236 protein-coding genes, 2 tRNA genes, 20 pseudogenes and 1 riboswitch (2 of these 259 only partly in view) are annotated in these 229,438 nt (G+C 41.9%); of the genes and pseudogenes, 162 read left to right on the forward strand and 96 right to left on the reverse strand.

The genetic code is table 11. The features are described from left to right. On the reverse strand, positions 1–85 hold the 5' end (the start) of the coding sequence (gene rpe, locus LRS05_RS05140; RefSeq protein WP_257867336.1) for a ribulose-phosphate 3-epimerase. 578 nt of this gene lie to the left of the window's left edge; the window shows 85 of its 663 coding nt (coding positions 1–85); its start codon is at positions 83–85; the stop codon falls past the left edge of the window. A gap of 332 nt (positions 86–417) precedes the next feature. Continuing rightward, positions 418–1,281 carry an RNA polymerase sigma factor RpoD/SigA gene (locus LRS05_RS05145; protein ID WP_020212501.1) on the reverse strand — a complete coding sequence of 288 codons (864 nt, stop codon included), beginning with the start codon at positions 1,279–1,281 and terminating at the stop codon, positions 418–420. Between the two features lie 481 nt (positions 1,282–1,762). On the opposite strand from LRS05_RS05145, the gene LRS05_RS05150 reads away from it, so the two are divergent. The 4 genes from LRS05_RS05150 (at position 1,763) to LRS05_RS05165 (ending at position 4,831) form a co-directional block, all read left to right on the forward strand. Further along, positions 1,763–3,223, forward strand: coding sequence for a hypothetical protein (locus LRS05_RS05150; protein ID WP_257867337.1), 1,461 nt, complete (start codon positions 1,763–1,765; stop codon positions 3,221–3,223). Between the two features lies 1 nt (position 3,224). Beyond that, the gene (locus LRS05_RS05155) at positions 3,225–3,743 is read left to right on the forward strand and encodes a hypothetical protein (protein ID WP_257867338.1); all 519 of its coding nucleotides are present in this window, start codon (positions 3,225–3,227) and stop codon (positions 3,741–3,743) included. 63 nt (positions 3,744–3,806) lie between these two features. Continuing rightward, positions 3,807–4,220, forward strand: coding sequence for a hypothetical protein (locus LRS05_RS05160; protein WP_257867339.1), 414 nt, complete (start codon positions 3,807–3,809; stop codon positions 4,218–4,220). Positions 4,221–4,378: 158 nt separating this feature from the next. Then, positions 4,379–4,831 (forward strand): hypothetical protein, encoded by a 453-nt coding sequence (locus LRS05_RS05165; RefSeq protein WP_257867340.1) that lies wholly within the window; start codon positions 4,379–4,381, stop codon positions 4,829–4,831. Between the two features lie 131 nt (positions 4,832–4,962). On the opposite strand, the gene LRS05_RS05170 is transcribed toward LRS05_RS05165, so the two are convergent. The 3 genes from LRS05_RS05170 to LRS05_RS05180 form a co-directional block, all read right to left on the reverse strand. Beyond that, entirely contained in the window at positions 4,963–7,317 is a 2,355-nt protein-coding gene (locus LRS05_RS05170) for a polyribonucleotide nucleotidyltransferase (protein WP_257867341.1), read from the reverse strand. Between the two features lie 158 nt (positions 7,318–7,475). Then, positions 7,476–7,745: a 30S ribosomal protein S15 gene (gene rpsO, locus LRS05_RS05175; RefSeq protein WP_257867342.1), complete on the reverse strand. Its 270-nt coding sequence runs from the start codon at positions 7,743–7,745 to the stop codon at positions 7,476–7,478. Positions 7,746–7,921: 176 nt separating this feature from the next. Further along, a complete protein-coding gene (locus tag LRS05_RS05180; protein WP_257867343.1) occupies positions 7,922–8,377 on the reverse strand; it encodes a GAF domain-containing protein in 456 nt (151 codons plus the stop codon). 77 nt (positions 8,378–8,454) lie between these two features. Here LRS05_RS05180 and xrtF point away from each other — a divergent pair, with 77 nt between their 5' ends. From xrtF to LRS05_RS05210, 7 genes and pseudogenes are all read left to right on the forward strand, one after another. Then, positions 8,455–8,994: an exosortase family protein XrtF gene (xrtF, locus tag LRS05_RS05185; protein ID WP_257867344.1), complete on the forward strand. Its 540-nt coding sequence runs from the start codon at positions 8,455–8,457 to the stop codon at positions 8,992–8,994. Next, positions 8,978–9,148 (forward strand): annotated as a pseudogene (locus tag LRS05_RS17600) (hypothetical protein); the annotation flags it as partial. The gene xrtF and the pseudogene LRS05_RS17600, both read left to right, overlap by 17 nt. Positions 9,149–9,266: 118 nt before the next feature. Further along, positions 9,267–9,419 (forward strand): exosortase F system-associated protein, encoded by a 153-nt coding sequence (locus tag LRS05_RS17605; protein ID WP_374707786.1) that lies wholly within the window; start codon positions 9,267–9,269, stop codon positions 9,417–9,419. A gap of 82 nt (positions 9,420–9,501) precedes the next feature. Continuing rightward, positions 9,502–9,921: a hypothetical protein gene (locus tag LRS05_RS05195; protein WP_257867346.1), complete on the forward strand. Its 420-nt coding sequence runs from the start codon at positions 9,502–9,504 to the stop codon at positions 9,919–9,921. 57 nt (positions 9,922–9,978) lie between these two features. Further along, a complete protein-coding gene (locus tag LRS05_RS05200) occupies positions 9,979–12,243 on the forward strand; it encodes a TonB-dependent receptor domain-containing protein (RefSeq protein ID WP_374707787.1) in 2,265 nt (754 codons plus the stop codon). A gap of 66 nt (positions 12,244–12,309) precedes the next feature. Continuing rightward, positions 12,310–12,651 carry a heavy-metal-associated domain-containing protein gene (locus tag LRS05_RS05205; RefSeq protein ID WP_257867348.1) on the forward strand — a complete coding sequence of 114 codons (342 nt, stop codon included), beginning with the start codon at positions 12,310–12,312 and terminating at the stop codon, positions 12,649–12,651. A gap of 112 nt (positions 12,652–12,763) precedes the next feature. After that, positions 12,764–14,125 (forward strand): hypothetical protein, encoded by a 1,362-nt coding sequence (locus LRS05_RS05210; protein WP_257867349.1) that lies wholly within the window; start codon positions 12,764–12,766, stop codon positions 14,123–14,125. 68 nt (positions 14,126–14,193) lie between these two features. On the opposite strand, the gene groL is transcribed toward LRS05_RS05210, so the two are convergent. The 10 genes and pseudogenes from groL to LRS05_RS05260 all read right to left on the reverse strand — a co-directional run bounded on the left by groL (position 14,194) and on the right by LRS05_RS05260 (position 23,346). Then, positions 14,194–15,825, reverse strand: a complete 1,632-nt coding sequence (gene groL / locus LRS05_RS05215) for a chaperonin GroEL (protein WP_257867350.1) — start codon at positions 15,823–15,825, stop codon at positions 14,194–14,196. 34 nt (positions 15,826–15,859) lie between these two features. Continuing rightward, positions 15,860–16,135: a co-chaperone GroES gene (gene groES / locus LRS05_RS05220; protein ID WP_257867351.1), complete on the reverse strand. Its 276-nt coding sequence runs from the start codon at positions 16,133–16,135 to the stop codon at positions 15,860–15,862. A 148-nt stretch (positions 16,136–16,283) separates the two neighbouring features. After that, complete coding sequence (gene secG, locus LRS05_RS05225; RefSeq protein WP_257867352.1) at positions 16,284–16,700, reverse strand: preprotein translocase subunit SecG; 417 nt, start codon at positions 16,698–16,700, stop codon at positions 16,284–16,286. 3 nt (positions 16,701–16,703) lie between these two features. Beyond that, positions 16,704–17,663: a tetratricopeptide repeat protein gene (locus LRS05_RS05230; RefSeq protein WP_257867353.1), complete on the reverse strand. Its 960-nt coding sequence runs from the start codon at positions 17,661–17,663 to the stop codon at positions 16,704–16,706. A gap of 21 nt (positions 17,664–17,684) precedes the next feature. Next, positions 17,685–18,194 carry an LptE family protein gene (gene lptE, locus LRS05_RS05235; protein WP_257867354.1) on the reverse strand — a complete coding sequence of 170 codons (510 nt, stop codon included), beginning with the start codon at positions 18,192–18,194 and terminating at the stop codon, positions 17,685–17,687. Positions 18,195–18,197: 3 nt separating this feature from the next. Beyond that, a complete protein-coding gene (locus tag LRS05_RS05240; protein WP_257867355.1) occupies positions 18,198–19,469 on the reverse strand; it encodes a sigma-54-dependent Fis family transcriptional regulator in 1,272 nt (423 codons plus the stop codon). Between the two features lie 13 nt (positions 19,470–19,482). Further along, positions 19,483–19,809 (reverse strand): hypothetical protein, encoded by a 327-nt coding sequence (locus LRS05_RS05245; RefSeq protein ID WP_257867356.1) that lies wholly within the window; start codon positions 19,807–19,809, stop codon positions 19,483–19,485. Next, a pseudogene (gene miaB, locus LRS05_RS05250) lies at positions 19,806–21,277 on the reverse strand (tRNA (N6-isopentenyl adenosine(37)-C2)-methylthiotransferase MiaB). Before miaB ends, LRS05_RS05245 begins: the two are co-directional and overlap by 4 nt. Before the next feature lie 167 nt (positions 21,278–21,444). Continuing rightward, on the reverse strand, positions 21,445–22,419 hold the full coding sequence (locus tag LRS05_RS05255; RefSeq protein WP_257867357.1) for an aldo/keto reductase: 975 nt from the start codon (positions 22,417–22,419) through the stop codon (positions 21,445–21,447). Positions 22,420–22,488: 69 nt separating this feature from the next. Beyond that, positions 22,489–23,346, reverse strand: a complete 858-nt coding sequence (locus LRS05_RS05260) for an AraC family transcriptional regulator (protein ID WP_257867358.1) — start codon at positions 23,344–23,346, stop codon at positions 22,489–22,491. Between the two features lie 186 nt (positions 23,347–23,532). Here LRS05_RS05260 and topA point away from each other — a divergent pair. From topA to abc-f, 8 genes and pseudogenes are all read left to right on the forward strand, one after another. After that, a pseudogene (topA, locus tag LRS05_RS05265) lies at positions 23,533–26,047 on the forward strand (type I DNA topoisomerase). Positions 26,048–26,053: 6 nt separating this feature from the next. Continuing rightward, positions 26,054–27,196: a formimidoylglutamase gene (locus tag LRS05_RS05270; protein WP_257867359.1), complete on the forward strand. Its 1,143-nt coding sequence runs from the start codon at positions 26,054–26,056 to the stop codon at positions 27,194–27,196. 150 nt (positions 27,197–27,346) lie between these two features. Further along, positions 27,347–28,734, forward strand: a pseudogene (gldK, locus tag LRS05_RS05275) (gliding motility lipoprotein GldK). Positions 28,735–28,794: 60 nt separating this feature from the next. Next, positions 28,795–29,423, forward strand: a pseudogene (gene gldL, locus LRS05_RS05280) (gliding motility protein GldL). 51 nt (positions 29,424–29,474) lie between these two features. Beyond that, the gene (gldM, locus tag LRS05_RS05285) at positions 29,475–31,007 is read left to right on the forward strand and encodes a gliding motility protein GldM (RefSeq protein WP_257867360.1); all 1,533 of its coding nucleotides are present in this window, start codon (positions 29,475–29,477) and stop codon (positions 31,005–31,007) included. Between the two features lie 25 nt (positions 31,008–31,032). After that, the gene (gene gldN, locus LRS05_RS05290; RefSeq protein WP_257867361.1) at positions 31,033–31,944 is read left to right on the forward strand and encodes a gliding motility protein GldN; all 912 of its coding nucleotides are present in this window, start codon (positions 31,033–31,035) and stop codon (positions 31,942–31,944) included. A gap of 57 nt (positions 31,945–32,001) precedes the next feature. Further along, entirely contained in the window at positions 32,002–33,045 is a 1,044-nt protein-coding gene (locus tag LRS05_RS05295) for an FAD-binding oxidoreductase (RefSeq protein WP_257867362.1), read from the forward strand. Positions 33,046–33,114: 69 nt separating this feature from the next. Beyond that, on the forward strand, positions 33,115–35,022 hold the full coding sequence (abc-f, locus tag LRS05_RS05300; RefSeq protein WP_257867363.1) for a ribosomal protection-like ABC-F family protein: 1,908 nt from the start codon (positions 33,115–33,117) through the stop codon (positions 35,020–35,022). A gap of 24 nt (positions 35,023–35,046) precedes the next feature. On the opposite strand, the gene LRS05_RS05305 is transcribed toward abc-f, so the two are convergent. After that, positions 35,047–35,367 (reverse strand): hypothetical protein, encoded by a 321-nt coding sequence (locus tag LRS05_RS05305; RefSeq protein ID WP_257867364.1) that lies wholly within the window; start codon positions 35,365–35,367, stop codon positions 35,047–35,049. Positions 35,368–35,434: 67 nt separating this feature from the next. After that, complete coding sequence (locus LRS05_RS05310; protein ID WP_257867365.1) at positions 35,435–36,406, reverse strand: App1 family protein; 972 nt, start codon at positions 36,404–36,406, stop codon at positions 35,435–35,437. 66 nt (positions 36,407–36,472) lie between these two features. On the opposite strand from LRS05_RS05310, the gene LRS05_RS05315 reads away from it, so the two are divergent. Beyond that, a complete protein-coding gene (locus LRS05_RS05315; RefSeq protein WP_257867366.1) occupies positions 36,473–37,351 on the forward strand; it encodes a diacylglycerol kinase family protein in 879 nt (292 codons plus the stop codon). Positions 37,352–37,360: 9 nt separating this feature from the next. On the opposite strand, the gene LRS05_RS05320 is transcribed toward LRS05_RS05315, so the two are convergent. The 6 genes from LRS05_RS05320 to LRS05_RS05340 form a co-directional block, all read right to left on the reverse strand. Next, the gene (locus tag LRS05_RS05320; protein ID WP_257867367.1) at positions 37,361–37,864 is read right to left on the reverse strand and encodes a DoxX family protein; all 504 of its coding nucleotides are present in this window, start codon (positions 37,862–37,864) and stop codon (positions 37,361–37,363) included. A gap of 97 nt (positions 37,865–37,961) precedes the next feature. Continuing rightward, positions 37,962–39,164, reverse strand: coding sequence for an AraC family transcriptional regulator (locus LRS05_RS05325; protein ID WP_257867368.1), 1,203 nt, complete (start codon positions 39,162–39,164; stop codon positions 37,962–37,964). Positions 39,165–39,175: 11 nt separating this feature from the next. Further along, the gene (locus LRS05_RS05330; protein ID WP_308224824.1) at positions 39,176–40,318 is read right to left on the reverse strand and encodes a GNAT family N-acetyltransferase; all 1,143 of its coding nucleotides are present in this window, start codon (positions 40,316–40,318) and stop codon (positions 39,176–39,178) included. Positions 40,319–40,363: 45 nt separating this feature from the next. Then, complete coding sequence (locus tag LRS05_RS17210) at positions 40,364–40,483, reverse strand: DUF1761 domain-containing protein (protein WP_308224826.1); 120 nt, start codon at positions 40,481–40,483, stop codon at positions 40,364–40,366. Continuing rightward, on the reverse strand, positions 40,461–40,853 hold the full coding sequence (locus LRS05_RS05335) for a DUF1761 domain-containing protein (protein ID WP_308224828.1): 393 nt from the start codon (positions 40,851–40,853) through the stop codon (positions 40,461–40,463). Before LRS05_RS05335 ends, LRS05_RS17210 begins: the two co-directional genes overlap by 23 nt. A 61-nt stretch (positions 40,854–40,914) precedes the next feature. Then, a complete protein-coding gene (locus tag LRS05_RS05340) occupies positions 40,915–41,238 on the reverse strand; it encodes a hypothetical protein (RefSeq protein WP_257867369.1) in 324 nt (107 codons plus the stop codon). Between the two features lie 31 nt (positions 41,239–41,269). Between LRS05_RS05340 and LRS05_RS05345 the strand changes: the two genes are divergently transcribed. The 7 genes from LRS05_RS05345 (at position 41,270) to LRS05_RS05375 (ending at position 51,299) form a co-directional block, all read left to right on the forward strand. Further along, positions 41,270–41,446, forward strand: coding sequence for a DUF5522 domain-containing protein (locus tag LRS05_RS05345; protein ID WP_257867370.1), 177 nt, complete (start codon positions 41,270–41,272; stop codon positions 41,444–41,446). Positions 41,447–41,515: 69 nt separating this feature from the next. Further along, positions 41,516–43,504 (forward strand): urocanate hydratase, encoded by a 1,989-nt coding sequence (locus tag LRS05_RS05350; protein WP_257867371.1) that lies wholly within the window; start codon positions 41,516–41,518, stop codon positions 43,502–43,504. Between the two features lie 50 nt (positions 43,505–43,554). Next, the gene (locus LRS05_RS05355) at positions 43,555–44,106 is read left to right on the forward strand and encodes a DUF4136 domain-containing protein (protein WP_257867372.1); all 552 of its coding nucleotides are present in this window, start codon (positions 43,555–43,557) and stop codon (positions 44,104–44,106) included. 110 nt (positions 44,107–44,216) lie between these two features. Further along, entirely contained in the window at positions 44,217–46,607 is a 2,391-nt protein-coding gene (locus LRS05_RS05360; protein WP_257867373.1) for a T9SS type A sorting domain-containing protein, read from the forward strand. 116 nt (positions 46,608–46,723) lie between these two features. Next, on the forward strand, positions 46,724–47,170 hold the full coding sequence (locus LRS05_RS05365; RefSeq protein WP_257867374.1) for a hypothetical protein: 447 nt from the start codon (positions 46,724–46,726) through the stop codon (positions 47,168–47,170). A gap of 547 nt (positions 47,171–47,717) precedes the next feature. Then, positions 47,718–49,391 (forward strand): T9SS type A sorting domain-containing protein, encoded by a 1,674-nt coding sequence (locus tag LRS05_RS05370; protein ID WP_257867375.1) that lies wholly within the window; start codon positions 47,718–47,720, stop codon positions 49,389–49,391. Positions 49,392–49,541: 150 nt separating this feature from the next. After that, positions 49,542–51,299 (forward strand): aromatic amino acid hydroxylase, encoded by a 1,758-nt coding sequence (locus LRS05_RS05375; protein WP_257869236.1) that lies wholly within the window; start codon positions 49,542–49,544, stop codon positions 51,297–51,299. Between the two features lie 103 nt (positions 51,300–51,402). Here LRS05_RS05375 and LRS05_RS05380 read toward each other — a convergent pair whose 3' ends face one another. The 13 genes and pseudogenes from LRS05_RS05380 to alaS all read right to left on the reverse strand — a co-directional run bounded on the left by LRS05_RS05380 (position 51,403) and on the right by alaS (position 63,690). After that, a complete protein-coding gene (locus LRS05_RS05380; RefSeq protein WP_257867376.1) occupies positions 51,403–52,035 on the reverse strand; it encodes a DUF4230 domain-containing protein in 633 nt (210 codons plus the stop codon). Positions 52,036–52,090: 55 nt separating this feature from the next. Further along, complete coding sequence (locus tag LRS05_RS05385) at positions 52,091–52,747, reverse strand: response regulator transcription factor (protein WP_257867377.1); 657 nt, start codon at positions 52,745–52,747, stop codon at positions 52,091–52,093. A 61-nt stretch (positions 52,748–52,808) separates the two neighbouring features. Beyond that, positions 52,809–54,728 (reverse strand): tetratricopeptide repeat protein, encoded by a 1,920-nt coding sequence (locus LRS05_RS05390; RefSeq protein ID WP_257867378.1) that lies wholly within the window; start codon positions 54,726–54,728, stop codon positions 52,809–52,811. Between the two features lie 105 nt (positions 54,729–54,833). Then, positions 54,834–55,343, reverse strand: a complete 510-nt coding sequence (locus tag LRS05_RS05395) for a DUF6252 family protein (protein WP_257867379.1) — start codon at positions 55,341–55,343, stop codon at positions 54,834–54,836. 75 nt (positions 55,344–55,418) lie between these two features. After that, on the reverse strand, positions 55,419–56,063 hold the full coding sequence (locus LRS05_RS05400; RefSeq protein ID WP_257867380.1) for a response regulator transcription factor: 645 nt from the start codon (positions 56,061–56,063) through the stop codon (positions 55,419–55,421). Continuing rightward, a complete protein-coding gene (locus tag LRS05_RS05405) occupies positions 56,060–56,803 on the reverse strand; it encodes a sensor histidine kinase (RefSeq protein WP_257867381.1) in 744 nt (247 codons plus the stop codon). Before LRS05_RS05405 ends, LRS05_RS05400 begins: the two co-directional genes overlap by 4 nt. Positions 56,804–56,856: 53 nt before the next feature. Beyond that, positions 56,857–57,996: a tetratricopeptide repeat protein gene (locus tag LRS05_RS05410; protein WP_257867382.1), complete on the reverse strand. Its 1,140-nt coding sequence runs from the start codon at positions 57,994–57,996 to the stop codon at positions 56,857–56,859. Between the two features lie 12 nt (positions 57,997–58,008). Beyond that, positions 58,009–58,347: a hypothetical protein gene (locus tag LRS05_RS05415; RefSeq protein WP_257867383.1), complete on the reverse strand. Its 339-nt coding sequence runs from the start codon at positions 58,345–58,347 to the stop codon at positions 58,009–58,011. 70 nt (positions 58,348–58,417) lie between these two features. Further along, positions 58,418–58,933 (reverse strand): DUF6252 family protein, encoded by a 516-nt coding sequence (locus tag LRS05_RS05420; protein WP_257867384.1) that lies wholly within the window; start codon positions 58,931–58,933, stop codon positions 58,418–58,420. 33 nt (positions 58,934–58,966) lie between these two features. Then, positions 58,967–59,932 carry a hypothetical protein gene (locus LRS05_RS05425; protein WP_257867385.1) on the reverse strand — a complete coding sequence of 322 codons (966 nt, stop codon included), beginning with the start codon at positions 59,930–59,932 and terminating at the stop codon, positions 58,967–58,969. A 73-nt stretch (positions 59,933–60,005) separates the two neighbouring features. Further along, positions 60,006–60,272, reverse strand: coding sequence for a GSCFA domain-containing protein (locus tag LRS05_RS17215; RefSeq protein ID WP_308224830.1), 267 nt, complete (start codon positions 60,270–60,272; stop codon positions 60,006–60,008). Beyond that, a pseudogene (locus tag LRS05_RS17610) lies at positions 60,269–60,960 on the reverse strand (GSCFA domain-containing protein). The gene LRS05_RS17215 and the pseudogene LRS05_RS17610 overlap by 4 nt, the downstream one beginning before the upstream one ends. Before the next feature lie 102 nt (positions 60,961–61,062). Beyond that, positions 61,063–63,690 (reverse strand): annotated as a pseudogene (gene alaS, locus LRS05_RS05435) (alanine--tRNA ligase). A 146-nt stretch (positions 63,691–63,836) separates the two neighbouring features. Between alaS and LRS05_RS05440 the strand changes: the two are divergent. From LRS05_RS05440 to der, 8 genes are all read left to right on the forward strand, one after another. Further along, the gene (locus LRS05_RS05440) at positions 63,837–64,814 is read left to right on the forward strand and encodes a M23 family metallopeptidase (RefSeq protein WP_257867386.1); all 978 of its coding nucleotides are present in this window, start codon (positions 63,837–63,839) and stop codon (positions 64,812–64,814) included. Continuing rightward, positions 64,814–65,143 carry a MerR family transcriptional regulator gene (locus LRS05_RS05445; protein WP_257867387.1) on the forward strand — a complete coding sequence of 110 codons (330 nt, stop codon included), beginning with the start codon at positions 64,814–64,816 and terminating at the stop codon, positions 65,141–65,143. Before LRS05_RS05440 ends, LRS05_RS05445 begins: the two co-directional genes overlap by 1 nt. An 11-nt stretch (positions 65,144–65,154) precedes the next feature. After that, positions 65,155–65,742, forward strand: coding sequence for a LemA family protein (locus LRS05_RS05450; RefSeq protein WP_257867388.1), 588 nt, complete (start codon positions 65,155–65,157; stop codon positions 65,740–65,742). Beyond that, a complete protein-coding gene (locus LRS05_RS05455) occupies positions 65,743–66,180 on the forward strand; it encodes a TPM domain-containing protein (RefSeq protein WP_257867389.1) in 438 nt (145 codons plus the stop codon). It abuts the gene before it with no gap. Beyond that, complete coding sequence (locus tag LRS05_RS05460; RefSeq protein ID WP_257867390.1) at positions 66,180–66,974, forward strand: YgcG family protein; 795 nt, start codon at positions 66,180–66,182, stop codon at positions 66,972–66,974. The genes LRS05_RS05455 and LRS05_RS05460 overlap by 1 nt, the downstream gene beginning before the upstream one ends. Before the next feature lie 64 nt (positions 66,975–67,038). Further along, positions 67,039–67,596 carry a hypothetical protein gene (locus LRS05_RS05465; RefSeq protein ID WP_257867391.1) on the forward strand — a complete coding sequence of 186 codons (558 nt, stop codon included), beginning with the start codon at positions 67,039–67,041 and terminating at the stop codon, positions 67,594–67,596. Between the two features lie 114 nt (positions 67,597–67,710). Next, complete coding sequence (era, locus tag LRS05_RS05470) at positions 67,711–68,595, forward strand: GTPase Era (RefSeq protein WP_257867392.1); 885 nt, start codon at positions 67,711–67,713, stop codon at positions 68,593–68,595. A gap of 112 nt (positions 68,596–68,707) precedes the next feature. Then, a complete protein-coding gene (der, locus tag LRS05_RS05475) occupies positions 68,708–70,018 on the forward strand; it encodes a ribosome biogenesis GTPase Der (protein WP_257867393.1) in 1,311 nt (436 codons plus the stop codon). A gap of 53 nt (positions 70,019–70,071) precedes the next feature. Here der and LRS05_RS05480 read toward each other — a convergent pair whose 3' ends face one another. The 5 genes from LRS05_RS05480 to LRS05_RS05500 all read right to left on the reverse strand — a co-directional run bounded on the left by LRS05_RS05480 (position 70,072) and on the right by LRS05_RS05500 (position 73,940). After that, positions 70,072–70,875: a hypothetical protein gene (locus LRS05_RS05480; protein ID WP_257867394.1), complete on the reverse strand. Its 804-nt coding sequence runs from the start codon at positions 70,873–70,875 to the stop codon at positions 70,072–70,074. Positions 70,876–71,158: 283 nt separating this feature from the next. Further along, on the reverse strand, positions 71,159–71,833 hold the full coding sequence (locus LRS05_RS05485; protein ID WP_257867395.1) for a response regulator transcription factor: 675 nt from the start codon (positions 71,831–71,833) through the stop codon (positions 71,159–71,161). 107 nt (positions 71,834–71,940) lie between these two features. Further along, positions 71,941–72,597, reverse strand: coding sequence for a sensor histidine kinase (locus LRS05_RS05490; RefSeq protein ID WP_257867396.1), 657 nt, complete (start codon positions 72,595–72,597; stop codon positions 71,941–71,943). A 38-nt stretch (positions 72,598–72,635) separates the two neighbouring features. Continuing rightward, the gene (locus tag LRS05_RS05495; protein ID WP_257867397.1) at positions 72,636–73,031 is read right to left on the reverse strand and encodes a hypothetical protein; all 396 of its coding nucleotides are present in this window, start codon (positions 73,029–73,031) and stop codon (positions 72,636–72,638) included. A 282-nt stretch (positions 73,032–73,313) separates the two neighbouring features. After that, a complete protein-coding gene (locus LRS05_RS05500; protein WP_257867398.1) occupies positions 73,314–73,940 on the reverse strand; it encodes a hypothetical protein in 627 nt (208 codons plus the stop codon). A gap of 164 nt (positions 73,941–74,104) precedes the next feature. Here LRS05_RS05500 and LRS05_RS05505 point away from each other — a divergent pair. From LRS05_RS05505 to LRS05_RS05520, 5 genes are all read left to right on the forward strand, one after another. Further along, positions 74,105–74,177 (forward strand) — tRNA-Met (locus LRS05_RS05505). Positions 74,178–74,243: 66 nt separating this feature from the next. Continuing rightward, positions 74,244–74,369, forward strand: coding sequence for a GIY-YIG nuclease family protein (locus LRS05_RS17615; protein ID WP_374707758.1), 126 nt, complete (start codon positions 74,244–74,246; stop codon positions 74,367–74,369). Between the two features lie 20 nt (positions 74,370–74,389). Continuing rightward, entirely contained in the window at positions 74,390–74,497 is a 108-nt protein-coding gene (locus tag LRS05_RS17620; RefSeq protein ID WP_374707788.1) for a hypothetical protein, read from the forward strand. Then, a tRNA-OTHER gene (locus LRS05_RS05515) sits at positions 74,450–74,550 on the forward strand. Before LRS05_RS17620 ends, LRS05_RS05515 begins: the two co-directional genes overlap by 48 nt. Positions 74,551–74,693: 143 nt before the next feature. Further along, positions 74,694–74,894, forward strand: coding sequence for a hypothetical protein (locus LRS05_RS05520; RefSeq protein WP_257867399.1), 201 nt, complete (start codon positions 74,694–74,696; stop codon positions 74,892–74,894). Positions 74,895–74,914: 20 nt separating this feature from the next. On the opposite strand, the gene LRS05_RS05525 is transcribed toward LRS05_RS05520, so the two are convergent. Beyond that, entirely contained in the window at positions 74,915–77,731 is a 2,817-nt protein-coding gene (locus LRS05_RS05525) for an outer membrane beta-barrel protein (protein WP_257867400.1), read from the reverse strand. A gap of 201 nt (positions 77,732–77,932) precedes the next feature. On the opposite strand from LRS05_RS05525, the pseudogene LRS05_RS05530 reads away from it, so the two are divergent. The 3 genes and pseudogenes from LRS05_RS05530 (at position 77,933) to LRS05_RS05540 (ending at position 80,112) form a co-directional block, all read left to right on the forward strand. After that, a pseudogene (locus LRS05_RS05530) lies at positions 77,933–78,692 on the forward strand (AIM24 family protein). Between the two features lie 140 nt (positions 78,693–78,832). Then, entirely contained in the window at positions 78,833–79,249 is a 417-nt protein-coding gene (locus LRS05_RS05535) for a hypothetical protein (protein WP_257867401.1), read from the forward strand. A 152-nt stretch (positions 79,250–79,401) separates the two neighbouring features. After that, the gene (locus LRS05_RS05540; protein ID WP_257867402.1) at positions 79,402–80,112 is read left to right on the forward strand and encodes an SRPBCC family protein; all 711 of its coding nucleotides are present in this window, start codon (positions 79,402–79,404) and stop codon (positions 80,110–80,112) included. Positions 80,113–80,287: 175 nt separating this feature from the next. On the opposite strand, the gene LRS05_RS05545 is transcribed toward LRS05_RS05540, so the two are convergent. From LRS05_RS05545 to LRS05_RS05585, 9 genes are all read right to left on the reverse strand, one after another. After that, complete coding sequence (locus LRS05_RS05545) at positions 80,288–80,650, reverse strand: VOC family protein (protein WP_257867403.1); 363 nt, start codon at positions 80,648–80,650, stop codon at positions 80,288–80,290. Position 80,651: 1 nt separating this feature from the next. Beyond that, positions 80,652–81,116, reverse strand: a complete 465-nt coding sequence (locus LRS05_RS05550) for a DUF2938 domain-containing protein (protein ID WP_257867404.1) — start codon at positions 81,114–81,116, stop codon at positions 80,652–80,654. Then, complete coding sequence (locus LRS05_RS05555) at positions 81,113–81,607, reverse strand: CinA family protein (protein WP_257867405.1); 495 nt, start codon at positions 81,605–81,607, stop codon at positions 81,113–81,115. Before LRS05_RS05555 ends, LRS05_RS05550 begins: the two co-directional genes overlap by 4 nt. Positions 81,608–81,628: 21 nt before the next feature. After that, positions 81,629–81,847, reverse strand: a complete 219-nt coding sequence (locus LRS05_RS05560) for a hypothetical protein (protein ID WP_257867406.1) — start codon at positions 81,845–81,847, stop codon at positions 81,629–81,631. 109 nt (positions 81,848–81,956) lie between these two features. After that, positions 81,957–82,241 carry a hypothetical protein gene (locus LRS05_RS05565; protein ID WP_257867407.1) on the reverse strand — a complete coding sequence of 95 codons (285 nt, stop codon included), beginning with the start codon at positions 82,239–82,241 and terminating at the stop codon, positions 81,957–81,959. Between the two features lie 88 nt (positions 82,242–82,329). Beyond that, a complete protein-coding gene (locus LRS05_RS05570; protein WP_257867408.1) occupies positions 82,330–82,845 on the reverse strand; it encodes a hypothetical protein in 516 nt (171 codons plus the stop codon). Positions 82,846–82,928: 83 nt separating this feature from the next. Next, the gene (locus LRS05_RS05575; protein WP_257867409.1) at positions 82,929–83,204 is read right to left on the reverse strand and encodes a SemiSWEET family sugar transporter; all 276 of its coding nucleotides are present in this window, start codon (positions 83,202–83,204) and stop codon (positions 82,929–82,931) included. Beyond that, positions 83,204–83,578 (reverse strand): STAS/SEC14 domain-containing protein, encoded by a 375-nt coding sequence (locus LRS05_RS05580; RefSeq protein WP_257867410.1) that lies wholly within the window; start codon positions 83,576–83,578, stop codon positions 83,204–83,206. The genes LRS05_RS05575 and LRS05_RS05580 overlap by 1 nt, the downstream gene beginning before the upstream one ends. 1 nt (position 83,579) lies before the next feature. Beyond that, positions 83,580–83,807, reverse strand: coding sequence for a hypothetical protein (locus LRS05_RS05585; RefSeq protein WP_257867411.1), 228 nt, complete (start codon positions 83,805–83,807; stop codon positions 83,580–83,582). 118 nt (positions 83,808–83,925) lie between these two features. On the opposite strand from LRS05_RS05585, the gene LRS05_RS05590 reads away from it, so the two are divergent. From LRS05_RS05590 to murC, 5 genes and pseudogenes are all read left to right on the forward strand, one after another. Then, positions 83,926–85,473, forward strand: a complete 1,548-nt coding sequence (locus LRS05_RS05590; RefSeq protein ID WP_257867412.1) for an FAD-dependent oxidoreductase — start codon at positions 83,926–83,928, stop codon at positions 85,471–85,473. Between the two features lie 23 nt (positions 85,474–85,496). Continuing rightward, the gene (locus LRS05_RS05595) at positions 85,497–86,402 is read left to right on the forward strand and encodes an SDR family oxidoreductase (RefSeq protein WP_257867413.1); all 906 of its coding nucleotides are present in this window, start codon (positions 85,497–85,499) and stop codon (positions 86,400–86,402) included. A 25-nt stretch (positions 86,403–86,427) separates the two neighbouring features. Beyond that, complete coding sequence (locus LRS05_RS05600; RefSeq protein ID WP_257867414.1) at positions 86,428–86,754, forward strand: hypothetical protein; 327 nt, start codon at positions 86,428–86,430, stop codon at positions 86,752–86,754. Positions 86,755–87,033: 279 nt separating this feature from the next. Next, positions 87,034–89,179: pseudogene (locus LRS05_RS05605) on the forward strand (S46 family peptidase). 109 nt (positions 89,180–89,288) lie between these two features. Further along, entirely contained in the window at positions 89,289–90,644 is a 1,356-nt protein-coding gene (gene murC / locus LRS05_RS05610; protein WP_257869237.1) for a UDP-N-acetylmuramate--L-alanine ligase, read from the forward strand. On the opposite strand, the gene LRS05_RS05615 is transcribed toward murC, so the two are convergent. Next, a complete protein-coding gene (locus LRS05_RS05615; RefSeq protein WP_257867415.1) occupies positions 90,645–91,208 on the reverse strand; it encodes a DUF1287 domain-containing protein in 564 nt (187 codons plus the stop codon). A gap of 88 nt (positions 91,209–91,296) precedes the next feature. Here LRS05_RS05615 and radC point away from each other — a divergent pair, with 88 nt between their 5' ends. From radC to LRS05_RS05650, 7 genes are all read left to right on the forward strand, one after another. Then, positions 91,297–91,992: a DNA repair protein RadC gene (gene radC, locus LRS05_RS05620; protein WP_257867416.1), complete on the forward strand. Its 696-nt coding sequence runs from the start codon at positions 91,297–91,299 to the stop codon at positions 91,990–91,992. Between the two features lie 103 nt (positions 91,993–92,095). After that, complete coding sequence (locus tag LRS05_RS05625) at positions 92,096–92,368, forward strand: ATP-binding cassette domain-containing protein (protein ID WP_257867417.1); 273 nt, start codon at positions 92,096–92,098, stop codon at positions 92,366–92,368. Then, positions 92,347–92,724, forward strand: a complete 378-nt coding sequence (locus LRS05_RS05630; RefSeq protein ID WP_257867418.1) for an ABC transporter ATP-binding protein — start codon at positions 92,347–92,349, stop codon at positions 92,722–92,724. The genes LRS05_RS05625 and LRS05_RS05630 overlap by 22 nt, the downstream gene beginning before the upstream one ends. Further along, positions 92,721–94,076: an FtsX-like permease family protein gene (locus LRS05_RS05635; RefSeq protein ID WP_257867419.1), complete on the forward strand. Its 1,356-nt coding sequence runs from the start codon at positions 92,721–92,723 to the stop codon at positions 94,074–94,076. The genes LRS05_RS05630 and LRS05_RS05635 overlap by 4 nt, the downstream gene beginning before the upstream one ends. After that, the gene (locus LRS05_RS05640; protein ID WP_257867420.1) at positions 94,069–94,410 is read left to right on the forward strand and encodes a hypothetical protein; all 342 of its coding nucleotides are present in this window, start codon (positions 94,069–94,071) and stop codon (positions 94,408–94,410) included. The genes LRS05_RS05635 and LRS05_RS05640 overlap by 8 nt, the downstream gene beginning before the upstream one ends. 150 nt (positions 94,411–94,560) lie before the next feature. Beyond that, a complete protein-coding gene (locus LRS05_RS05645; RefSeq protein WP_257867421.1) occupies positions 94,561–95,250 on the forward strand; it encodes a YjjG family noncanonical pyrimidine nucleotidase in 690 nt (229 codons plus the stop codon). Continuing rightward, positions 95,250–95,999, forward strand: a complete 750-nt coding sequence (locus LRS05_RS05650) for a hypothetical protein (protein ID WP_257867422.1) — start codon at positions 95,250–95,252, stop codon at positions 95,997–95,999. Before LRS05_RS05645 ends, LRS05_RS05650 begins: the two co-directional genes overlap by 1 nt. A 91-nt stretch (positions 96,000–96,090) precedes the next feature. On the opposite strand, the gene LRS05_RS05655 is transcribed toward LRS05_RS05650, so the two are convergent. Next, the gene (locus tag LRS05_RS05655; RefSeq protein WP_257867423.1) at positions 96,091–97,368 is read right to left on the reverse strand and encodes a replication-associated recombination protein A; all 1,278 of its coding nucleotides are present in this window, start codon (positions 97,366–97,368) and stop codon (positions 96,091–96,093) included. Between the two features lie 91 nt (positions 97,369–97,459). Between LRS05_RS05655 and LRS05_RS05660 the strand changes: the two genes are divergently transcribed. After that, positions 97,460–98,218 (forward strand): rhomboid family intramembrane serine protease, encoded by a 759-nt coding sequence (locus LRS05_RS05660; protein WP_257867424.1) that lies wholly within the window; start codon positions 97,460–97,462, stop codon positions 98,216–98,218. 29 nt (positions 98,219–98,247) lie between these two features. Here the strand turns inward: LRS05_RS05660 and rlmB are convergent, their stop codons facing one another. Further along, positions 98,248–98,988 carry a 23S rRNA (guanosine(2251)-2'-O)-methyltransferase RlmB gene (rlmB, locus tag LRS05_RS05665; RefSeq protein WP_257867425.1) on the reverse strand — a complete coding sequence of 247 codons (741 nt, stop codon included), beginning with the start codon at positions 98,986–98,988 and terminating at the stop codon, positions 98,248–98,250. Positions 98,989–99,224: 236 nt separating this feature from the next. Between rlmB and LRS05_RS05670 the strand changes: the two genes are divergently transcribed. Continuing rightward, positions 99,225–101,969, forward strand: coding sequence for a fibronectin type III domain-containing protein (locus LRS05_RS05670; protein ID WP_257867426.1), 2,745 nt, complete (start codon positions 99,225–99,227; stop codon positions 101,967–101,969). A 151-nt stretch (positions 101,970–102,120) separates the two neighbouring features. On the opposite strand, the gene LRS05_RS05675 is transcribed toward LRS05_RS05670, so the two are convergent. Next, on the reverse strand, positions 102,121–103,788 hold the full coding sequence (locus LRS05_RS05675; protein ID WP_257867427.1) for a hypothetical protein: 1,668 nt from the start codon (positions 103,786–103,788) through the stop codon (positions 102,121–102,123). A 182-nt stretch (positions 103,789–103,970) separates the two neighbouring features. Between LRS05_RS05675 and rpsL the strand changes: the two genes are divergently transcribed. From rpsL to ctlX, 37 genes and pseudogenes are all read left to right on the forward strand, one after another. Further along, the gene (rpsL, locus tag LRS05_RS05680) at positions 103,971–104,351 is read left to right on the forward strand and encodes a 30S ribosomal protein S12 (protein ID WP_114757561.1); all 381 of its coding nucleotides are present in this window, start codon (positions 103,971–103,973) and stop codon (positions 104,349–104,351) included. Positions 104,352–104,377: 26 nt separating this feature from the next. After that, a complete protein-coding gene (gene rpsG, locus LRS05_RS05685) occupies positions 104,378–104,854 on the forward strand; it encodes a 30S ribosomal protein S7 (protein ID WP_114757470.1) in 477 nt (158 codons plus the stop codon). 29 nt (positions 104,855–104,883) lie between these two features. Beyond that, complete coding sequence (fusA, locus tag LRS05_RS05690) at positions 104,884–107,019, forward strand: elongation factor G (RefSeq protein WP_257867428.1); 2,136 nt, start codon at positions 104,884–104,886, stop codon at positions 107,017–107,019. 11 nt (positions 107,020–107,030) lie between these two features. Continuing rightward, positions 107,031–107,336, forward strand: a complete 306-nt coding sequence (gene rpsJ, locus LRS05_RS05695) for a 30S ribosomal protein S10 (protein WP_020213633.1) — start codon at positions 107,031–107,033, stop codon at positions 107,334–107,336. Positions 107,337–107,542: 206 nt separating this feature from the next. Next, positions 107,543–108,160, forward strand: coding sequence for a 50S ribosomal protein L3 (gene rplC, locus LRS05_RS05700; RefSeq protein WP_257867429.1), 618 nt, complete (start codon positions 107,543–107,545; stop codon positions 108,158–108,160). Beyond that, positions 108,160–108,789, forward strand: a complete 630-nt coding sequence (gene rplD / locus LRS05_RS05705; protein ID WP_257867430.1) for a 50S ribosomal protein L4 — start codon at positions 108,160–108,162, stop codon at positions 108,787–108,789. The genes rplC and rplD overlap by 1 nt, the downstream gene beginning before the upstream one ends. A 7-nt stretch (positions 108,790–108,796) precedes the next feature. Continuing rightward, the gene (gene rplW, locus LRS05_RS05710; RefSeq protein ID WP_257867431.1) at positions 108,797–109,087 is read left to right on the forward strand and encodes a 50S ribosomal protein L23; all 291 of its coding nucleotides are present in this window, start codon (positions 108,797–108,799) and stop codon (positions 109,085–109,087) included. Positions 109,088–109,093: 6 nt separating this feature from the next. After that, positions 109,094–109,917 (forward strand): annotated as a pseudogene (gene rplB / locus LRS05_RS05715) (50S ribosomal protein L2). A 10-nt stretch (positions 109,918–109,927) separates the two neighbouring features. Next, the gene (gene rpsS, locus LRS05_RS05720) at positions 109,928–110,206 is read left to right on the forward strand and encodes a 30S ribosomal protein S19 (RefSeq protein ID WP_014085019.1); all 279 of its coding nucleotides are present in this window, start codon (positions 109,928–109,930) and stop codon (positions 110,204–110,206) included. A gap of 5 nt (positions 110,207–110,211) precedes the next feature. Then, positions 110,212–110,625, forward strand: a complete 414-nt coding sequence (gene rplV, locus LRS05_RS05725; protein ID WP_257867432.1) for a 50S ribosomal protein L22 — start codon at positions 110,212–110,214, stop codon at positions 110,623–110,625. An 8-nt stretch (positions 110,626–110,633) separates the two neighbouring features. Beyond that, entirely contained in the window at positions 110,634–111,380 is a 747-nt protein-coding gene (gene rpsC, locus LRS05_RS05730) for a 30S ribosomal protein S3 (RefSeq protein WP_257867433.1), read from the forward strand. Positions 111,381–111,398: 18 nt separating this feature from the next. Then, positions 111,399–111,819 (forward strand): annotated as a pseudogene (gene rplP / locus LRS05_RS05735) (50S ribosomal protein L16). 11 nt (positions 111,820–111,830) lie between these two features. Beyond that, complete coding sequence (gene rpmC, locus LRS05_RS05740) at positions 111,831–112,022, forward strand: 50S ribosomal protein L29 (RefSeq protein ID WP_114676967.1); 192 nt, start codon at positions 111,831–111,833, stop codon at positions 112,020–112,022. Between the two features lie 50 nt (positions 112,023–112,072). Further along, a complete protein-coding gene (gene rpsQ / locus LRS05_RS05745) occupies positions 112,073–112,300 on the forward strand; it encodes a 30S ribosomal protein S17 (protein ID WP_257869238.1) in 228 nt (75 codons plus the stop codon). A gap of 2 nt (positions 112,301–112,302) precedes the next feature. After that, on the forward strand, positions 112,303–112,671 hold the full coding sequence (gene rplN, locus LRS05_RS05750) for a 50S ribosomal protein L14 (RefSeq protein ID WP_007803649.1): 369 nt from the start codon (positions 112,303–112,305) through the stop codon (positions 112,669–112,671). 12 nt (positions 112,672–112,683) lie between these two features. Beyond that, positions 112,684–112,999 (forward strand): annotated as a pseudogene (rplX, locus tag LRS05_RS05755) (50S ribosomal protein L24). A 2-nt stretch (positions 113,000–113,001) separates the two neighbouring features. Continuing rightward, positions 113,002–113,553, forward strand: coding sequence for a 50S ribosomal protein L5 (gene rplE / locus LRS05_RS05760; RefSeq protein ID WP_257867435.1), 552 nt, complete (start codon positions 113,002–113,004; stop codon positions 113,551–113,553). Between the two features lie 3 nt (positions 113,554–113,556). Further along, positions 113,557–113,826 (forward strand): 30S ribosomal protein S14, encoded by a 270-nt coding sequence (rpsN, locus tag LRS05_RS05765; protein WP_094413657.1) that lies wholly within the window; start codon positions 113,557–113,559, stop codon positions 113,824–113,826. A 70-nt stretch (positions 113,827–113,896) separates the two neighbouring features. Beyond that, complete coding sequence (gene rpsH, locus LRS05_RS05770; protein WP_257867436.1) at positions 113,897–114,295, forward strand: 30S ribosomal protein S8; 399 nt, start codon at positions 113,897–113,899, stop codon at positions 114,293–114,295. A gap of 16 nt (positions 114,296–114,311) precedes the next feature. Beyond that, positions 114,312–114,854: a 50S ribosomal protein L6 gene (gene rplF, locus LRS05_RS05775; RefSeq protein ID WP_257867437.1), complete on the forward strand. Its 543-nt coding sequence runs from the start codon at positions 114,312–114,314 to the stop codon at positions 114,852–114,854. Between the two features lie 20 nt (positions 114,855–114,874). Beyond that, positions 114,875–115,225 (forward strand): 50S ribosomal protein L18, encoded by a 351-nt coding sequence (gene rplR, locus LRS05_RS05780; protein ID WP_257867438.1) that lies wholly within the window; start codon positions 114,875–114,877, stop codon positions 115,223–115,225. 9 nt (positions 115,226–115,234) lie between these two features. Continuing rightward, the gene (rpsE, locus tag LRS05_RS05785; RefSeq protein WP_257867439.1) at positions 115,235–115,759 is read left to right on the forward strand and encodes a 30S ribosomal protein S5; all 525 of its coding nucleotides are present in this window, start codon (positions 115,235–115,237) and stop codon (positions 115,757–115,759) included. 12 nt (positions 115,760–115,771) lie between these two features. Continuing rightward, positions 115,772–115,954, forward strand: a complete 183-nt coding sequence (gene rpmD, locus LRS05_RS05790) for a 50S ribosomal protein L30 (protein WP_257867440.1) — start codon at positions 115,772–115,774, stop codon at positions 115,952–115,954. Positions 115,955–115,965: 11 nt separating this feature from the next. Continuing rightward, on the forward strand, positions 115,966–116,421 hold the full coding sequence (gene rplO, locus LRS05_RS05795; protein ID WP_257867441.1) for a 50S ribosomal protein L15: 456 nt from the start codon (positions 115,966–115,968) through the stop codon (positions 116,419–116,421). A gap of 13 nt (positions 116,422–116,434) precedes the next feature. Further along, the gene (gene secY / locus LRS05_RS05800) at positions 116,435–117,781 is read left to right on the forward strand and encodes a preprotein translocase subunit SecY (RefSeq protein ID WP_257867442.1); all 1,347 of its coding nucleotides are present in this window, start codon (positions 116,435–116,437) and stop codon (positions 117,779–117,781) included. 7 nt (positions 117,782–117,788) lie between these two features. Further along, positions 117,789–118,004 carry a translation initiation factor IF-1 gene (gene infA, locus LRS05_RS05805; protein ID WP_007136545.1) on the forward strand — a complete coding sequence of 72 codons (216 nt, stop codon included), beginning with the start codon at positions 117,789–117,791 and terminating at the stop codon, positions 118,002–118,004. 10 nt (positions 118,005–118,014) lie between these two features. Continuing rightward, complete coding sequence (ykgO, locus tag LRS05_RS05810; RefSeq protein WP_002987490.1) at positions 118,015–118,131, forward strand: type B 50S ribosomal protein L36; 117 nt, start codon at positions 118,015–118,017, stop codon at positions 118,129–118,131. Between the two features lie 2 nt (positions 118,132–118,133). Beyond that, entirely contained in the window at positions 118,134–118,508 is a 375-nt protein-coding gene (gene rpsM / locus LRS05_RS05815) for a 30S ribosomal protein S13 (RefSeq protein WP_257867443.1), read from the forward strand. An 8-nt stretch (positions 118,509–118,516) separates the two neighbouring features. Beyond that, positions 118,517–118,900, forward strand: coding sequence for a 30S ribosomal protein S11 (gene rpsK, locus LRS05_RS05820; protein WP_023574076.1), 384 nt, complete (start codon positions 118,517–118,519; stop codon positions 118,898–118,900). An 88-nt stretch (positions 118,901–118,988) separates the two neighbouring features. After that, positions 118,989–119,594, forward strand: a complete 606-nt coding sequence (gene rpsD, locus LRS05_RS05825; protein WP_257867444.1) for a 30S ribosomal protein S4 — start codon at positions 118,989–118,991, stop codon at positions 119,592–119,594. Between the two features lie 22 nt (positions 119,595–119,616). Further along, positions 119,617–120,609, forward strand: coding sequence for a DNA-directed RNA polymerase subunit alpha (locus tag LRS05_RS05830; protein WP_257867445.1), 993 nt, complete (start codon positions 119,617–119,619; stop codon positions 120,607–120,609). A 30-nt stretch (positions 120,610–120,639) separates the two neighbouring features. Further along, positions 120,640–121,134, forward strand: a complete 495-nt coding sequence (rplQ, locus tag LRS05_RS05835) for a 50S ribosomal protein L17 (RefSeq protein ID WP_257867446.1) — start codon at positions 120,640–120,642, stop codon at positions 121,132–121,134. Between the two features lie 126 nt (positions 121,135–121,260). Next, positions 121,261–122,376 (forward strand): glutamine-hydrolyzing carbamoyl-phosphate synthase small subunit, encoded by a 1,116-nt coding sequence (carA, locus tag LRS05_RS05840; RefSeq protein WP_257867447.1) that lies wholly within the window; start codon positions 121,261–121,263, stop codon positions 122,374–122,376. Positions 122,377–122,492: 116 nt separating this feature from the next. Further along, a complete protein-coding gene (eno, locus tag LRS05_RS05845; protein WP_257867448.1) occupies positions 122,493–123,788 on the forward strand; it encodes a phosphopyruvate hydratase in 1,296 nt (431 codons plus the stop codon). A 199-nt stretch (positions 123,789–123,987) separates the two neighbouring features. Next, positions 123,988–125,272, forward strand: a pseudogene (locus LRS05_RS05850) (citrate synthase). 188 nt (positions 125,273–125,460) lie between these two features. Then, positions 125,461–126,376, forward strand: a pseudogene (locus LRS05_RS05855) (dimethylarginine dimethylaminohydrolase family protein). Between the two features lie 10 nt (positions 126,377–126,386). After that, entirely contained in the window at positions 126,387–127,325 is a 939-nt protein-coding gene (ctlX, locus tag LRS05_RS05860) for a citrulline utilization hydrolase CtlX (RefSeq protein ID WP_257867449.1), read from the forward strand. A 442-nt stretch (positions 127,326–127,767) separates the two neighbouring features. On the opposite strand, the gene LRS05_RS05865 is transcribed toward ctlX, so the two are convergent. Both LRS05_RS05865 and LRS05_RS05870 read right to left on the reverse strand, forming a co-directional pair. Continuing rightward, positions 127,768–128,058: a hypothetical protein gene (locus tag LRS05_RS05865; RefSeq protein WP_257867450.1), complete on the reverse strand. Its 291-nt coding sequence runs from the start codon at positions 128,056–128,058 to the stop codon at positions 127,768–127,770. 85 nt (positions 128,059–128,143) lie between these two features. Next, positions 128,144–128,691 (reverse strand): annotated as a pseudogene (locus LRS05_RS05870) (MarC family protein); the annotation flags it as partial. A 110-nt stretch (positions 128,692–128,801) separates the two neighbouring features. Here LRS05_RS05870 and LRS05_RS05875 point away from each other — a divergent pair. The 4 genes from LRS05_RS05875 (at position 128,802) to LRS05_RS05890 (ending at position 132,396) form a co-directional block, all read left to right on the forward strand. Then, entirely contained in the window at positions 128,802–129,860 is a 1,059-nt protein-coding gene (locus LRS05_RS05875) for a carboxypeptidase-like regulatory domain-containing protein (RefSeq protein ID WP_257867451.1), read from the forward strand. 240 nt (positions 129,861–130,100) lie between these two features. Then, positions 130,101–130,733, forward strand: coding sequence for a sulfite exporter TauE/SafE family protein (locus LRS05_RS05880; RefSeq protein ID WP_257867452.1), 633 nt, complete (start codon positions 130,101–130,103; stop codon positions 130,731–130,733). Between the two features lie 421 nt (positions 130,734–131,154). Then, positions 131,155–131,817 carry a hypothetical protein gene (locus LRS05_RS05885; protein ID WP_257867453.1) on the forward strand — a complete coding sequence of 221 codons (663 nt, stop codon included), beginning with the start codon at positions 131,155–131,157 and terminating at the stop codon, positions 131,815–131,817. Between the two features lie 210 nt (positions 131,818–132,027). Then, positions 132,028–132,396 carry a CoA-binding protein gene (locus tag LRS05_RS05890; RefSeq protein ID WP_257867454.1) on the forward strand — a complete coding sequence of 123 codons (369 nt, stop codon included), beginning with the start codon at positions 132,028–132,030 and terminating at the stop codon, positions 132,394–132,396. Here LRS05_RS05890 and LRS05_RS05895 read toward each other — a convergent pair. Then, positions 132,371–133,900 carry a sodium:solute symporter gene (locus LRS05_RS05895; protein ID WP_257867455.1) on the reverse strand — a complete coding sequence of 510 codons (1,530 nt, stop codon included), beginning with the start codon at positions 133,898–133,900 and terminating at the stop codon, positions 132,371–132,373. The two genes, LRS05_RS05890 and LRS05_RS05895, sit on opposite strands and share 26 nt — an antisense overlap. 343 nt (positions 133,901–134,243) lie before the next feature. On the opposite strand from LRS05_RS05895, the gene recR reads away from it, so the two are divergent. From recR to LRS05_RS06080, 38 genes and pseudogenes are all read left to right on the forward strand, one after another. Continuing rightward, on the forward strand, positions 134,244–134,864 hold the full coding sequence (recR, locus tag LRS05_RS05900) for a recombination mediator RecR (RefSeq protein ID WP_257867456.1): 621 nt from the start codon (positions 134,244–134,246) through the stop codon (positions 134,862–134,864). A gap of 206 nt (positions 134,865–135,070) precedes the next feature. Continuing rightward, positions 135,071–136,055, forward strand: a pseudogene (locus LRS05_RS05905) (SDR family oxidoreductase). A 30-nt stretch (positions 136,056–136,085) separates the two neighbouring features. Next, complete coding sequence (locus tag LRS05_RS05910; RefSeq protein ID WP_257867457.1) at positions 136,086–137,357, forward strand: nucleotide sugar dehydrogenase; 1,272 nt, start codon at positions 136,086–136,088, stop codon at positions 137,355–137,357. Positions 137,358–137,368: 11 nt separating this feature from the next. Next, a complete protein-coding gene (locus tag LRS05_RS05915; protein ID WP_257867458.1) occupies positions 137,369–138,760 on the forward strand; it encodes a UDP-glucose 6-dehydrogenase in 1,392 nt (463 codons plus the stop codon). 95 nt (positions 138,761–138,855) lie between these two features. Next, a complete protein-coding gene (rfbB, locus tag LRS05_RS05920; protein WP_257867459.1) occupies positions 138,856–139,902 on the forward strand; it encodes a dTDP-glucose 4,6-dehydratase in 1,047 nt (348 codons plus the stop codon). 43 nt (positions 139,903–139,945) lie between these two features. Beyond that, a complete protein-coding gene (locus LRS05_RS05925) occupies positions 139,946–140,878 on the forward strand; it encodes a lipopolysaccharide biosynthesis protein (protein ID WP_257867460.1) in 933 nt (310 codons plus the stop codon). Between the two features lie 4 nt (positions 140,879–140,882). Next, the gene (locus tag LRS05_RS05930) at positions 140,883–141,389 is read left to right on the forward strand and encodes a polysaccharide biosynthesis C-terminal domain-containing protein (protein ID WP_257867461.1); all 507 of its coding nucleotides are present in this window, start codon (positions 140,883–140,885) and stop codon (positions 141,387–141,389) included. Positions 141,390–141,433: 44 nt separating this feature from the next. Beyond that, positions 141,434–142,516: a DegT/DnrJ/EryC1/StrS aminotransferase family protein gene (locus tag LRS05_RS05935; RefSeq protein WP_257867462.1), complete on the forward strand. Its 1,083-nt coding sequence runs from the start codon at positions 141,434–141,436 to the stop codon at positions 142,514–142,516. Positions 142,517–142,521: 5 nt separating this feature from the next. Next, positions 142,522–143,250 carry a CatB-related O-acetyltransferase gene (locus LRS05_RS05940; RefSeq protein WP_257867463.1) on the forward strand — a complete coding sequence of 243 codons (729 nt, stop codon included), beginning with the start codon at positions 142,522–142,524 and terminating at the stop codon, positions 143,248–143,250. After that, positions 143,250–143,537, forward strand: a complete 288-nt coding sequence (locus tag LRS05_RS05945) for a hypothetical protein (RefSeq protein WP_257867464.1) — start codon at positions 143,250–143,252, stop codon at positions 143,535–143,537. Before LRS05_RS05940 ends, LRS05_RS05945 begins: the two co-directional genes overlap by 1 nt. Before the next feature lie 4 nt (positions 143,538–143,541). Beyond that, positions 143,542–144,270 carry an ATP-grasp domain-containing protein gene (locus LRS05_RS05950; protein ID WP_257867465.1) on the forward strand — a complete coding sequence of 243 codons (729 nt, stop codon included), beginning with the start codon at positions 143,542–143,544 and terminating at the stop codon, positions 144,268–144,270. A 41-nt stretch (positions 144,271–144,311) separates the two neighbouring features. After that, on the forward strand, positions 144,312–145,460 hold the full coding sequence (locus tag LRS05_RS05955; RefSeq protein ID WP_257867466.1) for a TDP-N-acetylfucosamine:lipid II N-acetylfucosaminyltransferase: 1,149 nt from the start codon (positions 144,312–144,314) through the stop codon (positions 145,458–145,460). Positions 145,461–145,462: 2 nt separating this feature from the next. Further along, positions 145,463–146,554, forward strand: coding sequence for a non-hydrolyzing UDP-N-acetylglucosamine 2-epimerase (wecB, locus tag LRS05_RS05960; protein ID WP_257867467.1), 1,092 nt, complete (start codon positions 145,463–145,465; stop codon positions 146,552–146,554). Positions 146,555–146,893: 339 nt separating this feature from the next. Then, positions 146,894–147,652: a hypothetical protein gene (locus tag LRS05_RS05965; protein ID WP_257867468.1), complete on the forward strand. Its 759-nt coding sequence runs from the start codon at positions 146,894–146,896 to the stop codon at positions 147,650–147,652. 207 nt (positions 147,653–147,859) lie between these two features. Beyond that, the gene (locus LRS05_RS05970; RefSeq protein WP_257867469.1) at positions 147,860–148,915 is read left to right on the forward strand and encodes an EpsG family protein; all 1,056 of its coding nucleotides are present in this window, start codon (positions 147,860–147,862) and stop codon (positions 148,913–148,915) included. Position 148,916: 1 nt separating this feature from the next. Further along, complete coding sequence (locus LRS05_RS05975; protein WP_257867470.1) at positions 148,917–149,729, forward strand: hypothetical protein; 813 nt, start codon at positions 148,917–148,919, stop codon at positions 149,727–149,729. Between the two features lie 59 nt (positions 149,730–149,788). Further along, entirely contained in the window at positions 149,789–150,034 is a 246-nt protein-coding gene (locus tag LRS05_RS05980; RefSeq protein WP_257867471.1) for a hypothetical protein, read from the forward strand. A gap of 5 nt (positions 150,035–150,039) precedes the next feature. After that, positions 150,040–151,137, forward strand: a complete 1,098-nt coding sequence (locus LRS05_RS05985; protein WP_257867472.1) for a hypothetical protein — start codon at positions 150,040–150,042, stop codon at positions 151,135–151,137. After that, complete coding sequence (locus LRS05_RS05990; RefSeq protein ID WP_257867473.1) at positions 151,134–151,718, forward strand: acyltransferase; 585 nt, start codon at positions 151,134–151,136, stop codon at positions 151,716–151,718. Before LRS05_RS05985 ends, LRS05_RS05990 begins: the two co-directional genes overlap by 4 nt. Further along, complete coding sequence (locus LRS05_RS05995) at positions 151,699–151,995, forward strand: hypothetical protein (protein WP_257867474.1); 297 nt, start codon at positions 151,699–151,701, stop codon at positions 151,993–151,995. Before LRS05_RS05990 ends, LRS05_RS05995 begins: the two co-directional genes overlap by 20 nt. Next, complete coding sequence (locus tag LRS05_RS06000; protein ID WP_257867475.1) at positions 151,965–152,729, forward strand: RimK family alpha-L-glutamate ligase; 765 nt, start codon at positions 151,965–151,967, stop codon at positions 152,727–152,729. Before LRS05_RS05995 ends, LRS05_RS06000 begins: the two co-directional genes overlap by 31 nt. A 52-nt stretch (positions 152,730–152,781) precedes the next feature. Further along, complete coding sequence (locus LRS05_RS06005) at positions 152,782–153,987, forward strand: asparagine synthase-related protein (protein ID WP_257867476.1); 1,206 nt, start codon at positions 152,782–152,784, stop codon at positions 153,985–153,987. Positions 153,988–154,004: 17 nt separating this feature from the next. Then, on the forward strand, positions 154,005–154,907 hold the full coding sequence (locus tag LRS05_RS06010) for a GT-D fold domain-containing glycosyltransferase (protein ID WP_257867477.1): 903 nt from the start codon (positions 154,005–154,007) through the stop codon (positions 154,905–154,907). Positions 154,908–154,909: 2 nt separating this feature from the next. Beyond that, a complete protein-coding gene (locus tag LRS05_RS06015; protein ID WP_257867478.1) occupies positions 154,910–155,296 on the forward strand; it encodes a hypothetical protein in 387 nt (128 codons plus the stop codon). Further along, positions 155,272–155,988, forward strand: coding sequence for a glycosyltransferase (locus LRS05_RS06020; RefSeq protein ID WP_257867479.1), 717 nt, complete (start codon positions 155,272–155,274; stop codon positions 155,986–155,988). Before LRS05_RS06015 ends, LRS05_RS06020 begins: the two co-directional genes overlap by 25 nt. A 3-nt stretch (positions 155,989–155,991) precedes the next feature. Continuing rightward, positions 155,992–157,038, forward strand: coding sequence for an NAD-dependent epimerase (locus LRS05_RS06025; protein WP_257867480.1), 1,047 nt, complete (start codon positions 155,992–155,994; stop codon positions 157,036–157,038). Positions 157,039–157,042: 4 nt separating this feature from the next. Next, entirely contained in the window at positions 157,043–157,234 is a 192-nt protein-coding gene (locus LRS05_RS06030; protein ID WP_257867481.1) for a hypothetical protein, read from the forward strand. Then, positions 157,203–158,201, forward strand: coding sequence for a glycosyltransferase (locus LRS05_RS06035; protein ID WP_257869239.1), 999 nt, complete (start codon positions 157,203–157,205; stop codon positions 158,199–158,201). The genes LRS05_RS06030 and LRS05_RS06035 overlap by 32 nt, the downstream gene beginning before the upstream one ends. 8 nt (positions 158,202–158,209) lie before the next feature. Beyond that, on the forward strand, positions 158,210–159,007 hold the full coding sequence (locus LRS05_RS06040) for a glycosyltransferase (protein WP_308224835.1): 798 nt from the start codon (positions 158,210–158,212) through the stop codon (positions 159,005–159,007). Then, positions 158,958–159,386, forward strand: coding sequence for a glycosyltransferase (locus tag LRS05_RS17225; protein WP_308224837.1), 429 nt, complete (start codon positions 158,958–158,960; stop codon positions 159,384–159,386). Before LRS05_RS06040 ends, LRS05_RS17225 begins: the two co-directional genes overlap by 50 nt. A gap of 1 nt (position 159,387) precedes the next feature. Further along, entirely contained in the window at positions 159,388–159,993 is a 606-nt protein-coding gene (locus LRS05_RS06045) for a sugar transferase (protein WP_257867482.1), read from the forward strand. 4 nt (positions 159,994–159,997) lie between these two features. Then, entirely contained in the window at positions 159,998–160,996 is a 999-nt protein-coding gene (locus LRS05_RS06050) for a sugar-transfer associated ATP-grasp domain-containing protein (RefSeq protein WP_257867483.1), read from the forward strand. After that, positions 160,993–161,622 (forward strand): NeuD/PglB/VioB family sugar acetyltransferase, encoded by a 630-nt coding sequence (locus LRS05_RS06055; RefSeq protein WP_257867484.1) that lies wholly within the window; start codon positions 160,993–160,995, stop codon positions 161,620–161,622. Before LRS05_RS06050 ends, LRS05_RS06055 begins: the two co-directional genes overlap by 4 nt. A 10-nt stretch (positions 161,623–161,632) precedes the next feature. Then, positions 161,633–162,226, forward strand: a complete 594-nt coding sequence (locus LRS05_RS06060; protein WP_257867485.1) for a sugar transferase — start codon at positions 161,633–161,635, stop codon at positions 162,224–162,226. A 63-nt stretch (positions 162,227–162,289) separates the two neighbouring features. Continuing rightward, on the forward strand, positions 162,290–163,429 hold the full coding sequence (locus LRS05_RS06065; protein WP_257867486.1) for a DegT/DnrJ/EryC1/StrS aminotransferase family protein: 1,140 nt from the start codon (positions 162,290–162,292) through the stop codon (positions 163,427–163,429). Between the two features lie 66 nt (positions 163,430–163,495). Continuing rightward, positions 163,496–165,475 carry a nucleoside-diphosphate sugar epimerase/dehydratase gene (locus LRS05_RS06070; protein ID WP_257867487.1) on the forward strand — a complete coding sequence of 660 codons (1,980 nt, stop codon included), beginning with the start codon at positions 163,496–163,498 and terminating at the stop codon, positions 165,473–165,475. 177 nt (positions 165,476–165,652) lie between these two features. After that, positions 165,653–166,141 carry a polysaccharide biosynthesis/export family protein gene (locus LRS05_RS06075; protein WP_257867488.1) on the forward strand — a complete coding sequence of 163 codons (489 nt, stop codon included), beginning with the start codon at positions 165,653–165,655 and terminating at the stop codon, positions 166,139–166,141. A 178-nt stretch (positions 166,142–166,319) separates the two neighbouring features. Beyond that, the gene (locus LRS05_RS06080; RefSeq protein ID WP_257867489.1) at positions 166,320–168,683 is read left to right on the forward strand and encodes a polysaccharide biosynthesis tyrosine autokinase; all 2,364 of its coding nucleotides are present in this window, start codon (positions 166,320–166,322) and stop codon (positions 168,681–168,683) included. On the opposite strand, the gene LRS05_RS06085 is transcribed toward LRS05_RS06080, so the two are convergent. The 3 genes and pseudogenes from LRS05_RS06085 to LRS05_RS06095 all read right to left on the reverse strand — a co-directional run bounded on the left by LRS05_RS06085 (position 168,684) and on the right by LRS05_RS06095 (position 171,561). Then, the gene (locus LRS05_RS06085; protein ID WP_257867490.1) at positions 168,684–169,421 is read right to left on the reverse strand and encodes a tyrosine-protein phosphatase; all 738 of its coding nucleotides are present in this window, start codon (positions 169,419–169,421) and stop codon (positions 168,684–168,686) included. A 5-nt stretch (positions 169,422–169,426) separates the two neighbouring features. Further along, a pseudogene (locus LRS05_RS06090) lies at positions 169,427–170,561 on the reverse strand (DUF4105 domain-containing protein). A gap of 10 nt (positions 170,562–170,571) precedes the next feature. Beyond that, positions 170,572–171,561 (reverse strand): PorV/PorQ family protein, encoded by a 990-nt coding sequence (locus tag LRS05_RS06095; protein ID WP_257869240.1) that lies wholly within the window; start codon positions 171,559–171,561, stop codon positions 170,572–170,574. 180 nt (positions 171,562–171,741) lie between these two features. Between LRS05_RS06095 and LRS05_RS06100 the strand changes: the two genes are divergently transcribed. Continuing rightward, positions 171,742–172,491 carry a phosphatidylcholine/phosphatidylserine synthase gene (locus LRS05_RS06100; protein ID WP_257867492.1) on the forward strand — a complete coding sequence of 250 codons (750 nt, stop codon included), beginning with the start codon at positions 171,742–171,744 and terminating at the stop codon, positions 172,489–172,491. Here LRS05_RS06100 and LRS05_RS06105 read toward each other — a convergent pair. The 3 genes from LRS05_RS06105 to dnaA are packed head-to-tail and all read right to left on the reverse strand — an operon-like array spanning position 172,469 to position 175,081. Then, positions 172,469–173,185, reverse strand: coding sequence for an SAM-dependent methyltransferase (locus LRS05_RS06105; protein WP_257867493.1), 717 nt, complete (start codon positions 173,183–173,185; stop codon positions 172,469–172,471). The genes LRS05_RS06100 and LRS05_RS06105 overlap by 23 nt on opposite strands. Further along, positions 173,185–173,652, reverse strand: coding sequence for a low molecular weight protein-tyrosine-phosphatase (locus tag LRS05_RS06110; protein ID WP_257867494.1), 468 nt, complete (start codon positions 173,650–173,652; stop codon positions 173,185–173,187). Before LRS05_RS06110 ends, LRS05_RS06105 begins: the two co-directional genes overlap by 1 nt. A gap of 1 nt (position 173,653) precedes the next feature. Next, the gene (gene dnaA, locus LRS05_RS06115) at positions 173,654–175,081 is read right to left on the reverse strand and encodes a chromosomal replication initiator protein DnaA (protein WP_257867495.1); all 1,428 of its coding nucleotides are present in this window, start codon (positions 175,079–175,081) and stop codon (positions 173,654–173,656) included. 188 nt (positions 175,082–175,269) lie between these two features. Between dnaA and LRS05_RS06120 the strand changes: the two genes are divergently transcribed. Next, positions 175,270–175,668 (forward strand): thioesterase family protein, encoded by a 399-nt coding sequence (locus tag LRS05_RS06120; RefSeq protein WP_257867496.1) that lies wholly within the window; start codon positions 175,270–175,272, stop codon positions 175,666–175,668. On the opposite strand, the gene LRS05_RS06125 is transcribed toward LRS05_RS06120, so the two are convergent. The 6 genes from LRS05_RS06125 to ribD form a co-directional block, all read right to left on the reverse strand. Further along, positions 175,665–176,327, reverse strand: a complete 663-nt coding sequence (locus LRS05_RS06125; protein WP_308224839.1) for a YigZ family protein — start codon at positions 176,325–176,327, stop codon at positions 175,665–175,667. The two genes, LRS05_RS06120 and LRS05_RS06125, sit on opposite strands and share 4 nt — an antisense overlap. 39 nt (positions 176,328–176,366) lie before the next feature. Continuing rightward, complete coding sequence (locus LRS05_RS06130; protein ID WP_257867497.1) at positions 176,367–176,948, reverse strand: urea carboxylase-associated family protein; 582 nt, start codon at positions 176,946–176,948, stop codon at positions 176,367–176,369. Next, positions 176,926–177,309, reverse strand: a complete 384-nt coding sequence (gntA, locus tag LRS05_RS06135) for a guanitoxin biosynthesis heme-dependent pre-guanitoxin N-hydroxylase GntA (RefSeq protein ID WP_257867498.1) — start codon at positions 177,307–177,309, stop codon at positions 176,926–176,928. Before gntA ends, LRS05_RS06130 begins: the two co-directional genes overlap by 23 nt. After that, positions 177,242–177,613 carry a YqcI/YcgG family protein gene (locus tag LRS05_RS06140; RefSeq protein WP_257867499.1) on the reverse strand — a complete coding sequence of 124 codons (372 nt, stop codon included), beginning with the start codon at positions 177,611–177,613 and terminating at the stop codon, positions 177,242–177,244. Before LRS05_RS06140 ends, gntA begins: the two co-directional genes overlap by 68 nt. A 104-nt stretch (positions 177,614–177,717) precedes the next feature. Then, complete coding sequence (locus tag LRS05_RS06145) at positions 177,718–178,335, reverse strand: HAD family phosphatase (protein ID WP_257867500.1); 618 nt, start codon at positions 178,333–178,335, stop codon at positions 177,718–177,720. Then, positions 178,328–179,407, reverse strand: coding sequence for a bifunctional diaminohydroxyphosphoribosylaminopyrimidine deaminase/5-amino-6-(5-phosphoribosylamino)uracil reductase RibD (ribD, locus tag LRS05_RS06150; RefSeq protein ID WP_257867501.1), 1,080 nt, complete (start codon positions 179,405–179,407; stop codon positions 178,328–178,330). The genes LRS05_RS06145 and ribD overlap by 8 nt, the downstream gene beginning before the upstream one ends. A gap of 46 nt (positions 179,408–179,453) precedes the next feature. Between ribD and LRS05_RS06155 the strand changes: the two genes are divergently transcribed. Beyond that, complete coding sequence (locus tag LRS05_RS06155) at positions 179,454–179,945, forward strand: GNAT family N-acetyltransferase (protein WP_257867502.1); 492 nt, start codon at positions 179,454–179,456, stop codon at positions 179,943–179,945. A gap of 3 nt (positions 179,946–179,948) precedes the next feature. Further along, the gene (gene prmC, locus LRS05_RS06160) at positions 179,949–180,806 is read left to right on the forward strand and encodes a peptide chain release factor N(5)-glutamine methyltransferase (RefSeq protein ID WP_257867503.1); all 858 of its coding nucleotides are present in this window, start codon (positions 179,949–179,951) and stop codon (positions 180,804–180,806) included. 87 nt (positions 180,807–180,893) lie between these two features. Here prmC and LRS05_RS06165 read toward each other — a convergent pair whose 3' ends face one another. Further along, positions 180,894–182,135, reverse strand: coding sequence for an ABC transporter permease (locus tag LRS05_RS06165; protein WP_257867504.1), 1,242 nt, complete (start codon positions 182,133–182,135; stop codon positions 180,894–180,896). A gap of 149 nt (positions 182,136–182,284) precedes the next feature. Between LRS05_RS06165 and LRS05_RS06170 the strand changes: the two genes are divergently transcribed. Then, positions 182,285–182,821 carry a pyridoxamine 5'-phosphate oxidase family protein gene (locus tag LRS05_RS06170; RefSeq protein WP_257867505.1) on the forward strand — a complete coding sequence of 179 codons (537 nt, stop codon included), beginning with the start codon at positions 182,285–182,287 and terminating at the stop codon, positions 182,819–182,821. Positions 182,822–182,884: 63 nt separating this feature from the next. On the opposite strand, the gene LRS05_RS06175 is transcribed toward LRS05_RS06170, so the two are convergent. Continuing rightward, positions 182,885–183,661 (reverse strand): Fic family protein, encoded by a 777-nt coding sequence (locus LRS05_RS06175; protein ID WP_257867506.1) that lies wholly within the window; start codon positions 183,659–183,661, stop codon positions 182,885–182,887. A gap of 38 nt (positions 183,662–183,699) precedes the next feature. On the opposite strand from LRS05_RS06175, the pseudogene LRS05_RS06180 reads away from it, so the two are divergent. Then, positions 183,700–184,153, forward strand: a pseudogene (locus tag LRS05_RS06180) (GNAT family N-acetyltransferase). A 47-nt stretch (positions 184,154–184,200) separates the two neighbouring features. Here the strand turns inward: LRS05_RS06180 and LRS05_RS06185 are convergent. Beyond that, positions 184,201–184,734 (reverse strand): lipocalin family protein, encoded by a 534-nt coding sequence (locus LRS05_RS06185; protein WP_257867507.1) that lies wholly within the window; start codon positions 184,732–184,734, stop codon positions 184,201–184,203. A 205-nt stretch (positions 184,735–184,939) separates the two neighbouring features. After that, positions 184,940–186,826 carry a molecular chaperone HtpG gene (gene htpG, locus LRS05_RS06190; RefSeq protein ID WP_257867508.1) on the reverse strand — a complete coding sequence of 629 codons (1,887 nt, stop codon included), beginning with the start codon at positions 186,824–186,826 and terminating at the stop codon, positions 184,940–184,942. A 314-nt stretch (positions 186,827–187,140) separates the two neighbouring features. Between htpG and LRS05_RS06195 the strand changes: the two genes are divergently transcribed. Beyond that, positions 187,141–187,590, forward strand: a complete 450-nt coding sequence (locus LRS05_RS06195; protein ID WP_257867509.1) for a lipocalin family protein — start codon at positions 187,141–187,143, stop codon at positions 187,588–187,590. 20 nt (positions 187,591–187,610) lie between these two features. Continuing rightward, positions 187,611–188,306: an OmpA family protein gene (locus LRS05_RS06200; RefSeq protein ID WP_257867510.1), complete on the forward strand. Its 696-nt coding sequence runs from the start codon at positions 187,611–187,613 to the stop codon at positions 188,304–188,306. A 327-nt stretch (positions 188,307–188,633) separates the two neighbouring features. Here the strand turns inward: LRS05_RS06200 and LRS05_RS06205 are convergent, their stop codons facing one another. Further along, complete coding sequence (locus tag LRS05_RS06205; RefSeq protein ID WP_257867511.1) at positions 188,634–189,269, reverse strand: porin family protein; 636 nt, start codon at positions 189,267–189,269, stop codon at positions 188,634–188,636. Positions 189,270–189,580: 311 nt separating this feature from the next. On the opposite strand from LRS05_RS06205, the gene LRS05_RS06210 reads away from it, so the two are divergent. After that, positions 189,581–190,543: an ABC transporter ATP-binding protein gene (locus LRS05_RS06210; RefSeq protein ID WP_257867512.1), complete on the forward strand. Its 963-nt coding sequence runs from the start codon at positions 189,581–189,583 to the stop codon at positions 190,541–190,543. Here LRS05_RS06210 and LRS05_RS06215 read toward each other — a convergent pair. Beyond that, positions 190,540–190,956, reverse strand: a complete 417-nt coding sequence (locus LRS05_RS06215) for an energy transducer TonB (protein WP_257867513.1) — start codon at positions 190,954–190,956, stop codon at positions 190,540–190,542. The genes LRS05_RS06210 and LRS05_RS06215 overlap by 4 nt on opposite strands. A 125-nt stretch (positions 190,957–191,081) precedes the next feature. Here LRS05_RS06215 and LRS05_RS06220 point away from each other — a divergent pair, with 125 nt between their 5' ends. Further along, positions 191,082–192,095 carry a 3-oxoacyl-ACP synthase III family protein gene (locus LRS05_RS06220; protein WP_257867514.1) on the forward strand — a complete coding sequence of 338 codons (1,014 nt, stop codon included), beginning with the start codon at positions 191,082–191,084 and terminating at the stop codon, positions 192,093–192,095. A 168-nt stretch (positions 192,096–192,263) separates the two neighbouring features. Here the strand turns inward: LRS05_RS06220 and LRS05_RS06225 are convergent, their stop codons facing one another. Next, a complete protein-coding gene (locus LRS05_RS06225; protein WP_257867515.1) occupies positions 192,264–194,663 on the reverse strand; it encodes an outer membrane beta-barrel family protein in 2,400 nt (799 codons plus the stop codon). 272 nt (positions 194,664–194,935) lie between these two features. On the opposite strand from LRS05_RS06225, the gene argS reads away from it, so the two are divergent. The 4 genes and pseudogenes from argS (at position 194,936) to LRS05_RS06245 (ending at position 201,273) form a co-directional block, all read left to right on the forward strand. Continuing rightward, positions 194,936–196,720, forward strand: a complete 1,785-nt coding sequence (gene argS, locus LRS05_RS06230) for an arginine--tRNA ligase (RefSeq protein WP_257867516.1) — start codon at positions 194,936–194,938, stop codon at positions 196,718–196,720. Positions 196,721–196,800: 80 nt separating this feature from the next. Next, a complete protein-coding gene (locus tag LRS05_RS06235; RefSeq protein ID WP_257869241.1) occupies positions 196,801–198,204 on the forward strand; it encodes a hypothetical protein in 1,404 nt (467 codons plus the stop codon). After that, positions 198,194–199,609 (forward strand): GDSL-type esterase/lipase family protein, encoded by a 1,416-nt coding sequence (locus LRS05_RS06240; RefSeq protein ID WP_257867517.1) that lies wholly within the window; start codon positions 198,194–198,196, stop codon positions 199,607–199,609. The genes LRS05_RS06235 and LRS05_RS06240 overlap by 11 nt, the downstream gene beginning before the upstream one ends. Continuing rightward, positions 199,610–201,273, forward strand: a pseudogene (locus LRS05_RS06245) (MBOAT family protein). A 74-nt stretch (positions 201,274–201,347) separates the two neighbouring features. On the opposite strand, the gene LRS05_RS06255 reads toward LRS05_RS06245, so the two are convergent. From LRS05_RS06255 to LRS05_RS06265, 3 genes are all read right to left on the reverse strand, one after another. Continuing rightward, on the reverse strand, positions 201,348–203,786 hold the full coding sequence (locus LRS05_RS06255) for a TonB-dependent siderophore receptor (RefSeq protein ID WP_257867520.1): 2,439 nt from the start codon (positions 203,784–203,786) through the stop codon (positions 201,348–201,350). Positions 203,787–203,866: 80 nt separating this feature from the next. Beyond that, on the reverse strand, positions 203,867–204,763 hold the full coding sequence (locus LRS05_RS06260; protein ID WP_257867521.1) for a FecR family protein: 897 nt from the start codon (positions 204,761–204,763) through the stop codon (positions 203,867–203,869). A gap of 45 nt (positions 204,764–204,808) precedes the next feature. Next, positions 204,809–205,330 (reverse strand): RNA polymerase sigma factor, encoded by a 522-nt coding sequence (locus LRS05_RS06265; protein ID WP_257867522.1) that lies wholly within the window; start codon positions 205,328–205,330, stop codon positions 204,809–204,811. Between the two features lie 148 nt (positions 205,331–205,478). Between LRS05_RS06265 and LRS05_RS06270 the strand changes: the two genes are divergently transcribed. After that, a complete protein-coding gene (locus tag LRS05_RS06270) occupies positions 205,479–205,949 on the forward strand; it encodes a hypothetical protein (protein WP_257867523.1) in 471 nt (156 codons plus the stop codon). 140 nt (positions 205,950–206,089) lie between these two features. On the opposite strand, the gene LRS05_RS06275 is transcribed toward LRS05_RS06270, so the two are convergent. Both LRS05_RS06275 and LRS05_RS06280 read right to left on the reverse strand, forming a co-directional pair. After that, on the reverse strand, positions 206,090–206,650 hold the full coding sequence (locus LRS05_RS06275; RefSeq protein ID WP_257867524.1) for a hypothetical protein: 561 nt from the start codon (positions 206,648–206,650) through the stop codon (positions 206,090–206,092). 26 nt (positions 206,651–206,676) lie between these two features. Further along, positions 206,677–206,799, reverse strand: coding sequence for a hypothetical protein (locus tag LRS05_RS06280; protein WP_257867525.1), 123 nt, complete (start codon positions 206,797–206,799; stop codon positions 206,677–206,679). Between the two features lie 306 nt (positions 206,800–207,105). Here LRS05_RS06280 and LRS05_RS06285 point away from each other — a divergent pair, with 306 nt between their 5' ends. Further along, positions 207,106–207,645 (forward strand): YceI family protein, encoded by a 540-nt coding sequence (locus LRS05_RS06285; RefSeq protein ID WP_257867526.1) that lies wholly within the window; start codon positions 207,106–207,108, stop codon positions 207,643–207,645. Positions 207,646–207,718: 73 nt separating this feature from the next. On the opposite strand, the gene LRS05_RS06290 is transcribed toward LRS05_RS06285, so the two are convergent. From LRS05_RS06290 to LRS05_RS06315, 6 genes are all read right to left on the reverse strand, one after another. Next, a complete protein-coding gene (locus LRS05_RS06290) occupies positions 207,719–208,156 on the reverse strand; it encodes a hypothetical protein (protein ID WP_257867527.1) in 438 nt (145 codons plus the stop codon). A 34-nt stretch (positions 208,157–208,190) separates the two neighbouring features. Further along, positions 208,191–208,697: a hypothetical protein gene (locus tag LRS05_RS06295; protein WP_257867528.1), complete on the reverse strand. Its 507-nt coding sequence runs from the start codon at positions 208,695–208,697 to the stop codon at positions 208,191–208,193. A gap of 1 nt (position 208,698) precedes the next feature. Next, complete coding sequence (locus LRS05_RS06300; protein WP_257867529.1) at positions 208,699–208,959, reverse strand: hypothetical protein; 261 nt, start codon at positions 208,957–208,959, stop codon at positions 208,699–208,701. A 64-nt stretch (positions 208,960–209,023) separates the two neighbouring features. Beyond that, a complete protein-coding gene (locus LRS05_RS06305; RefSeq protein ID WP_257867530.1) occupies positions 209,024–209,821 on the reverse strand; it encodes an ABC transporter ATP-binding protein in 798 nt (265 codons plus the stop codon). Continuing rightward, on the reverse strand, positions 209,818–210,846 hold the full coding sequence (locus LRS05_RS06310) for an iron ABC transporter permease (protein WP_257867531.1): 1,029 nt from the start codon (positions 210,844–210,846) through the stop codon (positions 209,818–209,820). Before LRS05_RS06310 ends, LRS05_RS06305 begins: the two co-directional genes overlap by 4 nt. A 1-nt stretch (position 210,847) precedes the next feature. Continuing rightward, positions 210,848–211,984 carry an ABC transporter substrate-binding protein gene (locus LRS05_RS06315; protein WP_257867532.1) on the reverse strand — a complete coding sequence of 379 codons (1,137 nt, stop codon included), beginning with the start codon at positions 211,982–211,984 and terminating at the stop codon, positions 210,848–210,850. Between the two features lie 40 nt (positions 211,985–212,024). Next, a riboswitch (cobalamin riboswitch) is annotated at positions 212,025–212,229 on the forward strand. 83 nt (positions 212,230–212,312) lie between these two features. On the opposite strand from LRS05_RS06315, the gene LRS05_RS06320 reads away from it, so the two are divergent. Next, on the forward strand, positions 212,313–214,085 hold the full coding sequence (locus tag LRS05_RS06320; RefSeq protein ID WP_257867533.1) for a TonB-dependent siderophore receptor: 1,773 nt from the start codon (positions 212,313–212,315) through the stop codon (positions 214,083–214,085). Between the two features lie 3 nt (positions 214,086–214,088). Beyond that, positions 214,089–215,156 carry a YncE family protein gene (locus LRS05_RS06325; protein WP_257867534.1) on the forward strand — a complete coding sequence of 356 codons (1,068 nt, stop codon included), beginning with the start codon at positions 214,089–214,091 and terminating at the stop codon, positions 215,154–215,156. Positions 215,157–215,203: 47 nt separating this feature from the next. On the opposite strand, the gene LRS05_RS06330 is transcribed toward LRS05_RS06325, so the two are convergent. Further along, positions 215,204–216,658, reverse strand: coding sequence for a S41 family peptidase (locus tag LRS05_RS06330; RefSeq protein WP_257867535.1), 1,455 nt, complete (start codon positions 216,656–216,658; stop codon positions 215,204–215,206). 112 nt (positions 216,659–216,770) lie between these two features. Between LRS05_RS06330 and LRS05_RS06335 the strand changes: the two genes are divergently transcribed. The 4 genes and pseudogenes from LRS05_RS06335 to LRS05_RS06350 all read left to right on the forward strand — a co-directional run bounded on the left by LRS05_RS06335 (position 216,771) and on the right by LRS05_RS06350 (position 218,834). Continuing rightward, positions 216,771–217,286, forward strand: coding sequence for an RNA polymerase sigma factor (locus LRS05_RS06335; RefSeq protein ID WP_257867536.1), 516 nt, complete (start codon positions 216,771–216,773; stop codon positions 217,284–217,286). Continuing rightward, a complete protein-coding gene (locus tag LRS05_RS06340) occupies positions 217,267–217,704 on the forward strand; it encodes a hypothetical protein (RefSeq protein WP_257867537.1) in 438 nt (145 codons plus the stop codon). The genes LRS05_RS06335 and LRS05_RS06340 overlap by 20 nt, the downstream gene beginning before the upstream one ends. A gap of 136 nt (positions 217,705–217,840) precedes the next feature. Then, positions 217,841–218,238 (forward strand): annotated as a pseudogene (locus LRS05_RS06345) (DUF4252 domain-containing protein). A gap of 2 nt (positions 218,239–218,240) precedes the next feature. After that, entirely contained in the window at positions 218,241–218,834 is a 594-nt protein-coding gene (locus tag LRS05_RS06350) for a DUF4252 domain-containing protein (protein ID WP_257867538.1), read from the forward strand. A gap of 57 nt (positions 218,835–218,891) precedes the next feature. Here the strand turns inward: LRS05_RS06350 and LRS05_RS06355 are convergent, their stop codons facing one another. After that, positions 218,892–219,242, reverse strand: coding sequence for an iron chaperone (locus LRS05_RS06355; RefSeq protein ID WP_257867539.1), 351 nt, complete (start codon positions 219,240–219,242; stop codon positions 218,892–218,894). Between the two features lie 2 nt (positions 219,243–219,244). Then, entirely contained in the window at positions 219,245–219,808 is a 564-nt protein-coding gene (locus LRS05_RS06360; RefSeq protein WP_257867540.1) for a DUF1543 domain-containing protein, read from the reverse strand. Between the two features lie 104 nt (positions 219,809–219,912). On the opposite strand from LRS05_RS06360, the gene LRS05_RS06365 reads away from it, so the two are divergent. Further along, positions 219,913–220,407 (forward strand): hypothetical protein, encoded by a 495-nt coding sequence (locus LRS05_RS06365; RefSeq protein WP_257867541.1) that lies wholly within the window; start codon positions 219,913–219,915, stop codon positions 220,405–220,407. A gap of 132 nt (positions 220,408–220,539) precedes the next feature. Here the strand turns inward: LRS05_RS06365 and LRS05_RS06370 are convergent, their stop codons facing one another. Together LRS05_RS06370 and LRS05_RS06375 are read right to left on the reverse strand one after the other, a co-directional pair. Then, positions 220,540–223,017: a glycosyltransferase gene (locus tag LRS05_RS06370; RefSeq protein ID WP_257867542.1), complete on the reverse strand. Its 2,478-nt coding sequence runs from the start codon at positions 223,015–223,017 to the stop codon at positions 220,540–220,542. Further along, positions 223,018–223,230 carry a hypothetical protein gene (locus LRS05_RS06375; RefSeq protein WP_257867543.1) on the reverse strand — a complete coding sequence of 71 codons (213 nt, stop codon included), beginning with the start codon at positions 223,228–223,230 and terminating at the stop codon, positions 223,018–223,020. A gap of 349 nt (positions 223,231–223,579) precedes the next feature. On the opposite strand from LRS05_RS06375, the gene LRS05_RS06380 reads away from it, so the two are divergent. Then, complete coding sequence (locus LRS05_RS06380; protein ID WP_257867544.1) at positions 223,580–225,769, forward strand: glutamine synthetase III; 2,190 nt, start codon at positions 223,580–223,582, stop codon at positions 225,767–225,769. Between the two features lie 120 nt (positions 225,770–225,889). Then, complete coding sequence (locus LRS05_RS06385) at positions 225,890–226,759, forward strand: OmpA family protein (RefSeq protein ID WP_257867545.1); 870 nt, start codon at positions 225,890–225,892, stop codon at positions 226,757–226,759. A gap of 121 nt (positions 226,760–226,880) precedes the next feature. Here LRS05_RS06385 and LRS05_RS06390 read toward each other — a convergent pair whose 3' ends face one another. From LRS05_RS06390 to LRS05_RS06400, 3 genes are read right to left on the reverse strand one after another with little or no spacing between them, the layout of a single operon-like run. Then, positions 226,881–227,363: a hypothetical protein gene (locus LRS05_RS06390; protein WP_257867546.1), complete on the reverse strand. Its 483-nt coding sequence runs from the start codon at positions 227,361–227,363 to the stop codon at positions 226,881–226,883. 10 nt (positions 227,364–227,373) lie between these two features. Then, on the reverse strand, positions 227,374–227,871 hold the full coding sequence (locus LRS05_RS06395; protein WP_257867547.1) for a hypothetical protein: 498 nt from the start codon (positions 227,869–227,871) through the stop codon (positions 227,374–227,376). Beyond that, a complete protein-coding gene (locus LRS05_RS06400) occupies positions 227,868–228,125 on the reverse strand; it encodes a hypothetical protein (protein ID WP_257867548.1) in 258 nt (85 codons plus the stop codon). Before LRS05_RS06400 ends, LRS05_RS06395 begins: the two co-directional genes overlap by 4 nt. Before the next feature lie 120 nt (positions 228,126–228,245). Between LRS05_RS06400 and LRS05_RS06405 the strand changes: the two genes are divergently transcribed. Continuing rightward, positions 228,246–229,438, forward strand: the 5' portion of a protein-coding gene (locus LRS05_RS06405) for an AIR synthase related protein (RefSeq protein WP_257867549.1). The gene runs 1 nt beyond the window's last position; the window shows 1,193 of its 1,194 coding nt (coding positions 1–1,193); it begins with the start codon at positions 228,246–228,248; the stop codon is cut by the window's right edge — 2 of its three bases fall inside, at positions 229,437–229,438.

Raw genomic sequence — 229,438 nt, forward strand, 5'->3', positions numbered from 1 at the left:
CACTGTTATTAATCATTTCAATGTCGCGTTGGAGGTTGGCAAAATCTGCCGAAAGCACCGATGGCGCTATGAGGGTATTTTTCATTGTGTTGTGTTTGTACAAATATAAACTTTAAGTTAGAATGTTGAAAATCTAATAAAGTTTGAAAGTTGCAAAAAACTGGCACAATATTAGTAGGATATTTCCCGTTAGTAAATAGAGTTTGAGTTAGTTAGTTGTATACCGTTCCTTCAGTTTAATGCAATAAAAAACTCCGGTAATCAGCCGGAGTTTCAATCATCAATCAAAAAACGAACAGTTATTAAACTGTTGGTGCGGTATATATTTTTATTCGTGAATTACATAATCTGAGTGCCAAAATACAACTAATATTTAAATTATAAAATATTGGTGTTATTTTTTTGCACTTATTTCACTTATCCCAAATATGTTTTAAGGATTTTGCTGCGCGATGTATGCTTCAACCTCCTGATAGCCTTTTCTTTAATCTGGCGCACACGCTCGCGGGTCAGGTCAAAGGTTTCGCCTATCTCTTCAAGGGTCATAGGGTGCTGGTCGCCAAGCCCAAAGTAAAGCCTCACCACATCAGCCTCACGCGGCGTAAGTGTCTCAAGCGCACGCTCAATCTCTGTACGAAGCGATTCATGTATCAGCTCACGGTCAGGGTTTGGTGATTCGCCTGAGCGTAGTACGTCATAAAGGTTAGAGTCTTCACCCTCAACAAGCGGCGCATCCATCGAAAGGTGGCGTCCACTGTTCTTCATGCTTTCCTTCACATCATTCACCGTCATGTCAAGCTCTTTCGCAATCTCTTCAGCCGACGGGGCACGCTCATTGCTTTGCTCAAGCAATGCATACATCTTGTTGATCTTGTTTATAGAACCGATCTTGTTAAGCGGTAGCCTCACAATACGCGACTGTTCAGCTAATGCCTGAAGAATCGACTGGCGGATCCACCATACGGCGTATGATATGAATTTGAAACCACGCGTTTCGTCAAAACGCTGTGCTGCCTTTATAAGCCCTAAGTTACCCTCGTTGATAAGGTCGGGAAGGGTAAGCCCTTGGTTTTGATACTGTTTTGCCACCGATACCACGAAACGAAGGTTGGCTTTTGTAAGCTTCTCCAGCGCCCTCTGGTCTCCGGCTTTTATACGTTGAGCTAATTCTACCTCCTCATCCGCAGTGATAAGATCCACTTTTCCAATCTCCTGAAGGTACTTGTCTAACGATGCAGTTTCCCTGTTGGTAACCTGCTTGGTAATTTTTAATTGTCTCATGTAATGGGTTTCCTGAGTATTAAGTGTTCAGGTAGTTATACGTAGCAATAACGCAAAAAGTTACAAAACCCGTTAATATACCGTAAGTTTAACGTTTTTAGTATAATGTATAACTGTAAGATGTTGATTATCAGTGTTTAAATTTCATTAACATTTATTTAAGAAGTTGTGATATATGGAACAAAAGCTTTCTTAAAATAAGCTGATTTAAGTCAATTTTGCTTGTTTTTGCAAAAAGTGGGGTGCAAGGTACTTGAAGGTGTTAACATGAATTTAAGAGTTAGCTTCACACGCAATTTAGTTGAACGTTTTTAAAATATTACCAAAACATTATATTTAGGTACTTCTGTTAAAATATTACAAAATTTAAAATATTTTAATTATTATTGTATAGCATTACTTCTTGAGTAAGCGAAACACCTTATTAACCTTTGCACTACTCTTATTTTCTTTTATCGGGTGCCAGGAAGATGATATCCTGATGAATGAACAACCGGCTGAAGGTTCGGCTACAATCACCAAAATAAGCTTTAGCCAGATTAAGAACGACCCGAAACACCGGCGAGTAGCCGGAACGGTTGACGAATTTAAGGAATCCATCAAACTGAAGCATAGCTCCACCGGCAGGCTGGTGTATAATGAAGAATACGGCTTTTATATTGATGAAGAGAATGGCATATATATTGAAGATGGAGAAAAGCACTCATACACCTTCAGGATAGAGCGCCCTGAAACAGGTGAAAAGATTGAGAACATAGTTTTTTCGCCTGACGGGAATGGTGGGTATAGAACGATGCTGGTGAAGTATGATATTAAAAGTGATGAATTTTATACATTGACTGAAGATGAATTGAAAGAGAGGGAAGCCCAATTGGCGCTATATGACCCTACTGCTAAAGACTTTTCAATTGTAATTTGTGATTATGTATGGAAGTTTCATTATAAAGAACGTGATGAACGTGAACAATGGCTTCATGAACCTGGTTACTGGTATAAAGAATGGGACTGTCAATTCATTGGCGGTGGTGGCGGAGGCTCTTCTGGCGGTTCAGGGGGTGTGGGCGGCGGCGGTAGCTCAGGCGGTGGTGGTAATGGCCCGGCTTGTTGTGGTGGAGGCGGTAGCGGTAGTGGAGGCGTGTGGTTTGGAGAGCCGGCACCACCAATTGTGACAACGCCAATACCGAAGACATACAATCCCTATAAAATTAAATTAGACCCTTTATTAATGCACAACTATAAATGCCAGTCGCAGATAATAATAGATGTGCACAATGCCTGCTCTGGTTTAAATGACGCATTTTTAAACATATTTGAAGGGCTTGGCACACATAACGTTACTTATTTTAATTCGCCTAACATGAGTAGTAATGGACACACTACTTTCCCTGACGCAAACATACCAATATCGGGAAATCCGAATCAAATTTTTAATTTCGAAATTGAATTGAGAAATTCCTTTCTAAATACTGCTACTGATTTAGCGATTGCACGAACCGTTATTCATGAAAATGTACATGCACTTTTATTATATTTAAAACATACGAATAATATTGTAACAATGAACGAAAATCCTACATATGAACAATTGCTGACTGCGTATGTAGATAAAAAAGCCCAGATGGGATATTATACATTTCCAACTAATAATGATATACATCATGAATTTATGATTCAATTTATAGATGATATAAAAGAGACTTTGAAAGCTTATGGACAAAGTAAAGGGTATAATTTACCTGACAATTATTATTATTCAATGGCTTGGGGCGGGCTTCATGATACAGCGACATTCAATGTATTATTTCCACCATATGTTAATCTATCCCTAAATCCAGCTCGGGTTGAAATTATCGGGATTTTAGTTGCTGATCAAAATAATCAGACCCAATATGATTTGAATGGAAACAGTATTGTGCCGCAAGGAGTAAAATGTACAAATTAACATGAAATATTTTCTTATTATAATTATAGCGATAACATCATGTGCAGGGATGCAGCAAAGTACCCCTAGCGATAAAACGACCTTGCTTAGACTTGAGCTGTTACGTAATAAAGATAAATTTAGTGCTATGAATATTGGTGATTCAATATTGATACATAAAGAAGTACTCCCAGTATCAGCATTAAAACGATATTATATTGGAGCCGTTTCAGATAATCACCTTTCTATGGAAGAAGCTAGGGAAATTTTTGGAAACGAAAATGAACCAATTTACAATCATATCCCTTTTGAGGCTTCAAATTGGACTTATGGTTCATTTCCCGGATTAAAGGTTGCCTTATTCGACGAGGAAAAATATACGCAAGGATATAACTTTAATAAGGAAGGCAAAATCGGAATCGGAACATTAGAAATTAGGCATATTTCAAAACCGTTAATTCTGCCAAACAGAAAATATGCAATTATCGCTTGGGGTAGTGAACATTATGGCAGTATGGTCTCTATATATAAAAAAAAATAACGATAGGTGGGAATTCTATAAAGAGTATGGGTTTATGAATTAACTCCTGTCATTAAAATTATAATGAAATTAATACTTGTTGTCCTTTTAAACTTTTCAGTATGTTTTTGTCAAAATTTGACAAAAGATCAACAAATAATTCTTAGGCATGAAATTTTACGTACAAAGATTGATTATCCTTTAGCAAAAGAAATACTTGGAGATTCATTGATTATAAGTAGAGAGATTTATCAAGAAGCCCCTAAGATTGATATATATAAGTCAGAGGCTGTAAAATACAATTACTTGACCAAAAATGAATTGAAAAGGGTTTTTGGACGCGGTGAGGATTTGTTTGATATTAATGGTAATTTGCCATTAAATTGGAATAATAAAGATTTTCAAGGTATGAAAGTCGCACTTTATTTTCAGGGAAAGTTTAATAAACTTATCATGGCCAAAGTGTCGGTATATTTCTTGGAAATCTGGATGTTGTAACATTAGGTATTCCAGTAATAAGAAAAGATGGAAAATATGCCTTTATGCAGTGGTATAATGAACGTGATGGCAATAGTATATCAATTTATAAAAAAGTAAATGGTGAATGGAAATTCTATAAAACATTTTACAGTATGAATTTTTAATAAGTATTTGATATGAAAGTAATCGTTTTGTATTTTTTATTGTTATTCACCATTACAACATCCTGGCAGGAAAATATTATTGCCGAAATGGCAATTCAACAATTTCCAGATAAGGAAGGTTATCATGTCATAGCCACCCCAAATAATCATGACATCAAGAATTTTGTGGGCAATAAGAGAACTAGAGCTGACCTGGAGTTGCCAAATATCACTTTCGGGTTTAATAAAATGATGTCTGAAAAATGGAATTTGAAAACTTTTCCAAAAGTAAAAGATAAAGTAACCATCATTGCCGACTTCAACACGTTGACAAAAAAGCAACTAAACAGCAAGGGGAGTACTTATCTGGAATTGTCTAACCCAATATTTTCCGAGGATGGTATGCATGCACTAATAACGGTAAATGTATTTACAGATTACGTTATGTCAGAATTAGAAACTATACTTATCTATTTCAAAAGGTAAATGGCAAATGGCAATTCGTTTGGAAGGAAGTAATTGGGTTGAGCTAATGAGCTTTGCGCCACTATAGTCTCAAAACCAAAAAACCCCGCAACTCTCGCTGCGGGGTTCTTTTAGAATTAACCTCAAAGTAATTAAGATTCTTGCGAAGGCTCGCCTCCGTTATTGCTGTCGTTCCTTGGCTCACGGTTTTCGCGTGGGGCATCATCCTGCCTGCGCTCTTCCCTGGGGCCACGGTCGCGTGAGTTGCGGTCGTCACGGCCACGGTTGTCACGGCCGCCGCCACGGTTATCACGTCCTCTGTCATCACGTCCACGGTTGTTATCGCGTGGACCGCGGTCTTCGCGCTGCGGAGCGTTCTCATCCCTCGGCGGGCGCGGCATAAGCGCTTTCCTTGAAACTTTTTCTTTACGTGTCTTAGGGTCTATGCCAATGTATTTTACATCAAACACATCACCCATGTTCACAACGTCAGTCACATTTTCAGTACGTGCCCAGTCAAGCTCGCTTACGTGAAGCAATACTTCATTGCCCGGGGCATCCATATATTCTACAACCGCACCAAAGTCAAGCAGTTTTATAACTTTTACGCTGTAGGTTTCACCCACCTGCGGCTTGAATATGATAGAGTCGATTTTCTTCAGTACCATGTCGATACCTTCAGGGCTTGTACCAAGAATTTCAACTTCACCCTGCTCGTTCACCTCGTTGATAACGATAGTAGTGCCCGATGCCTTCTGAAGTTCCTGGATAACCTTGCCACCCGGCCCGATAAGCGCACCGATGTAAGCGCCCGGTATGGTAACCATGATGATTTTAGGTGCATGCCTTTTCACTTCAGGGCGTGGCGTATCGATAACCTCTGTAAGTTTCTCAAGTATGTGAAGACGGCCTTCGCGTGCCTGCTCAAGCGCTTTCTCCATTATCTCGTACTTAAGCCCCTCAATCTTAATATCCATCTGGCAGGCAGTAATACCATCAGCCGTACCGGTCACTTTAAAGTCCATATCGCCAAGGTGGTCTTCATCACCAAGGATATCTGATAGTACAGCCCAACGTCCTGTCTTGTCATCAGAGATAAGTCCCATCGCGATACCCGATACCGGCTTCTTAAGCTGCACACCTGCATCCATAAGGGCAAGCGTACCGGCACATACCGTAGCCATTGAAGAAGAACCATTAGATTCTAATACTTCCGAAACTACACGTACAGTGTAAGGGTTATCCTGAGGAATCATGTTTTTAAGCGCACGCTGTGCAAGGTTACCGTGGCCTACCTCACGCCTTGATGTACCACGAAGCGGCTTGGCTTCACCGGTAGAGAAAGGAGGGAAGTTATAATGAAGGTAGAACCTTTCTTCGCCCTGTTCTGTCGGGAGGTCAATAACGTTTGCCTCACGGCTTGTACCCAGCGTTACTGTAGCAAGTGCCTGTGTTTCACCGCGTGTAAATAGCGCCGAACCATGTGTAGAAGGCAGATAGTCAACCTCACACCATATAGGGCGTATTTCGTTGGTTTTCCTTCCGTCAAGGCGAAGGCCAAGCTCAAGGATTACGTTACGGACAGCTTCTTTTTGTGTCTTGTAAAGATATTTCGAGATAAGGTCGCCGTTTTCAAGAAGCTCCTCATCTGTAAATTCAGCTTTAACCTCGTCTTTCACAGCCGAGAATTTCTCAGAACGCTCATGCTTAGCAGAACTTTCCTGTGCGATAGCGAAAAATTTGTCATAAGACAGGCTGCGTACTTTTTCGTACACGGCCTCGTCATTGCGCTCTTCTTCATAAGTGCGCACTTCACCTTTACCTGCAGCGGCTTTAAGCCTTTCCTGCGCGGCAATCTGTACTTTAATGGCTTCGTGGGCAAACTTGATAGCCTCAACCATTTCTTTTTCAGAGATTTCGTGCATCTCACCCTCAACCATTGCGATAGAGTCTTTAGAGGCGCCAATCATCATATCGATGTCGCTCTGCTCCAGCTGTGCTTTGCTCGGGTTGATGATGAACTCTCCGTTTATCCTTGCCACGCGCACCTCAGATATAAGGGTGTGGAAAGGGATGTCTGATATAGACAGCGCTGCTGAAGCTGCAAGTCCCGCAAGGGCATCCGGCATCACTTCTTCATCGTGGCTCATCAGTTGTATCATTACCTGCGTTTCAGCATGGTAATCATCCGGGAAAAGCGGGCGTAGCACACGGTCTACAAGGCGCATGGTAAGCACCTCTGTATCGCTTGGCCTGGCCTCACGCTTAAAGAACCCGCCCGGGAAACGCCCGGCGGCTGCAAATTTTTCACGGTAATCTACCGTAAGGGGTAAAAAGTCAATACCCGGTGCGGCTGTCCTGGCAGATACCACGGTGGCAAGCAGCATGGCGTTGCCCATTTGTACTACCACCGAGCCATCGGCCTGCTTGGCAAGTTTTCCTGTCTCGATAGAGATGGTGCGCCCATCTCCCAGATCAATGATCTCTTTTGTTACTTTAGGAATCATAAAATTCTAAATACTTGATTAAACAATGGGTTTCAGTTGTGTTGTAGTTGTTGTTGTGTGTAGTTATTTAAACCCAATGAAAAACCAAAACTTTTTGTGCCAATATGTAAGAACGTATAAAACAAAAAGAGGCGCGCAGGCACCTCTTTTCATCTCGATTATTTTCTGATGTTCAATTCTTTGATAATCTCACGATACCTGTTGATATCTTTTTTCTTCAGGTAATCAAGCAGGCTCCTCCTTTTACCTACCAGTTTCACAAGAGAGCGCTCTGTGTTGAAATCGTGGCGGTTTTTCTTAAGGTGGCCCGTTAGGTGGTTAATCCTGAATGTGAAAAGAGCGATTTGCCCCTCTGCAGAACCTGTGTTCGTTGCAGCACCACCGTGCTTGGCGAAAAGTTCTTCTTTAACTTCTTTAGTCAAATACATGCTAATATTATTTTAAATGATTATTATGTAACCGGGTTTTTCCCGGATGGGTGCAAAGGTAAACTTTTTTTTGAATTGTCAGTTGTAAAGTTGAAAGTTTTTAAAGTTCGAAAGTCAGCTTCACTCTTGCAGACATTTCAGGAACATTTAAACATTATAACTTTCAACATTTAAACCTAATAAAGCTTCGCTACTTCCTCATTTACAAACTCCAAAAATCTTTCGTCAAGTTCGCTGAAGGCGTCAATGATGTTTGAGTCGATGTCTATCTGGCCTATGTTTTTACCGTCAACAAACAGCGGCACCACGATTTCGCTTTTTACGCTGATGCTGCATGCAATGTAGTTGTCCTGAGCAGTAACATCGGGCACTACAAAATTTTTGTTTGATACTGCTACCTGCCCGCAAATGCCCTTACCAAAAGGAATCACAGTATGGTCGGTTGCCTCACCTGCGTAAGGGCCAAGCACAAGCTCTTCCTTTTCGCCATTACGGAAGTAAAAGCCCACCCAGTCATAATAATCTATATTGTCGCGCAAAAGGTGGCACAGCTGCAGCAGGCGCTCTTCGCGAAGCTGGTCTTGATGGTTGAGTATATCGGTAACTTTCGGTTTTAATTCTTCAAATGTCATGGTACACTAATTTTTGGCAAAAGTAGTTTTAAAGGCTGTTTTTATTTGTATATTTTTGTTAAAAATTGCTGCCGCGCATGCTCAAGAAAAACCGGGCTTTCTTTTTGTTTCTGCTTAAGTTCGGGTTGACCTACCTGGTGCTTTCTATAGCCTATTGGTTTTACCTGGCGCAATATGATGCCCAAAACTACGAGCCCGATGCCATGACCGGCATTGTAGCTTACCAGGCAGAAGATGTGCTTGATTTTTTCGGGACGAATGCCTCAACCCGGCCACGCCACCATGAGAACTCTTATAAGTTTTTTATAAACGACCAGCCTGTAGCCCGCATTGTGGAAGGCTGTAATGCCCTAAGCGTGATGATACTGTTTGCTGCGTTTGTGGTTGCGTTTTCATCGACATTTAAGCGTACTGCGCTGTTTATCATCATCGGACTCATCATCATACATATATTAAATGTGATAAGGGTTGCGCTCATGTGCCTTTCGCTGTATCACTATCCGCAATACGAAGCGCTGGTTCACGATATCATTTTCCCGCTGTTTATTTACGGAGTGGTATTTCTATTATGGATTTTATGGGTGACAAAATTCTCCGGCCATGCAAAAAAAGCGTAGTGTAAATATCGTCCCGGCACTAGCCATTGTTATTCTCGTTGTGTTGCTGGCAGTAGTGCGCTTTTACCAGGAAGATTTATTTTATGACCCGCTGGTGCCGTTCTTCAAAACCGATTCAGTCATCCTGCCGTTTCTGGACATACCTAAACTTTTGGGCGGACTTACACTTCGTTACTTAATAAACACTGTATTATCACTAGGCATTCTCTGGTTTTGCTTTAAAGATAAAAAGTATCATCAGGCTCACAACAATATTATACGGGTTATTTTTCATTGTACTGATGATCGCTTTCATCATTGTTGTCAATACAGAAAAACCCAACCTGCTGGCTTTGTTTTACATCCGCAGGTTTTTAATACAGCCTTTGTTCCTGATACTTTTTATCCCCGCGTTTTATTATCAGCGAAGAAATTCAGGCACCTAAACCTGCAAGGTTTCCAAAACCTTTTAGGTTTAAAAATAACGGCAAGACTATTGATAATGAAAAATTTACTAATTTTGCACCAATGAAACTCCGCAGTTATATAAGCGTAATTCTCTCCATCTTTATATTGGCAAGCAATATAGGGCTGGCATTGAACGTGCATTACTGCCATGGCCAAGTTTCAGATGTTTCATTGGCATACCGCACGGAGGAGTGTGCTGTTATCCACGCCAAAAAGAAGCAGACGTGCTGTGCCACCAAAGCTGAAAGCCATAAGAAATGCTGCGAGAATGATGTGGTAAAGCTTCAGGACAAAAGCGATAACATCATCGTAAAGTCCATCCAGCTTGATTTTGCCCCTATGGCTGAAGTTGCTGTGTGGAAGCCATCTTCATTTAATATTGAAGTACAGGCCGTTAAATCTGATTCGCCTTCATTCTACTGCGAGTCACACGCGCCACCGCTGTATAAACTTTATTCCCAATACATTTTTTACGCCTGAATTTAATGTAATTCCTTATTTCCCAACACTTGGGATACTGAGTAATAACATTAAATTATTTTTATGCGTAAACTATTTTTATTGCTTTTCCTGCTACCGCTTTTTGCTATGGCTCAGGAAAATGTAACCGGCAAAGTGCTTGACGATACAAGCCAGCCGCTACCCGGAGCCATTATTTACTGGCAGGGAACAGAACAGGGAACCGCCACCGATGATAACGGTAACTTCACGCTGCCCTTCAATGCTCAATCTAAAAAACTCGTTATAAGCTTTATGGGCTTTGAGACAGACATTATTGATGTCTCCGGCCCGGGAAATATAACCCATACAATGAAGCCTGGCGATGCTACTAATCTTGATACTGTGGTGGTGGAGAAAATCCGTAAAAGCACTGAGCGTTCTTATGTAAAGACAGCCAATGTGCAGACCATGGGCAGCAAAGAATTGCTCAAGGCCGCCTGCTGCAACATTGCAGAAAGCTTCGAAACCAACCCGTCAATCGACGTGAATTTCAGTGATGCGCTTACCGGCAGCCGCCAGATAAAAATGCTCGGGCTTACCAGTCCGTACCTGTTAATTGCCGAAGAAAATATCCCTTCGGTACGCGGTGCATCGCAGGCATATGGCTTGTCATTCGTTCCCGGAACGTGGGTAGAGAGCATCCAGATTACCAAGGGTGCAGGTTCAGTTATCAACGGGTTTGAGAGCATCTCCGGCCAGATAAACTATGAGCTGCTGAAACCTGTTGATGATATCCCATTCTTCCTGAATGCGTACGGTTCAACTGACAGCCGTTTTGAGCTCAATGCCCATGTAAACAAAAAGTTCAGCGAGAAATGGAGCAGTACACTGTTTGTGCACGGCAACACCCGTGTAGCTAAAAACGACATGAATGATGACGGTTTCCTGGATAATCCGCTGGCGAACCAGATCAATATTATGAACCGCTGGCAGTATGTGGATGCTGAAAAAGGCTGGGTAAGCTTCCTGAACCTGCGCTACATGCGTGATGAAAGGCAAACAGGTGAGCTTGACTTTGAGCCGAGCCGTGATAGATTTACCACAAACTATTGGGGTTCCGAAATTAATACCGATAAGGTGGATGCCTCTGCAAAACTGGGTTACGTATGGCCCGATATGCCTTACCAAAGCATTGGGTTACAGACTGCTTTTAACTGGCACAACCAGGAATCATATTTTGGTTTTAGACAGTACGATATTGAACAAAAAAGCGTGTACACAAACCTGATATTCAGTTCGATAATCAACAACACACTCAACAAATTTTCAACCGGTATTAACTTTACCTATGACAATTACGGAGAGTTTGTAAACGCGCCCATCAATATGGTTACCGGCATGTATGACTTCAGCCGTATAGATAATTCGGCAGGTGCATTCTTCGAATACACTTATGACAATACTGATAACTTTAGCCTTGTTGCCGGTGGGCGTTTTGATGTGCACAACCGCCTTGGAGCTTTCTTCACCCCGCGCATTCACCTGCGTTATAATCCGTGGAACAAGGCTGTATTTCGTGCGTCGGCAGGCAGGGGTAAAAGGGCGGCAAACATCTTTGCTGAGAACCAGTCGCTGTTCGGTAGTTCGCGTACGTTTAATATTGCTAATAGCGGAGGTAAATTGTATGGCCTTGACCCTGAAATTGCATGGAACTATGGTGTGAGTTTTATGCAGGGTTTCAAGCTGTTCGGGAAGAATGCAGAGTTTGTGGTAGATTTCTACCGTACCGATTTCCAGAACCAGGTTGTGGTAGATTTGTATGCGAGTCCGCAGGCGGCGCTGTTCTCAAACCTTGACGGAAAATCATATGCGAACAGCCTGCAACTGGAGCTGAACTACGAGATTACGCATCACTTCAACATTCGTACGGCATATAAGTATTATGATATACAAACAGACTATCTTACAGGAAGTTACGTGCGCCCGTTACAGGCCAGGCACCGTTTTTTCACGAATATTGCCTATGAAACGCATATAGGTGACGGCGGTAAGCAGTGGAAGTTCGACTTCACCTATAACTGGATGGGCCGCCAGCGCCTGCCGTACACCGGAAGCAATCCTGCACAATACCAGTTGGGGGATTATTCACCTTCATTCTCCCTGATGAACGCACAGGTAACCCGTACGTTCTCTAGTGTATTTGAAGTTTATGTAGGTGCTGAAAATCTGGGCAACTATCGTCAGGACAAAGCGATTTTAGGGAATGATGATCCGTTTGGGCAATATTTTGACAGCTCGATAATCTATGCGCCGATTTTCGGCCAGATGTATTACGCCGGATTACGATTTAAGATAAAGTAGCGCTTTGGAACACAAATTGCTATATATTTGAAACATTGAAATTAACACAACATTAAGAACAACAATATGAAAAATTTATTGATTGCCATCCTGGTTTTTGCTGCAGGATTTACCGCACAGGCACAACAGAAGAAAAATAAAAATGCCAAGCACGATATTGAAGTGTATGGTAACTGCGATATGTGTAAAAAGCGCATAGAAAAAGCTGCCTTCAGCGTGCCGGGGGTGAAGAGCGCACAATGGCACCAGGATCATAAAGACCTGCACCTCATCATCGACGAAAACAAATGCAGCGTTGAAGATGTAAAGGCTGCAATTGCTAAATCGGGCCACGACACCAAAGATGTTAAGGCCAAAGATGAAGATTATGCCAAACTGCATGGCTGCTGCCAGTATCGTTCAGAATAAGATATAAACCCGCTTTTAAAGCGGGTTTATTTTTAGGGCTCAGTTTTACCCAATGCCTCTTTAAAATTGGCTCTTATAAAGCTATGCCTTACTTTTGTGGAAAATCATTTAAATGATAAACCTCAAACACGCACTTGCCATAGCAGGCCTCACCTTTTTTTGCACGACTAATGTTTATTCTCAGTCAGAACCGCAAAATCCTCAATCGGGTCAAAATCACACCACAAATGATTTTATCAAAGACAGAAAGTTTTACCTGAATGAAGACGGAAGCAACTATGTGAAGTTTACATTCGTTACGCAGGCCTGGCTTCGCAGCGCAGAGTATAATCCGGGCACTACCATCAACGGAATACCCAAAAGCAGCGGTACTGATATAGGCATACGCCGCTATAGGGTACAATTATACGGGCAGCTTACCGACAGGGTTTTTGCCTACAGCCAGTTTGGCGAAAATAACTTTAATAATATAAGCGACAGGAAGCTGGGCTTTTTTGTACACGATGCCTATGGTGAATATGCGGTTGACAAGCAAATGCTGTCATTAGGTTTAGGGCTTTCGGGCTGGAGCGGGCTTACCAGGTTTGCATCTCCTTCTGTTGGGTCAATTATGGGGATTGATGCACCATTATATCAGCAAACCACAAATGATGTGACGGACCAATTCCTCCGAAAATTATCTGTGTTTGCAAAAGGAAAAATTGGCAAGCTTGACTATCGGGTGCTGATGGCACAGCCCATGGCTATACAAAAATCAGCTGGTTATGACCCTGCGAACAACATTGGGCAGGCGTCACGTTTTTCTGCATTGCCGCCAAAAATGCAGTACAATGGCTACTTCAGCTACCAGTTTAAAGACCAGGAAAGCAACCTCACACCCTATGCAACGGGAACATATCTCGGCAAAAAGAAAGTCTTCAACATCGGGGCAGGATTTATTTACCAGCAGGATGCTATGTGGAGACTGAATGAAACAGCTACCGATACAATCCACGAAAATTTGGTGCAGCTTGCGGCAGATGTTTATTATGATGCGCCCGTGGGCAGCAGGGGGCAGGCAGTAAGCTTGTACGGCAGTATTACACATTCCGACTTTGGGAAAAATTACCTGCGCAACGGCGGGCCTATGAATCCGGCAAATGGCAACAATAACCCGGATATTATAAGCGGTGGCGGTACGGCTTTCCCGATGTACGGTACAGGCACCGTTGCCTATGTGCAGGCTGGTTATAAGATGCGCGACAATCTTATCGGCAATACAACCCTTATGCCTTATGTATCACTTCAGTATGCTAATTATGAAAGGCTGAGTGACCCTATGGCATATTATGATGTGGGTGTAAACTGGCTGCTAACAGGGCATGCATCAAAGCTTACGCTATCATACCAGAACCGCCCGGTGTATAATAATGCCGGAGATAACATCACGCGCCGGGGGGCAGTCGTGGCACAATACCAGGTATTCTTTAACTAGATAAGATTAAGAATATAAAAAAGGGAACGTACTGCTACGTTCCCTTTTTAATTTATTGTGGATGATGATTACATCATGCCCGGCATACCGCCGCCCATTGGCATTCCGCCTCCGGCATTTTCTTCTTTAATGTCGATAAGCGCACATTCGGTAGTAAGTATCATACCCGCAACCGATGCAGCATTTTCAAGCGCGACACGTGTTACTTTCTTAGGGTCTATGATACCTGCGCCTAGCATGTCAACATACTCATCTGTTTTTGCATTGTAACCGAAATCGCCTGAGCCTTCAGCCACTTTTGCCACAACTACAGAGCCTTCAAGGCCTGCGTTCTCAACAATTGTGCGTAGCGGGGCCTCAACAGCGCGCGACACGATTTGTATACCTGTAGCCTCATCAGCGTTTTCAGCATTGATATCGGTCAGCACTTTCTTAGCGCGTAGCAAAGCCACACCACCACCGGCTACAATACCTTCTTCAACCGCGGCACGTGTAGCGTGTAGTGCATCGTCAACACGGTCTTTCTTCTCTTTCATCTCAACTTCACTCGCTGCACCTACATAAAGTACGGCAACACCGCCTGCAAGCTTGGCAAGCCTTTCCTGAAGTTTCTCACGGTCATAATCAGATGTTGTAGATTCCATCTGCGACTTGATCTGGTTAACACGGCCTTTGATGTTTTCAGCGTCACCAGCGCCATTCACGATAGTAGTGTTATCTTTATCAATAGTCACTTTTTCGCAGGTACCAAGCATATCAAGCGTTGCATTTTCAAGAGTGTAACCCCTTTCTTCTGCAATTACGGTACCGCCTGTAAGTATCGCGATGTCCTCAAGAAGCGCTTTTCTCCTGTCGCCAAAGCCCGGAGCTTTAACAGCAGCAATCTTAAGCGCACCGCGTAGTTTGTTCACTACAAGCGTAGCAAGGGCTTCACCGTCAACATCTTCAGCAATGATCAATAACGGGCGACCAGATTGTGCCACCGGCTCAAGAACAGGAAGAAGGTCTTTCATTGAAGACACTTTTTTGTCGTATAGTAATATGTAAGGCCTGTCTAGTTCAGCCTCCATTTTTTCTGAATTTGTAACGAAGTAAGCTGATAGGTAGCCACGGTCAAACTGCATACCTTCCACGACGTCAACATACGTATCAGTACCTTTAGCTTCTTCTACAGTGATAACACCTTCTTTGCCAACTTTCCCGAAAGCAGTAGCGATAAGCTCTCCGATTGTTTCGTCATTGTTAGCAGAGATTGATGCCACCTGCTTGATTTTCTCAGTAGCGCTGCCCACTTCTTTAGATTGTTGTGCAAGGTCAGCCACGATAGCTTCAACAGCCTTGTCAATACCGCGCTTCAGGTCCATTGGGTTGGCGCCTGCAGCCACGTTCTTAAGGCCTTCTTTTACGATAGCCTGTGCAAGAACCGTTGCAGTTGTAGTACCGTCACCCGCAAGGTCGTTGGTTTTAGAAGCAACCTCTTTCACCATCTGTGCACCCATATTTTCAAGGGTATCGGTCAGTTCAACTTCTTTCGCAACGCTTACACCGTCTTTAGTTACGGTAGGACCGCCGAAAGATTTACTGATGATCACATTACGGCCTTTAGGGCCAAGGGTTACTTTTACTGCGTTTGCCAATGCATCTACACCGCGCTTTAGGCCGTCGCGTGCTTCAATGTCAAATTTTATTTCTTTTGCCATGGTTCGTTTTGTTTAAATAATAAATCTTTTAAAATTAAAGTATTGCAAAAATTTCCTCTTCTTTCATTATAAGGTAATCTTTACCTTCAAGCTTAAGCTCAGTGCCAGAGTATTTTCCGTAAAGCACAGTATCGCCCACTTTTACTGTCATGTCATGGTCTTTTTTACCATTGCCTACTGCCACAACAATACCTTTCTGTGGTTTTTCTTTAGCAGTGTCAGGGATGAAGATACCTGATGCTGTCTGCGTTTCTGCTGCTACCGGCTCTACAAGCACGCGGTCATGAAGCGGTTTAATGTTTAAAGACATAGTATTTAAATTTTTATTGTTAATGAAATATTAGCTGCTCCTGTTTTTTCAGAAATTGTGCCAATTCAGAAATCTGCCAAATTTGCAGAAATAAAAAATGCCGGCTTTGACAAGCTGGCATTTTTTAAGATTTTATTATGATAGCTGCTTATTGGGCAGGAGTAGCTGCAGGAGTTTCAGTTGCCGGTGCCGGTGTAGCGGCAGCGCCTTCAGCAGGAGTGGCAGTACCGGTTGCAGGTGTAGCAGCGCCATTTGCCGGTGCCGGTGCCGGAGCAGCAGCTGCAGGAGCCGGAGTTACCGTATCAGCATCTATAAGGTTATCTTCAGCGCCGAACTTATTTGAAAAGCTTAGTGCAGAAAGTAATACAAGAGCTATAAGTATTGTAGCAAGCGTCCATGTACTTTTGTCAAGGAAGTCTGTGGTTTTTTGTACGCCACCCATCATCTGAGATCCGCCAAGGGTTGATGAAAGGCCGCCGCCTTTAGGGTTTTGCACCATGATTACTACCACAAGCAAAAAGCTCACTATGGTTATAAGTACTACAAAAATTGAAAATTCGCTCATTGCCTAACTGTTATTATTTTGTTGTAAAAGTTTTATGTCTGAAATTCGGTCTGCAAAGAAAACACTTTTTTCCGGATATTTCAAAATTAAAATTTCGTATGCCTGAATGGCGCGCGAATATTTTTTCTGCTCAAGGTACACCCGCGCAAGTGTCTCTGTCATAAGGTAAGACGCATCTTTATGCTCACTTGCCAGGCTTATCGGCGTAGGCGGTGCATCTTTTGCAGGTGTGATTTTCGGGTTAGCTTCAATAAAACGGTCTATCAGTTCCAGTTTGCGTGATTTATCATCAGGTAGTGCGGGTTTTTCCTGAACAGGATTTTCAGGCTCGGGCTGTACTTCAGGCTCGGCATCACGCTTTATAGGGGCCATTTTAGAGAGCTGCAGCCATTCACGGAACGAGTGCTTTTCTTCCGGGTTAAATTCAAGCGGTTTGCCGATTTCAAGATTTTCTTCAGGTGAAGGGATTTGCCCGGAACTTTCCTGGGCAATTTCAATTTCCTGTTCTTCGCCAACGGCATGTTCCAATTCAGGAGGCGTTTGTACCGGAGTTTCATAAGTGGGCTGCTCGATATAAACCGGTCGCTGAACCTCTACCGGCTCACTTTCCTTTATTTCTATATTGTTTACTGATGCCTGCTTTTCCTCAAAAAATGTTTTCTGGATGCTCTGGAAATTTTCAGACGTGATATAATCAAACAAAACCGACCTTTCAGTAGTATATGCCGCTGTCTTTTTCAGCTCGCTGTTATAACGGTAGCTTTCCTTATTGTACAGCGCCTTCAGCAGTATTGCCCTTGCCGGCTGCAGGTACGGGAACTCATGAAGCACCGCCTCAAGCTCTGCAGACTGCCTGTCTGTAAGCGAGTAAGGTTTATTCAGCAGGTATGTAAAGTCGTTTGTGTTCAGTGTGTTTGTTGTTTGTTGTTTGTTGTTTGTTGTGAGTGGAACTATGAACCACAAACTATAAACTACAAACCGGTTCTACCATTTAGCCAGGGTGTCATTAAATATATCCTGAGTTATCCTTTCAAATATTTCCTCAAGCGCTGTGCTTAAAACAGCCCCTCGCGGAAGGTCGTTTCCATCATAATCATAAAAGAAGCTGAAGCGTTTTTCAAAATTGTCATCTTCTTTTTTCTTGTTAGTAAAGCGCACCATGACCGCAATGGTAAGCCTGTTCTGTGCCGCACGCTGGTTGGCCGTGGCTGTCATCGGGCTTACGCGGTACTCCACAATCTCGCCTTCATATACCAGGTCGCCGCCGCTGTTGGTAAGGCTCAGGTTGGTCTGGTTCTGTATCAGGTCCTGTAATCTTCGTGTAAATGTCAGGTCAATTCCGGGCTCAACAATATCGGCATTGTTCTGGAAATAATTTACCTGGAATGTTTTTATGTCCGGGCTTACATTAGTGCCGGTAAAGCTGTAAATCCCGCAACCGCTCAGGGTGAACAATAGGGCTATTGCAGAAAGGTATTTTAAAAATCGTTTCATGGCTTACAGGTCAAATTGTTTTATTTTGCGGTACAGTGTCCTTTCAGATATTCCCAGTTCATCGGCTGCCGCTTTGCGCTTTCCTTTGTTTCGCTCAAGGGCTTTCTTTATCAGCTCTATTTCTTTTTCGTCAAGGCGAAGCGTTTCTTCTTCTTCAACCGTTTCGGCAAAAAGGTAATTGTCATCATCGTCGTCATGATGATGCTCTACCGGCTCTGAACGTTGTATAGGCTGTGGTGTGTAAACTTCTGTGCGTGGCATTTCTTCAAATTCAGCATCGCCATTACCGTTGCCGTATATGCGCTGTATAAGGCCTTTGTTGGTTTCCTGAACTTTGCCAGTATTACCGTTCTGCATCAGTTCCAGCGTAAGTTTCTTCAGGTCGTTCAGGTCGCTCTTCATGTCGAACAACACCTTATATAATATCTCACGCTCGGTACTGAAATCACTCTCTGCTTTCTGGCCTTTAATCACGGCCGGAAGATTACTGCCTTCCTGCGGGAGATAGGAGAGAAGCGCATTATAGGTCACATCCCGTTTCGTTTCCAATACTGAAATCTGCTCGGCAATATTACGTAGCTGTCGGATGTTCCCGCTCCATCGGTATTTCAGCAATAGCTGAACGGCATCATCATCCAGCTTTATCGGAGGCATTTTGTATTTATGTGCAAAGTCTGACGCAAATTTCCTGAACAGCAAGTGTATGTCATCTTTCCTGTCGCGTAGTGGCGGCAGCGAAATTTCAACCGTACTTAGCCTGTAGTATAAGTCTTCACGGAACTTGCCTTTCTCTATCGCATCAAACATGTTCACATTGGTAGCGGCTACAATGCGCACATTGGTTTTCTGCACCTGGCTTGAGCCTACTTTTATGAATTCGCCATTTTCCAATACGCGCAATAATCTTACTTGTGTAGTCAGCGGAAGTTCACCCACTTCATCAAGAAAGATTGTACCGCCGTCGGCTACTTCAAAATAACCTTCGCGGGTGTTGGTTGCTCCGGTAAAAGCGCCTTTCTCGTGCCCGAAAAGCTCACTGTCAATAGTGCCCTCGGGTATTGCTCCGCAGTTTACGGCAATGTACTTACCGTGCTTGCGATGTGACAGGGCATGTATTATCCTCGGGATGTTCTCTTTACCCACACCGCTTTCGCCGGTAACCAATACCGAAATATCAGTCGGGGCGACCTGTATCGCCTTTTCAATGGCGCGGTTCAGCTTAGGGTCATTCCCTATAATCTCGAATCGTTGTTTTATGGCTTGTACGTTTTCCATTTTTTTGGCAGTATTAATTCTGCTTTAATAATAACCCTTCATGCCAGCATATCCAAAAAGTGTAATCCAATACAGATTTTATCCCTTCATCATTTATCCATAAATACTTTTCTTTTAAGAATTTTGTAGATATTTCGGCGATTTCCTTTTGTGTCAATTGCAAATTCGGTTCTGTTATCTTCCACAGATATCCGAAAAGATTTTCCCTAAGTCCGATAAATTCAGCATACACAGCTTCAAAGTTTTCAATACTATTTTCGTTGAAATAATTCTGCATTTTTTCTTTGTCTATACAAGTTGTTGCAGAAAACAGGGCCAATATTTTATTCTTGTCTATCAAGCTAGTGCAATTATTGGCGAAGCTGCCTGCATCTCACTAAAACCCACTGCTTCGCCAATCAACGTAGCTGATGTACATTCGTTTATCAATACATTCACAAAATCGCCCGGCTTGTAGTTGCCTTTCGGGAAAACAACCACGGTGTTCTGCGAGTTGCGCCCGCTCCAGTGTGCATCAGAACGTTTCGATTCTTTCTCAACAAGCACCTCCACCACCTGGCCTACAAAACGCTGGGTCCTTTCCAAAGCCATTTTTTGCTGCAGGTTGATAATCTCCGTAAGCCTGCGGTTCTTCACATCGTTCGGGACATCGTCAACCATCTTGCGTGCAGCAAGTGTACCCGGCCTTTCGCTGTAAGCGAACATAAATCCGAAATCATATTTACAATGTTCCATAAGGCTTAGCGTATCCTGGTGGTCTTGCTCTGTTTCTGTCGGAAAACCCGCAATCATGTCCTGAGACAGAGACATCTCAGGGATTATGCGATATATATTGTCAACCAGCGCCATATATTCCTCGCGGGTGTGCTGGCGGTTCATTTCTTTCAATATGCGTGTGCTGCCGCTTTGTACCGGCAGGTGTATGTATTTGCAAATATTGTGGTGCTTCGCCATTACCTCAATTACCTCGAGGTGCATATCCTGCGGGTTAGAAGTTGAGAAACGGAAACGCATCTTCGGGAAAGCAGTCGCAGCCATATCCAGCAGCTGTGCAAAATCTACCGCCGTTGCTTTTTGCATTTCGGTGGCCTTTACATAGTCTTTTTAAGTCCGCCGCCATACCAAAGGTAGCTGTCCACATTTTGGCCAAGCAATGTTACCTCCTTAAAGCCACGGTTCCACAGGTCGGCAATCTCATCCATGATGCTTTGCGGCTCGCGGCTGCGCTCACGCCCACGGGTAAATGGCACCACACAGAAGGTACACATGTTATCACAGCCGCGCGTGATAGATACAAACGCTGTCACGCCATTACTGTTTAGCCTTACTGGCGCCACATCACCATAGGTTTCGTCTTTGCTGAGGATAACGTTTATAGCATCGCGGCCTTCGTCAACCTCCTTTAAAAGGTTAGGCAGGTCTTTGTAAGCGTCAGGGCCTACAACCATATCAACAATATGTTCTTCCTCCAGGAACTGACTTTTAAGGCGTTCGGCCATACAGCCCAGCACACCCACCTTCATCCCGGGGTTTATCTTTTTTACGGCGTTATATTTCTCAAGCCTTTTACGCACAGTCTGCTCTGCCTTATCACGTATAGAGCAGGTATTTACCAGCACCAAGTCGGCCTCCTCAAGGTTCTGAGTAGTGTCAAACCCTTCGTTGGCAAGTATAGACGCAACAATCTCGCTGTCAGAAAAATTCATTTGGCAGCCGTAACTTTCTATAAATAGTTTGCGTGTGTTACCTGTTTTAGGTTCCAGTATCAGGGCCTGGCCCTGTTTGCTTTCTTCAATAATCTTTTCCATTTGCGTTTCCCGCTTCAAAATATGATTTGCAAAGATATCATAATCTTTCAATATCTGACATTATGGCATAAACGAAATCAATCGGATTTGAGTTAATTGGCGTGTATCATTTTGAAAAGGCCTGTTGAAATGCAAAATTCAACAGGCCTGCAAATCTTTCAAAAATCTTATTTGTTTAGTGTACCCATAAATTTTTCCGGATAGCGTTGTCCCGATACAACCCCCGGAGGCATTACAGCGTTAATGGTTTGTAATTCTTCAGTGCTCAAGTTTAAATTTTCTGCTGCAATATTTTCTTCAAGATACTTCACGCGCTTAGTGCCCGGAATTGTAATGATGTCGTTACCCTGTGCAAGTACCCATGCTATTGCGAGTTGTGACGGCGTACAGCCTTTTTCATCTGCCATTGCTTTAATCTTTCCCATCAGTTCAAGATTCCTGTAAAAGTTTTCGCCCTGAAAGCGGGGCATGTGCAGGCGGTTACCCTTAACATCATCAGGAGTTTTAAATTCCCCGCTTAAAAAACCGCGGCTTAGCGGAGAGTAGCCAACAAGGCCAATTCCCAGTTCACGTATTGTGGGGATAACTTCGGTTTCAATATCCCGGCTCCAGAGAGAATACTCGATTTGCAATGCTGTAATATTTTGGGCTGCAGCTGCTTTGCGAATAGATGTAGGAGATGCCTCAGAAAGCCCAATGTACCTGATAAGACCTTTGTCAACAAGTTCAGCCATTGCACCCACGGTTTCTTCAATAGGGATTGTCGTGTCAACACGAGCAATAGTGTAAAGATCAATGTAGTCGGTTTTTAATCGTTGCAGGCTGAATTGTACCGCGTGACGAATATAATCAGGATGGCCGTTTACAGGCCCCGGTCCGCCTACGGATACCATTTGTCCCGTTTTTACAGATAGAAACGCTTTTTCACGCTTGCCGCTGATTGCCTTCCCGATAAGTTGTTCGTTATGGCCCGCCAGATAATAGTCGGCCGTGTCAAGAAAGTTGTGGCCCAAGTCAAGGGCCCTTTCAATAGTGGCAATAGATTCTTTCTCATCGCTTTGCCCGTATGCGCCCGACATACCCATGCAGCCAAGCCCTACTGCTGAGACTACGGGCCCGTTTTTTCCAAGAATTCTGTTCATGATTTTTTAATTTTAAAATAATAGAACAAAGTTCCCTACCCTGCTAAGAAAAATCCCTGACGAAATATATTAATTCCCTGATAAATCCTTAACAAATTCCGATATGCTTGAACCTGTCAGCTTTTTAAATAGCCGCGCAAAGTACTCGGGATCATTAAAGCCAAGGTCATACGCAAGTTCCTTTATATTGCTTTCAGAATAGTATAGGCGCCGTTTCGCTTCCAGGATAAGGCGATTAGAAATGAATTCTTTGGGAGACAAGCCTGAATAACTCTTAACAAGATTGTACAGGCTGTTGGGGTTAAGAGCAAGTTTTTCTGCAATTTCACCTATGGAAGGATGATTTTCATAATTTGCTTCAACGTATTCTTTGAAGTTAATATATTTTGAAAGATTGTCGCCCGCGGGATTTTTTTCACCTGAGAAATATGCTGCATTTATTTCTGCAATTAGGCTGTTGAGATGGGCGAGAATGAGGTCTGTGCTCCCGTCCATTGTAGACAATAAGCCTTGCAATGCTTCAAATACAAGTTTAATTCTTTTAGCCTGGTCTCCAGCGAAACTTATTTTTTGCTTATTTAAAGGATTTGTCAGGAAAGCGTATTGTTTCGGGAGTAATGAGAGGCACATTTCATCAAAACCAATTTTAAAATAGTTGATTCCGCTTCCCGCATCAGGAAGCCGGTGTATTTGGTGAGGAAAGATAAAAAGCAACTCATTGCTTTTTAAATGATATTCCTCCAGATCTACACCATGCTTCGTTGATCCTTCCGTGATAAAGATGAAAAAGTAATAAGTTTTGCGATGCGTAAGGCTAAAGCCTGTAGTGATGTCGGGCGAGAGCCGCCCGAAGAAAGGAGTGACCAATCTTATAGGCAAAAAGTTATTCTGTTTATATAAGTTAAAGAATGATTGGTTGCCATGCATAATTTGAGTGTTGAAGCTGAATAGTCAAATTTACGATACTACAGCCCAAATTTTATTCACTTATATATTAAGGTGTAAATTTTTAGTACACTTAATCGACAATATCATAAAATTGCCTTTAAAAAATGTGCGTGAAAACCGATATTTAAAAAATTCGCATACTTTTGCGCACAAACAAAATATGTAATGGCAAAGAATTTAGTGATTGTTGAGTCGCCCGCAAAGGCAAAAACCATAGAGAAATTTTTAGGGAAAGATTACCAGGTTGAGTCGAGCTACGGCCATATAGCCGACCTTCCGTCAAAAGAAATAGGGGTAGATGTAGCCAACGGATTCAAACCTCATTACGAAGTTTCTCCCGACAAAAAAGCTTTGGTTAAAAAACTCAAAGACCTTTCTAAATCTGCCGATATGGTCTGGCTGGCAAGTGATGAGGATCGCGAGGGTGAGGCAATAGCATGGCACCTGGCGGAAGAACTGAAACTGGACAAGGCTAAAACTAAAAGGATAGTTTTTAATGAAATCACTAAAACAGCCGTACAAAAAGCAATTGAAAACCCGCGCGGTATAAACTATGATCTTGTAAATGCGCAGCAGGCCCGCCGTGTGCTTGACAGGCTTGTGGGTTATGAACTTTCACCTGTACTTTGGAAAAAGGTAAAAAGCGGACTTTCTGCAGGAAGGGTACAGTCGGTTTCGGTTAGGCTTATTGTAGAGCGCGAGCGCGAAATCAGGGATTTTAAACCTGAAGCATCATACAACATTACGGCCGAGTTTACTAATGCAGAAGGCAAAACTGTAAAGGCAAAACTTCCTAAAAACTTTACAACAGAACAAGAGGCGCAGGATTTCCTGAATAAAAATATCGGCTCACAATACAAAGTGGCCGACCTTGAGACAAAGCCGGCAAAAAAATCTCCGGCAGCGCCTTTTACAACTTCTACGTTACAGCAGGAGGCCTCGCGTAAGCTTAGCTTCCCGGTAGGCGTAACCATGATGATGGCGCAGAGGCTTTATGAAGCAGGGCTTATTACTTATATGAGGACTGACAGCGTTAACCTTTCTCAGGAAGCTATGGCAGCGGCGAAAGATGAAATCACACGTTCATACGGTGCCGAGTTCAGCCATCCGCGTAATTATGCTACGAAATCAAAAGGGGCACAGGAGGCGCACGAGGCCATCCGCCCTACGGATATGACACGCCACACAGTGAATATAGACCGTGACCAGGCAAGGCTTTATGACCTGATTTGGAAACGTACGGTAGCTTCACAAATGAGTGACGCCAAGCTGGAGCGTACCAATGTGAAGATTGAAGCCAATAACCACAGCGAAATTTTTGCCGCATCGGGTGAGGTGCTTTTGTTTGAAGGCTTCCTTAAAGTATATCTTGAAGGCAACGACGATGAAGATACAGAACAGGAAGGTATGCTTCCTGCCTTGAAAGTTGGTGAAAAGCTTGAAAATAACTCTATCACCGCTACGCAGCGTTTTTTCACGCCCGCCGGCCCGCTATACTGAGGCTGCGCTGGTGAAAAAACTTGAAGAACTGGGAATAGGCCGCCCGTCAACATACGCACCAACCATCTCTACCATCATCAACAGGAATTATGTTGAGAAAGGAAGCTTTGAGGGGCAGGAGCGTAAATACAGCCAGATGGTTTTGAAAGATGGCAAAGTTACATCGGCAGAACTAACTGAAAATGTTGGTTCAGATAAAGGCAAACTGGTTCCGACAGACATAGGTATCATTGTAAATGATTTCCTTGTAAACCATTTTGAGACAATACTCGATTACAATTTTACCGCAAAGGTTGAGCAGGATTTTGACGAGATAGCCCAGGGCAATGAAGACTGGACTAAGATGATGAACGATTTCTACGGCCATTTCCATCCGACAGTGAAAGACGTAGAAAAGAATGCCGACCGTGAATCGGGCGAGCGCATTTTGGGTACCGACCCTAAGACTGGCAAACCTGTGAGTGTACGCCTTGGGAAATTTGGCCCGATGGCACAGATAGGTGATGCTGAAGATGACAACAAGCAGTTCGCAAGCCTGCTGCCGGAGCAAAATATTGGCAGCATTACGCTTGACGAAGCACTTGGTTTGTTCATGCTTCCGAAAAACCTGGGTATATATAAAGGAGAAGAAGTTGAGGTAAATAACGGTCGTTTTGGTCCGTATGTGCGCTTTGGTAAAACATTTATCTCCCTGCCAAAAGGTGAGGACCCATTGGATGTAACGTTTGAAAGGGCGAAAGAACTTATCGGTGAAAAAGAGCAGGCTGATGCGCCAATCGGGTACTATGAAGATATGCCGGTTCAGAAAGGTGTGGGAAGGTTTGGACCTTTTATCAAATGGAACGGTATGTTTATCAATGTAAGCAAAAAGTACAATTTCGATAATCTTTCGCAAAATGATATTGAAGCGCTGATAGAAGATAAGCTGCAAAAAGAATCGGATAAGGTAATTCACAACTGGGAGGCCGAAGGTATTAAAGTTGAGAAAGCACGATGGGGCCGTTCAGTTATTGTTAAAGGTAAAACCAAAATAGAACTCAACAAAGATGTTGATGCAGCTGCACTGACGCTTGACCAGGTAAAACAGATGATTGAGGCAAAAGCTCCGGCTAAAAAAACTGCCACAAAAAAAACGCCTGCCAAGAAACCTGCCGCAAAAAAGACAACCGCAAAAAAATAATAGTACATGGTATTTGATTTCCTAGAACCGCTGGATTCAGAAATGCTTCATTTTATAGAAGGGCTTTCACAGCAAACCCTCGGGCATAAAGTGGCGCTGCATACTGCTGCTGATTTTCCCGAGCTGCAGCAGGTGAAAATCGCGATTATCGGTGTTTTGGAGAATGCAGGCCAGCCGGACAGGAGAGATCATGTACACCTTAATTATATACGCAGGGAATTTTATAAGCTATATCCCGGTAACTGGGAAGCGAAAATAGCCGATCTGGGCAATATACCTGCAGGCAATGACCTGCAGGATACCTACTTTGCTGTTAAAGGGATCATGGCGGAGTTGCTGAAAAGTAAAATCATTCCGGTTATACTGGGTGGTTCGCAAGACATCACATACGCTATGTATCGCGCCTATGACAGCCTGGAGCAGATGGTGAACCTGGCAGCAATTGATAATAAGTTTGACTTCGGTAAGCAGGAAGAAGAAATTGCGGCACACTCGTATCTTACCCATATAATAGTAGATGAGCCCAATAATCTTTTCAACTACAGCAACATCGGTTACCAAACCTATTTCAACCCACAGGAAGAAATAGACCTGATTGACAAGTTATTTTTTGATGCGTACCGCTTAGGTGAAGTTTGTGCGAACCCGGCCGTGGCGGAACCTGTTTTTAGAGATGCTGATTTGGTAAGTCTTGATATGACGGCAGTTAAGAGCAGCGATTCTGGCAATTTAGTTAAATTTATGCCAAATGGTTTTAATGGAAAAGAAATTTGTACTTTAGCGCGCTATGCAGGGATAAGTGATAAAGTTTCGTCATTCGGAATTTTCAATCACAATAACAGCGGGCAGGAAGCCGTTTTAATAGCGCAGGTAATCTGGTATTTTATCGAAGGGGTGCATTACAGGTCTAATGAATATCCGTTTGGCAGTAAAGATGAGTATATAAGGTATATCGTGCCGATGGAAGATGAAGAGCTTATCTTCTTTAAAAGCGATAAAACCGACAGATGGTGGATTGAGATACCTACAGGCAATACTAAACTTAAGCGAAGCACGTTATTACCGTGTATATATGAAGATTATGTTGGGGCCTGCAACAACGAGATTCCGGAAAGATGGTGGAAGGCTCAAAGAAAAAACATAATTTAAGCGAATTGTTACGAAATCGTTAGATTTTGCGTTAGTAAACAAGTGTTTAAGTTTTGTTTAGGTTTTTTTATTAAAAAAATTGTTTTTTTAAAATAAAATAAATAGGTTTACGCCCTTAAAAATAGAAGTACATAAATAACCCAATTTTATATGAAGAAGCTTATTGCATTAACAGCAACTTTATCATTTTTAGTAAGCTGTGGTTCCAGTGACCGGGGGAGCTGGTAGGTGTCAGAGGCAAAAAGTGGAGGCCTGAAAAGCCTTACGGGATGACGTTGGTTCCCGGTGGTGCTTACATCATGGGTAAGGCCGACGATGATTTGGCTAACGTTCAGGATGCTCCGACTAAAACGGTAACTGTAACTTCATTTTATATGGATGAGACAGAGATTACAAATAGTGAGTACCGTATGTTTGTTGAATGGGTTAAAGACTCAACTATAAGGACAAGGCTTGCAATACTTGCAGATGAAATGGGCCAGAAGCCAGGTGGTGATACCAAAGGTATAGGTGAGTATGCTTTTCTTGACCAGCAGGTTAAAGAAGGAGAAGAACAGTCTGCTTACGATAAATATATGTATGAAAATTACTATAGCGTAGGTACAGATGAAAATGATCCGTATGCCGGCAGAAAGCTGAATAAAAAAGCTAAGCTTATAACAGATCCTCAAAAATACCCGGATGAGTATTATGTTGAAGTTATGGACTCTATGTATCTCCCTGCATCAGAATCTTATAACGGGCAAAGGACTATAGATGTTACCAAGCTTAAATTCTCTTATGCATGGATGGATATTGCTGTTGCTGCTAAAGACAAGTCTAAGGCAACCAGGACTAAGCGTAGCAAATACATGAAGAAAGAGCAGGTTGAAGTGTATCCGGATACTACGGTTTGGATTAAAGACTTTGCTTATTCTTATAATGAGCCTATGCATAATGACTATTTCTGGCATGATGCGTATAGTGAATATCCTGTTGTAGGCGTTACTTGGCAGCAGGCAAAAGCTTTCTGTGCGTGGAGGACGCTTTATAAAAATGCATATCAAAAAAGAAAGAACAGGTCAAACGTGAACTCTTTCCGTCTTCCTAGTGAGGCTGAGTGGGAATTCGCGGCACGTGGCGGCCTTGAGTCAGCTACATTCCCTTGGGGCGGCCCTTATGCTAAAAATGACAGGGGATGTTTCCTTGCTAACTTTAAGCCAAACAGGGGTGACTATGCTGCTGACGGTGCGCTTTATACAGTTGAGGCAAAATCATTCGACCCGAATGAGTACAACCTTTACAATATGAGCGGTAACGTGGCAGAGTGGACAGACTCTTCGTATGACGCTGCTTCTTATGAATATGTTTCTACAATGAACCCTAACGTACCTGACCAGGCCAATAAGCGTAAAGTAACACGCGGCGGCTCTTGGAAAGACGTGGCTTACTTCCTGCAGGTAAGTACAAGGGACTGGGAATATGCTGACTCTGCACGTAGCTACATCGGCTTCAGGACAGTTCAGGATTACATGGGGACACAAAAAACAGGAAACTAAACCAACACTATTTTATTATTTCTAATTAACTTAACTAAAAACTAAAAATTAAATTTTATTATGCTACCTAAAAAAGTAATGAATTTCGCCTATGGTATGGGTGCGGCAGTTGTAATCGTTGGAGCTCTTTTTAAACTTATGCACTGGCCTGGTGCGAGCGCGATGCTTATCATCGGCCTTGGTACAGAAGCTCTTATCTTCGGTCTTTCTGCATTCGACCCGGTAGATAAAGAACTTGACTGGTCATTGGTTTACCCTGAGCTTGCAGGTGGCGAAGCCAAGAAAAAGACGTTAAAAAAGAAGATCCTAAAGAAGCGCAAGGCCTGCTTTCTCAAAAACTTGATAACCTTCTTAAAGAGGCTAAGATTGACGGACAGCTTATGGAAAGCCTTGGCGCTAGCATCAGGAACTTTGAGTCTGCTGCTAAAGGAATTGCTCCTACAGTTGATTCAATCTCTTCTCAGAAGAAATACAGCGAAGAAATGTCTATGGCTGCAGCACAGATGGAATCACTAAACAGCCTTTATAAAGTACAGCTTGAAAGCGCATCTCGTAATGCTGAGGCTAACAAAGAAATCGCTGATAACGCTGCTAGGCTAAAAGACCAGATGCAGGCTATGACGCAAAACATTGCTTCACTGAACAATGTTTATGGCGGTATGCTTTCTGCAATGGGTAACAGGGGCTAATTCTCTAATTAGTATTTATAAATAAACACAGAAAAACAAGACTGATTAGAAATGGCAGGAGGAAAATTAACCCCTAGGCAAAAGATGATTAACCTGATGTATCTGGTTTTCATCGCAATGTTGGCCCTTAACATGTCAAAAGAAGTACTTTCTGCTTTTGGCCTGATGAACGAGCAATTCGAGTCTTCTAACGTAGAAGCTGGTAAAAATAATGAGCAGATGCACGGAGCATTGGCTGCAAAAGCTGCTGAGAACCCTCAGTTTAGCGCTGCAAAGCAAATGTCTGACAAAATCAAAGGCATCTCTACTCAATTTTACAACTATGTTGAATCGTTAAAGAAAGATATCACTAAAACCGTTGAAAGAGAAGAGAACGGAAAACTTCCCTATGAGGCGATGGATAAAGGTGACAAGATTGACGAAGAGTGGTTTGAAGGCGATGGTTACTCTAAAAAAGGTAAAGAAATTGTTGCCGCTATAGAGAAATACAAAGCAGACATGAAAGCTGCTATCGGTAAAGATGTTAAATATAAAGCAATTACAGCCGAACTTGATAATAAATTCAGCACTGCTGACGTTGTAGATGGTGAAGGTGTTAAAAAGCAATATCTTGATTACCACTATAAAGGTTTCCCTTCAATCGCATCTTTGACAAAACTATCTGCAATGCAGAACAACATCAGGAGTATTGAGGCAAACGTTTATAACATTGCCCTTGGTAAAGCGGCTCTTGAAGCAGTATCTATGAAAAACTATACAGCTATCGTAGTACTTGACAAAAACGCTTACTTCCAGGGTGAGAAAGTTACCGGTAAAGTTGTTCTTGGCCGTTATGATGAGAATACCGTTCCTACTTCATTTCAGGGTCCTGGTAAGATAGAGAACGGACAGGCTATCATTAACATGACAGCTGGTAACGTAGGTGAGCAGACAATCAACGGTAAGTTTACCTTCCTTGAAGATGGTAAGCAGGTGCCGCTTGAATTTAAAGGTACTTACGTTGTAGTGCCAAGGCCAAATTCGGCTACAATTTCAGCTGACAAGATGAATGTTGTTTACCGCGGTGTGCCAAACCCAATATCTGTATCATTTGCAGGTGTTGCGGCTGATAAAGTAAATGCTAGTGCACCGGGTATGCGTTCTGCAGGTAAACCTGGCCAGTATATACTTAATCCGGGCGGAGGAACTGAAGTTACTATTAGCGTTACAGCTACGCTTCCGGACAAGTCAAACGTATCTGACAAGAAAACTTTCCGTATCAAAGGCCTTCCTGCACCGACAGGTAAGATTAGGGGTGAGGTTTCAGCTAAAGGTTCTGTTTCAAACCTTGAAGTTTGTACAGTATCTGCTGAAATGGAAGATTTCGATTTCCCGGTAAGTGTGAATGTAACTCAGTTTAATATTAAAGTTCCGGGGCAGCCAACAATTGTTGTTCAAGGTAACAAAATGAATGATAGGGCTAAAGCTGCTATCAGGAAGGCAAACAGGGGTGATGTGGTAGTTATCGACCAGATTAAAGCTACATTCTCAGGTATTGACCAGGCAGTTAAGAGGATTTCTACAGCTACGTTTGAGATCCAGTAATTAAAAAATACAAAAAGTATAGACAATGAGCAGGAAGATTTTATCATTAATCGTTTTCTTCAGCCTGGTATCTTCAGCAGCGTTTGCACAGTCAAACTTGCTTAATGCCAAGACTGCAGACCAGATAGGCAAGAAAACTGCTGCGCAGGATTCATTAGACAATGACAAGCCGCTGCCATACGGCTACGTGGGCGACAGGGATGTACTACTGGCCAGGAAAGTTTGGGAAAGGATTGACCTTAACCAACGCGTAAATTTTCCTATGTATTTTCCGATTAAAGGAAATCTTGGCTCTGACAGGAAGCCGCTTTATGATGTGCTTGTAGAAGGAGTTCGTAGTGGTACAATCACTGAAGTTTATGACGACAGTTATTTTGTAACGCGCAAAACCCTTAAAGATATAGAGGAGTCGCTTACTTTTACTGATACAACTGACGCCGGTATTGAACAATACAATACTGATATCAAGGCTTATAAGTCGGGTAAGAAAACTATTTCTCCTGAATATATTAACAGGACTGACATCAAAGCTATTGATGTTGAAGGATACGAAATAGTTGGCTACTGGTATTTTGACAAGCGCCAGGGTGAACTTAAGTACAGGATGCTTGGTATTGCTCCAATCGTTCCGGACGTGTTTACCATGGGTAAAGAAGAGAAAGAGTATATCCGTATATTCTGGGTATTCTTCCCTGCGGCAAGAGACGTGCTTCATAAGTACAAAGCGTTCAATGAGGAAAACTCTGCCAGCGCCATTACGTTTGACCACTTGCTTAACTCAAGGCGTTTCAACGGAGTAATTATAGCCGAGGAAAACGTATACGGAGACAGGCTCATTGAAAACTACTTGAAGGAAAATTCGCAAATGCAGCTTCTTGAAGCAGAGCGTATCAAAGAAAAGATACGTAACTTCGAGCAGGATATGTGGAATTACTAATCCTTATAATATCTAAAAACTCCCGCCCAACAGCGGGAGTTTTTTATTTTTGCAGCCATGAAAGATTATATAATTGTAGGCGGAGGTATAGCGGCCATAAGTTTAGCCGAAGTTTTGTACAGGCAGGGTAAAACATTCATGCTTTTTTGCCAATCGATGCAGAATGCTACCAGCGTGGCAGGCGGTATTTACAACCCGGTTATCGTAAAGAGGCTCAGCCTTCCTTATAATGCATTAGAGCATGTCAAATTCATTGGGCCGTTTTATAGTGAAATTGAAAGCAGGCTTACTATAAAGGTTGATTTTCCCACCCCATTGCTTCGCCGCTTTGCATCTGTTGAAGAGCAAAATAACTGGTTTGAAGCCGCAGATAAACCCGAACTTTCAGAGTTTATTTCGCCAAAAGTTTTGCGTACATCATATGAGGGACTCGATGCTCCATATGGTTATGGTGAAGTGTTGCATACCGGCTTTATCGACACCAATCAGTTATTAGAATCATACCATAAATGGCTTCAGGAAATACAAGCTGTTGCATATGAAAACTTCGATTATTCTCATTTGAATATTAATAACAATCATGTTATTTATAAAGAAATAGAAGCTAAACACGTTGTGTTCGCTGAAGGTTTCGGTATCAGAAACAATCCGTATTTCAATTTTGTTCCGCTTGAAGGTACAAAAGGTGAACTGCTTACCATACATTCACCGGACCTTAAACTGGAGAGCATAGTCAATGCCGGAATATTTATCCTGCCGCTAGGTAATGATATATATAAAGTTGGTGCGACTTACGAGTGGACAGACAAGACTAACAACCCCACTGAAGCAGCACGTGTAGAACTGGAAGAAAAATTACAGGAAATAATTACCTGCGATTATGATGTGGTGACTCATGTTGCGGGAGTACGACCCACTACAAAAGACCGTAAGCCGGTTATTGGAACACATGCAGAACATAGTAACATTCATATACTGAACGGCCTGGGCACACGAGGGCTTATGCTTGGCCCTCCTATGGCTCAGCAACTGTACGATTATATTGAAAATGGTACAGCTATTGAAAGGGCTGTTGATGTTAATAGGTTTGCCGGCAATTAAATATTATAAATTAGAAGCCTGCTTCCTTACCTTTGCAAAAATTTTAGCGGAGGCTTTACTCATAAAAAAATGCTGAACATACATAATCTGTCGGTTTCTTTCGGTGGGACCTATCTTTTTGAAGAAGTAACTTTCAGGCTGGGGGCGGGTGACCGTGTTGGCCTTGTGGGTAAAAACGGCGCCGGTAAATCAACAATGTTGAAAATTCTTTCGGGTGATATTGCACCCGATTCAGGCACTATTGCAACAGAAAAGGAAGTAAGGATTGGCTTTCTTCGCCAGGATATTGACTTTGTGGAAGGGCGTACGGTACTTGAGGAAGCTTACCAGGCTTTTGAGGAAATCAAGAAAGCTGAAGCCAGGATTGATGATATTAACCACCAGCTGGCTACACGCACTGATTATGAAAGTGAAAGCTATTCAAAACTTATTGAAGATCTTAGTGATGTTACACATCATTACGAAATTCTGGGTGGTTATAATTACGTTGGCGATACAGAGCGAATATTACTGGGGCTGGGTTTTAAGCGTGAAGAATTCAATAACCTGACTGATACATTCTCGGGCGGATGGCGCATGCGTATAGAGCTGGCCAAACTGCTACTTCAGAATAATGACGTACTGCTTCTGGACGAGCCTACCAACCACCTTGATATTGAAAGTATTATTTGGCTTGAGGCATTCTTAAAGAATTATCCGGGCGTTGTGGTGATTGTTTCACACGATAAAATGTTCCTTGATAATGTAACCAACCGTACAATAGAGATTTCGCTTGGGAAGATTTATGACTTTAACAAGCCTTATACCCAGTACCTGACGTTGCGTGAGGAAATCCGCGAAAAGCAGCTCGCTACACAAAAGAACCAGGAAAAGAAAATTGAACATACCGAGAAGCTGATTGAAAAATTCCGTGCAAAAGCATCAAAAGCGTCAATGGCGCAATCACTTATAAAAAAGCTTGACAAAATTGAGCGGATTGAAGTTGATGAAGATGATAATTCGGTTATGAATATTTCATTTCCGGTCTCGCAAACGCCGGGGAGGGTTGTGGTTGAAGTGGAGCATGTTACTAAGAAATATGGCAATAAACTTATATTAAAGGATATTGACCTGCTGGTGGAGCGAGGCAGTAAAATTGCCTTTGTAGGGCAAAACGGGCAGGGTAAATCAACACTGATTAAAGCCATTGTAAAAGACATTCCTTATGATGGAGTGATTAAGTTAGGGCATAATGTACAGTTGGGTTATTTTGCCCAGAACCAGGCTGAATACCTTGACGGCGAGATTACGCTTCTTGAAACCATGCAGAATGCCGCAACTGATACCAACCGTGCAAAAGTGCGCGATATGCTTGGCGCTTTTTTATTCCGTGGCGATGATGTGGAGAAGAAAGTAAAAGTACTAAGCGGTGGTGAGCGTAACCGCCTGGCGCTATGTAAGCTGCTCCTACAGCCGATAAATGTGCTGGTAATGGACGAACCTACCAATCACCTTGATATTAAGTCAAAAAATGTTTTGAAAGCTGCACTTCAAAAATATGAGGGTACGTTGCTGCTTGTAAGCCACGACAGGGATTTCCTGCAGGGTATGAGCAACATAGTATATGAGTTTAAAGACCATAAGATAAGGGAATACCTTGGCGATATCAACTTCTACCTTGAGCAGCGCAACATGCAGAATATGCGCGAGGTTGAAAAGCGTGACGTGGTTAAACAGGCTCCGAAAGAAGTGAAGAAGCCCGTGTCTTTTGAAGACCAGAAGAAAAATAAAGCTTTGCAAAACAAGCTGAGTAAAGTTGAAAGCCAAATTGCCCAATTAGAAAGTGAAATACAGAAAGATGACCGGCAGCTTGCCGAACATTATGAAAAGCTGATGGCAGACGGCGCTTTTTTCTCTGCTTACGAAAACCGCAAGAAAGAGCTCGACCGGCTTTTGGCTGAATGGGAGGCTGTTCAGGAAGAGATTGAAAATAACTAAGGGGCTTTAAAGCCCCTTTTTTATTTAGTCGGTTTTAATCTCAATTCCGGGATTATCCTTATTTAGTTGGATGTTGCTCTCGTTATCTCCATTTTTATTTTTAACCGAGATACCGCTTTTACTAACATTTACAGATGTACCATCCGGATTTTCAACTGTTGTACTATTATTTGTAGTTGTAGTTGTTGTAGTTTGAGTCTGGGTTTGCGGTTCAGGTGCAGGCTCGGGAGATGGGTTTTCTACCGGTGGCGGTGTTGGGGCAGGCGCCGGTGCTGCAGGCTGGTCTTTTTTGCAGGCGGCCAGCATTACAGCTGCCAGTGCTGCGGTAAACATTATTTTTTTCATAAAGGTTATATTTAAGCTGAATAAAGTTCGCGATAAAGTAGGAACGGGACTGTTAAGGAAATCTTAATTACTGTATCAGGCCTATACGTCTTGAATGTTCAAGCGCTTCGTTGCTGTCTTTAAAATAACAAACTGCTACACCCATAGCCTCCATATTCTTAATTGACTTAAGCGCCTTTTCTTTTTTTGAATGTCCTGTCTGCCGTATGTAAACGGCTTTTACTGTCACCGGGAAAATTTTGCATACATCTTCATATAAAAAAGGGTCGTGCTGCGAGTCATCACCCAAAAGCGTGTATTGCAGATGCGGATAAAATTCAAGTATGTGCTTGATCTTGTCAAACTTATGATCATGATTGCCGCGTCCTGTTACAAAGAAGTCCATAAGGCTGGTTTTTATGTCTTTCAGTAATAATACAGCACGAGGAAGTTCATGCTTTTCGGTGAACTTCACGATGAATTTATAAAGATTCCATTCACTGCTCGACACATAAAAGAAGGCATTTTTTTCATCTTTATTATTTCGCCCTGCGGTGCTTAATGCCTGGTAGTGAGGCACTACATCTTCAAAAATTTTCCGGTCGTTGATATTTTTCCAAAGGAGGATGTACAGTTTTTTGAAGAAATTGCGTGTGTGTGAAACAAGGAATGTATCGTCAATATCCGATATAAAACCTAAGTTCCCTTCGTAGGGCCTAATATATGTTCCTTTTTCCCTGATTTCTTCACCATCATGAAAAGTGCTAACGTAGTAATCTGTCCAGCCATAGCCAAGCTGTTCTTTCAGCGGAATGCAAAACTTAAAATACCCATCGTCAAGCGCTTTTGTATGTATGCGCTTTCCGTCATGCTCAAGATAAACATCGGCATTCGGTATGGTTTTAATGCGGAACATCCTGATAATTGACCGTGCATTTTTAAAACGTTTTTTCTCAAATTCATATGTATTTGCCGTATTCGGCTTAAACACATGCCCAAAAACAATCAGTTCCTGCTCATTGGCATACCCGCGGTATAATTTTAAAATTGGCTTACTCAAAATTTATCATTTTAATAAGATGGTTCGCACTTACAATTTACTACTTTTAATCAAAAAGAAATCATAATGGGTTCCCAAAAGAAATTCCTTTTTGTACTTAATCCCATATCGGGTGGTAGTGATAAGGCTGATATGCAGGATGTTGTGAAAGATTATGCCAATGCAGAAGGTATAACGCTCATTGAATATGAGACCACAGGTGAAGATGATGAGGCCAAAATCCTTGAGCTTTACAAGAACCACAGCCCTGAACGGATTCTCGTTGCCGGTGGTGACGGAACCATAAAAATGGTTGCAGAAGCTGTAGAGCATACAGATGCTATTATAGGCGTTTTGCCGGCCGGTTCGGCCAACGGGCTATCAGTGGACCTTAACTTACCAAAAGACTTCACAGAGGTGCTTAAAATAGCCTTTCATGGCAAAGTTATGGAAATGGACCTGGTGTGCATAAATGACAAGAAAAGCCTGCACCTAAGCGATATCGGTGTGAACGCCGAGCTGATTAAGAATTATGAGAACAGTAACATACGCGGCAAGCTGGGCTACGCCATCCAGGCTGTAAATACGCTTACCGATATGGCGCCGCCGTTTCATGTAAAAATTGAGGCTAAAGGCAGAACTATTGAGAGCGAGGCGCGTATGGTTGTTATAGCTAATACGCAACGCTACGGCACCGGGGTTACCATCAACCCCTACGGAGTAATGGATGACGGTAAGTTTGAAATAGTGATATTGAAGAATATGGACTTGCTGGTAATTGGCAAGATACTATCAGGAAACATGCCGGTTGACAGCAGTGACGACATCGAAATCCTCTCAACTGATAATGCGGTGATAACAACTAATATGCCGGTTGATTTCCAGATTGACGGGGAATATTACGGGCAGGAAGAGCGGCTTGAGGTTAGGATACTACATAAAGATATGAAGGTTGCCGTGCCATAAAGAAAGCAGCTATATAGCTGCTTTCTTAGACTGGAATAACAACTTATCAAGACTGTACTTACCGCTGCCGTATGCAGTAATCAATAAATAGCCAAAGAAAAAAAGCTGCTGGAAATACATCCCCACTATAGGCTCAGGACTTTCATACCATAAAAATGATATTATAAAGAACTGAAATGCCAGCTGCATTGCACTCAGCCTTGTAAAGAGTCCGATCGCAATTAAAATGCCTCCTATGAACTCTCCGTAAATTGCCAGGTATGCCCAAAATGAAGGGCTTATGAATGTAAACCCAATATCATTTACCTGGTTTATAAACCACTCTGATGCCCCGAAGGCTTTGTTTGACCAGTCATCAGGCCCGTTCTCGTTTATCTTGTGAAACATTTTAGGCAACCCTGCCCCAAGTGCAATTGATAAGCCCAAATGAAGCCTGAAGAGAAGGTAAATAATTTCATAGCTATTTGCATTACTGCTTACACTACCTGTAATAAAGCGAAATACTTTTTTCATTTTTATAATTTTTAGCGATTAATAATGGCCAAAATTCTACTATTTATAAAGCTTAATCGCTTCAAATTATAATATGAGACCTATTTTAGTTGAATGACTATAAGGAACTTATATAATCTTTAGGAGAGGTGCCGGTATGTTTTTTAAAGGCACGGTTAAAAGTAGCTTTAGAATTAAATCCGCAATCAAATGCTATACTCAACAGCGTCTGCTTTTTGTGTATGCCCACATCTATGGCATCTTTTACGGCCTGGATCCTGTACTTATTTACAAAATCATTAAAATTCAGTTTAAAACAAGCATTTATGGTTTTTGATATGGTTGCGTTATTTGTCCTTAAGTGATGAGCTACATCCGGCAATGACAATTCCGGGTTGGTATATAAAGCATCGTCTTCAAACGCATGGGTTATCTTATCTGCCCATTCATCAACCTGAAAGCTATTATTTATGGCTGAAGTTTCAATGACTTCAAAATCAATTTCTTCATCAATGTCTTCTTTGTTTTCGGGGAGCAGTACCAACTTTTGGGGAAAAATTGAAATACGGAACGGGATGCCTGCATTTACTGTATTGGTATACCCGTTGAAACCAATGTAATAAGAAATTCCTGAAAAAATGAAGAAATACCACCAGCTGCCGGTATAACTGTCAAATTCAGGATAGGCCATCACAATAAAATGAAATGACAATTGCAGCAACTGCATTAGCAGATAAGCCATAAGGATATTTCTTATCCACTTAAATACCACACTGTCGGCATAACTTACAGTCTGCATCATAATTCGCCTGTATAGGTAATAATATCTTAAGCTTAATGAAAAATACAGCATCAGTGATATCCAGCCGAGCGTGGTATACCATACATCAAATTCACGGTCTGTGCCATCAGCTAGGAAATAATAGTCATCCAGGATTATCTTATCAGTAATGAAAATGACAAGATTGTAAATCAGATACACTATGCCCGGCAATAGATGAAGCGCTTTTACTTTAGTTAACCGAAAGTCAGGGTTAAGCAGGCTTTGAACATAAAAATATAGTACAGGACCTATAAATAGCTGCTGGCTGAAAGGTATATAGAATATTATATCGCGGTAAGGCTGCGTATCATACCACCCTGCAAAACCCAGCATCCACGGGCAGATGTATAATGCACATAGAAAAACAAAAAGGCTTAGCCATATTGCAGGCTGTTTATGCGAGGCTATTCCCTTTCTAAATAGCAGCATGCTGTATACTATCCCGTTTATGAAAGAGATAAGCAATAACGAGCTGTAGAAATTAAATTGGAAAAGCATTCGAGTATACTTTATTTAAACGGGTTACGCTCTTTCCAGTTGACTTTGGGGTCGAAATATGCAAAAAGTTTCGACATGAATATATTTATTACGGGATTTGTATGTTTAATTACGCCGTACACAGTAACTGCTTTTGCACCGACAGAACTTTTAATCTCCATAGCAGACCGGCCAAATATCACAAGCTTGTACTGCTTTTTGACTGAGTATGCCGCCATATCATACAGCATATTAAGGTAAAGCATTTTATCACGTTGTATGGCATCATCATATCCTAAAAAGTAAGTGTCAAAATCATCTCCGTTTTTGATAAGGGTGCTAAAGCCCACAAGTTTGTCTCCATCAAAATAACCGTATAGTAAAAAGTCATCACCCAGCTCTTCTTTAAACACCCTGAAATGGTTTGCAGGCAGGTGGAAAGTATTGAACGATGCATTGCCAGCTACAGTAAGGTAGAGCTCCTGAAGCCTTTGCTCGTAGTCAATGATGCAGTTTAAAGTCAGTTTTCGTTTGGTAATGCCTTCAGCTTTTTTACGGCTGCGGTTATACTGGGTTCGGTATTTTGTATTTAGTGCTGCCAGGTAATCATCCATATTTTTCCATTCCGGCCAGATGTGAAAAATCATGTTTGGCTGAGTGGTAAACTTGTGAAATCCCTTGAATCCTGCCTCTTCAAAATTGGGCATTTCAGTTTCATCAAAATCTTTAACGCCCGTTACATTTATATACACGCACTTTTTACGATAGCTTTTTATAAGTGACTGTAATGCAGCATGCATAAGTTTTAAGGCATTACTCTCGGAAATGCTATCATTCAGCACATAAGCATTCTGCCCGGTGAGCATATTATTGCCAATAAAAAGTATGTGTGAAGAGAACTTTTTAAATATGTACCTGCGCAACGAGAATTTTTCTTCTTCAGCCTGCCCAAAGGTTGCCACTTTACTCAAATTAAGGTACTGGCAAAGCGCAATGCCGCACAGTTTACTGTTAGTATATAGCGCAATAAAATGACATTGCATATTAGCAGGGGCAGCTTTTTCAAGTACCGCGAGGTAGGCTCTGCCTAAGAAGATGTTGGCTTGGGCAATAGTATCCCATTCAGCAGGCAGGGCATCTGCAGATGTAAAAATTGTAAATGAATATTGTGTCACTATAAAAAGAAATCTCCCGCAGGAGATTTTTTATTTCTTACTCAATTATTTTGTACCCCACTGGCAAATTATACCGCCCATTATTGCAAGTGATACTATAAAATATCCTGCGTTAATGAGTACATATTTAGCGCTTTTCCTTTCAAACAGGGCATTTATTGCCATGGTAGGCAACACTACAAATAGGCCCAGCAGGCTGCCATGAAGTGCACCATGCTTGAAGGGTCCTGAAATTTGTGGCATAGTCAGCTATAAATGCATGGTATGAAGGTAGCGCAGCCTCCGGATTTCCACCAGTAAGCTGGAGTGCACCCATCTGGTGAATTACAATTGTCGGAAGGAAAAATGCCAATATAAATGAGAAAACTACAGCAAGCCCAAACACCTTTGCCATGTTTGCGCCTTTTGCTTTCTCTTCTGTCATTCCGCTTTCACGCATCCATACGGTGCCGAAAACTTTTGGGTTATACCATATAAACCCGATAGGCAGGGTTACAAGCGCAGCTGCAATAACAGCTATCCAGTTCGTTTCCATAATGTGTTTGTTGTTTGGTTAGTGTAACAAATGTAAGACTTTTTGTAATTGATAATTAATATCATAAAAATTTCATAAAACCGAAAAACGGCCTTCGTATGAGGTAGTTATTTTCAGATTCGTGAAAATAAGCTTCCCGTTCAAAACTTATATTCCGGTAAGCCAAACCATGATTCCCAAATTGCGCAAACCGGATAAAATATTCTGCCAGATACCAGATGTAAAATATAATTACAAATAGCTCTGCCTGCTGGCGAAGATGTATTTTTTCGTGGTTGATGAGGGTATGATTTTGTCTTTGTGCGGTATTGTTCAGAATGATGAACGGAAACAGCGTTATGGCGGCATAACCTTTCGGTACTAAATATTTGGAGGTGATTATCATCTGTAAATGTAAAGTTCATAAATTTGTGCGTATGGACAGCGGTTTTTTTGGAAATAAATTAACAGAAGGTGAAGATTATTATCTTACACCTGAAGGCTACAAAGTGTTTACCGAAGCATATCATTTAAAGCGGGGTTATTGCTGCAAAAGCGGATGCCGCCACTGCCCATACGGATTTGATAAGAAAACAGGAACTAACAGAAAGTAAGCAGTCTCGGTCTCCGGTAGGCAGTTGCCACTGGACTACGACTGAAAACTGCGACTGAAAACTAAAAACATGACATTCCAAGAACAGATACAAGAGGGCATGCCGGCAGTTTTGCCGCAGCCAAAGCCTTACGAAACTGATATAAACCACGCACCGAAGCGTAAAGAAATTTTATCTGCAGAAGAGAAGAAGCTGGCGCTGCGGAATGCACTCCGATATTTTGAGCCTAAGCACCATGCAGAGCTTATTAAGGAGTTCAGTGACGAATTGGAAACATACGGCCGCATTTATATGTACCGCCTGCGCCCTGACTATAAAATGTACGCCAGGCCTATAGATGAGTATCCCGGCAAAAGTGAGCAGGCCAAAGCTATCATGCTTATGATTCAGAACAACCTTGACTATGCTGTGGCACAGCATCCGCACGAGCTTATAACATATGGCGGTAACGGTGCGGTATTCTCAAACTGGGCGCAATACAGGCTTACAATGAAATACCTTAGCGAAATGACCGACGAGCAGACGCTGGTAATGTACAGCGGCCACCCAATGGGGTTGTTTCCTTCGCATAAAGACGCGCCGAGGGTAGTGGTGACCAATGGTATGATGATACCTAACTACTCAAAGCCGGATGACTGGGAGAAATTCAATGCGCTGGGAGTAACACAGTATGGGCAAATGACCGCCGGCAGCTATATGTATATTGGTCCGCAGGGAATTGTACACGGTACAACCATTACAGTACTGAACGGTGGGCGCAAAATATCTAAAAACGGCGAAGGCCTTGAAGGTAAGCTATTTGTAACATCGGGGCTTGGCGGCATGAGCGGGGCGCAACCAAAGGCTGGCAACATTGCCGGATGTATAACTGTTTGTGCTGAAGTGAACCCTAAAGCAGTACATACGCGCCACTCACAAGGCTGGGTTGATGAGGTGATAACCAATCTTGATGAGCTTGTAATACGAGTACGTAAGGCTAAAGAAGCTAAAGAAGTAGTATCAATAGCATATCAGGGCAGCGTGGTAGATGTATGGGAAAAATTTGACACTGAAAATATTCATATAGACCTTGGCAGTGACCAGACATCGCTTCATAACCCTTGGGCAGGAGGCTATTACCCGGTAGGCTTATCATTTGAGGAAGCCAATGATATGATGGCCAACAACCCTGAATTGTTTAAAGAAAAAGTGCAGGAATCACTGCGCAGGCAGGCAGATGCAATCAATAAACACACCGCAAAGGGAACATACTTCTTCGATTATGGCAATGCTTTCTTATTGGAGGCATCACGTGCGGGGGCAGATATTATGGCGCCAAACGGCATCGATTTTAAATACCCGAGCTACGTGCAGGATATTATGGGGCCTATGTGCTTTGATTACGGTTTTGGTCCCTTCAGATGGGTATGTGCTTCAGGCAAGCCTGAAGATTTAGCAGGGCCCGATGCTATTGCAGCCAATGTACTGGAAGAAATGGCAAAGACAGCTCCTGATGAAATTAAGCAGCAAATGCAGGACAATATTCGTTGGATAAAAGGTGCACAGGAAAATAAGCTGGTAGTAGGTTCGCAGGCGCGAATCCTGTACGCCGATGCTGAAGGGCGTATTAATATCGCTAAAGCATTTAACGAAGCCATTGCCAAAGGTGAAATAGGCTATGTGATACTGGGCCGTGATCACCATGATGTAAGCGGTACCGACTCACCATATCGTGAAACTTCAAACATTTATGACGGTTCACGCTTCACAGCTGATATGGCCATACATAATGTGATAGGCGACAGCTTCCGCGGGGCAACCTGGGTTAGTATCCATAACGGCGGCGGCGTAGGCTGGGGAGAGGTTATAAACGGGGGCTTCGGCATGGTTCTTGATGGTTCTACCGATGCATCAAGGCGACTGGAATCAATGCTTTTCTGGGATGTGAATAACGGTATTGCAAGGCGTAGCTGGGCACGGAATGATGAAGCCATATTTGCCATAAAAAGGGCAATGGAAGCTCAGCCGCTGCTTAAGGTGACGCTGCCTAATATGGTTGACGACGCATTGCTGGGTTAGCTTCTCTTAACAGGCCGGTGCAATCTTTCACTCAAATAATTTTCACTGCTATGAAAAATCTAAGATTACTATCGGTACTGTTTATTGCTGCTATAGCGGCATCATGCAGTTCCATTCGCGTATCATCAGATTATGATGACCGTGCCGACTTTACAGCCTACAAGACCTATGGTTTTTTTAAAGACGGTATTGATAAGGCAGACATCTCTGACCTTGACAAGAAACGCATAATGCGTGCTATTGACGATGAGTTCACCAAAAAAGGTTACACTAAAAGTGACAAACCAGACCTGCTTGTAAACTTCTTTACCAAATCACGGAAAGAAGTAAACATTGGCAACTACAACAATGGTTGGGGTTGGGGTTACGGCTGGGGCTGGGGCGGCGGCCCGTGGGGCTGGGGCTGGGGTGGCAACTACACCTCTGTAAGGACAGACACCGAAGGTACACTGTATATAGACCTTGTTGACCCTGACAAGCAGGAACTTGTTTGGCAGGGTGTTGGTACAGGTTTACTTACTCAGGACCGCGATAAGAAACAACAGCTAATAAATGAGTTTGTTGCAAAGATACTCACGCAGTTCCCGCCGGAAAAGAAATAGGAAGATTTGATTATCGATAAAAGCCTGCCATTGTGCGGGCTTTTTTTATACCTGTACGCAACCTTTAAAAGAATTTGGCATCTCTAATAAACAAACCAAAACCACATGCTATGAAAAAGACTTTACTTTTTGCGTTTCTGTTTTTTACAGGGATGCTATCTGCACAGATTGTAAATATTCCTGACGCTGCTTTTAAAGCAAAGCTACTATCTGCAGATGTTGCACTTAATAGCAACGGAAGCTCGATATTAATTGATACCAATAATGACAGTGAAATTCAGGTTAGCGAAGCATTGGCAGTTTATACACTTAACCTTAGCAATTTTTCATCACCAAACCTTGAAGGCATAAGCGCATTTTCAAATTTGAAGGAACTATATTGCACAAGTTGCCTTATTCTCACAGTTGATGTAACAGCCTTAACCAATCTTGAAAAATTAGAATTTTCTACATCAAATGTTACAACGTCAATAAACGTTACAGGACTCCAGAATCTAAAGAAAATAAATATATCCGGCTGCAGTGCACTAACGTCATTTAGTGTTTCAGGCCTAGCAGCGCTCCAACAACTATATATGCAGGGAAACATTAATTTGGAGCAACTCTCCTTAACAGGTTCTATTAGTTTACAGTCGATAACTTTAAGCGGTAAATTAGAGACTATTAATTTAATAGGTCTTGTTAATTTAGAAATATTCAGGGTTACAGGCAACGGTATGCATTTGAAAAATGTAGTTATGTCGAGCCTGCCAGCACTTAAAATATTTGACATTTCACTTAATCAGGTTGAACATGGGTTAGATTTTTCGGCATCACCATTACTCGAATATCTTAATGTCGGGTCTAACCAAGTTCCCTCTCTAATATTGGGCTTTAAGCCAGAACTTTATAGCCTTAGGTGCTTTAATAACCATTTGACAGAGTTGGATTTAAGCGGTTGCCCGGTGTTGGAAAGTGTATATGCACATGGAAATGATATTGCGTACTTAAATTTAAAAAATGGAACAACTGCGCCCGAATCTTTGACCATTGTATCATCGACAGATCCGCAACCCGCTATGTACATTTGTATAGATGAAGGTGAAGAAACATATATACAAAACAACCTATCACAACTTGGATTGGGAGGAATACCTTTTCTAATGAACAGTTATTGCTCGTTCAATCCCGGCGGAAATTACAACACAATTTCAGGTACGTTTACTTTTGATGGTGATAACAATGGATGTACATCATCCGATGCTGCCGCCAGAAACATCAAGGTGGGAATAAATGATGGTATACAAACAGGAACTGCAATAACTAATATATCAGGTAACTATAATTTCTACACTCAAGATGGCAACTTCACACTCACACCGCAATTCGAAAACAATTGGTTTACTGCCACACCAGCAATTGCCACGGTAAATTTTGCTGATAATAACAACAATGCTACAACGCAAAATTTCTGCATATCGCCAAATGGTGTACATCCGGATGTTGAAGTTGTGCTTGTGTCTCAAAATGGCGCGCAGCCGGGTTTTGATGCCCGCTACCAAATCGTTTTCAAAAATAAAGGCAACCAGACTTTAAGTGGAAATATTGTATTAAACTTTGATGACACTATCCTTGATTATGTGTCGCTAGGCTCCACAGCGCCAACATCAACATCCAACGGACAACTTACATGGGATTACAGCAACCTGTTGCCATTTGAAAGCCGTACCCTTAATGTAGTGCTCAACCTGAACGGCCCGATGGAAACCCCGCCGGTAAACCTCGACGATGTGCTGAATTATACTGTAAGCATAACCCCAGCTACAGGCGACGAAACTCCTGCAGATAACACTTTTACGCTAAACCAGATTGTTACGGGTTCTTATGACCCGAATGATATTACCTGTCTTGAAGGTGACACCGTGCATCCTGATAAGATTGGTGAGTACCTGCACTACAATATCAATTTCGAAAATACTGGTACGGCTCCTGCCACGTTTATTGTGGTTAAAGATGTTATTAATGCAGCGCAATACGATATCAACAGCATGCAGATGCTGCACGCATCGCACAATGTTGAAACGCGTATAAATAGTAACAAAGTAGAATTTTTCTTTGATGATATTAACCTGGGTCCATTGGCCAAAGGCAATGTGGTGTTCAAGATAAAAACAAAACCTACAGTAGCGGTTAATTCGACAGTGACGAACAAAGCCGAGATATTCTTTGACTACAACTGGCCTATTGTAACTAACGAAGCAGAAACTACATTCGCAGTACTAAGCGCAGGCGATTTTACAATAGACGATTCAGTGTCGGTATATCCTAACCCTGCGATAGCGAATGTTACCATAAAGGCTTCTTCTGAGATAACATCTGTACAACTTTATGACATACAGGGCAGGCTCTTAATGGCAAACAAAGATGCAACCCTTGATGTTTCAGACAGGGCATCAGGCATATATTTTGTAAAAGTGATTACTGAAAAAGGAATGAAAGTTGAGAAGCTGGTGAGAAAGTAATTATTATAAAGAACTATTGAAGCCCGCACTAAAGCGGTCATTTTATTGTAAGTTATTGAAATTAATGTTTTTGTAAAAAGTATTTTTTATATTTTAGCAGGATAATCACACATGCTATGAAAAAAGCATTACTTCTTCTTCTCTTAATTATTTCATTTGCTGCATCAGCGCAGGTTGTAAATATACCTGATGCTACTCTCAAAAATATTTTTCTTGCATCAACCGCAACCAGCAGTGTTGCAAAGAATAGTGCGGGTATGCCTTTAAAAATTGACGCTAATAACGATGGTCAAATTCAGGTGTCAGAATCCCAAGCGGCTTATAGTATAAGGATTTATGGCGGTTATACTTTAAGTATTCAAAATTTTACAGGATTAGAGGCTTTTACCAATCTTCGTAAACTTGAATTAGGGAGAAATTATTGGGGGATTTCAATTACTCGATCTTTCAACAATGACACATCTGGAAGAACTGTATTGTTCTACCATGTATGGCTTAAAAAGTTTAAATCTTGGCAATATATCAACTCTCAAGAAGGTTACTTTGGATGGAGTAGGACTTGAACTCATGTCTGCAGATTTTCTCCAAGCACAATCTAACCTGGAGTTTCTTTTAATAACTGATAACAGACTACAATCATTAAATCTTTCAGGGCTTAGTGCACTTAAAGAATTTAAATTTCAAAATACAAACTTTACCATTAAAGGACCATTAGCAAATCTTACCCTTGGGGGTAATGGTTCGCTTACTAAATTAGAATTTCATAATACAAAAGTTGAAGGTGTAAATCTTGGAGGAGCTCCAAACCTAAAAGATATTAATTTGTCAAACAATAATCTACTGCAAGTTAATTTACAAGGTTTGACTCAACTTGTAAAGTTGGATCTGTCTAAAAATTATCTTCAGCAACTGGATCTACAAGGTCTCAGCCAGCTTAAAGAGGTAACTGCAACTGATAACAATATTCAACAGATCAACATCCAAGGATTGAATCAATTGGAAAATATTAATTTCAAAAATAATAGCATTTCTAATATAGACTTGGTCTCGCCCAGTTTAAAGTTCGTTACTATATCGGATAATGTACTATCTCAGCTTTTAATCGAAGATATGCCGAATTTAAAAAGTATCGTTTGTGATAATAATATTATTTCTCAATTAGAAGTTGGCCATCTGCCTAATTTGGAATCTGTATCATGTAAACAAAATCCTGTTACATCGTTGGATTTTAGTAACTGTCCAAAATTTAGGTATGCAGGTTTTGGAGGCAACATCACAGGCCCTCACCTTAATTATCTTAACGTTAAGAACGGTTATGGCGTAATCAATTTTGCTCAAAATTCTGTCAGTGCTCCGCTTTACATATGTGCAGACGAAGGTGAACAGGCATTTGTGTCAACTTATTTTGCCAACCAGCCAGTGACTGTGAGCACCTATTGCTCTTTTACTCCCGGCGGTAATTATAATACTATAGCAGGGGCATTTACTTTTGACGGTGATAGCAACGGATGTACATCTAATGATGCGTTGGCCCAAAATGTAAGGATCGGGATAAGTGACGGAATCCAAACCGGGGCGACAATTACTAACAATTCATGCAACTACAATTTTTACACCCAAGTAGGCAACTTCACACTCACACCGCAATTCGAAAATAACTGGTTTGCCGTTACACCTGCTACCGCTACTGTAAACTTTACCGACAATAATAACAACACGGCAATCCAAAACTTCTGCATATCGCCAAATGGTGTACATCCGGATGTTGAGGTGATACTTTTGCCAGTAATTAGTGCCCAACCAGGATTTGATGCCCGCTACCAAATCGTTTTCAAAAACAAAGGTAACCAGACGTTGAGCGGCAATGTTTTTTTAGGTTATGATGAGACAGTACTAGATTATGTAGCTCTAGGCTCTACAGCTCCAACATCAACAGCAAATGGCCAATTAACCTGGGCATATAGCAATCTTTTGCCATTTGAAAGCCGTACGCTTAATGTAGTGCTCAACCTGAACGGCCCAATGGAAACCCCGCCGGTAAACCTCGACGATGTGCTGAATTATATTGTAAGCATAACCCCAGCTACAGGCGACGAAACTCCTGCAAATAATACTTTTACCCTTAACCAGGTTGTTATAGGCTCTTATGACCCGAATGATATTACCTGCCTTGAAGGTGACATCGTTCACCCTGATAAAATTGGCCAGTACCTGCACTACAATATCAACTTTGAGAATACAGGCACGGCACCTGCAACTTTTATTGTAGTGAAAGATGTAATCAACGCTCAGCAGTATGACATCAACAGCCTGCAGATGCTGCATTCATCACACAACGTTGAGACACGCATCAACGGGAACAAAGTAGAGTTCTTCTTTGATGAAATCAATCTCGCGCCCCTTGGTAAAGGCAACGTGGTGTTCAAGATGAAAACAAAACCTACAGTAGCGATTAATTCTACCGTGATGAATAAAGCTGAGATATTCTTTGACTACAACTGGCCTATTGTAACAAATGAAGCAGAGACTACCTTTGCAGTACTTAGCGCAGGTGATTTTGCTGTGGACAATTCAGTGTCAATATATCCTAACCCGGCTATCACCAATGTTACCATAAAAGCTTCTTCAGCTATAACATCAGTACAGCTTTATGATATACAGGGCAGGCTGCTCATTGCAACAAATAATACAATTCTTGATGTTTCAGACAGGGCATCAGGTATATATTTTGTAAAAGTGATGACGGAAAAAGGCATGAAGATTGAGAAGCTGGTGAGAAAGTAATATTTAAAGAACTATGAAGCCCGCCATTGTGCGGGCTTTTTTGTTTTACTATTATTTTGCTCTATTATACTATTTCAAAATATATACTTCAGCTTTTATCACGGTTTAGTGAGAAATTCGTAATTTTACGAAATGACTAATGTACAAGGCATGAATGCACAAATAGAGACTAACCCACTTATAGAAAGGCTGCCGCAACACCTGAAGCAGTTTATAAAATCACAGGATTACGGAGATTATACACCTATAAACCAGGCCGTGTGGCGCTATGTAATGCGCAAAAATGTTAATTATTTGAGCAGGGTAGCTCACAGTTCATACCTTGAAGGCCTTAAGAAAACCGGAATTGAGGTAGACAGCATACCCAGCATGTACGGTATGAACCGTATTTTGCAGGAAATTGGCTGGGCTGCCGTTGCGGTTGACGGTTTTATTCCGCCGAATGCATTTATGGAGTTCCAGGCATATAATGTACTTGTTATTGCCAGTGACATACGCCAGCTGGAGCATATAGAATATACTCCGGCACCGGATATTATACACGAAGGTGCGGGCCATGCGCCTATTATAGCTAACCCTGAATATGCCGAATATTTAAGGCGTTTCGGCGAGATAGGGTGTAAAGCGATTTCATCAGCGCACGATTATGAAATTTACGAGGCGATACGCCTTTTATCAATACTAAAAGAGGCGGAGGGCACTCCCAAAGAAGAAATTGAGGCGGTTGAAAAGCGTGTAGATGACCTGCAAAATGCCGTGGTGGAGCCCAGCGAAATGGCGCTGATACGCAATTTGCACTGGTGGACAGTAGAGTACGGGCTAATAGGCACCGTTGAAGACCCAAAAATATATGGCGCAGGCCTGCTTTCGTCAATAGGTGAAAGCGCTTGGTGCATGACCGACAATGTAAAAAAACTGACGTATGACATAGAAGCCGCTTACCAGAGTTTTGATATTACCAAGCCACAGCCGCAACTTTATGTTACTCCGGATTTCGCGCACCTTAGCCTTGTGCTTGAAGAGTTTGCAAACAAGATGGCATTGCGCACCGGCGGGCTTTCAGGTATACGCAAACTGATTGATTCGGGCGCTATAGGTACTATTGAGCTGAGTACGGGCATACAGGTTTCAGGAAAGTTTACCAATGTTATCGAGAATGAAGGTAAGCCGGTATATGTGCAGACTATGGGTAAAACAGCACTGTCTTATCGTGAGAAAGAGCTTGTAGGCCACGGAACATCATATCACGCTGAAGGTTTTGGCAGCCCAATAGGTAAACTAAAAGGCATTAACCTGGCCATTGAAGACATGAGTCCGCGTGACCTTATGGCCTATGATATTTATGAAGGCAAACGTACTACACTTGAGTTTGAAGGCGGGGTAACCGTTTCGGGTGAAATTATTACCGGTGCAAGAAACATCCAAGGCAAGATTATTATCATAAGCTTTAAAGATTGTACTGTGACACATGGCGATACAGTTCTCTTTAAGCCTGAGTGGGGTGTTTATGACATGGCAGTAGGGAAGAAGGTGATTTCGGCATACTCAGGCCCGGCTGATGTAAACAGCTTTGACATGATTACACATGTACCGTCAAGCCAGACAATAAAAGCGAAAAAATCTCCGGAACGTGAAGAACTGGAAGGCTTATACCAGGCAGTGCGCGATACACGCGAAGGAAGACAGGCGAAATTAACACCTGCAGAAATTTTTGCCAGGCTAAAGCAAAATCACCCGAACGACTGGCTGCTTTCTGTTGAGCTGGCTGAGTTGCTCAATAAGAATAACAACCCGCTTTTGCAGGAAGTACTATTGCACCTTGATGATGTGAAGAAGCGCCGTGAAAAAGTGGCCCACCTTATTGACGGGGGACTTGAACTTATATTTGAAAAAGAAGAAATAAAATAAGAAAAGCGCCTAGAGGCGCTTTTTTTTCCATTTCGAACGAAGCGTAGCGTAGTGGAGAAATCTCAAAGTGATTAAGATTTCTCCTAACGTCGAAATGGAATTATTACAATTCACTTTTGCCGAACACTTTTTCCATAGAATTTTCCTGTACCGGCTGGCCATTATATTGCAGTGTCCAGCCCATGGTATTAGTTAGTATCAGTATTTTTGAAAGCTCACTCAGCAGCCTGTTTTGTGCGTTAGTTTTAAGGGAAGACTTTTCAACCTTTGCGCGGAGGCTTTTCTTTACGCGGTCGTTTATCTTGTTATAATCGTCACCGCTAAACTCGTTAAAGCCGTTTTGCTGTATATCATAAAACTTCAACTGAGGGTTTATCTTTATCTCTTCTTTGGATATGTTAGTAATGGTGATGGTTTTTGACGCTTCATCAATATTATATTGAAGCTGGCTGAGGTCATAGCTCACAGTAACATCGGCATTTACAATCACTATTGCTTTCTTTTCTGCCGAAAGTATATTCAGGAAATAGCGTTGCGTGTCTTTATACGTCAGTACTTCAGCAAAATGCCCTTCAGTCACTACAAGTTTACTTACATTCTTTATCTGCGTTTGTATTAATGCCGTCTCATCAATCTCTGTAGTGTCATCCTTCTTGAATTCACAATAGCGGAAAAGCAGTATTGCCAGGACTATTGCCGCAATTGCATAAAGCGTTCTTTTAATAATGGGCCGCATGCTTGTTTTTCTTACAAGTTACAAATACACACGCTTAGCCCAAAGCAGTTTAACTTTATATAATATTGTTTTGTTTTGCTTTTTGCACGGCTTCTAACTTAGAATGTACCTGGAGCTTTTTGTAAATATTCTCGATATGTTTACGTATTGTGCTGGGTGAGAGGAAGAGGTTATCAGCAATAATTGTGTAGCTAAGGCCCTTGCTTAGCTGCTCCAGCACATCAATTTCGCGGCTGCTCAGCTTTACAGCATCCATTTCGGCAACACTGTCAATGTCTATCGGGTTACGCAGCAGTTTCAGTGTTTTCATCGCGATAGACGGGTTCATGGCGGCACCCCCGTTTAGTGTGTCAATAATACCGTCATATAAGTCTTCCGCCTCTACGTCTTTCAGCAAATAACCATCGGCCCCGGCCTTAATCGACCGGAAAATATTTTCATCATTGTCAAATACTGTTAGCATTATCACCTTTATCTGCGGATAGCGTTGTTTTAGCAGAGAAGTAGCTTCAATGCCATTAACAACAGGCATCTCAATATCCATCAATACAACATCAATATTATGGCTGCTGCAGAGCTTATCCAGTAATTCCTGTCCGTTTAAGGCGCGCACCCGTACATCAGCCCCTTCAAAATACGTCAGCTTTTCGGCAATTGCCTTTAGCAAAAAGGTATTATCATCAGCTATCGCTATTCTTATTTTCCGGCTCATATGGGTGTTTTTAATTGTAAATATACTATTGGCAGAGTTTAATTACTGTAAGCCAGATGCCCTATTTTATAACGATGCTTACGGTAGTGCCTGTGTTTGATGATATAAACGAGACATTGCCCGCTGTTTCTGCAATCCGTTTTCGGATGTTATCAAGCCCGTTCCCGGTTCGTTCGGCGGTAGTGTCAAAACCTTTACCATTGTCAGAAATCATGATATTATAGCCACTGCTTACTGTGCGTAAGCTTACTTCAATTTTGGTGGCATCAGCATGTTTTAGTGCATTATTGACTGACTCCTGTATTACCCGGTATAGGTTTATCCCGAGTAAGGATGAGAACGAAAGCGTATATGGAATCTTTTCGTCAATATAAAAATTGAAATCTATGCCTCGCGATGCTGCCTTTGCCGCTTCTATAAAATTGCTAATGCGGTTTTTGAGGTCGGCTACAGTAATAGCGTCTTTATTCATGGCCCAAATGGTGTCACGCAGTTCGGTAATGGTTTCTTTGGTAAAGAAACGTATGCCTGCCAGCTTGTCTTTCAGTCCCGCGTCTGTAATACTATAGCCGTACTTAAGATTATCAAGCGATGAGATGATAAAAGTAAGCTGTGAGCCTATGTTGTCATGTAAATCACGAGATATGTGCAGCCTTTGTTCCTGCAGTTTGTTCTGTGTTTCAATCTGCAGCAGCGCGTCTTTCAGTTCAGCTTCTTTCTGCAGCTTTATTGCCTTTATCTTTTGTTTGTTGTACAGTGCAAAACCCAGCAGAGTAAGAAGTAACGCCCCAATTACAACCCCGTAAATGATAATTCGCTGCCGGCCTATCTGCAGCTGGCTTTCGGCAATCTCTGCTCTCTGTTTTAATATTTCACGTTCTTTGCGCGCAGTTTTGTACCGGGTTTCAAGTTCGGCCATCTTCGCAAAATTGTCTTTGTTCAGCAGCGAGTCTTTTATCCTGACAGATTCGGCAAGGCTTGTATAAGCATCATCAAGCTTTTTTGTTGCCTGCTGTATTTTAGATGTGATCTTCAGCGCTTCGGCAAGTTCATTTTTGGCGCCTATTTCCTTAGCAAGTTCAGCCGACATTTTTGCATACTTTTCAGCTTCTGCATATTTTTTATCCTGCAGATAGATATCGGCAAGAACCTTATAGCTTCCGCTCATGCCATGGCGGTCATCCAGCTTTGTTTTAATGACAATAGCTTTATTTACGAACTCCAGCGCCCGTTTATAATCTTTCTGTATCAGGTAAATCTCGGCAATGTTATTATATATAATCGCCATGCCCTTATGGTCGTCAAGCTTTTCTTTTACCGGCAGCTGCTCCCAATAAATTTTCAGTGCCTTTTCAAACTGCTTTAATTTAAAATACATAAAAGCCTGGTTTATTGCCGCGCCTGACCGGCCACGGTCATCTTTTGCCAGCACATGATACTTTTCAGCAAGCTTAAAGTTTTCAAGCGCATCATGATACCTTTGCTGTGAGTCGTTCATTATACCAAGGTTCTGGTAAGCGTTTGATAGTACCAGATAGAGGTTGTTTGCTTCGGCATCGTGTATCACCTCCATCAGTATTTCATTAGAACGTTCATACTCACCCCTGTAAAAGTGTGTCATGGCAATGTTATTGCGTGCATTGCCAACGCCTATTTTAGTGTCAGACTCCCTGAATAATTCAACCGCCTTATTGAACGCGGCGAACGCAGAATCATACTGGCTGAGGTTGCGGTAGCATAAACCAAGAGTATTGTGGCCCGACGCCTGAAGACGGGGAATGGAAGACAACAAACCATGGCGAATAGCCATTTTTGCATACTTCTTGCCCTGCGGGGGATTATTGTAAATGAGTTTGCGGGCAAGGGTATTGTATTGTACCGATGCGGCAGAATCTTCTGCTTTGCCTGCCTGCATCTTTTCCTGAGCTCTAATGCCCCAACTTAAAAAAAGCAACAGTGCGTAAATATAGTTCTTTGCCATAGGCAACATATTTAAAGTTAGGCTGTTGGCATAAAGATAAAAATATTTGCCCTGCCACTCCATACAGGAAGCAGGGCAAAACATCCAAAAAAATACCTTAAGTGATTATTGGAAGTTGGCGCGAAAAGAGCCTTCAGTTACACTTACCGTTTCGGTAGAACCTTCCTGTACCCTCCTTCCTGTGAAACTAAAAGTCCCTTCAACCTTTGTATCATCAGCGAGGGTTATCTGGGCTGTGCCGCTTGCGCCGCCTTCCGCAGCTGATGAGTAGGAGATAGCCGACATGTTTTGCATTTTGGTATAAATCATCTGGCCGTTTGTCATGTTGCTGAGGTTGTATGTGCCCTCGCCGTCGAAACTCAAAATCATTATCTGTATTGCGTTGCCGCCATTATCACTGCCCTGCACCATCAATGTTGTAGGATTAGGGTTTGATGCCGCAACAGCATCAAATAATGTTGATGAGGCAAAATCCTGCCCGTTTACCTTAGCTGCTACGTATTCACCTGTAGGGGTGCCGCCACCGTTAGAATTTCCGTCATCATCTCCGCATGATGCTGCGAGAAAAGAGAGCGAACCAAGCATTGCTGCTGTAAGTAGTCGTAATGTTTTCATAAGTTGTCAGTGTTTAAAGTTATCTCCCAAATTTGAGATTTACACCAAACTGATACAATACGGCAACTGCCCTAATTAAATTATGTTGCTTCGCCTGGCTTTATCTATAGCTTCAAGCTTATTATGCACCTGCAGCTTTGTATATATATTTTCAATATGCTTGCGTACAGTGCCCGATGATATAAAAAGATTATCAGCAATCAGGTTGTAGCTTAGGCCTTTGCTAAGCTGCTCTAATACGGCGGTTTCTCTTGATGTTAGCTGTACTTCAGCACGTTGGCGGTCTTCAAAAGTTATGGGATTCCGTAACAGCTTTAGCGACTTTAGTGCTATAGAGGGTGTCATCGCTGCGCCACCGTTCATTGTTTCCAATATGCCGCGGTGCAGGGCATTTAACTCTACTTCCTTCAGTAAATAACCGTCAGCCCCGGCTTTTATAGCATTAAAAATGTTTTCATCATTGTCAAATACCGTGAGCATGATCACTTTTAACTGCGGGTACCGTGACTTTACCTTCGCAGTGGCTTCAATGCCGTCCATCTTTGGCATTTCTATATCCATTAAAATCAAGTCAATGTTGTGATTTTCTTCCAGCTTTTCTATCAGCTCAATGCCGTTGGCACACATAAACCGGCATGAAAGGTCATTAAAGAACGATATCTTATCGGCAATGGCTTTCTGCAGGAACAGGTTGTCGTCAACAATAGCAATACGTATCATTTGCCGAAAGATTTGAAGTGTAGTGTTATATCGGTGCCGTGAGGTGAAGATACTGCCTTAAATGTGCCGCCAATGTCTTCTGCGCGCTTTTGCATGTTATATAGCCCGTTGCCTTTGGGCCCTTTGTTCAGGTCAAAGCCATTACCATTATCTTTTATGTTGATGGTAAACCCGCCGGCTTCATCTGTGTTAATTATTACCGATGCTGCCTTTGCGCCGGAATGCTTGATGATATTGTTGACCGCTTCCTGAATTATGCGGTAAACATTCATGCCTTCAACCGATGTGAGCCTTGCTTCATTAAGCTCATCATCAATGCTGAAGCTGAAAGCGATGCCGCTGCCGGCATCTTCAGCTTTTTCAAAAAAGTTATGTATACGCACCTGCAGGTCTTCAAAGGAAATGTCTTTATTGTTCATGGCCCAGATGGTGTCACGCAGCTCGCGTATGGTATCGCGAGTAAAGGCGCTTATGCCCGTAAGCCTGTTTTCTATTGCCGGGTTATTAACAGGATAGGTATGCTTTAGCATGTCTATAGACGAAATGATGAACGTAAGCTGTGCACCTATATTATCATGCAGGTCCTTAGAGATTTCAAGCCGCTGCTCCTGCAATTTGTTTTGCGCACGTATTTCGCTTATGGCTGCCTCCAATTCAAATTCCTGCTGCTGCTGCCTGTTTTTAATAATTTGCTGCCTGAAAAGCATATATCCTATAACAACACTAAAAAACACCAGCATAAGCAATATGCCCAGCCACATGTTCTTCCGCCTGAATTCCGCGTTCTGTTCGGCTATTTGCCGTTCTTTTTCTCAGTTTGGTACTTTGCCTCAAGCTCCAGCGTCTGCGCCGTTACCTTCTCTTTAAGTGTAAGGTACTCGTTGTGTTTATATTTCTCAAGATAATAGTCTGCGCTGTCCCGCATCCCCAACGAGCCGTACACCGGCACCAGATCAAGATAAATTCGCGAGGTTTCGGTGCGGTCTTTAATTTTCTCCATTACCCTAAGCGCCTTCAGGTAATGTTTTTTTGCCTTGCCTACATCATTCAGGTTATAATAAGCAATACCAAAACCATTGTCAATCAGGGCTTCATCATAATCGCTGTGCACATCTGTTGCAACCTGCCTGCTTTTTAACAGATAATCCAGCGCCTGTTTGTATCTTCCTGTATGGTTATAAAGAAAACCCAGGTCAAATAGTGCCGTACTTTGAACCATAGCACTCTTTTCTTTTTCCGCCAAAGCTGCCGCATCTTTATAATATTTTTCGGCGAGGTTATACTTACGCTGGTCTTTATACAGGTTTGCCAGATTTACATATACCATTGCCAGCTGCACATTCTGCCCTGTGGCTTTACGGTAGCGGGCAACTTCAAAATATAGCTTTTCAGCTTTTTCGTAATTATGCATATTGCTATGCAGCAACGCGATGTTGTTTTTTACAAAATCTATTTTTGCCGAATCGCCGATTGCTTCGAAATAAGAAAGCGCTTTAATGTATTTATGCATAGCACTATCGGGTACAGACTTTCGCTCGTACACGGCCCCCATATTGCACCATACTGATGCTATGCCTGTAGAGTCTTTCATAACCCGGCGTATTTGCAGCGCTTTGCGGTAATTTTTAAGCGAGGTATTGGCATCACCTTTGGTAAGATACACTGCACCAAGATCGCTGTATACTTGTGCTAAAAGTTTGTTATTACCGGTTTTCCGTGTCAGGCTTACAGCTTTTTTGCCATAGGCCAGGGAAGAGTCTATAGACACATGGGAGTAGTACCAAGTAAGGTCACAGTAAATGGCAGCTTTTTTATCATCGGCGTTAGTTTTGCGCAGTTCGGTTTTAAGGCTGTCAATTACCTGGGGTATATCCTGTGCCTGAATTGTGGCGGAGAATAATATAGTAAAAAAATACAGTAATTTTCTTATCATTCTCTTATTTAATTAGTTAATAAAAGCCAATGTTAAAAATAAGTTAAAAAAATCAATTATCCTGTACGGGATATGCTTAATTTTTTGTGATATGATTTTAAACAATTCATGCTGCAATTCATTAATGTCATGCATTAGCTTTACCTTCCCTGATTTTAAAATCACATCAATTTCATCCATAAGTTTCATTTTTATCTTCATAGATAATTTTTTAACAGTCAATGCCCTGATTATTTCCTCCAGTAACTGCACCTTTTTATAATGCTTTTTAAGATTACGGATATTTTGTACTTCTAAAAATACTGTAAATGAAATCATTATGATTAAAAGGAATATAATAACTGTCGCCATAGCATAATTTTTTAAGGCAGAAATACGGCCGTAGCCGTATTCTTACACACACATTATTTACAATGAAAACCTAGTTGGCAAATATACCTCTAAAGCTACCTTCTGTAATTGTTTTGCTTTGCGAACAATTGTCATCATCCTTTCCTACAAAATTAAATGTGCCTTCAACTTTTGTATTGTCAAGATGCGTAATGTTAAGTGTACCAGTAGCGCCGCTGCAGTTGCTGGTGTCATAGCTTATGCTATTTGCAGCGTTAAAGTATGCAAGCACGCTTTCATCTTCAGCGTCAATGGTATATGTTCCGGTTGCGGTAATTCCGTGCATTACAATTACCATTGTGTTAGCCTCCATTGTACTGCCCTGTACGCTGATGAAAGTTGCGTCACCCGTTCCTTGTCTTGTAGCCGTGGCTGTTGAATGCCCCATCACCATTGATGAAAAACCTGTACCGTCAACTTTTCCCTGAATAAAAGTGCCATCGGGCAGTGTGTTATTGTTATTTTGTGCGTCGTCATCGCCGCAGGCGGTTAAGGTTACTGCCATTAAAGACATAATTGCAAATCCTGATGTAATTAGTTTTTTCATTTGTTTTAGATTTAGTTAGTTATAATTTGATATTTAGTGTATGTATACGCTGTACACATTTTCGTCATTATTTTCAAAAGGTGTGTCGACTGCCTGATTTTCAATATTGAAAACATAGCTTTTAGATTTTGTGTAATCTTGCCCTGTCACCGTTACCACACCATGTTTATTATCAGCGGCCATCTCCAGCTGATAGATTGTCCAGCCGCTGCCAAGGCCTGATATTAAAGTCATGTCTTCGTGTGTTTTAGCCGCCATATCTACTACTCGCGCCTTGATAGTGTTCCCTTCTTTGAAAGGGATTACAGCCACTGATCCGTCATTTGAAAATACGCCATCGCGAAATTCCTGGGCCTGGGTAAAGCTTACATTATGATACAAGCCTCCCGCTCCGCCATCACCATCTTTATCAATTATTGTAACTGAATTACTTGCTTGTGATGCTACCAGATAGTATTTCCTGTTATCTGAAACATCTGTAACATCGTATTGTCCTGAAATGTTTTGCAGACCTGTACCGTCAGCATTTACAACTTTAAGGCTGCGAGTTACATCCGGGAACGGGGTTGATACTACAAAGAAAATCTTGTTATCACTGCAAAATCTCACTTTGCCGAGACTCATCATAGGGTTGTCTTCAAAATACACCATATGGTCATTTGTCCCATCAATATTTGCCACACGTACTTCACGCACATGTGAGTTTGTTGGTGAACCCGAAGCCTGGTAGTTGGTATATGCTATCATAGTGCCATCCGGGCTTACAGACAGGTCAGAGAAATAACTGTTGCTGTTAACCATCTTGTTTATGATAGTAGTTTCGTTTGCCCCTGTGCGCGACATAACATTTACCTTGGCAGTATCAATTGCAAAAAGTCTAATTTCACCGGTGGGAGGGTTCGTGTTATTGTTGGGTTGTGAGTCATCATCGCTGCATGATGCCATAAATAATCCGCAAAATATTATGCAGATAATGCCTGTAAGTTTTAATGTTTTCATAGTGAGTAGTTTTGATTACCTTGCAAAGATGCGGTTGCAATCAAAGCTGCTCAATACGTAGAGTTACGTATATTTAGAATACGATGTGTGGATGGAGTTGCTGCAAATCGCTGATTTTCTGTTCAATGTTTGCAATAAAAGCTGCGTGTGCAGCTGAATTTGGATTAAAGGGGCGGTGCTGAAGGCCTTTTTGTATAGCATCCACCTCAAGCATTGTTTTTTGTGCTTCTTCAGAGATATAGGCATGCGTAAAACGTTCCCAGATATAGTTTATCGCCGTTTCTGACGGATGTATCATGTCGGCGGCATAAAAACGGTAATCACGCAGTTCATCCATCATGATTTCGTATGAAGGGAAGTATTTGGTTGGGGGTTGGGTGGTCGGGTTTCCAAAACATCGTGCAGTGCTGAGATAAGGTTGGCTTTACCACGCTGGTTTTCTGCGAAGCCATCTTTTATATGACGAACAGGAGATACTGTGAAAATTACTGCTGCATCGTGATTCAATGATGCAATCATTTGAGCAATATTTTCCAGACTCAGTTTTATCGTTTCGGCTGAAAGCAGCTCTTTTGTAAACTCTTTTTGTGGTACTTTATGGCAGTTGGCTACAATCTCATTACCCGAACTATAGCGGTAGACCCACGCTGTGCCAAGTGTGATAATAATATGGCTTGCTGTTTTCAGCTCTTCATAGGTTGAAGTTACAGCGTTGTTAAGGTTTTGAAGCAGTATATCTTTATCCTGATGGCTCAGGTCGCTATGCGCATCAAAGCAATGCCATCGCTCATTATGAAAAAAATATCGGCTTCGGTAAACTCTTTTCTGTTTACTGCGAAGCCGATAAATTTTTCTATAGCCTTGGGGCTGAACAAAATGCCGAAAGGATTGGTAATGTTCCTGAATTTGAAATAATCAAACTTTTGCCCAATATTCACCGCAAAGCACGAACCCAAAGACACCACCCGGGAATTATAATCAATTTGATGATTACTTTTTGAAATGGGTATTTGGGTTGTGAAGTGCATGGTTCTATTTGAAAGTTGCAAAGTAACAAAGTTACAGAGTTTTATCAGTGTTGGTTTTTAACTTTGCGCCTCTGCGCCTTTGCGAGAAACATTTACCGCGTCTTATTTAATAAACTCCACCGCAGCACCAAGCGCTTCATTTATACCCGCCGGGTTCTTACCGCCCGCTGTTGCAAAAAATGGCTGTCCGCCGCCGCCGCCCTGTATGTATTTGCCGAGTTCGCGAACTACAGCGCCTGCATTCAGGCCTTTTTCAGCTACAAGCTCTTTGGAGATATAGCAGGTAAGCATCGGCTTGCCTTCGGTTTCTGTCGCGAGTACAATGAACAGGTTTGTACCAAGGCTGCCCAGTTCATATGCCAGGTCTTTTGCGCCATTGGCGTCAAGCGCTACCTGCTTGGCGAGGAACTGCACACTATTTATCTCCTGAATTTCTTTGGCAAGATCACCTTTCAGGTTTTTGGCTTTATCACGAAGCAGGCTTTCCAGTTGCTTTTTTAGTTTGGTATTTTCATCCTGAAGCGATACCACAGCTTTAATAGTATCCTGTGGGTTTTTCAGAGCTTCTTTAATCTCGGCAAGGGCTTTTTCCTGTTGTGAGAAATAAGCTTTTACAGCCTCATTGGTAATAGCTTCAATACGGCGTATGCCTGCTGCTACGGCACTTTCACTAACAATCTTAAAGTACCAGATGTCGGCAGTGTTGCGCACGTGTATGCCGCCGCAAAGCTCCATACTATCACCAAATTTTATGGCACGCACAGTGTCACCATATTTCTCACCGAACAATGCCATGGCGCCTTCTTCAACTGCCTGTGCAAACGGAATATTCCTGCGCTCAATCAGCGGAAGGTGTTCCTGTATACGGGCGTTTACAAAGTCCTCAACTTCTTTAAGCTGCTCATCTGTTACCTTGCTGAAATGCGAAAAGTCGAAACGCAGGTAGTTCGGACTCACAAGCGAGCCTTTTTGCTCAACGTGCGTTCCTAATATCGAGCGTAACGCCTGATGAAGCAGGTGGGTAGCCGAGTGATTGCTTGCCGAATCATCGCGCAGCTTTGTATCAACCTTTGCGGTAAAGGCAGCTTCAACATTCTGAGGAAGCTTTTTCGCCAGGTGCAGTATCAGGTTATTTTCTTTTTTGGTGTCTATTATCTCAATCGTTTCGTTGGCTGATGTAAGTGTGCCTTTGTCGCCCACTTGTCCGCCACCTTCAGGATAGAACGGCGTATTATCTAAAACAATTTGATAAAGTAATCCGTCTTTTTTTGAATCTACCTTACGATAACGGGTTATCTTTACCTCATTTTCTGTTTGGTCATAGCCAACAAATGTTTCGGTGTTGCCCGGTGTAAGTATCGTCCAGTCATCGGTCGAAACTTCAGACGCTGCACGAGAGCGGTTTTTCTGCTCCTGCATCGCTGCTTCAAATCCTGCCTCGTCAAGCTCCAGTCCGCGTTCACGAAGTATCAACGCAGTTAGGTCAATGGGGAAACCAAATGTATCATACAATTCAAATGCCTTCTGGCCAGAAACGGTTTTCCCTTGAGTGGAAGTAATTACGTTTTCAAGCAACTGAAGCCCTTGGTCGAGCGTACGCAGGAATGATGTTTCCTCTTCCTTAATCACATTAGTAACCAAGCCTTGCTGCGAGCGAATTTCCGGGAAGAAGTCACCCATCTGGTCGGCAAGTACAGCCACAAGCTCATTAATGAATGGCTCTTTTTTGTTCAGGAAGGTAAAACCATAGCGGATAGCCCTCCTCAAAATACGGCGTATCACATACCCTGCACCACCGTTTGACGGTAGTTGACCATCTGCAATGGCAAAGGCTACGGCACGCACGTGGTCGGCAATTACGCGGATAGCTATGTTTATCTTTTCTTCGTTGTCATTGGCAGCCTTAATAGTATATTTTGCGGCTGTGATGCTTTCTATTTTATTGATTAGCGGAGAGAATACGTCAGTATCATAGTTACTCTGAACACCCTGTAACACCATGCAAAGGCGCTCAAAGCCCATACCGGTATCTACGTGTTGCGCCGGAAGTTTTTCAAGAGAACCGTCAGCCTTACGGTTGAACTCCATAAATACGTTGTTCCATATCTCAACAACCTGCGGATGGTCGTTATTTACCAGGGTTTTGCCGTCAATCTTTGCACGTTCTTCGTCAGTACGAATATCAGCATGAATTTCTGAACACGGACCGCACGGACCCTGGTCGCCCATCTCCCAAAAATTATCTTTTTATTGCCAAGAAGTATGCGGTCTTCACCTATCAGCCCTTTCCATATATCCCATGCCTCCTGGTCAAACGGCACGTTTTCTTCCTCACTGCCTTCAAACACGGTTACATATAGCCTGTCTTTAGGTATTTTGTAAAACCTCAGTTAGCAGTTCCCATGCCCAGTTGATGGCCTCTTTTTTAAAGTAATCGCCAAAGCTCCAGTTGCCAAGCATCTCAAACATGGTGTGGTGGTAGGTATCAATACCTACTTCCTCAAGGTCATTATGCTTACCCGAAACCCGAAGACATTTCTGGGTGTCCGCTATACGCTTGCTTTTTGGTGTGCCATTGCCAAGGAAAAACTCCTTGAACTGCGCCATACCGCTGTTGTTGAACATAAGCGTCGGGTCGTCTTTAAGCACGATTGGGGCAGATGGTACAATCAGGTGGCCCTTCTGCTCAAAAAAAGATAGGAATTGTTTCCTTATATCCTGCGATTTCATAAAAGCTGAAATGTTTTGTAATTACTGTTGTGACCGCCGAGTCCAAAATCTGCACTATAACCGAAACATTTCTTACATTTGTTCGTTTATCTGCTGTGGCAGCACCTCATTTTTGTTAAGGTGCAAAAATAGAATAAATTAAGTACATGGCGAAAGTAAAATACTACTACGATGCGGAAAACCTTGCGTACCGCATCATCAAAAATACACGCCAAAAAAAAATTGGCTATGCACTGCTTTTCCTGGCGGCTTCAGGGCTGTTCGGGTTCCTGTGCTTTGTAGCGCTTTTGAATACGCCGTATTTTGAAACCCCGAAAGACAAACTGCAGGCGCGCGAGATTGAGAACATGAAGCTGCAGTATGAAATCCTTAACCGCCGGATGGATCAGGTGAATGAAGTGCTTGCTAATGTTGAAGACCGCGATAATAACCTGTACAGGGTATATTTTAATGCCTCTCCAATTCCGGAAGAGCAGCGGAAGGCAGGCTTTGGCGGGGTAAACCGCTATAAAGAGCTGGAGGGCTATAATAATTCAGAACTGGTTATCAATACCACTAAAAGACTTGATGTGATTTCTAAAGAATTGGCTGTACAATCACGCTCGCTCGACGAAATCGCAAAACTGGCAAAAGATAAAGAGAAACTACTGGCGGCAATACCCGCTATACAGCCTGTAAAAAATGAAGATCTTCGTGCAGTAGCTTCAGGGTTTGGTTATCGCAACGACCCTTTTACCAAAATACGCAAGTTCCATGCGGGGATGGACTTTTCGGCCAAGACAGGAACACCCATTTATGCTACAGGCGACGGTGTAGTGACGGTGGCCGACAACCGCTCTTCAGGCTACGGCAACCATATCGTCATTCGTCACGGGTTTGGTTATGAAACGCTTTACGGGCATTTGAGCAAGTATAAGGTTAAGGCTGGCCAGCGCGTGAAGCGGGGAGACGTTATAGGCTATGTAGGCAGCACCGGCCGCAGCGAGGCGCCGCATTTGCATTATGAAGTACACAAAAATGGCGAGGTTATAAACCCGATAAATTTCTATTACGGAAATATTTCTGCTAAAGAATACATTTTAATTTCTAAATTAGCTAACCAGGAAAACCAATCACTCGATTAATGCAACTTGAACTAGCTGAAAAGCGCTATTACAGCATAGGTGAACTCGCAAAGGCGTTTAACGTAAACGCATCGCTTATCCGTTTTTGGGATAAAGAGTTTGATGTGCTCAAACCAAAGAAGAATGCGAAAGGCAACCGCATGTTCACCCCCGAAGATGTAAAGAACCTGCAGCTGATTTATCATCTGGTGAAAGAACGCGGTTTTACCCTTGAAGGCGCTAAAGTCCACTTAAAGGCTGGGCAGAAAAAGTCGCTCGATAAAATGGAAATCGTCAAAAAACTTGAAGCAATAAAAGCAAATCTAATCAATATTAAAAACGAACTTTAAACACAAAAAACATGAGAAAGTGGATTATTCCGGTAGTGATAATTGTTATACTTGCTATTTTGGCAATATCATCTTATAACAGCCTTGTTGGTGTAAGGGCAGAAGCCAGGACGGCCTGGTCTAACGTTGAAAGCAGCTACCAGAGGCGTAATGACCTTATAGGCAACCTTGTAAAAACTGTACAGGGTGCTGCAGACTTTGAAAGAGGAACGTTGACTGATGTAATTGAAGCAAGATCTAAAGCTACAGCAGTAACTGTAGATCCATCAAACATAACCCCAGAACAATTGGCACAATTCCAACAAGCACAGGCAGGTGTGTCAGGCGCATTGTCAAGGCTATTGGTTAGCGTGGAACGTTACCCTGACCTGAAGGCAAACCAAAACTTCCGTGACCTGCAGTCTCAGTTGGAAGGTACAGAAAACAGGATTAACGTTGAAAGAAATCGCTATAACGAAGCTGCCAGCAAATACGAAGTTAAAACCGAAAGTTTCCCAAGCAACATTTTCGCGGGACTTTTCGGATTCGAAAAAATGGCCCGTTTCAAGGCTGAAGAAGGCGCCGAAAAAGCCCCTGAGGTAGAATTTAATTTTAAATAGATGTCAGCAACCAAAGAGTTTCTCACACCTGAAGAACAGCAGGAGATAGTTAATGCCATTACATTGGCTGAAAAAAACACTTCGGGTGAGATAAGGGTGCATATTGAAGACCATACAGAAAAACCTCCGCTCGAAAGGGCACAGGAGGTTTTTCATCTTTTAGGGATGGATAAAACTTCGGCGAGGAACGGGGTGCTCTTTTATGTTGGCGTACACGACCATACGTTCGCCATTATTGGGGATGAGGGGATAGATAAGGTTGTTGAAGCGGACTTTTGGGACTGCACAAAAGATGTTGTTATAGGCCACTTTAAATCGGGTGCATTCAAAGAAGGTCTTGTTGCAGGGATTCTCCGCGCCGGTGAACGCCTAAAGAAATATTTCCCGTATGCAGATGATGATAAGGATGAATTGCCTAATGAAATCTCGAGAAGCTGATGAAACAATTATTGAATAAATTCTTTGCTATAAGTCTTCTTCTTACAGTTGTTTCTGGTTTTGCGCAGAAAATTCCGCCTAAACCTTCATTACAAACAAGCTATTACGAAATTGACACGCAGCTTTTAAACGACGCACAAAAGCGGGAAATTGAACAAAAACTTATAAGGTATGCAGACTCAACAAGTACACAAATAGTTGTTGTAGTTGTTCCGAATACCGGTGGCGATGATATTGACAGCTATAAAGTTGACCTGGCACATGCATGGGGTATTGGGCAGGGGGATAAAGACAACGGCGTTTTGCTGCTCATAGCTAAAGATGACAGGAAGGTTGCTATAGCAACCGGGTATGGTACTGAGCATAGGTTAACAGATGCCTTATCAAACCGTATTATTGACGAGCAGATAATTCCGGCATTTAAGGCAGGCAATTTTTATCAAGGAATAGATGACGGTACAACTGGCATTATAAAGGCGCTAAACGGAGAGTATAAAGAAGAGCGTAAAAATCTGCGCCGGTCCGGTAATAAGGATGGGATATTTAGTGTATTACCCTTTATAATTTTAATTATCATAATTATCATAGTAATATCCAGAGGCCGTGGAGGCGGTAACCGCGGTAATCGAGGTGGAGGTTTTGACCTTGCCGATATACTTATTTTATCAAGCCTGGGTCGTAGTTCAGGTGGAAGCTTCGGTGGTTTTGGGGGAGGCGGAAGCAGTGGCGGCGGCTTTGGTGGCGGATTCGGAGGCGGTGGCTTCGGCGGCGGCGGGGCATCGGGCAGCTGGTAAGTGTTTTGGCATATTTATTGTTTTGCATAATCACAATAACTTTTAACCAATAAAACTTTACACAATGAAAAAAATCTTTACTCTGGCTGCTATTTTAGCAGCATCATTTGCATTTGCTCAGGAAACTGAACAAACGGAATCATCGGTTAGTAAAAAGCACCAGTTCTCGGCAAATTTCCAATATTCGGAGCCCAGCCAGATTGGTATTCAGTATGAGCATAAAAAAGATGTTAAGGGCAAGTATGCGTCATCGCATGTAGTAAATGTAGGCTACGGCTTGATGGATTATGAAGAAAAGGGCTTTTCGACCGACGGCAGCGGTTTCGTAATTGAACTGGGTAGCCGTACTTATTTTAATGATGTTCACAACGGATTCTATTATTCCAATTTCCTTTCTTACGGAAATATTAAGTTTGACGAAAATGGTTTTGACGGCACCTATAGCTATTTTTCATTCTTTGCGCCTGAACTAGGTTACAAAATACAATTTGGTGGCTTCTCTATTGATCCGTTCATTGGTACAATGTGGAAGTTAGAGATAAAAGGTAAAGGCGATATCGACAATAAAAATGTTGAAGAATGGGCTTTCCGTGCAGGGCTTAAAGTAGGCTACAGCTTCTAAACATTGCATACCACGATTTATAATGGTAACTTTGCCCACTGCTAAAGTGGCAATTGCCAGTAAAAGCAGGCTTTCCTCCACGGAAAGCCTTTTTCATTTTAAAGATTTAAGTTTATGGAGCATAAAGCAGGTTTTGTAAATATTATAGGTAACCCGAATGTGGGTAAAAGCACACTTATGAATGCCTTTGTTGGTGAGCGTCTTTCTATCATCACATCAAAAGCGCAGACCACACGCCACCGTATTCTGGGCATTGTAAACGGAGATGATTTCCAGGTGGTGTTGAGTGATACCCCGGGGATAATTAAACCGGCATACGAGCTTCAGTCAAGCATGATGGACTTTGTGAAATCGGCCTTTGAAGATGCTGATGTGCTAATTTATATGGTTGAAATAGGTGAGAAAGAACTGAAGGATGAAGCGTTCTTCAATAAGATTATCAAGGCAAAAATTCCGGTATTAGTGCTTCTGAATAAGATAGACAAATCTACCCAGGAGCAGCTTGAAGAGCAGATGGCGTTGTGGAAGGAAAAGGTGCCGAATGCTGAAATTTATCCTATATCTGCACTTGAAAATTTCAATGTTGCTAATGTGTTCAACCGTATTCTTGAATTGCTGCCTGCCTCACCACCGTATTACCCTAAAGATGCGTTAACTGATAAGCCGGAGCGTTTTTTTGTGAACGAAGCCATACGCGAGAGGATACTCGACAATTATGATAAGGAGATACCTTATGCTGTTGAGGTTGAAACGGAAGAGTTTCTGGAAGAGGAAGATATCATCCGCATAAAATCTGTTATAATGGTAGAGCGTGATACACAGAAAGGTATTATCATAGGCCATAAAGGCGCTGCCATCAAGAAAGTCGGCATACAGGCCCGTGAAGTTTTGGAGAAATTTTTCGGTAAGCAGATACATATTGAATTGTTCGTAAAAGTCAATAAAGACTGGCGCAGCAACAACTACCAGCTTAGGAGGTTTGGGTATAACCAAAAATAGTTTAAAAGTTAGAATGTTGAAAGTTTGAAAGTTGCCACGAGAACTTTACAACTTTTAAACTTTCAACTTTACAACTTAAAAGAGTACTTTTGCAAAAATTTAAATTACACCAATGAATAACATCGTAGCCATTGTAGGAAGGCCAAATGTGGGTAAGTCCACTTTTTTTAACAGGCTGATACAGCGCAGGGAAGCTATTGTAGATTCTGTGAGCGGGGTGACCCGCGACAGGAACTATGGAAAGAGCGAATGGAACGGCAAAGAGTTTTCAGTTATTGATACGGGCGGGTATATAAAGGGATCTGATGATATTTTTGAAGCTGAGATACGCCGCCAGGTGGAACTTGCTATTGATGAGGCTGATGCCATAATTTTTGTGGTTGATGTAGAAGAAGGCATCACGCCTATGGACGAGGAAGTAGCCAAATTGTTGCGTAAGGTAACAAAACCGGTGTTGCTGGCAGTAAACAAAGTAGACAACTCTATGCGTGAAAAAGACGCTGTGGAGTTCTATAACCTAGGCCTGGGCGAATATTTTACAATTGCAGGTATGAATGGCTCTGGCACAGGCGAACTGCTTGATGAGCTTGTAAAAGTGCTGCCTGAACTACCTGAAGCTGATGAAAACGCTGAAACACTTCCGCGTTTTGCAGTTGTTGGAAGGCCAAATGCCGGGAAGTCATCATTCATTAATGCTCTTATTGGTGAAGACAGGTATATAGTTACTGACATTGCCGGAACAACACGCGATGCGATTGATACAAAATACAACCGTTTCGGGTTTGAATTCAACCTTGTAGATACTGCGGGTATCCGCCGTAAGGCAAAGGTAAAGGAAGACCTTGAATTTTATTCTGTTATGCGCTCGGTTCGTGCTATTGAGCATAGCGACATCTGTATATTAGTTATTGACGCTACCCGCGGTTTTGAAGGGCAGGACCAAAGCATCTTTTGGCTTGCTGAAAAGAACCGCAAGGGCATAGTAATCTTAGTGAACAAATGGGACCTTGTTGAAAAAGACACTATGAGTACACGCGACTATGAGCGTAAGATACGAGAGGAACTTCAGCCATTTACAGATGTTCCTATCCTATTTGTTTCTGCACTAACCAAGCAACGTTTGCTCAAAGCTCTTGAAACATCAGTGCATGTTTTTGAAAGCAGGAAGCAGCGCATACCTACATCAAAGCTTAATGAAACCATGCTGCCGATTATAGAGAATATGCCACCGCCGGCGCTTAAAGGCAAGTATGTGAAAATAAAGTTCTGTATGCAGCTGCCAACGCCTACACCGCAGTTTGTGTTCTTCTGTAACCTTCCACAATATGTAAAGGAACCGTACAAGCGTTTTCTTGAAAATAAGATGCGTGAGATATATGATTTTAATGGGGTGCCGATAGATATCTATTTCAGGCAGAAGTAGTCAAAAAATAAAAGAGGCCCTAAAGCCTCTTTTTTAATTTTATTACCACAAAGTTACTTTGCAGGCGTAACTTCAGTAGTTTGTTTCAGGTCAACTTTTGTTTTCAGGTTCATGTCCATGCCTTGGGCTTTAAAAGCCATTGTCATATCAGTAATTGTATTCATTTGCGTAGGATAACCGGCATCTGTATCATAAATCATACTACCCATTGCAGTACCGCTGCCTTTCATGTCCTGACCTTCAACTTTTGTAGTAAGTGTGTAAACAGAGCTAAGGTCGAAATGCGCTTTCTTGCCTTCAATCTTTATAAGCTTATATGTTGTTTTATTTTGCATGTTCATAGTCACCGGCCCCATAGGGAGCTCAAACGGAGTGTCAACAACAAAGCTTTCGCCAACTTTTACAGTCTTTTGTGGAATGATGCTTTGTGACAGATTGCTCTGCATCATTTTCACAAGCATATCTTTTATCTGCGGGTTCATGCCCGGCGCATGTATCGAATCAAATTTAGGAACACCGTTCACGTCAGTCTTACCATAAAGTTTTGTGCCTTTGGGTATTTGTGCCGCAGCTGCACTTTCTGCATCAAGCTCAAGTTCGGTAGTAAAAGGTATAATGTTATTGGTAAGTTTACCTGTTTTTGTAACAGATGTAGTTTTGGTAGCCCCGTCCTGTTTCATAGGCTCCATACCTTCGCCATACGAAATTTCAGTTGTTACTTTTTGGTCTTGGGTTTGCCTGTAGGTGGTATTGGGCTTATAACCCATTTTTATGGTAACGCTTTGGGCTAATGCTGTGGCGCCTACAAGTAAGAATAATAATGTTGCTTTTTTCATGTTGTTTGTTATTAATGCCATAAAAGTAGGAGTTTATTTTGAGGTAACCTTATAAAAAAGAAAAGTGGGCGACCAAACCCACTTTCCACACATCTATTTTATAAAAAACTACCCGTGTTACACACACAAGATATAAGAGAAAAAACCGGCAGCACTGTGAAAATGCATCTTTAGGGGGAAACGTAAGGTGTAGTGTTGCCGGTAATTGCTATGAAACTACACAGCAAAGATGCGGCAACAGCATAAACAGGAACAGGATAGAATTACGGAATTTTAACCTACAGGTATTTTTACAGAGATACAACTACATTACAGGAAGCTCATCTATATGCACTATTTGCTGCTGTAGGGCGTAAATTACAAGGCCTGCAATATTTTTGGCGCCGGTTTTTACAAATAGTGTATTACGGTGGCCATCGGCGGTGCGGGGAGACATATTAAGTATATCAGCTATTTCTTTACCGGTTTTTTGCTGGCATATCAGTTTTAGCACTTCAATCTCACGGTCGGTAAGCATCTCTTCTTCATGCAGCGCAGGTTTCGGAGCTTTCCCTGTTATCTGCCCGCGAAGGGCAGCCAGTTGGTCATCCCTGAAATAATAGCCCTGCGCATAAACAGTTTTTATCACATCAAGCAGGTCGGCAGGGGAGATGCCTTTTGGTAAAAATGCTGCTACACCTGTTTTAAGCATAAAGCCCATAAACGATGTTTGGTAATGTGAGGAGACTACAATAATTTTTATTGATGGATAATTTATCTTAAGCTTTTCCGAAACCTCAATGCCGTCCATGCCGTCCATGCGCAGATCGAGCAGCAACACGTCAGGTAAAGTGTCAGAAGCAGAGAGCTTATCTAACAGTTCATGGCCACCGCCTGCAGTAAAAATCACATCAAGGTTGCCTATGCTTTGCAGATAACCCTGCAGCAGGCCTACAATCAGGTTATCATCATCAGTAATGGCTAATTTAATCTTTTCCATAGGTTGCGGGTTTTAGGGGAGCCGTTATTAAAATACCTGTGCCTTTGCCGGGTGCCGATTTTATTTTAAACCTCCCATCGAGGTATTGCACACGAATTTCTAGGCTATTAAGGCCCTAAGCCATGTTTAAGAATCGCCGTATCGAAGCCTTTGCCGTTGTCTTTGACCAAAAGCGCAAAGCCTGTATCGCTATACCTGAATCTCACATACACGGCAGTAGCTTCGGCATGTTTCACAATATTGGTGATGATTTCCTGTACTATACGTACCAGCTGTATCTTTACCTCGGGTGTAGTATCTGTTGCAGTGCGGATATCCGCATCATAAATAACTTCAAGCTTTTGCTGCCATGGTAGCACTACATTGCTTATAATCTCAGCCGGAGTTGAAAACGCCAGCATAGGGGGTGTAAGGTCATGCGATATGCGGCGGGCTTCGGCAATGCTCTCGCTAATCAATGAATCAAGCTCTGTACTTTCAGCGCCTATCTGGCTTTTAAGGCGGACTACGGTAAGCTTCCCTATAAGCCCGTCATGCAGGTCGGCAGCTATGCGGTTGCGTTCTTTTTCCTGGGTTTCAAGGCTGGTTTGCAATAGCATTTTCTGGTGTTCCAATTTCAGATTGGCCTCACGCACGGCAGCTTCAGCCATACGCTTGTACCCCGCGTGCAGAATCTTTACCACAAAACCCATAATAGTAGCTATCAAAATAATGATGATAGCTATCCATAACGCTATTATTTTAGGGTCCTGCCACTTTTCCATTGGTTGGTAATCTTCGTTACAAAAATACCTATTTTGCTTTATGCTGCCTGATGCAGTTTTTTACTGGCGCTATTTTTTCTGGAGTCCTGGATTACTAGTGTGGTAAGATATATGTAGAAAATAATTGTTGTAATTGCAATTCCGAACCAGAAATAAAACTGTATGCCTGCATTATTATTTATTATAAAATTGTAAGGCAGGAAGAATATAAGATTAATGGTGAAGAAAACGGCTATAACAATATTTAATCTGAAATTTTTCCACTTAGATACGTTGGGCTGGTCAAGTTTCTCATAGCAATATGTCAGCGCTAAAAGTATAATTCCGAAGTTGTCAAACACTTTCGCATAGCTTTGAAATTCATTGACGGTCGTAAAGCTAAATGTAAAAATATCCCACAATATGTACCCTACACCAAGAATATTAGCAAACATTAAGAGCTTATATCTTTTATTCAATAGATATTTATTATAGAAATAGGTAAATAATATAAGTTCAATCAGGCAATAAATTGGTAATATAAAATGGTTATTTATACGAAGGATATAAAATATTTCGGTTATTATTGCTATAGCCATCATTGCTGATAGATAAATAGTAATGCCCTTAGAGACGATATTTAAGGATCTAAACGCCCTAAATCCAATAATGGTTGCGATACAAGTTGTAATTGGTGAAAGCCAAGTAATCGCACCAAGCCATTCGATGTTATCCATCTAGATACTAAGAAGATAAAATTTTTCCTGGAGTGCAGGAGTACCGTACGGAGGTACAGGTTTAATAAAATCATCAAAAACCATTGCCTGGGCGGCCTGGTCATTGTTGGCTACAATAAGATCGGCTACAAAGCCTGTGGTATTACCCAACACTTGTCTTAGCCCAAGGAAGATGGCATCATCCTCACTTTCAAAATCCGCGGTTGAAATATTAAAGGCCTGAAACATTCCGTTTTCAGAGTTAACCTGTTCAGGTATCCATTGCATATAATTGTCTTCCCAGGCGATAATTCTTTCAAGGGCTACATTGTCAGGTATGCGGTGTGAACCCGGGTCGCCGGGTTCTACAGGCCCTTTTTCACTACCTTCAACTAGGCAGCACTGTGTGTGCTCCCAAAGTATATCTACAGATTGAGGATTATCATATTGTTCAGGTACCATAAAAAAGTACAATTGATCCTTATAAATGCCGGGGTAAGCATGTATATGGCTATGCTTGTTGGCTACTGATTTATAATCGTAGTAAAAGTAATTTCCTTGTGAAAAACAAGTCTGTAACGCTTTAGGGTCTTTAACAATAGCCAGATAGCGGTTAATGCTGTCAATAATGTCTTGAGATGTAAACATAGTGGTAAGATTTAAGGGGTGATTTATGATTATTTTAACAAATATAAGTTTTTTACGATTATAGTATTTGTATTGAAGATAAATAATAGTTAAGTTTTAAATAAAAATATTTTTGCATGTAATGCTTGCAGTTCCAAATATCCGTTGTATATTTGCACTCACAGCGCGGGATAGAGCAGTAGGCAGCTCGTCGGGCTCATAACCCGAAGGTCACAGGTTCGAGTCCTGTTCCCGCTACTAATAAAAGAGAACCATTGGTTCTCTTTTTTGTTTACACTGACTTTATTAAGAGCTATATTTCAGGTGGATGAATTTGTTGTATATATTTTGTATTCTGAAAAGCACCAAAAATCATATGTAGGTTACACTTCGGCTTTGATAGACAGGTTTAAATCGCACAACCTGCTCGCAACAAGAGATATACAGTAAGGTTTAGGCCTTGGATAGTAATTTATGTCGAGTTTTATAACTCTAAGTCTTATGCTATAAAGCGAGAAAGCTATCTTAAAAGCGGGGTGGGGAGAGAATTCGTAAAAAACTTAATTGCTAATTTATAAATCAAGGCTCATATCCGCCGCGGCGGACACAGGTTCGAGTCCTGTTCCCGCTACTAAGAAAAGCTCCATAGCAATATGGGGCTTTTTATTTTTTTCCTATCCTGTCATTCTGCTGCATAAACCCATAAGAATCATCTTGTTATTTTTTTAACGAACCCTTAGCAACTGTACTACATATATAGTCGTAATTTTAAGTATGACATACGATATGCATGATGAATTGCTTCAGACTGCTTTCGAGAAAATGATTGAATACAATGAAATTGTGAAAAAATTCCTGGAAGGTGCATCGCCAAGAATCAAGTATTCTGATGTTGAGCATTACAGGATGCAAATGATCGAAGCAGTCAGCAAAGTTGACTTGAAGAAAATCAGTGTCAAACAAAAAACCCGCTGATAAAAGCGGGTTTTGTTTTTTTACCACCACCAGAAACCGCCCTCATCTTTAGTTTCTTTTCCGCCAAATTTTGACAGTTTAAAAGTGAGTGAGAACATAACGTAACGTTTCAGTACGTTGTTCTGCTCATCGCGTATGCTGGTTGGTGTTACCGTACGCATCGTGCCAAGATTCTGGTTAAGCACATCATATACCTTTACTTTAAACAGCAGCCTGTCGTTCATAAAGTTATACCCCAGGCTTGTATTCCACAAAAAGAAATCTTTCCGGAAACCTTCACTCAGCTGTGAGTTGTACTGGTAGTTAAAGTCATTGCCAAAAACCACATGCTTAGGCCAGTAGGTAGTAGTTTGCAGCCCAGCCCTGTGTACAACATATGATGTCTTGTCTATAATGTAATTTTCAAAATTAGTTTCGCTATAAGAAAATGCGTAAGTAGGGATAATTGATACCAGTTCACCATAGTCATAGTTAAGGTTTATACGCGGCCCGGCACTAATGGTTGTGGCTTCATAAGGCTGCGCATTGGTGAAACCTTTGCTTTTGCTGAAATTGGTATTGAAGCCTATGTTGGCCTTAAAGCTGTGCGCTTCTTTTTTGTAGCTCTTGCTATAGCTGCCGCCCGCCCAGCCCTGGTAGGTGCCGCTTACGTTTGTATATGTAGTATAATAACGTGCGCCATCAGCAATGCGGGTCACGCTCGCAATCTCACTATCCCTGTAGTCGCCCCCTGCATAAAAGTTATAACCGGTACGTGTTGGGAAATCGTAGTTGTTTAAGCCTATATATACCGTGTGGTATTTATTAGGGTCAAGGTCAGGGTTTCCAACAGTAAAGTTTAGCGGATTGCTCCTGTCTTCAATGGGCAGCACATGGTAAGGCTGCGGGAAATCTACCCTGTACATGTAGTTTGAATAGAAATGTGCCGATTTTGAAACGTTGTATGAAAAGTTGGCGCCTATAGCAGGCAGCACATATTTACGGCTAAAATCATACACCTCGCCTAGCTGCGTACCGTAATTGCTGAAATCAGCTATACGTGTACCGCCTGTAAAACTGATATTGTATTTGCTTTTATTATAGCGTATCCCGACTGTAGGGGTAAAACTCCTGGTGGTTGACGCCATGTAGTAAGACAGCTCATCATTAGCAAATGTATAATCATTGGTAAAGCCGCTGTAATCAAAAGCATCACGGTTCTGCACATCTTTTTCCCAGCGGTATTTCCCCTCAACGGTAAAGCGCAGTGAGTCGGTTATAGGTTCACTGTACTCGGCCGCCACTTCATACATATCGGTGCTGTTGTGGTTTTTCAATAACTGATTCCGTATATCACTGGTCACATCAGTAATACCGTCATTATTGCTGTCTTCATAAAAAAAGCTGTTTATGCGGCTTCGGTTGCGGCTGTCATCAAGCCTGTTTTCATTGTTGAGCGACACGCTTACAGAGCGTCCCTTACGTTTCAGGCTTTTAAAATATTCAAGGTTGCCTGTAAATGATGTATTATCGGTCTCGTTAAAGCTGTCGGCATTACTTTCGTTTTGAAGGATGTTATTCTGGTCAACCGTATTTTGGCCGGAAATGCTTTTAAATTTCGAGTTTGAGCGCGAAAACCTTGGTGCAAAATAAACGTTTGAAGTAGAATCTATTTTAATCTCAAAGTCCCCATTGGCGCTATGGGCAAACCTTTCATTGTCAGTATTGCTGAAAGCGTTCCTTATCAGGGTGCGCGCTTCAGTATTTGCCGTGGCAGGTATGAGGTTTTCTTCGCGGGTGCGGTTTTCATTTTCTGTGTCGGCTGCCGTAAAGAAATAGTTGAAGCTTGGCTCTACGCCTTTAAACCACTCATCTGCATAGTTAACGCCCAGCATGTGTGAACGCGTTATGCCGCGTCCGCCTCCGAAGTTCATACCATTTATGCCAAAGCTCCCGTCATCACTTATGTAAATAGACTGGTTACGGCCGCCACGCATGTTGTCAAAAATCTCATTCATAGAGAAGCCTGTACTGTTGATATTGTTTGATGAGCCGAGAAAACTTATCTTCCGTTTGTCTTTAAAATAGTTTAGCAAAAGGCTGCTCTCATACCGGTTATCACTTCCGTACCCACCGGTTACACGCCCAAAGAAGCCTTTGTTTTTATCTTCCTGTATGGTTAGGTTTATGCTTGAGTTATTGCCCGATGCAGCCTCGCCGCTCAGTTCTTCCTTTTTTGTCTTAGTATCGCTTACCTGCACCTTATCAATAATTTCGGCAGGCAGGTTTTGCAGGGCAATCTTACCGTCTTTATCAAAAAAAGGTTTGCCATTCACAAGTATCTGGTTCACTTCCTTACCGTTAACCGTAATTTTTCCTTCTTCATCAATATCTACACCCGGCAGCTGTTTCAGCAGCGTTTCCACATTGGCATCAGGGCGTACTTTAAACGAAGAGGCATTAAACTCCAGCGTGTCTTTCTTTACGCGTATCGGCGGTATTTCGCCTTTTACAACCACTTCATTAAGTTCGGTTGCTTTATCGTCAAGTTTAAGTGTGCCAAAGTCGCGGTCAGTGTTTAATTCATCCACCTGCTGCTTATAATCTGCCAGGCCGATGAATGACACCTTAAGGAAAACCGGCTGACTAATTTTACGTGTTCTAAGCGTCCACACGCCATTTTTATCTGAAATAGTATAATCTACTACGGTCGAGTCTTTGATAGATGTAAGGTAAACCGTAGCAGCTTCCAGCGGAGTGTTATGTGTATCGGTAACTTTACCTTTAAGCGTAATGGTTTGCGAGTAGCCGGCCGCAGAAAATGCAAGCAGCAATAGTAAGGTAAGTATTTTGTGCATATCTGGTTTGTTGGTTAATGGTAGGTAATGCCCTATTAAAACAGCGAATTAACGGTTTTAGTATGGAGTGGGCAAGAAATTGTATTGCAGGTTGGCAGAAGATAATTTTTAGTATATTCATCTTTTCAATCAAAAGTCGAACAATCTAAAAATCTAATTATGACCGCACACGAAATAGACTACACCATTTACGGGGAAGAAATGCAATATGTAGAAATTGATCTTGACCCGCAGGAAGCCGTTGTGGCCGAAGCCGGAAGCTTTATGATGATGGACACAGGAATACAGATGCAGACAATATTTGGGGATGGCAGCAACCAGAACGAGGGTATCATGGGTAAACTGTTCTCAGCAGGCAAAAGGCTGCTTACAGGTGAGAGCCTCTTTATGACCGTGTTCCTCAACCAGTGGCACGGCAAGCGGAAGGTAAGTTTTGCATCTCCATATCCGGGAAAAATTGTGCCCATTGACCTTACTGACTTTGGCGGAAGATTTATATGCCAGAAAGATTCTTTTTTATGCGCCGCAAAAGGCGTTACAGTGGGTATCGAGTTTTCGCGTAAGCTTGGCCGCGGGCTTTTCGGTGGTGAAGGCTTTATCATGCAAAAGCTTGAAGGTGACGGTCTGGCTTTTGTACATGCCGGCGGGGACCCTGGCGCGCAAAGAACTTTCGGCAGGCGATGTTCTTAAAGTTGATACCGGTTGTATCGTGGGATTCTCACCAACGGTAGATTATGACATTGAGTTTGTAGGCGGTATACGTAATACCATCTTCGGCGGCGAAGGGCTTTTCTATGCCACATTGCGGGGACCGGGCGTGGTGTACATACAGTCATTGCCTTTTAGCAGGCTGGCCGGAAGGATATATGCTGCTGCACCGCAAGGTGGCGGGCAGGACAGGGGCGAGGGCAGCATACTGGGCGGCCTTGGCAGGATGCTTGATGGCGATAATAGGTTCTAAACCAATAAATTATTAGGTGTTTAACCGCATTTTGGCAAGGCTAGCCAATGTGCGGTTAAAACTTGGTTAATAATTGTATAACGAGGCTTTACGCTGGGTAAAGGCGAAATAACTTTACGGTAAACTAAATACTGTAAGTTATGAAAAAATCATTTTTAACGCTGGCAGCACTATTGGCTTTTGGCCTTGCTTCAGCACAAACAGACACAACGCGTGGCACGATGGTGCGAACACCTGAAACTCCTGTAACCCCTGATTTGAGAACCGATGGAAGCGTAAATAAAACAACTGCCCAACCGCGCTCAACGACTACCACAACCCAGGATCGTACCACTACCAACCAGCGCAGCACTACTACGCAGCCCCGTACAAATACAGATACCAGAAAGTCATCAACAACCAAATCGGGTACTACAACTACAACGCAATCTACAACTCCAAACAGTACATCGCCTACAACAAATGGCACCAATAACAATAACAGCCGAGGCTCAAACCGCAGCGGTACTAACAACCCTACAGGTACATCAGGCAGCGGTAACCCTACAAGGCCGTAATCATCATTATTATATATTCTATTGCTTAGCCCCATTCAAAATGGGGCTTATTGTTTATAAGGTATTGTTAAAACAACTTATCAGCACAAAAACCTTTCTTATTTTTATGATTGGAACTTAAAACCCAAACCGAGCACCTAAAACCCATTACGATGAAATTTCCTGACGTAAAACTCCCTGTAATCGATAAAAACATTGGCGGCCTTGAAAGGGCGGTATCTATTTTTGGCGGCGCTTACCTGCTGTACCATGCTTTTAAAAAAAGCAGGAGTGTGCCCGAAGCTATTGCGGGCGGATTCATGATTGCCAGGGGAGCATCGGGTTTTTGTCCGGGACATTATTACGGTAATAAAATGATGCACCGTGCGGAGAAGCCGGCAGATTCAAACATCAACATACACACACGCCTTATTGTAAAACGACCGGTTGAGGAGGTTTACACTTTCTGGAGGCATTTAGGTAACCTTCCGTTGTTTATGGATCATCTGGAAAGCGTGACGGTACTAAGCGAAATTCGCAGCGAATGGAAAGCAAAGCTTCCTGCAGGACTAGGCACCGTAACCTGGGAAGCCGAAATAGTGAAGGAGGAGCCTTACCGTTTTATAGGATGGCAAAGCCTGCCGGGCTCTTTTGTGAAAAATGCGGGTAAAGTAACGTTTAAGGATGCAGGAGAACTGGGTACGCTGGTACATATTGTGTTTTCTTACCACGCACCGCTAGGCGTGGCCGGTGAAGAAATAGGCAAGCTATTGAACCCATATTTTGAAAAAATGGTTCGTAAAGACATTATGGGCTTTAAGCGTTTTATGGAAACCGGCACACCAGAACCAATCAGCCAGGAAACAAGGACGATATTTACGTAAGACGACAAGGTTCGATTTTTCGATAATTCGACAGCTTCGATTGATTACTAAAACAACCTGCAGATTTGAAGTCTGGCAAGGTTTATTTTTTAAGCTTTTAAATATTAGTTACTATCTGTTCGAAAAAGTCGAAGAAGTCTAAAAATCGAAGAGTCAAAATATCGAAGTTGTCGAATTATCGAGAATGCAGCTGCAAATAATTCCCGTTTGGGTCTTTAAATACGGCATAGTAGCCATGGCCACCGGGTATCTCCGTTTTATCCTGGATTATTATACCGCCGTTCTCCTCAATTTTCGTAAGCATAGGCTTAATATCATCGGTATCAATCACCAGCTGTGGGCCGGTTTTCTCCGGTGCGGGCATTAGTGATGCATCAAGCCCACCGCCGCTGCCTGTATTGCCAATCCTGAAGAAAGCGTAATGATCAACCGTTACCAGCTCTACTTCCCAGTTAAACACATTGGTATAGAATTCCACCGCTGTAGTAAAGTCAGGCGCAGGGATTTCGATATGCGTGATTGTATGCAAGTGCTCCATATTAAGAAATGCGTTTTATATAGTCAGGAAGCTTATACCCGTATAATGCAGTTGTAGAGAAAATAAGATGTGCTATAAACAGCTGCCTGTAATACCCCTCACGGTCATTCTTTGGCGGGTTGGGGTTTGTGGCAAACATTATTTTCCACGCTGCTATGGCTATAACTCCGCTGGCTGCACCTATAGTTAGTCCTTTTAATATAGTAGGATGCGTGAGCGACCTCTTCCATAAAATGTAGTAGCTGACTACAAATAATAATCCTACGGCGTAGTGCGTTGTCCAGCCCACAGGGTCGTCATCAGTATCATTAACTTCCGGAAGTTCAGGAGACCTGTCTGACAGCTCGTTGAGCAAAACGGGTTCTGTAAATTCCTGCTTTTGCTTCTTTGACTGCCAATAGCTATACAGCGTCATAAATGATGTGCCTATAGCTGTTGCGAGTAAAATTCGTCCTGCTGCATTCATGACTCCTGGTGTTTTTCAACCATTTCTGTAAGCAGTGTGCCTACACGGCGTATGGTTTTTTTAATTATTTCTTCCGGTTTTCCTTCAAAAACTTCACGGTGGGCCATATACCTGCTGTGCGGCATATTAATGTGGATGAACATGGTGCCAACCGGCTTATCTTCGGTTTCACTGCCGCCGGGTGTGGTAAGCCCTGTAACGCCAACAGCAATATCGCAGCCAAAAAGCTTTGGCAAGGCGTCGGCTATCGCTTTTGTCACCTCGGCAGACTCGGGTGTGCATTGCTCAATCAGTTCTTCAGGAATGCCCAATATGTCCTGCTTTGTGGTAGCGTCATAGCAAACTATGCCGCCCAGCAGTATCTTGCCGGAATCTTCCGTTAATGAAAATTCAGAGGCAAGCCAACCGGCAGTGGCGCTTTCGGCAAAAGCAATCTTCAGGTTGTTCTTAGCAATGAGTTTGCTGCACTCAACAATACTGGGTGAAGCCATAGGTGTGGTAGTGTTTAATTATCAGTCTGTAGAAAAATCTTCTGCATCATAGTCTTCGTCCTCACCGGGACTAAACTTATCTTCATCTTCCTGCGCCTCATGGTGCGCCTGTTTCATCTTTTCTTCTTCAGGAGTTGTTTCATGCCTTTGGCTATCTTGGTTGCGGCCACTTTTATGGAAGTTTTCCTCGCCATATTCCTGCCCGCCGCGGTTTCCTTGTCCGGGGTTATCTGAATTCATTTTGTTTAAAGTTTAAGGTTTAAAATTGCGAGTCTACGAGTTCAACACGAATCCCGCGTTTGGAATTTGTCATTTGGAATTTGACCAGTGGCTTGTGCCTTATGGCTTGTTACTCTTTGCTCATCGGCGCTCCGCCTGCAGGCGCACTCATATTAGCAGCGCCTTGGGGCTGCACTGTGTCGTTGGCAGAGCCGTCTTCATTTACTTTTTCTCCGGCTGCAGCGCCGCTTTCAGCATTGGCGTCAGGTGCATCACTGCCGTTAATCTGTCCGTTCGCTTCAACACCGGCAGCAGATCCGGATTCATTGGTACGCCCGGTATCTCTGTTGCATGATGTAAAACTTAACATTCCTGCCGTGAGGATTACTGCAAATAAAATCTGTATTTTTTTCATAATTATGGTATTAAGTATTTAGGTCTTAGGTGTTGAGTTAATAGTTGCTTTTGGCTCGTGGCTTGTGACTTTTGGCTAATCGCTAAACTTAATCCACCTGGTCTGACTTCTTGCTTACACGGCTGTTGTTGCCAGTGCTGCCTGTGCCCGTACCGCCGCCTGTGCCCGCTGTACCACCCGGGTCAACAGCGCGGCCTTTTACACGTGCAGGGGTATTTGTATTCTCAATAGGGTCGTTACTACGGTCATATGCCGGAGATGATGCGCCGCTGCCCGATGCTACCCTGCTTGTGGTAGAGGGGGTTTCGTTGGCAGCTGAACTTCCGCCGGCGGTACTTCCGGCAGCACCTGTACCGGCAGTCCCTGTTGTTGTACGCCCGGTTGCAGGGCCTGTGCCGGTTCCGGTAGTACCTGTTGCATCAGCCTGGTCATAAGCTGTTGTATCGCCTGCGATAGTTGTAGTGGTATCTGTTTCCGTAGTGGTTTCCACAGTGCTGTCATAGCTTTCTTCTTTACGGTTGCAGCTGTCGCAAGAGCTTAGCATGTTTATGCCCGCCACGATAGATGCGAATGCTATTACTTTGGTTATTGATTGTGTGTTCATGGTTTTATATTTTAATTCAATATTAAAGTTACCTCTTTACTTTGCCAGCCTGTACCTGCTTTAGCAATAAAATAACATTTGGCTTACTCCTTTTTATCGCCCCGTACCATGCCAATAATCTTAACCGTAAGGATTATTCCGCATAAAACGGCAGCAACTATATTGCCGAGAATGACGGGGAGGTCTTCCTGCAAAATACCATAGACAGTCCAGGTAACAAGCCCTGTGAAAAGTATGGCATAGGCAACAACAGACAGGCTTTTGGTAGACCGTGTTTTCAACACCTTAATGGTTTGCGGAATATTTGCCACCGTAGTAAAAAAAGCCGCTGCAAGGCCAAGTATCTCTATCCAGTCCATTATGCTTCGGAATTTCCTGAAACCCACCCCACGGCTTCGTTATATTCTTCCGGATGGAAGCCTTTAAATTCTCCCGGAGCAATTATGCTGAACGCGTCGGTAAACTTTATCGCCCCTTCCTGGTGCGTAACTATAGCACCCCGCCGCCATTTTGCCAGCTGCTTTATGCCCAGCAGCACGTCACGCAGCCACGCGCCTGCAGTAAAGTTGGCTACATCGGTATCAACCATGTACAGAAAGTTGAGCTCACCGGTTTTTTCTACCAGCTGCTTTACATGCGGCTCCATAACGTTCTTGTAGTCATCAGCAGTCACTTCGCCACTGGCCCTGAAACCCGCCACGTTCGCCGGCACATCTTTTATCACGTCTATCATCTTACTTTATTTTAGCTTCATATTTATCTTTAACTTTCTGGCTTATGTAGGTGCTGAGCCCGCGTCCTTTAGCTGCCAGCGCTTTCATTTTTTCAACTACAGCCTTACCTGCACTTTTATAAGAATACTTATATATAGCGCTGTGCCCGAATTCTACCAAAATGGCATCTGCAATAATCTCATAGCCCGTTACGCCGCTGTCACCTTTTATGTTGGCATACGCTTTCATATTTATAAAGTTAGGCTAACCTTAAATGCACCGGGCCAGTTTTAACGCCTGATTAACGCGCACTTAACAGGACAGCGGCTTTTATCTCCCTAACTTGTTGATATCAAAAACATACTACATGGAAACAGGCAGCAACACACCGCAAGGCATTTCAAAATCTATATGGCGCAGTTATTCATCAGGCTCATCTTTTAGCCAATTTACCGGCAGCGCCACGGCAGATGTAGTTGTTGTAGGCTGCGGCATTACAGGTGTGGTTACAGCCATGTTGTTAAAAAATGCGGGTTTTAATGTAATTGTGCTTGAGGCAATGAAAGTTGGCGCGGGCAGCACCGGCCACAGTACCGGAAACCTCTACGGTTCTGTTGAAGAAGGTTTTGATGTGATACAAAGCAAATATGATACTGAAACGCTGCGTACTGTATATGAGGCCCGTTTGGCAGGTGTACAGCTGATAGAGGATGCTGTTGACCAATACAGCATTGATTGTGATTTTAAGAGGAGGGCTTGGTATTTGTATTCGGCCAATGAAGAAAATAAAAGCCAGGTTGAAAAAGGTATGAAAGCAGGACTTGAAGCCGGTCTGCCGATTAGCGAAGTATTGCCGGGCGATCTGCCCTTCCCGGTTGTAAAAGGTATGAAGATTGACGGTCAGGCGCAGTTTAACCCGCTGCGTTTTGTACAGCAGCTGGCCGAAGCAATAAACGGTGCAGGCTGCAGTATTTATGAAGACAGCGCCGTGACTGATATTGATACAGATTCTGATAAGGAAAAAGCCATCGTCAAAACCGAAGGCGGAACCGTAACTGCAAAATATGTGGTGCATGCCACCCATACGCCAAAAGGGGTTTTCCTTGATTTCCATTCATTATTAGGGACTTATCGTGAGTATGGCGTTGCGGCAAAGCTTGCGAGCGGCGATTATCCTGATGGTATTTTCTGGGGCTACTATAATATAAACGAACGCTATTCGGTACGCTCCTATGAGCATAATGGCGAAAAATACATTGTATGCGTAGGCCAGCCGCACCAGGTAGGTCAAAAAGAAAACAACCAGGAAAACATTGCAAACCTTGAAAAGTTTTTGAGGGAAAGGTTTGACATTGCCGAGATTGTGCAATGGTGGGGAGGCCAGAACTACAAGCCGGCCGATGCCTTGCCATACATAGGCCGCCGCAGTTCAGGCTCAAATGTGTTTGTGGCAACTGGCTTTTCTACAGACGGGCTTACCTACGGTGCGTTATCGGCTATCATAATAAGAGATTTATTGCAGGGCAAAGAAACTGCATATACCAAATTGTTTGATGCATCGCGACACAACCCAATGAAAGCCGCAGGTAAATTCATTAAAGAAAATGCAATCAACGCCGCAGAGGTTTTCAAAGATTATGTGCTGTTTGCCGACAGTAAAATTGGCGAGATACCTGAAGGCGAGGGTAAGGTAGTTGAGGTTGACGGCAAAAAGGTTGCGGTGTACAAATCTGCTGAAGGGGTTAAGGCCTGCTCAGCAATATGTACCCACCTGTATTGTGTAGTACACTGGAACGGCGCAGAGAAAACCTGGGACTGCCCCTGCCATGCCTCGCGTTTTGATACCAACGGGCAGGTGCTGGAAGGCCCGGCAATGATTCCGCTTGAAAAAGTAAATGTAAACGAGAATAAATAAAATCCAAACTAAAAACAACAACCATGAACGACCAGAAATTTGCATTGATAACAGGTGGAACAAGCGGAATAGGTTATGAACTGGCACAGCTTTTTGCTCAGGACCATATTAACCTTGTGCTTGTTGCCCGTAACGAAGAGAATCTGAAACAGACTAAGGCCGACCTTGAAAAGTACGGAGTAACTGTACATACTGTTGCCGCCGACCTTTTTAAGCCTGAAGCCGCCGAAGAGGTTTATAATAAAGTAAAAGGCCTGAGTGTTACAATTGAATATTTAGTAAACGATGCCGGGCAGGGCGAGTGGGGGCGTTTTCATAAAACAGAGCTGAAGCGCGAAATAGACCTGGTGCAGCTAAACATCGTGGCGCTTATGAGCCTGACCAAATACTACCTTCAGGAAATGACAGAGAGGAACAGCGGGCGTATTTTGCAGGTGGCCTCATCACTGAGCAAAGCCCCGACTCCTTACATGGCGGTTTACGCTGCAACTAAGGCGTTTGTATTATCATTTTCGGAAGCATTATCGCATGAACTTGAAGAAACTAATGTAACAGTGACCGCACTGCTGCCCGGCGCTACCGATACGGATTTCTTCCACAAAGCCAAAGCCGAAAATACGGTAACGTACAAAGAAACAGAACTATACGACCCGGCAGAAGTAGCGAAAGGCGGCTATGAAGCCATGATGAACGGCGATGTAAAAGTGCAGCCGGGCATCAAAAACAAGCTTCAGAATTCATTAAACGCCATCATGCCTGACGGCGCCATAACATCGACTATGGAGAAACAAATGGTTTCAAGCATGGAAGAGAATGGAAGGGATGGTATCACCCATGCAGCATCAGCCCGCGAGCGTGAGAGCATAAATGCAGAGACAGGCGGCATCAACGGCGATAAAGCCGGCCATGCAGCCCATAATCACTCATAATTTTAATAACGATAAATATAAAATCATGAAAAAGATAATCTTATCCGCTATTGCAATGCTGGCTTTCGGCATAGCTTCAGCACAAACAGAACCAAAAACGCCACCGGTGGCCCCAACGCCGCCTTCGCCACAGGTAACCCCTGAAGAAAAAAAGGCCAATGCAGATGCCAACATGCAGAACCAGATTCCGCAAAATTCACAGCAGCGAATGGAAATGGACGGCGCCCAGCCACGTAAAGATGTGCTTAAAACGCAAGACCATGTAAAGAGCACACCCGACCCCGAGGCAGTAAAAAATAATTCTTCAGATGTAAAAACGGAGAAAAGGTCAAAACGTAAAAAAACAAGTTAGTTAATTTTAATTCAATGTGGTACCCCCGGAAGTTTTCGGGGGTATTTTTTTTGCATGATGATAATTAATTGTCAGTTTCAGCCTGCTAAATAAATGTTAAAAGCCTTACCTTAAGTTTCATCTGTGTTCAGGATAAATTATTTCCCTTGAAATCAATTTATCAAATCCTCAAAAAAAGTATCTTCGCTTCCGTAAAACACAAATTTTTGCTGAGCTCGCTGTAACATATCTTTGTAAGGCGATACAAATCAGCACACTATTAACTTTATTCATATCATAATGAAAAAACTGATTTTATTCCTCACCATGTCGCTTATGGTTTTGCCGGTAAGGGCAGACGAGGGTATGTGGTTCCTTATGTTCATTGAGCGCCTGAACCACAGGGACATGCAGAAGATGGGCCTTCAGCTAACCGCTGAAGAAATTTACAGCATTAACAATCACAGCCTGAAAGATGCTATCGTGCAGTTCAACGGCGGCTGTACAGCAGAGATCATCTCTAAAGACGGGCTTGTGCTTACCAACCACCACTGTGGTTATGATGCTATAGCTGAGCTTTCTACGCCTGAAGCCAACTATCTTAAAAATGGTTTTTGGGCTGCGAGCCGCAAAGCTGAATTAAAGCCGAAAGACCTTTATGTACGTTTCTTTGTAAGGATGGATGACGTTTCTAAAAGGATACTTTCAAAAGTAAACGCGAATATGACAGAGGCTGAGCGTGAAAAAGCGATTCAGCAAGAGATTGCGCTTATTGAAAAAGAAAATAATGAAGGTGGTAAATACACTGTTTCTGTGCGTTCTTTCTTCCAGGGTAATGAATACTACTACTTTGTTTACCAGGATTTTAAAGACGTTCGCCTTGTGGGTACACCTCCTGAAAACATCGGTAAATTTGGTGGAGATACCGACAACTGGGAATGGCCCCGCCATACAGGTGACTTCTCTATGTTCCGCGTATATGCTGATGCTAACGGCAACCCTGCTGAATATTCAGCCAACAACGTGCCGCTTAAGCCTAAGCACTATCTTCCGGTAAGCCTTAAAGGTGTGCAGGAGAATGATTTCGCTATGATACTTGGTTACCCGGGCCGTACAAACAGGTGGATGCCTGCAGGTGGTATTGAGCAGAACGTGAAATTCGCATATCCGGCATGGGTTGAGGCTTCTAAGACAGGTATGGACAAGATGAAAGTACACATGGACAAAAGCGACCAGGTGCGGCTTAATTACGCTTCACAGTATGCCAGTGTTGCCAACTACTGGAAAAACCGCCAGGGTATGATTGATGCCCTTACAAAACATAAGACAGCTGCAACTAAGGCCAAAGCAGAGGCTGACTTCAATAAGTGGGCTAACACCCCGAAAAATAAGGAAAAATATGGTAATGTTGTAGCAACGCTAAACAACTATTACTCAAAAACTAACGAGAAAGCACGCCATGACAACTACCTTACCGGTATGTTAAGGACAAGTGGGTTAGTGGTGCTTCCTTATAGCCTTGGCCGTGGTATTGAAACTTACATTAATGCTTCGGAAGCGCAGAAAGCACAAATGCTGCCGGAACTTCAGGAAGGTATTGCGGAGTCTTACAAAACAATGTACATGCCGCTTGAAATAGATGTGCTGGCCGCACAGCTTAAACTATATGCAACAAAATCAACAGGTTATGAAATAGCTCCGTACGTTGCGCAGCTTGCTAAAGAAAATAATAATGATTTTACGGCATGGGTTAAAAAGGCAGTTGAAAATAGTATTTTCGGTTCAAAAGATAAAGTTGAAGCTTTTCTTAGAGAGCCAAAAGTTGATGTGCTAAAGGCAGACCCTCTTTACAAGCTATCTGCAGACCTGCTTACCAAATACAGGGCTAAGACTGAAGAGCAAACTAAGCTTGATGCTGAATATTCAAAAAGCTTTCCGCCTGCTTGTAGAAGGTATGCGTGAGGCTAACCCTAATGCGAAGTATTATCCTGATGCCAACAGCACGCTACGCCTTACGTATGGTAAAGTACGTTCATTGCCTGCTGACAAGCGTAATGATGCTAAAGTAAACTACTACACTACGCTGGAAGGTACAGTGAAAAAATATAAGCCAAATGATGAGGAGTTTGACCTTCCGAAAAAGCTTATTGAGCTGAACAGCAAGAAAGATTTTGGACAGTATGCTGACAAAGCAGGTTATATGCCGGTTAACTTTTTGACAGACAATGACATTACGGGTGGTAACTCAGGTTCGCCGGTGCTTAATGGCAAAGGTGAGCTTATTGGCCTTGCGTTTGACGGTAATATTGAGGCGATGGCAGGAGACGTTATCTTTGACAAAAACCTGCAGAGGACTATAAACGTTGATATTCGTTACGTACTTTGGGTTATTGATAAATATGCCGGAGCGAAACACATTGTTGATGAGATGACAATTGTGAAGTAAATAAGTCAATAGACATTGATAATACAGAAAACCGCCTCAATTATGGGGCGGTTTTTTATTGTGATTAACCGTCATTTTTATACATTTGAAACAAATTGATCTTACACAAATGCGTACACACTTTATAGCCATAGGCGGCAGCGCCATGCACAACCTTGCCCTGGCACTTCACGAAAAAGGATATGAAATAACCGGCAGCGATGATGCTATTTTTGAGCCTTCCCGCACACGCCTCGAAAAGCGCGGACTGCTTCCGGCAGAAATGGGCTGGTTCCCTGAAAAGATAACCCAGGATATTAAAGCTGTGATATTGGGTATGCATGCGAAAGCTGATAATCCTGAATTGCTGAAAGCGCAGGAGCTGGGCTTAAAGATATACTCTTACCCTGAATTTCTGTACGAACAAAGCAAAGACAAAACCCGTGTGGTTATTGGCGGTTCGCATGGCAAGACCACCATTACGAGTATGATTTTACATGTGATGAACTACCATAACCGTGATGTAGATTATATGGTTGGGGCGCAGCTTGAAGGTTTTGAAACCATGGTAAAGCTTACTGAAGATAACGATTTTATTGTACTGGAAGGTGATGAATACCTGTCATCACCCATGGACCGCAGGCCGAAGTTTCACCTCTATCAGCCTAATATTGCATTAATTAGCGGAATAGCATGGGATCATATCAATGTATTCCCGACCTATGAAAATTATGTAGAGCAGTTTGATATTTTCATCGAAAAGATCACTAACGGCGGCATTCTTGTTTACAATGAAGATGACCCGGAGGTGAAGCGTGTGGCGGAAGCGGCAACTAACCCTATCCGTAAAATGCCATACAGCACGCCAAAATATACCGTGGAAAATGGCGTGACACTACTCGATACACCTGAAGGACCAATGCCTATTGAGGTGTTTGGTGCCCATAACCTGAATAACCTGGCCGGCGCTAAATGGGTTTGCCAGAATATGGGTATTGATGAAGCGGATTTTTATGAAGCTATTGCAACATTTAAAGGCGCAAGCAAACGCCTTGAAAAAATTGCTGAAAACGGAAGGAACGTTGCTTACAAAGACTTTGCACATTCGCCAAGTAAGGTGGCAGCAACCACAAAAGCGGTGAAGGAGCAATATCCTGACAAGACACTCATTGCGTGCCTTGAGCTGCATACATACAGCAGCCTGAATGCAGAATTCCTGAAAGAATATGAAGGCGCGCTTGATGCCGCCGATGTTGCCGTAGTCTTTTATTCGCCTGATGCAGTAAAGATTAAGCAACTTGAAGAAGTAACCTATGAGCAGATTGCCAAAGCCTTCAACCGTGAAGACCTTATCATCTACACCAACCCTGCGGCATTTAAAGAATATCTGTACAATCTGAAATATGATAAGGGTGTTGCGCTGCTATTAATGAGCTCCGGTAATTACGGCGGGCTTAACTTTGACGAGGTGAAGACGCTGTTATAATCACTTTTTGTACCGGTAATGCCCGGTAATTTTATAGCTGAAAAGGCAGTCATCAAGATTTTGTCCATATCCAACATTATGCACAACCTTACATCTCCCTGAAGATTGTCTGTTTACCACAATACCGATATGAGGTTTGTTGCCGTCAAGCATCCAGGTTACAATGTCGCCGGGTTTGTAATCTGAAGCTTTGTCTGAAACTCCGAGTGATCTACCTTTCCGTGTAAAAAACACCTGTAAATTAGGTACACGCCTGTGGTCAATATTAGTGTCAGTGTCGCGCAGACCCCACGTCTTGGGATATTTAGCAAAGTTCGCCTTCATGTCTTCATGAACCTCTTTTTGCAGATCGATGCCCAACTTCCGGTATGCACGAATAACCATGTCGGTACATACGCCCTTATTTTTATGTACATCGCCATTGGGATACTTTATTTTGGTATAACCACTGTCATAAATCACAAAATCATTAGTTAATGATATGGCGGCATCTGAAAGTTTAGCGTAAAAACCTTTTTCGGACTTAGCCAGAAGTAACAGGGATATAAGGAGTAAATGTTTCATATACAGAGTTTAAGGGTTTAACGATAAATTTTTAAACATTATTATATTAAACGAAAAAATTCTTACATTTGTGATTTAAATCTTACTGATGGAAGAAACACAAACCTTTTCGATAAAGTATTGGGCGGAAGACGACCAGCCTCGTGAGAAGCTGATGCTTAAGGGTAAAGCTGCATTAAGTGATGCTGAATTGATAGCTATACTTATAGGCTCGGGCAGCCGCAATGAAAGTGCTGTAGAACTTAGCAAGCGGATATTAGCAAGCACAGGCAACAACCTGAATGCATTGGGAAAAATGTCTTTAAAACAGCTCATGGAGTTTAAGGGCATAGGGGAAGCAAAAGCCATAACCATAGCCGCAGCCATGGAACTAGGGCGCAGGCGAAGAGAAGAGGAGGGTGTTGAACTTAAGAAAATTACATCAAGCCAGGCGGTATTTGACATTATGCAGCCCATAATTGGTGAATTGCCACATGAAGAATTTTGGGTTATTTACCTGAACAACTCAAATAAAGTTATTTATAAATCGCAGTTGAGCAAAGGCGGCATAACCGGAACCGTTGTAGATGTGCGGATTGTATTCAAAACTGCGTTAGAACAAAATGCTGTAGCCATAATTCTGTGCCATAACCACCCTAGCGGGGTCCTGCAGGCAAGTGAGCAGGATAAGCATATAACAAGGCAGCTCAAGCAGGCTGGGCAAACCATGAGCATCAACGTGCTTGATCATGTAATTGTAACAGAAAAAGGATATATTAGCTTTGTTGACGAAGGATTATTTTAGAGAAGGCCTAAAATTTCGCGTAAAATTGACTTGGTCGCAAATCCGGAATAATATTTCAAATTTCTCCCAATTTCTGTACCTTGCATGTTATTAAACTACCTGTATGGTCACAGTAAAGGATTTAACATTTTTTTATGATAAGGGAACAGGTTTCACCTTCCCGCAATTTTCTGCGAACGCAGGCAGCAGCATTTTAATAACCGGAGGGTCAGGAAAAGGGAAAACTACACTGCTGCACCTTCTCGGCGGATTGCTCCGTCCAAAATCAGGTGGCATCATCATAAATGAAACCGACATCACCAAACTTTCAGATAAAAAGCTCGACCACTTCCGGGGGAAAACATCGGGTTGGTATTGCAGCAATCACATTTTGTAGCTTCGCTTTCTGTGTTAGAAAATGTAGAGCTGGCCTCATGGCTGGCAACCGGCCAACACAAAAAAGAAATGGCGAAGTCGCTTCTAGATGAACTTGGGCTTTCACAACACCTGCACAAATTACCGTCGCAGCTCAGCATCGGGCAGCAGCAAAGGGTTTCCATTGCCCGGGCCATCATCAACAGTCCGCAATTACTTTTGGCAGACGAGCCTACATCAAGCCTTGACGATGAGAACGCCGAAACCGTAGCTGCAATGCTGCAAAACCTGGCGCAGCAATACAATTCGGCATTGGTAATTGTTACGCATGACCAGAGACTAAAAGAGCGTTTTCCTAACCAAATAAACTTATCATGATAACCCGCATAGCCTGGAAAAACATTTGGTTCAAGCCGCTCAATACCTTACTAAGTATAATTTTGCTTACGGCAAGTGTGGCTATCATTACGCTGTTGATTTTACTTGAGGAGCAGTTTGAGAAGAAATTCAGCGATAATATTGAGGGGATAGATTTAGTGCTCGGTGCGCAGGGAAGCCCTCTGCAATTGATACTGTCATCAGTATACCAGGTGGATGCGCCAACCGGAAACATAGATTACACCGAAGCCAAAACCTGGATGAAAAACCCGATGGTGAAAACCGCTATACCGTTAGCATTTGGTGATAACTATCGCGGCTTTCGCATTGTAGGGACAACGCAGGATTATCTTGATAAATTTGGTGCAAAAATGGTAGTTGGCAAAACATTTAGCCGAAATTTTGAAGTAGTTCTGGGTAGCTCTGTCGCGCAAAAGATGAACCTGAAAATCGGCGATAAATTTTTCGGTTCGCATGGTGATGCTGAGGAAGGCGAGGTACACGACCATCATGCGTACATTGTTACAGGCATAGCATCTGAAACAGGTAAGGTGATTGATAACCTGATACTTTGCAATATCCCCAGCGTTTGGGCTATGCATGACCATGAACACGAAGAGGGAGCTTCTGCGGAAGCAACTCACGAAGAACATGACGAACATAATCATGAAGGGCATGACCATGATCATGAAGTACATTCAGGCGAAGAGCATGATCATAAACATGAAGCCCACTCACATGAGGGTCACGATCACGGCCATGAAGGCCACGATCATCACGAAGATGAAGTAATTTCAGAGGAAGGTAAGGAGATAACATCAGTACTGATAAAATTCCGCGGACCAGTAGGTGTAGCGGTCTGGCCAAGGCTTATTGCCCAAAACACCAAAATGCAGGCAGCATCCCCGGCGCTTGAGGTCAACCGCTTGTTCTCGCTGTTCGGTATTGGGCTGCAGGCATTGCAGTACCTGGCCTATGGCATTATGCTCATATCCGGCATAAGTATTTTCATTGCATTGTATAATACGCTGAAAGAACGTAAATATGAATTTGCGCTGCTTCGTGTAAATGGTGCAAGCAGGCTGCAGCTGTTGTCACTGGTAATGATTGAAAGCTTGCTTTTATGTATTACCGGCTTTGTTTTCGGCACGATTGTTGGCAGGATAGCGTTAAGCTTTATCTCCGGTTCTGCCGATAGTGAATTTAAAATCTCTTTCAACCCGCTTGAATTTGTATGGGAAAAAGAGGGATATTTATTGCTCCTCACTATCTTTGTAGGGGTCTTGGCGGCAGCCATACCGGCGGTTAAGGCGTATACCTTAAACATATCAAAAACACTGGCAAATGCGTAAATCAATCATTATAATTTCGGGTTTAATACTTTCGTTTTTTGTACTGACATCAATGGGCAGTGCAGAAGTATCAAGCCCAAAACCCGAAACCCAAAACCCTATTGCAGCCGACACCCTTAGCTGGAAACTGTTAGGGCAAATAAAATATATCAAGAAAACTACGCCCGATTACCCTGAAGGTGTAATGTTCCCGGTGGTGAATACAACGCTTAAAGCAAAAAACAAAAAGCCAATAGTAATGAGCGGTTTCATTATCCCTATTGATAATAAGAACTACGCGCTAAGCAAAAATGTTTTTGCCTCATGTTTCTTTTGCGGTCAGGCAGGGTCCTGAAACCATTATGGGTATTAAGTTTAAAAATCCCGGCATGAAACTAAAGACCGACCAGTATGTAACGCTTACAGGTACCTTCCGTTACAATGATAATGATGTGGATGACTGGATTTACCACATTGAGAATGCCGTAATTGTAAAAGGTAACTGATGTTGAAGGATAGCAAAAAAGCAATATTTTTTGACCTTGACCATACGCTGTGGGATTTCGAGAAAAATTCTGCCCTTACTTTCCAGTTCATTTTTGAAAAGCACTGCCTTTCAATAGACTGCAATTTATTCCTGGAAAAATATGTGCCGGTAAATGCGCAATACTGGAAGCTTTTCCGTGATGATAAAATCACAAAGCATGAGCTTAGATATGGGCGTTTCCGTGAGACATTTTCACAGATGGGAATTGAGGCAGGCGATGAACTAATAGAAACGCTGGCACATGAATATATTGAGCACCTGCCGGGTTTCAACCATTTGTACGATGGCGCTATTGAAGTGCTTGATTACCTTAAAGAGAAATATTCACTGCATATTATTACCAATGGCTTCCATGAGGTGCAGGAGCATAAACTGCGAAATTCAAATATTGCCCATTACTTTGATACAGTTACCAATAGCGAAATGGCCGGATGTAAAAAGCCAAACCCGCAGATATTTGAATTTGCCCTGAGAGCTGCCAATGCAGATAAGGCATACAGCGTAATGATTGGCGACTGTATTGAAGCCGATGTGCAGGGCGCTATTGATTGCGGGCTTGATGCCATCTATTTTAACGAGCACAGGCTTGATGCACCGGAAACAATTATGCAGGTAAATCACCTGCGCGAACTTAAAAACCTACTGTAATGAGAAAGATATTTACATTGATTTTACTTTTGGCAGGCACATTTTGTTTTGCACAAAACCTGAGTAATTACAAATATGTTATAGTCCCTCAAAAGTTTGAATTCCAGAAAGAGGCGGGTCAGTTTGACATAAATAACCTGGCGAGGATGATGTTTGAAAAATATGGCTTTACTGTAGTGATGGAAGGCAGCCAGTATCCTACTGATCTTGCGCTTGACAGGTGTAAAGCCCTGTATGCTGATATTCAGAATTCGGGCCTGATACATACCAACTTTACAATATTGCTGAAAGACTGTAGCGGTACTGCTGTGTTTACATCGGCTACCGGAAGGAGCAAAGAAAAAGACAGGAAGAAGGCGTATTATGAAGCTATGCGTGAAGCGTCTCATTCGCTTGCAGGGATTAACTACAAATACGCAGGCGAAGGTGATGGCAAAACTAAAACTACAACTACAACCCGCACAATTACAAATACAGAGGAAGTTACGGTTTATGTAGAATCTCCAAATTCTGCTAAAACAGTCGTTAACCCTAACCAACTTACGGCTAAGTCAACCGCTTATGGCTATGAACTTGTGGATGCCAAAGGAAAGCATTTCCTGAAGATGTACAAAACATCTCAGCCTGACTCTTACAGCGCACAAATGGAAAACATCAATGGGCTGGTTTTTAAAAAGGACGGCGCATGGTTTTTTGAATACTATGTAAATGACAAACCTGTAAGCCAGAAACTGGATATTCGGTTTTGATAGCTGCTAAGTTGCTTAGCTACTAAGCTTTTGAGCTTTCTTTTCAGGATGCAAGCTAAGTAGCTAAGCACTTCAGTAGCTAAGCAGCTTTCTAGTACCCATACTTCCCTTTCCACCTGTTCCTCAAAAAATCACGTGTACCGTTTTCGCGGGAGTTATTCCCTGGATCGTAGAATGTCGTGTTTTGGATTTCATCCGGCAGGAATTCCTGCTCGGCAAAGTTGTTGTCGAAATCATGAGCATATTTGTAGTCATCTCCATAACCCAGTTCCTTCATCAATTTTGTAGGTGCATTCCGTAAATGTAATGGTACAGGCAGGTCACCGGTCTGCTTCACGATGCTCTGTGCTTTATTAATGGCCATATAGCTGGCATTGCTCTTAGGCGAAGTAGCAAGGTAAACCGCACACTGGCTCAGGATAATGCGTGATTCGGGATATCCGATAGTACTCACTGCCTGGAAAGTGTTATTTGCCATAATCAGCGCTGTAGGGTTGGCATTGCCAATATCTTCAGATGCCAGGATAAGCATCCGCCTTGCAATAAATTTCAGGTCTTCGCCGCCTTCAATCATCCGTGCCAGCCAATACACGGCGCCATTTGGGTCACTGCCACGCATTGATTTTATGAATGCAGAGATGATATCATAGTGCTGTTCGCCTGTTTTGTCATATAATACAGTGTTTTTCTGCGCCAGCTGCATAACGCGGTCATTGGTAATCTCAACATCATCACCCTCACTTGCATTAACCACAAGTTCAAAAATATTCAGCAACTTCCTTCCGTCACCACCGGAAAGGCGAAGCAATGCCTCAGTTTCCTTCAGTTCGATGTTCTTGCTGCGCATGTAGCTGTCGGCTTCCATAGCGCGGTGCAAAAGCGCTTCAAGGTCATCTTTGGTAAAAGCATTAAGGATATAAACCTGACATCTTGACAATAGCGCGGGGATCACTTCAAAGCTCGGGTTTTCGGTAGTAGCGCCAATCAGGGTTACCCAGCCTTTTTCAACCGCGGCAAGCAATGAATCCTGTTGGGACTTGCTGAAACGGTGAATCTCATCAATAAATAAGATTGGGTTTTTTGAGGTAAACAACCCGCCGCTTTGTTTGGCTTTGTCTATCACCTCGCGAACGTCTTTTACTCCCGCATTAATAGCGCTAAGCACATAAAATGGCCTGTCGCTTTCCTGAGCCATAATCTGCGCCAGGGTGGTTTTACCCGTACCCGGCGGCCCCCATAAAATGAGTGAAGGGATTATGCCGCGCGCAATCTGGTGGGTAAGCGAACCCTCAGGCCCCACAAGGTGCTGCTGGCTTATGTATTCAGATAATTTCTGCGGGCGTATTCGTTCGGCTAGAGGCGCTTCCATAGCTGTAAAGGTACGATTAATGACAAAATTTCATTAAACTAAAGTTGGATAAATTATTGATGGGGTACAAGTGCCTTAACAAAAAATAAGCATGGCAAACGACGACCAATTTAAATTTTCAACCTCGGTGCTGGCATGGCCTCTGGCTTTTCTCTTGGCTATATGGGGAACATACTGGTTCCAGATAAATGTTAGTAATGTCACCAACTGGGGTATTTACCCAAGGACTCTTACGGGGCTGCGTGGTATTATCTTCAGCCCGTTTTTACATGGTAGTGTTGAGCATCTTTATAACAATTCAATCCCTTTGTTCCTGCTCGTAGCAGCCATGCGATACTTTTATCGCAGGCTGGCACTTGAAGTTATAGGCTATGGTATATTGTTGTCAGGTTTCATCACCTGGGTTATAGCACGGCCCGCATACCACATAGGCGCAAGCAGCCTCATCTATGTTCTGGTGAGCTTTATCTTTTTTAAAGGGATTCGCACAGGGTACTACCGCCTGGTGGCATTGTCGCTGCTTATCGTGACGTTGTACGGAGGTATGGTGTGGTATGTTTTCCCTGATGTGGATCAGCAGATTTCGTGGGAAGGGCATTTGGCCGGACTTATAACAGGCTTTCTATTCTCAATACTCTATAAAACACCTGAGTTTAAAAAGGAAATTGTGTACGACTGGGAACGCCCTGATTTCGACCCGAAACAAGACCCGTTCATGAAACGTTTTGATGAAAACGGCAACTTTGTAAACCCACCTAAATTAGAAGATATTGAGGTGATAGATGCAGAGATACTTTCACCGCCTGCCTCAAAGATTGTCTATATCTACAGAAGCAGTCAGTCGCAGTAGGGAGTCTTCCAGTCTAATAGTCTAAGATTCTAAAAATCCTTTCTCTGCCTTACCGCTTCATACAAAAACGCCCCGCATGCCACAGAAACGTTTAGTGACTCAATAGTGCCGAACATCGGCAGCTTGGCTTTTTCGTCGACAATTTTTAGTACAGACGGATTCACACCGCGGTCTTCACTCCCCATGATGATAGCCACAGGCTCGTTTAGCACGATATCATAAATGTTGCTGTCGGTCTTTTCAGTTGCCGCAACAGTCTTAATGCCCGAACCCTGCAAGTGGAAAATAGCATCCTTGATATGCTCTACTTTACAGATTGGTACATTGAATACCGCGCCAGCTGACGTCTTAACTGTATCGCCGTTTACAGGTGCGCTGCCTTGTTTTTGCACAATGATGCCATCCACTCCGGTGCATTCTGCCGTACGGATGATAGCCCCGAAATTACGGGCGTCGCTAAGTTGGTCAAGTATCAGGAACAGTGGGGTTTTTCCGCTTTCAAGCACTTTTTCTACCAAATCTTCAAGGTTATGGAATGAAATCGGGGCAATGCTCGCCACAGCGCCCTGATGGTTCATTGAAGTAAGGCGGTTCAATTTCTCAACAGGCACATAGCTGAAGTTGATGCTCTTCTGCTTCATCACCTTCATCAGGTCGCGCATCAGGTCGCCCTGTGCATCCTTCTGAATAAAAACTTTGTCAATTTCTTTACCTGAGTTTATCGCCTCAATGATAGCGCGTATACCGAATATCTGGTGCTCTTTTTCCATTGGGCAAAGATAGGCTTTTTGTGGATGTGTCAATTTGTTAGATCATTAATTCGGGTGGAGTGAGTATAACAAACAATTTGATAACTTCAGGAATTAACTACTTATACGGTTTAATGATTTTTTAATATCTCCCGGCCTTGATTGATGTTTTTGTAACCCAAACATAAGATTTGCCTAAACAGCTGAAGCCGGCAGCAGCAGTACTTTTGTGGGCATTAAACAACAACACACAAATCATGAAAAAGCTTTACGCATTTCTAATGCTCCTTTGCGCATACACAGCAGTGGGGCAGGAACTCAGCCCGTATTTACAGGCGCCCACACAAACCTCAATTTACATAAACTGGAAGACCGACAGCAATCCTGAATCTATCGTTGAGTACGGCAGTTCGCCAACTGCATTGACCAACACGGTAACCGGTACAAACCAGATATTTTCTGATACTGGCTATCCCGCTAACTACTTCTACCACACGGTAAAAATCACAGGCCTTACGGCTAACACTAAGTATTATTACAGGGTTAAAACCGGCACGCTTACATCAGAGGTCATGTCTTTTAAAACACTTCCGCTTCCGGGCCAGGCTGCTACAGCGGATGGGCACCTGCGTTTTCTGGTGCTGGGTGATAACCAGATGAGGAATGTGCCGCGCTTTGATACACTCGTTGCTCAGGCTAAAAGAAAAATTGCCCAAAAGTGGGGCATTACTGCCGACCCGGCTGACAATATTGCGCTTACTGTGATGGTGGGTGATCAGGTAGATGTTGGTACGCTTGACCATTATGAAAATGTACATTTCAAAAAGAATAAAGCACTGTCGGGCTACCTGCCTATACAAACACTTGTGGGCAACCATGAGACCTATGGTACATTGGCTATGCAGGCCTATTATGACCACTATGTACTGAACGAGATGAGCTACCAGGGAATATCTTCAGGCACTGAAAATTATTACGCCAACCAGGTGGGTAACGTATTATTTATTTGCCTGGATACCGAGCATACAGGCGGGCAACAGCTAAACTGGCTGAATCAGGTGGTTAATGCCGCAAACAACGATGCCACGGTTGAATGGATTATCTCACTTGGGCACAGGCCTTACCAGGCAGAGCAGTATGTGGGAGATATCTCGCAATGGGTTCGTAATACGGCCATGCCTGTGCTTACCACTTCGTCTAAGCATATACTTCACATAGGGGCACACCACCACCTGTACCACCGCGGGCAGCTGAAGAACACGCCGACTTACCAGATTATTTCCGGCGGTGTGGCTTGGGATCAGTATTGGGGCATGGCTGTTGAACAGGATTTTGAAGATGTGCAGAAAACTATATCTAACTGGATGTACCAGATTATTGATGTAGATGTGGTTAACGGCACTTTTGACGTTGAGTCTTACTCAATAGGCAGTATCTACACATGGAAGGATAATGAGCTTATGGACACTTTCCACCGCCGGAAGAACATTCCTTCACCGGCACAACCTTCGGTAACCAATAACTTTACCGGTAATGAAGTGGCGCTTCCGCTGACAATTGAAAGCAGCCCATATAACACAACTTCAACTGAATTACTGAACTCAACCCAGTTTATGATAGGGAAAACTCAAAATTTCAGCATCATCGAAAAAGATGTATACCGTGATTATGAAAACCTTTACGGTAAGTTGAACAACCAGCCTGATGTGTCTAAAGACCAGAATGCAGGTGTTGATATTACCAAACTTACCCTGCCTGTAAATTCTATACCAAATGGGCAATACTACGTAAAAGTGCGCCACCGCGACAGGAACCTTAACTGGAGCGCCTGGAGCGAAACAAAGTCTTTCAAAGTAATTGGCAGTAACTTCGCCGTGACCGAAATTCAGCTTGACACAATAGCTTATCTCCCAAATACGCCAATATCTGTGTCGTTTACAGGCGCTCCGGGTAACCAGACCGACTGGATAGGCATTTACAAAGCAGGCCAGAATCCCGGCTCAGCTACGCCTTCAACAACCTGGAGTTACATTAACGGGCAGGCAAACGGCACTAAAGTATTTGCCAATGGCCTGGCAACACCGGGCAGGTATTATGCAACACTTATGTCAAACGACAGCTATACCGAAATTGCACCTCGAAAATCCTTCTACGTTGGGCCGTTTGTTACTGTTGCCACACCACAGGAAGTTTATGCAACAGGTAGCGCCGTAACGGTAAGTTTTCAAAACGGGCCAAACTTGGTAAAAGACTGGGTGGGCATTTACAAAGTAGGCCAGACACCAGGTGTTGGCGGTGTAACTTCTACAAAATGGAGCTACGTGAACGGCACATCGGGTACCTTTACATTTAATGGAGTACCAGATGGCTACTACTATGCTGAATACTATCTGCAGGATGGCTATACCAGTATTGGTAATAAGGTTTTTTTCCAGGTGGGGAGTCAGATTACAGATCTTTATATCAACAAGACTGTTTATAATCTTAATGAGAATATCATTGCAACATGGACAGATGCTCCCGGTATTGTAAAAGACTGGCTGGGTATTTACCATGCAGGTGACGACCCGAACGTAGATGAGCTTGTAAGCTATACGTATTTTGATGGGCTGGCAAACGGCACTAAAGCTATTGAAGGGGCCAACCTGCCTACAGAGCCGGGTGACTATTTTATTGTTATGTTCACCAATGATTCTTATAACGAAGTAAGTAACAGGGTTTCATTTGCAGTAGATGCGCCGGCAGGTACGGATGAATTTTCGTCGGCCAGTGGTGTTACTGTGTACCCCAACCCTGCAAAAGCGGGAGAGCGTACATACATTAAATCGAAATATCCCATCCAGCAGATTGATATGTTTGACATGACAGGTAACCTGTTCTATACGTCAAAAAATATTAATGACCTTAATTATTCAATTATCAACCAGAGCCTTCCAACTGGTGTATATGTGCTGAAAATACACTCAAACAAAGTATATACAGTGAAGGTTGTGGTAAAATAATAGTTTTTGTTTGTAGTAGTGAAAAAGGCTGTTCCGTTTGGGGCAGCTTTTTTATGTTAATTTGTGTATTTGTGTATTTGTGTATTTGTGTATTCGTTAATTCGGCTGGAGTAAACCCAAATCAACAAATTAACGCATTCCCAAATCAACATTAAAATGAAGTCCTGAAGCTTATATGTACAATTGAGTTTGACAACTTTATCGCCTGGTCGCTCATGCTGCCATTGGCATAGATGATATTGAAAAGGCCTGTCTTAGTTAACAACCCGAAACCGAATCCAAGCCCAAGAAGATTTTCCCGTACATCATTGCTTTCATCCTGGAAATAACCATAATCGGTAATGGAGTGGACGTAGATAGATGGGGACAGCACATACCTGTATTCGGCCATGAGGGCAGAGTATAGGCTGGCCTGCAGGCTGTTTTCATTAAAGCCGCGAATCGAGTTTATCCCGCCAAATCTGTAGAGTTCATTAATAATATAGTCAGAGCTTTTGAGGTAAAAAGAATGATTCTTCAGATGGATGATATTCTTTTTGTTCAGATACAGGTTATGGTTAACCTGCAGCTGCCCGAAATATTGGCTGGTGCTGCCGTCGAATTTAGAGTCACGCTCGCCAAACCCTGCTTTTATAAATAATCTGGTCTTTTCAGGAAAAAGGAAATCATCGAGGCTGTAATTTGTATAGTCATACGTTGATGTCCAGAAAGCATTGCTGTAATCGCTCAGTGTACTGCTGTTCAGGTTTTGGATATCGACAGACTCGGTAGATTGCCTCCCGACATAAAGCTTTGAATTATAACTGAAGTAATAGCCTATGTTGATATCTGTCATTGTATTCTGGAAAGTACTATCCTGCTTAAAGATGCGCAGTTCGCCTTTTAACCCAATAGGTGTTTGGAATATGTATGGCAGCTCAAGTCCAATATTAAATGTTGTTTGCTCATTACCATCACTTTTCCAGTACAGGTTAAATTTCTCGCCAGTGTTCAGTACATTATTCAGCAGTACATCTACATATCCGGTAAACACAATGTCGCTGTTTTCATCATTCGCAAAACCTACAAAACCGTCAAAAGTATTTGGCCGTGCTTTCTCCAGGTACACATATACTTTAGTGGTGTCTTTCTTGAAAAGTATCTCGGGGTAGCGCAGTTGGTTCACAAAACGCAGGTCGCTGAAGTCTTTATGCACCCGCGTCAGCGTCTCCTGGTTAAAAGTCTTGCCTCTGTATTGGCGCAAAATATTTTTACGGATACCTTCAGGAAATTTGGTGTAGCCCTGCAGCACAATATCATCAAGCGTACGCTGGCGGTCGCCTTTCACAATTAGGTCTGCTCTTAGGTTGTTACCAATGGCTTCATGATTGGCTAGCCTAAGTGAGCTGAGTGAATATCCGGCACGTTCCAGCAGTGCCGCCTTATTGTTCATGTAGCCTTCAACCTCCTGCAAGGGTAGTGTAAGGGTATCAGCATCAATCGCCAAAAGATTTTTCTCTTCTGCCGAAAGCAAGCCTGTATAGATGCAAATTGATTTTGTACGTTTACCCACGGAATAGAGAAAAAGGAAAGTACTGTCATTCAGCTTACGCGAATCCACAATGTTATTCTCTAGATAACCTATGCGTGTCAACGTGCCTGAAAGCGCATTGGCTTCATCAATAACACTCTTGCCGTTTTCATGCACTTTATTGTATGAAAGTGAGTCTAGTATGCGTGTTTCGGCGGTATTGCTCCCCTCGGCCTGCAGGTATACGCGCTGCGCACTGGCGCTTAACACGCTAAGTAATAACAGGAGTATGGCGGGGAGATTTTTCAATGCAATTTTATGTGAGGTAAAATAACGCAAAAAAAGGAGAAAAAATATACAGGCGGTTAAGCTCAGGTTAAGGCTCTTGAAAATTAATGTTTTAGGATTTGTTTTATAAATTATAATCCATACATTTGCAACCCCGTAAAAAGCGGGTTTTTTTAATCACAAGAAATTTTTAGTATTTAATTATGCCAACAATTCAACAATTAGTAAGAACAGGGAGAGCCCAGATAACTAAGAAGAGTAAATCGGCTGCTTTAGATTCTTGCCCTCAAAGAAGAGGGGTTTGTACGCGTGTTTACACCACGACGCCTAAGAAACCAAACTCTGCAATGCGTAAAGTTGCAAGGGTGCGTTTAACAAACGGCAACGAGGTGAATGCTTACATCCCTGGTGAAGGCCACAATCTGCAAGAGCACTCGATAGTATTAGTTAGAGGCGGAAGGGTAAAAGATTTACCGGGAGTTAGGTACCACATCGTTCGTGGCGCGCTTGACACAGCAGGTGTTAACGGCAGGACGCAAAGGAGATCTAAGTACGGTGCTAAACGCCCTAAAGACAAAAAGTAATTTTAAAACACTTTTAAAGTAAAGACATGAGAAAAAGACAGGCCAAAAAAAGACCTCTTTTACCGGATCCGAGGTTTAACGACCAGCTGGTTACACGTTTTGTGAACAACCTGATGTGGGACGGTAAGAAATCAACTGCTTTTAAAGTATTTTATGATGCTATTGACATCGTGGAGACTAAAAAGCAAGACGCTGAGAAATCTGCACTTGAAACATGGAAAGATGCATTGACTAACGTTATGCCTCACGTAGAAGTACGCAGCCGTCGTGTAGGTGGTGCTACCTTCCAGATACCAATGCAGATACGCCCCGACAGGAAAATATCCATGGCAATGAAATGGATGATTCTTTATGCAAGGAGAAGAAATGAGAAATCTATGGCGCAAAGGCTTGCCTCTGAAATTTTAGCTGCTGCTAAAGAAGAAGGTGCTGCTGTTAAGAAACGTATGGATACTCACAAGATGGCAGAAGCAAACAAGGCGTTCTCTCACTTCAGATTTTAATCCTTAAAGAAAATAATCATTCCAAAGAAATGGCTAGAGATTTAAAATATACAAGAAACATAGGTATTGCTGCTCACATTGATGCCGGTAAAACGACAACAACTGAGCGTATCCTTTTCTACACAGGTAAGTCACACAAGATTGGTGAGGTGCACGACGGCGCTGCTACCATGGACTGGATGGCGCAGGAGCAGGAGCGTGGTATCACCATTACATCTGCTGCTACTACTTGTACGTGGAACTTCCCTACAGAGCAGGGCAAACCCCTTGCTGATACTAAGGACTACCACTTCAACATCATTGATACCCCGGGCCACGTTGACTTTACTGTTGAGGTAAACCGCTCGCTAAGGGTACTTGACGGACTTGTGTTCCTTTTCAGCGCTGTTGACGGTGTTGAGCCACAGTCTGAAACTAACTGGAGGCTTGCTGACAATTACCGTGTGCCACGTATGGGCTTCGTTAATAAGATGGACCGCCAGGGGTCAAACTTCCTTGCTGTTTGCCAGCAGGTGAAAGACATGCTTAAGAGTAATGCTGTGCCTATTGTACTACCGATTGGTGACGAGGCTGACTTTAAAGGTGTGGTAGACCTTATCAAGAACCAGGCTATCGTATGGCATGATGATACTCAGGGCGCTACTTTTGACATTATTCCTATCCCGGAAGAGATGAAAGAAGAGGCACACCAGTACAGGTCACAGCTTATTGAAGAGGTGGCTGCGTATGATGAGAACCTTCTTGAGAAATATATGGAGGATGAAGATTCTCTTACTGAAGATGAAATCAACGAAGCGCTAAGGAAAGCTACTATTGATATGGCTATCATCCCGATGCTTTGCGGTTCTTCATTCAAAAACAAAGGCGTACAGTTTATGCTTGACGCGGTTTGTAAATTCCTTCCTTCGCCACTTGACAAAGAAGCTATTGAAGGTACAAACCCTGATACTGATGAGCCTATCTTCCGTAAGCCGGATGCATCTGAACCGTTCTCGGCCCTTGCATTCAAGATTGCAACCGACCCTTATGTAGGCCGTCTTGCATTCTTCCGCGCTTACTCTGGCCGTCTTGATGCAGGTTCTTATGTGTTGAACAACCGTTCAGGCAACAAAGAGCGTATCTCTCGTATCTACCAGATGCACGCTAACAAGCAAAACCCAATCGAATATATCGAGGCAGGTGACATTGGTGCAGCTGTAGGTTTTAAAGACATCAAAACGGGTGATACTCTTTCTGATGAAAAGAACCCTATCGTTCTTGAAAGTATGAACTTCCCTGACCCGGTAATTGGTATCGCGGTTGAGCCTAAAACTAAGGCTGACGTTGATAAGATGGGTATGGCTCTGGCTAAACTTGCTGAGGAAGACCCTACGTTTACCGTAAGGACAGACCATGCATCAGGCCAGACTATCATTTCTGGTATGGGTGAGCTTCACCTTGATATCCTTGTTGACCGTCTTAAGCGTGAGTTTAAGGTTGAAGTTAACCAGGGTGAGCCACAGGTTGAGTATAAAGAAGCTATCACACGTTCTGCTAACCACAGGGAGACTTACAAAAAGCAATCTGGTGGCCGTGGTAAATTTGGTGATATCGTATTCAGGCTTGAGCCGGCTGACGAAGTTGACGGAAAAGCGCCGATGGGGCTTCAGTTCGTTAACGAAGTTAAAGGTGGTAACATTCCTAAAGAATTTATCCCTGCGATTGAAAAAGGTTTCAAAGAAGCTATGAAGCAAGGCCCTCTTGCCGGTTATGAGATGGACAGCATGAAGGTAACACTTCTTGACGGTTCATTCCACCCGGTTGACTCGGATGCACTTTCATTCGAACTTGCAGCTAAAATGGGTTATAAAGAATCTGCAAAAGCTGCAGGTGCTGTAATCCTTGAGCCGATCATGAAGCTTGAAGTGCTTACGCCGGAGGAAAACATGGGTGATATCGTTGGTGACCTTAACCGTCGTCGCGGACAGATCAATAACATGGATGACAGGGCAGGTTCTAAAGTAGTTAAGGCAAGCGTTCCTCTTTCAGAGATGTTCGGTTACGTAACTACGCTAAGGACACTATCTTCAGGCCGTGCGACATCTACAATGGAATTCTCTCACTATGCAGAGACACCATCTAACATCGCCGATGAGGTTATCAAAAAAGCTAAAGGAAACGCTTAATTCAAAAGAAAATGAGTCAGAAAATCAGAATAAAACTAAAATCATACGATCACAGCCTTGTAGACAAGTCTGCTGAAAAGATCGTTAAGACTGTAAAAAGCACAGGAGCTGTAGTAACAGGCCCTATTCCGCTTCCTACACACAAAAAGATTTTTACCGTACTGCGCTCGCCGCACGTAAACAAAAAATCAAGGGAGCAGTTTGAGGTTAGCTCTTACAAGAGGCTTCTTGATATTTACAGCTCTTCTTCTAAAACCATTGATGCCCTAATGAAATTAGAACTGCCAAGCGGTGTAGAAGTTGAAATCAAAGTGTGATAATTCCGCTTTATATAATTAAGCCCCGACGAAAGTCGGGGCTTTTTATTGGTACAAAAATTAGAATGGCTGTAAATCAGCAAAATATTTAAGATATTTTTTTGTAAGTGTTTGATATTCTCATTTTAATGACTACTTTTGCACCCCTGTTTATAGTGTCCTATGCTATAAATTGAAGGGAATTAATTAATTAATAACAAATTTTTATGTCTGGGTTAATTGGAAGAAAAATCGGCATGACCAGTATTTTCGACGAGAACGGGAAGAACATTCCTTGTACCGTGATAGAAGCTGGACCATGCGTTGTTACCCAAGTCAGAACCAACGAGGTTGACGGGTATGAAGCGTTGCAACTTGGTTTCGATGACAAAACAGAAAAGCATGCTGTTAAAGCGGCTCAGGGCCACTTTAAAAAGGCAGGTACTTCTGCTAAGAAGAAAGTCGTTGAATTCCAGGATTTCGCAACTGAGCACAAATTAGGTGATGTTATCACTGTAGACGTTTTCGCAGAAGGCGAATTCGTGGATGTAAAAGGAGTATCAAAAGGTAAAGGCTTCCAAGGTGTTGTAAAGCGCCACGGTTTTGGTGGTGTTGGGCAGTCTACTCACGGTCAGCACAACCGTCTTAGGGCTCCTGGTTCTGTGGGTGCATCTTCTTATCCTTCAAGGGTATTTAAGGGAATGCGCATGGCAGGCCGTACAGGTGGTGAAAATGTAACAGTTCAAAACCTTAGAGTTTTAAAAGTTGTTGCCGATAAGAACCTTTTAGTAGTAAAAGGCGCTATACCGGGGCACAAAAACTCTTATGTAATCATTCAGAAGTAATGGAAGTAAAAGTATTAAATATCAACGGAAAAGAAACTGGCAGAACGATTACTCTTTCTGATTCAGTTTTCGGTATAGAGCCAAACAAACACGCTGTATACCTTGATGTTAAGCAATATCTTGCCAACCAGCGCCAGGGTACCCACAAAGCCAAAGAAAGGGCTGAAGTGACAGGTAGTACGCGTAAGGTGAAGAAACAAAAGGGTACAGGTACTGCGCGTGCAGGTTCTGTAAAGAGCCCATTGTTTAAAGGCGGTGGTACAGTATTTGGCCCAAGGCCGAGGAGCTACTCTTTCAAGCTTAACAAAAACCTTAAGCGCCTTGCAAGGAAATCTGCTCTTGCACTTAAAGCTCAGGAGAGTAATTTAGTGGTTCTTGAAGACTTCAATTTTGACGCTCCGAACACTAAAAATTTCATTAACGTATTGAAAGCTTTAGGGTTAGAAAACAAAAAATCGCTGTTTGTGTTGGGTGATGCGAATAAAAATGTATATTTGTCGTCTCGCAATCTAAAGGCTTCAAGTGTTGTAACTTCTTCAGAATTAAGTACTTACGCTATTTTACATGCGAATAACCTGGTTCTTTTAGAGAGTTCATTAGAAGGAATCGAAGAAAATTTAAGCAAATAATAGGGCTATGAGTATCATAATTAAACCTATCATTACTGAAAAAATAACTAAAGACGGTGAAGTTTTCAACCGCTTTGGTTTTGTTGTTGACAAAAAAGCAAACAAAATCCAGATTAAGAATGCTGTTGAGGCAGCTTACGGGGTGAGTGTTGTTGATGTTAACACAATGAATTACAGGGCTGATAGATCGGTTAAATACACTAAGAGTGGTTTAATCTCAGGAAAGACAAATGCTTACAAAAAAGCTATTGTACAAGTACAGGAAGGTGAAACAATAGATTTTTATAATAATATCTAATAGAAAATGTCAGTTAGAAAATTAAAACCTATTACCCCGGGTCAGCGTTTTAGAGTTGTAAATAGCTTTGACACTATTACAACTGATAAGCCGGAGCGTTCATTGATCGCACCGAAAAAAACTCAGGCGGTAGAAATAGTCAAGGAAAAATGACCATGCGTTATACAGGCGGTGGTCATAAGCAAAGGTATCGTATGATTGATTTTAAAAGGACGAAGGAAGGTGTTCCTGCGACTGTTAAAACTATCGAGTACGATCCAAACCGTTCAGCATTCATATCTCTATTGTACTATGCTGACGGACAGAAAACATACATCATTGCACAAAACGGTCTTCAGGTAGGCCAGACTGTAGTTTCAGGAGCTGATGCAGCCCCGGAAATCGGTAACGCTTTACCTCTTAGCAAAATTCCTCTGGGAACCGTTATATCTTGTATCGAACTACGTCCTGGGCAGGGAGCGGTTATCGCTCGCAGCGCTGGTACTTTCGCTCAGCTTATGGCAAGGGATGGTAAATATGCTACAATCAAAATGCCTTCAGGTGAAACAAGGTTGATCCTTCTTACTTGTATGGCTACAATTGGAGCAGTTTCAAACTCTGACCACCAGCTTATCGTTTCCGGTAAGGCAGGTAGGTCTCGCTGGTTGGGCAGAAGGCCAAGGACAAGGCCGGTAGCTATGAACCCTGTAGATCACCCGATGGGTGGTGGTGAAGGACGCTCTTCAGGAGGTCACCCACGCTCAAGGAAAGGTCTTCCGGCTAAAGGTTACAGGACTCGTTCTAAAGTGAACCCAAGTAATAAGTATATTATAGAACGTAGAAAAAAATAATAAGTAAGATATGGCACGTTCATTAAAAAAAGGACCTTTCGTACATTATAAGTTAGATAAGAAAGTTCAGGAAAATATCGAAAAAGGTAACAAGGGTGTAGTTAAGACTTGGTCTCGCGCTTCTATGATTACTCCGGATTTTGTTGGGCAGACTATCGCAGTACACAACGGGCGCCAGTTCGTTCCGGTTTACGTAACAGAAAACATGGTAGGTCATAAATTAGGAGAATTTTCACCGACACGCTCTTTCAGGGGCCACGCCGGTGCTAAAAATAAAGGTAAAAAATAATAGCAATGGGAGTTCGTAAAAGAGAAATGGCCGATGCACGTAAAGAAGCTAACAAGCAGATTGCATTCGCTAAGCTAAATAACTGCCCGACTTCACCAAGGAAAATGCGTTTAGTTGCAGACCTTGTACGTGGAAAGAAAGTAGAATTAGCGCTAAATATATTGAGGTTCAGTACTAAGGAAGCTTCTCGCAAGCTTGAAAAACTGCTTCTTTCTGCCATCAACAACTGGCAGCAGAAGAACAGTGAGGAAAGCCTTGAAGATGCTGGCCTGTTCATAAAAGAAATCAGGGTAGACGGTGGTATGATGCTGAAAAGGCTTAGGCCAGCTCCGCAGGGCCGCGCTCACAGGATAAGGAAACGTTCTAACCACGTAACTATCGTGCTTGGAGCTATTAACAACAATACACAAAGCAATTAATAAACAGTATGGGACAAAAGACAAATCCAATCGGGAATCGCCTTGGTATCATCCGTGGCTGGGACTCTAACTGGTATGGTGGCAATGACTACGGCGATAAACTTGCCGAAGATCACAAAATCAGAAAGTACATCCATGCCCGTTTATCAAAAGCGAGTGTATCTAAAGTAATCATCGAGAGGACTTTAAAGCTTGTAACCGTTACTATCACCACTGCACGTCCTGGTATCATTATCGGGAAAGGCGGCCAGGAGGTAGACAAGCTGAAAGAAGAACTTAAGAAAATTACCGACAAAGAGGTTCAAATCAACATCTTTGAAATCAAAAGGCCTGAACTTGATGCTTACCTTGTAGGTACAAGCATTGCCCGCCAGATTGAAAGCCGTATCTCTTACAGGAGGGCTATTAAAATGGCTATCGCTGCCGCTATGCGTATGAACGCAGAAGGTGTAAAAGTGATGATCTCAGGTCGTCTTAACGGTGCTGAAATGGCACGTTCAGAAATGTTCAAAGAAGGTCGTATTCCTCTATCAACTTTCCGTGCGGACATTGATTACTCACTTGCTGAAGCTCACACTACTTATGGTAGGATGGGTATAAAAGTGTGGATCATGAAAGGTGAAGTTTACGGTAAAAGAGATCTTTCTCCGTTAGTAGGTATGGACAAAAAGCAGTCTAAACCTTCAGGATCTCAAGACAGGCAAGACCGTGGAGGCAGGCCTGACCGTGGTGGTAACCAACGCAAAAGAAAGTAATCATTAAACTAAAGAAAAATGTTACAGCCTAAAAGAACAAAATACCGTAAGGTACAGAAAGGTAAAATGAAGGGCGTGTCTCAAAGGGGCCACGAACTTTCAAACGGAATGTTTGGTATCAAGTCTTTAGATTCATCTTTCATCACTTCCCGCCAGATCGAGGCTGCACGTATCGCTGCAACCCGTTTCATGAAAAGGGAAGGTCAACTTTGGATTAAAATTTTCCCGGATAAGCCTATCACCAAAAAACCTCTTGAGGTACGTATGGGTAAAGGTAAAGGTGCAGTTGAATACTGGGCTGCAGTTGTAAAGCCGGGAAGGATAATGTTTGAAGTAGGAGGCGTGCCTTTGTCAGTAGCTAAAGAGGCGCTTCGCCTTGCTGCACAAAAAGCTTCCTGTTAAAACTAAGTTTATCGTTGCGAGGGATTTTGAAGCATAATCAAATTTATCATGAAACAATCAGAAATTAAAGATCTGTCTGCAGCTGAGTTACAAGGTAAACTTGGTGAACTAAGGAAGACATATGCCGACTTAAAATCAGCTCACGCTATTTCTCCAATCGAAAACCCGCTACAGATTCGTACTGTGCGCAGGTCTATCGCAAGGGTTGCTACTGAGCTAAGCAAAAGAGAGTTACAATAATTGTAGTCTAAGCTGAAAGATGGAAAAAAAGAAACTTAAGAAAAGAGAGAATAGGTGTAGTTACCAGTAATAAAATGGAGAAATCAATCGTGGTTTCCCAAACTACAAGAGTAAAGCACCCATTATACGGTAAGTTCGTGTTGAAAACAAAGAAATATGTTGCACACGACGAAACGAACGACTGTAACATTGGTGATACAGTAAGGATCATGGAAACACGTCCTTTAAGTAAGTCTAAATGTTGGAGGTTAGTTGAAATCATTGAAAGAGCGAAGTAATTATGGTACAACAGGAATCTAGATTAAAAGTAGCAGACAACACGGGAGCAAAAGAAGTTTTAACTATCCGTGTATTAGGGGGAACGAAACGTCGTTACGCCTCTGTTGGAGATAAAATTGTAGTATCTATTAAAGATGCAACACCAAACGGTAACGTTAAGAAAGGTGCTGTTTCTACTGCAGTTGTTGTACGTACCAAAAAAGAAGTGCGCCGTGCCGACGGTTCATACATCAGGTTTGACGATAACGCTTGCGTATTGTTGAATGCTGCTGGTGAAATGAGAGGTACGCGTGTTTTTGGTCCGGTAGCGAGAGAACTTCGTGAAAAACAATTCATGAAAATTGTATCATTAGCACCAGAAGTGCTTTAATTCGTTTCAAAAATGATAAAGCTAAAGATAAAATCAGGAGACACGGTAAGAGTTATCGCCGGAGACCACAAAGGCTCTGAAGGTAAAGTTGTACGCGTGCTTCGTGAAAAGAACAAAGCGATTGTTGAAGGCGTTAACATGGTGTCTAAGCACACTAAGCCAAGCGCTAAAAACCCACAGGGCGGCATCGTGAAGAAAGAAGCTCCTATCCATATTTCTAACATTGCCCTTGTTGACTCTAAAACTAAAGAGACTACAAAAACTGGCGTTAGGGACTGAGGGAGATAAGAAAGTGAGATTTTCAAAAAAATCTAATCAAGTACTATAGTGATGGCTTATATACCAAGACTAAAACAAGAATATAAGGACAGGGTAGTCCCTGCACTTAAAGAAGAGTTCGGTTACAAAAACGTAATGCAGGTTCCTAAACTTGAAAAGATCGTTTTGAGCCGTGGCGTTGGTGCAGCTGTGTCTGATAAGAAGCTTATCGACTATGCAGTTGAAGAACTTACAAAAATTACCGGCCAAAAGGCAGTATCTACAATTTCTAAGAAAGACGTTGCGTCATTCAAACTTAGGAAAGGTATGCCAATCGGTGCTAAAGTAACTTTACGTGGCGAGAGGATGTATGAATTCCTTGACAGGCTTATTACAGCTTCACTCCCGCGTGTAAGGGATTTTAACGGTATTAAGGCAACAGGTTTTGACGGAAGGGGTAACTATAACCTTGGTGTTACTGAGCAAATCATTTTCCCTGAAATTGATATTGATAAAGTGAACAAAATATCAGGATTAGATATTACTTTTGTGACCTCTGCGCAAACAGACAAAGAAGCGAAGTCATTATTAACTGAACTAGGTTTACCTTTTAAAAAGAATTAAGTTATGGCTAAAGAATCAATGAAAGCCCGTGAGGTAAAAAGGGCTGCCTTGGTAGCAAAATATGCTGAAAAAAGGAAAGCTCTTCTTGAAGCCGGAGATTACGAAGGACTTCAGAAACTTCCTAAAAACGCTTCACCTGTACGCCAGCACAACCGTTGCAAACTTACAGGAAGGCCAAGGGGCTACATGCGCCAGTTCGGTATTTCACGTGTAACTTTCCGTGAAATGGCAAACAATGGCCTTATACCAGGTGTGAAAAAAGCCAGCTGGTAATTAAAGAATTATAAATTGGTAAAAGGTTCGGCCGTAACAGGCCGAAAACCATTACCGCAAATTAATAAATATGTATACAGATCCAATCGCAGATTTTTTGACAAGGATAAGGAATGCAGTACGTGCTAACCACAAAGTGGTAGAGGTTCCTGCTTCTAACCTTAAAAAAGAAATCACAAAGATTTTATTCGATCAGGGCTATATCCTTAGCTACAAATTTGAAGATAATGCTGTACAAGGCACTATCAAAATCGCTCTTAAGTATGAAAAAGAAACTAAAGAGTCTGTAATTAAAGATATCCAGAGAATTAGTAAACCAGGTTTGCGTAAATATGCAGGTGCTGATAACCTTCCAAGGATCCTTAACGGCCTTGGTATTGCCATAGTTTCTACATCAAAAGGCTTGATGACAGGAAAGCAGGCAAAGCAACAGAATGTTGGTGGTGAAGTAATCTGTTACGTATACTAATAATAAGACTTATACAATGTCAAGAATAGGTAAAAACCCAATTGCAATACCAGCCGGCGTAACAGTAGATGTTGCTGATGGTATGGTGACTGTAAAAGGTAAAAAAGGCCAGCTTACTCAGGAGTTTTCTGATGTAACCATTAAAATGGAAGATGGCCAGATTTTGGTAGAAAGGTCTTCAGATCATAAAGATCTAAGGTCTAAACATGGTTTATACAGGGCCCTTATCAATAATATGATTGTAGGTGTTTCTGAAGGTTTCACAAAAGAGCTTGAGCTTGTGGGTGTAGGTTACAGGGCGTCAAACCAGGGACAGAAACTGGATATCGCTCTTGGTTTCTCTCACAACATTGTGCTTGAAGTTGTACCTGAAGTTACTGTAGAAACTGTATCTGAAAAAGGTAAGAACCCGATAATAAAACTTTCTTCTTTTGATAAACAGCTTTTAGGGCAGGTAGCGGCAAAAATCCGTTCTTTCCGTAAGCCTGAGCCGTACAAAGGAAAAGGAGTTAAGTTTGTAGGTGAAGTATTAAGGAGAAAAGCAGGTAAGTCAGCTTAATAATCTTAAAAATTAAGACTATGTCATTAAATAAATCTGAAAGAAGACAAAGAATTAAGTTCAGGATCAGAAAGATTGTAAGCGGAACTGCTGCTATGCCAAGGCTTTCTGTTTTCAGGAGCAATAAAGAAATCTATGCACAAATCATAGATGACGTGAATGGTGTTACTCTGGCTGCTGCTTCTTCAAGAGATGCAGGTATTGCAAAAGGCACTAATATAGAAACTGCTGCAGCTGTAGGTAAGGCTATCGCTGAAAAGGCTCTTAAAGCCGGTATTGAAACCATCGCTTTTGACAGGGGCGGTTACCTTTACCACGGACGTGTAAAATCATTAGCTGAAGGCGCAAGAGAGGCCGGACTTAAATTCTAAGAAGAAATTATGTATCATAATTATAAAAACGTAGAACTAGTAAAACCTAGCGGGCTTGAACTTAAAGACCGCCTGGTTGCAGTAAACCGTGTTACTAAAGTTACTAAAGGTGGTAGGGCTTTCGGCTTTTCTGCTATAGTAGTTGTAGGTGATGAGAACGGTGTTGTAGGCCACGGCCTTGGCAAATCTAAAGACGTATCTGAAGCTATTGCTAAAGCAGTTGAAGATGCCAAGAAAAACCTTGTAAGAATACCACTTTCAGGCCAGTCTGTACCACATGAGCAAAAAGGTAAATTTGGCGGTGCACGCGTACTGCTTATGCCTGCATCTCACGGTACAGGAGTAATTGCCGGTGGTGCTGTACGTTCAGTACTTGAGTCGGTAGGTATTCACGATGTATTATCAAAGTCTCAGGGATCATCAAACCCTCACAATGTTGTGAAAGCTACTTTTGATGCACTTCTTCAAATGAGGAGCGCAGTGACTGTTGCTAAACAAAGGGGAATATCTCTTGAGAAAGTATTTAAAGGTTAATTCAAGGAAATTATGTCAAAAATAATAGTAAAACAGGTTAGAAGCCAGATCAACTGCCCACTTACGCAAAAGAGGACTCTTGAGGCTTTGGGCCTTCGCAGATTAGGACAGGTTGTTGAACATGATGCAACTTCTTCTATCCTTGGAATGGTAAACAAAGTTAAACACTTGGTTTCTGTAGAAGAAACTAAATAACAAATACAGTTATGAACTTAAATAACTTGCAACCAGCTGAAGGTTCAACACACAATCAGAACAAAAGGGTAGGCCGTGGTGAAGGCTCAGGCAAAGGCGGTACTGCCGCACGCGGCCACAAAGGTGCCAAGTCACGCTCAGGTTACTCTAAGAAAATTGGTTTTGAAGGTGGACAGATGCCGTTACAGCGCCGTGTGCCTAAATTCGGTTTCAAAAACATTAACCGTAAGGAGTATGCAGGTGTAAACCTTGACACGCTTCAGGCTCTTGTAGATAATGGCATCGTTACAGATAATACTGTAGATTTTGCAGTATTGGTGGCAAACAGGCTGGCTACAAAAAATGAAATGGTAAAGATTTTGGGAAGAGGAGAGCTTAAGGCAAAACTAAAAGTAACTGCTCACAAATTTACTGCTACTGCTAAGGCTGCTATTGAAGCTGCAGGCGGCGAAGCTGTAAGTTTATAATCTTTAAAGCCAGATGAAGAAATTTATAGACGCGTTTATCAATGTTTGGAAAATAGAGGAGCTTAAAAACAGGATCCTCGTAACTCTTGGGTTGTTGCTTGTGTACCGCTTTGGTGCACATGTAACGCTGCCCGGCATTGATGCTACAAAACTAAACAGCCTTACAACCCAGACAGATTCAGGTATCGGATGGCTTATCGATGTATTTACAGGTGGTGCGTTCTCGCAGGCATCTGTATTTGCATTAGGTATTATGCCTTACATTTCTGCATCTATCGTTGTACAGCTTATGGGTATCGCGATACCTTACCTTCAAAAACTTCAGAAAGAAGGCGAAAGCGGAAGAAAGAAAATCAACCAGATTACGCGCTGGCTTACAATAGCCATTACTCTTGTTCAGGGTCCGGGTTATATCTATAACTTATACAGGACACTGCCGGCAGATGCGTTTATGCTAGGTTTTGATAACTTCTCATTCCTTTTCTCTGCAGTAGTTATCCTTACAACAGGTACCATATTTGCTATGTGGCTTGGTGAAAAGATTACAGATAAAGGTATTGGTAACGGTATATCACTACTTATCCTTATCGGTATCATCGCAAGGATGCCTCAGGCATTTATTCAGGAATTTACATCTGTAGTTACTGAAAATAACGGTGGCCCGCTAAAGCTTCTTCTTGAAGTGGCGCTTTGGATAATTGTAATCATAGGTTGTATACTGTTAACAATGGCTGTAAGGAAAATCCCTGTACAATATGCAAGGCGTACTACATCAGGTGATTTTGAACAGGATGCGATGGGAGGCAACAGGCAATGGATACCGCTTAAGCTTAATGCTTCGGGTGTAATGCCAATTATCTTTGCCCAGGCTATCATGTTCATACCTGCTGCACTTGCAGGCCTTTCAAAGTCTGAAGCTGCCCAGACCGTTACTACGCAGTTCCAGAATGTGTTCGGTTTGGCCTATAATGTAGTTTTTGCTCTATTAATTATAATTTTTACGTACTTTTACACCGCGATTACAGTGCCTACCAATAAAATGGCAGATGATCTTAAAAGAAGTGGTGGTTTTATACCAGGTGTAAGGCCTGGTGTTGAAACCGGGGACTATCTTGACAGGATTATGTCATTAATCACTTTCCCTGGCTCTTTATTCTTAGCGCTTATAGCCGTGTTCCCGGCCATAGTGGTAAGTTTGCTTGGAGTTCAGTCACAGTGGGCTTTGTTCTATGGCGGAACATCGCTGCTCATTATGGTAGGAGTTGCAATCGATACTATTCAGCAAATAAATTCTTACTTGTTGAACAGGCATTATGACGGATTGATGAAAAGTGGTAAAAATAGAAAAGCGGTAGCTTAAGGTTTTTATGGCAAAACAATCAGCAATAGAACAAGACGGATCAATAATTGAGGCACTATCAAATGCCATGTTCCGTGTAGAGTTAGAAAACGGACATATTGTAATTGCTCATATTTCAGGCAAAATGCGTATGCACTACATCAAGTTGCTTCCGGGTGACAAGGTGAAGCTTGAAATGAGCCCTTATGATTTATCCAAAGCAAGAATTACTTATAGATACTAAAGCTATTAAAATGAAAGTAAGAGCATCAGTTAAAAAGAGAAGTGCCGAGTGCATCATAGTGCGCAGGAAAGGCAGATTATACGTTATTAACAAAAAGAATCCTAGATTTAAACAAAGACAAGGATAATTATGGCGAGAATTGCAGGGGTAGATATACCTAAAAACAAAAGAGGAGTTATTGCTTTAACCTACATCTTTGGTATAGGAAAAAGCAGGGCGCAGGAAATTCTTGCAAAAGCCCAGGTAAGCGAAGATAAAAAAGTTCAGGAGTGGAACGATGAAGAGATAGGTAACATCCGTGAGGCTGTATCTTACTTCAAAATTGAAGGTGAGCTTCGTTCAGAAATTTCTTTGAACATCAAGCGCCTTATGGATATCGGCTGCTACAGGGGTATCCGTCACAGATCTGGTCTTCCATTAAGGGGCCAGCGCACCAAAAACAACTCAAGGACAAGAAAAGGTAAGAGAAAAACTGTTGCTAACAAGAAAAAAGCAACTAAATAATAAGTAGTATGGCTAAAGCGAGTACAAAAAAACGTAAAGTTATTGTAGAGTCTACAGGCGAAGCTCATATTAACGCAACTTTCAATAATATCATCATTTCTTTGACAAACAAGAAAGGTGAAGTTATCTCTTGGTCTTCAGCCGGAAAAATGGGCTTCAGGGGTTCTAAAAAGAACACTCCTTATGCAGCTCAGATGGCAGCAGAAGACTGTAGTAAAGTTGCTTTGGAGGCAGGCCTTAAGAAAGTAAAAGTTTACGTTAAAGGCCCTGGAAACGGACGTGAGTCTGCTATCAGGTCTATCCATAATGGTGGTATAGAAGTTACTGAAATCATTGATGTAACTCCAATGCCGCACAACGGATGCCGCCCTCCTAAGAGAAGAAGAGTTTAATTATTTTTAGAGTATAACCAAAACAGGACAAAAAGATTATCGAAGGATACGACCTGAATTCATAATCCCTGTTTTATAATTTTTAGCAATGGCAAGATATACTGGTCCACAAACTAAAATTGCCCGTAAATTTGGCGAGGCAATCTTCGGAGACGACAAGTCATTCGAAAAAAGGAATTACCCTCCCGGGCAACATGGTTTAGCCAAAAAAAGAGGTAAAAAATCAGAGTACGCTGTACAGCTTATGGAAAAGCAGAAAGCTAAGTACACTTACGGTATCCTTGAAAAGCAATTCAGGAACCTGTATGAAAAAGCAGCAGCATCTAAAGGTGTAACAGGTGAAATCCTACTACAGCTTTGTGAAGCAAGGCTTGACAATGTGGTTTTCAGAATGGGCATCGCACCTTCAAGAAGGGCTGCAAGGCAAATTGTATCACACAGGCATATTACTGTAAACGGTGAAGTGGTAAACATCCCTTCTTACCATTTGAAAGCCGGTGATAAAGTTGCTGTTCGTGAAAAATCAAAATCTCTTGATACTATCGAGCGTTCTTTGTCTAATTCATCTCAGGTATATGAGTGGATTACCTGGAATAACGATACTAAAGAAGGTACTTTTGTTTCAGTACCTGCCAGGATACAAATCCCGGAAAATATCAAAGAACAACTAATCGTCGAGTTGTATAACAAATAATAATTGACATCAGTCGAACAATATGGCAATATTTAATTTTCAGAAGCCCGATAAAGTTATCATGATCGATTCAACCGATTTCACGGGGAAATTTGAGTTCCGTCCCCTTGAGCCAGGTTATGGATTGACTGTTGGTAACGCACTTAGGAGAGTTTTGCTTTCTTCACTTGAAGGGTATGCAATTACTTCTGTGCGTATTGAAGGAGTTGACCATGAATTCTCTACAATAGCAGGCGTAGTTGAAGATGTTACCGAAATAATCCTGAACCTGAAGCAGGTTCGTTTCAAGCGCCAGATTGAGGACATTGACAACGAATCAGTATCAGTTTCTTTCACAGGAAAAGACCAGCTTACAGCAGGTGATTTCCAGAAATTTATATCAGGATTCCAGGTGCTTAACCCTGAGCTTGTTATCTTTAATATGGATAGCAAGGTGAACATTAACCTTGAACTTACTATTGAAAAAGGCAGGGGTTATGTTCCGGCTGAGGAAAACAAAAAGCAAAACGCTGCTATAGGAACAATTTTTACAGACTCAATCTTTACTCCGGTAAAGAATGTAAAATACGCGATTGAAAACTTCCGTGTTGAGCAGAAAACAGACTATGAAAAGCTTGTTTTTGAAATCATAACAGACGGTTCAATACATCCTAAAGAAGCGCTTACTGAGGCAGCTAAAACATTGATTCATCACTTTATGCTGTTCTCTGATGAGAGAATAACTCTTGAGGCCGACGAAATAGCACAAACAGAATCTTATGATGAAGAATCACTTCACATGAGGCAGCTCCTTAAAACCAAACTGGTTGACATGGACCTATCTGTAAGGGCACTTAACTGCCTGAAAGCGGCTGAAGTTGATACCTTGGGAGACCTTGTATCATTCAATAAGAATGACCTGATGAAGTTCCGTAACTTCGGTAAAAAATCGCTTACTGAGCTTGATGAGCTTGTTGCGGCTAAAAACCTGCACTTCGGGATGGATTTGGCGAAATATAAATTAGATAAAGAATAATCCGGGCCGTAAGGTTTAAATAACAGAGCAATGAGACACGGAAAAAAAGTAAACCACTTAGGCAGGCAGGCCGGGCACAGGAAACTGATGCTGGCTAACATGGCCTGTTCACTTATAGAGCACAAGCGCATCAATACAACTGTTGCAAAGGCGAAAGCCCTTAAGATGTTTATTGAGCCGCTTGTAACAAAATCAAAAGAAGACACTACTCACAACAGGCGTATCGTTTTCTCTTACCTTAGGAATAAATATGCCGTTACTGAACTTTTCAGGGAGGTAGCTGCTAAGGTAGGTGACCGTCCGGGCGGATACACACGTATCATTAAGCTTGGTAACCGTCTTGGTGACAACGCTGATATGGCAATGATAGAGCTTGTAGACTTCAACGAACTGTACAATGCAGTTAAGAAAGAAGAGAAAAAGACTACCCGCCGCAGCAGGTCTTCTAAGAAAGCTGAAACTGCTCCTGCCGCTGAGGCTGCACCAGCAGTGGAAACTGAAGAAAATAAAGAAGCTACTGAATAATCATGAATTTGATTTTTCAATAACACAAAAAAGGATAAGCTGTAAAGTTTGTCCTTTTTTTTTGCCTTTACTCTATTGAAAGATTTACACTAAATTTGCACTAACAACAACTACAACACAACAAGCATGAAATATTCTAACAGGGAACAGGCAGTTCTCCTTTTGGCAGACGGGACAATATTTTACGGAAAGTCAATTGGTATTACAGGCACAACTTTTGGCGAGGTTTGCTATAATACTGGTATGACAGGTTATCAGGAGATTTTTACCGACCCGTCTTACTACGGCCAGATTATGGTAGCCAGTAATGCACATATAGGCAATTACGGTACAAACGCTGAAGAAATTGAAGCTGACAAAGTAATGATTGCCGGCCTGGTTTGTAAAAACTTCAGCTTTAATCATTCGCGCGTAAATTCAGAAGAAGGACTTAAGGATTATTTTGAAAGGCAAAATCTTGTAGCGATATCTGATGTTGATACCCGCGCCCTTGTAAGCTACATTCGCGATAATGGCGCCATGAATGCAGCTATTTGTACTGACGGAACATCAATAGAAGAGTTGAAAGCCAAATTGCAGGAAGTGCCGGATATGAAAGGGTTGGAGCTTTCTTCGAAGGTTAGTACTAAAGAGCCTTATTTCATTGGTAATCCTGATGCGAAGTATAAAATTGCAGCGCTTGATCTGGGTATTAAAAAGAATATCCTCCGTAACCTTGCTTCGCGCGATTGCTACATTAAAGTATATCCGTATGATGCCACATATGAACAACTGAAAAGTTTTAATCCGGATGGCTACTTCCTGTCAAATGGCCCGGGTGATCCCGACCCGCTGATTGTTCCGCAGGAAACGGCACGCCAGATACTGGAGAAGAACGAACCTGTTTTCGGCATTTGCCTTGGGCATCAGGTACTGGCCTTGGCTAACGGCATCCCGACCTACAAGATGTTTAACGGGCACAGGGGCATAAATCACCCTGTGAAGAACATCCTTACCGGTGAAGGAGAAATAACATCGCAAAACCACGGATTTGCAGTAGTGCGTGAGGCTTTAGAAGCTCATCCTGATTTTGAAATTACACATGAGCATGTTAATGACGGAACAGTAGCCGGTATGCGTATGAAAAGTAAAAACTGCTTTTCAGTACAATATCACCCTGAAGCCAGCCCTGGCCCGCATGACGCTACATATCTGTTTGACCAGTTTATAGCGAATATAGAGAAAGCAAAGACAGCTTATTAAAGCTGTTATGCTAAAACGTTTGCGTTTATAAGTTTATAATTAAGGGTGCTTTCAGTAATTCAAATTGGTTAAATTTGTTTTTTAATGTCTTAAAATACCAACAAAAAATATAAATAATGAGTATAATTATTAAAGTACACGCAAGGCAAATCCTTGACTCAAGAGGTAACCCAACAATTGAAGTTGATGTAATAACCGACAATGGTATACTTGGCCGCGCTGCTGTACCTTCAGGAGCCTCTACAGGTGAGCATGAAGCGGTTGAGCTTCGTGATGGCGGTAAAGCCTATATGGGCAAAGGTGTTTTGAAAGCGGTTGAAAATGTAAACACTACCATCGCAGCTGAGATTGTAGGGATGTCAGTCTTTGAACAGAATGCTATTGACAAAGTGATGATTGACCTTGACGGTACTGCTAATAAATCTAAACTCGGCGCTAACGCAATATTAGGTGTATCGCTTGCCGTGGCTAAAGCTGCAGCTAATGAACTGGGCTTGCCATTATATCGTTATGTAGGCGGAGTATCCGGCAACACACTGCCAGTACCGATGATGAACATCATCAACGGTGGTTCGCATTCAGATGCGCCTATCGCCTTCCAGGAATTTATGATCATGCCGGTAAAAGCAAATAACTTCACGCACGCGATGCAGATAGGTACGGAAATCTTCCATAACCTAAAGAAAGTACTTCACGACCGTGGGTTGAGTACAGCTGTTGGTGACGAGGGAGGTTTTGCCCCGAACCTTGCAGGAGGTACCGAAGATGCCCTTGATACCATAAAAAAAGCGGTTGAGAATGCAGGTTACAAATTTGGTGACGATGTTATGATTGCGCTTGATTGTGCTGCATCTGAGTTCTACAAAGACGGTAAATACGACTACACTAAATTTGAAGGCGAAACAGGTAAGGTACGGACATCTAAAGAGCAGGCAGATTACCTTGCTAAACTTGCAGCCAAATACCCTATAATCTCTATTGAAGATGGTATGTACGAAGATGACTGGGACGGCTGGAAATACCTTACGGAACAAATTGGCGACAAAGTACAGCTTGTAGGTGATGACTTGTTCGTGACAAATGTAGAGCGCCTTGCAAGGGGTATTAATCAAAACATTGCAAACTCAATTCTTATTAAAGTAAACCAGATTGGTACTCTTACTGAAACTATAGCTGCCGTAAACATGGCGCACAACGCTGGATACACTTCGGTAATGTCTCATCGCTCGGGCGAGACGGAAGATAACACAATTGCCGACCTTGCTGTGGCGCTTAATTGCGGGCAGATTAAAACAGGTTCCGCTTCACGAAGCGACCGTATGGCTAAGTATAACCAGTTATTTCGTATTGAGGAGGAGCTGGCTGATGTAGCGTATTTCCCGAAAGAGAAAGCTTTTAAGGTAAAGAGGTAATTTTTAAACTTACACAGTTTTAAAAGTTACTTGATTAAAGAATAATCTTACATGCGCAATATATTTAAAAGCCGGCTTTCCATAAGGCCGGCTTTTGAAATATGTTCAAAATTTAATGAATTTATCATATGATTTTCTTTACAAATAAAATGTAATTCATTAAATTCGCAGGATTATATAATAAATCCATATAAATATCATGTCAAATACTGCAATATTAGAGATTAATGGCAAAAAGTATGAGCTCCCTATGATTGTGGGCTCAGAAAATGAAGTTGCCATTGATATCGAAAAGCTTCGCGGCGAAACGGGCGCTATCACAATGGACCCGGGTTACAAAAATTCAGGTGTATGTAAAAGTGATATCACTTTCCTTGATGGTGAAGAAGGTATACTCCGTTACCGTGGCTACGCCATTGAAGACCTTGCTGCTAAAGCAAATTTCCTTGAAGTATCTTACCTGTTGATTTTTGGCGAATTGCCAACAGCGGCACAGCTTGAAAAGTTTGAGAATGACATCAGGAAATATACACTGGTGAATGAAGAGATGAAGAACATCATCGACGGTTTTCCGAAAACGGCGCACCCAATGGGCGTACTGTCATCATTAACCAGTGCACTTACAGCTTTCAACCCTAAATCGGTTGACGTTTTTAATGAAAAGGAAATGTATGAAGGTGTATGCAAAACAATGGGTAAATTCCTGGTGATTGCTACCTGGACATACAGGAAGCAAATGGGCTACCCGCTTAACTACTACGATAATACAAAAGGATATGTAGAAAACTTCATGAGGCTGATGTTTGAATTGCCTACGGGGCCATATAAAACTAACCCTGTGGTAATTGATGCGCTTGACAAGCTTTTCATCCTACATGCCGACCATGAACAAAACTGTTCAACATCAACTGTACGTATGGTAGGCTCATCTCACGCAGGCCTGTTTGCTTCAATTTCTGCAGGTGTATCAGCACTTTGGGGGTCCGCTGCATGGCGGCGCTAACCAGGCAGTGCTTGAAATGCTTGAAGCTATTCAGAAAGATGGCGGAGATGCTGAAAAATATCTTGCCAAAGCAAAAGATAAAGAAGACCCATTCCGTCTTATGGGCTTTGGGCACAGGGTTTATAAGAACTTCGACCCACGCGCTAAAATCATTAAGAAAGCTGCTGATGAAGTGCTTTCTACTCTTGGCGTTGATGATCCTATCCTAAAAATAGCAAAACAACTTGAAGAATCTGCCCTGCAGGATGATTACTTCAAATCAAGGAACCTATACCCGAATGTTGATTTCTATTCCGGAATCATCTACAGGGCATTGGGCATACCAACTGAAATGTTTACAGTGCTGTTTGCAATCGGGCGCCTTCCTGGCTGGATTGCACAGTGGAAAGAAATGCGTGTGAACAAAGAGCCGATTGGCCGTCCGCGCCAGATTTACACAGGTGCGCCGCTAAGGGATTTTGTCCCGATGGAGTCAAGATAATGGCTTATCAAATAACTGAAATCCCGGATGTATCATTCGGGATTTTTGTTTTTAAAATCTTTGAACAATTCTCAAATTATCAATAAAAAATAGTCTGTTGATTAGGTGATTGATAATTTTAAAACTAAAATAGCTTAGATAGTGAGTTTTCAGGGGGCATTACTTATATTTGCCAAAAAGCAATTTTTATGCTTGAGCTGAACGTAAAAAACGAAACATCAAGGCTACGTGCCGTAATACTCGGCACTGCCGAAAGCAATGGACCTACACCCGAAGCCCACGAGGCATACGACCCGAAATCTTTGGAACACATTCTTGCAGGGACCTATCCTACAGAGGAAGACATGGTTAAAGAAATCAATGCTGTGCTCGAGGTCTTCAAAAAGTATGATGTGGATGTGTACCGCCCCGAATTAATTAAAGATTATAACCAAATCTTTAGCCGCGACATCGGTTTTGTGATAGATGACATTTTCATCAAAGCTAATATACTGCCTGACAGAGAGCGTGAGCTTGAGGCAATTGAGCATATTATTAAAAAGATAGACCCGTCTAAAGTGGTGCAACCGCCGGCAGAAGTGCATATTGAGGGGGGGAGATGTTATCTTGTGGAATGACCATATTTTCATCGGTACATACAAAGGCAAAGATTACAGTGAGTATATAACTGCACGTACCAATATGCACGGTGTGAACTACATACGTGAAATGTTTCCGAATAAAATTGTGCGCGAATTTGACTTGGTAAAATCAAGGATTGAACCACGCGATAACGCCCTGCACCTCGATTGCTGTTTTCAGCCGGTAGGTAAAGACAAAGGCGTGATTTACAAAGGCGGTTTCCGTGATGAAGCGGAATACCTATATCTGGTTGATCTCTTCGGGTATGAAAACCTGTTTCATATTGAGCGGGAAGAGATGTATCACATGACATCAAATTTCTTTTCAATAGCTGAAAATGTGGTGGTTATAGAGAAAAATTTTGGCAGGCTTAAGAACTGGCTTCTCGACCGTGATTTTATTGTAGAGGAAGTTCCGTATGCAGAGATTTCAAAACAGGAAGGGCTGCTGCGTTGTTCAACATTGCCTTTAATTCGTGACTAATATTTTGACCATGAGACAGATAACTGATACTATATTGATGATACGCCCGGTGGCTTTCCGCATGAATGAGCAAACCGCGGTAAATAATTACTACCAAAAAGTACTTGAAAACCTTACTCCGGCAACGGTAAATGCCAAAGCCCAGCAGGAGTTTGACGGCTTTGTTGAAAAGCTAAGGGCTGCCGGCATAGATGTAATTGTAGTAGATAGCACGGAAGACCCTGATACGCCTGACTCAATTTTTCCGAATAACTGGGTGTCTTTCCATGAAAATGGTGATGTGGCGCTATACCCGATGTTTGCCGAAAACCGCCGCCTGGAGCGCCGTGAGGATATACTAGACCTGCTTGAAGATCATGGGTTTAATATCGATAACATAGTTGATTATACCTCTGCGGAAGAAGACGGTTTTTTTCTTGAGGGTACGGGAAGTATAGTACTTGACAGGACAAACCACAAAGCCTATTGCGCGCTTTCGCCAAGGGCTGATGAAGAGCTGCTGATAGAATACTGCGAAGACTTTGAACTGACACCAATCATCTTCGAAGCCTTCCAAAGTGTTGGTAATGAGCGCCGTCACATCTATCACACCAACGTGATGATGTGTATTGGCGAGACATTTGCCGTTATTTGTGCAGATTGTATTGATGACAAAAAAGAGCGCAAAATGGTATTGGAGAATCTTCGCAATGACGGTAAGGAGATTATATTACTTACTGAGGCACAGCTGAATAACTTTGCCGGCAATATGCTTCAGGTGCAAAACAAAGAGGGTAAAAGTTATCTTGTAATGAGTGCATCGGCGCACCAGGCATTGACAAAAGACCAGATTAGCAAACTTGAAAAACATACTGAAATCCTTTCGGCAAATCTTGATACGATTGAAGCTTGCGGCGGTGGCAGTGCAAGATGCATGATGGCTGAAGTTTTCCTTTTAAAGAAACAGTAACATATTAATTACTTCAAGATTCAAAGCGCTAATAATCAAAATATTAGCGCTTTTTTGTTTTGATTACATTAACATTTAGGCTTAAAATTTTCCTAATCGAACTCAGATTGTATAAAATAGGCTTCACTTTTGGCAGTATGCAGGTGCAGGGTTTAACACTTCTTTAACAATCTTACTTTTTTTAAACTTCTAGTAATTCCAAACCTGACCATCATTTTTGCGGAAAATGTAAAATCGATGAACTGCATATTTTTGAACGGAAGCGTTCACAGCTTTTTGAAAAAGGCATCGTAACTTTGCAAAATAATTTTTGTTTCAAGTTTTGAAGTTCGTTCTTTGAAATAGTGAAACAAATTATTCAGCCAGTTGTAGTGAACCTATCGAAGTGGACTAATTCCGCAAAAATTCACAACTATTAAAAAAACAAATTTTGATATTGAAGTTAATCAACTGTAACGCTTCCATATAGTATAGGTTCTGAAGTAGTATTGTCTTCATCAGTAAGACTGCCATGAGCAATCACAGAATAATTTTGAAGAAGAGGTTTGAAAGTCTCTTTATCATTTGCAGGCTTTAAGACTATCAAATCTGTTTCCAGTTCTTCGTCCTTTAAAGGTTTACTAAGTTTAATCAATAGCCTGTCACCGCCACGATCATACAGGATTGTCCCAAACAGGTTTTTATCCCAGCTTTTCGGTTCATGCACAATAATTCGTACGGTTAGTCCCCTCATATCAGCCAAAATTAATCGCCGATACAACATTTACTATCGAGCTCATGATGTACTGTATCCCGATGGCGATAACGATAAACCCGATAATCCTTGAAATGGCGACAATACCCGAGGCGCCGAGTATACGCGAAAGGTAGTGGGCGCTGCGCATGATGATGAAGATAACCAGCGCTACTGCTGCCATGGCGCAACAGGTAATGATTTGCTGTTCAATTGTTGTGTAATCCTGGTACATGGCAATAAGCAACGATATAGAACCCGGCCCGGCCAGCATGGGTATGGCAAGTGGCGTGAGTGCAATATCATTACGGCGTTGGGCATCGTCTTCAACTTCTTTGTTTACGCCACGGCTTCGGGTAAATTTACGGTTAAGGAGTGAAAAGCCCGAGTTTACAATAATAAAGCCACCGGCAATGCGGAGCGCATCTATGCTTATGCCGAAAAAAGCCAAAACATACTGCCCCACAAAAAAGAAATGAGCATGATAATGAATACGTTTACCGCGCACCAAAGTGATATCCGCTGCCGCTCTTTGGTGCTGTCATCCTGGGTGAGGCCTACAAAAATAGGCACAGCCCCAAGCGGATTGATAACAGAAAAAAGCGCGGCAAATATGTAAACAAAAAGCTCCATGTTTGTAAGTATTTATTGTAAATATAATGATTCTGTTTGTAATGTTCCTGCTTATTGCCGGCATTTGCTCTTATGTTTTAAAAATCATTACTTTAGCAAAAACCTTACAAATGAAACATCTCTTTCTTTTGTTGCTGTTGTTATGTACCGGCACTATTTGGGCACAAAACATTGCCGGGCATGTATATAGCGCTGCTGACGGCAGGCCGCTTGAGGGTGCATCGGTCTACCTTGACGGTACTACGCTTTCAACCACTACTGATGCTGATGGCTATTTTAAAGTTACGCCAACGCAACAGTATTTGGCCGGCCTGGTGGTGTCGTTCATAGGGTTTCAAACCCAGCGCATTGCCGACCCTTACAAAGACGGACAGCCTTTAAAAATAAATCTTGTACCTGAAATACTTAACCTGAAAGAGGTTGTGGTGTCTAAAAATAAGCCGCTCTTCAGCCGCCAACAAATGCTTAAAGCTTTTAAAGAGCAATTCCTCGGTACATCAGATGCTGCCAGTTCATGCACCATCCTCAATGAAAATGATATCTACCTGACCTATGACGAACAAACTTTTACCTTGAACGCCGAGGCAGAAAAGCCCATACTGATAAGAAATGCAACATTGCAGTATGACATAAGTTATGACCTTAAAAGCTTTAGGGTAAAATTCCGGGCAAAGAGTATTGACAAAATTGACGCGCTTACCTGTAATATATCTGGCTATACCCTTTTCAGGGACAGGTCTAAAAACGGAAATGCTAACAGATTACGGCAGGAAGCATACTACGGCTCGGTACCGCACCTTATGAAAACATTGAGCAATAACAGTTGGGATAAAGGCGGTTTTTATATGTATAAACTTCACTCTAAGTTCAGGCCTCAAGACCTGCTTCAGGTTACAGATTCGGCGGGTGTAAAAAAGGTCAAGGTGCTCCCCGAAGCGAAACAAATACAAAAAGTATACAACCGCCAGTTTAAAAGTGACGAAGAGGTTACATTTAATGTAAGTGACAGGAGAAACCGCACCTCATTTATCATTTTCAATCAGGATGAATTTTACATAGATAAGAACGGTATGGTTTTTCCTTTAGAAGCGCTTATGTTTGGCGGCTATCTGGGGTCATTAAAAACAGGGGATATGCTGCCGGCAGATTATGTGTATGCTGGTAATTAAATTATTAATTGTAAAGTAAAGAAAGCGTAAAGTTTTCATGTTGACCCTCCGGCTTACAATGATCCGTGGATATATTTGCTAAAGTAATTGAAGTTGGTAGTATGGAGATTTTAATTATTTCGCTGGCAGCCTTTCTGGTAGCAATACTTACCTTTTTTCAGGTTTTGGCCTGGGTACCATACTTGCGCCGGTATTTATGTTCTTTTTCCTGTTGAAGTTGCCATTGGCCTCACAGGAGTAGTGCATTTATTTAATAACCTGTTTAAGCTTTTGCTGGTAGGCAGGCATGCTGATAAAGGAGTGGTGTTACGGTTTGGTATTCCTGCGGTGCTGTTTGCAGTTCTAGGTTCATGGCTTTTATTACAGATTACAAATTTAAAGCCTTTATTCAGTTATTGGGCGGTGGGCATTACTTTCAATATATATCCCGTAAAGCTTACAATTGCAATTTTGTTGATGTTTTTTGCACTCATAGAACTAATACCTTATTTCAGCAGGCTGCAGTTCAGTAAAAAGCATCTTGCTGTTGGCGGTGCTATGAGCGGATTTTTCGGTGGGCTGTCAGGAGTTCAGGGGGCATTACGGAGCGCATTTCTTATCAAGGCAGGGCTTTCAAAAGAAGCATTTATTGCAACAGCGGTAGTAGTGTCAACCTTTGTAGATATTACAAGGTTGGGAATTTATGCTTTAAATTTTACAGGCGCCGGGCTTTCTCAAAACTTGATATTGGTAGTGGCTGCAACGCTTTCAGGAATATTAGGAGCTTACGTTGGCAACAGGCTTTTGAAAAAAGTAACTTTAAAATCTGTACAGCAAACTGTGGCAATTATGCTCATTATCATAGCTGTTGCACTGGGTGCGGGGCTGATTTAAATATATATAACATGGTGTGTTAATCATAAAACCCTGAGTTTTATGCTTGCTAAAGCAAAAAGGCATTGCCATATAAGTTGCTGTACACTGGTTATGCTTCGATAAATCAATATTAGCAGGAGTGGCAGGCGCCTCTTTGCTGATATACAATGTTTAAGAAAGATAAAGAAAGTGTAAAGTTTTGGGGTTAATAAGGCCGCATGTATAGCAATTTTAAATTAGTTATCGTCAATTTCAACAGATTAATTTACCTATTACAAAACTTGAATAACTCAAAGTATTGATACCATTGGGATAGATTATTTTTTAGTTAATTATTAAATTTTCAGCTTTTTTATTATATTAACATTAATAATTTAACTAAATATTTGTCTTATTATACTTCTTATTATATTTGTCATCCAACTTAAAAATTTTTACAATGAAAAAAACAATTTTCAAATCAGTATTTGCCCTTGCGTTATTTGCCGGGGTGGTTTCGTGCAGTAATGAGGAAACAACAACATCTGAGTCACAAAGTGTTCCTTTTAACGAGGAAGCATTTGTTGATGCTCACTCAGATGCTGCAACAAGGCGCGGCGGACAGTATGGTATAAAGCCCTTTTTATTTAGTTACAATGATAGTTATGAAGCTGCAGCTGCGCTGAAGGACTCAGCTTACGTATTACAAAAGTTTGTTGATCAGCAAATGATTGACAACCCGGCTATTACTGATGTTGTGATGCGATTAAACATTAGCAACGGAAAGGCTTTTATAAACGATATTACTTTTCTTGATGCAAATAACAGCAAAGTTTTGGATGGGGTAGTCAGAAATCCCATTACCGATGATTTTGAAGCGGTTCCTAACTCATGGCCCGGATTCGGATTCTGGAATGCAGTGCTGAACGGTATGTGTCCTGACGGATATACTTCAATAGCGAGTTGTAATTATTCTGATGGTGCCGAAGCTACTGCTGCATGTATGGGCACTGCACAAGCTAATTATACTTTTAACAACGCTATTGTCGGGGGGCAGATTAACTTTAACCTTAGCTTTGGCTTAACAGGAGCAACCGTTTGCGCACAAACAATAAAGCCGTAAGCAGAAGTACATACTTTGAGAAGAATAACTCCGGTGCATGCCGGAGTTTTGCATTTAATAAGGCAACATTGCAAAATGAATTATTTACTATTCTAAAAGCAGAATTAGTAACGTATCTGAACCTTAAAGTAGTTATAAATTATAATCTTCAGTTTGTTAAAACCCGTTGATATTTCTCGCATAAATTTTATCTTTAAATAAAAAAGTAACATGGGTGTACAAAAGAAAACACTGGTAATGGGCGCATCTACAGATCCCGGCCGGTATGCATATAAGGCGATTAAGATGTTAGGGCGTTATGGCCACCCCGTTGTGGCGGTAGGGAAGAAGCAGGACGAGCTTGACGGCATTACAATAGAAAAAGAACACGTGCAGTTTGACGGGGTTGATACGGTAACCTTATACCTTAACCCCATGAACCAACGCCAGTATTACGACTACATCATAGGCCTGAAGCCAAAACGTGTTATCTTCAATCCGGGGACAGAAAACCCTGAGCTTTATGCTTTGCTAAAGCAGAACGGCATTGCTATAGAAGTTGGCTGTACGCTGGTTATGCTCTCGATAAATCAATATTAGCAGGAGTTGCCGGAGCTTTTTTACTGATGCATAACAGCAGCAGGAAAGTGATGAGCCCGTTCACGATGATAAGTTCGGCATCAAATACATAGCTCCCGAAAAACATTTCAGAGTTCAGGCTCAGGAAAAGTGTGATGAACGGTGAAGCAATGCATACTATCGGAACCAGCTTATCGCGCACGGTCAGGTTTTTCAGGAAAAGCCCGAAGGCATACAAGCCAAGAAGCGGCCCATAAGTGTAGCCTGCAATGCGGAAAATCATACTTACTACCGACTCATCATTTAGCGCGTTGAAAACGAGTATTACCAGGAACATAAGCAGTGAGAAGCCGATGTGTACCATGTGCCTGCGCCTCACATTTGTTGGGTTTGCCAGGTTTTCAGCTTTGTCCATATTCAGGAAGTCCACACAGAAAGAGGTAGTTAGCGCGGTAAGGGCAGAGTCGGTTGTGGCAAATGTAGCTGCTGTAAGTCCTAAAAGAAATATCACCGCCGGAACAATTGCCAGGTGGTTAAAAGCGATTTCAGGGAAAAGCAGGTCGGTACGCGGAACCCCGTTTGATGTTGGTATGCCGATGCCGTTTTGCTCTGCGTAAATGTATAGCAATGCGCCTACTCCGAGGAAGAAGATATTGATTACAACAAATATTCCGGTGAAAGTAAACATGTTCTTCTGCGCCTCTCCGATGTTTTTGCAGCTGAGGTTTTTCTGCATAAGGTCCTGGTCTAGCCCCACCATCGCAATAGTTACAAAAATGCCGCCAAGTATCTGCTTCACAAAATGGAACTTGCTGCTTAAAAAGTCTTCCCAGAAAAATATTTTGCTGTAGCCGCTGTTCTTTACAGTTTCAAAGGCTTCCGGCAAAGAAAGCCCAAGACTGTCACACACAAAATATATGGTAAAGAATACTGACGATACCAAGAACAGCGTTTGCAAAGTATCGGTAATAATAATCGTTTTGAGTCCGCCCTTATAGGTATAGGCAAATATCAGCATCAGTGAGCAAAGTACAGTAACCCAAAAGGGTATGCCGCCTTCAACAATGTTGTCAAAAACATAGCGCTGCAGCACAATTACCACCAGGTACAGCCTGAACGCTGACCCTATAGTACGGCTTATCAAAAATATTATAGCCGACGTCTTGTAGCTGTAATAGCCCAGCCTGCCCTCAATATACCCATAGATAGAGGTAAGATTCAGCCTGTAATACAAAGGCAGCAGTACCTTTGCAATTAGCAAAAAGCCAATGGCATTGCCCAAAACGAACTGAAAATATTTGAACTGTGCCCCGCTGGGTGCGCCAACCTCACCGGGAACGGATATAAACGTGACACCCGATAACGCGGTGCCAATCATGCCGAATGCAACCAGATACCACTTTGAGTTTTTATTGGCTTTAAAGAAAGCGTCATTATCGCTGTTCTTGTTGCTGACTACCCTTGATATAAGGATGAGCAGCCCGAAATAAACGATGATTATAGAGAGTATGGTTTCCGGGGTCATGTTCTATTGTTTGTATTACAAATAAAAGAAAACTTTTATTCTTTTCTTTTGTCTTGAAACAAAAGAAACAAAAATTCAAGCCTGACCTAATTTCACTTAAAATCTACGTCAGGCTTCGGCCCATGCGACCCGAGTCGTTCGCTTGCTGCGCCGCTCACTCGCGGATCGCTTTCCTTCTCCCCACGATAAAGCCTGTCCTTGATTTTTACGCGAAATCCGGTAGGGCGGCAGCAGCTTCACTCAGTCGGGTTCATTATGTTCGTGGCAAAAATAAACCGTGACTATCCGTTAAATCTGTTCAATCTGTGTTGCTAAATTGCAGCTTTCACTACCTTTGCACCCTATGGAAATGTCGTCGAAATTACTGGAAAGGGCCGTAGCCGAAATCTCCCAATTGCCCGGCATAGGTAAGCGCACAGCATTGAGGCTGGCATTGCATTTACTCCGCCAGCCGGAGGGGCAGACTGAAGAGCTTGCCAATGCCATTCTGAAAATGCGCACCCAGATGCAGCAATGCAAAAAGTGCCATAACATTAGCGATGTGGAGCTGTGCGAAATATGCATCAACCCGCAGCGCGACCATTCCCTTATTTGCGTGGTTGAAGATGTGCGCGATGTAATGGCGATTGAAAATACAGGATTGTTCCGCGGGGTGTACCATGTATTGGGCGGAAAGATATCACCCATAGACGGTATTGGCCCGGGGCAGCTCACCATAATTCCGCTGATTGAAAAAGTAAGGTCAGGCAGCGTAAAGGAACTAATTTTCGCGCTTAGCCCCACCATGGAAGGCGACACCACCAATTTCTATATTTACCGCCAGGTAAAAGATACCGGCGTGGTTACATCGGCTATAGCAAGAGGCATTTCTGTAGGAGATGAGCTTGAATTTGCCGACGAAGTTACCCTAGGGCGCAGTATTATGCACCGTGTACCATTTGAAAATTCCCTTGCCGGAAAATAAGCAGTTAACTTTCTTTAAATAAATAAGTTAGTAATTGTATATTTTACTACAATTACACCTTCTTCGCGTGGTTTACGCAAAGAATTGTATATTTACATGAAATATTAAGAAATGTTAATGTAATTGTAGGAATAAGGGACATATCAAATTTAAGTCTCTATATTTGCACAGCTAAAAATAAGCATATAAAAACACCATTACTTTACATGCAGGAGACTACTAATAAACGAATCCTAATTACCGGCGGTGCGGGGTTCATTGGTTCTAATTTATGTGATTATTTCTTAGGCAAAGGCTACACCGTGGTATGTCTTGACAATTTTGCCACAGGCCACAGGAAGAACATTGCCCAACATGCCGACAACCCGAAATTTACTCTTATAGAAGGCGACATACGCAACATAGCCGACTGCGAGAAAGCAGTTACAGGCGCGGATTATGTGCTTCACCAGGCAGCTCTTGGTTCGGTGCCGCGCTCTATAAAAGACCCAATAACCAGTAATGATGTTAACGTAAGCGGTTTTATGAACATGCTTGTTGCCGCGCGCGATGCAGGCGTTAAGCGCTTTGTGTACGCGGCAAGTTCATCAACTTATGGAGATTCAGAATCACTTCCTAAAGTGGAAGATGTTATCGGCAGGCCATTATCACCATATGCTATCACCAAGTATGTAAACGAGCTTTATGCCGATGTTTTCAGTAAAACGTATGGCATAGAATGTATAGGCCTTCGCTATTTCAACGTATTCGGCCGCAGGCAGGACCCCTAACGGCGCTTATGCAGCAGTAATACCAAAATTTACATTACAGTTCATGGCACACCAAAGCCCTACGGTAAATGGTGATGGTAACTTCTCGCGTGACTTCACGTATATAGACAATGTGATTCAGATGAACGAGCTGGCCATGACTACAGATAACCCGTCTGCTGTAAACACTGTGTACAACACGGCTTTTGGAGACCGTACTACGTTGAACGACCTTATAAAATACCTAAAAGAATACCTGAGCGAATATGACCCTGCCATTGCCAATGTAGACGTAATTTACGGGCCAAACCGTGCAGGCGACATTCCGCATTCACTGGCAAGCATTGATAAAGGGCGCACACTCCTTGGCTATAACCCGAAATATTCTTTGGGTGAGGGGCTAAGAGAGGCCGTGAAATGGTATTGGGAAAACCTTAAATAGTAACAAAACAACACAATCATAAGTAACGTTATGAAAATAGCAGTAATAGGATTAGGATATGTAGGCCTTCCGCTGGCGAGGCTTTTTGCAACAAAATACTCTGTAGTAGGGTTTGATATCAATCAAGGCCGCGTTGCCGAGCTGAACTCAGGAAAAGACAGTACCCTTGAAGTGGAAGACGAGCTGCTTCAGTCAGTACTTAAAAAATCTGCATCTGCCGAAAACGGCCTTTACTGCAGCACAAACCTTGACGATATTAAAGACTGTAACTATTATGTGGTTACTGTGCCAACGCCGGTTGACAAAAACAACAGGCCCGACCTTACCCCGCTTTACAAATCGAGCGAAACTGTAGGCAAGGTGCTTAAAAAAGGCGATATCGTAATTTACGAATCTACAGTATATCCGGGCGTGACCGAAGATGAATGTGTGCCGGTGCTGGAGAAGATAAGCGGACTTAAATTCAACGAAGATTTCTTCGCAGGATATTCGCCGGAACGTATCAACCCGGGTGATAAAGAGCATACAGTTGAGAAAATACTTAAAGTTACTGCTGGATCTACGCCCGAAGTAGGCCAGAAGGTAGACCAGCTTTATAAAAGCGTTATAACGGCAGGTACACACCTTGCCCCAACCATAAAAGTGGCCGAAGCTGCTAAAGTGATTGAAAATTCGCAGCGTGATATCAACATTGCTTTCGTTAATGAGCTTTCTAAAATATTCAACTGCATGGATATTGATACGCATGCCGTACTTGAGGCTGCGGGCACAAAATGGAACTTTCTTCCGTTTAAGCCGGGGCTTGTGGGCGGACACTGTATAGGAGTCGACCCTTACTATCTTGCACAAAAGGCTCAGGAAATGGGTTACCACCCTGAAATTATCCTTGCAGGGCGCAGGTTGAACGACAGCATGGGAGAATATGTAGCCTCTCAGGTAGTGAAGCTTATGATTAAACGAGGCGTGATTGTAAATGGTTCAAGCGTACTAATGCTGGGTATAACTTTCAAGGAAAACTGCCCTGACGTACGTAACACAAAGATAGTTGACGTTATAAAGGCGCTGAAAGATTACGGCATTAACGTGACAATATTCGACCCATGGGCCAACCCTGCAGAGGTGCAGCATGAGTATGGTATTGAGACGGTAAGCGAGCTGCCTAAAGACAAATATGATGCAATTATACTTGGTGTGGCACATAATGAATTTAAGGAACTTGACTTTGCCGGCCTTAAGAAAGAAAAGAGCGTTGTATATGATGTAAAAGGCATATTGGGCGCTAAAGCTGACGGTAAACTGTAACAGAACATTAGATGAAAGTTAAAAATATATGCTGTATAGGCGCAGGTTATGTAGGAGGCCCTACAATGTCTGTCATTGCCTATAAGTGCCCTGATATTAAGGTAAATATTGTTGACCTTAATGCAGAACGTATTGCAGCCTGGAATGATGAGGATGTAAACAACATACCGGTTTATGAGCCTGGCCTTAGCGATATTGTGGCTGCAGCGCGCGGAAAAAACCTTTTCTTTTCAACAGATGTGGAAAAGGCGATTGAAGAGGCCGACATGATTTTCATATCTGTAAACACACCTACCAAAACATATGGTGTGGGTAAAGGCATGGCTGCCGACCTTAAGTATATTGAGCTTTGCGCCAGGCAGATAGCTGCTGTGGCTAAAAGTGATAAGATTGTGGTTGAGAAATCAACGCTTCCCGTGCGTACTGCAGAGGCTGTGAAGAACATCCTTGAAAACACAGGTAACGGTGTTAAGTTCCAGATACTGAGCAACCCTGAATTCCTTGCCGAAGGTACGGCAGTTGATGATTTGCTCAACCCTGACCGTGTGCTTGTAGGGGGTGACACTACCCCTGAAGGGCAGGAGGCCATGAACGCGCTTGTTGAGGTATATGCCAACTGGATACCGAAAGACCGTATACTTACCACCAACGTATGGTCATCAGAGCTTTCTAAGCTTACAGCCAACGCATTCCTTGCACAGCGTGTATCATCTATCAATGCGATTTCTGAGCTTTGTGAAAGGACAGGCGCTGATGTGAACGAGGTGGCGAGGGCAATAGGTACAGACAGCCGCATTGGCCCAAAATTCCTTAAAGCATCGGTTGGTTTCGGCGGTTCGTGCTTCCAGAAAGACATACTGAACCTGGTATATATTGCACGCACTTACGGGCTTACCGAAGTTGCCGATTACTGGGAACAGGTAATCATAATGAATGACCACCAAAAACGCAGGTTTGCATCAAACATAGTAAAGACACTTTACAACACCGTATCAGGCAAAAAGATAGCTTTTCTTGGCTGGGCATTTAAAAAAGATACCAATGATACGCGGGAATCAGCTGCAATATATGTAGCGGATGACCTTTTAAACGAGCAGGCAGGTATTGCGGTTTATGACCCTAAAGTAGAAGAAGAAGCCATTTACCGCGATATGGACTACCTTGCAACACGCGGATCTTCAGTAAACAGGAAAGGAATTACAGTTTATACTGACCCTTATGAAGCTTGCAGAGATGCACATGCCATAGCAATACTTACCGAATGGGATGAATTTAAAGGCTATGACTGGCAGCGTATTTATGATAATATGAAAAAACCTGCATTTGTGTTTGACGGGCGTAATATACTTGATAGTGACCAACTGCAAAAAATAGGCTTTATAGTTAGCAGCATAGGAAAATAAAATTATATAGCCTGTTGCAACTAACTATGCGGGTGATATAATAGATTTTTATAAAATGGGTTATTACATGATAATCATTTAAAAGGTAAAGACTAATGAAAAAAATATTGATAACCGGAGGTGCAGGATTTATAGGATCACACGTTGTGAGGAGGTTTGTAAACAACTATCCGGACGTACAGATTTACAATCTTGATGCGCTTACATATGCCGGTAATCTTGAAAATATAAGGGATATAGAAAATGCTCCTAATTATGTTTTTGTAAAAGGCAATATTACAGATACGGCTTTTGTAGATAGTTTGTTTTCTGAGCATGATTTTGAAGGCGTAATCAATCTTGCTGCAGAATCTCATGTTGACAGGTCTATAACCGACCCGCTAATTTTTGTAAAGACCAATGTTATTGGTACCATGAATTTACTTAATGCGGCTAAAGACAGCTGGAAAGGTAATTATGAAGGCAAAAGGTTCTATCACGTAAGCACTGATGAGGTGTATGGTACATTGGGCAAAGAAGGCCTGTTTACAGAGACTACACCATACTCTCCTAATTCACCTTATTCTGCATCAAAAGCAGCATCAGACCATTTTGTAAGGGCATATGGCGAGACCTACGGGCTCCCTTATATAATTACAAACTGCTCTAACAATTATGGGCCTTACCATTTTCCTGAAAAGTTGATTCCGTTATTCATAAATAACATCATAAATAATAAGCCGCTGCCGGTATACGGAGACGGGCGTTACACCCGGGACTGGCTTTTTGTGGAAGACCACGCGGCCGCTATTGACCTTGTTTACCACAATGGTAAAAACCACGAAACCTATAACATAGGCGGGTTTAACGAGTGGCAGAACATTGATCTTGTAAAGCTGCTGTGTACTAAAATGGACGAAAAGCTTGGACGTGAAAGCGGGGAATCTGAAAAGTTGATTACGTATGTAAAAGACCGCCCGGGCCATGACCTTCGTTATGCTATAGATGCGTCTAAAATAAATAAAGAACTGGGGTGGGAACCGTCAGTAACTTTTGAACAGGGCCTTGAAAAAACCATTGACTGGTACCTACAAAATGAAGAGTGGCTAAACAGTGTTACATCCGGCGCTTATAAAGAATACTACCAAAAACAATATCAATAAATTGCTCCGGCTATAAAAACGCTTCTATTAAAGATCTAAAGGTATGTCGTTAAGAAAGAAAGCCATCAGTGGTACCGTCTGGATATTTGCCCAGCAGTTCGGGTCTCAGGGTATCAGCTTCCTGGTGTCTATCGTTATCGCACGTATCTTAGATCCGTCAGAATTTGGCCTTATAGGTATGATTGGCATTTTTATGGCCCTTGCTACCACATTGGTAAATAGCGGCCTTGCCCAGTCATTGATAAGAACGGCTAAACCTGACCAGGAAGATTATTCCACCGTATTTTTCTTTAACCTTGCCATGAGTATTTTAATATATATTATATTATTTCTCACGGCACCGTTGATCGCCGACTTTTATAACCAGGAAATTTTAACGGGTATCGTCAGGCTATACTGCCTTTCCTTCATCATCAATGCATTTTCTGCAGTTCAGCTAACCAGGCTTACCAAAGAAATGAACTTTAAGGTACAGCTTTTAGTCTCATTACCATCGCTTGTATTTTCGGGCATAGTAGGTATTATACTGGCGTACTTAGATTATGGTGTGTGGAGCCTTGTATGGATGGGGCTGGCACAGTCTTTTTTCAGTACTGTGCAAATATGGATTCGTTCCGGATGGGCGCCGTCACTGGTTTTCAGCAAAGAAAAATTTAAGTATCATTTCAGGTTTGGTTATAACCTTGCTATATCAGGCGTGCTGGATACAATTTTTACCAACATCTATCAAATAATTATAGGCCGTTTCTTTTCGCCGGTACAGGTTGGTTTTTATACCAGGGCAAATTTGCTGAAACAATTGCCGGTAAGCAATATTACCAATGCCCTCAACAAAGTCACATTTCCTTTATTTGCATCGATAAATGATGATGACGTGCGGCTTAAGAGGGTTTACAAGCAGACAATGCAAATGGTAGTTTTTGTATTATCTCCGGTAATGATTTTTATGGGGGGTTTTGGCAGAGCCGCTTTTTAGGTTTTTGTTTACTGAAAAATGGCTTCCGGCAGTTCCCTATTTCCAGGCGCTTTGCATTACAGGTATTATATTCCCGGTACAGTCATATAACCTTACTATACTTAAGATTAAAGGCAGGTCTGACCTTTTTTTGCGTATAGAAATAGTAAAAAAAATCCTCGTAGTAATATCTATAGCAATAAGCATACAGTTTGGTATAATAGCATTGATATTCGGCCAGGTTATTATAAGTTTTATCGCGTTTTTCATTAATTCATTTTATTCTGGCAGATTTATTAATTATTCAGCCTGGCAGCAATTGCGCGATATTCTTCCTGCAATGGCTGTAGGTACCGTGGCGGGGCTTAGTATTTACCTGCTTGACATTTACGTGATGGCTCCGGCATTTATTGATATTGTAAGGCTAATAGCCGGCTCTGCTTTTGGCCTTGGTTTATACCTTTTGCTATGTTATGTGCTTAAGTTCAATGCCATTTCTGACCTGAAGAAAATATTGCTTAAAAAAGCATAGTTGATAATGCTGTTTTGTTTATTTTGTAAAATTATTAGTGCTTTATGATACCAGTTACAAAACCCTTCTTACCGCCGCTTGCAGAATATAATGCTTACCTTGAAGGTGTATGGCAAAGACAGTGGCTTACAAATATGGGCCCTCTTGCCAGTGACCTGGAGATGAAATTAAAGCAGCACCTTGGCGTGTCTCACCTGCTGTTTGTGACTAATGGCACAGTTGCTTTACAAATGGCAATTAAGGCACTTAACCTGACAGGCGAAATAATTACAACCCCATTTTCTTTTATAGCTACAACAAGCTGCATAGTTTGGGAAAACTGTACGCCTGTATTCGCAGATATCAACAGGGACAATCTTAATATAGACCCGGCTTCAATTGAAAAGGCCATTACAGATAAAACTTCGGCTATACTTGCCACACACGTTTACGGCAACCCATGTGATGTTGAGAAGATTGAAGCTATCGCAAAAAAACACAACCTCAAGGTGATTTATGATGGGGCTCATGCCTTTGGAGTAAAAGTAAAAGGAAAATCGGTTTTTGAGTATGGCGATGTTTCTACATGCAGCCTGCACGCTACCAAGCTTTACCATTCGGGTGAAGGCGGGCTGATTGTTACAAAAGACCCACAACTGCTTAAAAAGCTTGCCTACATGCGCAATTTCGGGTTTAATGGTCCGGAAGCATTTGCAGAGCTCGGCATAAATGGAAAAAATTCAGAACTGCATGCAGCTATGGGCTTGGTTAACCTGAAATATATTGAGGCGATACACAATAAAAGAAAGGAAATTTCTGAAAGGTATGATGAAAAGCTTAAGGGCCTGAAAGCAGTAAGGCCGAAATGGCACAAAGATTCGGCTCAGAATTATGCCTATTATCCTGTGGTTTTTGAATCAGAAGAATTATTGCTGAAGTCAGTCCAGAAACTTGCAGGCAACAATATTGGTGCGCGGAGGTATTTTTACCCTTCACTTGCCAATACTTTGCCATACCTTAACCCTGTAGAACTGGAAGTTACTGATACAATATCAAAAAAAGTACTATGCCTGCCATTGTATTATGATTTATCTCTTGAAGAAGTAGATTTAATATGCAGGTTATTACTAAGAGTCCAAAATAACTAAGGCCTATGCATATTGAAAATTCAGTTATTGATGATACTGTATTCAAAGGAGAAAACATCTTTGTAAAGAACTCCCGTGTCCTGGGCCAGTCTTCCTTATTCAGGGATTGCAGGGTAACAGATTCTGAAGTTGGCGTTAAATGTATAGTAGGTGACTTCTCAAGAATCATGTCAGGCGTTCTGGGCGGATACAATAAAATAGATCGGAACAGCTTGATTTACCATTCATCTGTAGGTGATTATTCATATTTTGGTGTTAATGATATTATCATGCACTCGGTAATTGGTAAGTTTTGTGCCATATCTTGGGGAGTTACTATTGGCGGCGCCAACCATAATTACAGCAAACTATCTACCCATGATTTTTATTATAATGATTTTTATGGTATCAAGCCCATTGAAGAACAGCCTGCATATAACAGGTTTAAAAATAAAACCAAGATAGGAAATGATGTGTGGATTGGCGCCAATTCTACCATAGCAAACGGCATTACAATTGGCGATGGCGCAGTGGTAGGTGCAAATGCAATGGTTACTAAAGATGTACCGCCTTATGCAATTGTGGCAGGTAATCCGGCAAAAATTCTAAAATACAGGTTTAGCGAAAGTATAATAAAAGACTTGCTTGAGCTATGCTGGTGGGATTTTCCAAAAGATATTATAACAGACAATTACGATTTATTAAAATCTGATGATATTGAAGATATTATCAGAAAACTAAAAAAATTAAAATAATGAATATATTAATAACTTCTGCCGGCAGAAGGTCATATCTGGTAAAATATTTTCAGGAAGTACTTAGCGGCAAAGGTAAAGTATTCGTGTCAAATTCAGCTCCATCGCTTGCAACGCAGGATGCTGACGGTTTTTTTATATCTCCTTTGATATATAGTGATAATTACATTGATGCTATATTAGATTTTTGCCATAAAGAAAATATTAAAGCCATAATCTCGGTATTTGATATTGACTTGCTGGTGTTGGCTCAAAATAAACAAAAGATAGGAAAGCAACGGTATTAAATTATTGCTTTCAGGCCATGACGTCGTAGAGATATGCAACGATAAATGGAAAACGTATGAATTCCTCAGGTCAAATAATATAGGCACACCTAAAACCTATAAGAACTTAGATTCTCTTCATCAGGCATTAGACAATGGTGAAATAAATTTCCCAATTGTGATAAAGCCAAGATGGGGCATGGCCTCAATGGGTATTTATATGGCTGATGACATGAAAGAGCTTGAAGTGTTTTATAATAAGTCGTTAAAAGAAATTGGCAGCAGCTACTTAAAATATGAATCTGCAATAACCCCTGATGAGATGATAATTTTTCAGGAAAAGCTTAAAGGCCAGGAGTATGGACTTGATGTTATAAATGACCTTGAAGGTAATTTTGTAAAATGTATACCAAAGTCTAAGCTGGAAATGAGGGCAGGAGAAACAGACCTGGGGCAGGTTGTAGCATCAAAGCCATTTGACGGGCTTGCAGCCAGGCTAAGCGAACTTTTCAGGCATGAAGTAATTTTGTCTGTTGACTGCTTCGATTGCAGCGATGAACTTAAGGTTATAGAAATGAACTGCAGGATTTCCGGGCATTATCCGCTAAGCCACCTTGCAGGTATAAACCTCCCGGCGCAGATTATTGAATGGCTTGAAGGCAAACCAACCAATTCACGCTACTTTGAATATACTGAGGGCCTTTATATCACAAAAGATCTTGTGCCACGTATTATTGAATATAAAAAACCTTAATTCACACTGATTAACTGTAGCTGATACATACACATTGCAATATGAACCTGCACCTGGTTAATGACGAGAAATTTATAAATGGATCAATAAATACTTTTGAAAGGTTTTATCCGGGCAAAAATATATTTATTGTACAGAAATCAAATTCAAAAAACTGGAAGCCCCGGTATGTATCAGGCAGTGATGTAAAATTTCTTTCTCTCACAAACCGTAAAGATGTAAATGCAATCAGTGATATTGTAGCCAAAACCGGTGTTACCAGCATATTCGTGCATTATCTTACTGATGCTAAGGCTGCCATAGTTAATAATATTAGGCACAAGAACAAGAGTATCAAGACATACTGGATATTTCAGGGGGCCGACTTATATGGTGTGTTGCACAAAAAGTTTAATTATGAGTTGATAGACAACACTTCTAAACCGGTAAAATCAATTAACCAGCGCATGGCATCAATAATCTCCAGAATTAAATTCCTGGCATTTTATCATGCATTCCCATTTGCGTCATACAAAAAGTTCATTAAAGAGCTTGACTATTTTTGCTTTTGGAATCCGTATGACTTTAAACTTTTAAAGCATCATTTTGATACGGATGCCGAGTTTAAATACTTTGGTTACAACGCAAGCCTAGCTGAAAATTTACTGCCAAATACAACCGTTAATAACAGGGTGAATATAATTGTAAATAATTCTGCATCTCAAAACGGAAATCACAGAACTGTTCTTGATAAGCTGCACCTGATAGGTTCAAATGCTTTTAATAAGGTTGTTGTGCCATTAAGCTATGGTGATAGCGGCGTAAAGAAAGATGTTTTAGAATACGGGCGCACCTTATTTGGAGACAAATTCTTCCCGCTGACAGAGTTTATGGCCAAAGATGAGTATTTTAAGCTGCTTTACGATATTGATGTTGCTTTTTTCGGTGCCAGAAGGCAGGAAGCGGCCGGTAATATTTTCCTGTTGCTTGGGCTGGGTGTAAAGGTGTTCCTGCGCAAAGACAACAATATGATACATCTCTTAAAAGATAATGGATTCATATTCTTTATCTTTGAAGACGACTTAAATACTGCCGACGATATAAAGCCGCTTACAAGTAGTGAGAAATTGGCAAATAACAAAGCATACCAGGATTTTTATAACCCTGAAAAGCACACTAAAATGATGGAAAACTTAATTATAAATGTGTAATTATGAAAATTAGCATTATAGCAGGCGCAAGGCCAAACTTTATGAAAATAGCGCCAATTATACATGCTATAAAAAAGGCGCACTCATCTGGCCACAACTTACAGTACCGCCTTATACATACAGGCCAGCATTATGATGAGAAAATGTCAGATACATTTTTTAAAGAACTCAATATTCCACATCCTGATGCCAACCTTAACTGCGGCGGGGGTACACAGGCAGAGCAAACAGCTGCTATACTGGTAGCGTTTGAGAAAGAACTTCTCGAAAATCCGGCCGACCTTGTTTTGGTGGTAGGAGATGTAACATCTACAATGGCCTGCGCCATAGTTGCCAAAAAGCTTAATACAAAAGTTGCCCATGTTGAAGCGGGTATACGCTCATTTGACCTTACCATGCCCGAGGAAATAAACCGTATGGTAACAGACAGCATTACAGATTACTTTTTTACCACAAGCACCTTTGCCAATGATAATCTTAAAAAGAGCGGCATAAGCGAAAGTAATATCTTTTTTACAGGAAATGTAATGATTGATACGCTGAACGCTAATAGGAGCAAGTTGCGCAAGCCTGCCATTTTTGATGAAAACAACCTTGAAAAAGGTAAATATCTGGTGATGACGCTGCACAGGCCGGCCAATGTTGATGAAGGTGAAAAACTTAAGGCGCTTATTGACGAAATTGTAAATAATGTTGAAGGCCTGCCTATAATATTTCCTATACACCCACGCACAGCTAAGATATTTTCAAGCCTTGGCATAGAGGCAGATAATTTGTTGATAGTAGAGCCATTGGGTTATCTTGAATTTAATTATCTTGTGGAGAATTGCAAGGCGGTGATTACCGACTCTGGCGGAATTACAGAAGAAACTACCGTGATGGGAGTGCCGTGTATAACACTTCGCGCAAATACAGAAAGGCCTGAAACCGTGAGCATAGGCACAAACGAGCTGATTGGTGTAAACCCGGAAGCTGTAAAACCCGCTCTTGCAAAATTGTTTGCCGGAGACTGGAAAAAAGGCGGCATACCGGAACTATGGGACGGACACGCTGCGGAACGTATTGTTGACTCTTTATTAAAAATCAATGCCTAAAAAAAGCATATTAATAGTAACCAAAGCTTTTTATCCTGAGAACTCGCCAAGGGCTTTCCGGGCAACTGAGCTTGCGAAAGAATTTTCAAGGCAGGGGCATGATGTTACGGTAATGTTGCCCGAGAAAAATGTTGATTATAGTTCTCTTCTGAAAGAATACCCCATCAACATTAAAACATTCACTTTGAGATTTTCCAAATTTAAATCATCAAATAAAATATTAGATTCTCTGCTGCACAAATTAAACAGGGCGCTCTTTTTGATGTTTGAATATCCCAACATTGAAATAATGGGCAAGGTTAAAAAGAGCTTAAAAATACGGCTGCTACTTATGACCTTATGATATCTATAGCCGTTCCTCACCCTATACATTGGGGAATTGCTGCCGTAAGAAATAAGAAAAACCCCATTGCCCATACCTGGATTGCAGATTGTGGCGACCCTTTTATGGGAAATACTCTTGAGTCTATAAAACCGCCATTCTGGTTCAAATACCTTGAAAAGTCTTTTTGCAGGAAAGCAGATTTTATATCTGTACCAACAGAAACATCAGTTAAAGCGTATTACCCTGAATTTCACTCAAAAATAGTTGTAATACCGCAAGGATTTGATTTTGATGAGATTAAAATAAATCATACAGATGAAGTAAACCCTGTGCCTACATTTGCTTATGCAGGAGGCGTTGCGTTATCAGGGATTAGGAGCCCTAAATTAATTATCGATTATTTACTGGAATCAGGTAAAGATTTCAGGTTTCATGTATTTTCAAATAACAGTTCAACCCTCGGAATGTACGCCAAGTATCCTCAGGTTGTGCTGCACCAGCCTTTGCCACGCCCATTGCTTTTGCAGGAGCTTGCCAAAATGGATTTTTTATTGAATCTTAATAACGGCACCGTAAACCAAACGCCAAGCAAGCTGATAGATTACAGCCTTGTCAAAAAACCGATATTGGATATTCAGGCAGAGAAGCCCGATTTTAAGATAATAGATGAATTTTTGAATGGTGATTACCACAACAGTTTTGTAGTGAAAGATCTCGAAAAATTCAGTATACAAAGCGTTGCGCAGAAATTTTTTAATCTTATGAAAAAGTAGTTTGAAAGACGCGGTATTACATACCAAAACATCCGTTTTTGAAAGGATAAGTGAGGAGAGCAGGAAAAAATACCAGCTTCTGATCTTTCTTATTTGGCCTTTCATAGGATTTATTATGGCGTGCCGTGATTTTTCGAGTCGTTTAAACAGAAATCTAATCCTTGTATTTTATACGCTTTACGGATTTACTTTTTTGTAAATCCTGCTATGGATGGTGAGCGCTATGCAAACCAGCTGCTTAGGGTTTATGACATACCTTTTGAAAACAGGGATAAGATATTCGAGGGCTTATTTAGTGAAGAGGGTGAGCTGGATTTACTGCAGCCGGCACTTACTTTTTTAGTGTCAAGATTTACATCATACCCCGGTATTCTTTTTGCGGTTTTTGCATTGGTTTTTGGCCTGCTGCAGCTAAAAACTATTTATATGGTATATCAGGACACCGAAGGTCATAGAAATAAAAATGTAATAGCATTGCTTTGTTACCTTCCTCTTTTATTACCAATTTTCTCTATAAACGGTTTCAGGATGTGGACAGCCGCCTGGCTTTTTGCCTACGGCGTTTATAATTATGCCTACAGGAATAAGAAACTGTATCTTTTTGTAGCGCTTTCTGCAATATTGGTTCACTTTAGTTTCATAACGGTTAGCATTGTGCTTCTTATATATGTTTTTGCAGGTAATCGTAAATGGATATATACAGTGCTCGCATCAATATCATTCATGCTTTCAGAACTGCCCCTGCCTGCAATAGAAGCCTATGTTGAAAATTTTGGAAGCGGTATAACGAGAAAATTTAATAGTTATACCAACACCAAATACACAAAAACGGTTGAAGAATATAAGCAACAGGCAGCATGGTTTATAACATTATCATCTGTAACACTTAAATATTTTTTTACCATTGCTATGGGCAGCATGTATTTCAGGATTGGGAAGGTAAAGGTATCAAAGGAGTTCAACAGTTTATGGTGTGTGACCTTATTAATACTTACATACGCCAATCTCGCATCAACAGTTCCTTCGGGCGGGCGCTTCTTAACAGTATATTATATTTTGGCAACTTTGCTGCTAATTATTTTTTATGCGCATTATTACAATACCAGGAAGCTTGACCCTATAATTTTATTTGGTATTTTTCCAATGTTATTAACAGCTGCCATAAGTACCCGTGTGGGTCTCAATACTACGAATATTACATTATTGATGCCATCACCGATAATAGCAATTTTTTCAGATAACGGTATGCCAATTATAAAATGATATGATCGGGAAAATTAAACAGCTATATTTCAGGCTTGGCTGGAAAACTTCCAGAAAGCTTATTGTATTTACCTCTGACGATTGGGGAAGTGTGCGTGTAGCGTCAAATGAAGCCCGTGAAAATCTTAAGGCAAAAGGCTTCAATATGGATTCAAACAGGTTCAACAGGTTTGATACCCTTGAATCTTCCGCAGATATGCAAGCATTATTTGAAGTGCTTTCAAAACATAAAGACAAGAATGGTAATAAAGCAGTTTTTACTACCCTTACCAATGTGGCAAATCCCGACTTTAAAAAAATTAAAGAATCAGGTTTTTCAAAGTATCATTACGAACCTTTCACCGAAACGCTGAAGAATTATCCTGAACATGGCGCTGTATATGATCTATATAAGCAGGGCATTGCCGAAAATATTTTCCGTCCTGAATTCCATGGGCGCGAACACCTCAATGTAAACCGGTGGATGGCGGCGCTGCAGGGCGGCAATAAAAATGCGCTTACAGCTTTTGAGCATGGCTTTTATATACCGGATAGGGCAGATATGCTTACCGAAGGCGCAAAAAACTTTGGGGCGGCATTTGATGTTGATTTCCCTGCGGATGTCGCAGAACATGAAGCAATAGTTGTTGATGGGCTAAACTTGTTCCGGCAGCTGTTTGGGTATAAAGCAAAGCTTTTTACGGCTCCGTCACAAATTTATAATTCGGGTATAGAGAAAACGCTGGCTGCAGAAGGTATAAAATTGCTTGATGTACCAACGCTGCAAAAGATACCAGTAGGCTATGGCAAAGAAAAAAGAAGCTTCGCTACATAGGGAAGAAAAATGGTTTGGGGCAGCGGTATATTACCCGCAATGCGGTTTTTGAACCAAATATGAATGAATCAGGCAATGGGGTAAACTCTTGCCTGGCCGATATAGAAAAGGTTTTTAAGGCTAAAAAGCCTGCTATTATAAGTAACCACCGGGCAGCATTTACAGGTAGTATAGACCCCGCTAACCGCGATAAAGGTGTTAAGGCACTGGATGAACTGCTCACTGCAATTCTTAAAAAGTGGCCCGATGCTGAATTTATTTCTGCAGCCGCGCTATATGATATAATGAACGGTGCAGGCGAATAAATAATATGAAGATTAAAAAGGAACTATACAGGAATTACATCAATTTATCCGGACTGAAAAGTAAGGAAAAACTTATAATCATTGAATCTGACGACTGGGGAGGTATACGAATGCCGTCAAAAGAGGTGTTTGAAATCTTGAAAGGATCTTCAATACGTGTTGAGAAATGCGCCTATTCAAAATTTGATGCTCTGGAATTAAACAGTGATTATGAAAACCTGTACGAAGTGTTGTCAAAGCACAAAGATAAAGATGGTAACAGCCCTGTAATTACTGCAAATTTTCTTACTGCCAATCCTGACTTCAAAAGAATTAAAGAGCATAATTTTGAGCAGTATTTTTTTGAAGATATAACGGCTGCATACAACAATTATGATGGCAGTGACAGAGTCATGAGCCTAATTAATGATGGTGTGAAAAGCGGTATGTTAAGCCCGCAGCTTCATGGCAGGGAACATATTAACCCAATAGCATGGCTTGACCTTGTAAGGAATAACCCTGATGTGAGGAAAGCATTCGATTATAACATAAGCACCTTAAGTTTTGAAAATGTCCCCACAATCAGAGTGCCTTATCTTGCTTCTTTTTACAGGGTAGGGGGTGAAGATTTTAAAGCTGTGCTCACTGATGCTCACAAACAATTCAGGGAAATATTTAATGAATATCCTAAAAGTTTTATTGCCCCGGTATATGTTTGGGATGATGAGGTAGAAAACATAACTGCAGGGCTGGGTATTACAAGCATACAAGGCCTGCATTATAAATATGCCGACCAGCAAAAAACAAAAAAACTGTCAAGGACCCGCAGCACCAAAACACAATACGGGCAGTTAAATATTGTTCGCAATTGCTTTTTTGAGCCAAGTACAAAATCAAATTTTGACTGGGTTAATGAGTGCCTTAGCGATATAAATGCCGCATTCCGGTGGAACAGGCCGGCTATCATATGCTCACACAGGTTGAATTTTACAGGCCGGATTGACGTAAGTAACAGAGATACAAATTTGAAGCTGCTTAATAAACTGATAAGTGAAATACTTAAAAAGTGGCCTGATGCCAGGTTTGTAAGCAGCGATGGTTTAAGTAAAAAATTTTTGGGATGAGAAAAATTCTCAATAAGTGGTATCTAAAATACCTGCGCCGTAAGTATCCGAATTTCAAGACGGGTAAAAATGTATCTGTAGATTACGATTCTCAGTTTATCTTATATAAAAATGAGTTGGTACTAAAAGACAACGTGAAGATAAGGTCGAGACAAAGAGGCTATCATGCCGGAATGCCTTTCGTATCCACATTTTTAATTGATGTACCCGGTGCAAAAATAACCGTTGGTGAAAATTGCAGGCTTAATGGTGTATACCTGCATGCACAGAGTGAAATAGCAATAGGGAGAAATACAGTTATTGCATCGGGGGTAAATATAATTGATTCAAACGGGCATGTTCTTAATTCTTCAAACCGCACTGTTGGCCGGGATGTGCCTAAGCCCATAATTATTGGGGAAAACGTTTGGATTGGCCTTAATTCAATAATTTTAAAAGGCACGGTAATAGGAGATAATTCTATGGTAACCGCAGGTTCAGTAGTAAAAGGGGACTTTCCCGCAAACAGTTTAATAAGCGGTAATCCTGCTAAAGTAACTGATATTATAAATATTAAGGATTATGAAATTAGCAATACATAAGTCAAACTGGGGTTTTAGTCCGCACTGGATTGAATACTGCGAGAAAAAAGGAATTCCTTTTAAAATAGTTGACTGTTACAAGTCAGATATTATTGAACAGGTAGAGGATTGTGATGTTTTATTGTGGCATCACCACCATACACTTGCAAAAGATAAGCTCTTTGCCCAGCAATTGCTGTTTGCTTTAGAGCACTCCGGTAAAGAGTATGGCCTGAATTTAATTCAGGCTGGCACTTTGATGATAAAGTGGCACAAAAGTATTTACTGGAAGCGATAAATGCGCCTTTAGTACCTACAGATGTTTTTTATTCCAGGAAAGACGCAATAGAATATGTAAAAAATACAGAATTCCCTAAAGTATTTAAACTTAGGGGCGGTGCCGGCTCAAGCAATGTAAAGCTTTTACACACAAAAGCTGATGCCATGAAGTTTGTTAACCGCGCTTTCGGTGTAGGCTTCGGGTCATATGACAAGTGGGGGAACCTGAAAGAAGTACTGAGAAAATACAGGCTGGGAAAAAGCACTTCAAGAGAGATTTTAAAGAGCCTGCGCAGATTGATAGTTTCTACAGAGTTTGCAAACATCCACGGAAAGCAGAAGGGGTATATGCTTTTCCAGAAGTTTATCCCGAATAATACATTTGACATCAGGATAATTGTTATTGGTGACAGGGCTTTTGCAATAAAAAGGATGGTTCGCGAAAATGATTTCAGGGCATCTGGTAGCGGTTTTGTGCGCTATGACCGTGAAGAAATGGACGAAAGATGTGTGCAGATTTCTTTTGATGTGCAGAAGCGCCTAAATGCTTCATGCGTGGCGTTTGACTATGTCTTTGATGAAGATAACAACCCGCTGATTGTTGAAATAAACTATGGCTATGCTATTGAAGTTTATTACCCTTGCCCCGGTTATTGGGACAGGGATTTAAACTGGCATGAAGGAAAATTCATTTCGGTACATTTCATAATTGATGACATTGTCAATAGTTTACAAGAAGCCAATAAAGTTTAACTCTGCTCATTTTATTGTAGATTTGTTCCGCTAAAAACCTGATATCCCCCACATGGAAATTTCACCTAACCTGCAATCATTTTTAAATCTCGGCTATTTTGTAGAATATGACAAAGGCCGTGATTACTTCAGCCTTGATGGTATTGACCGCGGGAAGTATAAAAACGTATCTAAACCCGCGCTTTTAACTGAAGGCGCAAAAGTTTTCAGGGATTCTGTTGAACATAACTACCAGCCCGGGCAAAAACATATTGTACCCTTAAGCGGAGGTCTTGACAGCCGGGCTATACTTGCAGCGCTGCTTGAGCATACCGAGGCTGCAAATATCAGTACAATAACATTTGGTATTCCGGGTGCATGGGATTTTGAGATAGGGCAGATGGTGTCAAAAAAGCTGGGTATAAAAAATACACCGTTTGACCTGAACAAGTATGAGTACCGGACTGATGAACTGATGGACATATCTAAGCGAAATAACCAGCAAACAGTGCTGTTTCACCACTGGCCGGTATGGATGATGGATAAGATAAGTGAAGGGCAGGTATTGTGGAGCGGCTTTTTTGGAGACCCGGTTGCGGGCAGCCATCAGCCTGCTGTAGTAACAGACAATCTTGATGCTGCAAAACAATACTTCATCAAGAAAAATAAATATGTTGTATCTGTCCCTTTGCCTAAAGACGATATAGCCGGGATACTTGACAGCGGAAATCTTGTGGGTCCTGAAAAGCTAAGCTATGAAGAGCAGCTCGATTTCAGGATAAGGCAGGGAAGATATATTGCCCCACATGTATTGCTTGAAGGCTATGACTTCAGGCTGCCGTTTACTTACCAGCCTTTTGTTGATTTCTTTTTGAGCTTGCCTCACCATGAGCGTAAAGACCAGAAATTTTATAAAGAGATGCTGATGGATGCATTCCCGAAGGCATTTTCATACGTAACAAAAACCACCGCAGGCCTTCCGCTGAATGCACCGGATAAGCTCGTTTACTTATCTAAAGCTGTCAACAAGGTAATGTCTAAATTTACAGGTAAATCAAAAGGAGTGAACTTCCTTAATTTCAACGACAAGATTCGTGAGAAACAGGACTTAAGGAATGTAATAACCGAACATATAAACGATTTCAGCAAAAGGAATATCCTGGATATAGATGCTGTAAAGCTGCTGAATGACCACTTGTCAAATAAAGGCAATTATTATGATATATTGCTGGTACTGACATCACTTGAAATTCATTTAAAAACAGGTAAGGTACTGTAACATTAAACAGAACTAAAATGAGCATTAGGTATAATAATTTTTTCAGGCCGGCAAGGCAGCTTGTCAAAGAAGTGATGAGCCGTTCTTACCCGTTTGTGATAAAGGTATATCCGTTGCCGGATGTGCGTTCTATTGATGAAACGCTGGATGAAATTGTAGAAAACAAAAGGTCGATAGCGCGGTATGGTGACGGCGAGTTTCTTTACCTGATAGACAAGCTGGAGCTCCCATTTCAGCGTTATGACCAAAAGCTGGCTAAAAAACTGAAAGACATCCTTGTGCTTGAGGATGAGAAATTTATGGTTGGCCTGCCTATAGGTTACCATTCAATGAATAACCTTACCAAAAGCTGTTCCCGTTTCTGGAAATGCCAGATAGCATGGATTTACCCAAGGCTTAAGAAATACCTGAAGCCGGGCAAGGTGTACTATAACGCCAGTATGACAAGAGTTTATTCCGGGTTTGAAGACAGGTCGGTTAGCGATGGTTACTTTAAAAAAGTAATGCAGATATGGGATGGGCGTGATGTAGTCTTGATTGAAGGCGAAAAAAGCAGGCTTGGTGTTGGGAATAATCTTTTCAGCACGGCAAAGAGCCTGAAGCGTGTTTTAGCGCCCAAGCATAATGCTTTTGACAGGTATGACGATTTGTATAATGAAGCGCTGAAGCATGATAAATCTACATTGATACTACTTGCTTTAGGCCCAACGGCAACGGCGCTTTCATATGATCTGTACAAAGCAGGTTACCATACCGTAGATATTGGCAATGTAGATATTGAATATGAGTGGTTCTTGCGTGGCGCAACCAAAAAAATAGTGATTGAAGGAAAATATACGAGTGAGGTAAAAGGTGGAAGAGAGGTTGACGATGTTGAAGACCCATTATATGCCTCACAAATAATAGCAAGCTATCTTTAATTATGGCAAAAAAAATTGCAGTTATAGGGCCGTGCGTAAACATGGGCGGTATAGAAAGGGCATCATCAACGCTGGTAAACTACGCTGCCGGACAGGGTTATGAAGTAATGTACCTCGCCATATTTAAGCACCCCAGGTTTTTTGACCTGCATCCTGCAATTTTTTACAATGAACCAACAGATGGGACAAACGTTTCAAAACTCGATATACCAAAAACGATTATCAGAATCAGAAGGGAAATAAAAAAATATAACCCCGATACTATATTAGCTTACAATAAATTTTATGCATCACTGGCATTAATTGCCTTAGCCGGCACCGGCAGGAAAGTTTTCATTTCGGAGAGATCAAGTCCGTTTTACAAATGGCCGAAAAAATCGAAATTATAAACAAGCTTGCTGTTATTTTAAAAAAGCCTGCAGGCATAGTTGCCCAGACATCTGTGGCAGCAAAACACCAGGCTAAAAGATACGGTAATATTCCTGTTAAAGTTATCCCAAATGCTGTTCGGAAGATTATACGATATCCCGAAATTGCAAGGCAAAAAATAATTCTTGCAGTGGGGCGCTTTGGTGACCCTCTAAAAGGATTCGACCGCCTTGTGGAAGCTTTTGCATTGGTTGAAGATAAAAGCTGGAAACTTGTATTTGCGGGAGGTTCATCTAATGAAAGTCCGCAGCTTACTCAACGGGCGCGCGAGTTAGGTATACTCGACAACATTGTTTTTTTAGGGAAAGTTGCCGAAATTGACAAAATTTATGCTGAAGCGGGTATCTTTGTGATACCATCAAGAAGTGAGGGCTTCCCAAATGCATTGGCCGAAGCTATGACAGCAGGAGTTCCGTGCATTAGCTATGATTTTTACGCGGGCCCGCGCGATATTATCACTCCGGATGTTGACGGGATTTTGGTTGAAGAGGGCAATATCAATGCATTAGGTATAGCTATGAACAAGCTGATTGCAGACGAAGAGACACGTGAAAAACTTAGTAAAAATGCTGCAGCTAATGCCAATCGTTTCAATGAAGATAAGATTGGGAAAGAAGTTATAGATTTTATATTAGGCGGCTGTAAACAATAAGATATGGCAAAAACTACTATTCTGGTTACGGGAGCGGCGGGTTTTATTGGTTATCACCTCAGTAAAAAATTGCTGGAGCTTGGGAATGATGTGGTGGGCATAGATAACATTAATGATTATTATGATACTGCCTTAAAATACGGCAGGCTTACTGATTTAGGTGTTGAAGTAAATGAACCACAAAGCAATAAACATAAGGGTTTCAGCTTTTATAAAGCTGATATCAGTGATAAACCTGCTCTTGAAGAAATATTCCGTAATAATAGTTTTGACTATATAATTCATCTTGCAGCCCAGGCGGGTGTTCGCTACTCAATTGAAAATCCGGATGCCTATGTTCAAAGCAATGTACAGGGCTTCATGAATATTCTTGAAATGGCTCGCCATTACAAGCCGAAGCACTTAATTTTTGCTTCGTCAAGCTCTGTATACGGGCTAAACGGGCAAATGCCGTTTTCCACATCGCACCATACCGATCACCCTGTAAGCCTTTACGCAGCTACAAAGAAAGCCAATGAAATGATGGCACACTGTTATGCGCAGCTATACAACATACCATGTACCGGGCTTAGATTTTTTACCGTTTACGGACCTTGGGGCAGGCCAGATATGGCTTACTTCGGGTTTACGCAAAAGATATTCAATGGTCAGCCAATACAGGTTTTCAATAATGGAGACCTTATGCGGGACTTTACATACATTGATGATATTGTTGATGGTATTGTGAGGCTTATTGATAAAGTTCCACAAAAAAATGAAGCCTTCGATAATAAGAATCCTGACCCGTCAACATCTTCCGCACCTTATGCCATTTATAATATAGGTAACAATAAACCGGTACAGCTAAAGGAGTTTATAGAGACTCTTGAAAATGCGCTTGGCCACGAGGCTGTAAAAGAGTATAAGCCTATGCAGCAAGGGGATGTATACGCTACGTTTGCTGATGTTTCGGCGCTGAATAAAGTTTGCGGTTTTGAGCCGAAAACGAATATTAAAGAAGGCCTAGGCAAATTTGCTGCATGGTATAAGGAGTTTTACCAACAGGCATAAAAAGATGGAAAATAACAGCAAAATAAAGATAGCAGTACTGGTAGATAAAGAAATCCCGACTGATCATTCATTTATACAAGGGGTTCTTGAAAAATCAATGCTGAACGAAAACTGCGAAGTTACATTTGTTGGGTATGCCTCAAATGCTGCTCCTGTTGTCAACGATGAAAGGGGTCCGCTTTCTTACCGTACCTGACGGCCCTTCAAACTTCTTCCTTAAAAAAATAGATAAACTGAAGAGTTTTTCTGCAAAAATTGAAGAATCAGGGCCTTATGATGTGCTTTTTACACGTAATGACCCTGTTTTTCTTATCATCGCCAAACAGCTCAAGGCGAAGAAAGTTGTAAAACTGCATTTTCACCAGATATCACACCTTCATGCTTTCGCTAAAGGAAATGCACTCTACAAGATTAAAGCATTCGGGGATAAATTGCTGCGTAAGACTTACCTCAAGTATGCAGACAGGATACTGGTGATAAGTGAACAGATGAGGACATTTCTTGATAAGGAGTGGCCAATGTTCCGTGATAAATATATTGTTTACCCACTAGGGGTTGAGGTAGGCGATTTTGAAAATCCTAAGCCTTATGCCGAACGTTCGCATGATGTTGTATACATTGGTACACTTGCGGGAAGCAGGCGTGTCGACGTGATGATTGATGCCGTAAAGATATATAATGAGAAATACGGTCCGCTTGTACTCGACATTTGGGGTGCATCGCATAACCCGCAGGATGATCAAAACCTGAAACAGCATGCGCAAAACACCGGGATGGCAGATAAAGTAAAATTTCACGGTAAAATTTCCCGCCAAGAAGTGCTTGCGAAACTTAAGGATACGAAAATTGGATTGTCGGCCATACCATCTACAGGTATCCTCAACCAGATATCGCCTACCAAACTTATGGAATACCTGGCTGCGGGTAGCTGCGTAATTGCAACCGGCGGCATTAAAGACCAGGTTGATATCATAAACGAAGCATATGGCGGCGGGCTTATTGACTTCAATGCTGGAGAGATTGCAGAGGCAATACATAATATCCTGAATGATAATAACAAAGCTGAAGCATTATCGCAACAGGGCAGGGAATACATTTTAGAAAAAAGATCTTATAAAACCATGGCGCAAAAACTTCGTGCCGAAATGCAGCAACTGCTTTAACATCACCCATGAAACCAAAACTGGTAAGGATAACCACAGTGCCCATTTCAATGAATATATTATTGAAAGGGCAGCTGGCATTTATGAACCGCCACTTTGAGGTTATAGGCGTTACCGGGCAGGACGAAAAGCATTTTAAAGAGGCTGGCGAGCGTGAAGGGATACGTATGGCTCCTATATCAATGCAACGCGCAATTAGCCCCGTAAAAGACCTTATATCGCTTTATAAGCTATATAGTTTTATGCGTAAAGAAAAGCCTGCAATAGTTCATACTCATACACCAAAAGCGGGATTGCTGGGTATGACGGCTGCCTGGCTTGCCGGAGTACCTGTAAGACTGCATACTGTAGCGGGATTGCCTCTTGTAGAAACATCCGGCTTTAAGCGTAAGCTTCTGTCTTTTATAGAAAAGATTACTTACAAAATGGCGCATGAGGTATATCCAAACTCTTACGGGCTTGAAGAGATTATCCTAAAAGAAGAATTCTGCCGAAAGGATAAAATGAAGGTGATTGCCAACGGTAGTTCAAACGGTATAAATACAACCCATTTTTCGACAGATTTTATTGAAGGAGGCAAACAGGAGTATCGCGAAAAGTTCAGGGCTGATTTAGGAATTAAACCGAATGATGTAGTATATAGTTTTGTGGGCAGGCTGAGTTCAGAAAAAGGTATCGCAGAACTTGTAAATGCATTTTCAAAACTGCAAAAGCAGCCTGGTGGTAAAAATTCAAAACTGTTGCTGGTGGGACCCAATGGAAAAGGATACGGGTATATTAAATCAGGATGTTTTAACAGCTATTGACGAAACCCCAGAAATATTGGCTGTTGGCAGGCATGACGATATCCGTCCGTACCTGTTTGCCAGTGACATCTTTGCTTTTCCTAGTTATCGTGAAGGCTTCCCTAATGTAGTATTACAGGCAGGTGCTTTAGGGTTGCCGTGTATTGTGAGTAACATTAACGGCAGCAACGAAATAATCACACATAATCAGAACGGACTAATTGTCCCTGTAAAAAATACGGAACAGCTTTTTGAGGCGATGCAGCTATTGCTGAATGATATGCCGTTACGTAAAAGGTTAGCTTCTGCAGCCAGAGATACGGTTGTGAGCCGCTTTAAAAATGATATTGTTTGGGAAGCGATACTTCAGGAATATAAAAAACATTTAAAACAGGTATAATATGTACAGGTCATTTTTTAAACGTCTTATAGATTTTACGGCATCACTTATTGGTTTGCTGCTAATATCGCCGGTGTTTATCATTGTGACAATTATCTTGTACATGCAAAATAACGGCAAGCCCTTCTTTTTTCAGGAGCGTCCGGGTAAAGATGCAAAGCCGTTTCATATCATCAAATTCAAGTCGATGACGGATGCTAAAGATAAAGATGGAAAACTGCTGCCTGATAACGAAAGAATAACAGCTGCAGGAAATTTCATCCGTAAAACATCGCTTGATGAAATTCCCCAACTTATAAATGTACTCAAAGGTGATATGAGCCTGATTGGCCCCAGGCCGCTGCTATTCAAATACATTCCGCTTTATAATCAAACCCAGATGCGCCGCCATGAGGTGAGGCCGGGTATTACAGGATGGGCACAGGTAAACGGGCGCAACAGCATAAGCTGGACAGATAAATTCAATCTTGATATTTATTACATTGATAATCTTTCGTTACTTTTGGATATTAAAATCCTTTTCTTAACCGCTAAAAAGGTGCTTGTAAGAGAAGGGATTAACCAGAGTGACAGCAGGCCGATGATGCCGTTTGACGGAACTAACTAATATTATGAAAAGACTACTCTACCTCGGATATTACTTCAAAGAGCTTAACAAAACTAAGATGCAGGCCTTTTTGAAGCATGCATCAAAGGAAACAGGGAAATCTAAAGCCTCACTTTGGGCTGACGCTATAAAATCATCGCTGAAATATAATATTTCCATACTCGATTATTTCTATTTCAAATTTTACAGCCTGGATGAAAGACAGCGCGAGGCCTGGGCGGGTACCGGCTTTATGTATGAGTACCAGTTAAAGATGAACCCGAAAGAGTATCGTGACGTGCTTGAGAATAAGATAAAATTCATTAAAAAGTTTAAAGACTTTATAATACGCAAAGCCGCACCGATAGATGAGCTAAAAGCAAATCCGGCAAAGCTGCAGGAATTGATGGAGAATCCAAGCGGCAGGCTTGTAGCAAAAGGTTCTATGGGTCAGGTTGGAGCTGAAGTTAAAATAATTAAAGTTAAAGATTATTCAGCAGAAAGTCTGTTGAAGTTTATGGATGATAACCAGCTTGACCTGCTTGAAGAATATGTACTACAGCACCCTGATATAATGGCGCTTTCACCATCAGGCCTTAATACAGTACGTATTTTTACTCAGATTGAAAACGGCCAGTTGCATTATCTTGGTGCAAGGCTGCGCGTTACCATAAACAGCGAAGTAGACAATATGGCGGCAGGCAACCCCGCAGCTACAATAAATATAGAGACCGGCGAGGTTGACGGCCCGGGTGTATTTAGTGATATAACCCGCAAGCCGGTTACCGTACATCCTGTTACCGGCGTTCCAATAACAGGTTTTAAAGTCCCGTTCTGGCAGGAAATTAAGCAGATGATGGAGAAAGCAGTATTTGTAGCCCCTGAAAATCGTTCGGTAGGGTGGGACGTTGCTATTACCGACAAAGGCCCGGAACTTATAGAAGGCAATCATAACTGGTGCAAGCTGCTGTGGCAGCTGCCTGCTGAAAAAGGCATGAAGGCTGAACTAAAGAAATTTCAATGAAAAAGCTTCTGATTATTGGCGCCGGTAATGTTGGCGGATATATTTCATTTAATATAAACGAGTTTCCGGGTTTTGAATTGCTAGGCTTTTTAGACGATAATCCTGATAAACATGGTAAGGAATATTATGATTTAAAGGTACTCGGCCCCGTGTCAGACATTGACAAATTTCTTTCTGATGACGGGCCTCTTCATGTTGCCATAGGTATAGCAAATCCGGCTGTGAAGCAAAAGATAGCAAAGCTGCTTGAGGGTAAAAACATCATATTCCCTTCATTAATACCAGCCCATACCTGGCTTTCTAAAAAAGTTATAGTAGGTAAGGGTGTGATTCTTTATCCGGGTGTTTCTATCAACTATGAAACCGTTCTTGAAGACTTTGTCATTATGAACATGAACTGCGCCATAGGCCATAATTGCCATATATCAGCTTATTCTACATTGGCTCCGGGTGTAAATCTCGGAGGCTTTACGCATATAGGTACAGCTACAGATATTGGTATTGGGACATCTACACGGCAAGGCATAAAAATTGGCAGTGGTGTGGTAGTTGGCGGCCAGACGATGATTGCCAGAGATATACCTGACAATGTAAAGGTAAAAGGCGTACCGGCAAAAGAATATTAATCTCACTCAAATGCGTTCATTATTGCTAAAGCGGCTATTTGACTTTGCAAGCGCATTAACAGGTTTGCTTGTATTTGGGTGGATAATACTTTTGGTATGCGTACTGGCTGCTATTGATACAGCTTCATCAGGCATCTTTTTACAAAAACGTATCGGCAGGTATGGTAAGCCATTTACTATTTTCAAATTGCGCACAATACGTTGTGATGGGACAATATCAACTATAGGTAGTTTCCTTAGAAAGTTTAAAATCGATGAATTCCCGCAATTACTCAATGTCTTGCTTGGTGATATGAGCTTAGTGGGCCCCAGGCCTGATGTGGCCGGCTATTATGACAAATTGCAGGGAACAGACAGGCAATTGTTGCAATTGCGCCCCGGGATTACAGGCTTGGCGAGCCTCAAATATGCAGATGAAGAAGAAATTTTGTCACAACAAAATGAACCGGATATGTATAATGATAAAGTACTTTTTCCTGATAAAGTCCGACTAAATTTGATATATCTTCGACAACGCAACCTGTTTCTTGACATAAAGATAATATTATGGACATTTGCCGGAAATAAGGCTAAAACAGAGTTTGTCAAATCGTTTAAAGATTGATTAAATAATTTTTTGATTGCTTCTTAATCCGTTACATTTGCACAAAATTTAACACACAGCAATATGGCCGACAGCAAGATTTGGCTCTCGTCACCGCACATGGGTGGTGGTGAGCAAAAATATGTTCAGGAAGCGTTTGATACTAATTGGGTTGCACCTTTGGGCCCTAACGTTACAGGCTTTGAGCAGGATCTTGAGAAATATATCGGAGGTGAGCGTTTCGTGGGCGCTTTAAGTTCAGGTACTGCTGCCATCCATTTGGGGCTTATAATGCTTGGCGTTGAAGCAGGAGATGAGGTTATATGCCAGAGCATGACATTTTCAGCATCAGCCAATCCGATAAAATATCTGGGCGCTACTCCTGTCTTTATTGATAGTGAAGAAACAACCTGGAATATTTGCCCTATAGCGCTTGAAGAGGCAATAAAAGACCGTATTGCAAAAGGTAAAAAACCGAAAGCTATTATAGCTGTGCATCTTTATGGTATGCCCTATCAGGCAGACGAAGTAAACCGAATAGCACAGCAATACGATATCCCGGTGCTTGAAGACAGCGCAGAAGCCTTGGGCAGCCGCTACAAAGGCAAAAGCTGTGGTACCCTTGCAGATTTAGGAATACTTTCTTTCAACGGAAATAAAATCATTACAACATCAGGCGGGGGAGCAATTGTAACTAAAACTAAAGAACAGAAAGATACTGCTGTATTTCTTTCAACACAGGCGCGTGACAACGCCCCGCACTACCAGCATAGCCATGTAGGGTATAATTACCGTATGAGCAATATTTGCGCAGGTATTGGCCGCGGGCAGATGGAAGTTCTTGACAAGCATATAAACCTGAGGCGAAGCATGCACCAATTTTATGCAGAACTGTTTGCTGATATTGAAGGAGTGTCAATCTTAAGCGAACCCAATGAAGATTATCATTCAAACTTCTGGCTTAGTTCAATTGTAATTGATCCTCTTAAAACAGGTGGTAAAGACCGTGAAGGCCTTAGGCTGGCGCTTGAAGCAGAAAATATTGAGTGCAGGCCTTTGTGGAAACCAATGCACCTGCAGCCGGTTTTTGAAGGCTGTCCTTACTATGGTAAAAAAGTTTCAGAAAAGCTTTTTGAAAACGGATTGTGCCTGCCATCAGGTTCAAACCTGACAGAAGATGAAAAATCAAGGATAAGTAAAGCCATAAAACAATTTTTTTCGTAGTTTAAACTAATGTTAATTTGTGTATCTTTATGCACAATGACATAACTGAATTAATTTCCACAAAACTTGGCCAAAAAAGTACGTAAAGAATTGGGTGATGCCGTAAATCATGCTATCAGCAATACAAAATTGTGGAATAGCGTGCACAGCCTTGGCTATCTGCCACGTTGGATAATCTTGGTTATTGATTTATTTGTTATTGCAATAACCGGCCTAATATCTTACATACTTATACATCGTACAGGAGTTCTTTATGTAAAGAAAGATGTATATATCATAAGTATTCCTGTGTACCTTATCATAAGCCTGGTTACTTTCAGGGTTTTCCGCACTTATTCCGGTATCATAAGGTACTCATCATACATTGATGCTGTTAAAATATTTTTTGCACAATTTACTGCTGCTTTTTTCCTATTGGGGTTCAACAGCATTTACTACGCTCTTAACGGAGATTTATTATACCTGAATATAGGTATACTCATCAATGCCATTTTTTCTTTCAGCTGCTTGTTCTTGTACAGGGTCTTAATCAAGCAATTCTTTGAGAATTATGTAGGCAACAAAGGGCAGAAACTTACCAAAGCCATAATTTACGGTACCGATGCCAACGCCATAGCTGTTGCGAACGCACTTAAGGCAGAAATCCCTGCACGATTTAAACTTGTTGGCTTTATAGATAAGTACAGCCAGAACCGCTCAAAAATGATTTTGGGGCTGCCAATATTACAACATAAAAAGCGTACATCTACGCTTATGCGTGTTTTTGGTGCGCAGGCCCTTGTAATTGCTGATAAAAGCCTTACCAAAGAAGAAAAACTTACCATTGTAGACGAATGCCTTGAATTTAATTACAAGGTATATACTGTACCATTGGTATCTGACTGGGAAGACCAAAAAGAAATATCAAAAAAAATCAAGAATTTCCAGATTCAGGATTTACTGGAGCGCAAACCGATTGTGCTTGATAACATTTCAATCTCGTCTCAGTTAAAAAACAAGACGGTAATGATAACCGGTGCAGCAGGCTCAATTGGCAGTGAAATAGTACGCCAGGTAATACAATTTAGTCCCAGGAGAGTTATAATGGTTGATCAGGCTGAAACACCATTACATCATCTTAGCCTTGAAGTTGAAAAACTGTCTACGCACGTAAAACTGCATTCTGTGATTTCAGATGTGCGTAACGGTGAAGCGATGGAGGGAATATTCAACTATTATAAGCCTGAAGTTGTTTATCATGCCGCAGCTTACAAACATGTGCCTATGATGGAGAAAAATCCGTCACAGGCGGTTTTTGTAAATGTAATGGGTACAAAGCTGGTGGCAGACCTTTCATGCAAATATAATGTTGACACTTTTGTAATGGTATCAACAGATAAGGCTGTTAACCCAAGCAACGTTATGGGTGCCAGCAAGCGCATCGCTGAAAAATATGTGCAATCGCTTCAGGAACATATAAGGGCAAACGGCAGTGGCTGCAAAACAAAATTTATAACTACACGCTTTGGCAATGTGCTGGGGTCAAATGGGTCGGTAGTACCGCTGTTTACAAAACAGATAGAAGCCGGTGGCCCAATTACGCTTACACATCCTGACATTATAAGGTACTTTATGACCATTCCTGAAGCATGCCAGCTGGTGCTGGAGGCCGGAGCTATGGGTAAAGGTGGTGAAATCTATATATTTGATATGGGTAAGCCGGTGAAAATTATTGATCTGGCAAATAAGATGATTCGCCTTGCAGGGTTTGTGCCGGATAAAGACATTGAGATAAAGGTTATAGGGCTACGTCCGGGTGAAAAGCTTTATGAAGAGCTGCTTAATGATACATCAAGTACTCTGCCAACCCATCATGAAAAAATTATGATAGCCAAAGAAATATTTGAAGACTTTAGCAATTTATCAATGAACGTTAGTGATTTGATTTCCATAGCAAATACGTTTAACAGAGAAGATGTTGTTGTAAAAATGAAGGAGATAGTACCTGAGTTCATCAGCCTAAATTCTAACTATCAGGTATTCGATAAAAATGTCATCGCCAAATAGCGCATGAGTATAATAAATGCATTTAAACTATATTTGTCATTAGTAACTATTTTACCAAACATGTATAAGTATTTCCATTGTTCTTTAAAGTTTTTTTTAGCATTAGCTTTTGTACTCGCATTTAGTTCATGTGCTTCAAATAAGAAAATACATTATCTGCAAAAAGCGGGGGAGGAAATGGAAAATGCTTTAAAGTATGAAAATACATTGCAGCCAGATGATAACCTTATGATTACGGTTACAGGCGCAAACGCAGATTTGGTGCAGGATTTCAACATGTCTTTTCTGTACAGGCGCAGTACGGAAATGATTAGTAATACTGATAATTCAGGCTATACTTATCTTATTGATCAGAACGGAGATATTAATTTCCCGATTTTAGGAAAATTAAGGCTTGCAGGGCTCACAAGGATTGAGGCTGAAAACTATATTAAAGAAAGGCTTACCCAGTATATTAATAATCCCGGGGTAAACCTGAGGGTTACAAATTTTAAAGTATCTGTAATTGGGGAGGTGGGCCGGCCGGGCTCGCAGCAAGTTACCGGTGACAGGATAACCATCTTTGAGGCACTTAGTGCGGCTGGTGATTTAACAATTTATGGAAAACGTAAAGATGTTATGATAATCAGGGAAAAAGATAACGTAAAAAAAAATAACCCAGGTTGACCTCACAAACCCTGATATAATTTCAAGCCCTTATTATTATTTGGCGCATAATGATGTTGTTTATATAAAACCTAACAAAACAAGGGTAAATTCATCTGTAGTGGGGCCAAACCTTACTTTGGCATTGTCAACAATATCATTGCTAATTACAATCATAACGCTTACCACCCGATAAAAAATGCAAGAGAATAAAGATTTAAATCAAAATCCTGATTTTAATTTTAACCTTAAAGATATTGTATACAGGTATCTTTCCAGGTGGCCGTGGTTCTTATTAGCAATATTATTTTCACTTTCTGCCGCATATCTTTATTTGCGCTACAGTGTTAACCAGTATAGCGCTTCAGCCACAATACTCGTGAAGGACGACAAAAAAGGTGGTATGGTTGGCGAAATTGCTGCAATTTCAGATATTGATGTACTAAAGAAGGTGAAAAGTACCGTAGATAATGAAATGCAGATTATCAATTCGCGTACAATTGTAACAAAAGCGGTTGATTCATTAAAGCTGAATATCCAGTATTTTAGTGACGGACGCCTGCGACAGGAAGATTTGTATAAAGCATCACCTATCGAAATCGTATTCAACAATAAGATTGAAAAGTCAGGAAGTTATGCAGTAGAAAGTACTGACGCACAAAATTTTGAACTTTTTGACAGTGAAGACAATTTAATAGGTAAGTATAAATTTGGCCAGCTTGTACCTAAATTGAATTTTACTGTAATCAATAAAACAGGCGATAGTAACATCAATACCAAATTTAAATACCTGCCGCTCCTGTCATCTGCCCAGATTTATAAAAGTAAGCTTAATGTAAGGCTGATTGCTGAAAATACAAGTGTTGTTGAGCTATCAATTGTTGACCAGAATAAAGACAGGGCTCAGGATTTTCTGGATATGGTAATATGGCACTATAACCAGGATGCTATTGATGATAAAAAGGCTGTTTTCAGAAGGACCAGTGAATTTATCAATCAAAGGATAGATTCATTAGGTGTTGAGCTAAGCGTTGTTGAAAGGCAGGGTGAAAGATATAAGATAGCTAACAGGCTTACTGACATAACATCAGAATCGGGGTTATATATACAAAATGCATCAGAACTTAATCGACAGCTAAATGATGTTGACACCCAACTTGCTATTGTATCTTCACTGATGAATACAATCAGAAGGGCAGGGCCGCTAGAGCTTATACCAACCAACGTCCTTACTACGTCGTCACAGGATGCTACTTCAGCACCAGTGCTGATATCCAACTACAATACCATGATATTAAGGCAGCGGGATTATATGAATGACTCGGGGCCTGAAAATCCTAGGGTGAAACAGATAAATGCACAATTACCTGTCTTAAAAGATAATATACTTTCAAGCCTTCAAACTCTTATAGAGAACTTAAGGATAAAGAAGAGGGAGTTACTGTCACAGCAGGGTAACGTTAGCTCAAAAATATCGGCAGTACCTACACAGCAGAGAGAATACAAAGGGATTTCAAGGCAGGAAGGCTTAAAAGAGGCCATATATGTATATCTTCTGCAAAAAAGAGAAGAAATTGCTATATCTCTTGCCGCGACAGAGCCTAATGCTAAAATTATTGATTCTGCATTGGCTGCCAGTACGCCCGTATCTCCTAAAACCGGTACAATATATTTGTCTGCCCTGTTTTTAGGATGTTTTATTCCTTTAGGAATTTTCTATGTACGCGATATACTTGATACAAAAATTCACGGTTCAGCTATAATCAAACAATTATCAATACCTTATATAGGAGATATACCTAAGGCTGATAATAATGATGAGATTGTAACATTGAACAGCAGGTCAAGTACAGCTGAATCATTACGTATTGTACGTACCAATCTTGAATTTATGCTTAGCCGGGTACCGGAAGGTGTTGGTAAGACTATATTTGTAACTTCTACTATTCCGCAGGAAGGTAAAACTTTTATATCTGTAAATCTTAGTGCAACAATTGCAATGTCAGGTAAAAAGGTATTACTCATAGGAATGGATATACGTAATCCTAAACTTGATGAATATATAGATATTCCATCTAAAGGTTTGAGCAATTACTTGTCAACTTCAAGTAATGCCTCTTATAAAGAATATGTTGTTAAACTTAAGGATTATGATAATTTATATGTTATCCCGCCTGGTATAATTCCTCCAAATCCTGCAGAATTGCTTATGTCTCCTAAAATCGAGGAATTATTTAATGATTTGCAGCAGGAGTATGATTATATAGTAGTTGATACTGCACCGGTAAGCCTTGTAACAGATACCTTAATAATTGCTCATCATGCCCACAGTTTCTTGTATGTGGTTCGTGATAATCATCTTGATAAGCGTTTGCTATCGGTGCCTGAATCATTATACAATGAAGGCAAACTGCCAAACATGGGTATAATACTTAATGATACAGTTAAACATCACGGGTATGCCTACGGCTACGGTTATGGCTACGGCTATGGTTATGGCTACGGCTATGGTCCTGCTGTAAAGAAAAAATCACTGCTTGACAGGATATTAAGAAGGAAATAATCAGCAGCTAAAAAACTGATTTCTTTTCATAGCATTTATAAGTGCTGCTGTATCTTTCAGCAGCACTTTTGATTTAATAGCTTCAACATGCCTTTGATGGTGTACATCACTGCCGGTAAAATCTATCATACCAGCCTCAAGTAATTTTTTTGCGGTTTCCAGAGGTGCTTTTCCGTAGTAGCCTGTTACTGAGAGAAGATTAAGCTGGAAAAGGCATCCTGCTTTTTTCAGTTTGTGAAACTCGTCAATCTTACCGGAATAAAAATTGTACCGTTCAGGATGTGCAAGAACCGGTTTATAGTCACGCAATTGTAACTCGTAAATTATATCATACAACTGCATCGGCGCATTTAGGTAACTCATCTCTACAAGAACATAGTTTTCCTTCAGGGTAAGTAGTTTATCTGTTTTAAGCAGGCTTAAAAAGGTGTCATCCATCAGGTATTCTGCAGCGCTTTTAAGTGGCGCTTTAATACCGTATTCCGGCAGTCGGGCAATTGTTTCACTTTCGGTTTCTTTTATGCCTTCAGAGGTATTATTCCAGACCCCTGTCAAGATATGAGGTGTGGTTATAAAATTTTTAAAACCCAATTCTTCCAGCGATTTTATAAGTGAAGCCGTATCGGCAATATCAGTTGCGCCATCGTCTATGCCTGGCAGCAAATGTGAGTGGATATCTGTATATCCATCAGGGATAAGATCTGCAAGGCTTTGTTTTGGTTTACTGAAGAATAGCACGTTAATTACGATTTATTATTGAATGGTTTAGATTGTGTTTTTAATATTCGCCAGAATATTACAGCATGAAGAAATATAAGCGGGATAATTATTGTAAAATGCGGCTTATTCAGCATTACAAATACATATATTGCATTACAGGCAATGCATGCAAATGTTACCAGCCTAATCATCTTTTGGCGCTGCATTATATTAAAAATCAACATTATTATAAATATAGGATTCAGGAGCAATGCATTATAATTCAGGGTTATTTCACTATGGAAGGAATAAAACCCAACTGTAAGAAAAAATAGTCCCAATAGGCCTGCAATTGCCATATAAGTCTGCATAGCTATTTTATATCGTGTAAAAAAAGCCAGGATTGCTATTGCTGCTGAAAATGTATAGATATTGTTCCACCAGGGCGATGCTGCTTTTTGCTGACGTGAATAAACCGTTTCATTATTTTTAGCGAGAGGCATAGAGTCATTCTTTGTAAACGCAACACCCTCCATAAGGTGTTTGGGGAGGAAAGGCTTATCTGGTAAGATGTCTGTTTTAGCACCAAACATTAAGTGTATCCCAAGATTTTCATAGAAATGATTTTCTTTAAGGTAAGAATATATAATTTCACGGTTGGTAAGTCCGTTATCACTATTTTTATTTGAAATCTTTTCAGGAAGGGTTTTGTTGATAATGTCTCTCACCATGGTGGTGCAGTTCCTGTCAATAAATTTATAGGTGTAGAATTTCCTGTCAGATAATAAGATAGCATTCAGTTCATTGGCAATATCCTGCTTTTGTTTAGCAGAAAGATTTAACTCCTGCTCAAAAACATCCCGGTCATAATATTGATATTGGTATACAAACTCTTTGTAAGAGCTTACAGAAACATAATATTGCAAATCGCCTTTCACAAACTTCAGATAGGAAATTAGGCGTGTCAAAATCAAATGTGCCGAAGTTGTATACAGTGTCCATTCCACTGTTCGGGTCATTGACCCGTATTGCTGTATGCCCGAAGACAGAATACAATTCATCTCCTGAGCCACAGGTAAGCAATGTAATCTTTGCCTGAGCGCTTAGTGCCTGAGCTGTCAGATTAAAATTAAAAGCGAAAATAAGTAATGCAGAAAATAAAAATTTCAGCGGGCGCATGGTGTTTGTTTTATCGCCTAAAGATACCTAAATCAACTTTAAGTGAAAAGATATTAGAATATAAAGCCGCACTTTGGTCACCAATATCAGTTAATGCGTAATCAACCTGTATACCTTTGTACTTAAAACCAAGCCCTATATTCGGCTGGAAGCCAACGCGGGTAGAATTGTCAATTTCTCTCAGGTTTTGGAAATTGCCAACCCCTGCTCTCAAATATACTAAATCAATATAACCCGCTTCAAACCCTACAGCAGGGTCGATGCTAACAATTTCACTTGATATTATGTCATTAGTCTGTGCGAACTGCATGTTCAGGTTTACAGCTGCTTGTATAGTATAATCATAGCGGATGGTGAACTTTTTGGCAAACCCAAGCTGGGCTTTTGGCGCTGTTATCTCTGTAATCTCGGGTAGTTCCTGGTTTTCACCGGGTACAGCATCTTTTATGGTCTGGAATTCTTCCTCATCAATCTGCCACACGTTGTAGGTTGTGGTAATGTCGCGTAACATAAGGCCAATCTGCCAGTCATTCTTTGTTTGGTACTGTAGCCCGATATCAAAACCAAATCCCCATGAATTGGCAAAATCACCAATAATACGGCGAATCACCTTGGCATTGATACCGTAATTTAAACCGTCAAGCGGAAGTGAACGTGCGTAAGAAAGTGTCACCCCATAATCTGCCGCCGAAAACAGGCTGATTCGGTTGTAGTCGATATTACCCTCGCTGTCAATAAGCTGGGTAGTGTTAAGTATGTCATCAACACCGAAGCGTATTACCGATATTCCGAAAGCGCTCCGCTGGTCTATTGGCATAGCAAAAGCTGCATAATCATATTGTGCAATATTGGCAAAGTAGCTGGCATGCATCAGGGCTATTTGTTTATCTTCTACTTTCAAAAGTCCGGCAGGGTTCCAGTACCCGGAATTCACATCGGCGGTATGGGCCGTAACAGCATTGCTCATTCCCAATGCGGCAGCATCAACACCAATGTTCATGAATTCATTGGAGTATTTACGTATCGCCTGGCTGAATGAGGGGAGCGTTAAAAAAAGTACAAAAACGGTGAATATCCTTTTCAATGCAATAATTTGTGCAAATATGACATAAAAATCTCAATTAGTAAACTCCGTTTCTATGAAGTTATTGTGTTAACTTTGTGGTATAAAATCAATAATATGTCGGTAAAGAAGCAAATCCCTAACATAATTACACTTCTAAACCTGTCTTCAGGACTTATAGCCCTCATCTATGCTTTTGACACTAATTACCAAATGGCCTTTTTTTGGGTGACTATGGGTATATTTTTTGATTTTTGGGATGGTTTTTTCGCCCGTATCCTTAAGGCGCAAAGCCCTATAGGCCTGCAGCTTGACTCGCTTGCCGACATGGTTACAAGCGGCGTTGTTCCGGGACTGGTAATGTTCCAGATGCTTGTAGGCATTGCTGATATTCAGGACGAAATGAACCTTAGCGAAGAAAATATGTATATGGGAATGCTGCCTTATGTTGCATTTATAATAACACTTGCTTCATGCTACAGACTCGCCAAGTTTAATGTTGACACACGCCAGACAGATTCTTTTATCGGCCTCCCAACACCAGCTAATGCTTTGTTTATAATGAGCCTTCCAGTTATACAAATTCACAGCGATGGAGATGGGTGGGTTTTCAGCGCGCTTAGTAATCCTTATGTTTTGGTAGGGATTGCTTTTGTCAGCGCTTTTCTTCTAAATTCAGAAATACGACTGTTTTCACTTAAGGTAAAATACTTTAATTGGGAAACCAATAAAATTCAGGTGGTGTTTTTAGTAGTGTCAGTATTGCTGCTGTTTTTCTTCCAGTACAAAGCAATACCGCTTATCATTATCTTCTACATCCTGCTGTCTGTAATCACCAATAGGTTTAGGACATCTTCTGCAGTATAAAGATACATGGCCTGTTGTGCAGGTCAACCTTTTCTTTTTTCCACTGCGCAACTGTTTTTGTTTTTATGTATTCAGTAGGTTGTGTAATGTCTGCCGCGATGCACAAGTGCGTGTTGGGTTGCAGCGTAGCCAATACATCCTCAAGCATTTTATTGTTACGGTATGGTGTTTCCATAAAAATTTGTGCCTGATTTTTATCGTATGATAATTTTTCAAGATTTTTAAATGCTGCCTTTTTATCACTTTTTTCTATCGGCAGGTAACCGTTGAAGGCAAAGCTTTGTCCATTCATACCTGAAGCCATAAGTGCCAACAGGATAGACGAGGGGCCAACCAATGGCACTACCTGAATGCCTTTTTCATGGGCCAATTTTACAATCGCCGCACCGGGGTCGGCAACACCGGGACACCCTGCTTCACTCATCAGGCCAACGTTTTTACCCTCAATGCAGGGCTGCAAAAAACCTGCATGCTGACTCACTTCCGTATGTTTGTTCAGTACTGAAAGTTTTAGATCAGGCTGTTTTTTGGATGGAAGTATTGCCTTGATGAAGCGGCGCGCTGTCTTCTCGTTCTCAACGATATAATTGTCTATGAAGTCTATTGAACGTGCTACGGTTTCCGGCAATACTTCGCTGGCATTGCCTTCATCGCCAAGCGGCACGGGTAGGAGATAAAGTTTACCGGCAGGCATTACGAATGCTCTTTTATAAGTTTGTCGGCAACAATGCTACACGCCTGGTCAAGCATGTCATACACATTTTCAAAACCATCCTGCTCGCTCCAGTATGGGTCAGGTACATCTATATTTTTTCCGTGGAAAACCTCGTCCATCATCAGCTTTACTTTGGCTTTCGCTTCGGCATCGGGAGCCAGTTTGGTTACATCTTTATAGTTCGATGCATCCATTACGTAGATATGGTCAAACTCCGTAAAGTCAGAGGGTTTCAATTGGCGTGCTTTCTGGCAGCTAATGTCAATCCCGCGGCCCTTTGCTGTAGCAACAGAGCGCTTATCAGGGCCTTGGCCAACATGCCAGTCGCCTGTTCCGGCAGAGTCAACAATAAATTTATCTGCAGGTAATTTTGACTGCAATATACCTTCTGCCAGCGGAGAGCGGCAAATGTTCCCGAGGCATACCATCAAAATCTTAACAGGCATTTTATAAAGAGAGTTTCTTGTTGATGTCTTCTACAAACTTGCGGAACTGCTTATCTGTAGTTACAAGGTTGTCAACTGTTTTGCAGGCATGGAGAACTGTAGCATGGTCACGGTCGCCAATCTGAGAGCCGATGTTGGCAAGTGATGCTTTTGTGAACTTCTTTGCAAAGAACATAGCCAGCTGCCGTGCCTGTACCACATGGCGCTTGCGTGTTTTAGACTGAAGCGTATCTACATCAAGCTGAAAGTAGTCTGACACTACTTTTTGTATATAGTCTATTGATATTTCTCGCTTTACATTCTTTACAAATTTCTCTACAACCTGCTTGGCAAGCTCAATGGTCACTTCGCGGTGATTGAAAGACGATTGTGCAATAAGTGATATGATTGCGCCCTCAAGCTCCCGTACGTTGCTTTTGATGTTCTTGGCAACATACTCAATAATCTCTTCAGGCATTTCAACGCCATCACGATACAATATATTGTTCAGGATTGAGATACGTGTTTCGTAGTCAGGCTGGTGCAACTCTGCCGAAAGGCCCCATTTAAAGCGGGACAGCAGTCGCTGTTCAATATCCTGCATGTCAACAGGCGCTTTGTCTGATGTCAGGATAACCTGTTTTCCGTTTTGGTGCAGGTGGTTGAAGATGTGGAAAAACACATCCTGCGTACCGGTTTTACCCGAAAGGAACTGTACATCGTCTATAATAAGTACATCGATAAGCTGGTAAAAATGAATAAAGTCATTCCTTGTATTGCGCTTAACAGAATCTATATATTGTTGTGTAAATATTTCGGCAGAGATATAAAGAACGGTCTTCTCAGGATATTTCTCCTTAATATCAACACCAATGGCATGTGCAAGGTGTGTTTTGCCTAATCCTACACCGCCAAATATAAGGAGCGGGTTGAACGATGTTCCGCCCGGCTTGTTAGCAACCGCCAAACCTGCCGAACGCGCCAGCCTGTTAGAGTCTCCCTCAAGGAAATTCTCAAAGCTGTAATTGGCATTTAGCTGCGATTCTATCTTAAGATTTCGAATTCCGGGAATCACGAAAGGGTTCTTCAGTTCGGGATTTTTGTTCTGCAGCGGCACATCAACCTCCTGTGGTTTTACAGGGGCACGATGGGCGCTTGGCAACTGCTCTGTAAAGGGCTGTTTGTTGCCGTAAGTGTTCTCCATTTTAATTTTATAGAGTAACTTTGCGCTGCTGCCAAGTTCTTTTGTCAGGGCAACCTTAAGCAATTTTACGTAGTGCTCTTCAAGCCATTCATAAAAGAACTTTGAAGGCACCTGGATATATAGTGCACTGTCTGTCAGCTCAACTGCCCTAATTGGCTCAAACCAGGTCTTATAAGCCTGATCCTGGATATTGTCTTTTATGAAAACGAGACAGTTCTCCCATACCGATTGCGCAGTTTTTACCATAGATCCTGAATAATTTTGTTTAATTAAAGGTTGTTCTTACAAAAGAAACAGATACATTTTCTTCTGCTTTGGGAGAACAAATATTAGATAAAAATTTTTAAAAAAAAATTGTTTGCATGTTGATTTTATAAAAAAAATATTGTAAGCATATTTAAGAAAAATTAATAAAAAATTAACAATCAAAAAATATGAATTTTCACGAATTTAAAGTACGTGTGCGCTATGCAGAAACAGACCAGATGGGAGTGGTTTATCACGGAAATTACGCGCAATACTTCGAAATGGGGCGGGTTGAATGGCTTCGAAATCTGGGACTTAGTTATGCCTATATGGAAAAGAACGGAATTATGCTGCCGGTAGTATCTTTAACATTAAATTATAAAAAACCTGCCCGGTATGATGACCTGCTTACTGTAAGAACTATCTTAAAAAAGCAGGAGTCTGTCAAGATAGAATTTGACTATGAAATTTACAGCGAGAAAGGTGAGTTATTAACAACAGGCAACTCGGTACTTGTGTTTGTAGATATGAAAACAGGCCGGCCAGTTTTACCTCCTGATTATGTTATAGAAAAGATAGCCCACTAATCCCGAAAGGGGAATTGCTCCGACTCAAACTCCCCCTTTGGGGGGCTGGGGGCTTTTGATACTAACTGTATGCAATTGCTCAAATGCCTCAAGTACCATTGGGGCATTTTTTTTCTTGCGGCCACGATAATTTCACAGTCGTTTTCCATTTTTTGTGAAATAATATTCAGATTCTTTTCTTTAATAACCCGCATTACCTTATTCATGTCGGTATAGCCAAACTTAATGGTATAATGAACATCAATGGTTTTTTCAATAATTTCAGAAGCCTCGAGTGCCATTTGGGCTGACAGCCGATAAGCTGAAATAAGCCCCCCTACGCCCAGTTTTACTCCTCCAAAGTAGCGAACTGACACCATCAGAACATTTGTCACCCCAAATGATTGTATCTGCCCGTAGATGGGCATTCCGGCAGAATTGTTTGGTTCGCCGTCATCATTGGCTCGGTAGTAGAGCTTATCCGTTCCAATTTGGAAAGCATAGCAAAAATGCCCTGCGCCGGTGTGTTTCTTCCGCAGGTTTTCAAGGATAGGCTTTACGTCATCTTCAGTACTTATGGGAAAAGCATAGCCATAGAACTTGCTGTTCTTTTCTTTAAATAGCGTTTCTTCTGAAGGAGCAGCAAGGGTTTTGTAAGTGTCGGTTTCCTGATTTGCCATTACGGCAAAGGTATTTCATCAGTGATTCAAATGCAACAGTTACTGCATCACCTCATATCCAATTGGCTTAAAGCTACCGTTGTTGCTCATCTCTGCTGAGCATGCGGTCAATCCCACAATCAAATCCATTACGGCCTCAATGATGATATAGTCGCCGGCATTGCTTTTTGGAGGAAGGACATCAACTTTACCTGTTGCACCATCCACAGCCACATGCATAAATACATTGAAGGTGATAGGGATATCATCAGGCTCAATGCCATACTCAGCCAGCGCTTCACAAAGATTTCCAAAGCAGCCCTTGTGCGGGTTCTCATGCCCGTAAATAATCCTGAAGGTATCTTTACTGCATGGGGTAAGCAAAAAATCATGGCGGCCTACAGTATCTTCCACAATACGGAACATTATATTACTTCGGTTGCTGTAAAAAGGGTGGCCGGTTGTTAGGAATATTGTTTCGGCGTAATCTATAGTTCGGCCTGATGAAAGGTACTCTTTTTTATCATGAAGATTGAAGCAAAGCAGGTCGCTTACCTGTTCTCCTTTTATATCGGTAACCTTAAGGCGCTGGCCTTTTTTTAAGATAAATGATGTGCCGCTACGCGGATTTATTATGTGCATTTCCTGAATGATTTATATGTAATGGGCATTTCCAGCTTTCGGGCAGCTTTTCACCGGTGTATTGGTAAGCTTCAGATTTATCGCCGAAATCTGTCAGCATCGGGTTGATATCGCCCGCCAGTGCTGTATCGCGTTTCCTGATGATGTTCTGCATTTTCTTATATTGGTTGGCGTCACGCAGCTGCTCAAATTGCGCATGCGGATTAAAAACCATTGCAGGGTATTTAAACCTGCGCGCAGGCCTGCTGGCTGCCGGGTGCATGCCTATCACAAAGAAGGCTTCACCTTTAAGGCTAAAACTGAAATTTTCTGAATGCGGGTCCAGGGTCCACACGATGGTCATACTCATAGTCCACTGCATCAAGGTCTGACAGCGCCTGCAGCCTTGACCAGAAAAACTGGCTGAACATTTGCTCGCTGTAAATTTCAGGTTGCGGAAATATAACAACCGCGCTATGGAACATTTTATCTGATTTGCAGTAATTATCAGTAAAGTTATATATGAAGTCAAGTATAGCCCTGTCATCTTTCGGGCATGCCATATGGCCGGCAACCATCACGTTCAACTGCTCTTTTACCAGTGCTGCTTTTGCTGCAACACACGGAAATTCCGTATTTTCAATATGGGCAAGCCAGTCTTCTTTTATCTCAAAATCGGTAGTCATAGCCTTTAATTTTTCAACTAAATTCGCTATGAATCCCTGTGAATACAAGCTTTTTAGCGTAATCTTAGGCTTTTTATGAAAGGTTTATGAGTTGAAGCTGAAGATCAGGGTTCGTCAGGCGAAATGATTTTTTTGTCAAAGAGCTCAACTACATCTTCTTTACCAACCTCAAGGTTCCATATCTGGAAACCAAGCGTTTCGGCGGCATCAGTATTATATTTCTTATCATCAACAAACAAAGTCCGCTTAGGCTGCAGCTCATGTTTGTTTATAAGATAATAAAATGCTTCCTCAGCGGGTTTACGGTGGCCTATCTCGTGTGAAAAATAAACAGCCTCAAAACATCTGTAAAAATCGCCATAGAACGATTCACCTGTATCCTGCTCAAATTTCTCAATGTGAATCGGGTCTGTATTGCTCAGCAGGAAAAGCGTATAGTTTTCAGCCAGCTTCTGCAGGAATTCAAGCCTGTACAAAGGAAATTCGCCAATGCCCAGGTTCCATGCTTCCTTGATTTCATCTATCGAAACAGTAGGAATGTATTGTTGTATACCTTTAAGAAATGTGGTTGCGTCAATCCTGCCTGTTTCAAGCATTGTCTCCATATTGTCGAGAGCTGGCGGCCAGTCTTTAAGGCCAAGTTCGGCAAAGCGCTTTGTTTTGGCATCTTTGTTTTTATCTATAAATACATCACCGAAATCAAAGATAATTGTATTAATCATGGCGTTTCAATATTGTCAGTTTATCTTCTTTAATCATCATTGCAGAAGCTGCATTGCCTGTAATCTCAGGGCTTTTTACTCCATCACCCAAATAAGGCGCCCCGGTAAAAATCCGTGCCTCATCCCATAACTTTGCAGTTATAAATGTCTCAAGTGTTTTGTTGCCGCCCTCAATAATTACCGAAAGCAGGCTATATCTGTATAATACATTTAAAACATTGGCAGCCAGGTTTTCATCAAAGGCTGTCGGCTCATAAATGAGATTCTCTAAGTTAGTCAAACCATCTTGCTCTGTCAAGACAATTGTTTTTATTTTCTGATTTTTAACAGAAAAATCTTCGGTAATCCTGCCACTGCGGTCAAGAACAATACGAATAGGGTTTGACCCGGTCCAGTCGCGAACATCAAGCGAAGGGTTATCTTCCAATACGGTATGGGTGCCAACTAATATAGCAGCTTCTTCACTACGCCATTTATGTACCAGTTGGCGAGAGTATGTGTTGGTGATCCACACGGGCTTTAGTGCCTCAATATCTGCATCAAGAGTCACAGAATTTTTTAGCGGTGCCAGAAATGCATCAGCGCTTTGGGCCCATTTCAGAATAACATATGGGCGCTTTTTTTCGTGAAAAGTAAAAAAGCGACGGTTCATTGCACGGCATTCATCTTCTAAAACACCTGCAATTACTGTACATCCTGCTGTTTTTAATTTTTCGATACCCCGGCCCGCCACTAACGGATTAGGGTCTGATGTGCCGATAACTACGGTTTTAATTTTATGCTGGATGATCAGGTCTGAACATGGTGGTGTCTTCCCGAAATGTGAGCAGGGCTCAAGGCTTACGTATAATACAGAGTCAGGTATAAGTTGTATATCTTCGGGCTTTACCGAATTAATGCAGTTCACTTCGCCATGAGGCCCGCCATAGGGGGAGGTAAAGCTTTCACCAATAATCCTCCCGTTGTATACTAATACCGCTCCAACCGAAGGGTTCGGCATAGCAGCACGCAAACCCGTTTCGGCTAGTTGAAGGCAGCGGCGCATAAATTGTTCGTGAACGGATTCTTGCATAAGCCCAAAGTTACAAAAGTTATGCAGAAACCCTTAGCTTTGCAAAATGGCTGTAATAATCAGGAAAATTGAACAAAAAGATAATGCCGAAGTAGCATCTGTAATACGCAATGTGCTGCTTGAGCATAATGTACCAAAGGTAGGGACAGCCTATGCCGATGTTTCACTCGATTGGATGTTTGAAAAGTATGATGCTTCAAAATCAGTATATTACGTGGTTGAAGAGGATGCGAAAATACTAGGCGGAGCAGGCATAGCGCCATTGGAGGGCGGGGCCGAAGATACCTGTGAGTTACAAAAGATGTATTTCTTGGCTGAAGCCAGGGGCAAAGGCCTTGGTGAAACTATGATGCAGAAATGCCTGGCCTCAGCGCTTGATTTTGGCTTTGAAAGGTGCTACCTTGAAACCATGCCATACATGCAAAATGCCCAAAAGCTTTATCTGAAATCAGGATTTAAGTATCTTGATGCTCCAATGGGTGATACAGGCCATACCGAATGCCCTGTATGGATGGTAAAGGACTTAACACTTCTTTAACAAATGAAGATTAAAGATTATCGTACCTACTTTCTTCAAAAGCTATCAGAACTTTATGACGCGATGGAGGCAGAGAATTTTTTTGCCATCACGCTTGAAGAACTAAAGCGATGGAAGCGTATTGACGTTGCCATAAATCCCGATTACGAAATGACAGGTAATGAGATTGAAAAATGGAGCGAAGTGCTTTCGCAGCTTGAAGCACAAAGGCCGATTCAATACATTTTCGGGAAAGCCCATTTTTATGGATTGGAGTTTAAAGTAAATGAAAATACCCTGATTCCCCGTCCTGAAACTGAAGAGCTGGTGGAATGGGTTATTAACGATATACAAAATCCACAGTATTTAAAAATTCTGGATATAGGTACGGGCAGCGGCTGCATCGCGATAAGCATTGCAAAAAATCTGAAAGGTACAGAAGTATCAGCTATTGATGTTTCTGAAGAAGCGCTTGCCGTTGCAAAAGAAAATGCCAGAAAGAATGACGTTGATATCTATTTCCATCTGCTTAATATTCTTGAGGCAGAATCATTTCCTCAAAAATATGATATTATAGTGTCAAACCCGCCTTACGTAAGGCACCTCGAAAAAGCAGAGATAAAACCTAATGTACTGGAGCACGAGCCGCACCTGGCGCTTTTTGTGGAAGATAATGATCCGCTGCTTTTTTACCGTAAAATAGCCCGGCTTGCAAAAAAGTACCTCAAACCCGATGGCAGGCTCTATTTCGAAATCAACCAATATCTCGGGCAGGAAACTTTAGCGATGCTTGAAGCGGAAGGTTTCAAAAATATTGTATTGCGAAAAGACCTGATGGGTAATGACAGGATGATTAGAAGTTTTCAGTCGCAGTCACAGTAGGCAAGTACAGATAAAGAGTAGCAGTTTGAGGTCTCAGTAAATAGTGCTGTAAATAACTGAAACTGCGACTGCGACTGCGACTGAGAACTATTCGTAACGCAGCGCTTCCACAGGATCTAGCCTTGAGGCTTTTACAGCAGGATACGACCCCGATACAATCGCCACAATAATTACAGTAACCATGGCAGCTGTAATGGCAACCCACGGGATAACAAACGGCATTTTAAAAAGCAGCGAAAGGCCAAAGCCCGCTATCAAACCGAGTACGAGCCCCAGCAAGCCTCCGATGAAACTGATTATAAGCGTCTCTGTAAAAAACTGCATAGCAATGGTGCTTCGGTTTGCTCCAAGAGATTTTCTCACGCCAATTTCCCGTGTACGTTCGGTTACAGATACCAGCATGATATTCATGAGCGCTATTGAAGATCCGAAAACGGTAATTATACCTATAAACCAGGCGGCTACCCCAAGCGCTGAAATTTCTGAAAGCAATGTCTGCATAAGGTCGTCACTGCGCTCAATCCCGAAATTATTGTCGGCAACGGGCTTCAGCTTCCTCACGCGCTTCATGGTGAGTATGGCCTCATCAACAGCATCATCAAGCATAGCGCCCTGGCCTGTCATCACCTTTATCTCGTAGTCAATATTCGGTGCAGTAAACAGCGAGCGGGCCAGCTGTATGGGTATTATAAGGCGTAAATCCTGCCGCGACCCAAAGGTTGAGCCGCGCTCTTTCAAAACGCCTATAACCTTGAACCTCGCCCCGCGTATTGAAACCGTTTGGCCCAAAGGGTTCATGTCTTTAAAAAGCCCCTTCTCAAAATCAGAGCCAAGTATGCACACATAATTATTGTTGCTGATATCAAAATTGTTGAAGTTTCGGCCTTTGGTAACTTCAAGCCCACTGTTCGGGATGAAATATTCATCAGCGCCCAGAATTGTAATTTCAGGATCGGTTTTTCGGCCCTCGCTCTTTACCTCAACGTTTGATGCAGCTGTAAAAGAAAGGGATACTGTTGAAAGCGGGAAAATATATTCGTCCTGGAAAGCCTTTGCTTCCGGGTATGATATAATTGGGTTTACTTTTACATCATTGCCCTGGCGGTTTATCTGGTCTGAAAAATCATAACGCGAGATGGTAAAGGTATTGGCGCCCATCGAGGCAAAATTCCCGATGATGCTGCTTTGCAGAATGGCAACCAGCGTGAGCGTACCCACCAACGCCATAATGCCTATGCCCATGATTATGACAGTTAGTGTACTGCGCAGTATCTGGCTCCTGATAGAGTCTATGGCTATTTTTGAATTTTCGCGAAAAAGGCGGAACATAATGGTTTATTATGCTACTAAAGTAGTGATTGCGGTTTACATAAAAAAATAGCCTGTAAAAACTTACAGCGGTAACTTTAGCATTACCCTAACACGTGTTAATTAATATACATGGTAACTTAGTGTAAATAAACAAATAACACTAACGTATGGACTCTATCAACAAACAACAACCGGAAGATAACACTAAGCATTTAAGCGGCAAAGAAGCTGTTGACAAAATTAAGGAACTGGCAAAATCTGCCGGGGCAGGTTTTTTCTGTACTAAGATTACAACCGGCGGCATGGTTGATGCCCGCCCAATGGGACCTGAAGAAATTGACGACCACGGAAATATGTATTTCCTTAGCGCTGACGATTCACACAAAAATAAACATATTGCCGAAGACCCTAAAGTGCAGATGTTTTTCCAGGGCTCGGCGCATAGTGATTTCCTTACTTTATATGGTTCGGCAAGCATAAGCCGTGATAAAGCAAAGATTAAAGAGTTGTGGGATCCTATCATGAAGACCTGGTTTACCGAAGGTGAAGATGACCCGCGCATCACAGTAATAAAATTTACTCCTGAAGACGGCTACTACTGGGACACTAAACATGGTAATGCTGTGGCCTTCGCTAAAATGGCGTTTGGCGCTTTAACCGGCCAAACTCTTGACGACAGTGTTGAAGGGACAATTAAGCCGTAAGCAAATTAAGATTTAAGAATTGAGATTTAAGAGTGGGCTGCCTGTAAAGGCGGCCTTTTTTGTTCAATATCCATTTGCAAGCATTAATGTAAATGGAAGGGCTTTACTGTAGTCAAGCTCATTATATTCTATACCAAGCGTCCTGATGTTGCGGTAATATAATTGATGGTTTTCATAATAATGCTTTTCAGATGTGATATACCACGCCTTCTGGCCAAGCTTTTGGGCAAGGAACCACTTTTCAAGCAGCCTTGCCGTGCGTCCGTTTCCGTCTTCATAAGGATGTATTTTTACAAATACCAGATGAATCATAGAAGCGAAATATAACACCTCCTCAAAACTTAAGTTTTCGTCAAGCAATATCTTAATGTCGTAGTAAAGTTTCGCAATTTCTTTTACAATATCCTGGGGGTCGGCAGCAACGTAATCTATCTTACCATCATCTGTAATTACATACATGTTGCTGTTGCGATATTTTCCACGATGTGTTTCCTGCAAAATATTTCTCGTTATTAGAGTATGGGCATAATTTACTCCCAGCTCATCAAGATTATTATCCTGAGCAAATGCGTATGCCTCATATAAATCATCAATTTTCCGGGTATAATCAGGCTGATACTGTACACCCATTTTTTTATGTTTGATAAAAGAATCAAGGTCGATATCTTCGCCTTCAATCTTTGATGAAAATACCGCCGATACCGATGTGTAAAAATCAAACGTTGCTGTTGACAATTTACTTTCAGCAAGATTTTCAAAATTTACAAATGCGTTTTCAGGAATCGCCTGTTTAAAGTCTTCTAATAAGTCTGTCGGGATGATTTGGAGTTGTATTGCCATATCTCAAATATACTTATTTTTATACCTAAATAATTGCTATGTACACATTAACACGAACCGATTCATCAAACCCGGATTTTCAAAAACTTGTTGTAGAACTAGACAAAGATCTCGCCCTACGCGATGGTGACGAGCATGCCTTTTTTGCACAGTTCAATAAAATTGCTGCTATAAAACATGTGATTGTAGCGTATAACGGTAATACTGCTGCAGGCTGCGGCGCCATTAAAGAATATGAAACGGGTGTAGCTGAAGTTAAGCGAATGTATGTACCTGAAGAGTACAGAGGCAGGGGTATAGCATCACTAATTTTAGCCGAACTGGAAAAGTGGGCCGCAGGGCTAGGCTACACGAAATGCATCCTTTGAAACCGGTGTAAGGCAGCCCGAGGCCATTGGCCTTTACAAAAAGAATGGCTATACCATCATATCAAACTATGGGCAGTATGCTAATGTAGAGAGCAGCGTTTGTTTTGAGAAGGGATTGGAATAAAAAACCCGCAGCTTTCACTACGGGTTCTCCAAAAAAAGTAACCAGGCTTATTGTCTCGTCATAACCATATTTACGTTACCGGTACTATACATCATGTTGCCATCAATGTCCATGCTAGGGTATTGCCAGTTGTTCATACTGCGTGTAAGTGTTGTGCCGCCCGCGCCTGTACCTGATGCAAAGCTGTAGTTGGTGTTCATGCTCTGCCCGCCCGACATGTGGCTTGTAGCGAAAGAGTTTCCGTTGCGTGTCCATGTTCCTGCAGTAGTCTCAGTGCCGCATGATGAAGTTCCGTTGTTAATGTTCATGGTATTATACGTCATGGTATATGTACCGTCATTATTTACAGTCATCATAGAGTTGTTGTAGCAGTTGCTTTCTGTCATCATATTTGTGCCCGATACGCCGTCACCGTTAAAATCAGCAGCCATAGGAGCATTCCAGCTTGTCATACGGTATGTGCCGGTAAGATCGGCATTCTGGTTGCCGTTGTTCATGTTAGTGTCATTGTCATCGTCTGAACATGACGTGAAAGCCAGGCATCCTGCCACCGCCATCATCAGTAATCTGAAATTTTTCATAGTTATTAGAATTAAAGTTTGTTACGCCAAAAGTAGGCTACTGCAAACCCGCAAAAAGTAAGGCTTAACACCGCTTTAACCTGAAACCGGCACCTGTAAACTTCTTTTTTCTAAGCATTACATCATTTTCCAGATGGCTTGCATAATCCTGAACAAAAAAAAACCGCAGCTTTCACTACGGGTTCTTAATACTAATGTCTTAGTACTATTTTATCATTTCAAAGCTGCGTTTTACGAATGCGGTAAGCTCTTCACCTTTCAGTAGGTTTTGGCTAAGCTTGGCAAGATCAAGCGCCTGCTTTACCAATGCCTCCTGGTGAGATTTGTCTTCGGTATTCAGTATACTTCCGCTCAGCTCATGATTGGTGTTCACTACAAGATTATACATTTCAGGGAAGCTGCCCATACCGAACATACCGCCTCCGCCGCTTTGGCTCATCTCTTTCATACGGCGCATAAATTCCGGCTGCGTAATGATAAACGGCGCCGCACTGCTATCCATCGCCTCAAGCTGAACGCTGTAAGTTTGTTTCGGTACTATTTCTTCAAGTACGTTTTTTAGTTTGTCCTTTTCTTCATCGCTTAGCTTAGAGATCTGCTCCTCATCTTTTTTAATGAGCCTGTCAATATGGTCGGCATCAACACGTGCAAATGTCAGGTTTTCATTATCAGCCTCAAGCTTTTGTATCACGTGTGATATTATTGGCGAGTCAAGCAAAAGTACCTCATAGCCTTTACCTTTAGCCGTTTCAATAAAGCTATGCTGTGCATCTTTGTTTGAAGCGTAAAGCACTACCAGCTTACCATCTTTATCGGTGTGGTTAGCTGCCAGTTTTTCCTTCAGCTCTTCAATGGTGAAGTACTTACCATCAACAGTTGGGTACAGTACAAAAGCTCCTGCCTTTTCGTAGAATTTTGGTTCTGTTAGCATACCATACTCCAGAACTATCTTTATATCGTTCCACTTCTGCTCAAAGTCTTCCCGGTTTTCATTGAAGAGTGACTTCAGCTTATCGGCAACCTTACGGGTGATGTAGTTGGATATCTTCTTTACAGCACCATCGGCCTGCAGGTAAGAGCGCGACACGTTAAGCGGAATATCCGGACTGTCAATAACACCGCGCAGCATGGTTAGGAATTCAGGTACTATACCTTCAACGTTGTCTGTTACAAAAACCTGGTTTTGGTATAGCTGAATCTTATCTTTCTGTATCTGCAGGTCAGCCGACAGTTTCGGGAAGTACAATATACCCGTCAGGTTAAACGGATAGTCTACATTAAGGTGTATGTTGAAAAGCGGCTCATCAAACTGCATTGGGTACAGCTCACGGTAAAACTGCTTGTAATCTTCATCGGTAAGATCGCTTGGCTGCTTAGTCCATGCAGGGGTAGGATTATTGATGATATTATCAACTTCAACTTCTTCCGCTTTATAATCTTCAGGAGCGTCTTCCGGTTTTGGCAAAGTTTCTTTGCGTGTGCCGAACTTAATTGGCACCGGCATAAACTTATTGTACTTGGTCAGTAGTCCGCGAATACGTCCCTCTTCTAAAAACTCAGTTGAGTCTTCAGCAATGTGCAATACTATTTCAGTACCACGTGTAATCTTGTCAGCCGGTTCAAGCGTAAACTCAGGGCTGCCATCACATACCCAGTGTACCGCAGGCTCATCTTTATATGATTTGGTTATGATTTCCACCTTTTCGGCTACCATAAATGCCGAGTAAAAACCAAGCCCGAAGTGGCCTATAATACCACTGTCTTTAGCTGAATCTTTATATTTTTCAAGGAATTCCTCGGCTCCGGAGAACGCCACCTGGTTGATGTATTTTTCAACCTCTTCACCCGTCATACCAATACCCTGGTCAATAATGTGGAGTTTTTTACCTTCTTTATCAATCTTAACTTCAATTACAGGGTTGCCGTATTCTACCTTTGCCTCGCCTATGCTTGTAAGGTGTTTCAGCTTTAAAGTTGCGTCTGTAGCGTTTGAAACCAGCTCACGAAGGAATATTTCATGGTCGCTGTATAAAAATTTCTTGATTAAGGGAAAGATGTTTTCTACCGAAACATTGATTTTTCCTGTTGTCATAGTAATATCTGTTTAAGTTTACAATATTGTGCCAGTCAAAAGAAATACCAAAAGCTAAAAAATGACAATTTGACACAAGTGCATTTGTTAAAGAAATAAGGGTTTAAGAAAAGATTAATATGCTTAATCTTTAAATGGATTTTTCAAGAACACTTTAAAATTAAAGGCGTTGCAAAAAAGGTGTAATCATTACGGCAAAAATGTAAGTTTTTACTGTTAAAACTCGTAACCTTAATTTGCACATTTCCTTATTTGGAAAGTATCTTTATGTTGGTTTTAATGAAAATTCAAACAAGTAACCTATTTAATCAATTATGAAAAAGTTTCTTTTTTTAAGCTTGTGCCTAATCGGGTTGGCGTCTTGCGGAAGTATAGACCATAAATCTCAGGTGGGCTTTAACGGCAACTGGACAATAAGCCAGGTAAGTTACGCTAACAGCGATGTAATCAAGGTAACATCTTTTGATGTGGCCGATGCAAAATGCCTTGAAGGCAGCATGTGGAAGTTTGTATCAAACAACAACAGCGGCACTATGACCATAAGCAAGGCTGGATGCCCTTCATTCAGCAGCCCGATTGTATGGACGTCTACTAAAGACGGAACTTTTACGCTAAAGATAACCGAAGGCGAAAAGGCAAAACGTGTTACACAGGGATATTACCTGCAATTGCGCAACCAGACATCAAACTCATTTGAACTTGTAGATAATGTAAATGTTGCCGGCAGGAATACAGAGGTGGTTTACACTTTTATGAGAATGTAATTAACAGTAAAACAAAAAATATGAAAGCAATAAAAAAGTATGTACTGTCAATGGCAGTAGTTGTAGGTTTGGGCCTTGGCTCGTGCGAATCTGTAAAAAACACGAATAAGACACAGCGTGGTGTAGCCATCGGCGCAGCATCAGGTGCGGTTATTGGTGGTGTGTTGGGTAACAATGTTGGTAAAGGCGGCAATACAGCCCTTGGTGCTATCATAGGGGGTGTAGTTGGCGGTACCGTAGGTGGTGTTATTGGTAACAGGATGGACAAGCAGGCGCAGAAAATTGATGAAGCGCTGCCCGGTGCTGAAGTTGAAAGGGTAGGTGAGGGTATAAAACTTACGCTTGGTGAAAACTCTGTACGTTTTGATCTGAATAAATCTTCATTAACATCTACTGCAAAAGCTAATCTTGACAGGCTTGTGCCAATATTTAATGAATATCCTGATACAGATATCCAGATCTTTGGTTATACAGATAGCAGCGGCGCTGATGATTATAACCTTAAGCTATCTGAACAGAGGGCAGCATCTGTAAAGAGCTATCTTACTGGCAAAGGGCTAAAATCATCCCGATTTACAACAATTGGCCGTGGTGAGGCAGACCCGGTTGCCGATAATAGTACAAAAGAGGGTATGAGCCAGAACAGGCGTGTAGAGTTTGCTATTACTGCAAATGAGAAAATGGTACAAGACGCCGAGAAAGAGGCAAAACAGTAATATTTGGTTTATTCCAAAAAGAAAAATCCCGTTCGAAAGAGCGGGATTTTTTTATGTCGTCAAACGAATTAGAAAGTTAGTAATATTTTGATCACAGAATTGTCTGTAACGGCACAGACATCGTCACTGGAGAAAGCTTTGGTTGTATATTATATTGTGCGGCTAAAAGCAATACAATTATCAAGTTGTTTTTAAAACACCTATATCTAAGAACCTTAACTTAGCAATTTCTAAGCTCATGAAATAAAAGAAAAGCTCAATCGTAAACATTCAATAAACAAAAGTCCCGCCTTGAGAGCGGGACTTTCTATAACTTTATATATACTGTTACCTCCAGTCAGAATCATTTTCATTTTTACCGAAGTAAAATGTAATTCCTGCCGAAAGATTGATTATACCTCCCATAAATGCGTTAAGTGTATATGGTGCAGCTTCAGGATATGTTCCGTCAAAATTATAATGCTGTGTAAAGTTAAATACATATGATGCATCAACATGCGCTGCAAATTGATCGCTTATCCAAAATTGAGGCCTTAAGCCAACAACCACGTTCCCAATATTATCAATACCCGCTTTACGTGTAGATTGCAGGGCGGAGTAACCAAGACCGGCATGGCCTATTAAGTTTACCCAATCGCCTGTAATATATGGTAAGTCTAGCGCACGGCCTATATTGTACACTCCTGATACTGTAAAACGGTGATAGTTTGATCCTTCTTTAGATCCGCCTTCATCTACCCTAAAGGAGTCATTGCCGTAATCAACCTTAATGCCATAATATTCATTGAACATATAACGGAAGCCAACGTCAAAATGCTGAAAACTAGTGATGTTTGAATTTTCGCCCTTGCTCATACCGTGGCTTAAACCATAGCTTGCTTCAAGCGAATACTGATCATACGTTCGCTGTGCAAAAGCCATTGAAAATGTGAGTACTACAAGTAACGTAATTATTTTTTTCATTGGGGTTGATTTTGGGCTGTAAAGATATTAGTAAGTATAATAGTGATAAAATGATTTTAGATTTTTTAACAAAAATTTTTAAATGTGTTAAAATCATGAAGATATGAAACCAATGTGGTAGTTATATCGTAACTAATTAATGATGATTGATTAATGTAAATGGAGAAATTGCTATAAGAGGTTTTGTTTATTTTATTGGTTAGGTTTGTAAAGGTGTCACAATTTAATCGTGGCACCTTTATTTTTAAACAACATTTATATTGTAATGCGGCGGTCAAATTAGTAGCTTTGCGCAATATTTTTAGTATTATATGCTTGCCGTAAAAGATGTTTCTTTTGGATATGACCCGCGCAAAATCATTCTGCATAACCTTACCTTCACGGTAAAGAGCGGGCAGAATATTGCAGTGATTGGTGAAAGCGGCTGTGGCAAGAGTACATTGCTCAAAATTATATACGGTCTTTTTGATATTGAGAGTGGAGATATCACTTTTAATGGTGAACTTGTTACAGGCCCTAAGAATAATCTTGTGCCGGGTATGCCTAATATGAAATATCTTGCCCAGGATTTTGACCTCATGCCTTACATATCGGCTGCAGAGAATGTAGGCAAATTCCTGTCTAATTTTTATCCTGAAGAGAAAGAACAACGCATACGCGAATTGCTGGATGTTGTTGAAATGGGTGAATTTGCCAATGTAAAGGCGAAATACCTTAGCGGGGGGCAGCAGCAGCGTATAGCCATTGCCCGTGTGCTGGCAGTTGAGCCGCAATTGCTATTGCTTGACGAGCCTTTTAGCCATATAGATAATTTCCGGAAGAATGCCTTGCGAAGAAATCTTTTTGCTTACCTGAAGCAAAAACGCATAACAGTGATTGTAGCCACGCATGACAGTACCGATGCACTCTCTTTTGCTGATGAAACTATAGTTATCCGTAATGGGAAGATTATAGAAAAAGCACCGTCAAAGGAAGTGTACTATAATGCTGCCGATAAATATACGGCATCACTCTTTGGTGAAGTAAATGAGCTGAAGCTTGGGCAGGTAGCCCTTACCCAGAATCCTGATGAAATTGTGCTGCTATACCCGCACCAGTTAAAAATTGATGACAACGGGCCGCTGAAAGTGATTGTAAAACAATGTTATTTTAAAGGCAACCGCTACCTTGTGAAGGCCGCTCATGACAGGCAGGTAATTTTCTTTGAGCATCATAAAGAACTGCGTACCAATGCCGAGGTTTCACTGACGGTTGACAGGAATGCTTTTAGTTAATTAGCTTCCCTGATAACACCTCCATCATAACTGCTTCGTACAGTAACAGGCAGTTTAAATCTTACCCTTGCAGGTTTACCATTAAGGTATCCCGGAGTCCACTTGCTCTGTTCCAATAATTTCCTAAATTTCTTTTTCATTTTTGGTTCACAATTTTCGGAAATTACAATATCACTTAAACTTCCATCCTTTTCTACAATGAAAGTCGCATAAATTATCTGGCTTTTTTTGAACTTGGCACTCAATAATTTTTCTTTGACATCACTATAGAATGACTGAATACCGCCCGGATATTGCGGTAATATGTCAATCTTTTTCTCCTTTGATAGAGAATCTATCTTAACAAGGTAGATTTCCTGGCCTACCAATGTATAACCTAAAAGCAGGAAGACAATAAGTGTAAAATTTTTCATGTGTCAAATCTAAAAGTAAATTCCGTATCCTAAAATTGTTTATAAGTAAAAGTGAACAATTATATATTTTTAGTTTTAAGGAATGTTTATTTTTACAACACCATTTTTATTAAAAACTCAATTTGATGTACAATTCAAAAATCTCAGGGCTTGGCTATTACGTTCCTCAAAATATAGTTACCAATGACGACCTTTCAAAAATCATGGATACTAACGATGCCTGGATTCAGGAGCGTACGGGTATTAAAGAGCGCCGTCATGTAGTGAAGGGCGATGGCGATACTACCACTACAATGGGAGTTAAGGCAGCTAAAATAGCTGTAGAGCGTGCAGGCATAGATAAGGAAGATATAGATTTTATAATCTTCGCTACCCTTAGTCCTGACTATTACTTTCCCGGTCCGGGTGTATTGGTTCAGCGTGATTTGGGCATGAAACATACTGTTGGGGCTCTTGACGTTCGCAACCAATGTTCGGGCTTCATATATGCGCTTAGCGTGGCAGACCAGTTCATAAAAACCGGAATGTATAAGAATATCCTTATTATAGGCTCTGAACTGCATTCAACCGGGTTAGATATGACTACGCGCGGGCGTGGAGTATCGGTAATATTTGGTGACGGGGCAGGCGCAGCTGTACTTTCCCGCGAAGATGATAATGCTAAAGGCATACTTTCTACCCACCTGCATAGTGAGGGACAGCATGCCGAAGAACTTTCACTTATAGCCCCAGGTATGGGCAAGCGCTGGGTAACTGATATCATTGCTGACAATAACCCAGAAGATGAAAGCTATTACCCTTATATGAACGGCCAGTTTGTGTTTAAGAATGCTGTTGTTCGCTTCAGTGAGGTGATCATGGAGGGGCTCAAAACAAATGACCTGCAGGTAAGCGATATTGATATGCTGATACCGCACCAGGCCAACCTGCGCATTTCGCAGTTCATACAGCAGAAATTCCAGCTTAGTGATGATAAGGTTTACAATAATATAATGAGCTATGGCAATACCACGGCAGCTTCAATCCCAATTGCTTTGACAGAAGCTTGGGAACAGGGTAAAATCAAGCAGGGTGATACTGTAGTGCTTGCAGCCTTCGGTAGCGGATTTACCTGGGGCAGCGCAATTATAAAGTGGTAAACATATATAGATAACAGAATTGCCGGAGCATGTGTTCCGGCTTTTTTATTTACTAAAAAAAACGCCCCGGTATGCACCCGGAGCGTCCCTCAAACTAACTAAACCTATGAAATATATTTTTAAGCTTATGAGCGACTAAGCTAAAAGCTTAGCAGCTAAGCGCTTTTTCTAAAACATTCCCCCGCCGCCTTGCTTGGTGTTGTCATCACGCTGCTTGCGCTGCATTGCCATATTCTTGCCGCCGCCAAACCTGTAATTAAGCCCGAAGTATACCGTACGGCTTTCCCACCTGAATTCACCGCTTTGCGGGAACGGGTTGTTTGAATCAAACCCAAAGCGCTGTGTTTTAAACATATCATTGAAGCGCACACTTAGTGACATCCTGTTGTCAAGCAATGAGTAGCGCGCTCCGCTGTCAATTTTGTACATTTCCTTCATTTCTCCCTGCACACCGTTTACCGGCCCGCGGTAGAAGCCGAATAATAAGAAGCTGAGCCTGTCATTAACCTTAAAGTTGCTGTTCATCCTGGCATTAAAAGCGTTCGCTGTAATTTTCCGGTTTATGAACTCAAAACTGTCAGGATCAGATGCCAGCGGCTGGGATACTAAACCTTGCTGGTTGATTGAAGAAAAATCGACTGCAGGCTGTATATCCCACCACTTTGTAATTTTATAGTTGGCAGATACTTCAAAGCCCCATGCCGTGTTTTTATCAAAGTTGCCAAAACTCATAATCTGGTCATCGGTATTTGCAGTAGCATCGTTAGGATAGAATATCCTGTTGATCTCATCATTGATGAACCTGTAGTAAACACCACCTGTTACAGATGATCCCTGCCCGAACATCTTGGTATAATTTAATTCAACCGAACTTGTAAATTGCGGCTCGAGAGACGGATTGCCTATAGATGTAAGCAGCGGTGTGCTAAACTCCCTTAGCGGAGAAGTCTGGTCGGGGTTCGGCCTGTCAACCCTGCGGCTAAAGCTGAACTGCAGCATGTTCTTCTCATTAAAATTATAGCCTGCAAACAATGTAGGGTAAACGGTAATGTAATCATCTTTAAACCCAAGTGTACCTTTATTAAAATCTGCAACTACTTTATAACTCTCAAGGCGTGCCCCAACCTGGTAGCTGAATTTTGTCCATTTTTGCCCGAATGTTGCATAGGCAGAAAATATGTCCTGGTCATAAGTATAATCAACTGTTGGGTACTCAACAGGAGTGTTTGTTGTAAAAAAGTTACTTTCCGTGCGCAGTAAACGGGCTTCAGCACCAAGTTCAAGCGTTGATTTTTCGCTGAGTGGGTTTACATAGTCAAGATTTACAGTTGTGTTCTTTCTCCTGTCCTTCAGGCCATCAACATAGAAGCTTTGCGTGTTATTACCTCTTGTAATATCATAATTTACATCCTGCGTACTTTTTGAATAGTTGTGGTTCGCCTCAAGGTCAAGCGTGTGGCCTTCTTTGGCAAACTTATGTTTGTAAGCCAGGTTGTAGGCATTGTTATAATTTTCATCGTCAACCTTTGAGTCCTGGTAAATGTCATCTGCAGGATTTGTATTAAATATATCTGTAGTTACTGTCGCATTGCCATTAAAGGAATTTTGCGTAGTATATACAGAGACAGTATTGTTATCATCAATGTAATAATCCATACCTACTTTTGCAAGTATTCCTTCATTATCATTAAGTACATCGATAAGCTGCTCGCTGCCGGTATCTTTTCTTCTTATAAACCCGCTATTTGCCCATTTGCCAACGTTTCCGCCAATATTGCCGAAAAAGTTCACTTTGCCTTTGCGATAATTAAGGTCGAGGCCGGTGTTGAATTTCGGAGTTTCACCAAAGTTAATGCCTGAATTGAAATTGCCGTTAAAGCCGTCATTTGCGTTTTTATGCAGGATAATATTGATGATACCACTCATACCTTCAGGGTTGTACTTGGCGCTTGGGTTGGTTATAAGCTCGATTTTTTTGATAGAAGATGAAGGTATCTGCTTCAGCAGCTGTGCCGGGTCGATGGTAGTAGGGCGGCCGTCAACCAATATCCTCACATTCGGGTTTCCACGCAGGGATATTTTACCATCCTGGTCAACATTTACTGATGGTATGTTGCCCATAATTTCGCTGGCAGTGCCACCTGCTGTTGTAAGGTCACGCCCAACGGTAATAACCTTACGGTCAATTTTCTGCTCAATGGTGGTGGTCTCTTTTATAACCTCAACCTCGTTAAGCTGTGTCACATCTTCGCTAATCGCAATGTTACCCAGGTTAGCTGTCCTGTCTTTATCTGTAAGGTTGGCCGACATTGCATAAGTTTTATAACCCATGAACTGGAACTCAACAGTATAGTTTTTTAGCGGAAGGTTTTTAATGGCAAATTCGCCATTGTCATCTGTAAGTCCGCCAGATACAACAGCGCCATTTTCTTTTACAGTGATAGTCACGTAAGGTACAGGTTCAGTCGTGGCTTTATCTGTGACTTTACCGGTAATGCTGCCCGGGTTTTGCGCAGCAATAGACATGATGCTCCCGAAGAGGAACACAAAGAACATTTTTAACTTCATTGTTCGATTAATTGATTGATGATTGATGGTGCAAATGTAAAACTATTTAGCTAATATGCAATACAAAGTACCATTTTTTGCAATGTAATATTTTATTTACTTTATATTTAGTTATATTACACACATAAGACAAATGAAATAAGAAATTGTTACACACAATTCTCAAAATATATTCAATTTAGAACCAGTTTGAATTAACTAATTTTTTAGAAGTTTCCCTGTCAGGGTGTTACTAAAATATACATATCTTTGCACGCTTAAAAATCAGTAAAATGGCATTATCACAATTACTCACATCCCATATTCAGGAGGCAGCCCAAAAGCTGTTCGGCATTACGTTAGACAATGTAGAGCTGCAGGCTACCAGAAGGGATTTTGAGGGTGATATCACTATGGTGATTTTTCCGCTGCTAAAGCTGGTTAAAAGCAACCCTGCAGAGCTTGGTAACAAAATTGGCCAATATCTTGCTGAGAATACTGCTGAGGTAGAACGTTTTAATGTAGTATCAGGGTTTCTTAATCTTGTTATCTCTGACAAATACTACATAAATTTCTTTAATGCAATTAAAGACAATGCCCGGTATGGTTACAAATCTGCGGAAGCAGGCGGTAAAGCCATTATGGTAGAATATGCATCACCCAATACAAATAAGCCGCTTCACTTAGGCCACGTGCGTAATGTACTTTTAGGGTACTCGGTTGCAGAAATACTAAAAGCATCAGGCAAAAAAGTATACAAAACCCAAATCATCAATGACAGGGGCATACATATCTGCAAATCAATGCTGGCCTGGGAACAGTTTGGCAATGGCGAGACTCCTGAAACAGAAGGTGTAAAAGGAGATAAGCTTGTGGGTAAGTATTATGTAGAGTTTGATAAAGCCTACAAAAATCAGATAAATGACCTTATCGACAATGGCCTGAATGAAGAGGAAGCCAAAAAGCAGGCTCCGATATTACTGCAGGCCCAGGAAATGCTCCGCCAATGGGAGGCCGGTGACCCCGAAGTTGTAAAGCTTTGGGAAATGATGAACAGCTGGGTTTATGAAGGTTTTGATACGACATTCAAAAATATAGGTGTCGATTTTGATAAGAATTATTACGAGAGCAATACCTACCTGTTAGGTAAGGATGTTGTGGAGCAGGGCCTTGAAAAAGGCGTTTTCGAAAAAGACCTTGACGGCTCGGTTTGGATAGACCTTACACCGGATGGATTAGACCGGAAGATCGTGCTGCGCAGTGACGGTACTGCCGTTTACATGACGCAGGATATTGGTACTGCCATACAGCGTGTAAAGGATTTTCCTGATGTGGGCGGTATGGTATATACCGTAGGCAATGAGCAGGATTACCATTTTAAGGTGCTCTTCCTGATACTGAAAAAGCTTGGTTTCAGTTGGGCAGAGAGCCTGTATCACCTTAGCTACGGTATGGTTGACCTTCCATCCGGTAAAATGAAAAGCCGTGAAGGAACCGTGGTTGATGCCGACGACCTGATGGATGAAATGATGGTAACTGCCAAAGCTATTTCCGAAGAGCTCGGCAAGCTGGAGGGTTATTCTGACGAGGAGAAGGAAAGGCTGTACAAGATAATAGGGCTTGGCGCATTAAAGTACTACATCCTGAAAGTTGACCCAAAAAAGCGCATACTGTTCGACCCGAAAGAGTCGGTTGATTTTGCAGGGAATACCGGGCCATTTATACAATATACTTACGCAAGGATACAATCGCTTATACGAAAAGCCGACTTTAATTTTAGTCAGTCGTTAAATGCAGCTGACATAAATCTGCATGAAAAAGAAAAGGAACTGCTGAAAGCTATAGCGCAGTTTCCTAATATCATACAATCAGCAGCCGATAACCACAGTCCGGCACTGGTGGCCAATTACGTATATGATCTGGTAAAAGAGTATAACTCATTCTACCAGAGTGTGCCCGTACTTGGCAGTGAAGTTGAAAATGAAAAGATATTCCGTGTACAGCTGTCGAAGAAAGTGGGTGAAACCATCAAATCGGCCTTTGCATTGTTAGGAATTGATGTGCCGGAGCGAATGTAACTTTACACAGAATTTTTGTGAACGAGAACAAGCCTTATTTTTACCAGTCTTATGCATTAGTGATTATAGCCATAGCCGCCATGCTGGGCTTTAAACAGTTTTTGCCTAAAAAGATTTTTTCTGATAATAGCGGCCTTACCAAAAATGTGGTGATTGACAGCCTGTTGCTTGAGGCGGTGTCTGGTGAAGATGCGGCAGAGGTTTCGGTTGATACGCTTGCTAATTCAAGAATAAGCTTTGAAGAGACAAACGGCATCAAATTCCCGCCCGAAACTTTTGAAAACTACAAAGGTTTCCAGCACCTTATATCGTTCTACGAAAAACTGCTGCAGCTTGAAAAGACCGGTCAGGGCAATGTGCGTATAGCTTATTTTGGCGACTCTATGACTGATGGTGACATGATTGTGAAAGATTTTCGCTCTACCATGCAAAACCGTTTTGGCGGTGAAGGTGTTGGTTTTGTGAATATTACATCTGAATCAGCCCCGTCACGTACCACCCTGGCACACCAGTTCTCTTCAAACTGGAAAACACTTTCTTACCTGAATGTGAAAAATCCGCAACGGCCTTTCGGCATTAACGGACATGTGTTTTTTGTAAAAAAAGATACGGTTGACCCTGTGTGGGTAAAATACAAAGCTTTGCAATGGAGGCATGTAAATGAACTGAACAACCCAACGCTATTCTACGGTAAATCGGGTAACACTCGTGGCAGGATTGCAACGATAATAGGTAAAGATACCATTATAAAAAAGCTTACACCAACGGCTACTGTCAATACACTGCAGGTTGCAGGAAACATCAAAGCCATGAGAGCCAACTTTATCGCGGCTGACAGCATTCCGTTCTATGGGTTTAATTTTGACGATGGTAAGGGCGTTCACGTAGATAATTTCAGCAACAGGGGCAATTCGGGCTTGCCGATCGCTACGTTTAACCCAACAGTGATGAAGGCCTTCAACGAAAAACTCGGCTATGACCTTATCATCCTCCACTACGGCACCAATGTGCTTAACTACGGTTCGCTAAATTATTCGTGGTACGAAAAGCGTATGGCTAAAGTTGTAAATCATTTACGGGAGTGTTTTCCGGGTGTTGCAATACTTGTAATTAGCACGGCAGATAAGTCTACCAAGTATGACCTTGCCATGAAAACTGATTCTGCCGTAGTCCCACTCACTCAGGCGCAAAAGCGTTATGCTCTTAGCACCAATGCAGGTTATGTAAACCTCTATATGCTAATGGGTGGTGACGGCGCTATGGTAAAATGGGTTGAAGAAGTGCCGCCACTGGCCAATAAAGACTATACGCACTTCAACTTCAGGGGATCTAAAAAAATAAGCGACCTGATTTACAACCAACTGAACGATGGCTTTGAGCAATACAAGAAACTTCGCGGCTACAAGACCCCTTCACAGGTGAAAAAGCCTGTTGCTAAAAAAGACTCGTTAACCCGCAAAACCGACAGCACGCATGCGCATTAACCTATGGCACATATTGCTTTGCATGATGCTGTGCGTTAATGTTTCGGCACAAGACACCACTGCAGTGGTTATTGATAGCGTTGCTGTTGAAGATGAAGGCGAGCTTGTAGTTGGCGATAATATTATCACTAATGCATCAGCACTAAAGCTTTTCTTTGAGAAGCTGTACTATCTTGATACGCAGAAGGCAGGCAAAGTTAACATTGTACATATAGGTGACTCCCACATACAGGCCGATTTATTTACAGGCGTGATCCGTAAAACATTACAGGAACGTTTTGGTAACGGTGGCTGCGGTTTTACTTTTCCGCATAATCTGGCTAGAACAAATGGTGGGCATTATGTGCGTTACAACAGCAATGTGTCCTGGGAAAGCCGCAGGAATATTTATGAACCCAACGGTACAGTTGTTGGGCTAAGCGGAATTGGGCTATATACGGAAAAAAATTTCGCTGTTGAGGTAAATATCCGTGACAGCGCTTATCTTTTTAATACTATAAAAATCATTACGCCTGGCAACAAGCCAACTTTTGACGTGGCTACCAGCAGCAGAATAATTGTACTGGAATCTACAGTTCCTAAAAAGATAACGCACAGAATAAAAAGTGGTGAGGTGCTGGGCAGCATCGCAGAAAAATATGGTGTAGGTGTTTCGGCAATTAAAAAGCTAAACGGCCTGAAGTCAGACAACATTCGTGCCGGTAAAACGCTCCGTATTCCAACTAACGAGATGGAAGCGAAACAGGTAAAGCGGTCGGAATTTATTCCACTCGAGCTGACAGCCGACGCATTTGCCAATTATTATCATAGTGATGAACCTCTTTCAAAAATATACCTGCTGCCGGGGCAGAAAGCAAACACTTATAACCTGAATGGGCTTGTACTGGAGAAAGATGATGCCGGGCTTATTTACCACAGCATAGGCGTGAACGGTGCTAAGGCATCAGATTATAATAAATACCAGCTGTTTTTTGAACAATTGCCTGCGCTTAAGCCAGATTTAATAGTAGTATCATTCGGTACAAATGAGTCGTTCGACAAAATGTCGAATGAAGAGTATATGGCACAGCTCAATAAGTTTCTGGAAAATGTAAAGGCAAAAAATCCCGAAGCAGCAGTACTGGTAATGACGCCGCCACCATCTTTGTTTAATCGCCGCTACCCCAATACATTTGCTGCGGGGTATGCAAAAAACATCCTGATGCAGGAAACAGAAAAAGATTACGCAAGCTGGGACTTATATTCTGAAATGGGCGGGTTGTTCAGCGTAAACAGGAACGCTGCCAAAGGTCTGCTTTCGGCAGACAAAGTACATTACTCTAAGGCAGGATATGAAAAGCAGGGCGCTATGTTTAGTGAAGCATTTATGAAGGCGTATGATAATTTTATAACAAACAGGAAGTAGATGCAACTGACCGATTTTATACCCATTACTCCTGAAACACTGGCTGACTGGTTTTTGTATAACGAAAAAGAGCCTATGCTTTTCAGCACGGCAAAGTTCCTGAGGCTTTTTGTTATATTCTATGCCATATACATTACACTGCGCAAAACGTTTAATGCGAGACTGGCTTTTACCGCGCTGTTTTCATTATATTTTTACTATCTGTGCAGTGCTGAGTATTTTGTCCTCTTGCTGTTCTCATCGGTAGTTGATTATACGTTAGGGTACTTTCTTTATCGGGAAACCCGTAACCTCCAGCGAAAGATTTATCTGTGGTTCAGCGTTATTGTCAACCTCACATTTCTCGGGTATTTCAAGTATACCAATTTTATCGTCGGGAATTATAACGACATCTTTGGCGGGCACTTATCTTTTTATGATGTGATACTGCCGGTTGGTATTTCCTTTTATACATTCCAGAGTATAAGCTATATCATTGAGATTTACAGGAAAGAAATAACCCCGACCAAAACGTATCTTGAGTACCTGTTCTTTGTCTCTTTCTTTCCACAACTTGTGGCAGGCCCTATTGTACGCGCAAAAGATTTCTTACCGCAGATTTATACTAAGCTGAACCTCACGAAAGAAGATGTAAACCGTGCTTTTTTCCTTATCATCGGTGGGCTTATCAAGAAAACGGTAATATCAGATTATATATCACTAAACTTTGTCGACAGGGTTTTTGATTCTCCAAACAGCTATACCGCTTTTGAAAACCTGATGGCGGCATACGGCTACACCATCCAGATTTATTGCGACTTCTCCGGCTATAGTGACATGGCTATTGGTATTGCGTTGCTGCTGGGCTTTAAATTACCTATCAACTTCCGTACGCCATATAAATCTGCAAGTATTACTGAATTCTGGCGTAGGTGGCACATCTCGCTTTCAACCTGGCTGAAGGATTTTCTTTATATCTCTGTTGGCGGTAACCGTCATGGCTCGTTTGCGGGCTTCCTGTTTCCGGCGCTGTTTTTCTTCGGGCTTGTGGTTTGGGGTATAACATATGCACCGGTAAGCAATGTGCCGCTTATCATAAGCGTGACAGGCCTTGTAGTGTTCTCACTCACTTTCCTGCTTTCTAAAGAAAAGGAGCGCACTATGTTTACCAATGTCAATCTGCTTACAACTATGCTCCTTGGCGGACTGTGGCACGGGGCAAGCCTACGCTTCATAATCTGGGGTGCGCTGCATGGTATTGCTCTTGCCGTTCACAAGATTTTTATGGAGTATTTCCCATCTAAAAAGAGAATGAAAATAAATTTGGCGGCTACTTATGGCGCTTTATCTCTATAGTTCTCACATTTCATTTTGTGGCATTCTGCTGGCTGTTCTTCAGGGCAAGGGATTTCTCTATAGCGATGGACGTTATTAAGAATATCAGCGCTGTAACATTCAATTTTGAACAGTGGAAAACAATTATCCTTGGCTATAAAAACGTATTCTTGCTGATGCTGATAGGTTATGTATGGCATTTCCTGCCGGACAGTTTCACAATAAAAATGCGAAGCTCATTTGATAATCTTCCGCTTGTAGTACAAGGACTTATCATTGGCCTAACCTTCTGGTTGGTATATGCTGCATCAGCCGCAGGGCCGCAGCCATTTATTTATTTCCAGTTTTAGGAGAAAGCTGCTGAGTGCCTAAGCTACTTAGACCAACTCAGATGTACTTAAGCTCTCAGGCACTGAGGCACTCTCTAAAAGTTTAATCTAATCAACGCATTCGGCGTTCTTTCAACCGAATAGGTGTTTACTACTTCAATTGCGCCATTGTCAGCGTTTAGTCGGTAGTACCTGTTGATTATGTTCTGCTTATTGAGAATGTTAAGCACAGATACCCCGAATTGCAGGCTTGTTTTTTTATTAAGTTCCCAAAGGTAGGTTGCAGAAAAGTTCATCTGGAAGAAGTCTTCAATATTATTTTCATTAGGCCTGCCATACAGTATCCTTGTTCCGGATGGGGTTATAGATGGCGATGTGCCTACAGGGGTGGTAACCGGCCGTCCTGTAAACCATTTAGCACCGAGCGCGACTTTCACATTATACAACTCATAAGTAACTGCGCTGTTTAGGGTGTGGTTTATTTCGAGGTTGTTCGGGAACTTATACGTTGTAAAATCAGGAAACTCATAATTGTTATTGTTCCATGTGTAGGTAAGCCATGCGTAGAAGCCCTCAAATTGCTTCTGGATGAGAAACTCTGTGCCCTGAACATTGTAGCTGCCTGTTGCAGAAACGTTCTCCAGAGCGTCCTGAAATGCCTGCCCTCCAGTGGTGATGCCCTTCACGTCTTTATTGAACATCTCGAAAGACAACAGCCAACCGTCATACCTATAAGATACGCCTGCAGATACCTGCATACTCTTTTGTACCGGTATATCATTATTATCGGCTAATATCCAGCGCCGTTTTTCAAGCCCCAAAAAGTCATCCTGAAACTCAACTACCTGGCTGGCGGTCTGGCTTTTAAGTTCGCCTAAAGCTTCAATAGTCCAGTCAGGCCCCATTGCATATTTAAGCTGCAGGCGGGGTTCGGGCAATATCATTGAAAATTCGCTGATGTAATTGGCACGTACACCGCCGCGTATATACAGCAGTTCGTCGGGCGAGGTATATTCGCCTTCAGCAATCAGCGCATGTGCGGTAAGCGATGTACGCAATGTTTCGGTGGAAGGTAAGTTTGTTGCCTCAAAGTTTTCTATAGAGGTACGGTTTAGCTGGTAGCCCGCATGCAGCATTATCTCGTCTGAAAGCCGCCTGTTGCCTGCAAGCCGCAAACCTAAGTCACTTACATTGTTTTCCTGTGCCAGCACGCCGTTTACATCAGCCTCGCGGTTGCTGCCTTCAAGATTATAGCGTGAAAAATAAATGCTTCCCTCAGTGCCGAAGTTTTCTTTCCACCGCGCTTTCCATGCCGCGGTGGCTCCCAGGCTTAGCTGGCTCAGGCTGCTGTTGCGTGTAGAAAATAAATTACCTTCAGTAAAATCAAGCGTATTTTTTATACCGATGAAATTAACAAAAACATCATGCTTTTCACCGATCTTTTGGTGGTATTGCCCGGTAAAGTCATAAAAGTAGAACTCTTTGTCACTACGGTACGTTACATCCTGGCTATTGTTGAGCTGCGTAACTATAGTATTCTGAAAAATACGCTTTGAATATTTGCTGTATGTAGGCAGCTCAATGAAATCGGTAAATGAGCGCCGGGCAGATATATCTATATCAGCATCTTCATTTATTTTTAAGCGTGTATAAAAATCGGCATTGATCATATTGGTGCCAATGGTTGTCCTGCTGTTTCCAATCTCATCTGAATGTGACGAAATATCCACCACGCTTGATACGCTCTCGCCATAGAACGCTGATGTGCCGTTTTTGGAAATCTTTACATTGTAAGCAAGGTTGGGATTAAGCGCTGAAATAAGCCCATAGAAATGCCCCGTCTGGAAGAGCCTTATGCCATTCCACAGGAAAAGGTTTTGGTCATGCGTGCCGCCGCGTACATTAATGTTTGAAACGGTTTCGTCAACACTGCCAATACCCGGGAGCTGCTGCATGGTTTGTAAAACATCAGGTTCCGTAAGGCCCGGTAAGATACCGAATTGTTTAGGCTTTATTACAAACGTACCATCCCTGCCCAGTGAGATACCGGCAGCAATGTATCGTTCCATCACCACCTCTTCAAGCAGGTGGTATTCGGCTTTCAATATTATCTTTTTACAGTCGCCGGTAAAGCTGTTAACGGAGTAGCTGGCATTTCTGAAGCCATCACGCGAGAGGAGCACACTGCCTTTTACAGCCGCAGGAAATTCAAAAAAGCCGTCGGGTTCAGAGGTAATTGTACCAATACTGTCTATAAGTATAGATACATTTTCTATAGGTTCTCCATATTCATCAACAAGGTATCCGCAAACAGTGGGTTCCCTAAATTTTATAGGCGTATACAGCGTAAGGTAGCCTTCACCGGTTTCTTTATATACCAGGCCTGTGCGTTTTTCTATGTAAACAAGCTTTGCCTTTAGCGGCATAAGGGGAGAAGGGGCAGGAAGTTTATGGGCAGCCACTTCATTTTCAATGTAACTGAATTTTACCTTGTGCTGTTCTTCAATGGTTTCCAGTATTTTTTTCAGCTCCACATTTTTAGCATTGCCCTGCGCTTGTAAGGCTGCGGCAAAAAAAAACACAAAGCACAGCAAAAAATGCCGGATGTTCACCATTATTCAGACGTCAGTATGATTTTCTCTCCTTTTTTTACGGGTTTTAAATGATACGGAGTTGCAAAAGCGTCAAGTGCGTTATCTAGATTATCAGTTGGCAATGTGCCTGTAAATGGTTCTGTAATATCGGCAGGCAGTTCAATTGAAATATTATATTGCCTCTCCAGTTCGTAAATCACGCTTTCAGGCTTTTCGCTTACAAATTCAGCCTGGTTATTTATCCACCCCGGCTGCGTCTTCGCATCATCGGGTATTGCCACAGGCGCATTATCCTGGTAGGCAACACCGTCACCCGGTAGTAAATATACGATTTTTCCCTTATATGCCACCTTTACTTTTCCTTCGTAGCATACCACTTCAAACCTTGACTCACGTGCCTTTACGTTAAATTGCGTGCCCACTACGGTTACGGTACCCATTGGTGTTACCACATCAAACGTTTTGCCTTTCGCCACTTTAAAGAAAGCCTCGCCTTTCAGCTTTACCTCACGCTTATCGCTCCAGCCGCTCTCGTTAAAATCAGCTTCAGAGCCTGCATTAAGCACAACTTCTGAATTATCAGGCAGCAAGAATTCTGTACGCGTTCCGTTAGCAGCCATTTGAGATACTCCATTGTCTTTGGTTAAAAACCATGTAAGGCCCAAAGCAATCACGAGCACGGCAGCTATTTGCGGAAGCCACAGGCGGCGCACTTTAGGTTCAGCGGCAGGCTTATTGCGTTTAGCAGCAATCTGTGTATAAGTACTCTCCAGGTCAGCGGCAGGCGCTGCCAGTTCGGCCGAATATTTCTTTATTTTTTCGTATGTCTCAAATTCAGGCGAAGCGGCAAACTCCTTTAGTTCGGCGTCTGTCATCTCACCGCTGAGCCATTTCGCTAATTTGTTATCCTCGTTCATCTTCTTAAGTGCTTTGGTTATATAACAGCCGTTTGTTAAAACTCCCTACCTGAAGCCTTCAATTTCTTTGCGTAATTCTGTCAGCGCTATATGGATACGCTTTTCAACAGCCTTTACACTAATGCCAAGCATCTCGGCAATCTCATGGTATTTCTTGCCATCAATGCGGTTCAGCAAAAAAGCGGTGCGCTGTGCCTCACCAAGCTTTTCAATGGCTTTCTGCAATTTTATTTTAAATTGTTCTTCTTCAAGAATATACTCGGGGCTTTCAGGTGTTGAAGATTTTACTGTTGAATTTTTAGCATATTCGAGCACCACTTTCTGGTGGGCAATTTTGTTTAGCGTGGTATTGTTGGCAACAGTGTACAAAAAAGACTTTGCTTTCTCGAGCGGCACTTTCTCACAGTTCTCCCACAACTTTATAAAAGCCTCCTGCGTGGCATCTTCAGCCTGCTCCTCATTACCATATTTATAAAACAGGTAATTGCGCAATGCCTTGGCGTGGCTTTTAAAAAAATTGGCAAATACTGCTTCGGCACAAATCCCTGTTAATGAAATCTTGGTCATTTCAAATAAAATTGGCTGTGAAATTATAAAAAAATTAAGGCGGTTAAATTATTTTATCATTAAAAGTAAAATTTAGCTTAAAAAGCTGTGTGGTTATAATGGTTTTTGATTTTTTTGCGTTCTGGAATATATAATTTAAACAGAACCTATGAAAAGATTAAAGATTTCAGCTTTTGCGCTTTTTGCAATGGCTATTATGGTGAGTTGCGGTGATGATGACAATACACCTAACAACAACAGCAACCAACTGCAAATTAACGAGATTGTAAATGTAATGAAGCAGGATACCTGGAGGATTACAACCTTTGTTGATAGTGGTGTTATAGAAACAGACCACTTTGCCGGATATACCTTTACTTTTGGCAACAATGGTACACTCACAGCCGTTAAAGGTGAAACTACTGTAACAGGGCTATGGTCTGTAACTGATGATAATGGCAGTGATGATGACCCGGGGAGTGACATTGACTTTAATATCGGGTTTACTGCCCCTGCAGATTTTGTTGACCTGACAGATGACTGGGACATTAACGAGCGCAATGCTAACCGCATAAGCCTTATTGATGTAAGCGGTGGCAATGGCGGCACCGATATTTTAGTTTTTGAAAAGGTACAATAGTTATTTTCAAAATAGCAAAAGCGGGATAGTGTGTTCATCTATCCCGCTTTTTAATTGAATCAGGTTCGGGACTTAAAAAAATCCGTACCTCTGACTCGAACTATAAACCAATAATTAACTCTTTAAAACCTGTTTGGCTGTTATTCCAGCTCTTCGCGGTTACGGCGGTCATTTTCCTGTCCGTAGCGGTTTTGCTCTTCATCACTGTACTGTCCGTGAGATGACGCATTGAATTGCTCATCATCATGCACCCCGTTAAAACGCTGGGTCTGGTCAGTAGCATCCCAATTATTGTTTTCTGTGCCGCGGTTGCTTCCGCCGTAGCCTCCGCTTCCGCCGCCACTCATGTTTCGTTCTTCATCATAAGTTTCTTCATCTTCGTTAAAGGTGCGTGATTGGGCATTCATGTCTTCATCTTCAGGCCATCCCTGGTTATTGAAGTCATCATTATCACTTCCGCTCATGCTGCGCTCTTCACTACTGTAGTTTTCATCACCACTCATTGAAGCATTATTCATACTGTTGCCGCGGCTGCCCATGCCTTGTTCCTGCTGTTGGCCACTCTCCCAGTTTTCTCCGGGGTTGTTGCCCTGCATACTTTGGCCTTCATCATTCCAGCTGCTGTTGCCTTTATTGGCTCTTTGATCGTGCTGACTGCCATGGCTGTGGCCATAACTGTCATTGTTCCTGTCGTTGCTCATGATTTCTATAGTTTGTTGTTAATAAGCTAGTTTTTTTGCGAAGGTTTTGGGTATTGTTCCTTCTTGCTTTTTTCTCCTGTTGCCCTTTCGGCAGGCGATTTTTTCTCGCTGCTTTCTTTTGGCGCCGGTGTTTGTTTTCCTGAGCTCATAATTGTTGCGTTTTGCGTTCATTACAAAGTTGCAACACGATAAGGCGATGGCGGATTGGGTTTAACGTTACTTTTTAGCGAAAACGTTACAGAAACCCTTAACAAACACCTGCGTTACCTGATTTTACAGTCGGTTCAAATAGAAGCATAATTGTGAGGCATTGAAAAATTAACAAACAATTCACGGAAAATTTTATGCCCGAAGATGATGATGTGGCTAAATTAGTGCTGCAAATATCAGGGAATACTTATGTAAATTTTGCCAAAAGCGCTTAAGTAACCCTGTTAACTTCAAAATCACAAACTATGGCAAGCAATCATTGGGTTATAGACCCGGCACATTCTGAAATACATTTTAAGATTCGCCATCTGGTAATTTCAAATATTACAGGCGCTTTTACAAAGTTTGAAGGGCGTTTTGTTACCGGTGAGCACGATAATTTTAATGATGCTTACTTTACCATTCAAATGAATGTGTACAGCATTGACACCAATAACCGCCAGCGTGATGAGCACCTGAAATCTGCCGACTTTTTTGACGCCGATAACTATCCGGTAATTGAATTTTTATCGACATCATTTACCCATATCGAAGGTGATAAGCACAAGCTTGTAGGCGACCTTACAATAAAGGGCATTACAAAAGAGGTGGTGCTTGACGTGCTTTTTGGCGGGACTGCAAAAGATGGCTTCGGGATAGATCGTGCCGGATTCGAAATTACAGGCAATATCAACAGGAATGATTTCAATATCCACGCCAATGATGTTACCGAAGCGGGAGGCCTGGTGCTTGGCGAAGTGATTAAGCTTCATGCCAATGTGCAGTTTACAAATGTGAAGGAGTAATTTTATTTCGATAACTAAAAAATAAAGCCCTGACAGTTATTATTGTCAGGACTTTATTTTTGCAAGGCCGTATTTAATCCTTTTTCTCCTCATTCGTGGTTTCACTTTCGCCGAAATTGATATTTCCGCGGCTGGTGTTGTTTTCCCGATCATTATTTTTGTAACGGTCCTCGTCAAGGTCAGAGTTGAAGTCACGATTCTCGGCTGTTTCAACCTCTTCGTCAGCGCTTGCCGTGCCGCGGCTTTTGTCTACAATCCTGCCGCTGCTTTCGGCTTTATCACTTTCGCTTACAGGTGGCTGCTGTTTTTCGTCAACATCCCGGGCGCGTTTCAATGTGTGCATCTCGCCGGTTTCATCTTTTTCAAGTTCCGTTTTCAGTTTGTTGGTTGAAGGGTCGTAATTCTTCGGCAGGTTATCTCCGCTGAAGCCTTCATTTTTTTCACTCTCTTTTTCCTGGTTAAATATTTTTTTTGAACCTAAATCTTTAGGGTCATCTGTTCCTGGTGCCATATCTTAAAATTTTGTTAATTGCTGTACTCGTGCCCTACCTGAAGTTCACGATAAAATTATAATGCGAATTCACAATAGTATTTGCCGTATTTTCTATAGACGGTTTCAGGTCGGTATAGCCTTCTTTTATATTCCCTTTGCTGTCAAAGTAATCAGGTAATGTATATTTCAGCAAAATATCATCGTTATAAATCTCAGGCACACTGAAGGTTACCGTATAAAAATCGCCGCTAAAAGAAAATCTCATCTCGTAGCGTATTTTATGCCTGTAAGTTTCGCCTTTACTCCTGTAATACAAACCCTTGTTGCGTAAAGAGCTAACAGTCATAGAGTTACCGGTAACTTCAGTTATATCTACATCATAGTTACGGTTGGCTTCCGAAGCCCATTGCCTTGTAAGTTCTATAAGCTTTTCATTTGGCGTTTGCGGGATTGATACTTTTACAGGATCAAATCCGCCCGGCGTCAGCTTTAATTCCGGGGGTTGGGCGTTTAATACGCAGGTTGTCAGTAGAATAATTATATTAACGAACCACTTCATTTTAGAAGTTTTTAAGCGCCTTTTCAAATTCCTCCTGAATGCGGCTGTTTGATACAAGAAACGGCTTTTTGTCAATTATCACATGGATGCTGTCACCCTCAATTACATATCTTCCCTCAAATCCACCGATGGGTGTGCTGCCTTCAAAACTGCCTTTGCTCTCGTCTCCTGAAAGATTTCCCTTACTGCCTACCATGTTTCTTATTTTGTTGAGCAACTGGCTTTTATCTCCCGGGTAGCTCACTGTAAACTGATTTGCCATAATGTTTGGTTTATGTTATATGTAAATATACTCAAACCTAAAACCGCAATATGTTTACCTTTTGTTAAACATTGTCAGGATTGATGATGAAGCCTTTTTTGTCTTTGTCAAAAGTAATGGAAGTGCCGTCAAACAAAGTGTCGAAAGCATTGTTTTCCATTAAGTTATCAGGTGTACTTTGCACTGTTTTGTCTACTGATATAACAATAATTTCGTCACTTACTTGCAGCGCGAGGTCGAGGTCGTGCGTTGAATAAAGTATTGATTTTCCGCTGTCAACTGCCAGTCTTTTAAGCAATTGCAGCAGGCTTACTTTATGCTTCAGGTCGAGATGGGTGGTGGGTTCGTCCAGGATTATGAGCGGCGTATCCTGAGCCAATGCACGGGCTATCAGTACTTTTTGAAGCTGCCCGTCACTCAGTTCATAATTTCTTCTATTGGCGAGGTGGTTTGTTTCAGTAAGATTAAGTGCATTATTGACGTGTTCATAGTCTTCCGGGCTCATCTTCCCGAGCCAATTGGTATAGGGCTGCCTGCCAAGCGCAACGAGCTCATAAACAGTAAGATTACTAGGCGGGAGGTTTTCGGTAAGTACAATGCTTAGTTGTTGAGAAAGAGTTTTGTTGCTGTAACTTTCAAGTGGTTTACCATTGAGTGTAACGCTTCCTGCTAACGGTTTTTGGATGCCTGTAATTGTGCGTAAAAGTGTTGACTTACCAGTGCCATTGGCTCCAATCAAGGCAGTAAGAGTACCTTCTTTTAAGTCAATATTTATGCCTGATGCAACTGCAGTAATTTGTTTCTTAGTGGCATATCCTATACTCACATTCTCCGCTGATAGTATTATTTTTTTATCCGTCATACCATCATTCTGTTTTTACGCAAAAGCAGCCAGATAACCACCGGCGCGCCGATTATTGATGTAACTGCATTGATAGGCAGAGTAAACTCCCCCGGAAGTTGTGAGATTGTGTCGCACCCCAGCAAAACAATTCCGCCCAAAAGTAGTGTCGCCCAAAACAATACAAGGTGGCTCCCCGTCCTGAAAAGTAGGCGAGCCATATGCGGTACCGCCAACCCCACAAAAGCTATAGGCCCTGCAAAAGCAGTTATACTCCCGGCTAACAAGCTGGTTGCAAGGATGATTATTAGGCGGGTACGCTTAAAGTTGATACCGAGGCTTTGCGCATAGCGTTCGCCTAAAAGCAAGGCATCGAGTGGTTTTATACACACAGCTGCCAACAACAAACCTATTAAACATGTAACAGCCAGTATTATAATGTTTTCTGCAGGAAGGCTGCCCAGGCTGCCGAGCGACCAATACGTGAATTTCTGTAGCTGTTCAGCCGAGCTGAAATACGTTAGCACACCCACAACCGCACCTGTAAAGCTGGTAAACATCAGGCCGACAATCAATATTGCCATGGTGTCCCTAAGCTTTTGTGCCACGAGTAGTACTGCCAATAAAACAACCACGCTCCCGAACACGGATGCCAGTACCATCCCATATGGCGACAGAAAAGTTACGGCAATGCTTGCAGGCAGCAACCCTGCACCCAAAATAATAAATGCCACACCAAGGCTTGCACCGGAGCTAAGCCCCAGCACATCGGGCCCGGCAAGCGGGTTGCGGAAGAGCGTCTGCATAAGCAAGCCGCTTACAGACAGACCCATTCCGGCAATGATTGCAGTGATGGCTTTTGGCAGGCGATAATTAACAACAATATATTCCCATGCTGATTTTGAAGCGCCATTGCCCGTAAGGCTCGTCACAACATCTTTTATAGGGACTGAAACTGCGCCCACACTAATATTTACCGCAAAAAGCAACAGGAAGGCTATTGCCAGAAAAATAAACAGGATGCTATGTTGCCGGGCGCTATGCAAATTATTTAAGCTTATCAAAAAACTGCAGCGTGTGGTTTGGCAGCAGCTCAGGGTGGAAAATTTTTACAAGGTCTTTCAGTACAAGGTCAGGCCTGTTGGGGGCCAGCTCATAATAAATCAATCCGCCTGTGGGGCCTTTTTTGCTGCTCCAGCTGTACACGTTCTTATTTTTGAATGCCTTAAATTCAGCATAATGCGGATTGCCTTTCTCCATTTCCGCAAACGTTGTGTACTCGCTCGGGCCAATCCAGAAATCAGCATCTTTTGCCTTTTCAAATACGGTCTCAAACGACAGATTCAGGCTGCCGGTGCCTTTACTGTCGGCCCAAAGATATTGGCTGTGCGCATCATTCAAAAAATATCCTGCCCAGCTGTTGCCCTGCGGCAGGTACCAGTGGTCCTGGTACATTGCGCCGCATAGCACTGTCGGCCTTTTCGGAGCGTTCTGAGCGAGTTTTTTCGCCTCATCGTAGTCTTGTTCAATCTTATTAAAAATCGCTTCAGCTTCGTCATTTTTATCATACAGCGCCCCAAAAAATTTTATCCATTCAGCTTTGCCAAGCGGTGTCTGCTCTGTCCAGTCGCCATTATATAAAACCTTAATACCACTCTGCATCAGGTCGTTGAATGTTTTATTATCACTGCTGATGCTGTGTGCTACCATGGCATCAGGGGCAATGTCAATCATCATTTCTATATTGATGCTTTCATTCGTGCCAATCTCTTTTACCTTGCCGGAGTCAATTAAAGCCCTTGTCTTTAAAGATGATACGTATTTGGTATTAGGGAAAGCGACAAGGGTTTTTTCGGCTCCAAGCGCCTCCAATGAAGGGATATGTGTAGTAGATGTTACTGCAATGGTTTTAATAGGCACTTGCACAGCAGTATAGTTTTTAAGGCTGTCAGGAAGCGCTGCTCCTTGCTTGTGCAACACATAAGTAAAGCTCTCTTTAGCATCAGGCCATGGCGCTGTAACTTTTACGATGCTATAACCGTCATGCCTGTATATTTCAAGGCCTTTGGCATGTTTTATTGTATTAATGCCGGTTGGGGCAACTGCCTTTTCAACAGCATCTTTTTTGCAGGAAACAGCAAAAGCAGAGATAAGTAAAACGAAAGCGATAAGGCTCTTTTTCATGAAAATTTATTGCGATGGCACAAATGTATAAATTAAAATATATCTTTGCGCCACTTAAGGTTGTTGGGGTGCGCTGCGCATTCCGGCATTAAAAGGGAACCGGGTTAAAATCCCGGGCTGTTCCCGCAACTGTAAGCTTATCCGCCGCCGCGGAGGCTGTTGCAACTTCAAAGCCACTGTTTTATAAACGGGAAGGCAGCAACAGTACGCAAGCCAGGAGACCTGCCTTAGGCCGAACTAATATCGGGCTTTCGGGAAAAAAAGCCCTGGGATTATGACTGTAAGATACCTTTTATTGCTGGTTTTAAGCTGTTTGTGCCATACCGTTATGGCACAAGAAGATACTGTTGTATCACTCAGGGAGGTTGTTGTTACCGATACCCAGCTTCGTGATTTCTCTACATCGCAGTCAGTACAGAAATTCAATGACTCTGTCATCACAAACAACCGCCCTTCGCTCACCAACCTGCTTAACTACAATTCTGTAATATATTTCAAGGAAAATGGCCCGGGCATGGTGTCATCGCCTTCGTTCCGGGGGACAACAGCACAGCAAACGGCAGTGCTTTGGAATGGCATCAACATTAATTCTCAGCTGAACGGGCAAACTGATTTTAATACTATAAACACCCGAGACTTTAACGGAATCAGCGTAAGGGCAGGGGGCGGCAGCGTGATTTACGGAAGCAGTGCGGTAGGCGGAAGCATTCATCTTGACAATGAATTGCAGTTTGGGAATAGGTTTGTAAACGAAGCACGCACTGAATACGGCAGCTTTAATACGCTGGGTATGAATTATAACATGCAAGCGGGCACAGAGAGATTTACCATGCAGGCCAGCGCAAGCAGAAACAGCAGCGATAATGATTTTGAGTACCCCAACAGCAAACTTAAAAATGACAACGGGCAATACTACAACACAAGCCTTAATGCATCGGCAGCCTATAAGCTTACAAATAGACAGACCTTAAAGTTTTACAGCTATATGTTTGATGGCGAGCGCCATTTTTCTCGTACGCTTGCAGCACCGTCACGAAGTAAGTATCACGATACTAACACCCGTAATCTTTTAGAATGGGAGGCCGTAAATTCGTCTTCCACGTCAAAAGTAAAGCTGGCACACCTAACCGAGAAATACCGCTATTTCGAAAACTACTTAAATGAAAATCACGAAACCGGAGAAGCAGAGACATGGCTGGCACGATATGATTTTACATACAGGTTTGCTCGGGGACTCACCCTTAACGCTATTGCCGACTATACTGAAAATACTGCGGAAGGGACAAGCATTCTTAAAGAGAAAAGGCAAACAGGCTCGGGCAGCTTATTACTCAAACATAAAGTAAGCGATAAGATTACTTATGAAGGCGGGTTACGTAAAGAAATCGGGAACATATATGATTCGCCGTTACTGTTCTCGTTAGGCGGAAGTTACAGCCCGTTATCATTTTATACATTAAAATTCAACGCATCAAGAAACTTCCGTGCACCGACTTTTAATGATTTGTACTGGCTCGGTAGTGGTAATCCCGACCTGAAACCCGAAACTTCTTACCAGGCAGAATTGGGTAACCAATTTAATTACAAAAATGCTACGCTTACACTTACGGGCTATTTCATAAAGCTTCGGGATATGCTTCGCTGGGTTCCAAGTGGCGCGCAATGGAGCCCTGAAAATGTAGGTCGCGTGAATACATACGGAGGTGAAGCGTTATTGAACTGGCATGAAAGCTATGGCTTTGGCAAGTTTGAAGTCAATGGTACATACGCATATACAGTATCTCATGAAGACGGTAACAGCCTGCAGCTTATGTATGTGCCGCAACATAAAGGCACAGCTTCATTCGGATACTCATTCAAAAGGATATCTCTTTTTTACAGGCAGCTGTTTACAGGCAAAGTATATACTACTACCGACCACAGCTCTAATGTTGACGCCTATAATGTAGCTGATGCAGGTATTCAGTATAGCTTCAGTTTGTTTGGTAAACTTGATGTCGGGATCCAGGTGCTTAACCTTTATGACAAAGCCTACCAAAACGTAACACTGCGCCCATTACCCGGAAGAAACTACAATGTCTATATAAACTTAAATTTTTAATACATGAAATTCGGTAAATTACTTTTTTCCATTTTTACGCTTTCCGCGATAACAGTCTCATGCAGCGATGATGATGTTATTAATGCACCGTCAGGCGCTTATGCTGACGGTCTTTTTGTGCTTAACCAGGGCAATTTTAACCAGGGTAATGCTTCGGTGTCTTTTATTTCAAACGATTTTACGATTGAAAATAATGTTTTTGCAGGCGTAAATCCCGGAATGATTTTAGGCGATACTGCACAGGATATGGCTTTCAACGGTGACCTGGCTTACATTGTGCTTAACAACTCGCACAAGATAGAAATCGTGAACCGCTATACTTTTAAACATGTTGCCACTATTGACGAAGGCCTTGACAATCCGCGATATATTGAGTTCTCTAGTGGTAAGGCTTTTGTGACAAACTGGGGAAGCGGTGGCGTTACCACAGATGACTTTATAGCAGTGATAAACCTGGAAAACAATACCGTTACATCAAAAATACCAGTACCCGAAGGGCCAGAAAGCATGGTGCAGGATAATGGTAAGCTTTACATAGCTCATAAAGGAGGTTACGGTTTCGGAAACACGATAACGGTACTGAATCCGGCTACTAATACAATCCTATCAACAATTAATGTAGGTGATGTTCCCGAAGCTATGGAAATAGAAAACGGAAAACTATATGTTATTAATGGTGGAATACCATCATGGATGGGTGCAGCCCAAACAACAGGAAGTTTAATGGTGATTAATCTTTTAGACAACAGCGTGGCATCAACTATGACTTTCACAACCATGGCACATCCTAAAAACCTTCAGGTAGAAAATGGCACGATATATTATACTGAGGCCGGAAAGGTATTTAAAATGAATGCAGGGTCTGCGTCTTTGCCGGTTACACCATTATTCACAGTTTCAGGAGTTGGTGAGTATGGTATTGATGGTTTTGCTGTAAAAGGCGACCATATTTATGCAGGCAACGGAGGGTCTTTTACTGCAGCAGGTAAAGTTTATGTATATTCTATTGCAGGCAACATGCAGCATGAATTTACAGCCGGTATAGGGCCTGTAGGCTTTTATTTCAATTAGTTCATATGTTTGGTAAACGAAAAGCTCCCGCCACGGCGGGAGCTTTTTTATTTTATCATTAATAGTTCAAGACTTCCTTCAGGGGCTTTGTCAAGGTACATTTCATTACCAAAACGCTGCATATTTTTAGAATCTTTAAAGTTACGTGCAGGTAATTCCGGCTGTGGCTGGCTAAACCTTCCGCTGCCTGTTATAATTGTTATTGCCCGTGCAAACAATCTTTCGGTAGGGCTGCCAAGTACACCAAGGTTGGCCATGTCTTCCTCCAGCCTGTTTTGCGGATTTTCAGAAACAATACCTGTACTGTAATCGCCAAAGCCATTTTTATTTACGGTCTTAAGCACAATAGGCTGCATGGCATATGTATGCTCACTGCTTCTGCCGTTTGGCCCAAAATCATCACTGTCATACAGCGTTACCGAACCTACATTTTTACCAACAGTTTTCGCGCCAATTACTACAACATCAATATACGGGTCAAGACAGTTGATAAGCAATTCACTGGCCGAAGCCGTAGCTTCAGATGTAAGAATGAACACCCTTGTAAGATTAAGGCTGTTTATAGGTGTTCCGTTACCTAATTGTGTTGCAAAAAGTTCCTGTAAAGTTTGTGGCGCAACACTTTCATAATGTGCCTGTATTTTTGAATTCCATTGTTGTTTTGAAAAAAGCTGCCCCGGAAACTGCCCCGTAATCATACTGGCAAGATAAGTAGCTGTGCGTACCGAGCCGCCACCGTTGTAGCGAAGGTCAAGCACCAGATCAGTAATTCCCTGTCCGGCCAGTTCGCCAAATGCCGAATTCAACTCAGCATTATAGTTGCTAAAGAAGCCATTGTACATAAGGTACCCAATTTTGTGAGAACCGGTCTGGTGTACACTTACTTGATATACTGGGTTTTCTGCATATTGTGATTTAGTGAGCGTTACATTTTCCCCGGTTGGAGTGAGTGTACCTCCACTATAAGTAGCAAGGTTAAGGGTATATGTTTCCTGCGACAGCAGGTTTCGGTAATTTGATATAGTAAGTTCTGTACCGTTTACAGAGCGGAAAAGGTCTCCACGCTCAATAGGTTTGCCGGAAGCGTCTGAATTTGGAAGGATATAACGCACATACCCGAATATCTCGGTATCACTGTTAGGCAGATATTTTAATCCAAACTCAACTCCATTGCTGGTTACAACGCCCTGCAAGGCATTTTCAAGCACACGATAGTCACTGAATATAACGCTCCACTTATCTACATCATCTTTTTTATAAAGCAGTGAATTGAAAAGATCTTCCGGACTTGAAAACGACTGAAGGTAATTGTTGAGGTCCCCCTGGTTTGAAAACCGGTTATCACTAAGGGCCGGTACTTGGTCTTTCCATAAATAGTAAAGATTCATACCTTTCCATACAAAATCATATACAGGCACATCTGTATCGTCAAGATCATCACAGCCCTGTATTGCAAAGGCCATAAGCATGAGGGCGCCAAGCAGCGCGAGCATCTTTTTCATCGTAGCAAATTTCTTTTAATAAACGTAAATGTAATATTTTTAGATTTATCTGTAACAAAAAATATACAGGCTCGTCTTGCTTTTATAAACCAGTAACAAACCACCAATAATAATGAACCAGCAGGAGTTTATAACAACTATTTCTCCTTTTAAAGACCGGCTTTTCCGGTTGGCAAAAAGGCTGCTTGTAAGCACTGAAGAGGCTGAAGACGCCACCCAGGAAGTGTTGGTGCGCCTTTGGAACAACAGGGAGAAGCTTGGCGGGTACAGCAGCGTGGAGGCACTGGCAGTAACCATTACCAAAAACTACTGCCTTGACCAGCTGAAGAGCAAGCGCGCCACCGAAATGCGGATTGTGCACAGCAACTATACCGACAGGCAGGCAGGATTGCAGCAGCAGGCTGAAGACAGGGACAGCCTTGACTGGGTAGAAAAAATAATGGATACCCTGCCCGAACAGCAAAAGATGATTGTACAGCTGAGGGACATTGAAGAATATGAGTTTGAGGATATCGCGAAGATATTAGATATGAATGAGACGGCCGTGAGGGTAGCCCTCTCCCGCGCCAGGAAAACGATAAGGGAAGAACTTGCAAAAAAACACAGCTATGGAATTAAAGCAAATTGAGAATTTACTGGAAAGATACTTTGACGCAGATACAAGTATAGCGGAAGAGAAGGAACTGAAAGCCTACTTTGCCGGTGCAGATGTGGCGCCACACCTGCAGCACTACAGGTCTATGTTCGGGTATTATGCCCAGGAAGCAACACAACAGTTTGATAAAGCCGTACCACTAAAACCCGGAAAACAATATGTAGCGTGGCTATCGGTGGCAGCAAGTGTTGTGGTTATGCTTGGCGTGGTAACATTTATGTACAACCAACCAGAGCAACAGCAGGATTTAGGTACTTACAGTGACCCTGAAACCGCTTTCAGGGAAACACAAAAAGCCCTTAATATGCTGAGTGAGAATGTAAATACAGGTATGGGTAGCCTTGAATACCTGAATGAGTATGAAAAATCAAAACAAACAATTTTTAAATAACAGAAAAATGAAAAAGATAATAGCACTTGTATTATTATTAATGCCGACACTATTTTTTGCGCAGACAACGGCATTTGATAAATTTGAAAAGGATGGAGTAGATGCCGTAATTGTAAACAAGAAGATGTTTGAGCTTATGGGTAACGTGAAGATGGACCCGAAAGACCATAATGCACAGCAATACCTGAAGCTGATAAAAAAGCTTGATAACCTGAAAGTATTTACTACCACCAGCGACAAGATTGAGGACGAAATGAAATCAACCGTTGATGGCTACCTAAAAAAAATCCGCTTGAAGAGCTTATGAGGATCAATGAAGGCGGCAGAACTGTTAAGATATACGTGAAATCGGGCGCTACGTCAAGCCAGGTGCGTGAGCTGCTTATGTTTATGGAAGGCGGAGGCCCAAAAAACAGCAGCGTGCTTATGTCGCTTACAGGTAACTTTGACTTAAGTGAGATATCTTTTCTTAACGATTATATGAAGATACCGGGCGGTAAAGAACTTAAAAAGGCATCAGCTAAAAAGAAATAACCATGACACGTATTTTTATAACTTTTGTAATAATGGTGCTGATGCTTGCATCTTGTGAGCAGAAGCCAACCGTACAGAAATATTTTGTTGAAAAAAGCGGCAAACCCAATTTTGCTGTGGTTGATGTAGCCCCAAGCTTTATTAAGGCAGCTGACCTGAAACTCACTGCTGAAGAAAAGGAAGCGCTGGAATCACTGAAGAAATTCAATGTGATGATCTATAAAAAAGACAGCCTTGATAGTGGGGAATATAAAGCCGAAGCTGAAAATGTAAAAGAGCTGTTAAAGCAGGATAATTATGAAGAATTGATGAAGATGAACCTGCAGGGGATGAACGCATCAATCAGTACCAAAGGCGAGGGTGAAAATATTGATGAATTCCTGGTGTATCTTAACAATAGCGATACAGGTTTTGGAGTTATTCGCGCCATTGGCGATGATATGACACCCAATAAAGTAATGACTTTAGTGAGCCTTATACAAAAAGGTGGTGTAGATGACAGTAAATTTGGCGCACTTAAGTCGCTTATGGGAAAACCGGAGACAGATAAAAAGCCGGCAGCCCAGGCGCCGGCGCCGCCCAAGCCTGAACAATAGAGAGTTAGTGGTTTGGTTTAATAGCAAAATCCCCTGTATGGCAACATGCAGGGGATTTTAGTTTGATAATTCCTTCACTCTAAATCCTGTAACCTTCTTTATCAGGTCAAGGGGCATAGGCTCAGACAACGGAAACTGCACTGAGCCTTTACCTGTTTTATAACGGCTGAACTCTTCTTTGAAAGCATCATGCCCTGTTGGAGTGGCATATAAGCCTATATGCTTTTCATATCCTGCAAAATATATGAGTGGCTTTCCGTTAAGTTTGTAAGCAGGCATTCCATAGCTTATGCTTTCCACAGCGTTGGGAGCTTCAATTTTAATAATATCCCGAATTTGAGATAGGATCTTTTGTATTTCAGGCGGAAAAGAATTTATATACTCATCAACTGACTGTGGCTTTTGCATAACTATTTGCTTTTAGGTCCGAGTTTGGTATAGCCGATATGAAGTTCGTCTTCAATCCCATTTTCATCAGGAGTGATCTTTATGTGGTATCGCTCCCGTAAATCTGGGGCAAGTATATCTTCAACTTTGTGCATATCATCAACATCAAGGCCGTATTTTTCATCAATATGAGACTCAGCCCCTTTAAAGCCGTAATGTTTGTAGAATGCTGTCTGCTTTGACTTCTTCACCACTTCGGCCATAGTCTCACCAACGGCCAGCATTTTATAATGATATTCCTCAAGGTCGTCTGGCTTATAACCGCCGAGGTTCAGGAAAAAAAGTTTATTTGACGAAGGTTTAGCTTCAGCCTTAGGAGAGATGGTAATCTTATGTCCGTCAACGTGTGTCACTTCACGCCAGCTATCAATGTGTAGCTGGCCTCCATCAGGCCAAAAAGCATACATATGGGCTTTTAGTTCCTTAACCGAAGCGGCTATACCGAAAAAAATATCATGCTGTTCTGTTAGCCTTCCTTTAGGCGTGCAGCCCAGCAAAACCATGTAAAGCTTAAGGTTTGTATCCATATCTATCCAAAGTTAGTAAATCTTTTTTCACTTAAATTTCTTATAAATTAAATTTTTGGTGCAATTTTTGGTTTTACCTTTATAACAATAAAACTTTAACAATTATGAAAAAGATATTTCTCTTCTTAGCAGTGGCCTCTACAACATTTTTTGCCTCATGTTCCAACGATGATGACAGGCCGGATAATGACACTTTCCCTGAATCATTTGACGTTAACGTTGATTTTTTAGCTGCTGATAATTACAGTGTTCTCGTACCTCTTAATCCACCTATTGTAAACAGTGATGTTGTGCTTGTTTATAGAAGGACAGTTAAAGATGGTTTCGCTGTATGGCAGCAAATACCACGAACAATTTATTTTGACGATGGAGCAGAAATTGATTATGATTTCAATTTTGATTCACAAAGTGTCGAGTTAACTATGACCCAAGAAGGCGCTGATCTAAGTGCATTACCACAATATACTCTGAACCAAACTTTCAGGATTGTATTGGTTCCGGCATTTGTTGCTCAAAATGTGGATACCGATAATATTGATGCTGTAATGAGCGCTGTTCATGAATACAACAATGGTGGTGTCCCGTCAATTGAAAAATAAATTCTATACTTACTTATAAAAGGTGAAGCCTTCCGGAAACGGGAGGCTTTTTTATTAAGTTACAGCTCCTTGCCGAAGGGCTAAAAAAAGAGGCTTCCAACCGGAAGCCTCTTTTATCCTAAAATTCCGCAATTAGAAATTCAGTGTATTTAAAGCGGCAATTTTAGCGGCTTTGTTCCTTCTGCGGAAATATGTAGTTCCCGGGTTGCCAAAGTATTTACTTATGGTAAGCCTTGCCATAAGGTAGCTCACAGTTGATTCTGCTCCCTGGTTTAGGTTTACATTGTGCTCTTCAAGTCCGTCAAAACATCCGCCTGTACACGGGTTGTAAACAACCTGGTTAAGGTGGTTATTGCCCAGGAACCAGTTAAACGCATTTTCCATTTTATTGAGGTACTCTTCATCCTTAAATATATCATGGAACTTACGCAGTGCCAGTATGGTGTAAGCCACGTCTATGGGCTGTTCACCATAACGCTCTCTTTTACCGCCTTTTACATACCAGCCGCGGTTGCTCACCACGTTTATCATATTGTCATTAAACGTTATATCAAGCAGGAAGTCAAATGATTCTTTGGCTATGGTTTTATATCTTTCATCGCCTGTGATTGCGAAGCAAAGCAGCAACGCTTCCGGTAGTACGCTGTTGGCATAGGTAAGATAGCCCTCATACCATTTCCATTCAGAATCGGCCTCGTGGCGGTACATGTTAACAAGCCTGTCGCCAAACAGTTTAATGTAAAGCAGCGTGTCGTTGTCTTTCACCTGACGGTTAAAGTAGTACAGGCCTTTTATGATGAATGCCATAGCCCTTGTAGAGTGGATATTCTTCGTAAGCGACAGTGATTTCTGGAACATTGCTTCCGCCTTTTTACCAAAACCTTCGGGAAGGATATTTGTAAGCGAAACCACATAACCAAGAGCCCACATGGCACGGCCGGCGCTGTCTTCAAGGTTTTCGTTTTTGTTCTGGGCGGTGAAGTTGGTGTTATAATCTACATAGTTCAGGAACCTGCCGTCATACAGCTGGCAATGGTCTAAGAAATTCAGGTAGATTTTAATATACTTTAATGTATCTTCCTGGCGGTATTGCTTGTAGTGCTGGCACATGGCAATTAGTGCACGGGCATTATCATCTAGCGTGTAGCCCGATGCAATATCCGGTTTATTCAGCTTAGAGAATTGCAGCATACCAAAGTCTGTTGTCATAGCCTTGATGTGTGAAAGGTTCACGTCAGGGTTCTTATAGTGTAGGTCAAGCGAACCGTTGCTCGCTTTCTCAAGAACTTTTGCATGGGCCACAGCCGAGTTTTCCCAAGCTGTATGCACAATTTTATGCAGGCCGTTTAATACCATCCTGTTGCGAAGTTCAATATCGAACAATAACGTATTGATGGCTTCACAAAGCTGTTCTGAATTGCCGAAATCAAACACAATACCGGTATCTCCTGCCAAAACTTCTTTGGCGTGAGGTATAGGTGTAGATATGATGGCACAGCCGCAGCTTAGGGCATAAGAGAATGTACCGCTTACAGCCTGGTTCGGGTCTTTGCTTGTGAACAGATAAATATCTGTCATCTGAAGATACTCGAGCAATTCACCAAGCTCTACATATTTATTTATGAAAGCAATATTATTTTCAAGTCCAAGCTCCTGAATTTTGGATTCAAGAGATTCCCTGTAAACCTCGCCTTCATTCAATACAACGGTAGGGTGGGTTTTGCCTATAATAAGGAATAACACTTCAGGACACTTGTTTACCACGTTTGGTAGCGCATCAAGGGTAGTCTCGATACTTTTACCTGAGCTAAGCAGACCGAATGTAGATAGTATCTTTCTGCCTTCAAAGCCATATTTTTTCTTAAGTGAGCCTTTGTCGGCGTGAGGCACAAGGTGTGTACCGTGAGCAATTACAGCAATCTTTTCACGGTCAACAATATAATCGCGTGTAAGAATATCTGCAGCGTTGTTAGTCATCACAATAAGTGAATCTGCCCTGTTGAGAATATGCTGAACATTACCTTTCAGTTCCTCATTAGGATTTGGCAGCACTGTATGAAATACTACCGACAACGGTTTATTAATCGAGTCAATGAAATTATTGAATTGGGCCACGCTTTCATGTACAAGGCCAAACTCATGCTGCATCAATATAATCTTTACATTCTCGTCCTCATTTATCTGCTGCGCCAGGTTAAGGTAAGATTGCGGTTCGCTCACATTCAGCACATACTTCACCATAGGGTCGGTATACGTGTGTTGTTCATTAGCGTTTTCAAGAGCACAAACCTTAATATCAAACGTATCAGTATAATGGTCGTTTAGCGCTTTAATAAGATCCTGTGAATATGTAGCAATGCCGCACTGCCTTGGAGGGAATGTAGTTATTACAACAATTTCTGGCAATACGCCTAAATTGCTTTGCGGAATATCTGCAGCCGCAAGCTTTTCAATAAGCTGGTTGTATGACTGGAAATTTTTCCCTGAGGTTTTTCTTGTTTTCATGGCTCGGATAAGGGTGTAATGTATGTTGTTGTTTATGCAGCGCAGCTTATATGGGTTATGCGTTGGCTTTATTAACCCACTGGTTAGCGCGTTCTTTAGCTTCATTTACGGCATCAAGGGTTTCACCTTGCGCACTTTTATAATGTCTTGCAGCTTTTGTGTGAAGTTTGTCAAGCTTTCTTTTAAAGTTTTGCTTAGCTTCTTCAACCTGTGCTTCATAGTTCTTTTTCGATTTTCTTTTTTAGCAACTATAAGGCCTGCTACGGCTAGGACTGCAACCCCGGCTGCAACTCCTAATACTACTTTTTTATTTTGCATGATATTGATAGGAATAGGTTATTGATATGACGAAATTATATAATCACCATCCATTCAGCAATTTGATTATAAAATATTTAACGTAATTCTGAGTAAAGTAAGAATTTTAGATAATTTTTAACCATTGTAAGAATTTTATTGAATTATCTGTAATCCGAATTATATTTTATGATACAGTATCCATTAATATTGATATTTATAGCTATACTAAAAATAGAGGGGGTGTTATGTTCTGAATATTTACATTTTCTAAATTTAACCCTATAAAATTTAGGGGGTATTATGGATTTATCTAAAAAAATGTATATTTGCACTGTATAAAATAATATTAAATTTAAAAATAAGTTCCATGTCAACATTTCGTTTTCAGGCTTTGCGTGAAGCTTCAGGCAGAAAAGCAGTTAAAGTAGAAGAGCTGGATAAAAAATCGCTCATCTTCGGAAGTAATGTGTTCAATGACAAGGCTATGCGCCAGTTTCTTACGCCCGATGCCTACCAGGCAGTAAAAAATGCGGTGCAGCACGGAACTAAAATCGACAGGAAAATTGCTGATTATGTAGCAATGGGTATGAAAGAGTGGGCTTTGAGCAAAGGCGTAACACATTATACTCACTGGTTTCAGCCGCTTACAGGCACCACTGCTGAAAAGCACGATGCATTTTTTGAAACATCATTTGACGGCAGCGACCCTGTAGAAAAATTCGGCGGCAGCCAGCTGGCACAGCAGGAGCCTGATGCATCAAGCTTCCCGAATGGTGGTATACGTAATACTTTTGAAGCTCGCGGATATACGGCATGGGACCCAACATCTCCGGCGTTTATATTCGGCACAACACTTTGTATACCAACCGTTTTTGTGTCGTACACAGGTGAGGCCCTTGACTATAAAACACCATTGCTTCGCGCACTTCATGCTATTGATGAAGCTGCCAGCGATGTTTGCCGTTACTTTGATAAAAACGTAAAAAAAGTTACTGCAACCCTCGGCTGGGAGCAGGAATACTTCCTGATAGATTCTGCTCTTGCAGCATCAAGGCCGGATATTATGATTACTGGGCGTACCCTGCTTGGGCATACTTCAGCCAAAGGGCAGCAGCTTGAAGACCACTATTTTGGGTCTATACCAACACGTGTACTAAACTATATGCGAGACCTTGAGAATGAGTGTATGCTGCTTGGCATTCCGGTTAAAACACGCCATAATGAGGTAGCGCCAAACCAGTTTGAGCTTGCACCAATTTTTGAAGAAACAAACCTTGCGGTAGACCATAACTCACTGTTGATGGACGTGATGCAGAAAGTTGCAGAGCGCCATGACTTCAAGGTGCTTTTCCATGAAAAGCCGTTTAAAGGTGTAAACGGCAGCGGTAAGCACAACAACTGGAGCCTTGCAACAGACACAGGCGTAAACCTGCTAAGTCCGGGCAAAACGCCAATGAGCAACCTGCAGTTCCTTACATTCTTTATTAATACTATAAAGGCTGTATATAAGAACGAAGCATTGATGCGCGCGTCAATAGCTACAGCTACCAATGACCACAGGCTTGGTGCCAATGAAGCCCCGCCTGCAATTATATCTGTATTCATCGGCCAGCAGCTTACTAAAGTTCTTGAAGAACTTGAAGGAGTTTCAGCTGGTAAGCTTTCGCCACAGGAGAAGACTGACCTTAAACTTAATGTAGTAGGTAAAATTCCGGATGTATTGCTTGACAATACCGACAGGAACCGTACGTCTCCATTTGCCTTTACAGGTAACAAATTTGAGTTCAGGGCAGTAGGTTCAAGCGCTAACTGCGCCAATGCTATGACTATTGTGAACACTATTGTTGCTAAGCAGCTGAAAGACTTTAAGGCTGAGGTTGATGCCCTGGTTGAAGGTAAAGGCATGAAGAAAGATGACGCTATCTTTAACATTCTTAGAGAATACATCAAAGAAACTAAGGCTATCTTATTTGAAGGTGACGGTTACAGCGAGGCATGGGAGCAGGAAGCGGCAAAACGCGGCCTGAGCAATTTCAAGACTACGCCAAAAGCGCTTAAGGCCAAAGTGAGCGAGCAGACACTACAATTGTTTGAAGAAATGAACGTGATGAACCACGTTGAGGTGGAAGCACGTTATGAAATTGAGCTTGAAGAATATACTAAAAAGATTCAGATTGAAGGCAGAGTGCTTGGCGACATCTCTCGTAACCACGTTATACCTACAGCTATACGTTACCAGAATACTTTGATTGAGAACGTTCGCGGCCTTAAAGAAATATTCGGTAAAGAATTTGAAACTATTGGTAAAGAGCAGATTACGCTTATAAAAGAGATTTCTGAACATATCGCCGGCATCAATACAAACGTTGAGGCTATGATTGAAGAGCGCAAAAAGGCAAATGCGCTTGACAATGCTGAAGCTATGGCTGATGCGTACTGCGACAAAGTAAAACCTTATTTTGATATCATAAGGGATCATTGCGATAAGCTTGAACTTATGGTGGATGATGAGATCTGGACGCTTACTAAATACCGTGAATTATTGTTTACACGATAATTTCATACATATTAATTGAGTGTAAAGCCCCTGTAATTGCAGGGGCTTTTTTGATATAGTGATGATCTAACGGATTTCGGCATAATAATCGCTATATTCGTAAGGATTATAACGCATATGATGAAAAAACTCATTTTCGCAATAGCTTGCCTGATATCGCTAACTGCCTCAGCACAAGAGCAGTTCGCTGTGTATTTTGACAGCAATAAGCACGAACTGAAGAAAGCAGAACAAGACCGGCTTAATACCTGGATTGCGCAAAACCAAACCTCCAAAATACTGGCAATCAATGGCTATACCGATGAAGACGGTTCCATAGGCCTAAATGATACGCTGGCGCAACGCCGTGTAAATCATATTTTTAATTTGGTAAAAGGTAAAGTGAAGGCCCGGGAGGATTTTAAAACCCGCAGTTTTGGGAAGCTCCATAAACATTCACCGGTAAAAGCAGAGAACAGGAAGGTTGTAATTTACTATCTTCCTGAAAAAGAATTGCATCGTGAAAATGAAGTGCTTGGCATAAAGCCTGAACCAAAACCTGTGGTTAAATATCCGGCGGGTGTAGTGCTCACAAACCCAAACGGAACGAGGGAGGAGATAAAGTTTGATGTCGAATTCATGAAGAAAGTGGGGGATGCCAAGCCGGGTGAAAAGCTGGTTTTGCACAACATCAATTTCTTTGAAAATACCTTTGCAACAACTCCAGACTCGCGGCCAAAGATGTATGAGTTGCTGGAAATCATGAAGTTGCACAAAAACCTAAAGATAAAACTGCAAGGCCACATCTGCTGCCAGAAAGGTGACCCCCGCAAACTTTCGTATGAAAGAGCAAAAGCCATCATGCTGTTTCTTACCCGAAACGGTATCGAGAAATCACGTGTTACTTTTGAAGGGCTTGGTACTACGCAACCCATTTATCCACTGCCTGAAAAGACTGAAGAAGAGCGTGCTGAAAACCGCCGTGTAGAGATTTTGGTTATAGAAAATTAAGAAGCTTTTAAGATTGCCAAATAGAAAATGTTAATATTACGGAATTTGTAAGATTTTACACAGATAACTGCTTTACCGAGGAAGCAGGCAGTGGCTAGCTATTAACACTTCATTAAGAAAATTATTTCACCTTCTGCAAAACATATTTTGAGCCGGGGTCAGTTCCGGGTCTTGAGTCTAAAGTCAGGTGCAATTTTCCGTCAACCATTTTAAACGGAATTTCTTTTTTCACATCCTGGCCGCCTCGGTTTTTGGTGTCGGTGTAAATTACGCCGTCTTTCACAGTATAGGTGCCGGTGAAAAATGGAGCAACCGTCATCTTACCGGTCATGTAATGCTGAAAGCTGCCATCCTTCCCGAAAACGAAATGATTGCGGGAGTACATCAACCTTACATCGGCTACCCGGTTTTGCAAACCAACGGGAGATATGGCATAGAGTCTTTTCATATCATCTGAAACTGAAACCGTATCTGCCTTGGTACGGTCAATGGTGATGCCCTCGGCTTCGACCGAAACCGTTTTCCACGTGCCGATTAGTTTTTTCTTTTGGGCGTGGGTTGTGGTGAGGGTGAGGATGATGAAGAGAGTGAGGAGGTGAGTCATCGATATTGTGTTATTCGCTCTTCCATTTTTCATATAGCTTTTTTGTGTTTCGGAATCTTGAAGTGACACCAAAACAATCAGAATGATTGTCAACTACATCAAATATCACATCTCGATACTCTGTTTTCCAATCGCGATCAGATAAATATTTATGTATAATGCAATAAGAAAGTCGGTCAAGGGAATTGAGATAGTTTTCTTTTGCGACACTAATTTTGTCTTGAACAATTTCAAGCTTCTCAAGATTAAGTAACGTATTAGATATACTGATTTGATGGTTATATTCTCTCAGATCAAAACAAACGTTGTCGAAACTTTCTTTTCTTTTATTCAGCTCACTTTCTAGTTCCAATACAGTCATCAATGTATTTGTTCTCTGGTTTTCTGACATATTGCTAAGTTGCTCCTTAATTTGTCTGATTTGAAAATACGCAATTAATAATATTCCAACAGTTAGTAATGTAGTTACTGCAGATGATATAGCACTAATCCAATCTGTTGTTGTCATGACTTACTCAATTTTGCCATTAGCTTTTGTAAAATTAGGTGGGCTTTGTTTGAATTTGAAATTGAATTTCTGTGATCTTGTGAACGAGTTTCAAATTCATTTTCGTGCATTTTAAAATATGAAAGTAACTCAATTGGTGATATACCCGCTAATCTTAGAATTGGAATAACTTCCTCTAAAATCTTGTCAATTTCTTGAGGTGAATTTGCATTTTTTAATTGCTCAAAATATTTATTTATAATATCATTCTTCATATTAAGAAAATTAGATAAGTAAAACTAATAAAAAAAAGTATATTAAGTTTTTAATATAAGTTCAACTATGAATAAACGGGATAATCCTATCTTTGCACCAACAACAACACAACACATTTTATGACCAATGCTACCAGCGGGCGCTATAGCCAGAGGGGTGTTTCTGCCGCGAAGGAAGACGTACACAACGCCATCAAGAATATAGACAAAGGCCTGTTCCCGAAGGCTTTCTGCAAAATTGTACCTGACTACCTTACCGGAGATGATAACTACTGCCTCATTATGCATGCCGACGGTGCCGGCACCAAGTCGTCACTCGCATATATGTACTGGAAGGAAACCGGTGATATCTCGGTGTGGAAAGGCATTGCGCAGGATGCCCTTATCATGAATATAGACGACCTGCTTTGCGTAGGCGCCGTTGATAATATTATGCTGTCGAGTACCATCGGGCGGAACAAGAATTTAGTTCCGGGTGAAGTGATTTCTGCCATTATCAACGGGACAGAAGAACTTATCGATGAGCTGAAATCGTTCGGCGTAACCATACATTCCACCGGCGGCGAGACTGCCGATGTGGGCGACCTCGTCCGCACCATAATCGTCGACAGCACAGTTACCGCCCGTATGAAACGGAGCGATGTAATTGACAATGCCAACATACGTCCGGGCGATGTTATTGTAGGGCTGGCCTCCTTCGGGCAGGCAAGCTACGAGAAGCAATACAACGGCGGTATGGGCAGCAACGGACTCACTTCAGCGCGCCATGATGTTTTCGGCAAAGGCCTCGCACAAAAATACCCTGAAAGCTATGATGCGGCTGTCCCGGCTGAACTTGTCTATTCAGGCAATACCGGACTAACCGACACTGTTGAAGGCTCACCGCTTGATGCCGGCCAGCTGGTACTTTCGCCAACACGCACCTATGCGCCCATCATCAAAAAGATATTAGAGAAGTATACTCCACAAGATATCCACGGCATGGTACACTGCAGTGGCGGCGCCCAAACCAAAGTGCTGCATTTTGCAGATAACGTACATGTGGTGAAAGACAACCTGTTTCCCGTTCCGCCTCTTTTCAGGCTCATACAGGAGCAAAGCGGCACCGACTGGAAAGAGATGTACCAAGTGTTTAATTGCGGGCACAGGATGGAGCTGTACGTGCCTGAAGCAATATCGCAGGATATTATTGCCATCTCGCAATCATTCAATGTTGATGCGCAGGTTGTGGGCAGGGTTAGCCCCCTAACCCCCGAAGGGGGAATCACAAAAAAGCTCACGATTAAAAGTGAGTACGGGGTGTTTGAGTATTA

This window comes from Flavobacterium sp. J372 (genome assembly GCF_024699965.1).
In the GTDB taxonomy this organism is placed as follows: Bacteria; Bacteroidota; Bacteroidia; order Flavobacteriales; family Flavobacteriaceae; genus Flavobacterium.

What these genes read in the sequence shown, in the direction of transcription:
- LRS05_RS05145 (WP_020212501.1), bottom strand. Translation starts at nt 1,281, where the DNA reads ATGAGACAATTAAAAATTACCAAGCAGGTTACCAACAGGGAAACTGCA.
- LRS05_RS05150 (WP_257867337.1), top strand. Translation starts at nt 1,763, where the DNA reads ATGAATGAACAACCGGCTGAAGGTTCGGCTACAATCACCAAAATAAGC.
- LRS05_RS05155 (WP_257867338.1), top strand. Translation starts at nt 3,225, where the DNA reads ATGAAATATTTTCTTATTATAATTATAGCGATAACATCATGTGCAGGG.
- LRS05_RS05160 (WP_257867339.1), top strand. Translation starts at nt 3,807, where the DNA reads ATGAAATTAATACTTGTTGTCCTTTTAAACTTTTCAGTATGTTTTTGT.
- LRS05_RS05165 (WP_257867340.1), top strand. Translation starts at nt 4,379, where the DNA reads ATGAAAGTAATCGTTTTGTATTTTTTATTGTTATTCACCATTACAACA.
- LRS05_RS05170 (WP_257867341.1), bottom strand. Translation starts at nt 7,317, where the DNA reads ATGATTCCTAAAGTAACAAAAGAGATCATTGATCTGGGAGATGGGCGC.
- rpsO (WP_257867342.1), bottom strand. Translation starts at nt 7,745, where the DNA reads ATGTATTTGACTAAAGAAGTTAAAGAAGAACTTTTCGCCAAGCACGGT.
- LRS05_RS05180 (WP_257867343.1), bottom strand. Translation starts at nt 8,377, where the DNA reads ATGACATTTGAAGAATTAAAACCGAAAGTTACCGATATACTCAACCAT.
- xrtF (WP_257867344.1), top strand. Translation starts at nt 8,455, where the DNA reads ATGCTCAAGAAAAACCGGGCTTTCTTTTTGTTTCTGCTTAAGTTCGGG.
- LRS05_RS05195 (WP_257867346.1), top strand. Translation starts at nt 9,502, where the DNA reads ATGAAACTCCGCAGTTATATAAGCGTAATTCTCTCCATCTTTATATTG.
- LRS05_RS05205 (WP_257867348.1), top strand. Translation starts at nt 12,310, where the DNA reads ATGAAAAATTTATTGATTGCCATCCTGGTTTTTGCTGCAGGATTTACC.
- LRS05_RS05210 (WP_257867349.1), top strand. Translation starts at nt 12,764, where the DNA reads ATGATAAACCTCAAACACGCACTTGCCATAGCAGGCCTCACCTTTTTT.
- groL (WP_257867350.1), bottom strand. Translation starts at nt 15,825, where the DNA reads ATGGCAAAAGAAATAAAATTTGACATTGAAGCACGCGACGGCCTAAAG.
- groES (WP_257867351.1), bottom strand. Translation starts at nt 16,135, where the DNA reads ATGTCTTTAAACATTAAACCGCTTCATGACCGCGTGCTTGTAGAGCCG.
- secG (WP_257867352.1), bottom strand. Translation starts at nt 16,700, where the DNA reads ATGAGCGAATTTTCAATTTTTGTAGTACTTATAACCATAGTGAGCTTT.
- lptE (WP_257867354.1), bottom strand. Translation starts at nt 18,194, where the DNA reads ATGAAACGATTTTTAAAATACCTTTCTGCAATAGCCCTATTGTTCACC.
- LRS05_RS05240 (WP_257867355.1), bottom strand. Translation starts at nt 19,469, where the DNA reads ATGGAAAACGTACAAGCCATAAAACAACGATTCGAGATTATAGGGAAT.
- LRS05_RS05255 (WP_257867357.1), bottom strand. Translation starts at nt 22,419, where the DNA reads ATGAACAGAATTCTTGGAAAAAACGGGCCCGTAGTCTCAGCAGTAGGG.
- LRS05_RS05260 (WP_257867358.1), bottom strand. Translation starts at nt 23,346, where the DNA reads ATGCATGGCAACCAATCATTCTTTAACTTATATAAACAGAATAACTTT.
- LRS05_RS05270 (WP_257867359.1), top strand. Translation starts at nt 26,054, where the DNA reads ATGGTATTTGATTTCCTAGAACCGCTGGATTCAGAAATGCTTCATTTT.
- gldM (WP_257867360.1), top strand. Translation starts at nt 29,475, where the DNA reads ATGGCAGGAGGAAAATTAACCCCTAGGCAAAAGATGATTAACCTGATG.
- gldN (WP_257867361.1), top strand. Translation starts at nt 31,033, where the DNA reads ATGAGCAGGAAGATTTTATCATTAATCGTTTTCTTCAGCCTGGTATCT.
- LRS05_RS05295 (WP_257867362.1), top strand. Translation starts at nt 32,002, where the DNA reads ATGAAAGATTATATAATTGTAGGCGGAGGTATAGCGGCCATAAGTTTA.
- abc-f (WP_257867363.1), top strand. Translation starts at nt 33,115, where the DNA reads ATGCTGAACATACATAATCTGTCGGTTTCTTTCGGTGGGACCTATCTT.
- LRS05_RS05305 (WP_257867364.1), bottom strand. Translation starts at nt 35,367, where the DNA reads ATGAAAAAAATAATGTTTACCGCAGCACTGGCAGCTGTAATGCTGGCC.
- LRS05_RS05315 (WP_257867366.1), top strand. Translation starts at nt 36,473, where the DNA reads ATGGGTTCCCAAAAGAAATTCCTTTTTGTACTTAATCCCATATCGGGT.
- LRS05_RS05320 (WP_257867367.1), bottom strand. Translation starts at nt 37,864, where the DNA reads ATGAAAAAAGTATTTCGCTTTATTACAGGTAGTGTAAGCAGTAATGCA.
- LRS05_RS05325 (WP_257867368.1), bottom strand. Translation starts at nt 39,164, where the DNA reads ATGCTTTTCCAATTTAATTTCTACAGCTCGTTATTGCTTATCTCTTTC.
- LRS05_RS17210 (WP_308224826.1), bottom strand. Translation starts at nt 40,483, where the DNA reads ATGGCAATAAATGCCCTGTTTGAAAGGAAAAGCGCTAAATATGTACTC.
- LRS05_RS05335 (WP_308224828.1), bottom strand. Translation starts at nt 40,853, where the DNA reads ATGGAAACGAACTGGATAGCTGTTATTGCAGCTGCGCTTGTAACCCTG.
- LRS05_RS05340 (WP_257867369.1), bottom strand. Translation starts at nt 41,238, where the DNA reads ATGATAATCACCTCCAAATATTTAGTACCGAAAGGTTATGCCGCCATA.
- LRS05_RS05345 (WP_257867370.1), top strand. Translation starts at nt 41,270, where the DNA reads ATGGACAGCGGTTTTTTTGGAAATAAATTAACAGAAGGTGAAGATTAT.
- LRS05_RS05350 (WP_257867371.1), top strand. Translation starts at nt 41,516, where the DNA reads ATGACATTCCAAGAACAGATACAAGAGGGCATGCCGGCAGTTTTGCCG.
- LRS05_RS05355 (WP_257867372.1), top strand. Translation starts at nt 43,555, where the DNA reads ATGAAAAATCTAAGATTACTATCGGTACTGTTTATTGCTGCTATAGCG.
- LRS05_RS05360 (WP_257867373.1), top strand. Translation starts at nt 44,217, where the DNA reads ATGAAAAAGACTTTACTTTTTGCGTTTCTGTTTTTTACAGGGATGCTA.
- LRS05_RS05365 (WP_257867374.1), top strand. Translation starts at nt 46,724, where the DNA reads ATGAAAAAAGCATTACTTCTTCTTCTCTTAATTATTTCATTTGCTGCA.
- LRS05_RS05370 (WP_257867375.1), top strand. Translation starts at nt 47,718, where the DNA reads ATGCCGAATTTAAAAAGTATCGTTTGTGATAATAATATTATTTCTCAA.
- LRS05_RS05375 (WP_257869236.1), top strand. Translation starts at nt 49,542, where the DNA reads ATGAATGCACAAATAGAGACTAACCCACTTATAGAAAGGCTGCCGCAA.
- LRS05_RS05380 (WP_257867376.1), bottom strand. Translation starts at nt 52,035, where the DNA reads ATGCGGCCCATTATTAAAAGAACGCTTTATGCAATTGCGGCAATAGTC.
- LRS05_RS05385 (WP_257867377.1), bottom strand. Translation starts at nt 52,747, where the DNA reads ATGAGCCGGAAAATAAGAATAGCGATAGCTGATGATAATACCTTTTTG.
- LRS05_RS05390 (WP_257867378.1), bottom strand. Translation starts at nt 54,728, where the DNA reads ATGGCAAAGAACTATATTTACGCACTGTTGCTTTTTTTAAGTTGGGGC.
- LRS05_RS05395 (WP_257867379.1), bottom strand. Translation starts at nt 55,343, where the DNA reads ATGAAAACATTACGACTACTTACAGCAGCAATGCTTGGTTCGCTCTCT.
- LRS05_RS05400 (WP_257867380.1), bottom strand. Translation starts at nt 56,063, where the DNA reads ATGATACGTATTGCTATTGTTGACGACAACCTGTTCCTGCAGAAAGCC.
- LRS05_RS05405 (WP_257867381.1), bottom strand. Translation starts at nt 56,803, where the DNA reads ATGCTGGTGTTTTTTAGTGTTGTTATAGGATATATGCTTTTCAGGCAG.
- LRS05_RS05410 (WP_257867382.1), bottom strand. Translation starts at nt 57,996, where the DNA reads ATGATAAGAAAATTACTGTATTTTTTTACTATATTATTCTCCGCCACA.
- LRS05_RS05415 (WP_257867383.1), bottom strand. Translation starts at nt 58,347, where the DNA reads ATGGCGACAGTTATTATATTCCTTTTAATCATAATGATTTCATTTACA.
- LRS05_RS05420 (WP_257867384.1), bottom strand. Translation starts at nt 58,933, where the DNA reads ATGAAAAAACTAATTACATCAGGATTTGCAATTATGTCTTTAATGGCA.
- LRS05_RS05425 (WP_257867385.1), bottom strand. Translation starts at nt 59,932, where the DNA reads ATGAAAACATTAAAACTTACAGGCATTATCTGCATAATATTTTGCGGA.
- LRS05_RS17215 (WP_308224830.1), bottom strand. Translation starts at nt 60,272, where the DNA reads ATGATGGATGAACTGCGTGATTACCGTTTTTATGCCGCCGACATGATA.
- LRS05_RS05440 (WP_257867386.1), top strand. Translation starts at nt 63,837, where the DNA reads ATGGCGAAAGTAAAATACTACTACGATGCGGAAAACCTTGCGTACCGC.
- LRS05_RS05445 (WP_257867387.1), top strand. Translation starts at nt 64,814, where the DNA reads ATGCAACTTGAACTAGCTGAAAAGCGCTATTACAGCATAGGTGAACTC.
- LRS05_RS05450 (WP_257867388.1), top strand. Translation starts at nt 65,155, where the DNA reads ATGAGAAAGTGGATTATTCCGGTAGTGATAATTGTTATACTTGCTATT.
- LRS05_RS05455 (WP_257867389.1), top strand. Translation starts at nt 65,743, where the DNA reads ATGTCAGCAACCAAAGAGTTTCTCACACCTGAAGAACAGCAGGAGATA.
- LRS05_RS05460 (WP_257867390.1), top strand. Translation starts at nt 66,180, where the DNA reads ATGAAACAATTATTGAATAAATTCTTTGCTATAAGTCTTCTTCTTACA.
- LRS05_RS05465 (WP_257867391.1), top strand. Translation starts at nt 67,039, where the DNA reads ATGAAAAAAATCTTTACTCTGGCTGCTATTTTAGCAGCATCATTTGCA.
- era (WP_257867392.1), top strand. Translation starts at nt 67,711, where the DNA reads ATGGAGCATAAAGCAGGTTTTGTAAATATTATAGGTAACCCGAATGTG.
- der (WP_257867393.1), top strand. Translation starts at nt 68,708, where the DNA reads ATGAATAACATCGTAGCCATTGTAGGAAGGCCAAATGTGGGTAAGTCC.
- LRS05_RS05480 (WP_257867394.1), bottom strand. Translation starts at nt 70,875, where the DNA reads ATGGCATTAATAACAAACAACATGAAAAAAGCAACATTATTATTCTTA.
- LRS05_RS05485 (WP_257867395.1), bottom strand. Translation starts at nt 71,833, where the DNA reads ATGGAAAAGATTAAATTAGCCATTACTGATGATGATAACCTGATTGTA.
- LRS05_RS05490 (WP_257867396.1), bottom strand. Translation starts at nt 72,597, where the DNA reads ATGGAAAAGTGGCAGGACCCTAAAATAATAGCGTTATGGATAGCTATC.
- LRS05_RS05495 (WP_257867397.1), bottom strand. Translation starts at nt 73,031, where the DNA reads ATGTTTGCTAATATTCTTGGTGTAGGGTACATATTGTGGGATATTTTT.
- LRS05_RS05500 (WP_257867398.1), bottom strand. Translation starts at nt 73,940, where the DNA reads ATGTTTACATCTCAAGACATTATTGACAGCATTAACCGCTATCTGGCT.
- LRS05_RS05520 (WP_257867399.1), top strand. Translation starts at nt 74,694, where the DNA reads ATGACATACGATATGCATGATGAATTGCTTCAGACTGCTTTCGAGAAA.
- LRS05_RS05525 (WP_257867400.1), bottom strand. Translation starts at nt 77,731, where the DNA reads ATGCACAAAATACTTACCTTACTATTGCTGCTTGCATTTTCTGCGGCC.
- LRS05_RS05535 (WP_257867401.1), top strand. Translation starts at nt 78,833, where the DNA reads ATGAAAAAATCATTTTTAACGCTGGCAGCACTATTGGCTTTTGGCCTT.
- LRS05_RS05540 (WP_257867402.1), top strand. Translation starts at nt 79,402, where the DNA reads ATGAAATTTCCTGACGTAAAACTCCCTGTAATCGATAAAAACATTGGC.
- LRS05_RS05545 (WP_257867403.1), bottom strand. Translation starts at nt 80,650, where the DNA reads ATGGAGCACTTGCATACAATCACGCATATCGAAATCCCTGCGCCTGAC.
- LRS05_RS05550 (WP_257867404.1), bottom strand. Translation starts at nt 81,116, where the DNA reads ATGAATGCAGCAGGACGAATTTTACTCGCAACAGCTATAGGCACATCA.
- LRS05_RS05555 (WP_257867405.1), bottom strand. Translation starts at nt 81,607, where the DNA reads ATGGCTTCACCCAGTATTGTTGAGTGCAGCAAACTCATTGCTAAGAAC.
- LRS05_RS05560 (WP_257867406.1), bottom strand. Translation starts at nt 81,847, where the DNA reads ATGAATTCAGATAACCCCGGACAAGGAAACCGCGGCGGGCAGGAATAT.
- LRS05_RS05565 (WP_257867407.1), bottom strand. Translation starts at nt 82,241, where the DNA reads ATGAAAAAAATACAGATTTTATTTGCAGTAATCCTCACGGCAGGAATG.
- LRS05_RS05570 (WP_257867408.1), bottom strand. Translation starts at nt 82,845, where the DNA reads ATGAACACACAATCAATAACCAAAGTAATAGCATTCGCATCTATCGTG.
- LRS05_RS05575 (WP_257867409.1), bottom strand. Translation starts at nt 83,204, where the DNA reads ATGGACTGGATAGAGATACTTGGCCTTGCAGCGGCTTTTTTTACTACG.
- LRS05_RS05580 (WP_257867410.1), bottom strand. Translation starts at nt 83,578, where the DNA reads ATGATAGACGTGATAAAAGATGTGCCGGCGAACGTGGCGGGTTTCAGG.
- LRS05_RS05585 (WP_257867411.1), bottom strand. Translation starts at nt 83,807, where the DNA reads ATGAAAGCGTATGCCAACATAAAAGGTGACAGCGGCGTAACGGGCTAT.
- LRS05_RS05590 (WP_257867412.1), top strand. Translation starts at nt 83,926, where the DNA reads ATGGAAACAGGCAGCAACACACCGCAAGGCATTTCAAAATCTATATGG.
- LRS05_RS05595 (WP_257867413.1), top strand. Translation starts at nt 85,497, where the DNA reads ATGAACGACCAGAAATTTGCATTGATAACAGGTGGAACAAGCGGAATA.
- LRS05_RS05600 (WP_257867414.1), top strand. Translation starts at nt 86,428, where the DNA reads ATGAAAAAGATAATCTTATCCGCTATTGCAATGCTGGCTTTCGGCATA.
- murC (WP_257869237.1), top strand. Translation starts at nt 89,289, where the DNA reads ATGCGTACACACTTTATAGCCATAGGCGGCAGCGCCATGCACAACCTT.
- LRS05_RS05615 (WP_257867415.1), bottom strand. Translation starts at nt 91,208, where the DNA reads ATGAAACATTTACTCCTTATATCCCTGTTACTTCTGGCTAAGTCCGAA.
- radC (WP_257867416.1), top strand. Translation starts at nt 91,297, where the DNA reads ATGGAAGAAACACAAACCTTTTCGATAAAGTATTGGGCGGAAGACGAC.
- LRS05_RS05625 (WP_257867417.1), top strand. Translation starts at nt 92,096, where the DNA reads ATGGTCACAGTAAAGGATTTAACATTTTTTTATGATAAGGGAACAGGT.
- LRS05_RS05635 (WP_257867419.1), top strand. Translation starts at nt 92,721, where the DNA reads ATGATAACCCGCATAGCCTGGAAAAACATTTGGTTCAAGCCGCTCAAT.
- LRS05_RS05640 (WP_257867420.1), top strand. Translation starts at nt 94,069, where the DNA reads ATGCGTAAATCAATCATTATAATTTCGGGTTTAATACTTTCGTTTTTT.
- LRS05_RS05645 (WP_257867421.1), top strand. Translation starts at nt 94,561, where the DNA reads ATGTTGAAGGATAGCAAAAAAGCAATATTTTTTGACCTTGACCATACG.
- LRS05_RS05650 (WP_257867422.1), top strand. Translation starts at nt 95,250, where the DNA reads ATGAGAAAGATATTTACATTGATTTTACTTTTGGCAGGCACATTTTGT.
- LRS05_RS05655 (WP_257867423.1), bottom strand. Translation starts at nt 97,368, where the DNA reads ATGGAAGCGCCTCTAGCCGAACGAATACGCCCGCAGAAATTATCTGAA.
- LRS05_RS05660 (WP_257867424.1), top strand. Translation starts at nt 97,460, where the DNA reads ATGGCAAACGACGACCAATTTAAATTTTCAACCTCGGTGCTGGCATGG.
- rlmB (WP_257867425.1), bottom strand. Translation starts at nt 98,988, where the DNA reads ATGGAAAAAGAGCACCAGATATTCGGTATACGCGCTATCATTGAGGCG.
- LRS05_RS05670 (WP_257867426.1), top strand. Translation starts at nt 99,225, where the DNA reads ATGAAAAAGCTTTACGCATTTCTAATGCTCCTTTGCGCATACACAGCA.
- rpsL (WP_114757561.1), top strand. Translation starts at nt 103,971, where the DNA reads ATGCCAACAATTCAACAATTAGTAAGAACAGGGAGAGCCCAGATAACT.
- rpsG (WP_114757470.1), top strand. Translation starts at nt 104,378, where the DNA reads ATGAGAAAAAGACAGGCCAAAAAAAGACCTCTTTTACCGGATCCGAGG.
- fusA (WP_257867428.1), top strand. Translation starts at nt 104,884, where the DNA reads ATGGCTAGAGATTTAAAATATACAAGAAACATAGGTATTGCTGCTCAC.
- rpsJ (WP_020213633.1), top strand. Translation starts at nt 107,031, where the DNA reads ATGAGTCAGAAAATCAGAATAAAACTAAAATCATACGATCACAGCCTT.
- rplC (WP_257867429.1), top strand. Translation starts at nt 107,543, where the DNA reads ATGTCTGGGTTAATTGGAAGAAAAATCGGCATGACCAGTATTTTCGAC.
- rplD (WP_257867430.1), top strand. Translation starts at nt 108,160, where the DNA reads ATGGAAGTAAAAGTATTAAATATCAACGGAAAAGAAACTGGCAGAACG.
- rplW (WP_257867431.1), top strand. Translation starts at nt 108,797, where the DNA reads ATGAGTATCATAATTAAACCTATCATTACTGAAAAAATAACTAAAGAC.
- rpsS (WP_014085019.1), top strand. Translation starts at nt 109,928, where the DNA reads ATGGCACGTTCATTAAAAAAAGGACCTTTCGTACATTATAAGTTAGAT.
- rplV (WP_257867432.1), top strand. Translation starts at nt 110,212, where the DNA reads ATGGGAGTTCGTAAAAGAGAAATGGCCGATGCACGTAAAGAAGCTAAC.
- rpsC (WP_257867433.1), top strand. Translation starts at nt 110,634, where the DNA reads ATGGGACAAAAGACAAATCCAATCGGGAATCGCCTTGGTATCATCCGT.
- rpmC (WP_114676967.1), top strand. Translation starts at nt 111,831, where the DNA reads ATGAAACAATCAGAAATTAAAGATCTGTCTGCAGCTGAGTTACAAGGT.
- rplN (WP_007803649.1), top strand. Translation starts at nt 112,303, where the DNA reads ATGGTACAACAGGAATCTAGATTAAAAGTAGCAGACAACACGGGAGCA.
- rplE (WP_257867435.1), top strand. Translation starts at nt 113,002, where the DNA reads ATGGCTTATATACCAAGACTAAAACAAGAATATAAGGACAGGGTAGTC.
- rpsN (WP_094413657.1), top strand. Translation starts at nt 113,557, where the DNA reads ATGGCTAAAGAATCAATGAAAGCCCGTGAGGTAAAAAGGGCTGCCTTG.
- rpsH (WP_257867436.1), top strand. Translation starts at nt 113,897, where the DNA reads ATGTATACAGATCCAATCGCAGATTTTTTGACAAGGATAAGGAATGCA.
- rplF (WP_257867437.1), top strand. Translation starts at nt 114,312, where the DNA reads ATGTCAAGAATAGGTAAAAACCCAATTGCAATACCAGCCGGCGTAACA.
- rplR (WP_257867438.1), top strand. Translation starts at nt 114,875, where the DNA reads ATGTCATTAAATAAATCTGAAAGAAGACAAAGAATTAAGTTCAGGATC.
- rpsE (WP_257867439.1), top strand. Translation starts at nt 115,235, where the DNA reads ATGTATCATAATTATAAAAACGTAGAACTAGTAAAACCTAGCGGGCTT.
- rpmD (WP_257867440.1), top strand. Translation starts at nt 115,772, where the DNA reads ATGTCAAAAATAATAGTAAAACAGGTTAGAAGCCAGATCAACTGCCCA.
- rplO (WP_257867441.1), top strand. Translation starts at nt 115,966, where the DNA reads ATGAACTTAAATAACTTGCAACCAGCTGAAGGTTCAACACACAATCAG.
- secY (WP_257867442.1), top strand. Translation starts at nt 116,435, where the DNA reads ATGAAGAAATTTATAGACGCGTTTATCAATGTTTGGAAAATAGAGGAG.
- infA (WP_007136545.1), top strand. Translation starts at nt 117,789, where the DNA reads ATGGCAAAACAATCAGCAATAGAACAAGACGGATCAATAATTGAGGCA.
- ykgO (WP_002987490.1), top strand. Translation starts at nt 118,015, where the DNA reads ATGAAAGTAAGAGCATCAGTTAAAAAGAGAAGTGCCGAGTGCATCATA.
- rpsM (WP_257867443.1), top strand. Translation starts at nt 118,134, where the DNA reads ATGGCGAGAATTGCAGGGGTAGATATACCTAAAAACAAAAGAGGAGTT.
- rpsK (WP_023574076.1), top strand. Translation starts at nt 118,517, where the DNA reads ATGGCTAAAGCGAGTACAAAAAAACGTAAAGTTATTGTAGAGTCTACA.
- rpsD (WP_257867444.1), top strand. Translation starts at nt 118,989, where the DNA reads ATGGCAAGATATACTGGTCCACAAACTAAAATTGCCCGTAAATTTGGC.
- LRS05_RS05830 (WP_257867445.1), top strand. Translation starts at nt 119,617, where the DNA reads ATGGCAATATTTAATTTTCAGAAGCCCGATAAAGTTATCATGATCGAT.
- rplQ (WP_257867446.1), top strand. Translation starts at nt 120,640, where the DNA reads ATGAGACACGGAAAAAAAGTAAACCACTTAGGCAGGCAGGCCGGGCAC.
- carA (WP_257867447.1), top strand. Translation starts at nt 121,261, where the DNA reads ATGAAATATTCTAACAGGGAACAGGCAGTTCTCCTTTTGGCAGACGGG.
- eno (WP_257867448.1), top strand. Translation starts at nt 122,493, where the DNA reads ATGAGTATAATTATTAAAGTACACGCAAGGCAAATCCTTGACTCAAGA.
- ctlX (WP_257867449.1), top strand. Translation starts at nt 126,387, where the DNA reads ATGAGACAGATAACTGATACTATATTGATGATACGCCCGGTGGCTTTC.
- LRS05_RS05865 (WP_257867450.1), bottom strand. Translation starts at nt 128,058, where the DNA reads ATGAGGGGACTAACCGTACGAATTATTGTGCATGAACCGAAAAGCTGG.
- LRS05_RS05875 (WP_257867451.1), top strand. Translation starts at nt 128,802, where the DNA reads ATGAAACATCTCTTTCTTTTGTTGCTGTTGTTATGTACCGGCACTATT.
- LRS05_RS05885 (WP_257867453.1), top strand. Translation starts at nt 131,155, where the DNA reads ATGAAAAAAACAATTTTCAAATCAGTATTTGCCCTTGCGTTATTTGCC.
- LRS05_RS05890 (WP_257867454.1), top strand. Translation starts at nt 132,028, where the DNA reads ATGGGTGTACAAAAGAAAACACTGGTAATGGGCGCATCTACAGATCCC.
- LRS05_RS05895 (WP_257867455.1), bottom strand. Translation starts at nt 133,900, where the DNA reads ATGACCCCGGAAACCATACTCTCTATAATCATCGTTTATTTCGGGCTG.
- recR (WP_257867456.1), top strand. Translation starts at nt 134,244, where the DNA reads ATGGAAATGTCGTCGAAATTACTGGAAAGGGCCGTAGCCGAAATCTCC.
- LRS05_RS05910 (WP_257867457.1), top strand. Translation starts at nt 136,086, where the DNA reads ATGAAAATAGCAGTAATAGGATTAGGATATGTAGGCCTTCCGCTGGCG.
- LRS05_RS05915 (WP_257867458.1), top strand. Translation starts at nt 137,369, where the DNA reads ATGAAAGTTAAAAATATATGCTGTATAGGCGCAGGTTATGTAGGAGGC.
- rfbB (WP_257867459.1), top strand. Translation starts at nt 138,856, where the DNA reads ATGAAAAAAATATTGATAACCGGAGGTGCAGGATTTATAGGATCACAC.
- LRS05_RS05925 (WP_257867460.1), top strand. Translation starts at nt 139,946, where the DNA reads ATGTCGTTAAGAAAGAAAGCCATCAGTGGTACCGTCTGGATATTTGCC.
- LRS05_RS05935 (WP_257867462.1), top strand. Translation starts at nt 141,434, where the DNA reads ATGATACCAGTTACAAAACCCTTCTTACCGCCGCTTGCAGAATATAAT.
- LRS05_RS05940 (WP_257867463.1), top strand. Translation starts at nt 142,522, where the DNA reads ATGCATATTGAAAATTCAGTTATTGATGATACTGTATTCAAAGGAGAA.
- LRS05_RS05945 (WP_257867464.1), top strand. Translation starts at nt 143,250, where the DNA reads ATGAATATATTAATAACTTCTGCCGGCAGAAGGTCATATCTGGTAAAA.
- LRS05_RS05955 (WP_257867466.1), top strand. Translation starts at nt 144,312, where the DNA reads ATGAACCTGCACCTGGTTAATGACGAGAAATTTATAAATGGATCAATA.
- wecB (WP_257867467.1), top strand. Translation starts at nt 145,463, where the DNA reads ATGAAAATTAGCATTATAGCAGGCGCAAGGCCAAACTTTATGAAAATA.
- LRS05_RS05965 (WP_257867468.1), top strand. Translation starts at nt 146,894, where the DNA reads ATGATATCTATAGCCGTTCCTCACCCTATACATTGGGGAATTGCTGCC.
- LRS05_RS05970 (WP_257867469.1), top strand. Translation starts at nt 147,860, where the DNA reads ATGGATGGTGAGCGCTATGCAAACCAGCTGCTTAGGGTTTATGACATA.
- LRS05_RS05975 (WP_257867470.1), top strand. Translation starts at nt 148,917, where the DNA reads ATGATCGGGAAAATTAAACAGCTATATTTCAGGCTTGGCTGGAAAACT.
- LRS05_RS05980 (WP_257867471.1), top strand. Translation starts at nt 149,789, where the DNA reads ATGAATGAATCAGGCAATGGGGTAAACTCTTGCCTGGCCGATATAGAA.
- LRS05_RS05985 (WP_257867472.1), top strand. Translation starts at nt 150,040, where the DNA reads ATGAAGATTAAAAAGGAACTATACAGGAATTACATCAATTTATCCGGA.
- LRS05_RS05990 (WP_257867473.1), top strand. Translation starts at nt 151,134, where the DNA reads ATGAGAAAAATTCTCAATAAGTGGTATCTAAAATACCTGCGCCGTAAG.
- LRS05_RS05995 (WP_257867474.1), top strand. Translation starts at nt 151,699, where the DNA reads ATGAAATTAGCAATACATAAGTCAAACTGGGGTTTTAGTCCGCACTGG.
- LRS05_RS06005 (WP_257867476.1), top strand. Translation starts at nt 152,782, where the DNA reads ATGGAAATTTCACCTAACCTGCAATCATTTTTAAATCTCGGCTATTTT.
- LRS05_RS06010 (WP_257867477.1), top strand. Translation starts at nt 154,005, where the DNA reads ATGAGCATTAGGTATAATAATTTTTTCAGGCCGGCAAGGCAGCTTGTC.
- LRS05_RS06015 (WP_257867478.1), top strand. Translation starts at nt 154,910, where the DNA reads ATGGCAAAAAAAATTGCAGTTATAGGGCCGTGCGTAAACATGGGCGGT.
- LRS05_RS06020 (WP_257867479.1), top strand. Translation starts at nt 155,272, where the DNA reads ATGGCCGAAAAAATCGAAATTATAAACAAGCTTGCTGTTATTTTAAAA.
- LRS05_RS06025 (WP_257867480.1), top strand. Translation starts at nt 155,992, where the DNA reads ATGGCAAAAACTACTATTCTGGTTACGGGAGCGGCGGGTTTTATTGGT.
- LRS05_RS06030 (WP_257867481.1), top strand. Translation starts at nt 157,043, where the DNA reads ATGGAAAATAACAGCAAAATAAAGATAGCAGTACTGGTAGATAAAGAA.
- LRS05_RS06035 (WP_257869239.1), top strand. Translation starts at nt 157,203, where the DNA reads ATGAAAGGGGTCCGCTTTCTTACCGTACCTGACGGCCCTTCAAACTTC.
- LRS05_RS06040 (WP_308224835.1), top strand. Translation starts at nt 158,210, where the DNA reads ATGAAACCAAAACTGGTAAGGATAACCACAGTGCCCATTTCAATGAAT.
- LRS05_RS17225 (WP_308224837.1), top strand. Translation starts at nt 158,958, where the DNA reads ATGGAAAAGGATACGGGTATATTAAATCAGGATGTTTTAACAGCTATT.
- LRS05_RS06045 (WP_257867482.1), top strand. Translation starts at nt 159,388, where the DNA reads ATGTACAGGTCATTTTTTAAACGTCTTATAGATTTTACGGCATCACTT.
- LRS05_RS06050 (WP_257867483.1), top strand. Translation starts at nt 159,998, where the DNA reads ATGAAAAGACTACTCTACCTCGGATATTACTTCAAAGAGCTTAACAAA.
- LRS05_RS06055 (WP_257867484.1), top strand. Translation starts at nt 160,993, where the DNA reads ATGAAAAAGCTTCTGATTATTGGCGCCGGTAATGTTGGCGGATATATT.
- LRS05_RS06060 (WP_257867485.1), top strand. Translation starts at nt 161,633, where the DNA reads ATGCGTTCATTATTGCTAAAGCGGCTATTTGACTTTGCAAGCGCATTA.
- LRS05_RS06065 (WP_257867486.1), top strand. Translation starts at nt 162,290, where the DNA reads ATGGCCGACAGCAAGATTTGGCTCTCGTCACCGCACATGGGTGGTGGT.
- LRS05_RS06075 (WP_257867488.1), top strand. Translation starts at nt 165,653, where the DNA reads ATGGAAAATGCTTTAAAGTATGAAAATACATTGCAGCCAGATGATAAC.
- LRS05_RS06080 (WP_257867489.1), top strand. Translation starts at nt 166,320, where the DNA reads ATGCAAGAGAATAAAGATTTAAATCAAAATCCTGATTTTAATTTTAAC.
- LRS05_RS06095 (WP_257869240.1), bottom strand. Translation starts at nt 171,561, where the DNA reads ATGAACATTGGTGTTGATGCTGCCGCATTGGGAATGAGCAATGCTGTT.
- LRS05_RS06100 (WP_257867492.1), top strand. Translation starts at nt 171,742, where the DNA reads ATGTCGGTAAAGAAGCAAATCCCTAACATAATTACACTTCTAAACCTG.
- LRS05_RS06105 (WP_257867493.1), bottom strand. Translation starts at nt 173,185, where the DNA reads ATGCCTGCCGGTAAACTTTATCTCCTACCCGTGCCGCTTGGCGATGAA.
- LRS05_RS06110 (WP_257867494.1), bottom strand. Translation starts at nt 173,652, where the DNA reads ATGCCTGTTAAGATTTTGATGGTATGCCTCGGGAACATTTGCCGCTCT.
- dnaA (WP_257867495.1), bottom strand. Translation starts at nt 175,081, where the DNA reads ATGGTAAAAACTGCGCAATCGGTATGGGAGAACTGTCTCGTTTTCATA.
- LRS05_RS06120 (WP_257867496.1), top strand. Translation starts at nt 175,270, where the DNA reads ATGAATTTTCACGAATTTAAAGTACGTGTGCGCTATGCAGAAACAGAC.
- LRS05_RS06125 (WP_308224839.1), bottom strand. Translation starts at nt 176,327, where the DNA reads ATGGCAAATCAGGAAACCGACACTTACAAAACCCTTGCTGCTCCTTCA.
- LRS05_RS06130 (WP_257867497.1), bottom strand. Translation starts at nt 176,948, where the DNA reads ATGCACATAATAAATCCGCGTAGCGGCACATCATTTATCTTAAAAAAA.
- gntA (WP_257867498.1), bottom strand. Translation starts at nt 177,309, where the DNA reads ATGCAGTGGACTATGAGTATGACCATCGTGTGGACCCTGGACCCGCAT.
- LRS05_RS06140 (WP_257867499.1), bottom strand. Translation starts at nt 177,613, where the DNA reads ATGACTACCGATTTTGAGATAAAAGAAGACTGGCTTGCCCATATTGAA.
- LRS05_RS06145 (WP_257867500.1), bottom strand. Translation starts at nt 178,335, where the DNA reads ATGATTAATACAATTATCTTTGATTTCGGTGATGTATTTATAGATAAA.
- ribD (WP_257867501.1), bottom strand. Translation starts at nt 179,407, where the DNA reads ATGCAAGAATCCGTTCACGAACAATTTATGCGCCGCTGCCTTCAACTA.
- LRS05_RS06155 (WP_257867502.1), top strand. Translation starts at nt 179,454, where the DNA reads ATGGCTGTAATAATCAGGAAAATTGAACAAAAAGATAATGCCGAAGTA.
- prmC (WP_257867503.1), top strand. Translation starts at nt 179,949, where the DNA reads ATGAAGATTAAAGATTATCGTACCTACTTTCTTCAAAAGCTATCAGAA.
- LRS05_RS06165 (WP_257867504.1), bottom strand. Translation starts at nt 182,135, where the DNA reads ATGTTCCGCCTTTTTCGCGAAAATTCAAAAATAGCCATAGACTCTATC.
- LRS05_RS06170 (WP_257867505.1), top strand. Translation starts at nt 182,285, where the DNA reads ATGGACTCTATCAACAAACAACAACCGGAAGATAACACTAAGCATTTA.
- LRS05_RS06175 (WP_257867506.1), bottom strand. Translation starts at nt 183,661, where the DNA reads ATGGCAATACAACTCCAAATCATCCCGACAGACTTATTAGAAGACTTT.
- LRS05_RS06185 (WP_257867507.1), bottom strand. Translation starts at nt 184,734, where the DNA reads ATGAAAAATTTCAGATTACTGATGATGGCGGTGGCAGGATGCCTGGCT.
- htpG (WP_257867508.1), bottom strand. Translation starts at nt 186,826, where the DNA reads ATGACAACAGGAAAAATCAATGTTTCGGTAGAAAACATCTTTCCCTTA.
- LRS05_RS06195 (WP_257867509.1), top strand. Translation starts at nt 187,141, where the DNA reads ATGAAAAAGTTTCTTTTTTTAAGCTTGTGCCTAATCGGGTTGGCGTCT.
- LRS05_RS06200 (WP_257867510.1), top strand. Translation starts at nt 187,611, where the DNA reads ATGAAAGCAATAAAAAAGTATGTACTGTCAATGGCAGTAGTTGTAGGT.
- LRS05_RS06205 (WP_257867511.1), bottom strand. Translation starts at nt 189,269, where the DNA reads ATGAAAAAAATAATTACGTTACTTGTAGTACTCACATTTTCAATGGCT.
- LRS05_RS06210 (WP_257867512.1), top strand. Translation starts at nt 189,581, where the DNA reads ATGCTTGCCGTAAAAGATGTTTCTTTTGGATATGACCCGCGCAAAATC.
- LRS05_RS06215 (WP_257867513.1), bottom strand. Translation starts at nt 190,956, where the DNA reads ATGAAAAATTTTACACTTATTGTCTTCCTGCTTTTAGGTTATACATTG.
- LRS05_RS06220 (WP_257867514.1), top strand. Translation starts at nt 191,082, where the DNA reads ATGTACAATTCAAAAATCTCAGGGCTTGGCTATTACGTTCCTCAAAAT.
- LRS05_RS06225 (WP_257867515.1), bottom strand. Translation starts at nt 194,663, where the DNA reads ATGAAGTTAAAAATGTTCTTTGTGTTCCTCTTCGGGAGCATCATGTCT.
- argS (WP_257867516.1), top strand. Translation starts at nt 194,936, where the DNA reads ATGGCATTATCACAATTACTCACATCCCATATTCAGGAGGCAGCCCAA.
- LRS05_RS06235 (WP_257869241.1), top strand. Translation starts at nt 196,801, where the DNA reads ATGCTGGGCTTTAAACAGTTTTTGCCTAAAAAGATTTTTTCTGATAAT.
- LRS05_RS06240 (WP_257867517.1), top strand. Translation starts at nt 198,194, where the DNA reads ATGCGCATTAACCTATGGCACATATTGCTTTGCATGATGCTGTGCGTT.
- LRS05_RS06260 (WP_257867521.1), bottom strand. Translation starts at nt 204,763, where the DNA reads ATGAACGAGGATAACAAATTAGCGAAATGGCTCAGCGGTGAGATGACA.
- LRS05_RS06265 (WP_257867522.1), bottom strand. Translation starts at nt 205,330, where the DNA reads ATGACCAAGATTTCATTAACAGGGATTTGTGCCGAAGCAGTATTTGCC.
- LRS05_RS06270 (WP_257867523.1), top strand. Translation starts at nt 205,479, where the DNA reads ATGAAAAGATTAAAGATTTCAGCTTTTGCGCTTTTTGCAATGGCTATT.
- LRS05_RS06275 (WP_257867524.1), bottom strand. Translation starts at nt 206,650, where the DNA reads ATGAGCAACGACAGGAACAATGACAGTTATGGCCACAGCCATGGCAGT.
- LRS05_RS06280 (WP_257867525.1), bottom strand. Translation starts at nt 206,799, where the DNA reads ATGAGCTCAGGAAAACAAACACCGGCGCCAAAAGAAAGCAGCGAGAAA.
- LRS05_RS06285 (WP_257867526.1), top strand. Translation starts at nt 207,106, where the DNA reads ATGGCAAGCAATCATTGGGTTATAGACCCGGCACATTCTGAAATACAT.
- LRS05_RS06290 (WP_257867527.1), bottom strand. Translation starts at nt 208,156, where the DNA reads ATGGCACCAGGAACAGATGACCCTAAAGATTTAGGTTCAAAAAAAATA.
- LRS05_RS06295 (WP_257867528.1), bottom strand. Translation starts at nt 208,697, where the DNA reads ATGAAGTGGTTCGTTAATATAATTATTCTACTGACAACCTGCGTATTA.
- LRS05_RS06300 (WP_257867529.1), bottom strand. Translation starts at nt 208,959, where the DNA reads ATGGCAAATCAGTTTACAGTGAGCTACCCGGGAGATAAAAGCCAGTTG.
- LRS05_RS06305 (WP_257867530.1), bottom strand. Translation starts at nt 209,821, where the DNA reads ATGACGGATAAAAAAATAATACTATCAGCGGAGAATGTGAGTATAGGA.
- LRS05_RS06315 (WP_257867532.1), bottom strand. Translation starts at nt 211,984, where the DNA reads ATGAAAAAGAGCCTTATCGCTTTCGTTTTACTTATCTCTGCTTTTGCT.
- LRS05_RS06320 (WP_257867533.1), top strand. Translation starts at nt 212,313, where the DNA reads ATGGCACAAGAAGATACTGTTGTATCACTCAGGGAGGTTGTTGTTACC.
- LRS05_RS06325 (WP_257867534.1), top strand. Translation starts at nt 214,089, where the DNA reads ATGAAATTCGGTAAATTACTTTTTTCCATTTTTACGCTTTCCGCGATA.
- LRS05_RS06330 (WP_257867535.1), bottom strand. Translation starts at nt 216,658, where the DNA reads ATGAAAAAGATGCTCGCGCTGCTTGGCGCCCTCATGCTTATGGCCTTT.
- LRS05_RS06335 (WP_257867536.1), top strand. Translation starts at nt 216,771, where the DNA reads ATGAACCAGCAGGAGTTTATAACAACTATTTCTCCTTTTAAAGACCGG.
- LRS05_RS06340 (WP_257867537.1), top strand. Translation starts at nt 217,267, where the DNA reads ATGGAATTAAAGCAAATTGAGAATTTACTGGAAAGATACTTTGACGCA.
- LRS05_RS06350 (WP_257867538.1), top strand. Translation starts at nt 218,241, where the DNA reads ATGACACGTATTTTTATAACTTTTGTAATAATGGTGCTGATGCTTGCA.
- LRS05_RS06355 (WP_257867539.1), bottom strand. Translation starts at nt 219,242, where the DNA reads ATGCAAAAGCCACAGTCAGTTGATGAGTATATAAATTCTTTTCCGCCT.
- LRS05_RS06360 (WP_257867540.1), bottom strand. Translation starts at nt 219,808, where the DNA reads ATGGATACAAACCTTAAGCTTTACATGGTTTTGCTGGGCTGCACGCCT.
- LRS05_RS06365 (WP_257867541.1), top strand. Translation starts at nt 219,913, where the DNA reads ATGAAAAAGATATTTCTCTTCTTAGCAGTGGCCTCTACAACATTTTTT.
- LRS05_RS06370 (WP_257867542.1), bottom strand. Translation starts at nt 223,017, where the DNA reads ATGAAGCTAAAGAACGCGCTAACCAGTGGGTTAATAAAGCCAACGCAT.
- LRS05_RS06375 (WP_257867543.1), bottom strand. Translation starts at nt 223,230, where the DNA reads ATGCAAAATAAAAAAGTAGTATTAGGAGTTGCAGCCGGGGTTGCAGTC.
- LRS05_RS06380 (WP_257867544.1), top strand. Translation starts at nt 223,580, where the DNA reads ATGTCAACATTTCGTTTTCAGGCTTTGCGTGAAGCTTCAGGCAGAAAA.
- LRS05_RS06385 (WP_257867545.1), top strand. Translation starts at nt 225,890, where the DNA reads ATGAAAAAACTCATTTTCGCAATAGCTTGCCTGATATCGCTAACTGCC.
- LRS05_RS06390 (WP_257867546.1), bottom strand. Translation starts at nt 227,363, where the DNA reads ATGACTCACCTCCTCACTCTCTTCATCATCCTCACCCTCACCACAACC.
- LRS05_RS06395 (WP_257867547.1), bottom strand. Translation starts at nt 227,871, where the DNA reads ATGACAACAACAGATTGGATTAGTGCTATATCATCTGCAGTAACTACA.
- LRS05_RS06400 (WP_257867548.1), bottom strand. Translation starts at nt 228,125, where the DNA reads ATGAAGAATGATATTATAAATAAATATTTTGAGCAATTAAAAAATGCA.